At 71.1% G+C, this 230,257-nt stretch carries 195 protein-coding genes and 21 pseudogenes (1 of these 216 cut by a window edge); 102 read left to right on the top strand and 114 right to left on the bottom strand.

Going from position 1 to position 230,257, the window contains the following annotated elements; all coding sequences use genetic code 11:
• Both ACF061_RS15775 and ACF061_RS15780 read left to right on the top strand, forming a co-directional pair.
• Positions 1–1,967 carry the 3' portion of an integrase gene (locus ACF061_RS15775; protein WP_392267428.1) on the top strand. It extends 175 nt beyond the left edge of the window, so 1,967 of the gene's 2,142 nt are visible here — the last part of the coding sequence; its start codon lies beyond the left edge, outside the window; the stop codon is at positions 1,965–1,967.
• Positions 1,964–2,371 carry a hypothetical protein gene (locus ACF061_RS15780; RefSeq protein ID WP_392267429.1) on the top strand — a complete coding sequence of 136 codons (408 nt, stop codon included), beginning with the start codon at positions 1,964–1,966 and terminating at the stop codon, positions 2,369–2,371. Before ACF061_RS15775 ends, ACF061_RS15780 begins: the two co-directional genes overlap by 4 nt.
• Before the next feature lie 168 nt (positions 2,372–2,539).
• Here the strand turns inward: ACF061_RS15780 and trxB are convergent, their stop codons facing one another.
• Positions 2,540–3,514, bottom strand: a complete 975-nt coding sequence (gene trxB / locus ACF061_RS15785) for a thioredoxin-disulfide reductase (RefSeq protein WP_392267430.1) — start codon at positions 3,512–3,514, stop codon at positions 2,540–2,542.
• Positions 3,511–3,945: an arsenate reductase ArsC gene (locus ACF061_RS15790; protein ID WP_392267623.1), complete on the bottom strand. Its 435-nt coding sequence runs from the start codon at positions 3,943–3,945 to the stop codon at positions 3,511–3,513. The genes trxB and ACF061_RS15790 overlap by 4 nt, the downstream gene beginning before the upstream one ends.
• 90 nt (positions 3,946–4,035) lie before the next feature.
• Here ACF061_RS15790 and ACF061_RS15795 point away from each other — a divergent pair, with 90 nt between their 5' ends.
• From ACF061_RS15795 to ACF061_RS15805, 3 genes are read left to right on the top strand one after another with little or no spacing between them, the layout of a single operon-like run.
• Positions 4,036–4,344: an ArsR/SmtB family transcription factor gene (locus tag ACF061_RS15795; protein WP_392267431.1), complete on the top strand. Its 309-nt coding sequence runs from the start codon at positions 4,036–4,038 to the stop codon at positions 4,342–4,344.
• Positions 4,341–5,459 carry an ACR3 family arsenite efflux transporter gene (gene arsB / locus ACF061_RS15800; RefSeq protein WP_392267432.1) on the top strand — a complete coding sequence of 373 codons (1,119 nt, stop codon included), beginning with the start codon at positions 4,341–4,343 and terminating at the stop codon, positions 5,457–5,459. The genes ACF061_RS15795 and arsB overlap by 4 nt, the downstream gene beginning before the upstream one ends.
• On the top strand, positions 5,456–6,514 hold the full coding sequence (locus ACF061_RS15805; RefSeq protein WP_392267433.1) for an ArsO family NAD(P)H-dependent flavin-containing monooxygenase: 1,059 nt from the start codon (positions 5,456–5,458) through the stop codon (positions 6,512–6,514). Before arsB ends, ACF061_RS15805 begins: the two co-directional genes overlap by 4 nt.
• A gap of 4 nt (positions 6,515–6,518) precedes the next feature.
• On the opposite strand, the gene ACF061_RS15810 is transcribed toward ACF061_RS15805, so the two are convergent.
• From ACF061_RS15810 to ACF061_RS15820, 3 genes are read right to left on the bottom strand one after another with little or no spacing between them, the layout of a single operon-like run.
• The gene (locus ACF061_RS15810; protein ID WP_392267434.1) at positions 6,519–7,025 is read right to left on the bottom strand and encodes a GNAT family N-acetyltransferase; all 507 of its coding nucleotides are present in this window, start codon (positions 7,023–7,025) and stop codon (positions 6,519–6,521) included.
• A gap of 25 nt (positions 7,026–7,050) precedes the next feature.
• Entirely contained in the window at positions 7,051–7,425 is a 375-nt protein-coding gene (locus tag ACF061_RS15815) for a helix-turn-helix transcriptional regulator (protein WP_085573763.1), read from the bottom strand.
• A 42-nt stretch (positions 7,426–7,467) separates the two neighbouring features.
• Complete coding sequence (locus tag ACF061_RS15820) at positions 7,468–8,529, bottom strand: flavin-containing monooxygenase (protein WP_392267435.1); 1,062 nt, start codon at positions 8,527–8,529, stop codon at positions 7,468–7,470.
• Positions 8,530–8,639: 110 nt separating this feature from the next.
• Here ACF061_RS15820 and ACF061_RS15825 point away from each other — a divergent pair, with 110 nt between their 5' ends.
• The 4 genes from ACF061_RS15825 (at position 8,640) to ACF061_RS15840 (ending at position 12,135) form a co-directional block, all read left to right on the top strand.
• Positions 8,640–10,046 carry an NAD(P)-binding domain-containing protein gene (locus tag ACF061_RS15825; protein ID WP_392267436.1) on the top strand — a complete coding sequence of 469 codons (1,407 nt, stop codon included), beginning with the start codon at positions 8,640–8,642 and terminating at the stop codon, positions 10,044–10,046.
• Positions 10,043–11,281, top strand: a complete 1,239-nt coding sequence (locus ACF061_RS15830) for an MFS transporter (RefSeq protein ID WP_392267437.1) — start codon at positions 10,043–10,045, stop codon at positions 11,279–11,281. The genes ACF061_RS15825 and ACF061_RS15830 overlap by 4 nt, the downstream gene beginning before the upstream one ends.
• 225 nt (positions 11,282–11,506) lie before the next feature.
• Positions 11,507–11,656, top strand: a complete 150-nt coding sequence (locus ACF061_RS15835; RefSeq protein ID WP_392267438.1) for a hypothetical protein — start codon at positions 11,507–11,509, stop codon at positions 11,654–11,656.
• 38 nt (positions 11,657–11,694) lie between these two features.
• Positions 11,695–12,135: a GFA family protein gene (locus ACF061_RS15840; RefSeq protein WP_392267439.1), complete on the top strand. Its 441-nt coding sequence runs from the start codon at positions 11,695–11,697 to the stop codon at positions 12,133–12,135.
• A 664-nt stretch (positions 12,136–12,799) separates the two neighbouring features.
• Here the strand turns inward: ACF061_RS15840 and ACF061_RS15845 are convergent.
• The 6 genes from ACF061_RS15845 to ACF061_RS15870 all read right to left on the bottom strand — a co-directional run bounded on the left by ACF061_RS15845 (position 12,800) and on the right by ACF061_RS15870 (position 19,968).
• Positions 12,800–13,849 (bottom strand): hypothetical protein, encoded by a 1,050-nt coding sequence (locus tag ACF061_RS15845; RefSeq protein WP_392267440.1) that lies wholly within the window; start codon positions 13,847–13,849, stop codon positions 12,800–12,802.
• Between the two features lie 198 nt (positions 13,850–14,047).
• Complete coding sequence (locus ACF061_RS15850) at positions 14,048–14,536, bottom strand: hypothetical protein (RefSeq protein ID WP_392267441.1); 489 nt, start codon at positions 14,534–14,536, stop codon at positions 14,048–14,050.
• Positions 14,533–16,689, bottom strand: coding sequence for a hypothetical protein (locus ACF061_RS15855; RefSeq protein WP_392267442.1), 2,157 nt, complete (start codon positions 16,687–16,689; stop codon positions 14,533–14,535). Before ACF061_RS15855 ends, ACF061_RS15850 begins: the two co-directional genes overlap by 4 nt.
• Positions 16,686–18,443 (bottom strand): hypothetical protein, encoded by a 1,758-nt coding sequence (locus ACF061_RS15860; protein WP_392267443.1) that lies wholly within the window; start codon positions 18,441–18,443, stop codon positions 16,686–16,688. The genes ACF061_RS15855 and ACF061_RS15860 overlap by 4 nt, the downstream gene beginning before the upstream one ends.
• Before the next feature lie 53 nt (positions 18,444–18,496).
• Positions 18,497–18,946, bottom strand: a complete 450-nt coding sequence (locus tag ACF061_RS15865; protein ID WP_392267444.1) for a hypothetical protein — start codon at positions 18,944–18,946, stop codon at positions 18,497–18,499.
• Positions 18,947–18,984: 38 nt separating this feature from the next.
• Positions 18,985–19,968 (bottom strand): site-specific integrase, encoded by a 984-nt coding sequence (locus ACF061_RS15870; protein WP_392267445.1) that lies wholly within the window; start codon positions 19,966–19,968, stop codon positions 18,985–18,987.
• A gap of 125 nt (positions 19,969–20,093) precedes the next feature.
• Between ACF061_RS15870 and ACF061_RS15875 the strand changes: the two genes are divergently transcribed.
• From ACF061_RS15875 to ACF061_RS15885, 3 genes and pseudogenes are all read left to right on the top strand, one after another.
• Entirely contained in the window at positions 20,094–20,240 is a 147-nt protein-coding gene (locus ACF061_RS15875; RefSeq protein WP_392267446.1) for a hypothetical protein, read from the top strand.
• Positions 20,237–20,497 (top strand): hypothetical protein, encoded by a 261-nt coding sequence (locus tag ACF061_RS15880; RefSeq protein ID WP_392267447.1) that lies wholly within the window; start codon positions 20,237–20,239, stop codon positions 20,495–20,497. Before ACF061_RS15875 ends, ACF061_RS15880 begins: the two co-directional genes overlap by 4 nt.
• Positions 20,473–21,109, top strand: a pseudogene (locus tag ACF061_RS15885) (DDE-type integrase/transposase/recombinase); the annotation flags it as partial. The gene ACF061_RS15880 and the pseudogene ACF061_RS15885, both read left to right, overlap by 25 nt.
• Here ACF061_RS15885 and ACF061_RS15890 read toward each other — a convergent pair.
• Complete coding sequence (locus ACF061_RS15890; protein ID WP_392267448.1) at positions 21,107–21,826, bottom strand: hypothetical protein; 720 nt, start codon at positions 21,824–21,826, stop codon at positions 21,107–21,109. The pseudogene ACF061_RS15885 and the gene ACF061_RS15890 sit on opposite strands and share 3 nt — an antisense overlap.
• A 205-nt stretch (positions 21,827–22,031) precedes the next feature.
• Between ACF061_RS15890 and ACF061_RS15895 the strand changes: the two genes are divergently transcribed.
• The 3 genes from ACF061_RS15895 to ACF061_RS15905 all read left to right on the top strand — a co-directional run bounded on the left by ACF061_RS15895 (position 22,032) and on the right by ACF061_RS15905 (position 23,108).
• Positions 22,032–22,184, top strand: coding sequence for a hypothetical protein (locus ACF061_RS15895; protein WP_392267449.1), 153 nt, complete (start codon positions 22,032–22,034; stop codon positions 22,182–22,184).
• Between the two features lie 130 nt (positions 22,185–22,314).
• A complete protein-coding gene (locus ACF061_RS15900; protein WP_030339104.1) occupies positions 22,315–22,524 on the top strand; it encodes a helix-turn-helix domain-containing protein in 210 nt (69 codons plus the stop codon).
• Positions 22,524–23,108, top strand: a complete 585-nt coding sequence (locus tag ACF061_RS15905) for a Clp protease N-terminal domain-containing protein (RefSeq protein WP_392267450.1) — start codon at positions 22,524–22,526, stop codon at positions 23,106–23,108. Before ACF061_RS15900 ends, ACF061_RS15905 begins: the two co-directional genes overlap by 1 nt.
• A gap of 394 nt (positions 23,109–23,502) precedes the next feature.
• Here ACF061_RS15905 and ACF061_RS15910 read toward each other — a convergent pair whose 3' ends face one another.
• Positions 23,503–24,531 carry an aldo/keto reductase gene (locus ACF061_RS15910; protein ID WP_392267451.1) on the bottom strand — a complete coding sequence of 343 codons (1,029 nt, stop codon included), beginning with the start codon at positions 24,529–24,531 and terminating at the stop codon, positions 23,503–23,505.
• Between the two features lie 106 nt (positions 24,532–24,637).
• Between ACF061_RS15910 and ACF061_RS15915 the strand changes: the two genes are divergently transcribed.
• A complete protein-coding gene (locus tag ACF061_RS15915) occupies positions 24,638–25,576 on the top strand; it encodes an AraC family transcriptional regulator (RefSeq protein WP_392267452.1) in 939 nt (312 codons plus the stop codon).
• Positions 25,577–26,063: 487 nt separating this feature from the next.
• Here ACF061_RS15915 and ACF061_RS15920 read toward each other — a convergent pair whose 3' ends face one another.
• From ACF061_RS15920 to ACF061_RS15935, 4 genes are all read right to left on the bottom strand, one after another.
• On the bottom strand, positions 26,064–26,336 hold the full coding sequence (locus tag ACF061_RS15920; RefSeq protein ID WP_392267453.1) for a hypothetical protein: 273 nt from the start codon (positions 26,334–26,336) through the stop codon (positions 26,064–26,066).
• Positions 26,336–26,569 (bottom strand): hypothetical protein, encoded by a 234-nt coding sequence (locus ACF061_RS15925; RefSeq protein ID WP_392267454.1) that lies wholly within the window; start codon positions 26,567–26,569, stop codon positions 26,336–26,338. The genes ACF061_RS15920 and ACF061_RS15925 overlap by 1 nt, the downstream gene beginning before the upstream one ends.
• Positions 26,570–26,864: 295 nt before the next feature.
• Positions 26,865–27,272 (bottom strand): (2Fe-2S) ferredoxin domain-containing protein, encoded by a 408-nt coding sequence (locus tag ACF061_RS15930; RefSeq protein WP_392267455.1) that lies wholly within the window; start codon positions 27,270–27,272, stop codon positions 26,865–26,867.
• A complete protein-coding gene (locus tag ACF061_RS15935; protein ID WP_392267456.1) occupies positions 27,269–29,248 on the bottom strand; it encodes a heavy metal translocating P-type ATPase in 1,980 nt (659 codons plus the stop codon). Before ACF061_RS15935 ends, ACF061_RS15930 begins: the two co-directional genes overlap by 4 nt.
• Positions 29,249–29,360: 112 nt before the next feature.
• Between ACF061_RS15935 and ACF061_RS15940 the strand changes: the two genes are divergently transcribed.
• A complete protein-coding gene (locus ACF061_RS15940; protein ID WP_392267457.1) occupies positions 29,361–29,765 on the top strand; it encodes an ArsR/SmtB family transcription factor in 405 nt (134 codons plus the stop codon).
• A gap of 691 nt (positions 29,766–30,456) precedes the next feature.
• Positions 30,457–31,086 (top strand): hypothetical protein, encoded by a 630-nt coding sequence (locus ACF061_RS15945; RefSeq protein WP_392267458.1) that lies wholly within the window; start codon positions 30,457–30,459, stop codon positions 31,084–31,086.
• A gap of 487 nt (positions 31,087–31,573) precedes the next feature.
• Here ACF061_RS15945 and ACF061_RS15950 read toward each other — a convergent pair.
• Positions 31,574–32,149 (bottom strand): annotated as a pseudogene (locus ACF061_RS15950) (DnaB-like helicase C-terminal domain-containing protein); the annotation flags it as partial.
• Positions 32,150–32,395: 246 nt separating this feature from the next.
• Entirely contained in the window at positions 32,396–32,962 is a 567-nt protein-coding gene (locus tag ACF061_RS15955) for a TetR/AcrR family transcriptional regulator (RefSeq protein WP_392267459.1), read from the bottom strand.
• 196 nt (positions 32,963–33,158) lie between these two features.
• Here ACF061_RS15955 and ACF061_RS15960 point away from each other — a divergent pair, with 196 nt between their 5' ends.
• The 3 genes from ACF061_RS15960 (at position 33,159) to ACF061_RS15970 (ending at position 36,183) form a co-directional block, all read left to right on the top strand.
• Positions 33,159–34,586, top strand: coding sequence for an MFS transporter (locus ACF061_RS15960; RefSeq protein WP_392267460.1), 1,428 nt, complete (start codon positions 33,159–33,161; stop codon positions 34,584–34,586).
• A 68-nt stretch (positions 34,587–34,654) separates the two neighbouring features.
• On the top strand, positions 34,655–35,140 hold the full coding sequence (locus tag ACF061_RS15965) for a hypothetical protein (protein WP_392267461.1): 486 nt from the start codon (positions 34,655–34,657) through the stop codon (positions 35,138–35,140).
• Positions 35,141–35,313: 173 nt separating this feature from the next.
• Complete coding sequence (locus ACF061_RS15970; protein WP_392267624.1) at positions 35,314–36,183, top strand: alpha/beta fold hydrolase; 870 nt, start codon at positions 35,314–35,316, stop codon at positions 36,181–36,183.
• A gap of 36 nt (positions 36,184–36,219) precedes the next feature.
• Here ACF061_RS15970 and ACF061_RS15975 read toward each other — a convergent pair whose 3' ends face one another.
• The gene (locus tag ACF061_RS15975) at positions 36,220–36,483 is read right to left on the bottom strand and encodes a hypothetical protein (protein WP_392267462.1); all 264 of its coding nucleotides are present in this window, start codon (positions 36,481–36,483) and stop codon (positions 36,220–36,222) included.
• A 145-nt stretch (positions 36,484–36,628) separates the two neighbouring features.
• Between ACF061_RS15975 and ACF061_RS15980 the strand changes: the two genes are divergently transcribed.
• Complete coding sequence (locus tag ACF061_RS15980) at positions 36,629–39,520, top strand: BTAD domain-containing putative transcriptional regulator (protein WP_392267463.1); 2,892 nt, start codon at positions 36,629–36,631, stop codon at positions 39,518–39,520.
• 79 nt (positions 39,521–39,599) lie between these two features.
• On the opposite strand, the gene ACF061_RS15985 is transcribed toward ACF061_RS15980, so the two are convergent.
• A complete protein-coding gene (locus ACF061_RS15985; protein ID WP_392267464.1) occupies positions 39,600–40,385 on the bottom strand; it encodes a GNAT family N-acetyltransferase in 786 nt (261 codons plus the stop codon).
• A 262-nt stretch (positions 40,386–40,647) separates the two neighbouring features.
• Here ACF061_RS15985 and ACF061_RS15990 point away from each other — a divergent pair.
• Positions 40,648–40,833 (top strand): annotated as a pseudogene (locus ACF061_RS15990) (IS630 family transposase); the annotation flags it as partial.
• A gap of 76 nt (positions 40,834–40,909) precedes the next feature.
• Here the strand turns inward: ACF061_RS15990 and ACF061_RS15995 are convergent.
• Entirely contained in the window at positions 40,910–41,644 is a 735-nt protein-coding gene (locus ACF061_RS15995; protein ID WP_392267465.1) for a dienelactone hydrolase family protein, read from the bottom strand.
• A 334-nt stretch (positions 41,645–41,978) separates the two neighbouring features.
• Between ACF061_RS15995 and ACF061_RS16000 the strand changes: the two are divergent.
• The 5 genes and pseudogenes from ACF061_RS16000 to ACF061_RS16020 form a co-directional block, all read left to right on the top strand.
• A pseudogene (locus tag ACF061_RS16000) lies at positions 41,979–42,173 on the top strand (hypothetical protein); the annotation flags it as partial.
• A 187-nt stretch (positions 42,174–42,360) separates the two neighbouring features.
• Positions 42,361–45,087, top strand: coding sequence for a class III lanthionine synthetase LanKC (gene lanKC / locus ACF061_RS16005; RefSeq protein WP_392267466.1), 2,727 nt, complete (start codon positions 42,361–42,363; stop codon positions 45,085–45,087).
• A 262-nt stretch (positions 45,088–45,349) separates the two neighbouring features.
• A complete protein-coding gene (locus ACF061_RS16010) occupies positions 45,350–47,119 on the top strand; it encodes an ABC transporter ATP-binding protein (RefSeq protein ID WP_392267467.1) in 1,770 nt (589 codons plus the stop codon).
• A gap of 16 nt (positions 47,120–47,135) precedes the next feature.
• On the top strand, positions 47,136–49,013 hold the full coding sequence (locus tag ACF061_RS16015) for an FAD/NAD(P)-binding protein (protein ID WP_392267468.1): 1,878 nt from the start codon (positions 47,136–47,138) through the stop codon (positions 49,011–49,013).
• 120 nt (positions 49,014–49,133) lie between these two features.
• On the top strand, positions 49,134–49,442 hold the full coding sequence (locus ACF061_RS16020) for a hypothetical protein (RefSeq protein ID WP_392267469.1): 309 nt from the start codon (positions 49,134–49,136) through the stop codon (positions 49,440–49,442).
• Between the two features lie 25 nt (positions 49,443–49,467).
• On the opposite strand, the gene ACF061_RS16025 is transcribed toward ACF061_RS16020, so the two are convergent.
• A complete protein-coding gene (locus ACF061_RS16025) occupies positions 49,468–50,328 on the bottom strand; it encodes an SDR family oxidoreductase (protein WP_392267470.1) in 861 nt (286 codons plus the stop codon).
• A gap of 87 nt (positions 50,329–50,415) precedes the next feature.
• Between ACF061_RS16025 and ACF061_RS16030 the strand changes: the two genes are divergently transcribed.
• Positions 50,416–51,144, top strand: coding sequence for a TetR/AcrR family transcriptional regulator (locus tag ACF061_RS16030; RefSeq protein ID WP_392267471.1), 729 nt, complete (start codon positions 50,416–50,418; stop codon positions 51,142–51,144).
• 63 nt (positions 51,145–51,207) lie between these two features.
• Here the strand turns inward: ACF061_RS16030 and ACF061_RS16035 are convergent.
• The 7 genes and pseudogenes from ACF061_RS16035 to ACF061_RS16065 form a co-directional block, all read right to left on the bottom strand.
• Positions 51,208–52,165: pseudogene (locus tag ACF061_RS16035) on the bottom strand (GlxA family transcriptional regulator).
• Positions 52,166–52,566: 401 nt separating this feature from the next.
• On the bottom strand, positions 52,567–53,763 hold the full coding sequence (locus tag ACF061_RS16040) for an endonuclease/exonuclease/phosphatase family protein (RefSeq protein ID WP_392267472.1): 1,197 nt from the start codon (positions 53,761–53,763) through the stop codon (positions 52,567–52,569).
• A gap of 462 nt (positions 53,764–54,225) precedes the next feature.
• Complete coding sequence (locus ACF061_RS16045; RefSeq protein ID WP_392267473.1) at positions 54,226–55,242, bottom strand: LacI family DNA-binding transcriptional regulator; 1,017 nt, start codon at positions 55,240–55,242, stop codon at positions 54,226–54,228.
• Between the two features lie 116 nt (positions 55,243–55,358).
• Positions 55,359–56,378 (bottom strand): ABC transporter permease, encoded by a 1,020-nt coding sequence (locus ACF061_RS16050; RefSeq protein ID WP_392267474.1) that lies wholly within the window; start codon positions 56,376–56,378, stop codon positions 55,359–55,361.
• Complete coding sequence (locus ACF061_RS16055) at positions 56,375–57,343, bottom strand: ABC transporter permease (protein ID WP_392267475.1); 969 nt, start codon at positions 57,341–57,343, stop codon at positions 56,375–56,377. The genes ACF061_RS16050 and ACF061_RS16055 overlap by 4 nt, the downstream gene beginning before the upstream one ends.
• The gene (locus ACF061_RS16060) at positions 57,340–59,082 is read right to left on the bottom strand and encodes a sugar ABC transporter ATP-binding protein (RefSeq protein WP_392267476.1); all 1,743 of its coding nucleotides are present in this window, start codon (positions 59,080–59,082) and stop codon (positions 57,340–57,342) included. The genes ACF061_RS16055 and ACF061_RS16060 overlap by 4 nt, the downstream gene beginning before the upstream one ends.
• Before the next feature lie 87 nt (positions 59,083–59,169).
• The gene (locus ACF061_RS16065; RefSeq protein WP_392267477.1) at positions 59,170–60,282 is read right to left on the bottom strand and encodes an ABC transporter substrate-binding protein; all 1,113 of its coding nucleotides are present in this window, start codon (positions 60,280–60,282) and stop codon (positions 59,170–59,172) included.
• Positions 60,283–60,918: 636 nt separating this feature from the next.
• On the opposite strand from ACF061_RS16065, the gene ACF061_RS16070 reads away from it, so the two are divergent.
• Both ACF061_RS16070 and ACF061_RS16075 read left to right on the top strand, forming a co-directional pair.
• Positions 60,919–63,387, top strand: coding sequence for a beta-L-arabinofuranosidase domain-containing protein (locus tag ACF061_RS16070; protein WP_392267478.1), 2,469 nt, complete (start codon positions 60,919–60,921; stop codon positions 63,385–63,387).
• A 90-nt stretch (positions 63,388–63,477) separates the two neighbouring features.
• Positions 63,478–66,117 (top strand): PA14 domain-containing protein, encoded by a 2,640-nt coding sequence (locus tag ACF061_RS16075; protein WP_392267479.1) that lies wholly within the window; start codon positions 63,478–63,480, stop codon positions 66,115–66,117.
• 302 nt (positions 66,118–66,419) lie between these two features.
• On the opposite strand, the gene ACF061_RS16080 is transcribed toward ACF061_RS16075, so the two are convergent.
• Entirely contained in the window at positions 66,420–67,916 is a 1,497-nt protein-coding gene (locus tag ACF061_RS16080; protein ID WP_392267480.1) for a family 43 glycosylhydrolase, read from the bottom strand.
• A 435-nt stretch (positions 67,917–68,351) separates the two neighbouring features.
• On the opposite strand from ACF061_RS16080, the gene ACF061_RS16085 reads away from it, so the two are divergent.
• The 3 genes from ACF061_RS16085 (at position 68,352) to ACF061_RS16095 (ending at position 71,002) form a co-directional block, all read left to right on the top strand.
• Positions 68,352–69,362 (top strand): LacI family DNA-binding transcriptional regulator, encoded by a 1,011-nt coding sequence (locus ACF061_RS16085; RefSeq protein ID WP_392267481.1) that lies wholly within the window; start codon positions 68,352–68,354, stop codon positions 69,360–69,362.
• A gap of 271 nt (positions 69,363–69,633) precedes the next feature.
• Positions 69,634–70,779, top strand: a complete 1,146-nt coding sequence (locus tag ACF061_RS16090; protein ID WP_392267482.1) for a GDSL-type esterase/lipase family protein — start codon at positions 69,634–69,636, stop codon at positions 70,777–70,779.
• Positions 70,691–71,002 carry a helix-turn-helix domain-containing protein gene (locus tag ACF061_RS16095; RefSeq protein WP_392267483.1) on the top strand — a complete coding sequence of 104 codons (312 nt, stop codon included), beginning with the start codon at positions 70,691–70,693 and terminating at the stop codon, positions 71,000–71,002. Before ACF061_RS16090 ends, ACF061_RS16095 begins: the two co-directional genes overlap by 89 nt.
• 261 nt (positions 71,003–71,263) lie before the next feature.
• Here ACF061_RS16095 and asnB read toward each other — a convergent pair whose 3' ends face one another.
• The gene (asnB, locus tag ACF061_RS16100) at positions 71,264–73,105 is read right to left on the bottom strand and encodes an asparagine synthase (glutamine-hydrolyzing) (protein WP_392267484.1); all 1,842 of its coding nucleotides are present in this window, start codon (positions 73,103–73,105) and stop codon (positions 71,264–71,266) included.
• A gap of 534 nt (positions 73,106–73,639) precedes the next feature.
• On the opposite strand from asnB, the gene ACF061_RS16105 reads away from it, so the two are divergent.
• A complete protein-coding gene (locus tag ACF061_RS16105; protein ID WP_392267485.1) occupies positions 73,640–74,215 on the top strand; it encodes a TerD family protein in 576 nt (191 codons plus the stop codon).
• 248 nt (positions 74,216–74,463) lie between these two features.
• On the opposite strand, the gene ACF061_RS16110 is transcribed toward ACF061_RS16105, so the two are convergent.
• Complete coding sequence (locus tag ACF061_RS16110) at positions 74,464–75,234, bottom strand: response regulator transcription factor (protein ID WP_392267486.1); 771 nt, start codon at positions 75,232–75,234, stop codon at positions 74,464–74,466.
• Between the two features lie 502 nt (positions 75,235–75,736).
• Between ACF061_RS16110 and ACF061_RS16115 the strand changes: the two genes are divergently transcribed.
• On the top strand, positions 75,737–77,245 hold the full coding sequence (locus tag ACF061_RS16115; protein ID WP_392267487.1) for an FAD-dependent oxidoreductase: 1,509 nt from the start codon (positions 75,737–75,739) through the stop codon (positions 77,243–77,245).
• 72 nt (positions 77,246–77,317) lie between these two features.
• Here ACF061_RS16115 and ACF061_RS16120 read toward each other — a convergent pair whose 3' ends face one another.
• Complete coding sequence (locus ACF061_RS16120) at positions 77,318–78,124, bottom strand: SDR family NAD(P)-dependent oxidoreductase (RefSeq protein ID WP_392267488.1); 807 nt, start codon at positions 78,122–78,124, stop codon at positions 77,318–77,320.
• A gap of 152 nt (positions 78,125–78,276) precedes the next feature.
• Positions 78,277–78,777, bottom strand: coding sequence for a MarR family winged helix-turn-helix transcriptional regulator (locus tag ACF061_RS16125; protein ID WP_392267489.1), 501 nt, complete (start codon positions 78,775–78,777; stop codon positions 78,277–78,279).
• 148 nt (positions 78,778–78,925) lie between these two features.
• On the opposite strand from ACF061_RS16125, the gene ACF061_RS16130 reads away from it, so the two are divergent.
• Both ACF061_RS16130 and ACF061_RS16135 read left to right on the top strand, forming a co-directional pair.
• Entirely contained in the window at positions 78,926–80,404 is a 1,479-nt protein-coding gene (locus tag ACF061_RS16130) for an MFS transporter (RefSeq protein ID WP_392267490.1), read from the top strand.
• 15 nt (positions 80,405–80,419) lie between these two features.
• Positions 80,420–82,015 carry an LLM class flavin-dependent oxidoreductase gene (locus ACF061_RS16135; protein WP_392267491.1) on the top strand — a complete coding sequence of 532 codons (1,596 nt, stop codon included), beginning with the start codon at positions 80,420–80,422 and terminating at the stop codon, positions 82,013–82,015.
• Positions 82,016–82,085: 70 nt separating this feature from the next.
• Here the strand turns inward: ACF061_RS16135 and ACF061_RS16140 are convergent, their stop codons facing one another.
• The 21 genes from ACF061_RS16140 to ACF061_RS16240 form a co-directional block, all read right to left on the bottom strand.
• Positions 82,086–82,952 carry a sulfurtransferase gene (locus tag ACF061_RS16140; RefSeq protein WP_392267492.1) on the bottom strand — a complete coding sequence of 289 codons (867 nt, stop codon included), beginning with the start codon at positions 82,950–82,952 and terminating at the stop codon, positions 82,086–82,088.
• A gap of 81 nt (positions 82,953–83,033) precedes the next feature.
• The gene (locus tag ACF061_RS16145; protein ID WP_392267493.1) at positions 83,034–83,420 is read right to left on the bottom strand and encodes a TIGR03618 family F420-dependent PPOX class oxidoreductase; all 387 of its coding nucleotides are present in this window, start codon (positions 83,418–83,420) and stop codon (positions 83,034–83,036) included.
• Positions 83,413–84,465, bottom strand: coding sequence for an LLM class flavin-dependent oxidoreductase (locus ACF061_RS16150; RefSeq protein WP_392267494.1), 1,053 nt, complete (start codon positions 84,463–84,465; stop codon positions 83,413–83,415). Before ACF061_RS16150 ends, ACF061_RS16145 begins: the two co-directional genes overlap by 8 nt.
• The gene (locus ACF061_RS16155; RefSeq protein ID WP_392267495.1) at positions 84,456–86,363 is read right to left on the bottom strand and encodes a dipeptide ABC transporter ATP-binding protein; all 1,908 of its coding nucleotides are present in this window, start codon (positions 86,361–86,363) and stop codon (positions 84,456–84,458) included. The genes ACF061_RS16150 and ACF061_RS16155 overlap by 10 nt, the downstream gene beginning before the upstream one ends.
• Positions 86,360–87,295 carry an ABC transporter permease gene (locus tag ACF061_RS16160; protein WP_392267496.1) on the bottom strand — a complete coding sequence of 312 codons (936 nt, stop codon included), beginning with the start codon at positions 87,293–87,295 and terminating at the stop codon, positions 86,360–86,362. Before ACF061_RS16160 ends, ACF061_RS16155 begins: the two co-directional genes overlap by 4 nt.
• Positions 87,292–88,251 carry an ABC transporter permease gene (locus ACF061_RS16165; protein WP_392267497.1) on the bottom strand — a complete coding sequence of 320 codons (960 nt, stop codon included), beginning with the start codon at positions 88,249–88,251 and terminating at the stop codon, positions 87,292–87,294. The genes ACF061_RS16160 and ACF061_RS16165 overlap by 4 nt, the downstream gene beginning before the upstream one ends.
• A 49-nt stretch (positions 88,252–88,300) precedes the next feature.
• A complete protein-coding gene (locus tag ACF061_RS16170) occupies positions 88,301–89,920 on the bottom strand; it encodes an ABC transporter substrate-binding protein (RefSeq protein ID WP_392267498.1) in 1,620 nt (539 codons plus the stop codon).
• A 273-nt stretch (positions 89,921–90,193) separates the two neighbouring features.
• Entirely contained in the window at positions 90,194–91,114 is a 921-nt protein-coding gene (locus ACF061_RS16175; RefSeq protein ID WP_392267499.1) for an LLM class flavin-dependent oxidoreductase, read from the bottom strand.
• 87 nt (positions 91,115–91,201) lie between these two features.
• Positions 91,202–92,224, bottom strand: coding sequence for a methyltransferase (locus ACF061_RS16180; RefSeq protein WP_392267500.1), 1,023 nt, complete (start codon positions 92,222–92,224; stop codon positions 91,202–91,204).
• Positions 92,225–92,467: 243 nt separating this feature from the next.
• Complete coding sequence (locus ACF061_RS16185; RefSeq protein WP_392267501.1) at positions 92,468–93,304, bottom strand: nuclear transport factor 2 family protein; 837 nt, start codon at positions 93,302–93,304, stop codon at positions 92,468–92,470.
• 627 nt (positions 93,305–93,931) lie between these two features.
• Positions 93,932–94,633 (bottom strand): S-adenosylmethionine synthetase N-terminal domain-containing protein, encoded by a 702-nt coding sequence (locus ACF061_RS16190; RefSeq protein WP_392267502.1) that lies wholly within the window; start codon positions 94,631–94,633, stop codon positions 93,932–93,934.
• On the bottom strand, positions 94,630–96,258 hold the full coding sequence (locus ACF061_RS16195) for an FAD-dependent monooxygenase (protein ID WP_392267503.1): 1,629 nt from the start codon (positions 96,256–96,258) through the stop codon (positions 94,630–94,632). The genes ACF061_RS16190 and ACF061_RS16195 overlap by 4 nt, the downstream gene beginning before the upstream one ends.
• 14 nt (positions 96,259–96,272) lie before the next feature.
• Positions 96,273–96,953 (bottom strand): antibiotic biosynthesis monooxygenase family protein, encoded by a 681-nt coding sequence (locus ACF061_RS16200; RefSeq protein ID WP_392267504.1) that lies wholly within the window; start codon positions 96,951–96,953, stop codon positions 96,273–96,275.
• The gene (locus ACF061_RS16205; RefSeq protein ID WP_392267505.1) at positions 96,944–98,380 is read right to left on the bottom strand and encodes an FAD-dependent monooxygenase; all 1,437 of its coding nucleotides are present in this window, start codon (positions 98,378–98,380) and stop codon (positions 96,944–96,946) included. The genes ACF061_RS16200 and ACF061_RS16205 overlap by 10 nt, the downstream gene beginning before the upstream one ends.
• A gap of 2 nt (positions 98,381–98,382) precedes the next feature.
• On the bottom strand, positions 98,383–99,315 hold the full coding sequence (locus tag ACF061_RS16210) for an aromatase/cyclase (RefSeq protein ID WP_392267506.1): 933 nt from the start codon (positions 99,313–99,315) through the stop codon (positions 98,383–98,385).
• A gap of 89 nt (positions 99,316–99,404) precedes the next feature.
• On the bottom strand, positions 99,405–100,220 hold the full coding sequence (fabG, locus tag ACF061_RS16215; RefSeq protein ID WP_392267507.1) for a 3-oxoacyl-ACP reductase FabG: 816 nt from the start codon (positions 100,218–100,220) through the stop codon (positions 99,405–99,407).
• Between the two features lie 12 nt (positions 100,221–100,232).
• Entirely contained in the window at positions 100,233–100,502 is a 270-nt protein-coding gene (locus ACF061_RS16220) for an acyl carrier protein (protein WP_392267508.1), read from the bottom strand.
• A 90-nt stretch (positions 100,503–100,592) separates the two neighbouring features.
• Positions 100,593–101,810, bottom strand: a complete 1,218-nt coding sequence (locus ACF061_RS16225) for a ketosynthase chain-length factor (protein ID WP_392267509.1) — start codon at positions 101,808–101,810, stop codon at positions 100,593–100,595.
• A complete protein-coding gene (locus tag ACF061_RS16230) occupies positions 101,807–103,078 on the bottom strand; it encodes a beta-ketoacyl-[acyl-carrier-protein] synthase family protein (RefSeq protein ID WP_392267510.1) in 1,272 nt (423 codons plus the stop codon). Before ACF061_RS16230 ends, ACF061_RS16225 begins: the two co-directional genes overlap by 4 nt.
• Entirely contained in the window at positions 103,075–103,404 is a 330-nt protein-coding gene (locus ACF061_RS16235) for a TcmI family type II polyketide cyclase (protein ID WP_392267511.1), read from the bottom strand. Before ACF061_RS16235 ends, ACF061_RS16230 begins: the two co-directional genes overlap by 4 nt.
• 902 nt (positions 103,405–104,306) lie before the next feature.
• Positions 104,307–105,155 carry a helix-turn-helix domain-containing protein gene (locus ACF061_RS16240; protein ID WP_392267512.1) on the bottom strand — a complete coding sequence of 283 codons (849 nt, stop codon included), beginning with the start codon at positions 105,153–105,155 and terminating at the stop codon, positions 104,307–104,309.
• 151 nt (positions 105,156–105,306) lie between these two features.
• Here ACF061_RS16240 and ACF061_RS16245 point away from each other — a divergent pair, with 151 nt between their 5' ends.
• Positions 105,307–105,912, top strand: coding sequence for an NADPH-dependent FMN reductase (locus tag ACF061_RS16245; protein WP_392267513.1), 606 nt, complete (start codon positions 105,307–105,309; stop codon positions 105,910–105,912).
• A 602-nt stretch (positions 105,913–106,514) separates the two neighbouring features.
• Here the strand turns inward: ACF061_RS16245 and ACF061_RS16250 are convergent.
• Positions 106,515–107,930 carry a fibronectin type III domain-containing protein gene (locus ACF061_RS16250; protein ID WP_392267514.1) on the bottom strand — a complete coding sequence of 472 codons (1,416 nt, stop codon included), beginning with the start codon at positions 107,928–107,930 and terminating at the stop codon, positions 106,515–106,517.
• A 571-nt stretch (positions 107,931–108,501) separates the two neighbouring features.
• Between ACF061_RS16250 and ACF061_RS16255 the strand changes: the two genes are divergently transcribed.
• On the top strand, positions 108,502–108,915 hold the full coding sequence (locus ACF061_RS16255; protein WP_392267515.1) for an STAS domain-containing protein: 414 nt from the start codon (positions 108,502–108,504) through the stop codon (positions 108,913–108,915).
• Complete coding sequence (locus ACF061_RS16260; protein ID WP_392267516.1) at positions 108,912–111,236, top strand: SpoIIE family protein phosphatase; 2,325 nt, start codon at positions 108,912–108,914, stop codon at positions 111,234–111,236. The genes ACF061_RS16255 and ACF061_RS16260 overlap by 4 nt, the downstream gene beginning before the upstream one ends.
• A 290-nt stretch (positions 111,237–111,526) precedes the next feature.
• Here ACF061_RS16260 and ACF061_RS16265 read toward each other — a convergent pair whose 3' ends face one another.
• Positions 111,527–112,360 carry a helix-turn-helix transcriptional regulator gene (locus ACF061_RS16265; protein ID WP_392267517.1) on the bottom strand — a complete coding sequence of 278 codons (834 nt, stop codon included), beginning with the start codon at positions 112,358–112,360 and terminating at the stop codon, positions 111,527–111,529.
• A gap of 116 nt (positions 112,361–112,476) precedes the next feature.
• On the opposite strand from ACF061_RS16265, the gene ACF061_RS16270 reads away from it, so the two are divergent.
• Positions 112,477–113,541, top strand: coding sequence for an aldo/keto reductase (locus tag ACF061_RS16270; protein WP_392267518.1), 1,065 nt, complete (start codon positions 112,477–112,479; stop codon positions 113,539–113,541).
• A gap of 200 nt (positions 113,542–113,741) precedes the next feature.
• Here the strand turns inward: ACF061_RS16270 and ACF061_RS16275 are convergent.
• A pseudogene (locus ACF061_RS16275) lies at positions 113,742–113,930 on the bottom strand (zinc-binding dehydrogenase); the annotation flags it as partial.
• 259 nt (positions 113,931–114,189) lie between these two features.
• Positions 114,190–114,792 (bottom strand): annotated as a pseudogene (locus ACF061_RS16280) (AraC family transcriptional regulator); the annotation flags it as partial.
• A 243-nt stretch (positions 114,793–115,035) separates the two neighbouring features.
• Here ACF061_RS16280 and ACF061_RS16285 point away from each other — a divergent pair.
• The 5 genes from ACF061_RS16285 to ACF061_RS16305 all read left to right on the top strand — a co-directional run bounded on the left by ACF061_RS16285 (position 115,036) and on the right by ACF061_RS16305 (position 118,374).
• Positions 115,036–115,689: an HD domain-containing protein gene (locus tag ACF061_RS16285; protein WP_392267519.1), complete on the top strand. Its 654-nt coding sequence runs from the start codon at positions 115,036–115,038 to the stop codon at positions 115,687–115,689.
• 226 nt (positions 115,690–115,915) lie between these two features.
• A complete protein-coding gene (locus ACF061_RS16290; protein WP_392267625.1) occupies positions 115,916–116,278 on the top strand; it encodes a MarR family winged helix-turn-helix transcriptional regulator in 363 nt (120 codons plus the stop codon).
• On the top strand, positions 116,275–117,708 hold the full coding sequence (locus ACF061_RS16295; protein ID WP_392267520.1) for an MFS transporter: 1,434 nt from the start codon (positions 116,275–116,277) through the stop codon (positions 117,706–117,708). Before ACF061_RS16290 ends, ACF061_RS16295 begins: the two co-directional genes overlap by 4 nt.
• Positions 117,709–117,741: 33 nt before the next feature.
• Positions 117,742–118,035 carry a DUF1330 domain-containing protein gene (locus ACF061_RS16300; RefSeq protein ID WP_392267521.1) on the top strand — a complete coding sequence of 98 codons (294 nt, stop codon included), beginning with the start codon at positions 117,742–117,744 and terminating at the stop codon, positions 118,033–118,035.
• A 123-nt stretch (positions 118,036–118,158) separates the two neighbouring features.
• A complete protein-coding gene (locus ACF061_RS16305) occupies positions 118,159–118,374 on the top strand; it encodes a hypothetical protein (protein ID WP_392267522.1) in 216 nt (71 codons plus the stop codon).
• Positions 118,375–118,749: 375 nt separating this feature from the next.
• Here ACF061_RS16305 and ACF061_RS16310 read toward each other — a convergent pair whose 3' ends face one another.
• Together ACF061_RS16310 and ACF061_RS16315 are read right to left on the bottom strand one after the other, a co-directional pair.
• The gene (locus ACF061_RS16310) at positions 118,750–119,949 is read right to left on the bottom strand and encodes an NAD(P)/FAD-dependent oxidoreductase (protein ID WP_392267523.1); all 1,200 of its coding nucleotides are present in this window, start codon (positions 119,947–119,949) and stop codon (positions 118,750–118,752) included.
• A gap of 112 nt (positions 119,950–120,061) precedes the next feature.
• A pseudogene (locus tag ACF061_RS16315) lies at positions 120,062–120,442 on the bottom strand (RNA polymerase subunit sigma-70); the annotation flags it as partial.
• Positions 120,443–121,097: 655 nt separating this feature from the next.
• Here ACF061_RS16315 and ACF061_RS16320 point away from each other — a divergent pair.
• The 8 genes from ACF061_RS16320 (at position 121,098) to ACF061_RS16355 (ending at position 132,997) form a co-directional block, all read left to right on the top strand.
• A complete protein-coding gene (locus ACF061_RS16320; protein WP_392267524.1) occupies positions 121,098–123,929 on the top strand; it encodes a BTAD domain-containing putative transcriptional regulator in 2,832 nt (943 codons plus the stop codon).
• Between the two features lie 448 nt (positions 123,930–124,377).
• Positions 124,378–125,805 (top strand): aspartate aminotransferase family protein, encoded by a 1,428-nt coding sequence (locus tag ACF061_RS16325; protein ID WP_392267525.1) that lies wholly within the window; start codon positions 124,378–124,380, stop codon positions 125,803–125,805.
• Positions 125,799–126,896, top strand: a complete 1,098-nt coding sequence (locus ACF061_RS16330; RefSeq protein WP_392267526.1) for an NAD-dependent epimerase/dehydratase family protein — start codon at positions 125,799–125,801, stop codon at positions 126,894–126,896. Before ACF061_RS16325 ends, ACF061_RS16330 begins: the two co-directional genes overlap by 7 nt.
• Positions 126,896–128,101 (top strand): endonuclease/exonuclease/phosphatase family protein, encoded by a 1,206-nt coding sequence (locus tag ACF061_RS16335; RefSeq protein WP_392267527.1) that lies wholly within the window; start codon positions 126,896–126,898, stop codon positions 128,099–128,101. Before ACF061_RS16330 ends, ACF061_RS16335 begins: the two co-directional genes overlap by 1 nt.
• A 51-nt stretch (positions 128,102–128,152) precedes the next feature.
• Positions 128,153–129,289: a glycosyltransferase family 4 protein gene (locus ACF061_RS16340; protein WP_392267528.1), complete on the top strand. Its 1,137-nt coding sequence runs from the start codon at positions 128,153–128,155 to the stop codon at positions 129,287–129,289.
• A gap of 197 nt (positions 129,290–129,486) precedes the next feature.
• Positions 129,487–130,344: a UbiA prenyltransferase family protein gene (locus tag ACF061_RS16345; RefSeq protein ID WP_392267529.1), complete on the top strand. Its 858-nt coding sequence runs from the start codon at positions 129,487–129,489 to the stop codon at positions 130,342–130,344.
• Positions 130,345–130,680: 336 nt separating this feature from the next.
• The gene (locus ACF061_RS16350) at positions 130,681–132,027 is read left to right on the top strand and encodes a glycosyltransferase family 4 protein (protein ID WP_392267530.1); all 1,347 of its coding nucleotides are present in this window, start codon (positions 130,681–130,683) and stop codon (positions 132,025–132,027) included.
• Positions 132,020–132,997, top strand: coding sequence for a hypothetical protein (locus ACF061_RS16355; protein WP_392267531.1), 978 nt, complete (start codon positions 132,020–132,022; stop codon positions 132,995–132,997). The genes ACF061_RS16350 and ACF061_RS16355 overlap by 8 nt, the downstream gene beginning before the upstream one ends.
• Positions 132,998–133,230: 233 nt before the next feature.
• Here the strand turns inward: ACF061_RS16355 and ACF061_RS16360 are convergent, their stop codons facing one another.
• Together ACF061_RS16360 and ACF061_RS16365 are read right to left on the bottom strand one after the other, a co-directional pair.
• Positions 133,231–133,860 carry an antibiotic biosynthesis monooxygenase family protein gene (locus ACF061_RS16360; protein WP_392267532.1) on the bottom strand — a complete coding sequence of 210 codons (630 nt, stop codon included), beginning with the start codon at positions 133,858–133,860 and terminating at the stop codon, positions 133,231–133,233.
• Positions 133,861–133,903: 43 nt separating this feature from the next.
• The gene (locus tag ACF061_RS16365; RefSeq protein ID WP_392267533.1) at positions 133,904–134,569 is read right to left on the bottom strand and encodes a TetR/AcrR family transcriptional regulator; all 666 of its coding nucleotides are present in this window, start codon (positions 134,567–134,569) and stop codon (positions 133,904–133,906) included.
• A 64-nt stretch (positions 134,570–134,633) separates the two neighbouring features.
• Here ACF061_RS16365 and ACF061_RS16370 point away from each other — a divergent pair, with 64 nt between their 5' ends.
• Entirely contained in the window at positions 134,634–136,097 is a 1,464-nt protein-coding gene (locus ACF061_RS16370; RefSeq protein WP_392267534.1) for an MFS transporter, read from the top strand.
• Between the two features lie 638 nt (positions 136,098–136,735).
• Here ACF061_RS16370 and ACF061_RS16375 read toward each other — a convergent pair.
• Positions 136,736–137,437 (bottom strand): NUDIX domain-containing protein, encoded by a 702-nt coding sequence (locus ACF061_RS16375; RefSeq protein ID WP_392267535.1) that lies wholly within the window; start codon positions 137,435–137,437, stop codon positions 136,736–136,738.
• Positions 137,434–137,817 carry a DUF4406 domain-containing protein gene (locus tag ACF061_RS16380; RefSeq protein ID WP_392267536.1) on the bottom strand — a complete coding sequence of 128 codons (384 nt, stop codon included), beginning with the start codon at positions 137,815–137,817 and terminating at the stop codon, positions 137,434–137,436. Before ACF061_RS16380 ends, ACF061_RS16375 begins: the two co-directional genes overlap by 4 nt.
• Positions 137,818–137,865: 48 nt before the next feature.
• Here ACF061_RS16380 and ACF061_RS16385 point away from each other — a divergent pair, with 48 nt between their 5' ends.
• The 3 genes from ACF061_RS16385 to ACF061_RS16395 all read left to right on the top strand — a co-directional run bounded on the left by ACF061_RS16385 (position 137,866) and on the right by ACF061_RS16395 (position 140,925).
• The gene (locus ACF061_RS16385; RefSeq protein ID WP_392267537.1) at positions 137,866–138,624 is read left to right on the top strand and encodes a DeoR/GlpR family DNA-binding transcription regulator; all 759 of its coding nucleotides are present in this window, start codon (positions 137,866–137,868) and stop codon (positions 138,622–138,624) included.
• 826 nt (positions 138,625–139,450) lie between these two features.
• Positions 139,451–140,272 carry an ATP-binding cassette domain-containing protein gene (locus ACF061_RS16390; protein WP_392267538.1) on the top strand — a complete coding sequence of 274 codons (822 nt, stop codon included), beginning with the start codon at positions 139,451–139,453 and terminating at the stop codon, positions 140,270–140,272.
• Complete coding sequence (locus ACF061_RS16395; protein WP_392267539.1) at positions 140,269–140,925, top strand: hypothetical protein; 657 nt, start codon at positions 140,269–140,271, stop codon at positions 140,923–140,925. Before ACF061_RS16390 ends, ACF061_RS16395 begins: the two co-directional genes overlap by 4 nt.
• 419 nt (positions 140,926–141,344) lie before the next feature.
• On the opposite strand, the gene ACF061_RS16400 is transcribed toward ACF061_RS16395, so the two are convergent.
• The 7 genes and pseudogenes from ACF061_RS16400 to ACF061_RS16430 all read right to left on the bottom strand — a co-directional run bounded on the left by ACF061_RS16400 (position 141,345) and on the right by ACF061_RS16430 (position 145,128).
• Complete coding sequence (locus ACF061_RS16400; RefSeq protein ID WP_392267540.1) at positions 141,345–142,028, bottom strand: maleylpyruvate isomerase family mycothiol-dependent enzyme; 684 nt, start codon at positions 142,026–142,028, stop codon at positions 141,345–141,347.
• A gap of 10 nt (positions 142,029–142,038) precedes the next feature.
• Positions 142,039–142,482 (bottom strand): annotated as a pseudogene (locus ACF061_RS16405) (hypothetical protein); the annotation flags it as partial.
• A 15-nt stretch (positions 142,483–142,497) separates the two neighbouring features.
• Complete coding sequence (locus ACF061_RS16410) at positions 142,498–143,154, bottom strand: class I SAM-dependent methyltransferase (RefSeq protein ID WP_392267541.1); 657 nt, start codon at positions 143,152–143,154, stop codon at positions 142,498–142,500.
• Between the two features lie 109 nt (positions 143,155–143,263).
• Positions 143,264–143,689 carry a hypothetical protein gene (locus tag ACF061_RS16415; RefSeq protein WP_392267542.1) on the bottom strand — a complete coding sequence of 142 codons (426 nt, stop codon included), beginning with the start codon at positions 143,687–143,689 and terminating at the stop codon, positions 143,264–143,266.
• A 135-nt stretch (positions 143,690–143,824) separates the two neighbouring features.
• Positions 143,825–144,277, bottom strand: coding sequence for a transposase (locus ACF061_RS16420; protein WP_392267543.1), 453 nt, complete (start codon positions 144,275–144,277; stop codon positions 143,825–143,827).
• Between the two features lie 388 nt (positions 144,278–144,665).
• The gene (locus tag ACF061_RS16425; protein ID WP_392267544.1) at positions 144,666–144,893 is read right to left on the bottom strand and encodes a hypothetical protein; all 228 of its coding nucleotides are present in this window, start codon (positions 144,891–144,893) and stop codon (positions 144,666–144,668) included.
• 46 nt (positions 144,894–144,939) lie between these two features.
• Positions 144,940–145,128 carry a hypothetical protein gene (locus ACF061_RS16430; protein WP_392267545.1) on the bottom strand — a complete coding sequence of 63 codons (189 nt, stop codon included), beginning with the start codon at positions 145,126–145,128 and terminating at the stop codon, positions 144,940–144,942.
• A gap of 506 nt (positions 145,129–145,634) precedes the next feature.
• On the opposite strand from ACF061_RS16430, the gene ACF061_RS16435 reads away from it, so the two are divergent.
• The 3 genes and pseudogenes from ACF061_RS16435 to ACF061_RS16445 form a co-directional block, all read left to right on the top strand.
• A complete protein-coding gene (locus tag ACF061_RS16435) occupies positions 145,635–146,720 on the top strand; it encodes a hypothetical protein (protein ID WP_392267546.1) in 1,086 nt (361 codons plus the stop codon).
• 65 nt (positions 146,721–146,785) lie between these two features.
• Positions 146,786–146,995: pseudogene (locus tag ACF061_RS16440) on the top strand (hypothetical protein); the annotation flags it as partial.
• A gap of 142 nt (positions 146,996–147,137) precedes the next feature.
• Positions 147,138–147,299 (top strand): annotated as a pseudogene (locus ACF061_RS16445) (alanine racemase); the annotation flags it as partial.
• 355 nt (positions 147,300–147,654) lie between these two features.
• Here ACF061_RS16445 and ACF061_RS16450 read toward each other — a convergent pair.
• Positions 147,655–148,143, bottom strand: a complete 489-nt coding sequence (locus ACF061_RS16450; protein ID WP_392267626.1) for a GNAT family N-acetyltransferase — start codon at positions 148,141–148,143, stop codon at positions 147,655–147,657.
• Between the two features lie 558 nt (positions 148,144–148,701).
• Complete coding sequence (locus tag ACF061_RS16455; protein WP_392267547.1) at positions 148,702–149,346, bottom strand: TetR/AcrR family transcriptional regulator; 645 nt, start codon at positions 149,344–149,346, stop codon at positions 148,702–148,704.
• 163 nt (positions 149,347–149,509) lie between these two features.
• Between ACF061_RS16455 and ACF061_RS16460 the strand changes: the two genes are divergently transcribed.
• Entirely contained in the window at positions 149,510–150,472 is a 963-nt protein-coding gene (locus tag ACF061_RS16460) for a zinc-binding dehydrogenase (RefSeq protein WP_392267548.1), read from the top strand.
• Positions 150,473–150,543: 71 nt separating this feature from the next.
• On the opposite strand, the pseudogene ACF061_RS16465 reads toward ACF061_RS16460, so the two are convergent.
• Positions 150,544–150,759: pseudogene (locus ACF061_RS16465) on the bottom strand (hypothetical protein); the annotation flags it as partial.
• 326 nt (positions 150,760–151,085) lie between these two features.
• Between ACF061_RS16465 and ACF061_RS16470 the strand changes: the two are divergent.
• Both ACF061_RS16470 and ACF061_RS16475 read left to right on the top strand, forming a co-directional pair.
• Positions 151,086–152,429 (top strand): APC family permease, encoded by a 1,344-nt coding sequence (locus ACF061_RS16470; protein ID WP_392267549.1) that lies wholly within the window; start codon positions 151,086–151,088, stop codon positions 152,427–152,429.
• Positions 152,430–153,161: 732 nt separating this feature from the next.
• Positions 153,162–153,431: pseudogene (locus ACF061_RS16475) on the top strand (chorismate synthase); the annotation flags it as partial.
• 220 nt (positions 153,432–153,651) lie between these two features.
• Here ACF061_RS16475 and ACF061_RS16480 read toward each other — a convergent pair.
• Complete coding sequence (locus ACF061_RS16480) at positions 153,652–155,049, bottom strand: MFS transporter (protein ID WP_392267550.1); 1,398 nt, start codon at positions 155,047–155,049, stop codon at positions 153,652–153,654.
• Between the two features lie 195 nt (positions 155,050–155,244).
• Between ACF061_RS16480 and ACF061_RS16485 the strand changes: the two genes are divergently transcribed.
• A complete protein-coding gene (locus tag ACF061_RS16485; protein ID WP_392267551.1) occupies positions 155,245–156,117 on the top strand; it encodes a helix-turn-helix transcriptional regulator in 873 nt (290 codons plus the stop codon).
• 23 nt (positions 156,118–156,140) lie between these two features.
• Here the strand turns inward: ACF061_RS16485 and ACF061_RS16490 are convergent, their stop codons facing one another.
• The 6 genes and pseudogenes from ACF061_RS16490 to ACF061_RS16515 form a co-directional block, all read right to left on the bottom strand.
• Positions 156,141–156,410, bottom strand: coding sequence for a hypothetical protein (locus tag ACF061_RS16490; RefSeq protein WP_392267627.1), 270 nt, complete (start codon positions 156,408–156,410; stop codon positions 156,141–156,143).
• Entirely contained in the window at positions 156,359–156,613 is a 255-nt protein-coding gene (locus tag ACF061_RS16495) for a hypothetical protein (RefSeq protein ID WP_392267630.1), read from the bottom strand. Before ACF061_RS16495 ends, ACF061_RS16490 begins: the two co-directional genes overlap by 52 nt.
• Positions 156,614–156,776: 163 nt before the next feature.
• Positions 156,777–157,046: an aromatic amino acid lyase gene (locus ACF061_RS16500; protein ID WP_392267628.1), complete on the bottom strand. Its 270-nt coding sequence runs from the start codon at positions 157,044–157,046 to the stop codon at positions 156,777–156,779.
• Positions 157,047–157,059: 13 nt separating this feature from the next.
• Positions 157,060–157,416 (bottom strand): annotated as a pseudogene (locus tag ACF061_RS16505) (aromatic amino acid lyase); the annotation flags it as partial.
• Positions 157,417–157,452: 36 nt separating this feature from the next.
• Positions 157,453–157,671 carry a hypothetical protein gene (locus tag ACF061_RS16510; RefSeq protein ID WP_392267552.1) on the bottom strand — a complete coding sequence of 73 codons (219 nt, stop codon included), beginning with the start codon at positions 157,669–157,671 and terminating at the stop codon, positions 157,453–157,455.
• 287 nt (positions 157,672–157,958) lie between these two features.
• Positions 157,959–159,401 carry an erythromycin esterase family protein gene (locus ACF061_RS16515; protein ID WP_392267553.1) on the bottom strand — a complete coding sequence of 481 codons (1,443 nt, stop codon included), beginning with the start codon at positions 159,399–159,401 and terminating at the stop codon, positions 157,959–157,961.
• 338 nt (positions 159,402–159,739) lie between these two features.
• Here ACF061_RS16515 and ACF061_RS16520 point away from each other — a divergent pair, with 338 nt between their 5' ends.
• From ACF061_RS16520 to ACF061_RS16545, 6 genes are all read left to right on the top strand, one after another.
• Entirely contained in the window at positions 159,740–161,362 is a 1,623-nt protein-coding gene (locus ACF061_RS16520) for an Hsp70 family protein (RefSeq protein WP_392267554.1), read from the top strand.
• A 30-nt stretch (positions 161,363–161,392) separates the two neighbouring features.
• The gene (locus tag ACF061_RS16525; RefSeq protein ID WP_392267555.1) at positions 161,393–162,547 is read left to right on the top strand and encodes a tetratricopeptide repeat protein; all 1,155 of its coding nucleotides are present in this window, start codon (positions 161,393–161,395) and stop codon (positions 162,545–162,547) included.
• Complete coding sequence (locus ACF061_RS16530; protein ID WP_392267556.1) at positions 162,544–163,149, top strand: nucleotide exchange factor GrpE; 606 nt, start codon at positions 162,544–162,546, stop codon at positions 163,147–163,149. The genes ACF061_RS16525 and ACF061_RS16530 overlap by 4 nt, the downstream gene beginning before the upstream one ends.
• Before the next feature lie 11 nt (positions 163,150–163,160).
• Positions 163,161–165,104 (top strand): caspase domain-containing protein, encoded by a 1,944-nt coding sequence (locus tag ACF061_RS16535; RefSeq protein ID WP_392267557.1) that lies wholly within the window; start codon positions 163,161–163,163, stop codon positions 165,102–165,104.
• Between the two features lie 15 nt (positions 165,105–165,119).
• Positions 165,120–168,074, top strand: coding sequence for a CHAT domain-containing protein (locus ACF061_RS16540; RefSeq protein WP_392267558.1), 2,955 nt, complete (start codon positions 165,120–165,122; stop codon positions 168,072–168,074).
• A 1,147-nt stretch (positions 168,075–169,221) separates the two neighbouring features.
• A complete protein-coding gene (locus ACF061_RS16545; protein ID WP_392267559.1) occupies positions 169,222–170,967 on the top strand; it encodes an FG-GAP repeat domain-containing protein in 1,746 nt (581 codons plus the stop codon).
• Between the two features lie 57 nt (positions 170,968–171,024).
• Here the strand turns inward: ACF061_RS16545 and ACF061_RS16550 are convergent, their stop codons facing one another.
• Complete coding sequence (locus ACF061_RS16550) at positions 171,025–171,150, bottom strand: hypothetical protein (RefSeq protein WP_392267560.1); 126 nt, start codon at positions 171,148–171,150, stop codon at positions 171,025–171,027.
• A 180-nt stretch (positions 171,151–171,330) separates the two neighbouring features.
• Between ACF061_RS16550 and ACF061_RS16555 the strand changes: the two genes are divergently transcribed.
• Together ACF061_RS16555 and ACF061_RS16560 are read left to right on the top strand one after the other, a co-directional pair.
• The gene (locus ACF061_RS16555) at positions 171,331–172,746 is read left to right on the top strand and encodes an FG-GAP-like repeat-containing protein (protein WP_392267561.1); all 1,416 of its coding nucleotides are present in this window, start codon (positions 171,331–171,333) and stop codon (positions 172,744–172,746) included.
• Between the two features lie 715 nt (positions 172,747–173,461).
• Positions 173,462–173,857 (top strand): hypothetical protein, encoded by a 396-nt coding sequence (locus tag ACF061_RS16560; protein WP_392267562.1) that lies wholly within the window; start codon positions 173,462–173,464, stop codon positions 173,855–173,857.
• Positions 173,858–174,135: 278 nt separating this feature from the next.
• Here ACF061_RS16560 and ACF061_RS16565 read toward each other — a convergent pair whose 3' ends face one another.
• A complete protein-coding gene (locus ACF061_RS16565) occupies positions 174,136–174,435 on the bottom strand; it encodes a transposase (RefSeq protein WP_392267563.1) in 300 nt (99 codons plus the stop codon).
• Positions 174,436–174,612: 177 nt separating this feature from the next.
• Positions 174,613–175,290, bottom strand: coding sequence for a TetR/AcrR family transcriptional regulator (locus ACF061_RS16570; protein WP_392267564.1), 678 nt, complete (start codon positions 175,288–175,290; stop codon positions 174,613–174,615).
• Between the two features lie 236 nt (positions 175,291–175,526).
• On the opposite strand from ACF061_RS16570, the pseudogene ACF061_RS16575 reads away from it, so the two are divergent.
• The 8 genes and pseudogenes from ACF061_RS16575 to ACF061_RS16610 all read left to right on the top strand — a co-directional run.
• Positions 175,527–176,345, top strand: a pseudogene (locus tag ACF061_RS16575) (DUF6424 family protein); the annotation flags it as partial.
• A complete protein-coding gene (locus ACF061_RS16580; RefSeq protein WP_392267565.1) occupies positions 176,342–176,665 on the top strand; it encodes a hypothetical protein in 324 nt (107 codons plus the stop codon). The pseudogene ACF061_RS16575 and the gene ACF061_RS16580, both read left to right, overlap by 4 nt.
• A 77-nt stretch (positions 176,666–176,742) precedes the next feature.
• On the top strand, positions 176,743–178,173 hold the full coding sequence (locus tag ACF061_RS16585; protein WP_392267566.1) for a S8 family serine peptidase: 1,431 nt from the start codon (positions 176,743–176,745) through the stop codon (positions 178,171–178,173).
• A gap of 569 nt (positions 178,174–178,742) precedes the next feature.
• Positions 178,743–180,380 (top strand): hypothetical protein, encoded by a 1,638-nt coding sequence (locus ACF061_RS16590; protein ID WP_392267567.1) that lies wholly within the window; start codon positions 178,743–178,745, stop codon positions 180,378–180,380.
• A gap of 19 nt (positions 180,381–180,399) precedes the next feature.
• Complete coding sequence (locus tag ACF061_RS16595; protein WP_392267568.1) at positions 180,400–181,554, top strand: hypothetical protein; 1,155 nt, start codon at positions 180,400–180,402, stop codon at positions 181,552–181,554.
• A gap of 314 nt (positions 181,555–181,868) precedes the next feature.
• Positions 181,869–182,588, top strand: a complete 720-nt coding sequence (locus ACF061_RS16600) for a hypothetical protein (RefSeq protein ID WP_392267569.1) — start codon at positions 181,869–181,871, stop codon at positions 182,586–182,588.
• Between the two features lie 105 nt (positions 182,589–182,693).
• Complete coding sequence (locus tag ACF061_RS16605) at positions 182,694–182,897, top strand: cold-shock protein (protein ID WP_159528575.1); 204 nt, start codon at positions 182,694–182,696, stop codon at positions 182,895–182,897.
• A gap of 821 nt (positions 182,898–183,718) precedes the next feature.
• Complete coding sequence (locus ACF061_RS16610) at positions 183,719–184,615, top strand: glycoside hydrolase family 19 protein (RefSeq protein WP_392267629.1); 897 nt, start codon at positions 183,719–183,721, stop codon at positions 184,613–184,615.
• A gap of 94 nt (positions 184,616–184,709) precedes the next feature.
• Here ACF061_RS16610 and ACF061_RS16615 read toward each other — a convergent pair.
• Positions 184,710–184,920 (bottom strand): annotated as a pseudogene (locus ACF061_RS16615) (IS110 family transposase); the annotation flags it as partial.
• 331 nt (positions 184,921–185,251) lie between these two features.
• Between ACF061_RS16615 and ACF061_RS16620 the strand changes: the two are divergent.
• Complete coding sequence (locus ACF061_RS16620; RefSeq protein WP_392267570.1) at positions 185,252–186,145, top strand: glycoside hydrolase family 19 protein; 894 nt, start codon at positions 185,252–185,254, stop codon at positions 186,143–186,145.
• 434 nt (positions 186,146–186,579) lie between these two features.
• Here ACF061_RS16620 and ACF061_RS16625 read toward each other — a convergent pair whose 3' ends face one another.
• From ACF061_RS16625 to ACF061_RS16655, 7 genes are all read right to left on the bottom strand, one after another.
• Positions 186,580–187,209 carry a DUF6924 domain-containing protein gene (locus ACF061_RS16625; RefSeq protein WP_392267571.1) on the bottom strand — a complete coding sequence of 210 codons (630 nt, stop codon included), beginning with the start codon at positions 187,207–187,209 and terminating at the stop codon, positions 186,580–186,582.
• A gap of 59 nt (positions 187,210–187,268) precedes the next feature.
• The gene (locus ACF061_RS16630; RefSeq protein WP_392267572.1) at positions 187,269–187,472 is read right to left on the bottom strand and encodes a NucA/NucB deoxyribonuclease domain-containing protein; all 204 of its coding nucleotides are present in this window, start codon (positions 187,470–187,472) and stop codon (positions 187,269–187,271) included.
• Positions 187,473–188,188: 716 nt separating this feature from the next.
• On the bottom strand, positions 188,189–189,172 hold the full coding sequence (locus ACF061_RS16635; RefSeq protein WP_392267573.1) for a helix-turn-helix domain-containing protein: 984 nt from the start codon (positions 189,170–189,172) through the stop codon (positions 188,189–188,191).
• A 468-nt stretch (positions 189,173–189,640) separates the two neighbouring features.
• Positions 189,641–190,519 (bottom strand): SDR family oxidoreductase, encoded by an 879-nt coding sequence (locus tag ACF061_RS16640; RefSeq protein ID WP_392267574.1) that lies wholly within the window; start codon positions 190,517–190,519, stop codon positions 189,641–189,643.
• Positions 190,516–191,625, bottom strand: a complete 1,110-nt coding sequence (locus tag ACF061_RS16645; protein WP_392267575.1) for a 2,3-butanediol dehydrogenase — start codon at positions 191,623–191,625, stop codon at positions 190,516–190,518. Before ACF061_RS16645 ends, ACF061_RS16640 begins: the two co-directional genes overlap by 4 nt.
• Positions 191,622–193,055, bottom strand: a complete 1,434-nt coding sequence (locus ACF061_RS16650; protein ID WP_392267576.1) for an MFS transporter — start codon at positions 193,053–193,055, stop codon at positions 191,622–191,624. Before ACF061_RS16650 ends, ACF061_RS16645 begins: the two co-directional genes overlap by 4 nt.
• 33 nt (positions 193,056–193,088) lie before the next feature.
• Entirely contained in the window at positions 193,089–193,622 is a 534-nt protein-coding gene (locus ACF061_RS16655; RefSeq protein WP_392267577.1) for a 2,4'-dihydroxyacetophenone dioxygenase family protein, read from the bottom strand.
• Positions 193,623–193,794: 172 nt separating this feature from the next.
• Between ACF061_RS16655 and ACF061_RS16660 the strand changes: the two genes are divergently transcribed.
• The gene (locus ACF061_RS16660; protein ID WP_392267578.1) at positions 193,795–194,070 is read left to right on the top strand and encodes a hypothetical protein; all 276 of its coding nucleotides are present in this window, start codon (positions 193,795–193,797) and stop codon (positions 194,068–194,070) included.
• Between the two features lie 100 nt (positions 194,071–194,170).
• Here ACF061_RS16660 and ACF061_RS16665 read toward each other — a convergent pair whose 3' ends face one another.
• Both ACF061_RS16665 and ACF061_RS16670 read right to left on the bottom strand, forming a co-directional pair.
• Positions 194,171–195,085 carry a PhzF family phenazine biosynthesis protein gene (locus tag ACF061_RS16665; RefSeq protein ID WP_392267579.1) on the bottom strand — a complete coding sequence of 305 codons (915 nt, stop codon included), beginning with the start codon at positions 195,083–195,085 and terminating at the stop codon, positions 194,171–194,173.
• Positions 195,086–195,087: 2 nt separating this feature from the next.
• The gene (locus ACF061_RS16670; protein WP_392267580.1) at positions 195,088–196,629 is read right to left on the bottom strand and encodes an MFS transporter; all 1,542 of its coding nucleotides are present in this window, start codon (positions 196,627–196,629) and stop codon (positions 195,088–195,090) included.
• A gap of 64 nt (positions 196,630–196,693) precedes the next feature.
• Here ACF061_RS16670 and ACF061_RS16675 point away from each other — a divergent pair, with 64 nt between their 5' ends.
• Positions 196,694–197,455 (top strand): ArsR/SmtB family transcription factor, encoded by a 762-nt coding sequence (locus ACF061_RS16675; protein ID WP_392267581.1) that lies wholly within the window; start codon positions 196,694–196,696, stop codon positions 197,453–197,455.
• A gap of 400 nt (positions 197,456–197,855) precedes the next feature.
• On the opposite strand, the gene ACF061_RS16680 is transcribed toward ACF061_RS16675, so the two are convergent.
• Together ACF061_RS16680 and ACF061_RS16685 are read right to left on the bottom strand one after the other, a co-directional pair.
• Complete coding sequence (locus ACF061_RS16680; RefSeq protein WP_143634572.1) at positions 197,856–198,317, bottom strand: hypothetical protein; 462 nt, start codon at positions 198,315–198,317, stop codon at positions 197,856–197,858.
• A gap of 145 nt (positions 198,318–198,462) precedes the next feature.
• A complete protein-coding gene (locus ACF061_RS16685; protein WP_392267582.1) occupies positions 198,463–199,092 on the bottom strand; it encodes a helix-turn-helix domain-containing protein in 630 nt (209 codons plus the stop codon).
• Positions 199,093–199,548: 456 nt separating this feature from the next.
• Between ACF061_RS16685 and ACF061_RS16690 the strand changes: the two genes are divergently transcribed.
• From ACF061_RS16690 to ACF061_RS16710, 5 genes are all read left to right on the top strand, one after another.
• Positions 199,549–200,040: a hypothetical protein gene (locus ACF061_RS16690; RefSeq protein ID WP_392267583.1), complete on the top strand. Its 492-nt coding sequence runs from the start codon at positions 199,549–199,551 to the stop codon at positions 200,038–200,040.
• 120 nt (positions 200,041–200,160) lie between these two features.
• Entirely contained in the window at positions 200,161–200,640 is a 480-nt protein-coding gene (locus tag ACF061_RS16695) for a sortase-dependent protein (protein WP_392267584.1), read from the top strand.
• 3 nt (positions 200,641–200,643) lie between these two features.
• Positions 200,644–201,339, top strand: coding sequence for a class F sortase (locus ACF061_RS16700; protein ID WP_392267585.1), 696 nt, complete (start codon positions 200,644–200,646; stop codon positions 201,337–201,339).
• A complete protein-coding gene (locus ACF061_RS16705) occupies positions 201,336–201,833 on the top strand; it encodes an RNA polymerase sigma factor (protein WP_392267586.1) in 498 nt (165 codons plus the stop codon). Before ACF061_RS16700 ends, ACF061_RS16705 begins: the two co-directional genes overlap by 4 nt.
• Complete coding sequence (locus ACF061_RS16710) at positions 201,817–202,251, top strand: hypothetical protein (RefSeq protein ID WP_392267587.1); 435 nt, start codon at positions 201,817–201,819, stop codon at positions 202,249–202,251. Before ACF061_RS16705 ends, ACF061_RS16710 begins: the two co-directional genes overlap by 17 nt.
• A 152-nt stretch (positions 202,252–202,403) precedes the next feature.
• Here ACF061_RS16710 and ACF061_RS16715 read toward each other — a convergent pair.
• The 4 genes and pseudogenes from ACF061_RS16715 to ACF061_RS16730 all read right to left on the bottom strand — a co-directional run.
• Positions 202,404–202,659 (bottom strand): annotated as a pseudogene (locus tag ACF061_RS16715) (dihydrofolate reductase family protein); the annotation flags it as partial.
• 201 nt (positions 202,660–202,860) lie between these two features.
• Positions 202,861–203,805: an RNA polymerase sigma factor SigJ gene (gene sigJ / locus ACF061_RS16720; RefSeq protein ID WP_392267588.1), complete on the bottom strand. Its 945-nt coding sequence runs from the start codon at positions 203,803–203,805 to the stop codon at positions 202,861–202,863.
• Positions 203,806–204,280: 475 nt separating this feature from the next.
• Positions 204,281–205,444 carry a serine hydrolase domain-containing protein gene (locus ACF061_RS16725; RefSeq protein WP_392267589.1) on the bottom strand — a complete coding sequence of 388 codons (1,164 nt, stop codon included), beginning with the start codon at positions 205,442–205,444 and terminating at the stop codon, positions 204,281–204,283.
• A 92-nt stretch (positions 205,445–205,536) separates the two neighbouring features.
• Positions 205,537–206,700, bottom strand: a complete 1,164-nt coding sequence (locus ACF061_RS16730) for a serine hydrolase domain-containing protein (RefSeq protein ID WP_392267590.1) — start codon at positions 206,698–206,700, stop codon at positions 205,537–205,539.
• Between the two features lie 753 nt (positions 206,701–207,453).
• Here ACF061_RS16730 and ACF061_RS16735 point away from each other — a divergent pair.
• Positions 207,454–208,179: a class I SAM-dependent methyltransferase gene (locus tag ACF061_RS16735; protein WP_392267591.1), complete on the top strand. Its 726-nt coding sequence runs from the start codon at positions 207,454–207,456 to the stop codon at positions 208,177–208,179.
• 307 nt (positions 208,180–208,486) lie between these two features.
• Here the strand turns inward: ACF061_RS16735 and ACF061_RS16740 are convergent, their stop codons facing one another.
• On the bottom strand, positions 208,487–208,636 hold the full coding sequence (locus ACF061_RS16740) for a hypothetical protein (RefSeq protein WP_392267592.1): 150 nt from the start codon (positions 208,634–208,636) through the stop codon (positions 208,487–208,489).
• Positions 208,637–208,953: 317 nt separating this feature from the next.
• On the opposite strand from ACF061_RS16740, the gene ACF061_RS16745 reads away from it, so the two are divergent.
• Positions 208,954–211,899 carry a hypothetical protein gene (locus tag ACF061_RS16745; RefSeq protein WP_392267593.1) on the top strand — a complete coding sequence of 982 codons (2,946 nt, stop codon included), beginning with the start codon at positions 208,954–208,956 and terminating at the stop codon, positions 211,897–211,899.
• Positions 211,900–211,999: 100 nt separating this feature from the next.
• Here the strand turns inward: ACF061_RS16745 and ACF061_RS16750 are convergent, their stop codons facing one another.
• Positions 212,000–212,506 (bottom strand): GNAT family N-acetyltransferase, encoded by a 507-nt coding sequence (locus tag ACF061_RS16750; protein ID WP_392267594.1) that lies wholly within the window; start codon positions 212,504–212,506, stop codon positions 212,000–212,002.
• 217 nt (positions 212,507–212,723) lie between these two features.
• On the opposite strand from ACF061_RS16750, the pseudogene ACF061_RS16755 reads away from it, so the two are divergent.
• Positions 212,724–212,877 (top strand): annotated as a pseudogene (locus ACF061_RS16755) (transposase); the annotation flags it as partial.
• 213 nt (positions 212,878–213,090) lie between these two features.
• Here the strand turns inward: ACF061_RS16755 and ACF061_RS16760 are convergent.
• From ACF061_RS16760 to ACF061_RS16770, 3 genes are read right to left on the bottom strand one after another with little or no spacing between them, the layout of a single operon-like run.
• Positions 213,091–214,098: a hypothetical protein gene (locus ACF061_RS16760; protein WP_392267595.1), complete on the bottom strand. Its 1,008-nt coding sequence runs from the start codon at positions 214,096–214,098 to the stop codon at positions 213,091–213,093.
• A gap of 14 nt (positions 214,099–214,112) precedes the next feature.
• Positions 214,113–215,153 (bottom strand): LGFP repeat-containing protein, encoded by a 1,041-nt coding sequence (locus ACF061_RS16765; RefSeq protein ID WP_392267596.1) that lies wholly within the window; start codon positions 215,151–215,153, stop codon positions 214,113–214,115.
• Between the two features lie 52 nt (positions 215,154–215,205).
• Positions 215,206–216,396: a DUF4185 domain-containing protein gene (locus ACF061_RS16770; RefSeq protein WP_392267597.1), complete on the bottom strand. Its 1,191-nt coding sequence runs from the start codon at positions 216,394–216,396 to the stop codon at positions 215,206–215,208.
• Between the two features lie 412 nt (positions 216,397–216,808).
• On the opposite strand from ACF061_RS16770, the gene ACF061_RS16775 reads away from it, so the two are divergent.
• The 3 genes from ACF061_RS16775 (at position 216,809) to ACF061_RS16785 (ending at position 221,246) form a co-directional block, all read left to right on the top strand.
• On the top strand, positions 216,809–219,328 hold the full coding sequence (locus ACF061_RS16775; RefSeq protein ID WP_392267598.1) for a penicillin acylase family protein: 2,520 nt from the start codon (positions 216,809–216,811) through the stop codon (positions 219,326–219,328).
• A gap of 163 nt (positions 219,329–219,491) precedes the next feature.
• Positions 219,492–220,532, top strand: a complete 1,041-nt coding sequence (locus ACF061_RS16780; RefSeq protein WP_392267599.1) for an alpha/beta hydrolase — start codon at positions 219,492–219,494, stop codon at positions 220,530–220,532.
• Between the two features lie 558 nt (positions 220,533–221,090).
• Positions 221,091–221,246 carry a hypothetical protein gene (locus ACF061_RS16785; RefSeq protein ID WP_392267600.1) on the top strand — a complete coding sequence of 52 codons (156 nt, stop codon included), beginning with the start codon at positions 221,091–221,093 and terminating at the stop codon, positions 221,244–221,246.
• On the opposite strand, the gene ACF061_RS16790 is transcribed toward ACF061_RS16785, so the two are convergent.
• Positions 221,233–222,087 carry a class I SAM-dependent methyltransferase gene (locus tag ACF061_RS16790; protein ID WP_392267601.1) on the bottom strand — a complete coding sequence of 285 codons (855 nt, stop codon included), beginning with the start codon at positions 222,085–222,087 and terminating at the stop codon, positions 221,233–221,235. The genes ACF061_RS16785 and ACF061_RS16790 overlap by 14 nt on opposite strands.
• A gap of 74 nt (positions 222,088–222,161) precedes the next feature.
• On the opposite strand from ACF061_RS16790, the pseudogene ACF061_RS16795 reads away from it, so the two are divergent.
• Positions 222,162–222,332 (top strand): annotated as a pseudogene (locus ACF061_RS16795) (IS3 family transposase); the annotation flags it as partial.
• On the opposite strand, the pseudogene ACF061_RS16800 reads toward ACF061_RS16795, so the two are convergent.
• The 4 genes and pseudogenes from ACF061_RS16800 to ACF061_RS16815 all read right to left on the bottom strand — a co-directional run.
• A pseudogene (locus tag ACF061_RS16800) lies at positions 222,286–222,513 on the bottom strand (IS1380 family transposase); the annotation flags it as partial. The pseudogenes ACF061_RS16795 and ACF061_RS16800 overlap by 47 nt on opposite strands.
• A 38-nt stretch (positions 222,514–222,551) precedes the next feature.
• Positions 222,552–222,797, bottom strand: coding sequence for a hypothetical protein (locus ACF061_RS16805; RefSeq protein WP_392267602.1), 246 nt, complete (start codon positions 222,795–222,797; stop codon positions 222,552–222,554).
• A gap of 228 nt (positions 222,798–223,025) precedes the next feature.
• A pseudogene (locus ACF061_RS16810) lies at positions 223,026–223,115 on the bottom strand (IS5/IS1182 family transposase); the annotation flags it as partial.
• 80 nt (positions 223,116–223,195) lie between these two features.
• The gene (locus ACF061_RS16815) at positions 223,196–223,621 is read right to left on the bottom strand and encodes a nuclear transport factor 2 family protein (protein WP_392267603.1); all 426 of its coding nucleotides are present in this window, start codon (positions 223,619–223,621) and stop codon (positions 223,196–223,198) included.
• An 86-nt stretch (positions 223,622–223,707) separates the two neighbouring features.
• Between ACF061_RS16815 and ACF061_RS16820 the strand changes: the two genes are divergently transcribed.
• Positions 223,708–224,274 carry a TetR family transcriptional regulator gene (locus ACF061_RS16820; RefSeq protein WP_392267604.1) on the top strand — a complete coding sequence of 189 codons (567 nt, stop codon included), beginning with the start codon at positions 223,708–223,710 and terminating at the stop codon, positions 224,272–224,274.
• A 122-nt stretch (positions 224,275–224,396) separates the two neighbouring features.
• Here the strand turns inward: ACF061_RS16820 and ACF061_RS16825 are convergent, their stop codons facing one another.
• Together ACF061_RS16825 and ACF061_RS16830 are read right to left on the bottom strand one after the other, a co-directional pair.
• Positions 224,397–224,804, bottom strand: coding sequence for a hypothetical protein (locus ACF061_RS16825; RefSeq protein ID WP_392267605.1), 408 nt, complete (start codon positions 224,802–224,804; stop codon positions 224,397–224,399).
• Positions 224,805–225,032: 228 nt separating this feature from the next.
• On the bottom strand, positions 225,033–226,028 hold the full coding sequence (locus ACF061_RS16830; protein WP_392267606.1) for a LuxR C-terminal-related transcriptional regulator: 996 nt from the start codon (positions 226,026–226,028) through the stop codon (positions 225,033–225,035).
• A 162-nt stretch (positions 226,029–226,190) separates the two neighbouring features.
• Between ACF061_RS16830 and ACF061_RS16835 the strand changes: the two genes are divergently transcribed.
• The 4 genes from ACF061_RS16835 to ACF061_RS16850 form a co-directional block, all read left to right on the top strand.
• Positions 226,191–226,511, top strand: a complete 321-nt coding sequence (locus ACF061_RS16835) for a hypothetical protein (protein WP_392267607.1) — start codon at positions 226,191–226,193, stop codon at positions 226,509–226,511.
• A 202-nt stretch (positions 226,512–226,713) separates the two neighbouring features.
• Complete coding sequence (locus ACF061_RS16840) at positions 226,714–226,872, top strand: hypothetical protein (protein ID WP_392267608.1); 159 nt, start codon at positions 226,714–226,716, stop codon at positions 226,870–226,872.
• A 338-nt stretch (positions 226,873–227,210) separates the two neighbouring features.
• Positions 227,211–229,214 carry an Ig-like domain-containing protein gene (locus ACF061_RS16845; protein WP_392267609.1) on the top strand — a complete coding sequence of 668 codons (2,004 nt, stop codon included), beginning with the start codon at positions 227,211–227,213 and terminating at the stop codon, positions 229,212–229,214.
• A 92-nt stretch (positions 229,215–229,306) separates the two neighbouring features.
• Positions 229,307–230,257, top strand: a 951-nt coding sequence (locus ACF061_RS16850) for a transglycosylase family protein (protein WP_392267610.1), incomplete at its 3' end; no start/stop codon positions are given.

Here is a 230,257-nt window from a genome sequence, read left to right on the forward strand (position 1 = left end):
ACAAGATCAATCTGAGAAAGTGCCCGGCCACCTTGCGGAACGAGGTCCGTCGTGTCCTCTGGGTCCTGATCAACGGCGAGCTGCGCCCCACCTACATACGGGAACGCGGCTTTCAGAACCGGACTCGCGACGGCGTGACCAGCATGCGCGACAACATCATCCAGTGGATGAAGTTCGTACGCTGGCTCGACCGACAAGGCGTGTCCCAGCTCAGCGCCTGCACCACGGAGCACTGGAAGGCGTACGCCGCCAAGTACGCCAGCGGCTGTACGCGCGGTCATGCCCTGACAATTCTGCGCTGGCTCTCGGACCTGTGGGCCTTCGACCAGCTCTCGGCCAGCCCCTGCGGCATTACGCGTCCTCCCTGGGAGGACGAGGGCATCGACGACTATCTACCCGCCGAGACGGGAGAGGCAGGCGGGGAAAACAAGACCGAGCCGCTGGATCCGACCGTGATCGGCCCTCTGCTGACCTGGTCGATCCGTCTGGTCGAGGACTTCTCCGGCGACATCCTGGCTGCCTGGGACGAACGCCGTCGCATGCACGCACAGGTGAAAGCCGCCAAGACCACCCGCGAGGGCCTGGCAGCTCTCAAGAGCTATCTGCTGCCTCTGATCAACTCCGGTGCACCGCTGCCCGCCACCGTGAGCCGGCTGCACGGCGTCACACTGTCCCACCACTACGTCGCCGCGGTCACCGGGTGCAGCCGGACCCAAGTCCAGACCATCGTCGCCCGGCGCGGACTCTACCGACTCGCGGCTCAGCGGCCTGGCCCCAGCCCGATGCAGGTACCGGTTACGGGCCGGATCGAGGGAAGGCCATGGCGCGAGTTCATGGACTACGAGGAGACGCCGATCCTGGTACGGCACCTGGCTACGGCAGCCGCAATCGTGATCTTGTATCTGACCGGGATGCGCTCCCAGGAGGCACGGTCGCTGCGATCCGGCTGCTGCCCCGACCCGCAACCGAATCCCGACGGCTCCATGCCGCGGCATCTGATCCGCTCCCACCACTACAAGAACGTCCGTGACTCCGACGGCCACCATGTCTCCGCCGGCGAGGAGCGGGCAGTCCCCTGGGTCGCGATCACTCCGGTCGTCAACGCCATCCGCGTCCTGGAACGCATCGTCCCCAAGGGCGAGCTCTTGTTCAGCTCCACCCACCACGACATCGTCTCCCAGCGAAGGCACCATGGTGCGCTGAAGCGGGCCACGCTGGATCGCCGCGTCGAGAACCTCGTGTCGTGGATCAACCAGGAGGCCACCGCCCAGGGCCTGCCCGCCCAGATGGTGCCCGAGGACCCGCACGGCAACCTGGGACTGAGCCGTCTGCGCAGAACCCTGGCCTGGCACATCGCCCGCCGGCCCGGCGGCCTGGTCGCGCTTGCCATCCAGTACGGACACATGCGCACCGCCCTGGATGCCCGCACATCAAGCGGCTACGGCAGCCGCGAGCGCCGAGGCTTCCACGGAGAACTCGACGTCGAGACCGCCCTCGCCGCAGCGACCACCGCTGCACGTCTGCGCGACGCCACGGCGGCCGGCGAGAAGATCTCCGGCCCGGCAGCGCGCCGGGCAATTGTCGGAGCGGCCTCGATCCCCAGCTTCGAAGGCGCCCTGACCACCCCGAAGGCCGCCGCCAAGTTCCTCGCGCGCGATGGCCTCGTCCTCTTCGACAACCCGGACTCGTTCCTCATCTGCGCCTTCAAGCGCGACACCGCTCTGTGCGATCCGGATCCCGGGGCGACGGCACCCAACCAGTTCGCCTGCCAGCTCGGCTGCGGCAACGCGATCCGCACCGACAGCCACGCACAGGCAGCACGGGAGCACGCTGATCGGCTCGATGCGAAGGCAGCCCTCGTGCCCCAGCCCCTGGCCGACCGGTTTCGCCGAACAGCAGGCCGCTTCCGTGCACTCGCCGACGCCCACGACTCCACCGCCCAGTCCGCCGAGGAAGCCATCACATGAACCAGCAGCACGAGGACGAACGCTCCCGCATCCGCGCAGCCATGGGCCGCCTCCTGGCCGGCCAGCCCACCAGCTCGAACGGCAGCCTCACGGCGGTCGCGCTCGCCGCAGAGGCCGGTGTTCACCGCATGGCTCTGCAAAAGCGCCACGCCGACCTCAAGGAGGAGTTCTACGCGCGGGTGCGTACGGAAACGCACCAGACGCCGGAAGTCGAAAAGCGGCTTCGCAAAGAGGTCGTCCGCCTGAAGGAAGCTCTCAAGGACTCCCGCGCTGCCGAAGCAGCCTCCCGGCATCGAGCGGAGCAGATGGCCCTCGCGGCAGCCGTCCTCATCCTCCGGCAACCCGACAGCCAGGACCAACCTGCCCCCGACAACGTCATTCCGCTCCGCCCCTCCAGCGATTAAAGAGAGCGGGCCGTCACGCGGCGACGCCGAGCTACTCGCGGGGGGATGAACTCGCGGACGTAGTCCTTGGCCTGGCTCGACTGGACGCGGGCGAGGATGTCGACGGACCAGTTGCCGAGCTCGAGGGGCCGCCCGGAGCTTCCGGGCGGCCCCGCCTGGGAGTGTTGCTCAGGCCGGGACGGCAGCGGTTGCCGGCTCAGTTTCGGTGGTGCTGCGGGCGGCGAGGTAGCGCTCGGCGTCCAGCGCTGCAGCCGCACCGGTGCCGGCGGCGGTGATGGCCTGGCGGTAGGTGTGGTCGACGACGTCGCCGGCGGCGAACACCCCGGGCAGGCTGGTACGCGTCGTCGGGGCGGCGACAGTGATGTAGCCCTCACTGTCCAGCTCGAGCTGGCCGGTGAACAGCTCGGTGCGCGGATCGTGGCCGATGGCGATGAACAGGCCCGTCACGTCCAGGTCGCGGGTGGCGCCGGTGAAGACGTCGCGCAGGACGATGCCGCCGAGCATGCCGTTCGTCTCCTTGATCTCGGCGATCTCGCTGTCGAAGGCGAAGGAGATCTTGTCGTCGGCGAAGGCCCGGTCCTGCATGACCTTCGAGGCGCGCAGGGTGGAGCGGCGGTGGACAACGGTGACCGAGCGGGCGAAGCGGGTCAGGAAGGTGGCCTCTTCCATGGCTGTGTCGCCGCCGCCGACTACGACAATGTCGCGGTCACGGAAGAAGAAGCCGTCGCAGGTCGCGCACCAGGACACCCCGCGGCCGGACAGCTCGTCCTCGCCTAGCAGGCCGAGCTTGCGGTAGCCGGAACCGGTCGCGATGATCACCGTCTTCGCGCGGTGAACGGTGCCCGCAGAGTCGGTCAGGAGCTTGATGCCGCCGGTGAGGTCCACCTCGACGATGTCGTCGTCGACCATCTCGGCGCCGAACTTCTCGGCCTGGGCCCGCATGTTCTCCATCAGCACGGGGCCGTCGACGCCTTCGGGGAAGCCGGGGAAGTTCTCGACCTCGGTGGTGGTCGTGAGCGAGCCGCCGACGAAGATGCTGCTGCCGAACAACAGGGGCCTCAGCTGAGCGCGGGCGGTGTAGAGGGCAGCGGTGTATCCGGCGGGACCGGAGCCGATGATGACGACCTCGTGTATCTCGCTCACGCCGTCGCCTCCGGCTTCGCCGGGGCGATCTCGGCGATCAGGCCCTCCACCAGAGTCTTGATCTCGTCGCGGATCGGGCGGACCGCCTCGACGCCCTGGCCGGCCGGGTCGTCCAGCTTCCAGTCCAGGTAGCGCTTGCCGGGGAAGACGGGGCAGGTGTCGCCGCAGCCCATCGTGATGCACACGTCGGACTCCTTCACCGCGTCCACGGTGAGGATCTTCGGGACCTCGGCGGAGATGTCGATGCCGACCTCGGCCATCGCGGCGACGGCGGCCGGGTTGACCTGCTCGCCGGGGTTGGAGCCGGCGGAGCGGACCTCGACGCGGTCGCCGGCCAGGTGGGTCAGCCAGGCGGCGGCCATCTGGGAGCGGCCGGCGTTGTGGACGCAGACGAACAGGACGGACGGCTTCGTGCCGGGGCTCTCGGGCATGAGGGGCTCTCTCGTCTCGCGGCGGCTGTAGCCACCCATGACATCAGCATCCGCTGGTATCAGCGAACGGTGATGTGAGAGTATCAGTGCATGCTGACTTCAGTCGATCCTGATGTGATCCGGGTGCTGGGCGATCCGCTCCGCCTCCAGATCGTGACTCTCCTGGCACGCGAGACGCTGTGCACCACGCACCTGGTCGAGGAGACCGGAGCCAAGCAGACCAACCTGTCCAACCACATGAAGGTGCTGCGCGAGGCCGGGATCGTGGAGACCGAGCCGTGCGGCCGGTTCACCTACTACAAGCTCAAGCCCGAAATCCTGGCCGGGCTTTCCGAGCAGTTCGCCGCGCTGGCCGCCTCCGCCCGCACCGCCTCCGAGAACAAGAGGGCCTGCCCGTGACCCCCACCGAGCCTGCCACTGCCCCAGCGCAGGGCGCCGGCCCGACCGGCGACGACTCGATCGTCAAGAAGCTATCCACCCTCGACCGATACCTCGCGGTGTGGATTCTCGCCGCAATGGCCGCCGGTCTGGGCCTGGGCCGGCTCATTCCGGGGCTGAACGACGCCCTGGCAAAGGTGGAGATCGGCGGGATCTCCCTGCCGATCGCGCTCGGCCTGCTGATCATGATGTATCCGGTGCTGGCGAAGGTCCGCTACGACCGGCTCGACGCCGTCACCGGCGACCGGAAACTGATGGCCTCCTCGCTGGTCATCAACTGGATCGTCGGCCCGGCGGTGATGTTCGCGCTCGCGTGGATCTTCCTGCCGGACCTGCCCGAGTACCGCACCGGCTTGATCATCGTCGGTCTGGCCCGCTGCATCGCCATGGTGATCATCTGGAACGACCTGGCCTGCGGCGACCGCGAGGCCGCCGCCGTACTGGTCGCCCTGAACTCGGTCTTCCAGGTCCTCGCGTTCGGCCTGCTGGGCTGGTTCTACCTCGACCTGCTGCCCGGCTGGCTCGGCCTCGGCGACGGCGAGCACCTAGACATCTCCATGTGGAAGATCGCGCTCAACGTCGTCATCTTCCTCGGCATCCCGCTGCTGGCCGGCTTCCTCACCCGCCGCCTGGGCGAGAAGAAGCTCGGCCGCACCGACTACGAGCAGCGGTTCCTGCCGAAGATCGGCCCGTGGGCGCTGTATGGGCTGCTGTTCACGATCGTCATCCTCTTCGCCCTCCAGGGGAAGACCATCACGTCGCAGCCGCTGGACGTCGCCCGGATCGCGCTGCCGCTGCTGGTGTACTTCGCGGTGATGTTCTTCGGCACCTTCCTCCTGGGCAAGGGCCTGGGTCTGGCCTACGACCGCACCGCGACCCTCGCCTTCACCGCGGCGGGCAACAACTTCGAGCTGGCCATCGCGGTCGCCATCGCCACCTTCGGCGTCACCTCCGGGCAGGCCCTGTCCGGCGTCGTCGGCCCGCTCATCGAAGTTCCGGTGCTGATCGGCCTGGTCTACGTCGCGCTCGCCTGGCGACGGAAGTTCGCCCCGGGCGCGGTGACGACGGCCCCGTGACCCAGCAGACGGATGTGGTGGTGGTCGGCGGCGGCCAGGCAGGGCTCGCCGCCGGCTACCACCTGCGCCGCCAGGGTCTGGACTTCGTGATCCTGGACGCGGAGGCGGCGCCGGGTGGGTCGTGGCAGCACATGTGGGACTCGCTGCACCTGTTCTCCCCGGCGGAGCACTCCTCGCTGCCCGGGCGCCTCATGCCCGCCCAGGCGGGCGAGACGTACCCGGGCGCGGGGCACGTGGTGGACTACCTCGTTGACTACGAGAAGCGCTACGACCTGCCCGTCCAGCACGGCACTCGCGTGGACGCCGTACGCCGCGACGCGGACCGGCTCCTGGTCGAAGCGGACTCCGGCATCTGGCGGGCCCATGCGGTCATCAGCGCCACCGGCAGCTGGTCGCGGCCGTTCCTGCCCGCCGTCCCTGGCCGATCGGTCTTCACCGGGCGGCAGCTGCACACGGTGAACTACCGCTGTCCGGCCGACTTCGCCGGGCAGCGCGTCATCGTGGTCGGCGGCGGGAACTCCGGCGCGCAGATCGCCGCCGACCTCGCCCTGGACGGCCACGTCGAGGTGACGTGGGTGACCCAGCGCCCGCCGCGGTTCCTCCCCGACGACATCGATGGCCGGGCCCTGTTCGATGTCGCTACCGCCCGGCGCCGCGCCCTGGACGCCGGCCGCATCGACACCGGCGGGGTGGCTTCGCTCGGTGACATCGTGGCCGTGTCGCCCGTCCGCACCGCCCGCGATGCCGGACTCCTGACTGCGAAGCCGATGTTCGCGCAGCTCACGGCAACCGGTGTCCGGTGGGCCGACGGCAGCCAGAGCGATGCGGACGCGGTGATCTGGTGCACCGGCTTCCGTCCGGCCCTGTCCCACCTTGCCCCGCTGAACCTGCGTGGCCCGCGCGGGCACATCCCCACCGACGGCACGCGCGCCCTCGGTGAGCCGCGGCTGCATCTGCTCGGCTATGGCGACTGGACCGGCCCGGCCTCGGCCACCCTCATTGGCGTCGGCCGCACCGCCCGCGACGCCGTCCGCGCGATCGCCCAGCTGTCGTGACTGGTCAGGTGATGGCGGGGCTGCGGCGCTCGACGAGGACAACGTCGCGCCAGACGCCGTGATGGCGCCCGATCCGCTCCCGCGTGCCGATGACACGGAAGCCGGCCCGCTGGTGAACAGCGAGGCTGGCGGAGTTCTCGGGGAAGATCCCCGACTGGATCGTCCAGATCCCCGCCCGTTCCGTGGAATCCACCAGAGCCTTCAGCAGGGCGGAGGCGACGCCGCGGCCGCGAGCGGCCGGGTGGACGTAGACGGAGTGCTCGACCACCCCCGCGTACGCGCACCGGTCGGAGACCCGGCTCGCGGCCACCCAGCCCAGCACCGCCCCGCTCTCGTCGAGCGCGGCGAAGCGGTGTTCGGGCAGCTTCGCCGCATCGAACGCCTCCCAGGCCGGAGCGACGGTCTCGAAGGTGGCGTTCCCCTCGTCGATCCCCGCCTGGTAGATAGCCAGCACCTGCCCCGCGTGTTCCGGTGCCAGCGGCACGATCACCGCGCTCGCAGATCCACTCACCACGACATCCCCCTCCCCGTCCCGGTCAGGCCGCGGCCGGCAGGGCCAGCAGCTTGCCCATCGCCGCCAGCACGGACGGCTCGACCCGGTAGTAGACCCAGGTGCCGCGCCGCTCGGAGGTGAGCAGCCCGGCCTCCTTCAGCTTCTTCAGGTGATGGGACACCGTAGGCTGGGAGACGCCGACGTCGGAGATGTCGCACACGCACGCCTCGCCACCCTCGTGGGAGGCCACGGCCGAGAAGAGGCGCAGGCGGACCGGGTCGCCGAGCGCCTTGAACATCCGCGCGGCGGTCTCGGCCTCCTCGGCGGTCATCGGCCGCTCGGTCAGCGGCGGGCAGCACGGCGCCACGCCCTGACCGTCGGCGGGCTCGAGCAGCGGCAACACCTTCGCATTCGACATGCGTCTATGTTGACACATGTCGAACCAGTGCGGGGAGGTCCGTCACCGGCCTGCGAGGTGGGCGGCCAGGCGCCGGGCGATGCGCTCCGCGTCCCGGCCAACGCCGCGCAGCGAGTTCGACGACAGGCTGCGCTGCCATTCCAGCCCGACGAACGCCAGCCCCCGCACCCCGGTGGCGATCCCTTCGTGGTGCCGGGGGTTCCCGTCGGCGTCGAGAGCGCCGTCGAGGCCGGCGAGGTAGGGCAGGTCGGGACGGTAGCCGGTGGCAAGCACAATCGCGTCCACCTCCTCCCGGTGCCCGTCCGGCCAGACGAGCTTGGCCCCGTCGGCGCCGGTGAAAAGCGCCCGCCGGTCGGGCCGTCCGGTGGCCAGGGCGGCCCGGTAGCGGCCGTCGTCGAGGACCGGCTGCGCCGGGGGGCGCGCAAGGAACCGGCTGAGCGGCGCGGTGTCCAGGCCGGTGCGGGCCGTCCAGAAGTGCAGGTCGCGGCCGAGGATGCGCTGGGCTGCGAACTTCACCGGGGCGCGGGTGGCGAGCGTGGCCCGTGCGGTCTTGGCGAGCTCGGCGGCGATCTGCACCGCGGAGTTCCCGGCCCCGACGACGACCACCCGGCGACCGGCGAAGGGGGCCGGACCGCGGTAGTCGGCTGCGTGCAGCACCTGCCCGGTGAACTCCTGAAGGCCAGGCAGTGCGGGCCGATGCGGGCGCCCGAACGTCCCGGAGGCCGCCACGACGGCCCGCGCGGACAGCCGGCCGCCGCCCTCCAGCTCCACCGCGAAGACGTCGCCGGTGCGGCGGACCGCGGTGACGCGGCAGCCGGTGCGGATCTCGGCGTCCAGGCGGCCGGCGTAGGCGGTGAGGTAGGCGACGACCTCGTCACGGTGCGGGTAACGGTCACGGTCGGCGCCGGGGAACGGCATCCCGGGCAGGGAACTGTACCGGGCGGGCGAGAACAGCGTGAGGCTGTCGTAGTAGTGCGGCCACGACCCGGCCGCACGGCCGGACGCCTCCAGCACCACCGGCCGCAGCCCGCGCCGCAGCAGCGCATGGGCGGTGGCGAGGCCGGACTGGCCGCCGCCGATCACGGCGACGTCGATGTGCTCCATCAGCCAATCCCCCTTAGTTCGATGAATGTCTATGTTGACGCTCATCAATACAGGTGCCATGCTGGGCCGCGCAAGCCATCGACAGATGTCGAACCACGCAAGGAGTCGCCGTGAACCCGCCCGCCGCCACCGAGCTGCCCGTCGTCGTGATCGGGGCCGGCCCCGCCGGTCTGGCCGCCGCCGCCCACCTCATCGACCAGGGCATCGAGCCCCTGGTCCTGGAAGCCGGGCCCACCGCCGGCGCCGCGGTGCGCGAGTGGAGCCATGTGCGCCTGTTCTCCACCTGGGGCGAGGTCGTCGACCCCGCCGCCGAGAAGCTCCTGGCCCCCACCGGCTGGACGAGGCCGGACCCGGCCACCTACCCCTCCGGCGGCGACTGGGCCGAGTTGTACCTGCAGCCGCTCGCCGACGTTCTCGGCGACCGTGTCCGCACCGGCGCGCGCGTCACCGGCGCCTCCCGCACCGGCCGGGACCGGATCGTGGACGCCGACCGCGAGGCCCAGCCGTTCGTCGTGCACGTCGCCCACACCGACGGCCGTGAGGAGCGCCTCTTCGCCCGCGCCGTCATCGACGCCTCCGGCACCTGGGCCACGCCCTCCCCGGCCGGTGGCAGCGGACTGCCCGCGCTCGGCGAGAAGACCGCTGCGGACCGGATCACCTACCGCGTCCCGGACCTGAAGGACCCCGCTGTCCGGGCCCGGTACGCGGGCAAGCGCACCGCCGTCATCGGCTCGGGCGCCTCCGCGTTCACCGCGCTCGCCTACCTCGCCGACCTCGCCAAGTCCGACGACGGGACCGGTACGAAGGGGGTGTGGATCCTGCGCCGGGGCATCTCGGGCTCCACCTTCGGCGGCGGCAGCGCCGACCAGCTCCCCGCCCGCGGCGCCCTGGGCCTGGCGGCCAAGGCCGCTGTCGACGAGGGCCACGCCGACGCGGTCACCGGCTTCCGTACCGAGGCGATCGAGCGGGCAGACGACGGCCGCCTGGTCCTGGTCGGCGAGGACGGCCGCCGCCTGGACCCGGTCGACGAGGTCATCGTGCTGACCGGCTTCCGCCCCGACCTGTCCTTCCTCGACGAGCTGCGCCTCAGGCTGGACGAGCGTCTCCAGGCCCCGGTCGAGCTCGCTCCGCTGATCGACCCCAACCAGCACTCCTGCGGCACCGTCTACCCCCACGGCCACCGCGAGCTCTCCCACCCCGAACAGGGCATCTACCTGGTCGGCATGAAGTCCTACGGCCGCGCCCCGACCTTCCTCGCCATGACCGGCTACGAGCAGGTCCGCTCCGTCGCCGCCGCCATCGCCGGCGACCTCGACGCCGCCGACCGCGTCGAACTGACCCTGCCCGAGACTGGAGTCTGCGGCGGCGCCGGCCTCTTCGACGCCCCCGAATCCGACCAGAGCGGCGGCTGCTGCGCCCCGGCGCCCCAGCTCGTCCAGCTCGGCGTCCCCGCTGCGGTGGCCGTCGGCGTCACGGCGGCCGAGGAGGCTCCGGCGGGCGGCTGCTGCGGTTCGTGACCCACCTCAACACCTCAGCCCGCGGGGCCGCGACCGGATCGGGGGACCGGTCGCGGCCCCGCGCCGCCCTGCCCGCCCTCTGCCTGACCCAGATCACCAGCTGGGGCATCGTCTACTACGCGTTCCCCGTCCTGAATGCCGAGATCACGCACGCGACCGGCTGGCCGGCGGGAGCGACCACCGCCGCCTTCTCCCTCGCCCTCGTCCTCTCCGCCCTCGCTGGAATCCGCGTCGGCCGGATCCTGGACCGGCACGGCCCGCGTGCCGTCATGACCACCGGTTCCCTCCTCGGCACCGTCAGCCTGCTGCTCGTGGCCGCCGCCCCCAACCTGCCCGTTTTCTTCGCCGGTTGGGCCCTCGCCGGACTCGCGATGGCGACCACCTTCTACCAGCCCGCCTTCGCCGCCCTCACCCGCTGGTGGGCCCCCGATCACATTCGCGCGCTCACCATCGTCACCCTCGCCGGCGGACTCGCATCTACCGTCTTCGCACCCCTGACCGCCCTGCTCGCCGAGCACCTCTCCTGGCGGCACACCTACCTGGTCCTCGCCGGACTGCTCGCCGTCCTGACCATCCCCACGCACGCCCTGGCCCTGCGCGCACCCTGGCCACCCGCCCCACCCAACCATGCAGACGGCACCACACCCGTCGCCAGAAGCCGCTCCTTCTGGCTCCTCGCCGCAGCATTCACCCTGTCGGCGTTCGCGATGTACGCCGTTGTCGTCGCCCTCGTCCCGCTGCTGCTCGAACGGGGCTACTCAACCGCCCAGGCCGCCTGGGTCCTCGGCCTTGGCGGCGCCGGACAAACGCTGGGCCGCACCCTGTACGCCGCCCTCGCCCGACGTACGACCGCGACCAGGCGAACCACGGTCCTCATCACCCTGGGCGGCATCACCACCATCGCCTTCGCCGTGACGCCAGGCCCTTACGTCCTGCTGATCGCCGTATCGGTCGCAGCCGGCATGGTCCGCGGCAACCTCACCCTGCTCCAGGCCACGGCCGTAACCGACCGCTGGGGCCACACCCACTACGGCCGTCTCTCCGGTCTCCTCGCGGCCCCGGCTACCACCGCCGCCGCACTCGCACCCTTCGTCGGCGCCGCACTCGCGCCCCTCCTCGGCGGCTATCCCCACCTCTTCGGGTTGCTGGCCACCACATCACTCCTCGCCGCGCTCATCGCCACTTGCTCGGACCCCGCCGGTGTGCGCAGAGGACGAGGTCTATCGCCGAGCTGACGGAGGGCCACCGCCCCTGCAGACCCGCTCCCGGATCGCTCTCCACCGCGATCCACCGAGCGGGTCCTCCTTTCCACCACTCCGGGAATCCGCGAACCCGCGTGCTTCGTATGTGTTCGCAGCCAAGATCGGGAGGCACGAGGTCGGCCACCGCAGTGGCGAGTGGCGCTTCGTCGGGTTCGGCACACCACCTGGCGGTTCAGACAGGCACTGTGCCCTGGTGCGATGCCCGATGGGCCGTGCGAGCCCTGGGACGCCCCTGAGCGCGGGTTCGTCGCCCCGGCCCGTGACGGCTCCGCGATCGGCGCACACGGCTGCGGCCACGCCAGAGCCGCCAACAGCGTCCTGGCGATCACGGAAGCGATGGCACACTGATGGGCTCAACTTGCCCACTCCGCCTGGGAGATCACCTGATGAACGCCACCCCCGCCGCCGGCATCCAGGGAGCCGCAGAAGCCGAGGTACGCACCGGCGGCTGCCTGTGCGGCCGCATCCGCTTCACCGCCCAGGGCCCGGCAGTCTTCCCCCACACCTGTGAATGTGATCATTGCCAGAAACTCGGCGGCACTCCCGTGATGTGGTGGGTGGGCTTCAAGACGATCACCTGGACCGGCGAGGGTGGCGAACCAACCTGGTACGAGACCTTCCCCGGTGAGGCGAAGCGCGGCTTCTGCCCGACCTGCGGCAGCCGCGTCGCAGCGATCGACAGCGACATCCCGGAGATCGGCATCAACGTCACCGCCCTCGACGACACCAGCGGCGAAGACCTCGTCCCGATCCACGCGTCCTTCCACGACAACGCCGTGCACTGGCTGCCCTCGGCGGCACAGACAGAGCCCAGCGCGACCGGCTGACACCGCGGCAGTCCAGGAACGCTCAAGGTACTTGAGAAATGCGTGGGGCTACTTCCTCGACGAATTTGAGCTGCCGTCCCACCGAGGGACGAAAGCGGAAGTGAGAGCCAGGGCTTTGAGTATTCAGGCGGTGTCGGATTCGAGGAATCGGGGTGCGCCAAGCATCGGGGTACCGGTGACGAATTGCGAGCCGCCCCCGCGGAAGGGGCACATCAACTTCATCGAAGCGGCCTCAACGTACCTGGAAACACGGCAGAATTGGCCATACAGGAACTGTTCATCCCGTCCATCGGCTGGCCGTCCCGCTCCTTCGGCAGCCGCCACTGCGCGCCACCACGAAGAGGGGGACACAAGACGTGAACACAAGCACTTGACAGGGAATTGTGCTCGTGCCGGCACGAGACGCGTATCTCCGGCGGGCCCGCTGTCCTGTGGGTCGGTTTCCGCAGGGAGCGTCTGAGGTGGGTGGGGCCGGGCGGCGAGCCGACGTGGTACGCGAGTTGGCCGACCCTGCGCCGCGGGTTCTGCCCGCATTGCGTTATGCAAGCGGAACGCGTGTCCAGAGATGTGGTGTCTCACGGATGGCGCGGTACGAACGCGTGGTGCCGGGCAGACAGCTGCCAGGGTAAGAAGCTCGCGTTCGTACAGGCCGACTCCACCGCCATCAGTAATTTGGCGCCCACGGGTCGTCGTACCCGGCCGGGTCGGGCTGTTCGGGATGGAGCATCTCTCGGATGCAGTGTTGCAGCCCCGTCTCGCCGGAACTGCTGGCAGCGGCCATCCAGGGCAGGGCTTCCATAGCGTGGGCGCGCTCGTCGGAGGCGAGGTCGTCGATGACGGCGTATAGATCGTCAGGGGTGGGTTCGTCCGTGAGGCAGAGCCAGCCGATCACGGCGGTCAGTCGGACCTCAGGTACCTGTGTCCGGTCCCGCCACAGCTCTTGCATCCACGCGGTGGTCGGTGGGTGGGGCTGGTTTCGGGTGGCTTCGGCGGTGGCGAGGACCATGGCGGCACGGACGATCGGGTCTTGTTCGGCGCCGAGCCGGGTGCGGAAGGCAGCGCGGACCACGCGGTCGGAGTCGGCGGCGGTCGCCAGCACGTAGGCGGCGCGAATGCGAGTTGCGGGGCTGGGGTCGTTGAGGAGGGGCAGCAGGAGGGCGGTGTCGGCGGTGATCGCGGCCCGGGCGGCGGCGACCGACCAGCCTGCCGGGTAGCCGGTCACCTCGACGCCGTAATCGTCGTAGAGGGTGTCGTCCCGGGTGTCGGTGCGGTGGAGCAGAAGTTCGTTGCGGCAGGCGACGCCGAAGTGGCGGGCGCGGGCAGGGAAGGAGACTTCGGCGAGCGCATCGGCACGGTGGGGGTGGCGGGTGTCGGCGGCTATCCGGATCAGGAACGGTACGGCGAGCACGGTCGCGGCCCGCATGTCGTTGGCGCACATGCCGCTCACAACGCCCGCTCCGGGGCGATTGAGAGAGTCGCCGGTGTGCAGCAGGTGAACGGCATCTCTGACGTGATCCCCCTGCGGGAAGTTCTCCCAGGGGACTTCGTCGAGCAGGAATCCGTCCGCGGCCTCGGGCCGAATAGCGGCCGCCACCGCCCGCACGTCGAACGGGCCGCCCACGAACGAGGACAGTTCCGCCCCATCCACCAACGCCCGGCACATTGCGAACATCGGATCGGTCTGCCACTCGCCCACGTCATACCCCCGTCTCATCGCCGATTCTAGTAGGGGCCGATCATGTTCGAGCGGGCCGGACTCGGTGCCGAAGCGGTGCGATTGCGCCGCGAGGCGGGCACGAGGCTGGCCATTTCCGAGGCGGGACGCGGGGACGGGTGATCATCAGGCCCGCCTGTTCGAGGCCGGACGCTGAATGACAAGCGAAGCGGGGGCAGCCACTGGTGGGCGCGACAGTCAGGGAGCTGATGGCTTCCGCAGCGGCCGGACACTGCCACCGGTCGCTTGGGCAATCTGACCTCGAAGGGCGACCGCGTCGACCTCCAGCTCGGCATTACGCAAGGCCAGGACCTGGATCTGGTTCGCGTAGACGGTGACGGTGGCCTTCAGGTCACGGACCTCCTCGGCCTTCTGTAGGCGAAACTCGCGCAGTTCCTTCCGCAGCCGGGTCACCTCGGCCTTGAGCTCGTCAACCTCGGGACGCTTGGCGTCGGGGGCGGTCAGGATTTCCTTGACGGCGCTGGCGACAGGCGAGCGGTAGTAGGACGCCCGGGAGACCCCCGCCTCGGCGGCAATGTTGACCACGTTTACAGAGCCGTCGGTGATCTCTGGGCGGCCATCCAGCAGCTGCTCGAAGGCCCGCATGATGGCGCGGTCCTTGTCGGACAGCTCATGCTCGCGAGAGAGCCGGGCGAAGACGGTCTGGGTGGTGCGGGGACCGGTCACAGGGGGCTGCCTTCCTCGGCGTGCAACTCGGCGATCATGGCATCGAGGGTGGTTTCGAACTCTCGGATGGCGGCTTCCTGCAGCACTGGGACGCCTCGGATGTCCTTGAACTCCTCGTGAGCCAGGTCGCGGGTGAGCCGCATCCGCGGAATGTGGACTGCCGACCGGCGGGAGTTCGGGCAGCTCAAGCACATGTTCAGCATCGGCAGCGGCTGCCTGACGTTCTTGGCCCGCTTGCCACACACGGCGGTCTCCGCGTGGTGGAAGCAGTCGTTGAGCGCGCCTGGGTGGAGGGTGCGGGTCAGGTGCCGCAGCATCGTCCGCAAGCGCTCTGGGCTTGCGACGGCCCCTGGCAGGTCGCCGAGCTCGGCCCGGATCCGGTCGAACTCGGCCTCGACCCGTTTGACGGCGCCGCTGGCTGACCGGCCGCCCTCGTTCCAGTCGTGGTAGAGATCCTCGACGTAGTCCAAGAGGGCGACGGCCTTGTCGGCGGCGACCTCGTCGGCGAAGCCGGAGGCTGATGTTCCGGCGTATCCCTCGAAGATCGCGTGGCTGGCGTGCTTGTACTGCCGGGTTCCCGCGACGACCCCGAACGGCTGGTTGGCGATGTGCCAGGCGAGCGTGCGGCGGAACTGTCGTGTATCGAAGGCCCAGGCCAGTGGGTCCTCGTTCTGTTCTTCGTCGCTCTCATCACTGTTGGCGGGCTCTGATTCGGTGTTCAGACCCAGATCCTCCGCGGCCAGGGCGGGGATGTAGGACTCCTCTGGGGTGCTGAACAGAGCGTTCAGGTGATCGCGGAAGTTCTTGAGTCGTCGCGGCATGTTGGACAACAGGACGTAGTCCGAGGGCAGTCGGTATCCGAAGAGGTGGGTGGGGTCGTCGTTGATGAGCTTCAGGACCTCGACGGCCTCGTGGACGATGTCCAAGACCACCCAGTCGGCTTCATCGCCGGACATCTTGCGGTTCTTGTAGACGCGCCCGCGGATCTTGTATCGGGTTCGCCCGTCGGCGCCGATCTCCTTGATCGCGCAGTCTCGTCCCAGCTCACGCACCTCCATGTCGCGCATGCCGGAGAGGTAGGCGATGACGATCCAGCAGGCGACGCGCAGGTGCACGGTCTCCGCGTTCACTGAGGTGGGACTGAACTCGGCTCGCCAGGGCCGGCCCGTGGCCGGCCACGGCGTCCGCGGCGTGGGAAGGCCGCCTTGTTCCCAGCCCAACTCGTTCCCGGCCTCCGTGAGGAGGTGCCGCAGGTGGTGGAGGTGTCGGGTGCCGGTCAAGTGCCTGATCATGGCCAGGTTCGGGGCTTGGACTACTCCGTCGATCACTGTCGCGCCGGGCACGGTGTGAACACGCTCCAGGGGGAGGGCGGGCAGGCCGCGGCCCTCGGCCCTCCGATGGGCGATGAATCGCTCGATCTTCGCGCGGGTGGGGCTGCCATCTCGGCCGAACGGTGCCGGCACCGGCTCGGCCTTCGTCGTCTCCGCCATGCGGGCAAGGTCGTCGCGGGCAGCCAGGATGTCACCGCTGGCGTACCGCACGTAGAACACAGCCGCGGCCAGGAAGGGCCGCATGATTTCTTCGGGGATGCGGGGCGTGCTGTTCTCGTGGTGGTTAGCGAGGCCGGAGATCTGCCTGGCGGTGCGGTAGGGCCAGGGCCTGAGGGTAAGGCGGTCGTAGGACAGGAAGGGGCCGAACTCGGCCAGCCGCTTGAGCGTGGTGACCTGGTCCTCGACCATGTTGGGGCCCGAGCGTCGCATGAGCGGGAGCAGTGCCTCCAGGTGCTCGCGGCGTACGTCCTGCAGCCGCTCGATCCCCACCGTGCGCAGGTTGGCCCAGACGCGTCTGAGAGTGTGGATCTCCTGGGGGAGAGTGGTGGGCTTGACGGGCCAACGCTGGTTGCCGGGTGTTTCCCGGAGAACCGCGAATGCGTACTGCTGTGCGGTGCGCCGCTGCAGGCCCTCGTCGAAGACGAGGAAGTTCACCCGGCCGCGCCGCGTGGTCCGTGGCAGAAAGGGCCGCAGATCCCACACGTCGTCACCGAGCCGGGGCCCTCGGTTCGCCTTGCCCTTCGTGTACTTCTTCGGCAGGACGAAGTCATCCGGGGCCGGGCCGGGCTGAACCGGGAGCGAGGTCTCGAACGTGAGGGTCACCGGATCGTCTCCAAGAAGGAGGTGGGCAGGGCGAGCCGTGGGCCGCTGGCCTCGGCGATCGCGCGGGCGGTGGTGATCTGGCGGGTGCTGAAGCGGTTCAGGACCCCGGTGGTGATGCGCTCGTGGGCCAGGCCGAACCGGGCCTGCCACTCAGGGACCGAGAACTCCTCGCGCTGGCGCTCGAGAGTGTCCAGCACCGACAGCACGGCCGGCAGGTGGCGGCTGGTGAACACCGCGTTCGGGCACTCCAGGCACACCCACGGCGGGACGGGGCACGCAGCCCCCTTCTTCGCCGCGTACGGTGAGGCGAAGAAGTCTCTGCAGGACGACAGCCACACGTCCGTCGCGCCGGACAACGTGTCCTGCACGACTTGGGGCGGCAGTTCTTCCTCGCCGTCGTCCAGCCGGCTGCCGTCCTCGTCCAGCACAACCGGCGGCGGCAACGCGACGGCCAGGGCCTCAGCGAGCCCCGCCTCCACGGCCTGGTCGTGGATCTCGTCGTGGGCGGCGATGTCCGCGTAGTGCCTGGCCGCGACTTTGGGCGTGTGCCCGCTGACGAAGTCGGGCAGGATCCCTCCCGCGCGAAGGTACTGCCGGGATTTGAACGTCTTACGAACCCGACGAAGGTCCAGCGAGACGCTCCCGCCGTCGTGGTCCTTCATTGCATCGATCTTGTGCGCTGCCAAGAACGCCCGCCGCGGAAACGTGTCCACCGCGACGGTGCGGGTGAATCTGGGGGCCAGTTCCCCCGTGGTTCCAGAGGGAGCCACCCACAGTTCCTCGGCTCCGATCATGTCCCGCGCCCGCTGGGTCAGCCGCAGAGCGAGACGGATGACACCGCCCGGGCTGCGGAGCGTGCCGCCGTCACGCGCCCGCAGCGACTTGTTCTGAGCGCCTCGTGAACGGCGCTTGAGGTAGCTCACGGTGACGTAGCCGCGAGCTGGGCTGACCAGGCAGTCGGCGCGCAGTTCCCTGATGGCCTCAGGCTCCAGGCCGGTCTGGCAGGCCAGGAGGGCCTGGAAGCGGACCATGTCCCCAGGGGTGAGGAACAGGCGTGAGTTCAGGGCCTTCATGCCGCCGTGGTCCCTGACACCGCAGATGGCGAGGTGGGCTGGGGTGAGCGGGCCGCGGTTCGCCAGGTACCAGCAGATGTTCTCCAGCCGGTCCCATCCGTGCCCCTCGGGGTCGTGGCCGCTCTCAGCGAGCCGCTCGCCTTCCAGAATTCGGTCCCGGATCGTGCCGAGATCCGACAGAGCCGCAGCCTCCGCCTCGAACACCGGGAACGGGTAGGCGTTCAGCGGCCGGGCCGCGACGCTCTCCTCCGATGTGTGCTTGGCGTTGATCCGATGGGCGAACTCCAGCTCGACCTGGCCCGGATGGGATTCATCGACTCTGCGAAGCATCCGGAGCAGCAGCAACACCTCCGCTTTGGGCCCCTTGCTGCCAGCGGCGTACCGCCGCGTCAGGGCCTCCTCGAAGGCGTCGATCAGGCCCGGTTCCAGGTCGTCCAGCGCCAGCTCTCCATGCCCCTCCAGGGCGGCCGCGGTGAAGCGGACGAAGTCGCGGACCGTCTGCACGGCTTGCTGTAGCCGGGTTCGCTGTCTCACCCCGCCCCGGCTGCCGAGTTCCTCGATCAGGGCACTCGCCAGGGGGCGGACCAGTCGAGGTTGGCCAAGATCGGACAGGTCCACCACCTCTTCCGTGCCCAGCACCAGCACCGGCACGGAGAACACCAGCGGCCCGACGCTTGGCACCGGCTCCGCAGGCGGCGGGGTGGCGGTCGCCGCGAACCGTACGCGCTTCGGGCTCACAGGTCAGCCTCCGGGATCTCCAGGCTATCCAGTACGGCTGCCTGCTCGTCCCATTCGGCCAGCGCCGCCAGGACGATCTCCTGGGCCTCGTCCAGGACGTCCAGGTAGAGGTAGACCGTCTTCTCGCGACTGTGCCCGAGCAGCAGCTGCAGCTTGCGCATCGGATTGCCGATCAGCATCCGTTTGATCTGGGCCAACGTGAAGCGGCGGTCCTCGGCCATTCCCATCGCCCGGATCGTCTGACGCAGCAGCAGCCCCAGCATGTGCACTGCGAACGTGTGCCGCAGGGTGTGCGGGTGCACGGTGAAGGCGAGGCCGAAGCTCGCGCACCGTTCATTCGCCCGCCGGAACGCGGACTGCCACGTCGAGCTCTTCAGCGGCTGCCCGCCTTCCCCCAGCCACAGCCACAGCGGGCCCAGCTCGCGACCGCGCGCGTCCACCGACATCAACCGCAAGCGGTCCTCGTATCCGATGCCCTCGTAGGTCAGGCCCGCGAACGGCCCTCAACCAGCATCGCCTGCCGGGTCGAACGCACAACCCTGTGCCCGCTTGCCCAGGTGTAGCCGCCGGCCTGGCGCGTGCGCTGGACAAGCTCGTCACGCTCGATGGTGAGGTAGTGATGCAGATCGCGCACCACTCGCCGGCGCGCGTAGACCTTGCGGGCCTTCTCCCGCTTGGTCGCCGATTTGGCCAGATGGAAGGCACCCTGGCCGTGGGCCAGCGACGGAACCTCGGGTACCAGCAGGCACGATGCCTCTGTCAGTCGCATCCCCGTGCACACCAGCAGGTCCGCGAACAGTGCGTTGCGCTCGCCGTTGCGTCCCCGCCATTTCGGATCACGCCCGCCGTCCGGGAGGAAGCCGCGCAGCCCCACGTCTCGCCACAGCAGGTAGTCCTCGTACGGCAGAAAGGTGATCGGCCGGTCGCTCTGGCCCGGCTCCGCCTCGGCGTTCACCCGAACCTGGATGGGACCCTGCGGCGTCATCACCACCTTGTCGACGTACCGGAACGACGCCTCGGCCAAGAGCTCCGCGTCCAGGAACCACACCACCCACTTGTCGAGCGAGGCCAGCATCCGGTTCCAGGTGACGACCTCGATCCGTTCGTCCGGGTCCGCGGCGAAGAGTCGAGCCTGCTTGAAAGCACGCAGATCGGCCCCGGTCATCTCCCAGATCGTCTTGCCGCCCCTGCCTTCGTGGAGGAACCGGCAGACGAGCATCAGGTCCGAGCAGTATGCCTGTTGGCCGTTGGCCGAACGCACACCCCAACTCGGCAGGTCTCGGATCATCCGATTCAGACCCAAGTCGTAGGAGCCGTCCGGCCCGAGGATGAATCGCTGCCCCTCCTCCACACCGGCCCGGCGCAGGACCCCGGCTGCGTCGGCGCGGTCCACGGCTGCCAGACCCACGACGGTGCGATGCCTGTCAACCACCGCCTCGGGGACTGCTTCCTCCACGGCGTGGGACAAGCCGCTCTCCTGACTTCTGATGAGACACGTAGAGAGACCGCATAATTTCGCCGATCTCTGAGACACCCCATCATGCCGAGATAAACTACGGAAGCCAGCTCGTCTCGGTCGCCGACGGTTCCGACATGATCATGGTGACCGGCTTCAGCCTCGACGACCGGAGCGGCACCGACCCCGTCGGGCACTCGTTGCGCGAGGAGGCAGTGCCGTGGTTGATCATCGACCTGGCCCCTGACCCGCATGCCGCCCAGCCGACCGCGACGTCAGCATGAGAGTCGCAGAGCAGATGGTCACTGCCGTCGCCGGGACGCTGGTCACGGCGTACGGCGTGCACCCGGCCGCGGTGGCCCAGATCCCGGTGGGCACGGCGACCTTGAACTACATGGTGACCACCCGGTCGGGACGCCGGCACTTCGCCAAGGTCTACCTCGACCACGCCTCGGTGGCGCGGGAGCGACAAGTGGTGGAACTTATCGCGACGTCTACACCGACCGAAAAGCCCTCGTGCCCCACCGTTATGCACCCCTGACCGAGACCGGGTGCCTGCGCCTGGCCCGCTGCGTCGCGGCGGACGGCTGGCCTCTTCGCCGGGCCGCCGAACGCTCCCGGGTCTCGCCCACCACCGCCCAGCGGTGGGCCGACCGCCACCGCAAGCAGGGCAAGGCCAAGATGAGCGACCTGTCCTCCCGGCCGCACATGAGTCCGCGCCGCACCCCGACCCGCACCGATCGCCCACCTGCTGCGGCTTGTGCCCTCCACCGTTCACCGCGTGCTGACCCGGTACCGTCCGGCCCGCCTGTCCCGCCTGGACCGGGCCACCGGCCGCGTCATACGCCGCTACGAACGTGACCACCCCCGCGAACTGGTCCACGTCGACACCAAGAAGCTCGGCAACATCCCCGACGGCGGCGGACACAAGGTCCTCGGCCGGAGAGCAGACCGCAGAACCCGCTCGAACGCCGACTACAGCTACCTGCACACCGCCGGCGACAACCACTCCCGCCTGGCCTACGGCGAGATCCACACCGACGAGAGGAAGCAGACCGCCACCGGCTTCTGGACCCGGGCCCAGGCCTTCCTCACCCAGGCCGGGATCACCGTCGAACGGGTACTGACCGACAACGGCTCCTGCTACCGCTCAGCGCGGCGGCTGAGCCTGTCCGTGTGCGGAGACTGACTGACCAGGAGGAGGAGCAGCTGCCTGTGCCCGAGGTGTGCCGTCCCAGCGCCATGTGGTGAGACGAGTGTGTCCGGGTAGTTCGGCGCGTCCGGTGGCCCACAAGAGAGTGAGCCAGGGGTCCGTGGGCGACGGGGCAGCCGGAAACAGCCGGGCGAGCACCCGAGAGCACAGATCGGCAGGCGGGCTCCATGCGAGACCCAGCCCTTGTGCCAGGTCGTGCGTGTGCACCAGGGTCTCCACGATCCCCATTGCGGCGAAGCCCTCGGGGTCCGAGACGCCGAAGACGTGGTGGGCGCGGGTCCGCGGAGGCGTCGTGCGCACCATGGCGACCAGCAGCGCGCCACTCGCTTCCAGGACCTGCAGCAGGCCGGCGGGCCCCGTCTCGCGGTTCGCGTGAATGGCGTTGGCTGGGCCGCCGGGCCGCCGACTCTCCCATACGAAGGGTACGTCGCCATCCAAGGGCGGTGTTTTGGGGCCCAGTTGCGCAGCGTAGGCGAAGAGATCGTCGCTGAGGTGCTCGACGGTTTCCCAGCAGTCCCATTCCAGCGAACCGGCCTTGCCTTCCCACGCGGCTGGGGGCGCCTCGCGAAGGACTGCCACAGCGAGTTGCACGGCAAGGTCGAGGTCGTCCGCGGTGACGGGGGGCTGGGAGAAGGCGGTGTCGGCTGATCGGGACATGGCAGGACCGTACCTCGCCCGGAGGGAGCGACTCCTCCTCTTTTGAATCACCAGTGGCACCAGCTGTGGCGGGACGGCGGTCGTGAGGCTCTGGCCTCCCGTGGCCCGGCGGGTCGCGATGCCGTCTGTCGCCGCGCTGTCTTCAGGAGCTCGCCGGATATCTCGAGCAGGGGCCGGCCGTGCACGGATGGGTGGAGGACCAGGTGTGGACCGCCACTCGGGTGGCCACGCTGATCGGGACCGTGACCGGCGTACGGCCATCATCGACGAGGGGCTGCCGCGGGACCGGGCCCGCGAGGGCTTCGCGCGGCTGGCGTCCGGCGAGCACTTCGGGAAGATCGTGCCCACCGACGCCTGAGAGCTCTTGGGCTTCTTTCGACTTTTGCCGGACCTGGAGGCGGACCCCGGAGGTCACCGGGTCCACCTTTCGCGCGCCCTGGTTGTCAACCACCGTTGACGCGAAGCCGATGTCAACCTAAATTGACATCATGAGTGAGGCAACCGATCTCGCCGAGCGTGCCGGTGACCGTGATCCACGGGTCGGACTGCGGGCCGTGGCCGCGCTGCGCCGGCTGCTGGAGCAGTTGGAGGCGGTACAGGTGCGCAGTGCGCGAAACCAGGGCTGGTCGTGGCAGGAGATCGCCGCGGAGCTGGGTGTCAGTAGGCAGGCCGTGCACAAGAAGTACGGGAGGCGTTGATGTTCGAGCGGTTCACCAAGGATGCCCGGGCGGTGGTCGAGGGCGCGTTCGACTACGCGCGGGAGGGCCGGGCGGGCACCGTCGGCGCGGAGCACCTGCTGCTCGCGCTCCTCGACCGCGAGGGGAGCCGGGCGTCCTTCGCGCTGTCCGCCCTGGGGCCGGCCGGGTGCCGGGACGGGGTCCGCCGGGCCCTGCGGGAGACGGAGCGGCGCGCCGGTCTCACCCGGGCCGAGGCCGATGCGCTGGCGGGGCTGGGCATCGACGTGGGGGAGGTCGTGGCGCGGGTGGAGGAGGCGCACGGCGCCGGAGCGATGTCCGGGGGCGCCGACGGTGACCGGGCGGGCGTGCTCCGTCGCTCCGGACGGCGGCCGGGTTTCGGCCGGGACGCGAAGGGTGTGCTGAAGAGTGCCCTGCGGGTGGCCGTCGCCCGGCGTGAGCGGCACCTCGGGGATGAGCACCTGCTGCTGGCGCTCACCGTGCTGCCGGGCACGGCAGGGGAGGCGCTGGCGGACAGCGGGGTGACGTTCGAGGGAGTCACGAGGGTGTGCCCACCGGGGCACTCCGCCGGGTTGCCCGGGAGGTAAGGCCTCCCGGTGCGTGCCCGCCGGCCCGTCCGGCCCGGCGGGCCGGGGGGGGGGGGGGGGGGGGGCGCCGCCCCCCCCCCCCCCCCCCCCAGGGTCTCGCCTCCGGCCCGGTGGGTTGGAGGGCTGGCGACCAGGGAGAGGCCCTGGACTCGCAGGGCCTGCCCATTCGCTCCTCCGGCTTGGAGGGCCGAAGGAGGCGTGCGTGGTGAGGACGTTGCCCGAGGCTGCCCACCCCGTATGTGGCCGGTGGCTCAAGCGCCGGCTCTAGACGTGGGACAAGCTCTCCGAGGCGTGACGGCGTCGTCCCGTCGTCGTTGCACAGTACGACTTTCGCTGTGCCTCACACCAGCCGGGGGTGCCATGCCCAGGCAGGGCTCCGGCGCCGGAGCCGACGTCATGCCGCCGCGCGCTCGCCGGCCGGTCGGCGGCGCAGTTCGGGGCGCTGGAGGGCTGGCGGCTGGTAGGCCATGTCGAGCGTGCCGGTGTCGGTGCCGGGCGGCACGATCGCGTCGATCCGGTCCAGCACGTCGTCGGTGAGGGTGACGTCGACGCCCGCGAGCAGGTCGTCCAGGTGTTCCATGGTTCGCGGTCCGAGGAGGGCGGACGTCACGCCCGGGTGGGCGAGCACGAAGCCCATCGCGAGATGCGTGAGCGGCAGGCCGGCCTCCTCGGCCAGCGGGATGAGCTGCTCGACCACATCGAGCCGACGGTCGTCCGTGAGGTGCCGGAAGCCGTACCTCGACCGGTGCGTCGCGGCCTCCTGGCCCTTGCGGTAACGCCCCGTCAGCAGGCCGCCGCCGAGGGGCGACCAGACCAGGGTGCCCATGCCGAACTCCTGTGCCGCCGGGAGCACCTCGCGCTCGATGCCCCGGTTCAGGATCGAGTAGACCGGCTGCTCGGTGCGCGGCCGGGCCAGCCCGCGCCGCTCGGCGACCCAGTGCGCCCGGACGATGTCGGAGGCCGGCAGGGCCGACGTGCCGAAGGCGCGGATCTTGCCGGCCCGCTGCAGATCGGTGAGGGCCGCGAGGGTCTCCTCGATGTCCGTGTCGGGGTCCGGGCGGTGGATCTGGTAGATGTCCACGTAGTCGGTGTCGAGGCGGCGCAGTGAGTCCTCCAGCGCGCGCACCAGCCAGCGCCGGGACGCGCCCTGGTGGTTCGGCTCGTCGCTCATCGGGTTCCGGGCCTTGGTCGCGAGCACGACGTCGGCCCGCCGTCCCTTCAGCGCCCGGCCGACGATCTTCTCCGACTCGCCGTGCGCGTACATGTCGGCGGTGTCGACGAGATTGATGCCGGCGTCGAGCGCCCTGTGGATGATGCGGACGCAGTCGTCGTGGTCGGGGTTGCCGAGGGCGCCGAACATCATCGCGCCGAGAGCGTAGGGGCTGACCTTGATCCCGGTCCGGCCGAGGCTGCGGTAGCGCATGGTGTCTCCTTCAGGTCTTCCTGCTGTGTCGCTGACACCAGCCTGCCTGCCGGTCTCCGGACTATGAATACTTGTGCATCCTGAATTCTTGCGCGAGAGTACGGACATGGATCCCGACCGACTCTCCGAGGCACTCGACCTGGTCGAGGTGCGCAGCGTGCTGACCGGCGGCGTCGCGGCCCGCGGCGGTTGGTGGGCCCGCGGCCCGCTGGCCGATCCGGTCAAGTTCTTCGCGATGGTGAGCGGGCGCGCCCGGCTCACCACCGACGGCGTCGTCGAACCGATCGACCTCATGACGGGTGACGTGGCCATCCTCACCGGGCGCTCGTGGGTGGCCTTCGAGGCCGGCGCGGCGCCGCGCCACGAGGTCCAGCCGGAGTCGGACTTCTCCACCGCCCGCTTCGCGGGCTCGGACCCTGCCGTCGACGACGTCGTGATCGGCGGGTGCGTCAGCGTGAACGAGGCCGGGCGGACGCTCCTGCTGGAGTCGCTTCCGCCGGTGGCTCACATCCGGTCCTCCGCCGCCGGAGACGGGGACCGGCTGCTCGCCGCCCTGCTGCGGCTCTTCGACGAGGCGACCGGCGACCGGCTCGGCTCGGCCTTCGCGATCCGGCAGTACGGCCAGTTGCTCCTGCTGGAGGTGCTGCGCTGCTACGTCGACCAGACCCTCCTGCCCTCCGGCTGGCTGCGCCTGCTCGTAGACGAGCGCCTGCGCCCCGCCGTCGACCTGCTCCACGACCGCCCCGAACACGCGTGGGGGCTGGAGGAGTTGGCGCGCGCCGCCGCGATGTCCCGGACCACATTCGCGGAGCGGTTCCGCGAGGCCGCCGGTGTACCGCCGCTCACCTACCTGGGCCGGTGGCGCATGCTGCTGGCCCAGCGCGCGCTGCGGAACGGCGACGCCCGCGTCGCGGCGCTCGCCGCCGAGCTGGGCTACAGCTCGGAGAGCGCGTTCAGCACGGCCTTCAAGCGCGTTGTCGGAGAGTCGCCGCAGCGCTACCGGGCGCGCGTGCGCCAGGAGGCCGTTCCGATCGCGGGCCGGTGACGGAGATCAGCCCTGAGCGGAGCCGGCGCGCCTCGGGTACGTATCCGGGCTCAGGTCTCGGCGACGGTCGAAACGGTTCACCCGACGCCGACATCAGGAGAACTCGCGGGATGTCGCACAGTGGGCGGGAGGTTGTCACAGTCCGCGACGTCCATCTCGGACAGCACTGCTTGGAGCCGCTCCAGTGCCGCAACAGGGTCTGAGCCCTCCGCAATGTCGAGGTCGAGACGGCAGCGCCCCATGCCGCTGCCCGCGCCGGTGACCTCGCCCCGAGTTCGAACGCCACCTCCAGGCCCTCCTCGACCTCGTCACGATCGATCGGCGGCCTCCTCGCCTCCCGAGGCGCCACCCACGTCACCAACGCTTAGGAATGGCCGCGGCCAGGCGGGGCGAACGAACAGGCAACCGCAGCCCGCCGAGGCGGCGCGGCAGGCACTGCCGATGCACCAGGTGAATGAAGGTACGTCCGGTGCCCGGCATCGTATGGCTAGACCTCGATGTAGGCGACGACCGCAACAGTGCGCAGCGCGGTGACGAAGTACAGAACGCGCACCTGCTCGACGTCGTCGGTGTACTGGCGCAGTTGGGGGCCGGCAGAGGCACCGGGGATCGGCTCGCCGACGTCGGGGTCGACGGAGACGACGACCAGGGCGCGGTCCAGGGCGTGGATCTCCGCCTCGCTGGTGATGCTCTCCAGCTGCTTGGCGGCGGAGTCCGAGAAGGCGATCCGGGCGCGGCGTGGGCCATGCTGCGGGGCCATCAGGCGACGGCCGGGCGCTGGCGGGCGAGGCGGGCCAGGTGCTGCTCGCGCAGCTCCTCCCACGGGGTGCACTCCTCGACCGACGGCAGACCGTTCGCGGCGATCTCCTCCAGGACGCCGGCGAATTGGTCGGCGGTGGCCCGGGTGCGGGCGGCGTAGGCGCGTACGGCGTCGGCGGCCGCGGGGTCCAGCTGCTGCCGGGCGGTGTCGGCGGGGGCCGGCTGTTCGCTCATTGAGGGCTCCGTAAGGCGCGGAACGGGCGTGTCTCACCAAGGTATCGCCGGACCCTGGCGGGCCGAGACCACTCCGACGAAACCGGCGGCCGCGGACCCAGGACCCAGGCGGCCCGGACTGCGGCCGCGGTCAACGTCAACCACCGGCAGACCCAGCTCGCGGGGTCTGCTGGAGCGCCGAGCCGGCCGACCGCACGTCGCGCCGCTGGTCCGGAGAACGTGCGAGGGCCCTGCCGGGCCGCCAGGACCTTCGTCAGGGACATCTGCGCCCTGTGCGGTTACCGGACCGGGCGGGTCACGGTTCGACGGCTTGGCGGATGCGGCGGGATGGGCTGAAGGCGTACAGGTCGAGGACGTCGGGAGGGTCGGCCAGGCCAGGCCCGCCGGCTTCGACCCAGGCCGCGATGTCGTCTGCGGCGTCGGTGTCGTTGACCAGGCCGAGCCAGACGGGCCGTCCGCCGGCCGCGCGGCCGGCGGCGGAGGGCTGGATGACGATGACGTTGGCGTGCTCGCAGGCGTCCAGGCAGCCGGTGACGCGTACCTGGGCGATCTGTGCGAGGGCTGAGCGGAGCTGGTCGAGCTGCGCGGCGTGGTCCAGGCCGGGGATCTTGGCCGTGCCGCAGCAGCAGCCGCGGCAGACGGTGACCGTGCAGCGGGCCGCCCCCGCATTCGCGGGGGCGGTTTTGCGGCTGCGGCGGCTCACTGGCCCCTCCCGCTGCGGGCGCGGCGCCAGGCGCCGTCGGCCAGTAGGCGCAGGCCGTTGAGGCCCACGATGACGGTGGAGCCCTCATGTCCGGCGACACCGAGCGGCAGCGGTAGGGACCCGGCCAGGTCCCAGATGACCAGGCCGGTGATGAAGACCGCGGCGATGACCAGGTTCTCAACCACCAGGCGCCGGGCCCTGCGGGAGAGCGCGACAACGGTGGGGATGGTGGCCAGTTCGTCGCGGACGACGACGGCGTCGGCGGTCTCCAGCGCGAGGTCGGAGCCGGCCCTGCCCATGGCGATGCCGGTGTGGGCGGCGGCGAGTGCGGGGGCGTCGTTCACGCCGTCGCCGACCACCAGCACCTTGCGTCCGGCCTGCTCCAGTTCCTTCACGGCGGTGACCTTGTCCTGCGGGAGAAGGCCCGCGCGGACGTCACTGATGCCGACCTCACTGGCGATCCCTGCGGCGGCTCGCGGGTTGTCGCCGGTGACCAGCACCGGCGCGGTTCCGGCCAGGCTGGTGAGGGCGGTGACGGTGGCGGCGGCCTCCTCGCGCAGCCGGTCGGCGATGCCCAGCACCCCGGCCGGGGTGCCCTCGACCTCGACCAGGACGGCGGTACGGCCCTCGTCCTCGAGTCGGGTGGCGACCGCGACGGCCGGATGGTCGCGGCCGTTGAGCAGCCGGGCCGGGCTGCCGACCGCGACTGCCTTGCCGTCGACGGTGGCCGTTACGCCGGTGCCGGGGGCGGAGGTGAAGTCCTCCACCGCGGGGATGTCCAGGTCGGCCGCGCGGGCGGCGTCCACGATCGAGCGGGCCAGCGGGTGCTCGCTGGGGTGCTCGGCCGCCGCCGCGAGACGCAGCAGCTCCTCCTCGCTGAGGCCGGAGGCGGCCAGCGGGCGGATGTCGGTCACGCGCGGGGCGCCCTCGGTCAGCGTGCCGGTCTTGTCGAGGGCCACCGCGTCGATCTGGCCGAGCTGTTCCATCACCACGGCGGACTTCACCAGGACGCCGTGGCGCCCGGCGTTGGCGATGGCGGACAGCAGCGGCGGCATGGTGGCCAGCACCACCGCACACGGCGAGGCGACGATCATGAACGTCATCGCCCGCAGCAGGGTGGGCTGCAGCGCGGCGCCGAACAGCAGCGGCAGCACGAACAGAGCGACTGTCGCGGCCACCATCCCGATCGAATACCGCTGCTCGACCTTCTCGATGAACAGCTGGGTCGGCGCCTTGGTCTCGGAGGCCTCTTCCACCATGGCCACGATCCGGGCGATCACCGAATCAGAGGGGTCGCGCTCGACCTTCACCCGCAGCGCGCCGGTGCCGTTCAGCGTGCCGGCGAACACCTCGTCGCCCTCCTGCTTGGCCACGGGCAGCGGCTCACCGGTGATGGTGGCCTGGTCCACGTCGCTCGCGCCGTCCAGGACGCGGCCGTCGGCGCCGATCCGCTCACCGGGCCGCACCAGGATGACCTCGCCTACGGCCAGCCGCTCGGTGGGGACCGTCTCCTCGGTGCCGTCGTCCAGCAGGCGGGTCGCGGTGGTGGGGGCGAGGTCGAGCAGGCCGCGCACCGAGTCGGCGGTGCGGGCGGTGGCGATCGCCTCCAGCGCGCCGGAGGTGGCGAAGATGACGATCAGCAGCGCGCCGTCCAGGACCTGCCCGATCGCCGCCGCCCCCAGCGCCGCAACGACCATCAGTAGGTCCACATCCAGCGTCTTCTCCCGCAGCGCCTGCAATCCGGCCCAGCCGGGCTCCCATCCGCCGGTGGCGTAGGCGAGGGCGAACAGCGGCCCCCACGTCCACGTCGGCGCCCCGAGGAGGTAGAGCGGCAGCGCGATCAGGAACAGCACCAGGGCGGCTGCCGCCCAGCGGGCTTCGGGCAGCGCGAAGATCCGGGTGCGGCGCCTGGGCGCGACCGCGCCACGCACGGCCGCTCCGCCGGAGAGCGCCGGACGGGTGAGGGTGGAAGACATCGAAACAGGGGTCCTTCGCGCAGACGTGAGCGGACAGCGTCCAACCCCACCACCATAACAGGAACGCATGAACATTGATTCATATGTTCATAGGGAGGCCTACCCTGGGTGTATGGGTCATGGAGCCAAACCGCCGGCCGACGGCGTTGTGCGCACGCGCTTGGACGCAGCCAGTGCCGCCCGGGTGGCCACCACCCTGCAGGCCCTGGCCACCCCGTCCCGGCTGCTGATCCTCGCCCGGCTGCGTGAGGGGCCGCTGCCGGCGACTGAGCTGGCCGCCGAGGTCGGCATGGAGCAGTCCGCCTGTTCCCACCAACTGCGCCTGCTGCGCGATCTCGGGCTGGTCGCCGGAACCCGTCAGGGCCGCTCGGTCGTCTACGCGCTCTACGACAATCACGTGGCCGCGCTGTTAGATCAGGCTCTGTACCACGTCGAGCACCTGCGCCTGGGCCTGACCGACACCCCTGCCGGCGGCGGGACGGCTGCGGACGAAGCCGCGGACGCCGCGGCACGCTGAGCCGCGCGTCAGCGAGAAGTGCGGCAGACAGCCAGAACCGGCAGCAGCAACGTGATCAGCAGTGCGGGCGCGGCGTAGCCCCAGCCGAGGGTGACGGTGGCGGCGATCAAGGCGACGAGCAGCGGGCCGTAGGCATCGCCGAGTTCACGGCCGGGTTCGGCCGCCCCCCATGGTCTGCCCGATCCCTCCCCCGGGGGTGGCAGCGGCGAGCGCGGCGAACCCCAGAGGAGTGATCACCCCGGTCCCCGCACCGATCAGGACGGCCGCGAGCAGCAGGCCCGCCACCACAGAACGGCTGCGGCCAAGCCGCACGCGGTCAGGGCAAGCCCTACGAACAGGCCGCACCGGGCGCTCAGCCACCTGGCGGCCCTCAGAACATACGGCAGGGCTCATGTCAAGCAGTGACTCGCCGGCATTTCCCGGCGGCCCATCGCCACAGTGGGTGAGCGTGCGTCAGGAGATCACCCGCAAGGGCTAACGGCCACTCAATCAGCCATAAATAATGTGATTTTGACAGTTACTCAGGTTCGCGTGGGGCTACGCATTGGAGCTCCGTATACCCGTTCAGCCCCTTGGATCCGGAGACCCCGATTTGCTCGACATGACAGCGATAGGGGGCGTTAGTACGTTCAATCACGCACCGGCTGTCATAGCGGGCGCTTCTCGGAGTCTCAGAAGGAGAGCAAGCGACATGATCATGACCCGTTCCCACGCGATCGCCACGGCCGTCGCGGCCGCCGCGGCACTGACCGCGACCGGCATCACCTACGCCACCGCCGCTCCCGTCTCCGCCCCCCAGACTCAGTTGGCCCCGGCTTCCGTCCCCGCCCAAGCCCTGGACGGAGGCACCGGCGGCAAGGGCAACGAAGGCAGAGGCAACGAAGGCAGGGGCAACGAAGGCAGAGGCAACGAGCGCGAGGGCGAGCGCCATCACGAGGAGGGCAGGGTCCACATCAACGAGCGGGACTTCTCCGGCCGCCCCGACGGCTGCATCACCGTCGTCAGCGGACTCGGCGCCAAGAGCTTCAACATCCGCAACGACAGTCGCAACACCGTCGAGGTCTTCCGCGGGGCCGTGTGCGACAACGGGGCCCCCATCGCCACCGTCGGCCCCCGCAGCGAGGCCAACAACGTCTGCCCGGGCAAGATCAGGGACGAGGACCAGGACGAGAACTGTGAGAAGGACGAGCACGAGAAGGGCGAGCACCACGAGAAGGTGGAGGACGGCGTGAAGGTCAAGCACGGAGTCATCGCCAGCTTCCGCGTCGTCAAGCGCCACCACAACGAGAAGGGCGAGGGCGGTGAATTCGGCGACTACTGAAGCCCGCAACCGCCTTATGCGCATGTTGGAGAACCCCGGCCTGCCGTAATCAGGCCGGCGCCCTCCTGACAGACGCACAACCAGAATCCCGGCCCGCCGTAATCGGGCCGGGATTCTCGTCTGGACCCAGGCCCAAGGACATCCCTTCCCGGAACACCCACACCAGGCCACTGCCCGACAGATCACACGCCTGCTACGCCATCCTTACCCCAGCAACGACCACCAGTCCATCTCCCACGGCATAACCGCACCCCTTGTTCCGCCGTCAGCCAGCTGGTACGGGCGTCGAAAGTGTCAGGATGCCCGGCATCCACACCTGCATGCCCAGCAGCTCGGCGAACGCGGCGGCAGCACCAGACACATCGGGGTCACGCTGCTGCAACCCGAAACCAGCGGCGGAAGCCGGCGTCGGCGACGCCCGCGACACCACTGGCAGGTGGCGCCACCCCGCACGTCTGCACTGGACCCGCCCCGACCTCTCAGCCGCTTACACCCCCTGGTCGCCACCGCATTGACGGCGGTACGAGCGCGGATGCCGGAAGGGAGCCGCCCCGGTTCTCCACCACAACCGGCTCCGGCAGCACCGGCAGCCCAGCCGGCAGGAGGATGTCCCTGTCCTTGCCGAGGGTGGCGCCGTCGACGGGCTCCGGGTGGCGGCCGCGGCCATCACCGCTGCATGGTCGGCCAGCGAGGTAACGAGAACCTCGTCGCCGCCGAGAAGCCGGAGAATCCGACGGATCTGCGACCGCGCCGCCTCTACGGGGACGGACCCGGTGATGGCAGGCATGTCGGGCCCGATGGTCGACGTCAGGGCGCTGGTCCCCACCTGGGTGGACAGGGCCGGTGTCAGGCCGGGCAGGTGTCCGGCGAGTCGGCTCCAGTCCTCGTCGGTGCAGATGCCGCAGGGCATGTCGCGCAGGGGGACGCGGGCTTCGGCGGACAGGCTGCGCATGCCGACTTGGTGCTGGCCGGCTTCGAGGGTGAACGAGGCGCTGGGCAGGCGGTGTTCGATGCTCGCTGAGCGCAGGAAGACCAGGGCGAGGGTGGAGGTTCCCATGGTCGGACGGGCGGCGAAAGCCCCTCAGTCTGCGGCGTCGTGACCATGCTGATGCTGGACATCCCGGCTGTGCGCACGCTGCCCACCGCCGCAGCCCGCGCCCTCGGCCTTCTGTCCGGCCGCGTCGAGCCTCCGCCGGACGCGGCTGCCGTACGGCCAGCGCGTGCATCTGGCCAGGGTCCACTCCCGGGGACCAAACTCAGTTCCCGGTGCGGCGCAGCTCGAGGGCTGATCGCGGGAACCGGGTTGGGATCACAGCAGCCGGTCGACCAGCCCGTCGATGTAGTCCGGGGTGAGCGGGACCATGCCGAACAAGACGCGGATATACATCGGCGCCAGGATGTGGTCCAGCACGCCGAGCGCGTCGGGTGCGTGCTCGCCACGGTCGCGGGCGCGATCGAGCATGGACTGCAGCTGCCGCATGCGTTCGGAGCGGAGGTGGTCACCCTCCTGCAGGCCCTGCTGACCGTTGTTCGACAGTGCGACGGCCAGGCGCACCACCGCCAGACCGTCGGGTCCGGTGATCTCGCGGGCCACTTGGGCCGCGTAAGTGCGCAGGTCGCCGGCCAAGCTCCCGGTGTCGGGCATCGGCGACTGCGCATTGAGGCGGGTGAGCGCCACGTCGGTGAGCAGGGCGTCCAGGCTGCCCCACCGGCGGTAGACGCTGCTGTCGGCTACGCCTGCGCGGGCTGCGACCTCGCCGACGGTGAAGTTGCCGTAGCCGCGCTCGCTGATCAGGTCGGTGACGGCCTGGTGTACCTGCGCGCCGACGCGGGCGCTGCGCCCGCCGGGGCGCCGGGTTCGCTCTCGCTCGTCCATGCCCCCACCCTAACGCAGTCAACACTTGCGTTTGTGGGTCAGCTCTCGTTATGGTCTACTAACGCAGTCGTTAACTGCGTTAGTGCGCTCGGGTGTATCGCCATCCACGTCGACCGTGACCGGGCGCAACTTCCGATCGAAAGGAATCCCCATCGCTGCGTCGCACGAGGCCGCAGGCGGTCGATCAAACCGGGCCGTGCTGCTCACGGTCACCTGCCTGGGTCAATTCATGGTCCTGCTCGACAACACGATCGTCGGAGCAGCGCTGCCCGACATGCAGCATCGGCTGCACACTCAGCTGACCGGTCTGCAGTGGATCGTCGACGCGTACGTACTGCTGGTCGCCATGTTGCTGCTGTCCGGCGGTGTCTTCGCCGACCGGTTCGGCCGCAAGCGGGTGTACCTGACCGGCGTGGCGGTGTTCACCGCCGCGTCGGTGCTGTGCACCCTCGCCCCCTCGCTCGGCTGGCTGGTCGTCGGCCGGGTGCTGCAGGGCATCGGGGCCGCGGCGCTGAGCCCGGCCTCGCTGGCCCTGCTCGCCGCCGCCCATCCGGCGCCGCAAGAACGAATCAAGGCGATCGGGCTGTGGGCCGGATTCAGCGGAATCGGTCTGGCCGCAGGTCCCGTGGTCGGTGGCGTACTGACGGAAGCCTTCGGCTGGCCCGCGATCTTCCTGGCCAATCTGCCCATCGGCGTGGTCCTGCTGGTGGCCGGCCTGCGTCACCTCGGCGAGTCCCGTAATCCGAGCGCCCCCGCGATCGACATCCCGGGCACGCTGCTGTCCGTTCTGGCGGTGGGGGCGATGACCTACGGGCTGATCGAGGGGGGCGCCCGTGGCTGGGCATCACCGGTCATCCTGGGCAGCTTCGCCGCCGCGGCGGTCCTCCTCGCCGCCTTCGTCGCCGTCGAAGCGCGCCGCTCCGCACCGATGCTGCCGTTGCGGCTGTTCCGGCAGCGCCTGTTCACCGTGTCCAACACCACCATGGTCGTGGTGGGATTCGCGCTCATGGGCTCGTCGTTCTTCTTCTCCCAGTTCTTCGTGTACGTCCAGGGCAGCTCGATCCTGCGCGCCGGCCTGCAGACCCTTCCCGTCTCCCTCGCCATGGTGATCGTCAGCCCGTACGCCGGCCGGCTCGCCGCCCGGCACGGCTTCCGAATCGTGGTCACCACCGGCCTGGCCCTGGCCGGCCTGGGACTGCTGGCGCTCGGCATGGTGCACGCCGACACCGGCTACGAGAACGTGTGGTGGCGGCTGGCAGTCGTCGGCGTCGGCTTCGCCCTGACCATGTCCCCACTGACGGGAGCCGCCATCCAAGCGGTCAACCCGCAGGAAGGCGGCCTCGCATCAGGCATCAGCAGCACGACCCGGCAGATCGGCGCGGTGCTCGGCGTGGCGGTACTCGGAGCCGTCGTCCGCACCCGGCAATCCGGCGGCGCCTCCTTCGAGACCGGCCTCGACAGCGCCTTCCTCGCGGCCGGCACCGTCACTTTGGTCGCCGCCGTCTTCACCGGCCTGTGGCTGACGAGGTCCAAGCCCGCCGAAGGCTCCGCGACCCCGCAATGTCTCACCGATCCAGATGCGGTCACCGCCTCGAACGAGGTATCCGCGAGCAGCCTGAACTAGACCAAGATCATCTCAAGGCCCGTTTCCGCCGTATCCGGTTCGCGCCCCCTCTTGGGAAGTGAAGTCCCTTGCAGATCACCGCGTCCACCGTCTCGCTCACCGTCGGCGACCTCACCGCGCCCGAGCGGTTCTTCACCACCCACCCCGGATACGCCGAGCAGGCCGCCGCCGACGCATTCGCCTCCCCGGCACGCCAGTTCGTCGAGGCCGGACACCCGGGCCACCGAATGACCGGCTGGGCCGGCGCGGTACCCGACGACCTCGCCGATGCCTTGGCGATGGCCATGAACGCGATGAACGACATGCCCATCGAAGACCGGCACCACGGCTACGCGGCGTGGGACGCCCACCGCGTCCCCGCCATGGCCAAGGTGATCGCCGATCGCGGCCACACGCTGCCGGCCATCGCCGCCGTCCACCAGGACGGCACCATGGCCGGTACAGGTGTCGGGCGGCCAGACCCTGATCCTGCCGCCGAACATCGTCCGCCGGTTTCACGCCACGGGCCGAGTCGCACTGCGCTCCGACGGCGCCTCTTCCGTTCCCGGCGCTGAGGGCACCCGCGGACTGCCCTGGGCACGGTAGCCGCGGCTGCCGCGCGCACAAGCTTGTCAGCAGTCGCAGCGACCACGCGGATACCGGGGGACAGCGTCGGCTTCCTCCGCCTAGTCCTGTGCCAGACACCCGTGACAGTCGGAAAGTGAACATCCAGGAAGTGAGTACACAGATGCAACCGACGTTCGTACTGGTCCACGGAGCCTTCGCGAACTCCTTCTCCTTCGCGCCCCTCCAGGCGGAACTCGGCCTGCTCGGGCACCGTTCGGTCGCCGTCGACCTGCCCGGTCACGGGTTCAGCGCGACCTTCACACGCGCCTACCAATCGCCTCAGGACCCCGAGGGGCTCGCCACCGCGCCCGGCTCGATCAAGGGCGTCACGCTCGCCGACAACGCCGCGCACCTGATCGGGATACTGAAACGGGCGAAGCGAAACGGTCCCGTGATCCTCGTCGCCCACAGCCGCGGCGGTATCACGGTCACGGCCGCGGCCAACGCCCGCCCGGATCTGATCGACCGCATCGTCTACGTCTCGGCCTGGTGCCCGGTCGATCTCGACGTCAACGACTACTACGCCGAACCGGAGATGGCCACGGTCGACCCCGCCGCCCTCGCATCGGCACTGGCCGGAAACCCAGCCGAGCTCGGCCTGCTCCGCGTCAACTTCCGTACTGCGGACCCGGACTCGCTCGCGGCCTTCAAGGCGGCTTTCTTCGCCGACGGCACCGACGAGCAGTTCCTCACCTTCCTGAACACCTTCCAGCCCGACGAGAACCTGGACGTCGGTGGCTCCGCCGACCGGGCACAGGCCGCGACCTGGGGACGCATCCCCAAGACCTACATCCGCCTGGCCGATGACACGAGCCTGCCTCTCGCGCTGCAAGACCGGCTGATCCGCGAGGGCGACGAGCTGACGCCGGACAACCCGTTCGACGTCCGCACGCTGGCGGGCAGCCACCTGAAGTGGCTGGCCGACCCGGTGCCGGCCGCCCGCATCCTGGGCGAACTCGCCACACTCCCGTCCCCGTCCGCTCCGGCGTGACCGGACTGGCGTGAGCCGCGGAGAGCCGGACGGGACTCATCCACCCAGGCCTGCGGGGCGGCGGCCCGCCTTCGTCAGCCGCCACGTCGCTGGCAGCGCCGCCTCGGTCGCGTAGGAGGCGATGGTGTCCAGCCCGTCCGGCGCGTCGACCGCGGCCTGCGCGGCGGCGAGGACGTCGGCCGGCTCGACAGCGAGCTGGGCCAGATCCGGCTTCGGGCGCAGCAGGGCGAGCACGGCTTCGTTGACCACCATCGGACGGGGAGCACCGGTGCGGCCCGCGCCGCGGGCGGGGTCGCCCATCTCCCCCACCGGACGCCCCAGTTCGTAGGAGGCGGCTGCGAGGGCCCATGGGGGTGAGGTTGCGGTTCGGGAAGTCTGGAATCCGGCTGTGCCCAGTGGTCAGCGGCGGGTAAGCAGACTGGCGTGACCATGAGGGGAGGCGGCTGTGGCGGTGCGGTTTGGGATCCTGGGCGCTATCGCGGTGTGGCGGGATGGAGTGCCGGTCGATGTGGGCCACGCACGGCAGCGGGGGGTGCTGGGAGCGTTGCTCGCCGAGGCCGATGGTGTGGTGCCGGCGGATGTCCTGGTGGACCGGGTGTGGGGCGAGGGTGAGACAAGTCGTGGCAGGGAGGCGCTTTACGGGTATGTGTCCCGGCTGCGGCGGGTGCTGTCCCGGGTCGAGGTGGACATCCTGCGAGACCAGGGCGGTTACCGGCTGAACGTGTCGGCCGGGTCTGTGGATGTGCATCGGTTCCGGGGCCTGGCCGATCAGTCACGCGCTGTTCCCGACGAGGAGCGGTCGGCCGTGTTGTGGGAAGAGGCGCTGTCGCTGTGGCGTGGGCAGGCGTACGCAGGCATGGACACCCCATGGTTCAACGCGCAGCGCGACTTCCTCGATCGGGAGCGGCTTGCCGCCCAGCTGGACCTAGCCGACATCCGGCTGCGCCGGGGACAGCACGACCGGATACTGGCCGAACTGTTCGCTCTGGCCGAGGCCCATCCGTTGGACGAACGGGTGGCCGGCCAGCTGATGCTGGCCTTGTACCGCGCGGGCCGGGCCGCCGAGGCCTTGGCCCGCTACCAGGACGTTCGGCGCCGATTGGCCGAGGAGTTGGGCGCCGATCCCGGCCCGTCACTGCAGCACCTGCACCAGCAGATCCTGATCAACGATGAATCCCTCACCCTGACCGTCCCCGTCCCGGCCGTGGCCCCTGCGGTCGGGACAGGGACGGTGTGTGTTCCGGTGCCGCGCCAGTTGCCCGCGCCCCCGACGGCGTTCACCGGACGGAAACGCGAGCTGGAGCAGTTGACCGCTGCCGTGGAGGAGGCGGCCAGGCGGGAGGATGTGCTGGTGATCTCGGCCATCGTCGGCACCGGGGGGATCGGCAAGACCTGGCTCGCCCTGCGCTGGGCCCACGAGAACCTCAAGCGGTTCCCCGACGGGCAGCTTTACGCCGCCCTGCGGGGCTTCGACCCCTCGGCGGAGCCGGTGCCGGCGCAGGTGGTGATACGCGGCTTCCTGCAGGCCCTGGGCGTGCCGCCGGAGGAGGTGCCGACGGCGGCGGACGCGGCGGCGGGACTGTACCGGTCGCTGGTGGCCGACCGGCGGATGCTGATCGTGCTGGACAATGCCCGTGACACCGCGCAAGTGGTCCCGCTGCTGCCCGGTAGCCCTGCCTGCACGGTGCTGGTCACCAGCCGTGGTCGGCTGGACGGCTTGGCCACTGCATACGGCGCTCGGCCCCTGCGCGTGGACAGCCTCACTGAGCCTGAGGCCCATCAGCTGCTCGCCGACGCCCTCGGCGGTTACCGGCTGGCGGCAGAGCCCGACGCTGCGCCGGTTCTCCTACGACACTGTGCTGGGCTGCCCCTGGCCCTGGGCATCGTGGCCGCCCGTGCCACTGCGCACCCCGACTTCCCCCTCACCGTCCTCGCCACGGAACTCAACGAAAGCACGACCCGGCTCGACGCCCTGAACACCGGAGAGGTCACTGCCGACCTGCGTGCAGTCTTCGAAGCCTCAACCCGCGCTCTGGACGACGAGGTCACGCGGGTCTTCGGGCTGCTGGGGCTGGCACCGGGGCCGGACATCGGCCTGCACGCCGCCGCCTGCCTCACCGCGCTGCCCCCTCGCCGCACCCGACTACTCCTTCGCGGTCTGGAGAACGCCCACCTGATCCAGCAGTACACCCCCAGCCGTTACCGCATGCACGACCTGGTCCGCCTCTGCGCCGCCGAACACGGACGTGACCAGCCCGCCGCCGTCCAGCGGCCAGCACTGAGACGGCTGGTCGACTTCTACCTCCACACAGCACATGCCGCCGACCGCCTGCTGCACCCCCATCGCACACCGATCGACCTGGACCCACCGGTCCCCGGCGGCGCCCCCTACCGGATACCGGATCGCTCAGCGGCGTTACGCTGGTTCGACACCGACCACTCCTGCCTCCTGGCCGCACAGCAACTGGCCTTGGAGCACCGCTGGTACGCCCCAGCGTGGCAACTGGCGTGGGCCCTCGACACCTTCCACAATGACCGGGGCTACCACCAGGACGCCCAAGCGGCCTGGCGCACCGCACTCACCGCGGGCGAGGACCTCGGACCGACCGCACAGGCCCAGGCCCACCAGCATCTCGGCTTCATCCTCCCCATCACCGGCTCATCTGCACAGGCCCGACACCACCTCGACCAGGCTCTGGACTTGTTCGCACAGACCGGCGACACCGCCGGCCAAGCCCGCACCCACGTCGGGCTGGGCATGGCCGGGGGCCAGCACGCCCCCCTCGAGCAGGAGCTCCCCCATTACCAGCGCGCCCTGCGGCTCTACCAGGCCCTGGGCGACCTCCGAAGGCAGGGGAGCACCCTCAATATGGTGGGCTACACCCACGCAGAGCTCGGCGACTTCCGGCAAGCTCGAACCTACTGCGAGCAGGCCCTGCTCCTGTTGCGCCGACACGGTGACCGACGCCACGAAGCCGCCACCTTGGACACCCTGGGCTACATCGCCTACCACACCGGCGACCACCACCAGGCCCTCGGCTACTACCACCGCGCCCTCAACCTGAGCCGGGACATCGACAACGCCTACTCCGAAGCCATGTGCCTGGACCACCTAGGACAGGTTCATCAGGCACTCGGCCAGTCCGACGAAGCCCGCCGCGTCTGGACCCAAGCCCTCGACCTCTACAGCAGCCGGTACTACGATCCCGCCGAAGCCCAACGCCTCCGAACACAACTGAGGCACCTATCGAGTCCTGAACAATCTCCGGATTCGCCCTCGTGGCGAGACCGGGAGTGTCCAATCAATGGCGGATCCGGTGGTCAAGGAGACGTCTGATGAGTGAGACCAGCACCGACTCCTACCGCCTCGCCGGCACCCGAGCACGAGCTGAGGAGCCTCCGAAGGCCGGCTGAGCTCAGGGCGACCAGACATACGGTGTCGTCGTGGTGACCGCGTGCAGGCCAAGACGGGTGAGGATCGGTGCACTGTCGGCTGAGGCGTCGACGTAGACGTAGGGGACCTTCCGGGCAGCAGCGAGTTGGGCTCGGTGGGCGACCATGGCCCGGTAGATGCCCTGTCCACGCCATTCCTTCAGCGTCGAGCCGCCCCAGAGGCCGCCGAAGTCGACGCCGTCCTTGAACACCAGCCAGGCCGCGCAGACGACTTCGGTGCGTGCCTCGGCTACGAGGACGATCGTGTTCTCTGGGGCGGTCTCGATCCGGGCGGCCAGGTCGTCGGCTAGCCAACTCCAGTCCTCGCCCCAGACGGTGCTCTCCATAGCCGCGATGCGCTGGAGGTCTGATCTGGAGGTGACACGGCGGAGGGTCACGCCGTCGGGCAGGACGGGGTCGGCAGCAAGGTCGGCGGACCGCCCGATGAGCACGGTCTCGGTGTCCTCGGCGACGAAGCCGGCCGCCGTGAGTCGGTCGGTGAGGTCGGCGGGAAGATCATGGGCGCGAGTCTTCCATTCGACCGCTTCGCCACGGGCAGCGTAGAGGTCACGCTGCCGCGCTATGAGCGTGTCGAGTTCTGCCCCGCACACACCGAGGTCGCGTGGGCCCGTGACGAAGCCACGGTGCCAACCCACGACACGGGTCAATGGGCCGTCCTTCTCGATGCGGACGCTGCCGCCAGGCGGGGTGACACCACGGAGTTGGGCGTCATACGCGGTGCGGAGTTCGTCGATCAGAGTGTCCTTCACTCGAACACCGTACGGACCGAGTCAAGTGAATAATCGCCGGTCGGAACCACGCGGACATCAAGGGCCGCACTGCCTCACCCGGCCACCGGAGATCAGAACAGGTGCTGATCTGTGCCGCTACCTGCCTCGGCGGCCAGCCGCCCTTCGAGCGGCCGGCCGCCGACACGTTCGCATCCACGCAGTGCCGTCATTTCTCATTCACATTCCAGAGCCGGTTGATCGCCGACTGCCTCCGGAAACCGTCGACAAACGATCTACCCGCTTCCGGCCCTTGCGGCGGTTCATACGCACCAACTCGAACCACTCCTACCACGCCGTCGAGCCCCGGGCTCTGCATGCCTACCTGCGCCGGCGCAACCAGAACGCCCACCACCCCGACGTCCTGGCCGCACAACGACGCGAACGCGCCCGTATCCGCAGTGAGAGAGGCATGGGCTGGGGCGGCAGGCCGCTACCGGCCGGCCTGATCATTCCCCCAGGGAATCCGAAGCCCTGTACTTCCGGTCGGTACCCGAGCTGGAGCCTCAGCAGTTGGTCAGGGTGCGGTCCAGGAGAGGGAGCAGACGGTCCCAGTGACGCTTCAGCCCCGGGGCGCTGAAAGCGTCGGTGTCGGACATGGTGAAGCCGTGGATGGTGCCGGGGTAGACCTCGGAGGTGTAGCCGACACCTGCGGCGTCCAGGGCCTGGTCGAGCTCACCGAGTGCCTCGGGTGTCATGTCGCCTTCGGCGTGGCCGAGGTGGACCTGGGCGGTGAGCTTGGAGAAGAGGTCGGACCCGTCGGCGCCCACGGGGCCGTGGAACGCGGCGACGGCCGCCACTTGGTCGGGGTGGGCCGCGGCGGTGCGCATCGCGCAGAGGCCGCCTATGCAGTACCCGGTCACCGCGACCGGTCCGGCGCCGACCTCGGGCTGGGTGGTGAGGAAGCTGAGGTAGGCGTCGGCGTCGCTCAGGACACGTTCGCTGGTGTGCGCCTCGATCAAGGGCATCAGCCGGGCCATGACCTTGGGCCGGACCTCTTGTCCGATGTGCTCGGGAAGTTCGATCACCGGTGCCGGGCCCTGCCGGTAGAAGAGGTTGGGGACGAGCACGTAGTACCCGTGCCCGGCCAGTTCGCGGGCCATCTCCCGCAACACGGGCCGGATACCGAAGCCGTCCGCGTACATCAGAACCCCTGGGTGCCGCTCACCACCGTCGGGGAAGGCGGCGAACGCGTCGGCCTGTCCGTCTGCGGTGGGAATCTGCAGCGTCTTGATGGGCATGAACCCTCCTGTCGTGATTGATGTGTCGAACCTGTTGATCAACACGACAGAGGGGGAGCTCGCGCGGCAGCGCCAGGTCCTCGCTCGAACAGCGGGCCCGCACCGGCCCGTACGGCGCTCAGGAGAGCACCGGGTCACCAATCCGTGTGTGGCGCACGGCCGTCCCGGTAATCATGGTCGCGGAGCCTAGCCCATCGGACCATGCCGATGCCAGCACGCAAGTCAGCTCGTACGGGGGAACGCCGATCTCGGGACTGCACGGCCTTCACTGCGCTTCGGGGCACACCCCGGCCTGACATCCCAATCCGGCGAGACGGGCCGCCATTGGCTCGACCGAGGCGGCCGGCCCGTCGGCCACGACGCCGCCCCCCTACAGGGGGCGGAACACCGTCGGGCGCCTGATCAACAAGCTGAAGGCCTGGCGAGGCATCGCCACCCGGTACGACAAACCCCGGACAGCTACCTCGCCGGACTCCACCTGCGCGCCTCGATGATCTGGTTGAAGGACCTCACCCGAACCACTCGTTGATCACGACCCGATACTCGCCCCAACCCAGCCGCAGGGACTCCCACCAGCCCATTCCAGGTTTCGCCAAGGTTTCACCGAGGCCGGCCGGGCAGGCTGATCGACGTCCCCCTCCCCCGTGGTCTCGGAGGGGATCTGCGTATGCGTATAGCGATCCGCGAGGCGAGCTGCGGTCGAGAGGAGGCTGCCCATGGATGTCCGGTATCCGGCCTACTGTCTGGCGGACAGAAGGTTCTACGACTCACCGGACCGCGTGCGGCCCGATGGCGGATGGCTGGATTTCCGTGATCACGTCCGCCTGCCTGCCGGATGGCAGCAGGAATCCGACGGACAGTGGGCGCGCATACGGCCACTGGAAGGCAGCGCCGAACTGCCTTCCCAGGGCTGGAAGATTCACGTGTCGGCGACGGCGGAGAACGCGGTCCAGGTTCTGGAGTGCGTCTCCCGTTACTGCTTCGAAGGCCGGCTCCCCTTCAAGTTCCTCCCCAATTCGCTCGTGTTCCAGTCGAGGAACGCGAAGTACGCGCCGCGGGAGGCGAGCGGAAAGTTCATCACCGTCTATCCCAGGAACACCGCCGAACTGCACCGCGCGCTGACCGAGCTCGATCGGGACCTCGGCGGCGCCCCGGGACCGTACATACTCAGCGACCTGCGCTGGAATGAAGGCCCGCTCTACGTGCGTTACGGCGGCTTCGCGCTGCGGTTCGCCTACGCGGAGGACGGCAGCCGGCAACCGGCCATCGAGCGGCCCGACGGCATCCTGGTGCCCGACCGGCGCGAGCCGGTGTTCACCGTGCCCGAGTGGGTCCCCGTTCCCACGTTCCTGGCCGAGGCGGCGGCCCCCCGGATGAAATCCGAACAGCCCGAGGAGTTCCCGTACGAGATAACCGGCGCGTTCCACTTCTCGAACGGAGGTGGGGTCTACCGGGCGCGCAGGCTCCGGGACGGCGGGGAGCTGGTCTTGAAGGAGGCCAGGCCGCACGCGGGGCTGGACCGTATCGGGCGCGACGCCTTGGCCCGGCTGCGGGCGGAGCACGCGGCATTGACCGCCTTCGCGGATATTCCGGGCATCCCTCGAGCCTACGACTATCACGTCCTGGGCGGTCATGAGTTCCTGGCCATGGAACACATTCCGGGAATATCTCTCCAAAAGTGGATAACTATTAACTATCTCTACCTCCGAGAGGCGGACGAGCGCTCGACCACGGACTACCTGAGGTCCGTGGAGCGCATCCTGGAACAGGTCGGGGACACACTCACGGCGGTACACGCCCGGGGCTACAGCTTCAACGACATCCAGCCGAGCAACATCATGATCGACGACGACCTGCACGTGTCGTTGATCGACTTCGAGGCCGTCCAGCCCCGGACCTACGCGGGGCCCCGCGCCCTGGGCACACCGGGTTTCGCCGCGCCGCCCTCGCTCAAGGGGGTCGCCGGCGACCAGTACTCGCTCAACGCGCTGCGTTTGTTCCTCTACCTGCCGCTCACCTCCCTCCTGGAACTCTGTCCGCCTCAGGCGACCACGCTGATCGCCGCCGCCCGTAGGAACCTGGGCCTCGACGACAGCATCACGGAACCATTGACCCGAGCACTGTCCGCGGCGGGGCCGGCCGCCTCCGGTCTGCGCCCCGTCGACCCGCACCTGGCGTTCCGGCGCGCCGCGGGCCCCTGGGATGCCCACACGGCGGCACTGGTGGCATCGATCCGCGCCACGGCCACACCCGACCGTCGCGACCGGCTGTTCCCCGGGGACATCGGGCAGTTCTACGACGGAGGCGGCGGCGTGGCCTTCGGTGCCGCAGGTGTCGTGGACGCCCTGTTCACCGCCGGCGAGACCGACGTCGACGGCTACGTCCAGTGGCTCGCACGCGACCTGCGCTCCGGACCCCTGCCACGCCTGGGCTTCTACGACGGAATGGCAGGCATCTGCCATGTTCTGTACAACCTGGGGGATCATGACACCGCCCTCGGGTACTACGACAGGATCGCCGAGGAGAGCCGGTCCATGCCCGGGACCAAGCTCTTCGACGGGCTGTCCGGGATCGGGCTGACCAGCCTGGACTTCTACCGCCGTACCGGAGACCATCGCTATCTGGAGCATGCCGTCCAAACCGGCGCCACAGTGGCGAAGGCCATCGATGCCGGCACCTTCGCCGTAGGACCCCGGACCTTGCCCGCCGACGCCGCGCCGCGCAACGGCCGTGGCAACACCCCGGACAACTTCACCGGCGGCCTGCTGTACGGATGGTCGGGACCGGCACTCTTCATGGTGCGGCTCTACGAGGTCACCCATGACAACCGCTGGCTGCGGGCCGGCCTGGCGGCAGCCCACCGGGACCTCGACGGATGCGAGCCCGTCGGCGACGGCACGCTCCAAGTGCGGAACGGATCACGCGTCCTGCCCTACCTCGCCACGGGCAGCGCCGGCGTCGCTCTGGTCGCCGACCTGCTGTTGCGCCACCGGCACGACGACCGGCTCGCGCAGTCCTTCGAGAGCCTGGGCCGGGCCTGCGCCCTCGAGTTCTGTGTCGGAGGAGGACTGTTCAACGGCAGGGCGGGACTGACGGGAGCGCTCCGCCAGATCGCGCACCGACTGGGCTGGCCCGACTGGCGGACACGGGTCGACAACGGCATCGAGGCCCTGAACCTGCACGCCCTGTCCGACGAACACGGTCTCGTCTTCGCCGGCGAGCAGAATCTGCGCGCCTCGACCGACCTCGCCACCGGTTCCGCCGGAGTCCTGCGTCTCATCAACGTACTGACGGGGCGCGGCAGCGAGCTTCTGCCCTTCCTGGAACCGGTCCCGTGGGGCCCGGCCCACCCGGATCCCTCGGCTGACGCCCCACGCCATACGGCCCAGGCATGGCGGCGCACAGCCGAGAGCCCTGTCGCATCGACCGGGGAAAGGAGGTGAAGACCATGACGAACTTCGTGCTCGGCTTGCAGGCGCTGGAGTCGGAACCCAGCGCTCCCGACGCCCTCGCCAGCGGCTCGACGTCGTTCTGCTGCGACTGCAGCTGGATCAGCACCACCTGCTGACGCAGCACCCGACTGTGCCGGGGCGTGGGACCGCATCCGGATGCCCGCCCCGGCACAGTCGGCCGGACTCCAGACAACCAGTTCCGCACCGAAGGTCAGGCGGGCTGCTTCACCATACCGCTCGCAGGAGGTCAACGATGAGCCGGGCACAGCGCGTAGGACTGCGCGAACTGTTGTACTACTTGCGGGGCCATCTGCCGGTCATGGCTCTGGCGGCGCTGCTGTCCCTGACCGCCGCGGCGGGCACGCTGCTCCAGCCGCTCCTGATACGTTCCCTGATCGACGCCATCTCCGCCGCACGATCGACCGCGGCACCGGCGGCCATGCTCGCCAGCCTCCTTCTGGGAGCTGCCGCACTCAACGGTGTCCGCGACTACCTGCTGCGCCGCACCGGAGAGAGACTGGTCCTCACGATGCGGGAACGCCTCGCGGCGCACGTACTGCGCCTGCCGATCGCGGAATACGACCACCGCCGCACCGGTGACCTGCTGTCCCGGGTCGGTGCAGACAGCAGCCTGCTCCGCTCCGTGGTCACCTCGGGGCTCTTCGAACTGGCCACCGGAAGCCTCACGATCCTGGGCGCGGCCATCGCCGCCTTCCTGGTCGACCCACTGCTGTTCGTGGTCACCTGTGCGGGCATGGCCGTGGGGCTCACCGGCGCCACCCTGGTCGCACACAGAACGCGTCCGCTGGCCGAGGAGGCGCAGACACTGCTCGGCGAGATGACCTCCGGAGTCGAGCGGGCCATCCGGGGCGCCCGGACCATCCGTGCCGCCCGTGCCGAACAGCGGGAAACCGAGGTCGTCGAAGCCATGGCCCGTCGGGCCTACGACGTGGGCGTCCACCAGGCCAGGCTTCAGGCGCTCATCAACCCTCTCGCCCACATCGCCACCCAAGGTGTCCTCCTCCTCGTACTGGGAGTCGGAGGCAGCCGCGTCGCCAGCGGGAAGCTGTCCGTGGGCGATCTCGTGGCGTTCGTGCTGTTCCTCTTCTTCCTCGTCCTGCCCGTGGGGCAGGTGGTCAGCGCCAACTCCCAGTTGCAGACCGGCCTGGGTGCGCTCCAGCGGGTCGAGGACCTGCTGCGCCTGCCGACGGAGACCATGGACGACCACCAGGCCGACCGGGCCGCCGCGGCTCCCGGTCCGCGTCGGCCCGCCCGCCCCGATCCGACGAAGGTTCCCGCGCTCACCTTCGACGACGTCACTTTCGGCTACGCCTCGGGCGATCCTGTGCTGCGGAACGTGAGCTTCACCGTCCCCGCGGGCACGCGCACGGCGCTCGTGGGACCGTCCGGCGCAGGCAAGTCCACCCTGCTCGCCCTGGTGGAGCGCTTCTACGACGTCACGTCCGGCTCCATCCAGATCGACGGGATGGACATCCGCCGGCTGCCGCGCGACCAGTTACGGGCCAGGTTGGGGTACGTCGAGCAGGAAGCGCCCGCCCTGGCCGGAACGATCCGCAGCAACCTCACGCTCAGCTCGCCCGACGCCACCGACGACCAGTTGCTGGCCGTACTCGACACCGTCAATCTGGCCGGCATCGCCGAGCGCTCACCCCTCGGCCTCGACGCCCAGGTAGGTGAAGGCGGAGTCCTGCTCTCCGGAGGCGAACGCCAGCGTCTGGCCATCGCTCGCACGCTCTTGGCGACTCCGCCGATTCTGCTGCTGGACGAGCCCACCAGCAACCTCGACGCACACAACGAAGCCGCCTTCCGTGACGCGGTCGACGCCGTCTCCGCCGGCCACACGCTGCTGATCGTGGCACACCGGCTCGCCACCGTCGTCGACGCCGACCGAATCGTCGTCATGGACAGCGGCCGGGTGATGGCGGTAGGCAGCCACGAGGAACTGACCCGAACCAACCCCCTCTACCGCGATCTCGCCTCCCACCAGCTGCTGATCGCCTGATCCCAGGAGGAACCCGATGAGGACCACAGCGGCGGGGGACACTCCGAGCATCGCCATCATCGGCGCGGGACCGCGCGGAACGTCCGTCCTCGAACGGATCGCCGCGAACGCGGCGGAGTTCCTGCCCAACAGGCTCCTGGACGTCCACGTCATCGACCCCTACCCGCCCGGAGGCGGCTACGTGTGGCGTCGGCGGCAACCGGCCTTGCTCTGGTCGAACACCCGAGTGGACGAGTGCACGCTCTTCACCGACCATACCGTGGACTGCGACGGTCCCGTGGTCTGCGGCCCGACACTCGCCGAGTGGGCCACCGAACTGTCCCGGGGCTCTCTCGACCTCCCCGACGGCTATCGGCCGAGGCCGGAAAGCCTCGCCGAGGCCAAGCGGGCACACGAGGGCTGGTTCGGCACCCGACCGTTCGTCGGCGACTATCTCGCCTGGGTGTTCTGGCGCACCGCGCGGAACTCCTCGCCGCGAATCCACGTACGCACCCATCAAGCACGCACGCTGGACGTCAGCGACCTGCCCGGCGGACGACAGCGGATCACCCTCGCCGGGGGCGACACGCTGGACGTGGACTTCGTCCTCCACGCGCAGGGGAACTTCCCCGTCCGCCTGCGCGGAGGAGAGGAACTGCTGGCCAGGAAAGCCGCCGCTCATCAGCTCACCTATGTGCCGCCCGCGTCCACTGCCGACATCTCGCTGGACCCGGTGCGCCCGGGAGAACCCGTGATCGTACGCGGCCTCGGCCTGGCCTTCATCGACGTCATGATCCTGCTCACGGAGGGACGAGGCGGTCGATTCCTTCGGAACGCCGACGGCGAACTGCGCTACGAGCCGTCGGGCCGGGAACCGCTCATCTACGCGGGCTCCCGCCGCGGAGTGCCCTACCGCTGCAAGTTCGCGTACCCGCTGCGGCGGCCTGCCGCGGAGCACCCGCGGCATTTCCGGCTCGCCGCACTGGAGAACAGGCCCCTGGACTTCAGCACCGATCTGTGGCCGCTCATCGCACGGGAGCTAAGCGAGGCCGGCTACCGCGAACTGGCCACATCGCACGGCGACCGCCTGGCCATGGCCCCAGATGCCTTCCTCACTCGTCTGTCCACAGTGGGGTGGAACACCTCCGAGTTCAAGGAGCTCATCGCGCACGCGGTGCCGCACCGCGGGGACCGCATCGACATCGAAGCGCCGGACCAGCCTCTCACGGGCCGCCGCTTTCCCGACCACGCGGCCCTCCAGCGGTGGATGACCGGTTATCTCGCCACTGATCTGGCACGGGGACGCGACCCTCGCCACAGTGCTCATCTCGCTGTCTACCACGCCCTGTTCTCCGTGATGAACACCCTTTGGGAGGTGGTGCGCAACGGCCGGATCTCCCCCGGATCCGGGGATCAGGACATACCCGCCTTCCTCTCCCGGTGCCGTTTTCTCAGTAGCGGACCGCCTGCTCCCCGCCTCGAACAACTCCTGGCCCTCGCGCGCTGTGGCATCGTCCGATTCCTCGGCGCCCACACGGAGATCTCCTGCCGGGGCGGTGTGTTTCAGGCACGCTCCCGCTCCGTGGACGCGACGGTCCGCGCCCGCGCCCTGGTGGAGGCGCGCCTGCCCCGCCGGGCGCTCTCCCTGACGACCGAACCCCTGTTGCTCCGCCTCCTCGAGCGCGGCGACATCCGTGAGGAGACGCGGATCGATCCTTCCACCGGCCGCAGGCAGTCCACCGGCACCCTGGACACCGCCGGTGGCCGCCCGGTACGCGCGGACGGAAGGCCTCACCCGGCCCGGCTGATCACGGATCCGGGTGATTTCCCGCGCCCCCGCGCCAACTCGCCCTTCCTCCGCCAGAGCGACGCTGCGGCCCGCATGGCGCTGCGAAGCGCGGCGGAGTCATTGTGAGTCCTGGCGTTCGGTCAGGAGAAACCAAGGCCACAGGTCGGCTACGACAGTGGCACCTTCAGGATCTGCGCCAGCCGGGCGCCGCCATAGCCGGCGAGTAGCACCCCGGCCATCTCCACCATGCGCATCGGCAGCGGGGCGCGGGCGCGGTTCTCCGGCCACGCCGAGTTCGGCAGGACGCGATTTTCCAGACTCTCCTGGTTCGGCGCGGCACAGTTCACCGGCACCGCCCAGTTCGTCAGAGCGCAGTTCTCCGACGACGCTCTCTCCAGCCAGACGGATTTCTCCGGTACTGCCTGGTTCGAGCGGGCGCAGTCCTCCCGCGAAGCCGAGTTCGCCTGGGCTCGCGCGTGGCCTTCGGCAGAACATCGGTGGGACCAGATCGCCAGCGCCGGCGGCGCGTTCGCCGGGTGTGTCCTTGCGGGCTGACGCCCTTCTGCGCGTCGCGCCGGGTCTAGTCGGCCCAGGCACGCTCGAGCAGGGTGCCGAAGGTGGCGGGCTCTCGCCCGATCAGCTCGGCGAGCGTCGAGTCGGCGGTGGTGAACTCGCCATTCCGCGCCGCTGCGAAGATGCTCAGCATCAGGTCGGCGATCGGGGCTGGGGCGCCGTGCGCCAGGGCCTGCTCGCGGAAGGCGTCGTCGGGGACGACGGTGCGCGTGAAGGGCCGTCCGATGGCCTGGGACGCGATCTCGGCGATGGTGGCGAAGTCGAGCGCCGCCGCGCCGGTGAGCGGCGGGGTGGGCCCCTCGAAGCGGCCCTCCTCGGCGAGAATTGCGGCGGTGGCATCGGCGAGGTCGTCGTGGCCGGTCCAGGCGACGGGGCCGTCGGCGGGGAGGGCGATGTCACCGGTGCGGCGGGCGGCCTCCAGGAACTGCAAGGCGCTGGCCGCGTAGAAGCCGTTGCGCAGCGCGGTCCAGGGCAGGCCGGTGGCGCGCAGCAGGTCCTCGGTTCGGGCGTGGTCGCGGCACGCCTGGAAGCGGGAGTCGTGGGCGGCGCCCATTTGGCTGGTGTAGAGGATACGGCCGACGCCGGCTCTCACGGCGGCGTCGATGGCGGTGCGATGGCCGGTGACGCACTCCTCGCCCGTGCGGTCGAGGGAGACGAGGAGCAGCTGCTCGGCACCTTCGAAGGCACGCACGAGCGAGGCGGGGTCGTGGAAGCTGCCCTGCCGGACACGGACGCCGCGGTCGGCGAGGTCCTGGGCCTTGCGGGGGTCGCGGACGCTGACGCCGACGCGGTCGGCGGGGATGCGCTCCAGGAGGCGTTCGACGGTGCGGCGGCCGAGCTTTCCGGTGGCTCCGGTCACGATGATCACGGGTTCTCCCAACGCTGTTTCCAGTGGAACCACTTTGACGTTAACACTGGAATATCGTTGGAATCAAATCCTCGGTATCATCGATCCATGGCTACGCGCGGCAACACCGGCAGTCCTCGTCACCGCATCGTCGAGGCAGCCGTCGAGCTACTGGAGAAGGGCGGCCCGGACGCGGTGAGCACCCGGGCGGTCGCCGCCGCGGCCGGGATGCAGCCGCCGGCGATCTACCGCCTCTTCGGTGACAAGGAGGGGCTCCTCGATGCCGTCGCGGAGCACGGCTACGCGCAGTTCCTGGAGAGCAAGCGCGCGCAGCTCGATCCCCAACCACGGGACGCGGTGGAGGACCTGCGGTGCGGCTGGGACATGGTGGTGGAGTTCGGGATCTCCCGCCCCGAGCTGTTCGCGGTGATGAGCAGGGCCACCGGCCGGGAGGCGGACATGGCACACCGCGCGGGCTTGGAGATCCTCCATGGCCGGGTGCGCCGACTGGCGGCCGGGGGGTGGCTGCGGGTCGACGAGGAGCTGGCTGCCCAGATCATCCAGGCCACCGGCCGAGGCGCGGTCACCACCTGGCACTCCACCCCGGCAGACCGCCGCAATCCGGCGCTGCTGACCACCCTCCGCGAGGCCATGGTCGCCGCCATCACCCGCGCCGAACCGACGGTCCCCGCCGGGGAGACCGGCCCCGCCGCGGCGGCCCGCGCGCTGCGCGCCGCTCTCCCCGAGGATGCCGATGTCCTGAGCGACGCCGAGCAGCACCTGCTGCGCGAGTGGCTCACCCGCCTCGCAGCGGACAGTGGCGCTCCGCGTGCCTGATCGCGCGTCAGGAGTCCTCGTGCGTGCGGCTCAGGCCGAGGCGGTGTCACCGCGCGCGTGCCCTCACGCTTCCCCCCGGAAGGTGTTGCGGTACGCGCAGGGTGACACACCCAGTACCTCCCGGAAGTGCTGACGCATCGCTGTGCTCGCGCCGAAGCCGGCTTCGGCCGCGATCCGGTCCACAGGCTCGTCCGTGCGTTCCAGCAGCCGACGGGCGTACTGCAGGCGCTGCTGACCGAGCCACTGCATCGGCGGCATCCCCGTCTCCTGCCGGAACTCGCGCGTCAACGTCCGCACGCTCGTCGCCGCCCGGCGCGCCAGGTCCTCCAGGGTGAGGCGCTCACCGAGGTGTTCCAGGGCCCAGGCGCGGGTGGCGGCGGTGGAAGTGTCGCCGGGTTCGGGCACGGGACGGTCGATGTACCGGGCCTGACCGCCTTCTCGGTGCGGGGGGGACCACCGTGCCTCGGGCGACGGTGTTGGCGACGTCGACACCGTGGTCACTGCGGATCATGTGCAGGCACAGATCGATTCCCGCAGCCACGCCCGCGGACGTGAGCACACCCTGGTCATCGGTGTACAGCACGTCGGGGTCCACATCGATCTCCGGGTAGAGGGCGGCCAACTCAGGACGGGACTTCCAATGCGTCGTCGCCCGCCGACCCGCGAGCAGGCTCGCTGCCGCCAGCACGAACGACCCGGTGCAGATGGAAGCCAGACGTGCTGTCGGGGGAGTCTCCGCGAGTGCCGCCCGTACAAGCGGGCTCAACCGGCCACGCCGCTGCGGGCCGTAGTCCTCGATCGCGGCGGGCACGATCACCGTGTCCGCGTCGCGCAGCGCCTGCGGCCCCAGCGGCACGTTGACGGTGAAATCGGCGTCCGTGCGGACCTCACCCGGTTCCACGGCACACGTCACGACCGAGTACAGCGGGGGCAACCGGCGGCGGGGGTACTTCGCCGAGGAAGGCGGTGCCCAGTGGACGGATGAGCCGACGGTGTTCCCCGATGCGGGCCTGCTGACCATCCCCGGCCGCACCCGGGCGCTCGCCGATCTTCGTCGACTTCGTTTCCTGGCGCCGCCACCACCGCTGACCAGCTGATGGGTGCGCGCTGAGGACCGCAGCGCGAGCCCGTCGATGAATGCCTGTTGGCGTGGTCCTCGAGGGCCACGCCAACAGGCTGCACGTCATGCGTCTGCGTCCGAGCGGGTGTTCGATGTCGGGCTTCGGCAGCGCCGCCACGGCGGACCCGGTCGAGTATCCCCGCACACTGTTCCGGTCGTTCCGGGTGGCCGGCACCCGCGGGCGCCGGGCCCGGTAGTTCGAGAGGGCCCGGCAGCCGTGGGTGCCCGACGAGCGGCCTGTGCACGTGGTGTGACACGGGCCACTGGTCAGGTCGCGCTTGGGACTGTCACGACATCAGGGTTCAGGAGGGAGAGGCGCTCACCGTCACCGCTCCCCGGTAGAAGGCGTGATCCGACACCTTCAGGTACTTGCCGTCGGCGTCCCGGGCGGCCTCCGTTTCGCGGTCCGTGAAGACCGTGCCCGCGGCGTCCTTGAGGTACATGGGGATGGCGTCGCCACTAAGTGTCGCCTCGTCGGTGGTCTCCGAGAAGAAGATGTAGTCGATCTTGCTGTTGCGCTTGTCCTTGGGCAGCGGCGACAGGTCGACAATGGTCGACTCACCGGTCCGGCAGCTCGTGTCGGTGCCCACGACACAGTCCGGATCCGACTGGGTCCAGTACGCGGGGTCGTCGTGGTCGGCCTCGTAGAACCTGCCGATGCCCCCGCCCGGCTCGGCGGTGTCACGATAGAAGCTGTCCAGGGCCGGGGTGCGGTTCGGGTACGGGAGCGTGTTGAAGTCCCCGCCCACCACGACGACCTTGCCGGCGGCGATGTCGCCGTCGAGGTCGGAGGCGAGGCGCGCCGCCTGCGCGACCCGGGCCCGCTCGTTGACCTGCTTGTCGTCGTCGTAGGCGCGCAGGTGCACGCTGCAGCCCTTCACCTTCCGAGGGACGTTGGCTAGGGCCACGTCGTAGCAGAGGGCCTTGAACGTCCGCGCCGGGTTGACCGGGCTGCCGTCGTTCTTGATCTGGTAGCGCTCGCCCCCGAGGGGGATCTCGTCCGGCTGGCCCACCAACGTCCCTCGGGCACCGAGGACCTGTCCGATCCAGCAGCGCTTGTCGTCATTGGTCGGGTCGGCGTCCATGTTCACCGAACAGTCGGACGCACCGCAGCCCGTGTAGTTCGTGAGCAGGGGCGTGTAGCCGAATTCGTAGGTCCCCTTGTACCTGTTCCTGAACCAGTCGTACTGCGGCCAGCACACCTCCTGCAGCATGACCAGGTGCGGCGCGAAGGAGTCGATCTGGTCGGCGATGAGCGGCAGCTTCCCCGTCCCTCCCTTGTTGCACAGGCCCCCGCACATGTTGAAGCTGACCGTCTTGAGGCCGATGTCGGTCCCGGCCCCGACGTCGGCCCGCTTCGTGTCGGTCGCCGTCCGCTTCGTGTCCGTGGCCGCCGCGCGGTCGGACCGAAGCAGATGCGCCCCGTTCTGGGCAAGGCCCGCCATCAGGACGACCGAGAGGGCGACCACGAAGGCCGCCAGTAATCCGCGTGTTCTCATCGCTTCCCCCCTGAGGAAATCGGCAAAGGCCATGATTGTAACGCGGCGTGAACAACTCTGTCCGCTTCGTGTTCGAGCGGCCGCAGCAGCGCCTCGCCCGCCACGCTGCCGGTGCGGCGGGCCAGTGGTTCAGCCTCGCTGTCGGGGCTGAACTGTTGCCTCGGGTCGATCAAGCGTTGACATCCTCCGGGCCTGAAGGCCGGGGATTCCCGCCTGCTCCCACACAGGTTGTGTGGGCCGCTTCGGGTGGGTTCCTGCTTCGTCACGCGGTGCGGGCACGGACGCCCGTCTGTTGAGTCGGCACGGAGCGCGGTGCCGGTGTTGCCACCGGTCCGTTTCTCCGTGCCGCTCGCCGAACCCGGCGTGCGTGTCTCCACGCACCGGGCTCTCCACGGTCTCTGCCGTTCAGGCGTGGTTGAGATGTGCCCAGGGGTGGGGGATCGGGGCCGGGCCCCTCCCCGCTCAGTGCCTCCCCTGGACGGTGGACTCCCTGACCACGAGCTCGAAGCCGGGGAGGATGCGTCGCGGCACGGGCGGGGTCCGGGCGGCGATGCGTTCCACGACGCAGTCCACGGCTATCTGCGCGATGGCCTGCTTGTCGGGGGCCACCGTGGTCAGCGCCACCGCCGCGTACCGGGCCTCCTCGATGTCGTCGAACCCGGCCACCGCGATGTCCTGGGGGACGCGCAGGCCGCGTTCGGCGAGCACCCGCATGGCGCCCAGGGCGACCATGTCGTTGAAGGCGAACACGGCGTCGGGCCGCCCGCCCCGGTCCAGCAGGGCGGCCATGCCCGCCGCGCCGTCCTGGCGGTCGAAGCCGTCGGTGGCGACGATCAGCGGCTCGGGGGGCTTCAGCCCGGCCGAGGTGTGCGCCTCCCGCCATCCGCGAAGACGCAGGTGCGCGGGTTCCCGCGCGCTCTCCCGGCGGGCTCCGAGGAAGGCGATGCGGCGGCGGCCGGTGTCGAGCAGGTGCTGGACCGCTGCGCGGGCCGCCGCCACGTTGTCGATGGCGATGTGGTCGAAGGGCGCGTCGTACTCGCGCTCCCCGAGGAGCACCAGGGGCGAGGTGTCGGTGCGCGAGAACAGGTCCTCGGTCTCCATCCGGATCGGGCTGAGGATGAGGCCGTCGATGATCTGGGCGCGGAAGCCCTGGCAGACGAGGACCTCCTTCTCGCGCAGTCCCGCCGTGTGGTCCAGCAGAACGGTGTAGTCGTGCCGCGCGGCCGCGTCGATGACGGCGCCGGCGACCTCGGAGAAGTAGGGGTTCCCCAGCTCGGGGACGGCCAGGGCGATGATGCCGGTGCGGCCGTTGCGCAGGTGGCGGGCGACGAGGTTGGGCCGGTACCCGAGTTCGTCGATGGCCCGCTGCACGCGCGCCCTGGTCCCGGGGGAGACATGGACATAGTTGTTCACGACGTTCGACACAGTCTTGACGGAGACCCCGGCGCGCTGTGCGACGTCCTTCAGGCTGACGCCCACTGAACTCCTTTGGTCGGGCGGGGCGTCCCGGGCCGGCGCGGATCGCGGTCCGGTCCGGTGCGCCGGGCGCGCCGAACGGTCGGCCGGCCCCGGGACGCCGTCCCGGGCCGAGGCGGTCAGTCCGTCCGCCGCGTGCGGCTGAGCAGGATCTGGGCCAGGACCACGACGGCCAGGAAGGCGCCGTTGACCGTGTCGGTGAAGGCGGAACCGTACTGGGAGAAGTAGTGGTCGATCAGGTTGTGGATGACGGCCAGCACCAGTACGCCGCTCGCCGTTCCGCCGATCGAGCCGCTGCCGCCGGTCAGGAGCGTGCCGCCGATCACCACGGAGGCGATGGCGGTGAGCTCGTAGCCGACGCCGATCGTGGTGACGCCGGAGCCCAGGCGGGCGCTGCCGAGCGCGCCCGCGGCCGCGGCGAGGGTGGCCGACAGCACGTAGACGAGGACCTTGGTGCGGGCCACGGGCAGGCCCATCAGCGAGGCCGCGTTCTCGTTGCCGCCCAGCGCGGTGACCGTGGCGCCGAACCGGGTGCGGGTGAGCAGCAGTGCGCCGAGGAGGAACAGCGCGGCGACGATCAGCACCGGCACCCAGGTGCCCTCGCCCAGCCGCCGGAACGCGGAGTCCGCGGGGACGAGATACGTGGTGGCCCCCTCGTCCGTCAGGGCCTGCAACAGCCCGCGTGCGCCCAGGAGTCCGGCCAGGGTGACGATGAACGGCGCCATCCGGGCCCGGGAGACGAGCAGCCCCTGCACCGTGCCCCACACCGCGCCGACGGCGAGCGGCAGGACGATCGCCGACCAAGTACCGCCGGTGTGCGCCCCGTAGGCGCCGAGGACGCCGCCGAGGGCGTACATGGATCCGACGGAGAGGTCGATGCCGCCGGTGAGGATGACGAAGGCCATCCCGAGCGCCAGCAGCCACACGAAGGCGTTGTTGCCGAGGATGCTGGAGATGTTGGACCAGGTCGGGAAGGTGGAGGAGGTCGCCGAGGCGATGGCGACCATCAGCACCAGCACGGCCAGGGCGCCCCGGCGCTGGATGTGGGAGGCCAGGCGTTCGCGCGGCGCGGCCGGCCGCGCCGCGTCGGGCGCGGAACCCGCGGGCGACGTGGCGGGTCGCAGGGCGGAGGGGGTCATCGAGTACCACGCTCCTGTGAGGCGTAGACCGCGAAGCAGATGATGGCGGCCTCCACGAGTTGGGTGTACGACGTGTGCACGTTGTGCTGGGTGAGGACGGCGGTGATCAGCTGCATGAACAGCGCGCCCGCCACCGTGCCCAGGACGCGTACCCGGCCGCCGGTCAGCGGGGTGCCGCCGACGACGACCGCGGTGATGGCGTTGAGCTCCATGTTGAGACCCTGGTTGGCGGGGTCCGCCTCGGCGCCGTGCCCGACGATCATCGCGCCCGCGAAGGCGGCGAGGACGCCGGAGAGAACGTAGACGGTGACGAGGACGCGGCGCACCGGCAGACCGGCCAGTTTGCTCGCCTGCCGGTTGTCACCGATGGCGACCAACTGCCGGCCGAACGTGGTCCGGCGCACCAGCAGCGCGGTCAGCACGGCGCACGCCCCGGCGATCCACGCCATGACGGGCACGCCCGCCAGACCGTCCGAACCGAGGCCGAGCAACCCGGAGTCGGTGACCGCCTTCGCCGAGTTGCCGTTGATCAGCTCGGCGGCACCGCGCAGGCCGATCATGAGGGAGAGGGTGGCGACGATCGGCTGGATGCGTGCGAAGGCCACCATCGTGCCGCCGACCGCTCCCGAGACGGCGCCGGCCACCAGGGCGATCAGCACCGCGAGCGGTGCGCCGTAGCCGAGGTAGAGCGGGACGACGGAGGCGGCCAGGGCGATGACGGCGCCCACCGACAGGTCGACGCCCTCCGTGCCGATGACCAGGGCCATGCCGAGCGCGACCATCAGGGTCGGCGCCACCTGGAAGAGCTGGATGCGGACGTTGCCCGCGGACAGGAACGAGGTGTCCAGGACAGCGGCCACCACGAACAGGGCGACCAGCGCGGCGTAGACGCCGTACGCCTGGAGGAGCCGGGTCAGCCGGGCGCGGTCCAGCAGGTCTGGGCCGGCCCAGGTGGTGGGAGTCATCGGAGCTCCTCCTTCGTCACGGCCGGGCCGGTCGCCGCCGGGCCGGTCGCCGCCGGGCCGGTCGCCGCCGGGCCCGCCACGGCCGGCCCGGCCGTCCGGCCCTGGCGCTGCCTGTGTTCGTCGTCGGTGCGTACGCCGCCCTCGCCGTCCTCGCCGCCCTCGGCCGCCGTCCCGGCGTCGCCGGGCCGCGCGGCGGAGGCGAGCGTGTCGAGCACGGACCGCTCGCTCACGTCCTCACCCTCGAGACGGCCGACGGCCCGGCCGTCCTTGAGGACGACGATCCGGTCCGAGCCCTCGATCAGCTCCTCCAGGTCCGAGGAGATCAGCAGCACCCCGAGCCCCTGTCCGGCGAGTTCGTCGATGAGTGCCTGCACCTCCGCCTTGGCGCCCACGTCGATGCCCCGGGTGGGTTCGTCCAGCAGCAGCACCTTGGGGTCGAGGCACAGCCAGCGGGCCAGGAGCACCTTCTGCTGGTTGCCGCCGGACAGGTCGCTGACCTTCTGGTCCGGGCCGGACGCCTTGATGCGCAGACGTTCCATGAAGAAGCGCACGACCTCGTCCTGCTTGGCCTGCGAGACCACGCCGGCCCGGGCCAGGCGGGGCAGGAGGGCCAGGGAGATGTTCTCCCGGACGGACAGGTTGGGCAGGATGCCCTCCGTCTTGCGGTCCTCGGCGAGCATCACGACCCCGGCCTTGATGGCAGCGGCCGGACTGCGCCGGGCGAGCGGGGTTCCGTCCACCACGACGGTGCCGCCGTCCGTGGCCAGCGCGCCGGTGATCGCCTTGGCGGTCTCGCTGCGCCCGGCCCCGAGCAGCCCGCCGAGTCCGACGACCTCGCCGCGGTGGATGTCGAGGCCGACGTCGTGCACCCGGTGCCGCACCGTCAGTCCGGTGGCGCGCAGCGCCGGCACACCTTCGAGCCGGTCGTGCTGGTCGGTGCCGAACGCGGTGGCGCCCTTGGTCCGGACGGTGGACATCTCCCGGCCGAGCATGAGCGAGATGAGCTCGAGCCGTTCCAGGCCGGCCATGTCGCCGGTGTGCACGACCGCGCCGTCCCGCATCACGGTGACCCGGTCGCAGATCGCGTACAGCTCGTCGAGGCGGTGGCTGACGTAGACGACGGCGATGCCCTGCCGCTTGAGGTCGCGGATCACCGAGAACAGGGTCTCCACCTCGCGCGGTTCGAGCGACGAGGTCGGCTCGTCCATCACCACCACGCGGGCGTCGATCTGCACGGCGCGGGCCAGGGCCACCATCTGCTGGGCGCCCAGGCCCAGCGAACCCAGTGGCCGGGTGACGTCCACGTCCACGCCGTAACGCCTCAGCGCCTCGGTGGCGAGGCGGTTCATGGCCCGTACGTCGACGAGTCCGAACCGGCGCGGCTCGCGGCCCAGGCTCAGGTTGCGGGCCACCGACATCAACGGGACGAGGTTGACCTCCTGGTAGATGGTCGAGATGCCGGCCGCCTGCGCCTCCAGGGGGTTGCGGAAAGCGCGCTCCTCGCCCGCGAAGCGGACGCTGCCCGCGTCGGGCCGGTACACGCCGGTCATCACCTTGATCAGGGTCGACTTCCCGGCGCCGTTCTCGCCGATGAGGGCGTGCACCTCACCGGGACGCAGGCGGAAGTCCACCCCGTGCAGGGCGTGGACGCCCGCGAAGCTCTTGTCCACCCCGGCGACTTCCACGATCAAGTCGCTGCGAGGTGCCGGGTCCTGCTGGACCAACGTCTTCCTCCTCATCGGGCTGCCGCCGGCAGCCGCCGGTCTGCCGGGCCGGCCCGGGCCACGGGCCATGGCCCGGCCCCGGCGCGCCCGTCGCGAATCGCCTCAGTACACGAGGCCCTGGTCGAGCGCCTGCTTGGCGTTGTCGGCGGTGAAGTGGCCGTCCTTGATGATCACCTTGGGCTGTACGCCCGTGTCGCCGTAGAAGTCCCGCAGCGCCTGGAAGGCCAGTGGGCCGAAGCGGGGGTTGGTCTCGATGTCCGACACCATCCGGCCGGCGGCGACGTTCTTCACGGCCTGCTCGATGCCGTCGATGGAGACGACCTTGACGTCCTTGCCGGGTGTCTTGCCGGCGGACCTGACGGCCTGGATCGCGCCGAGCGCCATCTCGTCGTTCTCCGCGTAGACCGCGTTGATGTCGGAGTGGGACTGCAGCAGCTGCTCCATGACCTTCTGGCCGTCGGTCTGGGAGAAGTTGCCGGTCTGGGAGGCCACGATCTTCATCTTCGGGTACTTGGCCTTGGCCTGGTCCTCGAAGCCCTTGGTCCGGTCCGTGGTGACGTTGTTGCCCGGGGTACCGGTCAGGATGGCCACGTGGGCCTCGCCACCGGTGGCGCCGGCGAGGTCGTCGGCGGCGATCTGCGCCTGGTGGTAGAAGTCCGACCCGATGAAGGCCATGAAGCCCGTGCAGGCGGTGCCGCCGACCGTGCGGTCGATGGTGAGCACGGGGATCTTGGCGGACTTGGCCTTGGCGAGGGCCGGCCCGAGACCGTCGGAGTTCTCGGGGGCGACGATCAGGACCTTGGCGCCCTGGGCGATCATGTCCTCGATCTGCGAGTTCTGTGCGTTGACGTCGGCGTTGGCGTTGCGCTGGATGAGCTTGACGCCCAGCTTCTTCGCCTGCTGCTCGATGCTCTTGGTCTCGGTCGCGCGGAAGGGGTTGCTGGTCGACTCCGACTGGGAGAAGCCGACGAGCGTCTTGCCGTCGGTGATGTCCAGCTGGGGGACACCGCCGCCGTAGGTCTTGTACGTGCAGCCGGGGCCCGCCGCGGACGGCGAGGCGACCTGCTGGGAGGCGGCCGCGTTGTCGTTCGCGGCCGTGGAGGAGCGGGAGTCGCCGCCGGAGTCGGACGAGCCCGACTTGGTGCATCCGGTGACGGCCAGGCACAGCCCGGCGGCCAGCACTGCGGCAGTGAGGGTCTTGGACTGGACGTTCACGCGCCGATCACATCCTCAACGGTGTGGACGAAGGGGCGGGGCGGAAAAGGCGGGGGGCCACCTGGGCCCTCGATCGAGGGTGCGGTGCCGACAGACGGGCTTTTCAACGTTGTAGACATTGGAGGAACGTCAAACCGGCTGTCAACCCGCGGTTCATAACTCTTCACGGGACGCGCTTCCCGGGCCGCGCGGTGACCGCACGAGCGGCGCGGCGGGTGGGCGACAGTACCCGTCACCGGACCGCCGGAACCTTCAATTGCCCTCTGAACAGCGGCTTCTGCGCGATGCGCGGCATTCCGGGGAGGAGCGCGGGAAGAATCGTGCACGGGGGTGGACACCCCGATCAGGGCTGTGCTGTCATGTGGCTGCTTTCGTTTACAACGTTGTTAGATCCGTCGTCGCCGAGAGCCGCCGTGCAGGCGGACCGAGCCCGTCCGCGCTCCGGCGCGGCCACCGTCAAAACCGCCCAATCCCGGCGCCGGGCGGCTCTCATGACGGGCCGTCAGGGCGGCGTCCCCGACGCCACCGGTCCGCGCCGTCCCGCCTCCCCGTGACACTCCACGCGACACCCGAAGAAGCACCCCACCGCGAACTGACACCTCCACCGGACACGGTCCTCGAACAGGAAGGGCAGCCATGGAACGCCGCACGTTCCTGACCGGCTCCATGTCGGTCGCCGGCACCGTCGTCCTGGCCGGCGCCACCACACCCGCGCACGCCGCCTCCCCGCCGGACCCGGTCCTCCCGCCCGCAGCCGCCCGCCGCCCCCACTACACCGCCAACCGCGCTCCGCTGCGGCCCGAGCCCTTCCTCCGGCTGCCGCCCGGCAGCATCACTCCGAAGGGCTGGCTGCGCGCCCAACTGGACCTGCAACTGGACGGGCTCAACGGACGCATGCCCGAGGTGTCCGACTACCTCGACGAGAAGACCAGCGGGTGGGCCGTGGCGGCCAACGACGGCTGGGAGGAACTGCCCTACTGGCTGCGGGGGTTCGGCGACCTGGGTTATGTCACCCAGGACAGCCGAGTCCTCGGGCTGACCCGCGCCTGGATCGACCGGATCCTCGCCACCCGGCAGTCCGACGGCTTCTTCGGCCCCGCCCGGCTGCGCACCTCGCTCGACGGCGGACCGGACTTCTGGCCGCACATGCCGGTCCTGGACGCGCTGCGCACCTGGCACGAGTACAGCGGCGACGACCGCGTCGTACCCACCCTGACCGGCTGGCTGAAGTACCTCCACGGCCGGCCCGGGACGCTGTTCGGGCGCGGCTGGGGCGCGGCCCGGGTCGGGGACACCATCGACACCGCCTACTGGCTCTACAACCGCACCGGCGAGGACTGGCTGCTCGACCTCGTCCACACCATGCACACCCACAGTGCCGACTACACCCACACCATCCCGACCTGGCACAACGTCAACCTCGCCCAGGGATTTCGCGAACCCGCCCAGTACGGCGTCCTCGCCGGCGACGACACCTTCCTCGGCGCCACCCACCGCGTCTACGACACCGTCATGGGCGCCTACGGGCAGTTCCCCGGCGGCGGCTTCGCCGCGGACGAGAACGCCCGTCCCGGCTACCACGACCCCCGCCAGGGCTTCGAGACGTGCGGCATCGTCGAGTTCATGCACAGCCACCAGCTGCTCACCCGCATCACGGGCGACACCGTGTGGGCCGACCGCTGCGAGGACCTCGCCCTCAACCTGCTGCCCGCCGCCTTCGACCCGCTGCAGAAGGGCACCCACTACGTCACGGCCGCCAACGGCGTCCAGCTGGACAACGTTGCCAAGAGCCACGGCCAGTTCAACAACTCCTTCGCCATGCATGCCTACATGCCGGGCGTCCACCAGTACCGCTGCTGCCCCCACAACTACGGCATGGGATGGCCCTACTACGCCGAGGAGATGTGGCTGGCCACCCTCGACGGCGGCCTGTGCGCGTCCCTGTACGGCGAGTCCACCGTCCGCGCGAAGGTCGGGGACGGCACCACCGTCACCGTCACCGAGCGCACGGAGTACCCCTTCGACGACACCGTCACCCTCACCGTCTCCACACCGCGCGCCGTCGTCTTCCCGCTGTACCTGCGCGTCCCGGGCTGGTGCCAGGAGCCGTCCGTCCGCCTCGGCGGCCGTCCCGCGGCCGTCCGGCGCAACGGCGGACACCTCGTCCTCGACCGCCGCTGGCACGACGGCGACCAGATCGTGCTGCGGCTGCCGATGCGCACCTCGGTGCGCACCTGGGACACCGAGGAGGACTCCGTCTCCGTCCACCACGGCCCGCTCGCCTACTCCCTGCGCATCGAGGAGGAATGGCGGCGGTCCGGCGGCAGCGACACCTGGCCGGAGTACGAGGTGCGCCCCGGCTCGCCCTGGAACTACGCGCTGGAACTGGACGCGCGCGACCCCGCCCGGGCCCTGGCCGTCGAACGCACCCGCGCCCGCGCCGCCAACCCCTTCACCCAGGACGGCACCCCGCTCCGCATCCGGGCCCGAGGCCGGCGGCTGCCCGGCTGGACGACCGACGACCAGAACGTCGTCGCCCCGCTCCAGCCGAGCCCCGCGCGCACCACGCAGCCGGTCGAACAGCTCACCCTGATCCCGGCCGCCGCCGCACGGCTGCGCATCACCTCCTTCCCGAGAGCCGCCGCCTCCTCCAGGGCCCTGGAATGGGCGGCGGTCACCGCCTCCTTCAGCGGCGTCGACAGCCCCCAGGCACTGCTGATGAACGCCGCCGTCGAGCCGTCCGGCTCCTACGACCGGACGGTTGCGCGCTTCACCTGGTGGGACCGCACCGGCACCGAGGAATGGGTCCGGTACGACTACGCCGAGCCCGTCCGCGTCGGCGCGGTGTCGGTGTACTGGTACGACGACACCGGTCACGGCACCTGCCGGGTCCCCGCGTCCTGGCGGCTGGAGTACCTCTCGGCGGACGGCGCCTGGCAGCCGGCCGGCGAGGACGCCGACCACGGCACCGCCGCCGACCGCTTCAACCACCTCTCCCTCCCCGCCGTCACCACCACCGCCCTGCGCCTGACCGCGCAGCTGAAGACCGGGTTCTCCGGCGGCCTGCTGGCCTGGCGCACCGAGCCGGACGGCCCGCGCGCCTGACAGCGGCCGGACGAACCCCCGCGCCTGCCGCCGGCCCCGGCCGGGCCCCCAGCAGGCTCACTCACCGCTCCCACGAAAGGTGAACCCCCTTTGAGTCCCGGAAGAAACCGCACCCCGCGTCCCCGCGCGCTGGCCGCACTCGCCCCGCTGCTCCTCGGCGCGGCGCTGCTCACCCCGGCCACCCTCGCGCACGCGGCGCCGGCCGCCGAGGCCGCCCGGAGCAGCACCGCGCAGGGACTGCGCAGTGACTGCTACCTCAGCTCCGACAGCACCTCACTGGACTTCGCCACCTACACCAGCAGCGGCGTCCAGCCCTCCCTGAACGTCAAGGACCTCATCCCGACCCTGCGCAGCTGCGCCGGCTCCACCCTGAACGTCGCCGTGCACTGGACGGGCATGCTGGACGTGCCGGCGGGCGGTTCGTACACGTTCTACATCAAGGGCGACAACGGCTTCCGCATGTCGCTCGACGGCGTGAGCGTCATCGACCACTGGACGACCGACTGGGACGTGCAGACCCAGTCCCAGCCCGTCACCCTGACCGCCGGAGCGCACCGGCTCTCCTTCGACTACAACCAGGGCAACGGCGGCGCCTACATCCAGACCGAGTGGTCGGGCCCCGGCATCGACCGGCAGCCCGTCCCCGACTCCGCCCTGCACCTGCCGGACGGCTACTCGCCCCTCGACCTGCACAGCACGGTGGACACCACCGGCCGCAAGGCCGTCGTGCAACTGCCCGCACCGGTGGACGCCCTGCCCGCGGACCTCACGAATCACCTGTCGGTGATCGCCGGCGGGCAGCGCTGGTCCCCGACGGTGACCACCGACCCCTCAAACCGCTCCGAGCTGGTCCTCACCGCCGCCGCCTCGGACACCCCGGCGGCCATGAAGTCCGAGGTCCGCATCAGCTATGACGGCCAGGGCGGACTGACCACCCCCGCCGGCCCGCTGGGCGTGTTCTCCAGCGTGGCGCGGAACGACTCCACCTGGTACTTCGCCACCAAGTGGGCCAAGGACGTCTCCCCTTCGAACGCGCTGCCCGACTACCCGCGTCCGCAGCAGACCCGCAAGCAGTGGACCAACCTGAACGGCACCTGGCAGTTCCAGGCCACAGCGCAGGACGCCCCGCTGCCCGAGGGGAAGCTCAGCGGGAAGATCCTGGTGCCGTATCCGATGGAGGCGCCCCTGTCCGGCGTCGCCGAGCACCACGACTGGTCGTTGTACCAGCGCACCTTCAAGGTACCGGCCGGCTGGCGGGTCGGCTCGGGCAACCGGCTGCACCTGAACTTCGGCGCGGTGGACTACGAGGCCTGGGTCTACGTCAACGGCCAGCAGGTCGCCCACCACACCGGCGGCTACCAGGCGTTCACGGCGGACATCACCGACGCCGTCACCCGTCACGGCGACCAGACGGTGCTGCTGAAGGTCAAGGACACCACCGACTCCTCGCAGCAGGCCACCGGCAAGCAGTCCCGCGACCCGAGCGGCATCTGGTACACCCCCACCTCCGGCATCTGGCAGACCGTGTGGATGGAGCCGGTGCCAGAGGAGAGCGTCGACTCGCTCGTGCTCACCCCGAACCTGAAGGACGACACCCTGTCCGTCACGGTCCGCCCGAGCGCCGGGACCAAGCGCACGGCCCGGGTGACCGCCACCGCGTACGACGGCCACGAGCGCGTCGGTTCGGTCACCGGAACCGCCGGCACCGCGCTGCGGCTGCACGTCCCGAACCCGAAGCTGTGGAGCCCGGACAACCCCTTCCTCTACGACCTGAAGGTCACCCTCGACGACGGCCGCTCGCACGACAGCGTCGGCTCCTACTTCGGTATGCGGTCCGTCTCCGTCGCCGAGGTCGGCGGCGTCAACAAGATCGAACTCAACGGAGAGCCCACCTTCCTCCTGGCCACCCTCGACCAGGGCTTCTGGCCCGACGGCATCTACACGGCCCCGACGGACGCCGCGCTGAAGTCCGACCTTCAGCTGCACAAGCAGTTGGGCTTCAACGCCGTGCGCAAGCACATCAAGGTGGAACCGGCCCGCTGGTACTACTGGGCCGACCGGCTCGGCCTGATGGTCTGGCAGGACATGCCCAGCCGCAACACCGACTCCGCGAGCGCCGCGAGCAACGAGGAGTTCGCCAAGGAGGTCCACGAGATCGTGGACCAGCACATCAGCAGCCCCTCCGTCGTCATGTGGACCATGATGAACGAGGGCTGGGGCGAGCAGAGCAAGCAGTCCACCGGTGAACTCGCCGACTCCGTCAAGCAGCAGGATCCCTCGCGCCTGGTCGACGCCCACTCGGGAGTCAACTGCTGTGCCTCCAAGGGCGACTCCGGACGCGGCGACGTCATCGACCACCACCTCTACCACGGCCCGGCCAACCCGGCGCCGGACGCCACCCGGGCGGCCGTCGACGGCGAGCACGGCGGCTACTCGCTGACCATTCCCGGCCACATCGCCGGCGTCGCGGGCGGCCAGGACTACGGTGACGGCCCCGCCGACATCGCCGAGCTGACCAGGACGTACGTGGAGAACACCAGCCAGATGCTCCCGAACGCCGCCGCCGGGCTCTCCGGCTCGGTCTACACCCAGATCAGCGACGTGGAGGGCGAACTGAACGGTCTGATCACCTACGACCGGGCGGTCCTGAAGGTCTACCCCGACCAGGTCAGGGACATCAACCGCAGGCTCATCGCGGCCGGCGCCGCGGCGGGTGGGGGCGCTCACTAGCGGGGCGGCCCGCGGGCTCGTGGCCCGCGTCGCGGTTGCCCGCACGACAGACGGCCCTTCCGGGCCCGGTGACCACCGGGCCCGGAAGGGCCGTTCGCGCTGAGTCCGGCCGAACGGACGGCAACTTGGCGAACATCGCTGCCTGGATTCGCCGAACGGCGCGACCGCCGACGGCACCCGGCTGCGCGTCTGGACTTGCGACGGCGCCGCGGCGCAGAGGTTCACGCGGAGCTGACCGGCGTCAGAAGACAGAGAGGGGTGCGGTACCGGTCTCCGGTACCGCACCCCCTTTCCCGCTGGGCTCAGTCGACGTACACCTCGGCCCGGTCGACGCTGACGAAGGACGCCCCGGACTGCGCGTCGTGCTCGCCCGTCACTCGCACCCGCAGCGTGTGCCGGCCGTAGGCCAGGCGCGGGCTGAGGTACTGGAGCGTCTCGCCGGTGCGGATCGCGCCGTAGTAGTCGAGACGCTGCTCGGCACCGCCGTCGATGCTGAGCGCCGCGTAGCCGTTGCCGGTGTCGCGGACGGAGAGCAGGGCGATGCGGGTCCCGGTGAAGGTGAACGTGGCGGTGTTCCCGGCGCGGTCGCTCCAGTGGTCGTCGCCCCAGAAGCACTGCGCGGCACACCCGGTACCGGAGTTCCATGCGCCGGTGTAGGCGACGGTGCCGGCGCCGTTGGAACGGCCGTCGTCGTTGATCCAGTAGCCGCCCGGCCCTGGGTCGCCGGACGGGAGGTCCTGGGTGGCGCCCGTCGCGAGCGGAACGCCGAGGTTCGGACTGCCGTCGGCGTTCCAGCCGATGCGCTGCGCGCGGGTGGTGCGGTCGCTGTAGGTGTAGGCCGAGGTCGTCTTGGCGTGGTAGACGATCCAGTCCTGGGTGCCGTCGGGCGACCGGAAGAAGGCGTGGTGGCCGGGCCCGAAGACGCCGTGGTCGTCGGCGCGGGAGAACACCGGTCCCTGGTGCTGTGTCCAGTTGCCCGGCACCAGCGGGTCGGCGGTCGACGGCAGCGACATCATCCACACCTGGTAGTCCGGCTTCCCGGTGTCGCAGGTGGAGTACGTCATCCAGGTGCGGCCGTTGCGGTACAGGAACTCCGGCCCCTCCCGGACCTCGGGGCAGCCACCGGCCGCGTTGATCGCCACGGCGTCGCCCGAGACGGTGTACGGGTTCGACAGGGGGGCGATGTTGAGGCCGTTGTGCTGGTAGGCGTTGATGCCGCTGTAGGCCAGGTAGAGGCGGCCGTTGTGCTGGAGGATGCCCGGGTCGATGGCGAAGTCGGCGGCGTGGTTGGGCGGCGCAAGTTTCGCCTTGAAGTGGTACGGGCCGGCCGGGTCGTCGCGGTCGGACTCCGCTACGTAGACGCGGTGGTGGTCGTCGGTGCCGTCGTCGGCGGTGTAGTACAGGTACCAGCGGTCGCCGAAGCGGTAGAACTCCGGCGCCCAGACGTCCCGGTCGCGGGAGGGGTCGGCGTCGGTCCACACGGTGACGGGGTCGGCGGTGAGCAGGGTGCTCAGGGACGGTGAGCGCCACATGCGGATGCTGCCGCCCTGGGTGGTGGTCAGGTAGTAGTTGCCGTTCCAGTACGTCATGAACGGGTCGGGGCCGGTGTTGAGCGGATTGCGGAACGTGCCCGCGGCAGCGGCCGACCGGGCTGTCCCCGCGGTGATCGTGGAGGTGGCGGCGGCGGTCGCCGGCCGCACGGCACACGTGGCGGCGAGGACCAGCCCGAGCGCGACCAGAACGCCCAGCAGGCGTCGTGGGCGTGCTCGGTGAGGAGCGGAGCGGAGTTGCGTGCGCATGGGGACTCCTTCTGCGGGGAGCGCTTTCGCACGGGTGGGAGTTGGTGGGTGGCGGGTCGGGGGTGGCCGCGTCCGGCCGGGGCGGCGCGGCGAGTCACCGTTTTGCAACGATGTAACGCCGATGGTGCGCCACCGTAGGGGCGGGCTGACACAGGGTCAAGGGGGCGTCGAACGAGCGGTGTTCGGGCCGTGCGGGAAACGCGGCGTGCGGAGCGCGAGGGCGGCCGTGCCGATGTCGGAGAGCGCCGGGGGCGAGGGGCGGTGGCGGGCATACCGCCGGAAACGGCTTGCCAGGGCGGAGCGGCGACCCGTATAACGTTGAAAACGCGTCGGCCCTTCGGCATCGAGGCCGTCCGGCATGCCGGGGGCCGGATATGCCGGGCGTGGCGCGGGTTCGTCGGCGCAGGGTCCCTGCCCGGACCGGGGAGGAACATCGTGCGGGTCAGCCTCAAGGACGTCGCGTTGCACGCGGGTGTCTCCATCAAGACCGTCTCCAACGTGGTCAACGATCAGCCCCACGTCACTCCCACCATGCGGGCGCGGGTGCAGAAGTCCATCGACGAGCTCGGCTACCGCCCCAACCTCACCGCCCGGCACCTGCGCAAGGGGCGTACCGGGATCGTGGCACTGGCCCTGCCCGAACTGGGCAACCCCTACTTCGCCGAGCTGGCCGCCGAGGTCGTCGACGCGGCGGCCGAGCGCGACTACACCGTGCTGCTCGACCACACCGGCGGCCGCCGGGACCAGGAGACCCTGGTCAGCCAGGGCTTTCGCACCCGAGTGATCGACGGGCTCATCCTGAGCCCCATCGAGCTGGAGGCGGAGGATCTGCGCGAGCGGGCCGAGCCCGTACCGCTCGTCCTGCTCGGCGAACGCGAGTACGACCTGCCCTACGACCACATCTCCATCGACAACGTCGCCGCCGCACGCGAGGCGGTGCGTCACCTCATCTCCCTCGGGCGACGGGACATCGCCTTCCTGGGCGCGCGCCGCGGGCGCAGCCAGCCCGCTCACCTGCGGCTGCGGGGCTGGCGTGAGGCGCTGGACGCCGCCGGGCTCGTCGCCGACCATGAACTGGTGGCGGCCACCGACGGCTGGGGTCACGCGGACGGGGCGGCGGCCATGGCCCGTCTGCTGGACGACGGCCACCGGCCGGACGCGGTGTTCGCCTACAACGACCTCATCGCCATCGGAGCCATGCGCGTCCTGGCCGAGCGAGGGCTGCGCGTCCCCGAGGACGTCGCCGTGGTCGGGTTCGACGACGTGGTGGAGGGCCGGTTCGGCGCCGTCACCCTCACCTCGGTCTCCCCCGACAAGGCGTCCATCGCCAAGATGGCGGTGGAGTCGGTGCTGTCCCAGCTGAACGGAGGCCCCCGGCACCAGGCCCGCCGGATCCACGCCGGTTACTCCCTCGTCCGCAGGGAGAGCACCCTCGGCCGCGGCTGAGGTCCCGCCGGGCACGCGCCGGTCCGCGGACCGGCGCTTCGTCACCGTGCGGGGCGTCCCCCGTGCGGCAGGCCGGACGCTCGGCCCAACAGACGACGCCGACCCGTCGAGCGGACGAAACCCGCCGTCTGCCGGCCGACGACACCAGCGCCTGCGCTCACTGTCGACCCGAGGCGGGTCTCGACAGCATCGACTTACGGCTTGCGCAGATAGGTATGCTGCTTCGGGCGATATCTGGGTGGTCCCTGAGGCAGCGGAGAGAAGAGCGGATGTGACCGGCGAACTACGTGAGATCCCGCTCATAGGCGGACCGGTCAGGTTCCGCGGAGCGCTGGATCTGGAGCGAACCGAGACGGGGGTGTTGCCATGGCGGTTGCCCACTTGGACGCGGGCGCAGTTCCCGGACGAGTCCGTCGAGCGAATGGCCACGCTGTCGTCGGGAGTACGGCTGGCCTTCATGACGACCGCGACCTTGCTGGAAGTCGAGGCGCTCACGACCGTCACGCAGTACGAGGGCGGTGCCGAAGACTGTGCGCCCGGAGCCTTGGAGCTCGTCGTCGACGGGGATCTGTTGCGCAGGGCACCTCTGCCCGCGGGCAATGTGTTGCATGTGTCGGCTGGGCGCGGCAGGACGGTCCCGGGTCCGTCCTGCCGCGTCACGTTCGGTCAGCTGCCACCGGGCGAGAAGGAGATCGAGCTGTGGTTGCCGCAGCAGTCTCGTACCGAGCTTGTCAGCCTGTGGGCTGACGCCGCGGTCGTACCGCCGTCGGCTACCGGTCGCCGCGTCTGGCTGCATCACGGCAGTTCCGTGAGCCACTTCCCTGAGGCTGACTCACCTGCCGACACCTGGCCGGTGATCGCTGCGGCCCTCGGCGGGGTGGAACTCATCAACCTCTCGCTGGCCGGTAACGCCCGGCTCGATCCGTTCGTGGCCCGTGCGATCCGGGACGAGCCAGCCGGCCTCATCAGCCTCAAGCTGGGCCTCAACGTCGTGACCGGTGCGTCGTTCCGGCGGCGTTCCTTCGGACCAGCGGTGCACGGGTTCCTCGACACTGTCCGGGAGGGCCACCCGGACACCCCCTTGCTGGTGGTTTCCCCGGTGATCTGTCCCCCGGTCGAGGACATCCCCGGCCCGGTGGCCCTCGACGCCGACGGATGTTTCACCGCGCTCGGCACGCCCGCCGACATCGCGAGCGGGGCGCTCACCGTCAACGCCGTACGCGATGAACTGTCCCGCATCGTGACCGCTCGCCGGATGCACGATCCGAACCTGCACTATCTTGACGGCCGGGACCTGTTCGGCACCCACGACCTCCCTGACCTCCCTGATGGCCTTCACCCCAACACCGCAGGCCACCGCCGCATCGCCGAGCGGTTCGCCGAAATCGCCTTCACGCCCCCAGGCCCCTTCGCCTGACGGGCCGCAGGGCGGTGGGTTGACGCCTGAACGGCAGGCGTTTCGCGGGCGGATCCGGCTGGAGGCTGCGGAGCGAATCGCTGCGGGTGCCTCCAACACCGAGGTCGCCGAGGACTTACGGGTGGGTGTGCGCTCGGTGCGGCGTCGGCGCCGAGCCTGGCACGACGCCGGCACCGAGGGGCTGCGCCCTGCCGGGCCCGTGTCACGGCCCCGAGATGGGTGAGGCCCTGTTCGCCGTGCTCGAGCAGGAGCTCGCCAAGGGACCGGTCGCGCACTCCCAGCGCCGCTTGTCACGTTGTCCGCCACTGGTGCCGGCTCACCCCTGGGGCAGAACCGCACTCGCGAGGGACAGGCGGGTCACCCGTCCGCGGAGCTCCTCGATCTCGGACCGCTGGTTCGCGGCGGTTCTCCTGAGCTCGTCGACGGACTCACGATGCCGCCTCTGTCTGCGTCGTGCCGCGCGGACGGCGGCCGAAGAACGAACTCAGAGGGTGAGGGTGGGGTCTTCGAGGTCGGCCCAGACGGCCAGGTCGAGGGTGCGTTCGAGGCCGTTGCGGTCACCGGTGGTGATGTCCCCGGGCGCGGTCGTGGTGATCTGCCGCAGCCGGGTGCGGTCGAGGAGGTCGAGGACGGGGCTGTCGTCCGCCGACAGCAGTTCGCGGACCTGGGTCTGCAGTTCGGTGACGTAGGCGGGGTCCTGAGTGGAGGGGTAGGGGCTTTTGACCCGCTCCGCGACGGACCGCGGCAGAAGCTCGGCGGTGGCTGCCCTCAGCAGGCTCTTCTCGCGGCCGTCGAAGGTCTTCATCGACCACGGGGTGTTGAAGACGTACTCGACCAGGCGGTGGTCGCAGAACGGAACGCGGACCTCCAGACCGGTGGCCATGCTCAGGCGGTCCTTGCGGTCCAGGAGCAGGCGGACGAAGCGGGTGAGGTGGAGGTAGCACACTTCCCGCATCCGCCGTTCCAGGTGGTCCGTCTCGTTGTCCAGGCGCGGTACCTCGCCCAGGGCCTCCTCGTACCGCTCGGCGAGGTAGCCGCGCAGGTCCAGTCGTTCCCGCAGCTGGGGATCGAGCAGCGAACTGCCGCCCCGGCCGTGCTGGCGTTCCAGCGCTGCCAGCCAGGGGAAGGTGCCGGCGTCCCGCGCGGCGGGGTCGTGGAACCACGCGTAGCCGCCGAAGACCTCGTCGGCGGACTCCCCGGACAGGGCCACCGTGGAGTGCTCGCGGATGGCCCGGAACAGCAGCAGCAGTGACTGGTCCAGGTCGCCCAGGCCCAGCGGCAGGTCCCGGGCCCGAACGGCAGCGGCGCGGACGTCCGGGTCCGCGAGGTCGCCGGGATCGAGAACGATGTCCTGGTGGTGGGTCCCCGTGTGGCGGACCACGTCGTGGACGTAGGGCGTGTCCGGTGTCGCGCGCAGGTCGTCGGGGATGAAGTTCTCGCTCTGGCCGACGAAGTCGACGGCGAAGCTGCGGACCGTCTCCTTTCCGTGGAGTTGCTGGGCCGCCAGTGCGGTGATGGCGCTGGAGTCCAGGCCGCCCGAGAGCAGGACGCACCGCGGCACGTCCGAGACCAGCTGTCGGCGGACGGTGTCCTCCAGCAGCTCGCGGACCCGCGCGATGGTGTCCTGCCGGCTGTCGGTGTGCACGGCGGCGCTCAGCCGCCAGTACGGACGGGTGCGCAGGCCCGCGCGCTCGACGGTCATCACCGTGCCGGGCTCCACTTCCCGCATGCCGGCCCAGATGGCGTGGCCGGGAGTCTTGGCCATGGAGAACAATTCGCGCAGGCCGTCCAGGTCGACGGCGCGGGGTACGTGGGGGTTGGCCAGGATGGCCTTGGGTTCGGAGCCGAACAGGACGCCGTCGTCGGTGGCGAAGTAGTACAGGGGCTTGATGCCCATGCGGTCGCGGATCAGCAGCAGCTGTTCGGTCCGTCCGTCCCAGACGGCGAAGGCGAACATGCCGTTGAGGTGTTCAGGGAGGCTGGTCCCCCACTCCAGGTAGCCGCGCAGCACGACCTCGGTGTCGCTGTCGGTGCGGAAGCGGTGGCCGCGGTGGCGCAGCTCGTCCCGCAACTCGGTGTAGTTGTACGCTTCTCCTGAGTACACCAGCACGACATGGCCGTCCGGGGTGTGCTCGCTCATCGGCTGGACGCCGCCGGGCAGGTCGATGATGGCGAGCCGACGGTGGCCCAGGGCGGCGTGCGTGTCGAGCCAGAGGCCCTGTGCGTCGGGTCCTCGGCAGGCCATCGTGGCGGTCATGGCTTCGGTGGTGGGGCGTTCGGCTTGCAGGTCGCGCTGGTAGGACACCCAGCCGGAGATTCCGCACATGGAGTGGCACTCCTTGCCCTGGAGATACATCCAATATGGTGGATGGCAGTCCCCCACAGGACCGTAACAAGGCCCACCGGTCGCCGCAGCTCACACGAGCGCGGCCGCGGTGCGCCATCAGCCGCTCGGCACTGATCGGGTGCCGAGCCTGTGGAACAGGCGCGACCCTCACCGCGGACTTCCGGCACCATGAGCACACCGCGCCGCCGCGCACCAACGGAACCGTGCCGGCTTCGCTGCCGGGTTGATCGCCGCGGAGCAGACAGGGTGCCCACCCGGTGGCAGCCGCGGCTGAGGCCGTGACTCCCGACGCCTCTGACCGGCCTGCTCCTCCCAGCGACGGAGGTCGTCCACGTCCGGCCACGCGACTTGCGACACCGGAAAAGGAGGGCGCCGACAGAGCCCGCCGGACCGCCCGAAGGAGGTCCAGTACCAGCGGAGATCCACCTCCCCGCGAACTTCTACAGTGTTGTAGATTTAAGATCGGGTCCGTGCCGCGGGGCCGGACCGACGACGTGTGCGGAGGGACAAAGCATGGGTGTTTCCCTGTCCAAGGGCGGCAACGTATCGCTGAGCAAGGAGGCTCCAGGTCTCAGCGCCGTACTCGTGGGGCTGGGCTGGGACGTGCGGACCACCACCGGCGCCGACTTCGACCTGGACGCGTCCGCGCTGCTGCTGAACGCCTCGGGCCGGGTCGTCTCCGACCAACACTTCGTCTTCTACAACAACCTCAAGAGCCCGGACGGTTCGGTGGAGCACACCGGCGACAACCTCACCGGCGAGGGCGAGGGGGACGACGAGAGCATCAAGGTGGCGCTCACCGCCGTACCCGCCGATGTCGATCGGATCGTCTTCCCGGTGTCGATCCACGACGCCGACGCCCGGGGGCAGAGCTTCGGACAGGTCCGCAACGCCTTCATCCGTGTGGTGAACCAGGCGGACGGATCCGAACTCGCCCGCTACGACCTCTCCGAGGACGCCTCCACCGAGACCGCGATGGTCTTCGGCGAGCTCTACCGCAGCGGCGCGGAGTGGAAGTTCCGCGCGGTCGGCCAGGGGTACGCCTCGGGCTTGGCGGGCATCGCCGCCGACTTCGGAGTCAACGTCTGAGCCGACGGCGTACACCACGAATCCGCGTGAGTGACGCAGCCGCCCTCCGGCCGGAAGAGGCCAGGCGTCCACGGGGTCGCCGAGCAGGGCGGGCGGGGCCTCCTCCTGCGGAAGCGTGAGCGCGACGCGTGCGGCCGCGCCGCGGACGTGCGCGCGCCGCGGCCAGGACCCGACCGCGGTCCAGGGGGCAAGCATGTTGCAGGCGTGCCGCGGGCGGTGGCGGGGCCGTCCGGTGGGGCCCCGCCACGTCACGCGGCGCAGCCGGTGCCCAGTTTGAAGCCCACGCCCCGGACCGTGATGATCCAGTCGGCGTCACCCAGCTTGGTGCGAAGACTGCTGACGTGGGTGTCGACGGTACGCCTGGACCAGGAATCGCCCCACACTTGCTGAAGCAGCCGTTTTCTGGGAATCACGGTGTCGGGGTGCGAGGCGAGAATGCAGAGGAGGTCGAATTCCTTTCGGGTGAGCCCCACACCACGACCGCCCAGACTGACCTGCCGCGCATTCACGTCGATGTGCAGCGGGCCGTGCGTGATTTCCCGGTCGACGGTGCGTGAGGACCGGGTACGACGCATGACGGCCTCGATACGCGCCATCAGTTCGCGGAATCCGTACGGCTTCACGAGATAGTCGTCCGCGCCGGCCTGGAGTCCGAGCACACGGTCGAGTTCGGATCCGCGGCTGGTGACGACGAGCAGCGGCACGCAGCTGACGGAGCGGATGCTCTTGCACACCTCCAGTCCGTCGAGGTCCGGAAGCTCGAGGTCGAGGAGGATCAGATCCGCGTCCTCGTGGGCTTCGAGGGCGGCGACGCCGAGGGTCACGTGGGTGACGTCGTGGCCGTGCCTGCGCAGCCCCGCTGCCAGAGACTCGGCGTCGGTGGAGTCGCTCTCCACCAACAGGATCTGCCAGCCGGCCGCCGGACTGGGCACCGTCCGTGCCGCGCCCGGCACGTCCTCCAGGACCGTCTGCGGTCCGCGTGTGACGCGCTCGATCGGTGGATGGTTCTCCGACCTCACCGCTGATGAGTATGGACCCATGGCCTCCCCCGGCTCATCCGGTCAGCTTGGATGTCGAACCTGCGCTCGAAATTTATCGGTCGCTTGTAGTTCATTCAAAGACTCTTGTCGTAAATACATCGTTGCGGGTTCATGAAGGTGCATGACGAAGTCATCAATCTGACGTTGTGCAGCACGTTCTGACATGCCCGCGGGTTTGTGACCGGCCGGTCGTGGAGATCGGCCGCGATCCGCCGGGACGAATGCGCCGGGGCTGCGCGAAGGCCGCCGTACGGCCCCGACGCAAGTGGCGCGGGCGACCGGCCCGACATACTGCCGCAGTACCGGCTTCACACCCGCCGTGCAGGATGGAGACGGCCGGTCCCGGCTTCCCGGCACCCCGCGCCTGAGACGGCCGCACCCCGCTCTGCCCTGCCCCGACCCGCGGTGGGTACGTCCGCTCCCGCGGCGCCCTCGACGCAGGGCCGGAGCCCGATTCCCTACTGCTGGAAGCGAGTCGCGGATGTCGCACATCCCTCGGCCCCCTGCCGTCGACGGCCCGGAGACGCCTCCCGGCCCCCATTCGGTCGTCGTGGCCGGAGCCGGCCCCACCGGACTGCTGCTCGCCGGAGACCTCGCGGCGTCCGGCGTGGACGTGGTGGTGGTCGAGAAGCGCCCGGAAGGCATCAGCAACCTGACCCGTGCCTTCGGGGTCCACGCCCGCACCCTCGAACTCCTCGACGCCCGCGGCCTCGCCGACGAACTGGTCACGACCGGCCAGGTCATCCGCGAGCTGCGGCTGTTCGGGGCGATACCGTTCGACATCGGCGCGCTGCCCTCCCGCTTCCCGTTCCTGCTGGTCACCCCGCAGTACGAGGTGGAGAAGCTGCTGCTGCGCCGGGCCCTGGAGAACGGTGCGGTCATCCGCTACGGGACCGAGGTGCTCGCTCTCGTCCAGGACGACGAGGGTGTCACCGTGTCGGTGCGCGACGCGGAGGGCGAGACGACCTTGCGGGCCCGCTATCTGGTCGGCGCGGACGGAACGCGCAGTGCGGTGCGCGAGGCCCTCGGCCTGCCCTTCCCCGGGAAGGTGGTGATCCGGTCGGTGGCGCTCGCCGATGTGAAGTTCACCGAGCAACCCAGCCTGGTGGTACAGGTGCACGGCACGGGCGACGCCTTCGGCTTCATCGCCCCGTTCGGCGACGGCTACTGGCGGGTCGGCGGCTGGGACCGGGCCCATCGGGGCGAGCCCGACGACTCCCCGGTCGCGTTCGAGGAGCTGCGCTCCCTCGTCGAGCGTGCCTTCGGCTCCGACTTCGGCATGCACGACCCGCGCTGGATCTCCCGCTTCCACAGCGACGAGCGTCAGGTGCCCCAGTACCGTGTGGGCCGCGTGCTACTGGCCGGCGACTCCGCCCACCAGCACTCGCCGGCCGGCGGTCAGGGGATGAACACCGGCCTCCAGGACGCCGTCAACCTCGGCTGGAAGCTGGCGGCGGTACTCGACGGCTGGGCCCCCGACGCGCTGTTGGACACCTACCACAGTGAACGCCATCCGATCGGCCGGGCGGTGCTGCGCAGCAGCGGGCTCAATCTGCGGCTGGCCATGGCCCACAATCCGCTGGAGATCGCGCTGCGCACGGTACGGAAGCTGGTGGTCACCCATGTGCGGCCGGTGACGCGGCAGGCGGTGGGCGAGATCACCGGAATCGGCCACTCCTACCCCGCCGCGCGCGGGGCGCACCCGCTGGTGGGCAGACGGGCGCCGGACCTGGAGCTGGACCGCGGGCGGCTCTACGAGGTGCTGCGCGAGGGGCGGTTCGTCCTGGTCCTGCCGCCTGCCGGGGAGTCCGGCGCCCCCACCGCGCTCAATACCGCCGCCCGGCGGGCGCGGCTGGTTCTCGCCCACCGCGCGGACGGCGGCGGCGCCGCCCGGGAGGCGGTCCTGGTGCGGCCGGACGGCTACTACGCCTGGGCCGGGGCGGCGGACGGACCGGCGATCGAGGCCGGCATCGGACCGTGGGTGGGGTGACCGGGCCCGCCCGGTGGAACCTCTCCCCGAGCGGACCCGCGCGGGGCCGCTCGCCTTCGGCCCGCCGCGTTCTCAGCGCGGCGGCGGCGGCGAGAGCGTGGGCAGGTGGGAGAGGAAGCCGCCGTCCACGGACAGCACCTGCCCGGTGATGAAGGAGGCGGCCGGGGAGGCGAGGAAGGTCACCAGGTGGGCCACGTCCTCCGGGGTGCCCAGCCGCGGGATGAGGTTCGCGCTCTGGAACATCCGCTGCACCGGCACGGGCATGTCCGCCTCCAGGGCCGGGGTGCGGACCAGTCCGGGCGCCACGGCGTTGCAGCGTACGCCGTCCGTGCCGTACGCGGCGGCCACGAAGCGGGTCAGCGCGGCCAGTCCGCCCTTGGAGCTTCCGTAGGCGACCATCACACGGTCCCCGGACAGGCCCTGACCGCTGGTGATGTTGATGATCGAGCCGCCGCCGCGCTCGATCATCACCGGCACGGTGTGCTTGCACAGCAGCATGGGGCCGCGCAGGTTGACCGCGAGGACCTCGTCCCACAGCTCCACCGACATCGACACCACGTCCCGGTCCTGCCGGATCGCTGAGGTCAGGGCCGCGTTGTTGTCCAGTACGTCGATGCCTCCGAAGGTGTCCACGGCGAAGTCCACCAGGCGCTTGACGCTGTCCTCCGACGCGATGTCGACGGTGTGTCCGACCACCGACAGGCCCTTGGCGGCCAGCTCCGCGGCGGCGGCCCGGGTCGGCGCGTCGGCGACATCGGCGAGTACGACGTCCGCACCGGCCGCGGCCAGTGCCTCCACGGTGGCGACGCCGATCCCTCCCGCCCCGCCGGTGACCACGGCCACTTTGCCGGCGAGGGAGTGCGTTCCATTGCTGCCCATCGGTCGACGACCTCTCGTTCGGGACGGGGAGTCGCCCCCGATTCTTGCGGGCTCGCGTGAAGGCGGTGCTGCGGGAACGTGTCACGATCGATCCGGTTCCCGGGAGGGGTGGACGACGTGTCCCGGAGGGACGGGCGGCGTGGTGTGCGGGTTCAGCCTCCTGTCCGCGCGCTGTGGTCCTCGGCGACCAGGACCTTGCGCAGCAGGGCGATCAGGGTGGCGCGCTCGGCCGGGGACAGGTCGTGCAGGAATGTCTCCTGGGAGCTCTCGGCCACGGCCAGCAGCCGACGCTGCAGGTCCTCGCCCCCGGGGGTGAGCTCGACGACCTGGCGCCGGCGGTCGGCGGGGTCGCGGGTGCGCCGGACCAGGTCCCGCTGCTCCAGGGTGTCGAGGTAGCCGACCAGATGGCTGCGGTTGAGGGCGAGTCGGTCGGCGAGGACGTGCTGCGGGAGCGGGCCGAAGTCGGCGAGCGCCGTGAGCGCGGCGAAGTGGGGGAGCCTCAGGCCGTGCTCCGCGACCGCGGCGATCAGTACGTCGTGGCCTAGCCGGGCGACATGGCTGACCAGGTAGGAGGGCAGCGCGAGCAGGCTCGGCGGGCGGATCTCCGTGTCCGGCCGGGGGGTCTGCGGTCCGCAGTCCGAGGCGTCGTTCATGGAGCGCAGCATAACCACGGAAAGCCACTGGACGTAAGCATGTCGCGATGTAATCATTACGGCACGACATGATTTCGCCGGTGCCGGTGCTCGGCGTGTGGTGCCGCCCGCGCCCCCGCACCTGCCGATCAGAGCGGAGTACCTTTCCATGACCGATCCGACGACCACCCCGGCCCACCCGCCGGTCAAGGAGGGGCGGCGGGGCGTCGCGGCCCCGTTCACCGCCCTGCTGATCGCCGTCCTCTCCTTCTCCCTGATGCAGACGATGGTCGTGCCCGCGCTCCCGGACCTGCGGCGGGAGTTCGACGTGAGCACCACCGTGGTCTCCTGGGTGCTCAGTGCCTTCCTCCTCACGGCCTCGGTGGCCACCGCGCTGCTCGGCCGGGTCGGCGACATGTTCGGCAAGCGGCGCGTGCTCGTCGCCAGCCTCACCGTGTTCGCCGCCGGGACGCTGCTGGCGGCCCTGTCGAACTCGATCGGGCTGCTCATCGCCGCCCGCGCCGTGCAGGGGGTCGGCTCGGCCGCGTTCCCCCTCGCGTTCGGCATCGTCCGCGACCAGTTCCCGCGCGAACGCGTGCCCGTGGCCATCGGGCTCATCAGCTCGACGTTCGGGATCGGTTTCGGCGTCGGGCTCGTCATTCCCGGCCCGATCGTCGACGCCCTGGACTGGCACTGGATCTTCTGGCTGGGCCTCGTCGTGATCGTCCTGGGCGTCCTCGCCGTCGTCACCTTCGTCGAGGAGTCGCCCGTCCGCTCCCCCGGCCGGATCGACTGGACCGGTGTCGTCCTGCTCAGCGCGGGTGTCGTCGCCCTGCTGCTCGCCATCAGCGAGGGCAAGTCCTGGGGCTGGGCGTCCGCCGGTGTGATCGGTCTGTTCGTGGCGGCGGTGCTGCTCCTCGCGGTCTTCGTCCTGGTGGAGCGGCGGCTGTCCGCACCGCTCATCGACATCGAGTTGCTGCGCCGTCCGGCGGTCGCGGCCTCCCATGTCACCGCGCTCGTCATCGGCTTCGGGATGTACGGCGCGTTCACCCTGGTGCCGCTGCTGGCCCAGACCCCTCCGCAGGCCGGCTACGGGTTCGGCGCCTCGGTCACCGGAGCCGGACTGTTCATGGTGCCCATGGCGGCCACCATGCTGGTCGCCAGTCCGCTCGCGGGCCGGATCGGTGCCGCCGTCGGCTTCAAACTGCCCCTCGTCCTCGCCTGCCTGATCGGCGTCGTCGGCTTCGCCGTGTACGCCGGGGCCCATGACACCGAGTGGGCGCTGTACGTCGGTTCCGGCATCCTGGGCATCGGCGTCGGCTTCGCCTTCGCGGCGCTCGCCAACCTCGTCGTCGCCGCCGTCGACCCCCGGCAGACCGGTGAGGCGACCGGCATCAACACGATCATGCGCACCATCGGCGGATCGCTGGGCGCGCAGGTGTCGGCCTCGCTGGTGGCCTCCCACACCCTCGCCGGCAGCGGCCTGCCGGCGGAGTCCGGCTACACCACCGCCTTCGTGATGTCCGCGATCGCCCTGGGCGTGGCCACGCTGGCCGCGCTCTCCGGGCCGGGCGCGCTGTGGCGCACCCCGGCGAAGGCGGCCGCGACGGGCCCCCGGCCCGAGACCAGCGGCCCCGCCGCGAGCTGAGGACGGGACACGCACATGACCGACTACGGGCACGACCTGCTCTTCGGTGCCGTACTGGTGCCTGCCTCCGGGCAGCCGCACGACGCCGTGGCCTCGGCCCGGTCTGCGGAACGGGCCGGGCTGGACCTGGTGAGCGTGCCGGACCACCCCTACCGGCCGGAGTTCCTGGACGCGTGGACGGTGCTGGCGAGCATGGCCGCCGTCACCTCCCGGATCCGGGTCTTCCCCAATGTCGCCAACCTCCCCCTGCGGCCGCCCGCCGCCCTGGCCCGCGCCGCCGCGAGCCTGGACCTGCTCAGCGGCGGCCGGGTCGAACTCGGGCTGGGCGCGGGGGCGTACTGGGACGACATCGCCGCCGAGGGCGGTCCTCGGCGCACCCCGGGTGAGGCCCTGGACGCCACCCGTGAGGCGGTCAGGGTGCTGCGCGCCCTGTGGTCGGGCCGTGGGCGGGTACGCAGCGACGGAAAGCACTACGCGCTGGACGGGGCCGCCGCCGGGCCCGCGCCCGCCCATGGCATCTCCGTGTGGATCGGCGCGGTGGGCCCCCGGATGCTGCGGCTGACCGGCGAGCTGGCCGACGGCTGGCTGCCCAGCGTGCCGCACGTGCCGCCGGCCCGCCTCGCCGCGGGCCAGCGGCTCGTCGACGAGGGGGCAGCGGCGGCGGGGCGGGAGCCGTCGGCCGTACGACGGCTGTACAACCTCTCGCCCGGGGCGGAGGGCGGCTTCCCCAGGGGCGGTCCGCGCGACTGGCCCGAGCAGCTGGCCGCGCTCACCGTCGACGTGGGCACGAGCGCCTATCTGCTGCCCGCGCACCACCCGGAGCTGCTGCGGGTCTTCGGCGAGGAGGTCGCCCCGGCCACCCGCGCACTGGTCGCCGCGGCACGCGAGCGGCCCGCTGGGGAGGCCGCGAGGCTCGTCGCGCCCGGTGCCTCCGGGCCGGCCGCGGCCCCGCTCCCCCAGCAGCGTCCGGCCGCGGTGGACCGCGCGGCGGCCGGAAGCCCCCTCTTCGTCGAGCCCGCACCCGCGCCCGCCGAGTGGCTCAGCGACGAGCGGCTGTGGGAAGAGGAGCACCGGCCCACCGGACCCGCCCCGGATCCGGAGCGGCGCTACTCGCGTGCGCGGCAGGCCCCGGCCGTGAACCTGGTCGCCGCCCACGACCAGCTGCGCGCGGACCTGGCGCGGCTGCGTGAGATCGTCGACGAGGTGCTGGCGGAGACCCTGGACCCGGGTGACGCCCGGTCCGGGCTCCAGGAGCTGAGCCTGCGGCAGAACTCCTGGACGCTGGGCGCCTACTGCGCGTCGTACTGCCGGATCACGACCGTGCACCACACCCGGGAGGACCAGGATCTCTTCCCGCACCTGCGGCGGGGGGACCCACGGCTCGCGCCGGTGCTCGACCGGCTGACCGAGGAGCACCACGCCATCCACGGGGTGATCGAGCGCATCGACCGTGAGCTGGTCGCCCGGATCGAGGACGGGTCGGGTTCCACGGCCCACCCCGGGGGACTGCGCGCGGCGGTGGACCTCCTCACCGACGCGCTGCTGTCCCATCTGGCTTACGAAGAACGGGAGTTGATCGAGCCGATGGCCCGGCTCGGCACCGGCTGGTGAATCCGCCGGCAGTGTGCCCTCGTCCTTGCGCGGGGCTCCCCTGCCCCGGGCTCCCCTGCCCGGGGCTTCGCTACCCCGGCTCCTCGCCCGTCGCCACGGCGCGCGACGTGTCCGCCGACCAGGCGGACCACGAGCCGGGGTAGAGGGCCGCGGTGGGCACGCCCGCCAGTTCCAGCGCCAGCAGGTCGTGGCAGGCGGTGACACCACTGCCGCAGTACACGACGACGTCGGTGCCCGGGGTGACGCCGAGGGCCGTGTAGTGCGCGGCCAGCCGTGCGGCCGGGGCGAAACGGCCCTCGGCGGTGAGGTTGGCGGCCCAGGGGGCGCTGCGGGCCCCGGGGATGTGCCCGGAGCGCACATCGCTGGGCAGCACGGTGGCACCCGAGTACCGGTCGGGGGCGCGGGCGTCCAGGACGACGGCGGTGCCCGCGGCGAGCGACGCCTCGACCTCGTCGGCCGACCGGAGGAGCTCCTCGGGCCAGGCCACCGGGGTGCGGCTCGCCGGCAGGGGGACGACCGGCCCGGTCTCCAGGCCGCCGTCCCAGGCAGGGAGACCGCCGTCCAGCAGGGCGGCCCGGCCTCCGGTGCGGCGCAGCAGCCAGACCAACCGTGCCGCATAGGCGCCGCCGTTGTCGTCGTAGGCGACCACCGTCGTGTCGTCGCCGATGCCCAGCGCGCCCAGTGCCCGGGCGAACTCCCGCTCGTCGGGCAGCGGATGGCGTCCGCCCGACTCGCTGGGCGGGGCGGAGAGCACGGTGTCCACGTCGACCCACACGGCGCCGGGCAGATGTCCGGCGAGGTGGGCCTCGCGTCCGTCGCGGCCGTCCAGGTACCAGCGGACGTCGGCCAGGACGATCCGCCCGCGGTGCTCCCGCACCCAGTCGGCGTCGACCACGGCGGACGGCGGTGCGGGAGGCGGTGCGGGGAAAACGGTCATCCGGGGTCTTCCTCTCGGATCAGGGCGGTGGCGGAGCCGTCGCACCGCGGGGGTGTGGTGCGTGTCCGGGGCGGCCGGCGGTCATTCCTTGCGGTGGACGCGGTCGGGTTGCAGCCGGAGCAGCACCCGTTCGCCCTCGGCCTGCCGCACCCGCTCGCTGCCCGTCCACTTGCCGAAGGTGGTGTGGGCCAGTCGCAGCGCGGCCTCGCCCGGTTCGACGTCCACCACCCGGGCCCGGACCTCGATGTACCGGCGGCTGTTGTCCGAGTCGAGCAGCAGGATGTTGACGCGGGGATCGGCGATCACGTTGCGGTACTTCTGCCGCGAGGTGTTGGTGCCGACGAGTATGTGCTCCCGGTCGGCGTGCGGCCACACGAGGCTCGTCTGCGGTCCGCCGTCCGGCATCAGCGTGGTGAAGACGCCGAGGGTCCGGGCGAGGGCGAGTTCACGGACGTCGTCGTCAAGCACCGGCCGTCACCCTGTCGCCCCGGCCCAGGGCGCGCACCTGGGGCAGTACCTCGGAGGCGACCAGTTCCGTCGCCGCCTGGACGTCGGCGTACGGCAGGCCGCCGACGTCGATGGCGAGCAGGTGCAGGTCGTGACCCCACAACTCCTGCAACCGCCCGAGCCGGTCGACCACTTCGGCGGGGCTGCCGCAGATCGCGGGGCCGTCGGGGCCGATGTAGGTGTCGAAGTCCGGCGGGGCCGGGGGCCCGACGTCGCCGGGCTTCTTCACCGTCAGATAGGTCTCGATGTAGGGGGCCCAGCGAGAGCGGGCCTCCTGGGAGGTCTCGGCGACGAACACATGACTGGCGGCGCCCAGCCGGCCCGTGGGCTCCGTCCGCCGCTCCTTCCAGAGCGCGCGGTAGGAGTCGAACACCGGGACGAAGACGTCGGGCCGGCGCGCCGTCGTGCCGACCACCAGGGGCAGCCCGTGGTCGACGGCCAGCCCGACCGACTCCGAGCCCACTCCCCCGCTGATCCAGAACGGCGGACGGGGCTGCAGGGGGCGCGGCTGCACCAGCACGTTGTCCAGGTGCGGACGGAACCGCCCCTGCCAGGTCACCCGATCCTCGGTCCACAGCCGCAGCAGCAGTTCGGTGTTCTCGCGTTTGCGGGCCGCCTTGGACTCGGGTGCCTGGTCGAAGACGGCGTACGGCTCGGGGAAGAAGGAACCGCCGATGACCATCTCGAGACGCCCGTCGGACAGGAGGTCCAGCAGCGCGTAGTCCTCCGCGACGAGTACCGGGTCCCGGTTGGCGACCAGGGTGGTGCCGGTGGCCAGCCGGATGGTGGAGGTGTGTTCGGCGATCGCGGCCAGGACCAGCGCCGGGGAGGGGATGACGTCCCGCTCCCCGAAGTGGTGCTCTCCGAGGGTGTACCAGGAGAAGCCGAGCCGCTCCGCCTCGGCCGCCGCCCGGACGACGTCCCGCAGCCGTTCCCGCTGGGTGAGGGTGGTCCCGGTGACCGGGTCGGGCAGCAGGCTGCCGAAGGTGATGAGGCCTAGCTCCATGAGGTGTCCTCCGTGGGACGGTCGTGGTGGCGCGTGGTGCGGGCGGCGGCTTCCCCCGGCTCTTTCCCCAGGACATCCGGGGTGTCCGGAGCGTTCGGGGTGTGCGGGGTCTTCCGCCCGGGTACGGCGGCCAGCAGTTCGCGGGTGTAGGGGTGCCGGGGTGCGCGCAGGACCCGGTCGGTGGCGCCTTCCTCGACGACGTGTCCCGCGCGCAGGACCGCGACGCGGTCGCTGACCTGACCGACGACGGCCAGGTCGTGGGAGATGAACAGATAGGCCATCCCGTGGCGTTTCTGGAGTCCCAGCAGGAGTTCCAGGATCCGGGCCTGCACGGTCACGTCGAGCGCGGAGACCGGTTCGTCGCAGACCAGCAGTTCCGGGCCGAGGGCGAGGGCGCGGGCGATGGCCACCCGTTGGCGCTGTCCGCCGGAGAGCTCCGCGGCCCTGCGCCGCAGCACGTCAGCCGGCAGCGCGACGTCGTCCAGCAGCCGCCGTACGGTCGCGGCGCGCTGCGCGCGGTCGCCGACGCGGTGGTTGCGCAGGGGCTCGGTGAGCAGTTCCTCGACGGTGAGACGGGGGTTGAGGGAGGCGTACGGGTTCTGGTGCACGAGCTGGACCCGGCGGTGCAGACGGCGCCGGGCCGCGCCGCGTACCGCGGTGACGTCGACGCCGTCCAGCTCGACGGTGCCGGCCTCGGGCCGTTCCAGGCCGAGCACCAGGCGGGCGGTGGTGGACTTGCCGGAGCCGGACTCGCCGACCAGGCCGAGGGTGCGGCCGCGCGGGACGTCGAAGCCGATCCCGTCCACGGCGAGGTGCCGGCGCCGGGGGCCGGGGCCGCGCAACGGGAAGGAGAGGGTGAGACCGCGCACCCGCAGCAGTACGCCGGGGTCCGGTGCGTCGCCGGACGGGCCGGTCGCGGACGCCGGGCGGGATACGCGGGTCGGTGGTGTCGATCCTGGCACCGGGCCCGGTCGGGGCACGCGGCCCGGTCGGGGCACGGGTGTCGCCTCGGCCGGTGGGATCGCGGCCGGTGGCGCCGTGGGGGTGGCCGGGCGGGCGCGGGGGGCGAGGCGGGGGACGTCGGCGAGCAGCCGGCGCGTGTACGGGTGCCGTGGGTCGGTGAGCACCTCGCGCGTCGGTCCGGCCTCCACGACCCTCGCCCGGGACATCACCACGACGTGCTGGGCCCGGTCGGCCACCACACCCAGGTCGTGGGTGATCAGCAGCACGGCGGTACCGGTCTCCGCGGCGAGTGCCTCCAGGTGGTCGAGGATCTGCCGCTGCACCGTGACGTCCAGGGCGGAGGTGGGTTCGTCCGCGACGAGCAGCCGGGGCCGGGCCGCGGTCGCCATCGCGATGAGCACGCGTTGACGCATGCCCCCGGACAGTTCGTGCGGGTACTGGCGGGACCGCCGGGCGGGGTCGGGCAGCCCCGCCCCGGCGAGGAGGTCGACGGCCCGTTCCGCGGCGCCCCGCCCGGTGGCCAGGTGGTGGACGCGCAGCACCTCGGCGACCTGCCGGCCGACCGGCTTCACCGGGTCCAGCGACACGCCGGGGTCCTGGGGCACGAAGCCGATCCGCCGGCCCCGCACCTCCCGCCACGCCCGCTCGCTCAGCCCGGTCAGTTCCTCGCCCTCCAGGCGTACGGAACCGTGCTCCACCCGGCCTCCCGGAGGCAGCAGGCCGATCACGGCGTGCGCGGTGGTGCTCTTGCCGGAGCCGGACTCGCCGACGACGGCCGTGATCCGGCCCGGCGCGGCCGTCAGGTCGAGGCCGTCGACGGCGGTCCGGGCCCCGGCGGCCGTACGGTAGCCGACCCGCAGGTCCGTGATCCGCAGCACCGGGGTGTCCTGCGACGCGGCCTCGGGACGGGTCGTCCCGGCCGGTGCGGAGGTCATGGGCGTTCTCCTCGGGTCTCCAGGATCCTCGACAGCCGGTTCGCGGCGAGGACCACGACGGTCACGACCAGGCTGGGCAGGGTCGTCAGCCACCACGCCGTGGCGAGGTAGTTGCGGCCGTCGGCAACCAGGGCGCCCCACTCCGGGGCGGGCGGCGGTTCCCCGTAGCCGAGGAAGCTGAGACCGGCGACGGCCAGCACGACCAGCCCGAAATCCAGCGCGGCGAGGGCCAGTACGGGTCCTACGGCGGCGGGCAGGACGTAGCGGAACAGCACGCGCCACCAGCGGGAGCCCAGCAGGATCGTGGCCTCGACATAGCCGGCCGTGCGCACCCGCAGCACCTCGGCCCGCGTCACCCGGGCGAACGCGGCGACGCTGGTGACACCGACGGCGACGGCCACCTGGACGGTGCCGAAACCGATGGCGGCGACGATGGTCAGCGAGAGCAGGACCGGCGGCACCGAGAGCACCACCTCGACCAGCCGCATGATCACCGCGTCCGCCCACCGGCCGAAGGATCCGGCGGCCAGGCCGAGCAGGACGCCGACGACCAGGGCCACGGTGATGGCGACGACCGTCGCCCGCAGTGACAGGGACGCCCCGTGCACCACCCGGGCGTACACGTCCCGGCCGAGCTGGTCGGTGCCGAAGAGATGCGCGCCGCTCGGCGGCCGGAACCGCTCGGCCGGTGTCCCGGTCGTGGGGCTCCGGTGGGTGAACCACTCGGGCGCGACCGCCCAGCCCAGCACCAGCAGGAGCACCAGGACGGACAGGACGGCGCCGGGCGAGCGAGGCACGTGCCGGACCGTCGCGTCGCGCGCGCCACGGAGGCGGCGGCCGACCACGGCCCCGAACCCGGACGGCACCGGGGCGGCGTCATCGGCCGGCATCCCGTCGGCCACGGCGCCGGGAGCCGTACCGTGCCCGCTCATGACGTCACCAGCCGGCCGGTCACCCGGATCCGCGGGTCCAGTACCGGGTACAGCAGGTCGACGCCGAGGTTCACCACGGCGAAGACGAACGACGCCAGGACGACCACCCCCTGCACGACGGGCAGGTCCTGGTTGGCGACGGCGGCCTGGGTGATCCGGCCCATGCCGGGCCGGGAGAAGACGGTCTCCACCACGACCGCGCCGCCGATGAGGTAGCCGACCAGGAGGCCGACCACTGTCACCGCCGGGATGGCCGCGTTGCGCAGCCCGTGTCCGAGGAGCAGCCGGGCCCGGCCCGCGCCGGTGGCGCGGACCGTGTCGGCGTACGGCTCCCGCAGGACGGTGTGCAGGCTCTTGCCGAGCACCTGGGCGACCAGCGCCGCGCCCGGGACGGCCAGGGTGCAGGCGGGCAGGACGAGTCCGGCCGCCCCGGTGCCGCCCAGCGACGGGAAGAGGTGCCACCTGACCGACAGCAGCTGGATGAGCAGCAGTCCGACCGCGAACGACGGCAGCGAGACGGCGAACGCGGGGATGGAGCGCAGCAGTTGCCGCACCGCCGGGGAGACCGCGAGGTGGGCGGAGACCGCCAGCGCGGACCCGGCGATCAGCGCGAGCGCCAGGGCGGTGCCGCCCAGTGCCAGCGTGGACGGCACCGCGTCGGCGATCATGCGGGTGACGGGCTGCCCGGTCTGCAGCGACGCGCCGAGGTCACCGTGGAGGGCGTCCACGAGGGCGTGGCCGTACTGCACGGGAAGCGGCCGGTCCAGGCCGAGTTCGGCCTTGGCCCGGGCGATGTCCTCCGGGCTGAGGGTGTCGAACCCGCCGCGCCCGCTCAGCATGAGCGCGACGGGGTCGCCGGGCAGCAGCCGCAGGGCGGCGAACGCGAGGGTGAAGGCCGCCCAGACGACGAACACCGCGCGCAGCACACGTCCCGCGAGGTACCGCGCGGCAGTCATGGCGCACCGCCCGGCGTGGTGCCGGCCTTGCGTGGAGGTCGCACCGGCATCACCCGAGCCACGCGTCGTGGAAGTTCAGCCGGGTCGACGCGTCCAGTGTCAGGCCGTGCACCTTGTCGGACACACCGTGCACCAGGGAGCCCTCGTACAGCGGGACGGTGTCCGCGTGGTCGAGGATCCAGTCGGTGGCCTTGGTGACGGCCTCGCGGCGGGCCTTGTCGTCGGTCGCGGACGCCTGCTGCTCCAGGTAGGTGTCGAGCTCGCTCGCCGGCAGGTGCCAGAGGTTGGAGCCCCTGGAGTGGAAGATGTTGCGCAGCACGTCCGGGTCGGCCCGGGTCACGGCGACCGCGGTGATGTCGAACTGCCCCTTCTGCTGCTGCTCGACGTAGGCGGCGGGCTGGACGGCCTTGAGCTCGACCTCCACGCCCAGCTTGCGCAGCTGCTGCTGGACGTACTCGTCCACCGGCGGCATCGGTGCGGGGATCAGCCAGGTCAGGGTGAGCCGCTTGCCGTTCTTGGCCCGGATGCCGCCCTCGCCCTTCTTCCATCCCGCCTCGTCCAGCAACCGCGCGGCGCCGTCCGGGTCGTAGCCCAGCTTGTCGCTGTCGTCGGTGTAGTAGGGGGTGGTGGAAGCCAGGACGCTGGTGGCGGGCTTGTACGAGGGGTTGAAGACGGTGTCGACGAGCTGCTCGCGGTCGATGCCCACCAGCAGCGCCTTGCGCACCTTCTCGTCGGCGAGGGCGCCGACGTGGTTCAGGGAGAGCGGGGGCACCAGTCCGGGGGCGGGCTTGGAAAGCAGGTGGAAGCCGTCGCCCTTGAACTGCGCCTGGTCGGTGGGCTGGACGCTCTTGGCGACCTGGACCTGTCCGGAGCTGAGGGCGCTGGTACGGGCGCCCGCCTCGGAGACGAAGGTGAACTTCACCTCTTCGAGGTGGCCCGCGCCCCGGTTGTCGTCCAGCGAGGACGGCCAGGAGTAGCCCTTGCGCCGTTTGAGGACGACTTCCTGGTTGGCGGTGTAGTGGTCCAGTACGTACGGGCCGGAGCCGTGGAACTGGCCGCGGCAGCGCTGCGCGTCGGACTTCTCGAAGGTGGCCGGTGACAGGATGCCCAGACCGACGCCCGAGGTGGCCTGGAGGAACTGTGCGTTGGGCGCGTCGAACCGGACGGTGAAGGTGTGCGCGTCCTCGACGGTGGTGCCCCGGTAGCCGCGTATGTAGGCGGGTGCGCCGTTGGCGGGCTGCTTGATCAGGTTGTCGAAGGTGAGCTTCACGGCCTTGGCGTCGACGGGCTCGCCGTCGCTGAAGGTGACGCCGTCGCGCAGGACGAAGGTGAAGTCTCGGCCGTCGGGGCTCTGCTTCCAGGACTTGGCGAGCCACGGCACGATCTTGCCGGTCTCGGGGTCCTGGTCGGTGAGGGTGTCGACCATGGAGCGGGTGATGTCCACGGCGGCCAGTTGCCCGGTCTGCTGCGGGTCGAGGCAGGCGGGGTCGGCCTCCGCGCCGACCACCAGGGTGCCGCCGTCGCGCGGTGTGCCGGCCGCGCCGCCGGCCGAGGTGCCGGAGCCGTTCCCGGAACAGGCGGTGGCGGTGAGCGCCAGCGCGAGCAGCGCGAGTGCCGGGCGGAGGGGCAGCCGGTCGGAGTGGCTCGGACCGGTTCGGCTTCTGGACATCCAAGGCCCTTTCTGGGACGTACTGACGTGCGGCGCACGCCTGCGGCGCCGCCCTGGTCGAGCGGTGCCGCGGCGCGCGCGGTGCAGGGACTCGCATGTGGGGGGAGTCGCGTGGGGCTGTTGTGTGGGGCTCACGCGGGGAAGCGGAGGGGGCTCACGGGGGGCTTGTGCGGGTGGGCTCGCGCGGTGGCCTCCCGGAGGAGGGCGCGGGCCGGGGAGGCGGGTGGGGAGACGGGTGATGCGGCGGGGTGGACGCGTCCGGTACGGGGCGCGTCAGCCCAGTTCCTTGGCCACGGCTTCGCGTACGGCCGGGACGATCTCCTGCGTCCAGCGCTCCAGGCCCTTCGCGCGGGACGGATCGCCCGCCGCGAAGAACACGAAGCCGGAGGCGCCGTGCTCGAGCACCGCTTCGGTCAGTTCGTCGATCCACTGCTGGACGGAGCCGCCGGTCCACCGTCCGGTCTCGTCCCGTGGCGCGTCGACGGGCCGGTCGGTGACGCGGGCCGGCAGGTTGAAGATGGTGGCGATGTCGGCCGGGTCCCGGCCCGCGGCGACGGCGGCCTCCTCGACGATCCGCCGCGAGGCCTGGTAGCGGGGGCTCTGCCAGTCGGCCGCGTTTCCGGGTATCCAGCCGTCGGCCCGGCGGCCGGTGACGGCCAGTGACTTGGGCCCGACCGAGCCGGTCCACACCGGCGGAGCCGGCACGGGGGCCGGGTCGAGCGCCTCCACCCGGGTGAACTCGCCCTCGAAGGTGACGGGCGCACCGCCGCCGGACAGCGACCTGACCAGGCCGATGGCCTCCTCCAGGGCGCGCACGGCGGCGGCCGGCTCCAGCCGGGGCACACCGAACCTCACGATGTCGTCCCAGTAACCGCCGGCTCCGATACCGAGGACGACACGGCCCTGAGCGAGCGTGGAGAGGGTGCTGAGCGTGCGCGCCAGCAGGGGCACCGGCCGGGTCGGCAGATTGGTGACGGTGACGACACCGGTGATGGCGCGGGTGCGGCCGAGGAGCAGTCCCAGGGTGGCGTACGCTTCCAGCCGGCTGCCGTAGTAGGGGTGGTCGGAGACGGTGAAGAAGTCGAGTCCGGCGCGGTCGGCGTGCTCCACCCCGCGCGCGATCTCGTCGGCCTCGGCGAGGGTCGACCCGGGGCCGTATCCGAACCACAGTTTGCGTGCGAGCCGTTCTGGCATGGCTGGTGCGTACCTCTTTCGCTGGATGGGTCAGGACGTGTGTCCGGGAAGGGCCGGGAGCGTGCGACGGCCGTCGGTGCCGGTGTTCTACGCCGGTACGGCCTCCACCACGCTGCAGTGGCCGCCGGGGACGATCCGCGTCAGCCGCAGGCCCGACTTCTCCAGCAGGACCTCGAACTCGCCCGCGGTGCGCTGTTTCCCGCCGGCCACGAGGAGCATGTCGAGGTCCATCAGGGAGACCGTGGGGGTCGGACGGGGCCGTTCCGGCAGGACGGCCTCGACGAGCAGCACCCGGCCGTCGTCGCCCAGCGCGGTACGGCAGTTGCGCAGGATGCGCCGGGAGAGTTCGTCGTCCCAGTCGTGGATGACGTTGGACAGGACATAGGCGTCGGCGCCGCCGGGCACCGTGTCGAAGAAGTCGCCGCCGACCAGCCGTACCCGGTCGCGCACTCCGGCGGCCCGCAGGGTGTCCTCGGCCTGGGGCACCACCTCGGGACGGTCGTAGAGGATGCCGCTCACCCCCGGGTTGGCGTCGAGCACGGCGGCCAGCAGCGCGCCCCGGCCGCCGCCGACGTCGACCACGGTCCGGAAGGCGCCGAAGTCGTAGGCCGCCACGACGGGGGCGATGATCCCCCGGGACGCCTCGGTCATGGCCTTGTCGAACACGGTGAGGACGTCGGGGTACTCGCCGAGGTACTCCCAGACCGACGCGCCGTGCACGTCGGGGAAGGCGGTGCGGCCGGTGCGCACGGCGTCGGCCAGCCCGGTCCAGGCGTGGCGTTCGGCGGGCAGCCCGGTCCAGATGGCGAAGTTGCGCAGGGAGCCGGGGCTGTCCTCGCGCAGTGCCTGCCCCAGCTCGGTCAGGGCGAAGGCCTGGTCGTCGAGCTCTTCGAGGAGACCGGCGTCGGCGGCGGTCCGCAGCAGCCGGTGGAGGCTGGGGGCGTGCGTGCCGGTGGCGGCGGCCAGGTCGTGGACGGAGCGCGGGCCGTCGGCCAGCGCGTCGGCGACGCCCAGCTCGGCGACGGCGCTCACGGCCTGGGCGAGCCATCCGCCGGCGAGCAGGTTCAGGATGCGGGCGGGTGCGGGGAGCCGGGAGGTCTCTGACGGCATGACGAACTTCCTTCTGAAGTACCGGATGAGCGGACCGGGACGCACCCGACGGGGCCCACCTGAAGCCTCTTCGCTGCGGGTGGCCCGTTCAAGGCGGTCCTGTGTCAGGTCTTGGTGAACTCGCGTCAGGTTTTCGCAGAGCGGCCGGGCACGGTTGCGGTGGCGGCCGGCCGGGGTGGGGCGGCCGGTGGGGTCCCGGACGTGGGGCCGCCCGCCGTGCCCCGGGGCAGTCGGGTGGAGCGGTCAGTGGCCGTCCCCGGTCAGTGGCCCGCTGCCCGCGTGCCAGACGAGGTCGAAGACGAAGCGGCACAGCCGCCAGCCGTCCGGGGTACGCACGGCCTCGGCCTCGTAGTGGCCGCCGATGTCGAAGTGCGCACCGGGTTCCGCGGCCCGTTCGACGTGGACGGCCGTGAGGTGGGCCCGGATGTGGGCGCGGTCACCGTCGATGTCGACGGCGTAGTTGGTTCCCTGGTGGTGGGTCCGCTCGAAGGTGGTGCGGGCCATCTGCTGGAACTGGGCGAGTCCGGCGGTCCCCCGGTACTCGCCCATCGGGAAGACCAGGTGGGCGTCCTCGGTGAACACGGAGCCGAACCAGTCGTCGCGGTCCCGGTCGCGGTCGAGGTGGGCGAGGTAGCGGTCGGCCAGGGCGGTCAGTTCGGCGCGGTCGACGAGCAGCCGCACCTGGCCGCGCAGCGTCTCCAGTTCCTCGGACAGGGAGGTGGAGGCGGGCACGGAGGTGGTGGACATGGCGTTCCCTTCCAAAGCGGCGGGGTCGGGTGTCTGCGGGCGGTACGACGGTGTGCGGTACGGGAGCCGGCGCGGTGCGGAACGGGTCACGCAGTCCTCCAGGAAGGCCAGGGCGCGCAGGTGGTACGAGCGGGCCGCCCAGCCCAGGCTGACGTCGTGGCCCGCGGCCGGCTGCCGCTCCACCAGGACGCGTGGGAACCCGGTGAACCGGGCCGCCAGGTCGGCCAGGTCCTCCGCACCGTGCCGCCACCAGCGCTCGTGCTCGGCGAAGGTCAGCCGCACCGGGACCCTGACCAACGGCGCGGTCCGGGCGAAGTACCGTGGCCAGTGCACGGGTTCGGCCGCCTCCTGGGAGGGCACCGGCACCGTCAGGGCCTCGCACTCCCGGAACGTACCCGGTGGGTAGAGGCCGAGCGGCCCCCAGTACCGGGTCCATGCCGAGGCCCCGTGGTGCGCCCGCGGAACGGTGAGCGGTACGGCGGGGCGGTGACGGCACCCGGAGATGTCCAGGCCGGGCACCGGAAGTCCGGCGGCGGCCCGCAGGGCGGGTTTTCCGCCGAAGGAGTGGCCGAGCAGGAACAGCCCCGCGCCGGCCGGGTGACGGGCCGTGAAGTCGTCGAGGGCCGCCCGCAGCAGTACGGACTGCGCGGCCGGCGGCAGCCCGGCGGGCTGCCGCCGGCCCGCCGTGACCGGAGCGGTCGACGGCGAGCACGGAGCAGCCGAGCCGGGTGCCGAGGGTCAGCGGGGACACGTCCGGACGGGCCTGCCCGTCGAAGTAGCCCGCACGCAGACCGCCACCGTGGACCGCGACGACGGTCGCCCGCGGCGCACCGCGCGCGGGTTCGCTCAGCAGGGCGGACAGGACGGTGCCGACCGTGTCCAGTTCGATGCGGCGCACGTCCTGGGACACGGGTGGCGGTGCCGTCCCCGCCGTCCGTCCGGCGGCCACGGTCGCCCGGCTCACGCCGCTCCCCCGGCGGCGGCCGCCCCGGGGAACGGTACGCCGCCCGCCGGCCTCCCGGAGCGCGGCCGGGCGGATCCGCCGGCCGGGCGGGGGCCCGGCGTGCCGGTCCGGTCGCCCCCGGCGGGGAGCCGTCCGGCGTCTTCGCCGCCGCCCGCTCCGGCCGCACCGATGTTCCCGGCCCAGGGCACCAGCCGACCGGGCAGGGCCGGAAGCACGGGACCGCGGCCGGACCCGCCGGCCGACGCCGTGCGCCCCACGTCGACCGGCCGCTCCCGTCCGGTGGCCCCGCCCGGAACGGGGCGTGTGCCACCGCCGGCGAGCCGGTCGTCCCTCCGGACGGAACGCGTGCCCTCACCCGCGCGCCGAGCGGAACGCGTGCCCTCGCTCGCATGCCGAACGGCACGCGAGCCCTCATCGACACGCCGGCCGGAGCCGGTGCCCGCGCCGGCACGCCGCTCCCCGCTCCCAGCGAGACGCCCGCCCTCGTCGGCGCGCCGGTCGAGAAACGTGCCCTCGTCGGCGCGCCGGCCGGAGTCCGTGTCCCCGCCGGCACGCCGCTCATCGTCCCGGCTGGAACGCGTACTCGCATCGACCCGCCGCAGGAGCGCGGCCAGGACGGTGTCGCTGATCTGGTCGGCGATCTTGTCGGGATGCCCCTCGGTCACGGACTCCGAGGTGAACAGGCGTGAGGCCATCATGCCTCCTTGGTCGGGGAGGCCGGGGAGGTCGGGGAGTTGTCGGCGGGGGCACGAGGCGGGCCGAACCACGCCCGCAGCGCGTCTTCGAGGCCGGCCGACGGGTCGCCGGTGCCGGGCGCCGCCCAGGCGACGTGGCCGTCGGGCCGGACGAGCAGCGCGGCGGTACCCGTGAGGGGGTCGGTGCCGTCCACGGGTTCGGGTACGGCGGTGGCTACCGTGACCCGGTCGGAGAAGCCTGTGGCGGCGGTCCGGACCGCCGGTTCGTCGGCCAGGTCGAGCAGGACGCCGCGCGCCGGGTGGAGCAGTTCGGTGGTGCTGGTGCCGCCCGTCCCTCCGGCGAGTTCGCGGTGTCCGACGCGGCGCCCGAGCAGCGGGTGGTGGCCGGGTCCGGCCGGGTAGCGGACGTCGAGTCCGCTGACGACACCCGCCAGATGGCGTTTGACGTCGTCGTGCTCCAGCAGTTCGGTGAACAGGTCGCGCAGCGGGTCCGCCTCGGCGCCGCCGAGGAAGATCAGGCCCTGGGCGCGGGTGTTCATCAGCAGCCGGGCGCCGACCGGGCGCCGTTCGTCGTCGTAGGTGTCGAGCAGGGACTCCGGTGCGGTGCCTCGCGCCACGGCGGCCAGCTTCCAACCCAGGTTGACGGCGTCCTGCACCCCGGTGCTCAGGCCCTGGCCGCCGGCGGGCAGGTGGATGTGGGCGGCGTCCCCGGCGAGCAGGACGCGGCCGCGCCGGTAGCGGTCGGCCTGCCGGGTGGCGTCGGTGAAGGAGCTGACCCAGGGGGCGTGGCCGTCGCTGATGTCCTCACCGGTGATGTGCCGCCAAGCGGCGGCGACCTCCGGGAAGCCGACCGGTCCGGTGCGGGCGTCCGGCGGGGAGCCGTGCGGGCAGACGATGATCCGGTCCACGCCGTCCCCCAGGGGTGCGGCCATCACCATGCCGTTCGGCAGCCGTTCGCCGAGCGGCCGGGGGCGTACGGCGCGGCCTGCGACGTCGGCGAGGTACATCACGCGGGTGGCGGGGGTGCCCGGGAAGCCGAAGCCGGCCAGGTCCCGGACCGTGCTGTGGCCGCCGTCGCAGCCCACCAGGTAGGCGCCGCGCAGCCGTTCGGTGCCGGCCGGGGTGCGCAGGACGGCCTCGACGCCGGTGTCGTCCGCGGTCAGACCGGTCAGTTCCCGGCCCCGCCGGACGCGCGCCCCCCGTTCCGTGGCCCACTCCTCCAGCACCGCCTCCGTCTCGGACTGCGGGATGTCGCGGGCCCCGAAGTGGGCGCCCTCCAGGACCGTGTAGTCGAACCGGACGCCGCCGAAGTGGCCCACCGGGCTGATCGGCGGAACCGGGCCGCGGCCGAAGCGGGGCAGCAATCCCCGCTGGTCGAAGACCTCCATGGCGCGGGCGGTGAAACCGAGGCCGCGGGACTGCCCGGCCGGTGCGGCGAGCCGTTCGACGACGGTCACCCGGGCGCCGCCCAGGCGCAGTTCGCCGGCGAGCATCAGACCGGTCGGCCCGGCGCCGACGACGATGACGTCCGTGTCGTGGGCGTAGTCGGTGCCGTGGGTCCCCTCAGCGCCGTGAGTGGCGTGGACGCCCTGAGCGCCATCCGTGCCTTCCGTGTCGTCCGTGTCCATGGCCGCCTCCTCCCTCAGCCCGTCGCGGAACGCGAGTGGGTGACCCGGTAGGTGTTGGCCTGGCGCCCGGTGACCAGCTCCCGGGCGCGGACGCGTCCGGCGCGGACGTCCGCCGGGCGCTGCTCCTCGGGGAGGTGGTGGAAGGCGTCGTACAGCTCCTTGCTGTCCCACTGCGCGTAGTTGACGACGAAGGTGCCGTCCAGGCCGCGGAAGTAGGTGTGGGAGCGGTAGCCGGGCACGGTGGTGATCCACTCGTCGGGCTTCGCGAGGGTGTGGAGGAGTTCCTTCTGCCGGTCGGGGGTGGTGTCGAGGACGATCAGGACGGTGTAGTCGTCCCGGTCGGGCGAGATCTCAATGCCGTCGCCCAGCCCCGGGTGATGCTGGGTGAACTCCAGCTCGGTCTTCAACAGGCGAACGGTCCGCGCCAGTTCGTGGAACTGCGGCACGGTCTTCTGCTGGAACCTCTGGCCCTGGTAGCGGGCTTCGAGGTCGGCGAGGCTGCGCCACTGGATGTAGTTGGCGGTGCCGGGGCTGTCGATGCCGGCGTGCAGGGTGGAGGAGATCCAGCCCGGGTAGTCCGCGTGGTCGATGATGTCGCGCATCGCGTCGAGGACGTCGTCCTGGAGGGCGCGGGTGTCGGTCTCGAACAGGTTGAAGACGGTGAGGTGGCCGTCGTCGGGCGAGATCAGGGGCATGGTGTTCCTTCCGTGGTGGGGAGGGTGACGCCGGCCGGGAACCAGCGGGCGCGTGCCGTCGTCTCGTCGTCGGCCCGCTCCGGTCCTGCCCGTACGACGTGACCGTCGGGGCGTACCAGCACGGGGCCGTCGGCGCCGGGACCCGGGCCGCCGTGCGGCCCGCCGAGCCGCAGTCCGCGGCCGGCCCGGAGCAGTTCGGTGGTGCTGATGCGCCCGCCGGGGGTGTCGAGGACCAGGTGCGGCAGGCGTGTTCCCAGCAGGGGGTGGGCGGGGCCGCCGACGTCGTACCGGACGTCGAGGCCGCTGATGAGTCCGGCGAGGTGGGCGCGCACCGGTTCCAGGGCGATCAGTTCGGTCATCAGCTCACGCAACGGCCGCACCTCGGGGCCGCCGAGCAGCAGCAGCGCCTGGGCGCGGATGCCGGCCAGGACGCGCCGGCCCACCGGGTGCCGTTCGCGGTGGTAGGTGTCGAGCAGGTCCGGGTGGGCGCGGCCGGTGACGTGCGCGGCCAGTTTCCAGCCGAGGTTGAAGGCGTCCGCCAGGCCGAGGTTGAGCGCCTGGCCGCCGATGGGCATCTGACGGTGGGCGGCGTCCCCGGCGAACAGGACGCGGCCGTGCCGGTAGGCGTCGAGCTGACGGTTGGTGTCGTCGAAGGCGTTCACCCACAGCGGGGTGCCGCCGCCGATGTCCTCGCCGGTCACCCGCTTCCACACCTCGGCGATCTCCGCGAACTCCGGTGGGCCGGTGCGCGGTCGGGGCGGGACGCCGAACTCGTGCGCCATGACGCGGGTCACCCCGTCCGTCCGGCGGGCCGCCACCGCGAAGCCGTCGGGCAGCCGCTCGAAACGCCGATCCGGCACGTCGACACCGGCGACGTCCGCGCGGACCAGCTCCCGCCGGGCGTCGTGCCCGGGGAAGGAGGCGTGCAGCAGCCGGCGTACGGTGCTGTCCTCGCCGTCGCACGCGACGAGGTACGGGCTCCGCACCCGCAGGGCGCCGCCCGGGCCCTCGGCCGCCGTCTCCACGCAGGGGGCGGCATCCGCGGTGACGGCGTGCACGTCGTGGCCGCGCCGGACGTCGGCGCCGAGGGCGCGCGCCCACTGCTCCAGCAGCCGTTCGGTGTCGTACTGCGGGACCTTCCACTGCCCGGCGTACGGGCCGGGCAGGGTGAGGTCCAGGGGGATCCCGGCGTAGTGTCCCCGGGTCTGCCGCGGCGGGTCGCCGAGGGCCGGGAGCAGACCGCGGCTGTCGAGGATCTCCATGGTGCGGGCGTGCAGCGTGGACGCGCGCGACTCGGTGGTGGGTTCCGGCCGGCGTTCCAGTACGACGACCTCGGCGCCGCCGAGCCGTAGTTCACCGGCGAGCAGCAGGCCCACGGGTCCCGCGCCCACCACCACGACCTGGGTGTCCAGCCGGGCCTCGGTCACGGTCAGGCCTTCCCTTCGGCGTACGCGCGGGCGTGGCCGAGGGTGGCGAGGCTGTTGGCGCTGAGCGCGCCGCGGACGTAGGCGCGGGCGTCCTCGACGGTGGCGTCCGGGCCGAGCACAGCCAGGTTGTCCGGGTTCAGGGTCACGGTGTGCTGGGAGGAGGCGACCGTGCCCTCCGGGGACTCCTCGAAGGTCCACAGCCCGGTGTGCAGGGTCAGCAGGGCCGGAAGGGTGACCTGTTTGTAGGCGATGCGGTGGTGCGGGAAGGTCACCCGGTACGACTTGGTGGTGTGCGTGGAGCCGTCCTTGGCCCGCGTGTCCATCTCCAGGGTCTGCAGCCCGGGGGTGTCCTCGGTCAGGCGGGCGGAGGCGACGTGCGGCAGCCGCTCGGGCCACAGCCCCGCGTCGTTGACGAAGTCGTACGCGTCCTTGGCGGCGCCGGCGACGGTCACGCTGTCGGTGAAGGAGAAGGTCAGTTCCTCGTGGTGGTGGGCGCGTTCGAGGCTGTCCTTGAGCGCGGCCAGTTCGGTGCGGCTGTTGTGGTCCACGGCGCGGTCGATCCAGGCGAGGGAGTCGGGGTCGTCGTCGACGGCGCGGTAGTCGTGCAGCAGTCGTACCCGGGCGGTGCCGTCCGAGACGGGCTGGATGATCCAGGTGCCGCCCATCGCGGCCACCGGCGGTGCGGTGATCTCCTGGCGGAAGGTGATGCGCAGCGCGTCCGCGTCGAGCGTGCGGCGGGACGTCCAGCTCTTCGCCCCGTCTCCCGCGGTCGCCCAGACGCGGATGCGTTCCTCGGTCCCGCCGCGCTCCACCTGGTCGACGTGGAGGGTGGGCGGGAAGATACGGGGCCACTGGGCGACGTCGGCCAGCAGCCGGTAGACGGCGGGCGCGGGCGCGCCGACGGTGATCTCGTGCTCGACCTCGCGGGTCGTCATGGCGGTGTCTCCTCGGCGGATGCGGCGGGTGCGGGGGTGCGGTGCGGGGGCCCGGCGTGTGGCGGGTTCGGCGGTGTCCCGGGGTCCGGTCAGAAGTTGCCGAGTCCGCCACAGACGTTGAGCGCCTGCGCGGTGATGGAGGCGGCACTGTCGGAGACCAGATAGCCCACCAGCCCGGCGACCTCCTCGGGGGTGGAGTAGCGGCCGAGCGGGATCTTCGCCCGGAACTTCTCGAGGATCCGCTCCTCGGTCGTGTCGTAGGCGGCGGCGTACCCCTGGCGCACCCGCTGGGCCATCGGCGTCTCGACATAGCCGGGGCACACCGCGTTCACGGTGATGCCGGTGGGCGCGAGTTCGTTGCCCAGTGCCTTGGTGAAGCCGACCACGCCGTGCTTGGAGGCGGAGTAGGGGGCGCCCAGGACCACGCCCTGCTTCCCGGCGGTGGAGGCGATGTTGATGATCCGGCCCCGGGACTTGTGCCGCAGGCCGCCGGCGTTGAGCACCTCCCTGGTCACCCGGAAGACACTGGTGAGGTTGGTCTCCAGGACGTCCTCCCACAGTGCGTCCTCGATGTCGGCGGTGACGCCGCCGCCGGACCGGCCCGCGTTGTTGACGAGGACGTCGATGCTGCCGAAGCGGTCCACGGCGGCTCGGACCAGGTGCTCCACGGCGGCCCGGTCCCGGACGTCGCAGGCGGTGCCGTCCACCTCCAGTCCCCCGGCGGTCAGTTCCTTCACGATCGCGGAGACCCGGTCGGCGTCGCGGGCCGCGAGGAACACGCGGTGTCCGCCGGCGGCCAGCAGCCGGACCACGGCCAGCCCGATGCCGCTGGTACCGCCGGTCACGAGCGCGACCGGCGCGGTCGGTTCGGGTGTCCGGGAATCCGCGGTCGTCTCGGTCGTCATGGTGATCCCCTTTCAGGCGGCCCGGGCGGCCGACAGCCGCTCGTTGACGAGGTCGACCAGGGTCCGGGGGGTGGGGGCTTCGGAGAGCACGTCGTCGTCGAGCGAGACGCCGTACTCCCGCTCGATCCAGCCGACCGTCTCCAGCAGGGCCAGGGACTCGTAGCCCAGGGCCGTGAAGTCGGTGTCGAGGATGTCGCCGTCCAGGTCGACGGTCTCGTCGGCGCCGGCGGCTTCCAGCAGGATGCGCCGCAGCGCCTCGGGGGTGAAAACGTCGGTGGCCACCAAAGGTCCTTTCGTCGGATGGGAAGCGGGGCTTGGATGGGAAGCGGAACTCTCGGTGAGGAGCGGGAAGGGGACGGTGGACCGGTGCGGTCACCGTGCGGCGCGGCGGACCACCAGGGATGAGTTGAAGCCGCCGTGGCCGCGGGCCAGCACCAGGGCGGTGCGCACGGGCAGGGTGCGCGGCCGGTCCAGGACGAGGTCGAGGTCGTACTCCGGCGCCGGATCGCTGTGCACGGTGGGCGGCACGACTCCGTCCCGGATGGCGAGCAGGGCGGCGGCCACGTCGAGCGGGGCCCCGCCGGAGTACAGGCGTCCGGTCATGGTCTTCGGAGCGGTCACGGGGACGCCCCGGGGGCCGAAGACGGCGGTGAGGGCCTCCGCCTCCGCCCGGTCGAGGCCGGGGTCGCCGGCCGCGTCGGCGAAGACGACGTCCACGTCGGCGGCGTCCGTCCCCGCGTCGGCGAGGGCGATCTCGACGGCCTTGCGCAGTCCGGGCGGACGCCCCGAGCCCGGTTTCGGATCGAGGGTGGCGCCGTACCCGGCGATCTCGCCGTACACGTGCGCAGCCCGGGCGCGGGCCGCCTCCGCCTCCTCCAGGACGAGGAGGGCACCGCCCTCGCCGGGTACGTGCCCGCGCGCCGCCCGGTCGAAGGGCAGGTAGGCCCGGTCGGGGTCCTCGCCGGTGCTCAGTCTGCCGCCCGCCAGCTGGGCGACCCAGCCCCAGGGGCACAGGGAGGCGTCCACCGCGCCGGAGACGACCAGCCGGGTGCCCCGGCGGATCTGCCGGCGGGCCTGTGCGAGGGCGTCGATGCCTCCGGCCTGGTCGCCGACGACCACGCCGCTGGGCCCCTTCATGTTGTTGCGGATGGAGATCTGGCCGCTGTTGACGGCGTAGAACCAGGCGAAGGACTGGTACGCGGACACGTACTGGCTGCCCTGGCTCCACAGTTTGCGCAGTTCGTTCTGGCCGAACTCGAAGCCTCCGGAGGCGCTCGCCGTGACCACGCCCATGTCGAACTCGGGCAGCTCGCCGGGGCGCACGCCCGCGTCGGCGAGGGCCCAGTCGGCGGCGGCCAGGGCGATCCGGGTCATCCGGTCGGTCTGCGGGATCAGCCGGCTCGGCAGATGGTCCTCGGCCACGAACCCGTTGATCTCACCGGCCAGCCGGGCCGGGTAACGGCCGGGGTCGAAGCGGGTGATCCGGCCGATGCCGCTGCGGCCGGCCAGGGTCGCCGCCCAGTACGCGGGCGTGCCCAGCCCGTTGGGCGAGGCGACGCCCAGCCCCGTGACCACCGCGGTGCCGGTCATATCCGCCTCCGTCCCGGCTCGGCGAGCACCATCGCGCTCTGGAAGCCGCCGAATCCGCTGCCCACCGTGAGCACCACGTCGGTCAGCTGGTCCCGGGCGTACAGGGGGACGTAGTCGAGGTCGCACTCCGGGTCGGGGGTGTGCAGGTTGGCGGTGGGCGGCACGACGTCGTACTCCATGGCCAGGACCGAGGCGGCGATCTCCAGGGAACCGATCGCGCCCAGCGAGTGCCCGATCATGGACTTGATGGAGCTGACCGGGGCCCGGCCTGCGTGGTCGCCGAGGCTGCGCTTGAAGGCGGCCGTCTCGTGCCGGTCGTTCTGCCGGGTGCCCGAACCGTGGGCGTTGACGTAGTCGATGTCGTCCGGGTTGAGCCGGGCCTCGTCCAGGGCGACGCGGATCGCCTCCGCCATCTCGGCACCGTCGGGGCGCAGGCCCGTCATGTGGTAGGCGTTGCTGCGGGTCGCGTAGCCGGCGATCTCCGCGTAGATGTGGGCGCCACGGCGGCGCGCGCTCTCCAGCTCCTCCAGGACGAAGACGGCGGCGCCCTCCCCCAGCACGAACCCGTTGCGGGTCTTGTCGAAGGGGCGCGAGGCGGTGGCCGGATCGTCGCAACGGGGGGTGGTGGCCTTGATGGCGTCGAAGCAGGCCATGGTGATCGGGGAGATCGGCGCGTCCGACGACCCCGCCACCATCACGTCCGCCGAGCCCTCCCGGATCAGTTCGGCGGCGTGGCCCACGGAGTCGATGCCGGAGGTGCATCCGGTCGACACCACGGTGCCCGGCCCCTCCGCCCCGACGGCCCAGGCGACCTCCGCGGCGAACGAACTGGGGACGAAGTGGTCGTACAGGTGGTGCACGGCGTAGGTGTGGTCGACCAGGTCGAGCCGGCCTCCGTCGCTCACGACCCGGTACTCCGCGTCGAGTCCGGTCGTCGCGCCGACGGCGCTGCCGATCGTGACACCGACCCGGTGGGGGTCCAGCGCCGTCAGGTCGATCCCGCTGTCGTCGACCGCGCCGCGTGCCGCGACCACGGCGAACTGGGCGGCCCGGTCCATGCGCCGGACCTCCTGGGGGGTGAGTCCGTGGGCGTAGGGGTCGAAGTCGATCTCGGCCGCCACCCGGGAGCGGAACGGCGTGGGGTCGAAGAAGGTGATGCCCCGGGTCGCGGTCCGGCCCTCGCTGAGCAGGTTCCAGAAGTCCTTGGTGCCGATCCCGCCGGGCGCGAGGACCTCCACGCCCGTGACGACCACGCGGCGCGCCGTCATGCGGAAGCCTCCCAGGAGTAGAAGCGGGAGGCCATGGCGTCGGCCGGGGAGCGCCAGGTGGCGGGGTCGTAGGCCTCGACGAAGGGTTTCAGGTCGTTGCTGATGCCGATGAACCTCGGGTCGTTGCGGGCCTGTTCGATCCGCTCTCCTCCGTCGGCGGTGTCGAAGTCCTGGAGGTGGAAGTACAGTCCCCGGTACGAGAAGAGCTGACGGCGCCGGGTTCCCATCCGGTGCGGCATCTCGGTCGTGTCGAACGCGGTGAACAGCTGCGCCACCTCGGTACTGGCCTCGGGCGACATACGGGCGACGATCAGGGTGCTGTGCATACGTGCTACTCCTTCGGTGAGGGCGTGCCGACGGCAGGCGTACAGGGGCCGACCGTGCGAGGACCGGTCCGGCATCAAGGGGGCCGACGGGAGGGAAGTGGCGTCCCGATTCCCAGCCTCAAGCCTCATCGGCCGCCAACAGCCGATCAAGGCGAGCCTGTTCAGGACTGCGTCATCTTGTACACGGGCTGCACAGGAACCGGCGGCAAGGACAGGGAAACGTCAGACGAGCGTCGTGCGCGTGTCGGTTCGGCCGACCGCGGCGGGAGATGACGGTGCCGTGACGTCCGTACGGCCGAGAGCGGCTGTGGCCGGCGGCATCCGTGCCCGACCACGAAGTGACGCCGTGCCCGCTCGGCCGCCCCGGCCGGCGTCTCGAACCGCCGCTCGCCTCCGCCGACGGCCGGGCGGGATCGGCGGGGGCGTCGTCGGCACTGCGGACACCGAGCGGTTCGCGCTCGGCTTCCGCGACCGGTGGATGCCACCGGTCGCCGACCTTCACTTCCGTGCTGCCGACGAGGGCGTGCTCCGGCCCGGCGAGCGGGGAACCGCGGCAGGTGCGCGGCGTCGGAAGGTGCCCGGGCCGGAGCCCGAAGTGAGGACGAGGTACTCGATCCCGGCCCCGTCCCGCGGAGCACCCAGCCTGAAGCCACCCGCCTCGACCGGGTCCGGCCCGTGCGCGCCGCCACCGCCGCGACACCGGGAGCGGGGCGGAAGCCGGGAAGTGAACGGTTCCAGCTCGGTCGGCCGGAGTCCCGTGCGGTGGACGACGGCCACGCCGGGGCGCCTCCCGACGAGGTGGGTGGACTCAGACGCGTATCCGCCCGTGTCGAGCAACCCGCGCCCGCCCCTTCCGGACCGGTCGGCGGCGGAAGACGCCTCTTCGACGCGGACGGTACCGCTCAGACCGCCCGCAGGGCGCCTGGGCGGCGGCCGGTGAGGCGGTCGAGCGCAGTGGCGCTCGCGTCGTCGGCCGGCAGGTGGACGACGAGCTGCTGGTCGTCGTCGGCGGGCAGGCCGAGCGTTTCGTACGCCAGTCGCACCTCTCCCACCTGCGGGTGGACCATGCGCACCACCCCGTTCGCCCGCGGCAGCCCCGGCAGCGTCCGCAGCCGGCTGGCGAACGGTTCCCCGGAGGACACCGTCAACTCGTCCATCAGTGTGCCGACATGGACGTCGGTCTGCCCCGGCCCCTGTTTGAGGGCCGCGACCTGTTCGTCGGCGACGGTGTCCCAGTCCGGGTAGACCGTGCGCGCCCGCGCGTCGGTGAAGACGAAACGGGCGAGGCTGGGCCGGACGCCGTCCAGCAGGCCGAGCGGTTCGGCCAGCCGCCGGTACCCGTCCGTGCAGGCCAGGATCTCGCTCAAGCGGTTCACCAGCACGGCGGGCGCCGGTTCCAGCCGCCGCAGCAGTGCCCGCACCGTGGGCCTCACCGCCCTGTTCGGTCCCGCCCCGCCCCGGCAACTGAAGCCGGGGTCGGCGCCCTTGGCGAGCCGGTGCAGGTGGACCCGTTCGCCAGGGGTGAGGAGCAGTGCGTCCGCCAGGGCCGCCAGCACCTGCACCGAGGGCCGGCGGTCCCGCCCCTGCTCCAGCCTGGTGACGTACTCGACACTCACCCCGGCGAGCGTCGCCAGTTCCGCGCGACGCAGTCCCGGCGTACGGCGGCGCGGACCGGTGGGTAGTCCCACCTCGGCCGGTGTGACGGCTTCCCGGCGCAGCCGCAGGAAGAGGCCGAGCTCGTTGTCGCTCATCCCGCGAACGTAACACCGGCCGCTCCGGCGGATCGTGGCCCTGCCACTACCACCCTCCGCCCGGCCTCCCTCGTCCGCCGTCCGTCCGGAACCGTGGGGCGCGCAGGCCCCGGTCCGGGGCAGCCTCACCCTCGGTAGGAGAAGCACAACCATGTCCAGCGAACGGCTGAATCTCGCAGTGATCGTCGGCAGTGTCCGGGAGGGCCGCTTCGGCCCGGTGGTGGCCGGCTGGTTCGTCGAACAGGCCAAGCGCCACGACCAGTTCACGATCGACCTGATCGATCTGGCGGACGTCGACCTCCCGCTCGCGCTGCCGCCCACCCCGCCGGCCCTGCAGCCCGACCTGCCGCGCCCCGAGGGCATGGCCGAACTGACCCAGCGACTCGACGCCGCCGACGCGGTCGTCATCGTGACGCCCGACTACAACCGCAGCTTCCCCGCGTCCCTCAAGGCCGCCATCGACTGGCACTACACCCAGTGGAAGGCCAAGCCGATCGGCTTCGTCGGCTACAGCGGCCTCAGCGGCGGTCTGCTGGCGATCGAGCAACTGCGGCAGGTCTTCAACGAGTTGCACGCCCACACCGTGCGCGACTACGTCGCCTTCCCCAGCTACTACCTCCTCTTCTCCCCCGACGGCACGCTCCGGGACCCACAGGGCCCCGAGGACGCCGCACGAGCCATGCTCGACCAGCTCCTCTGGTGGGGCTCGGTACTCCACGACGCCCGCCGCGACCGCCCGCAGGTCGCTGACCGGTAGCCCTCACCGGCCCCGGCCGACAGCCCGCGCCCGGGCCGGCGGTATCCGGAGTGTCGGTCGGCCGCCCGCGGTTCCTCCGCTCTACGCCGGACGGTGACCGCAGCAGCAGTTGTGCGACGTCCGCATGCGCGCGGCGTCACCGCAGCCGTCCGGCAGCCGTACGCGGGTTTCCTTCCCCAACCCGGCCCCTCCTCCTCGGGGCCGGGTCTCCGGCCAGTTCGGTGATGCCGCGAGCGACGGTGGCGGTGCCGGCTCCGGAAGCAGCAGTCACCAGGGTGATCCCACCGTGGCCCCGCCGCCTCGCCGGCCGGGCAGAGCCGACGGCGGCGCTCGTCGAGATGCGGCGACACGGGCCGGAACCCAGCCCACCGCACTCGCCCAAACCGCCCCTGAACAGGGAAGACGTCAAAGTGCTGTGGAGTACCGGGACCGGAATGGGCGGCGGCGTAGGCAGTACCTCACGCCGGTGAAACCGACGGGCGCGCGCCGGGCCACGGCGGAGCCGTCACCCTGATCGCACCGCCGTCCTCGGACGCGAAGGCCCCCGCCGTCCGGGAGCATGAGGCGTCCGGACGGCGGGGGCTGAGGCATCGAGCGGGGCGTCAGGGCGCCATCGTCGATATCATTTGCGGCGGGGTGACGTCGCCGGTGCGGGTGGCCGAGGCCGTCGCTGACGGGTCCGACTCCGTGCCGAGAGTCGTGACCGTCCTGACCTGGTAGTAGCGCACCACGCCGACGGGCGCCGCGTAGTCGTCGTAGCCGGGGCCGGTGACCGGCGTCTCGGTCAACCGGGTCCACGGACCGGAGGCCGACTCGGCGGCATAGACGTGGAACCGGTGGGACGCGTCACCGTCGTACCGCCAGCCGACGGTGTTGCGGTCGACCCAGCCGTTCGCGGAGACGGCCGTCGGCGGCAGCGGCTCGGCCTCGGTGGCGTCGAGCCGGACGCGCGCGGAGTACGCGGAGGCGTTGCCCGCGCTGTCCTTGGCCCGCACGCGGTAGTAGTAGGTCGTGCCCACGGCGGCGGACGGGTCGGTCAGGGCGGTGCTCGGCGTGGGCGTGCCGACGGAGGCGAACGGCCCCTCGGGCGCGACGGCCCGCTGCACCTCGTAGGAGCTCACCCCGCTCACCGGGGACCAGGCGAGCCGGGCGCCGGCGGACGGGTCGTACCTGGCCGTGAGCCCGGTGGGCACGGCGGGGGCCGTCCTGTCGGCGCTGATGACGCTCGTCACCGCGGACAGCGCGGAGACGTTTCCTGAGCGGTCGACGGCGCGGAGGGCGTACTCGTAGGTGGCGCCGGTGGCCAGGGGCGCGTCGGTGAAGGTGGTGCCCGTGATCAGGGTGGAGTTGCGCAGGCTCCAGCCGCTGGTGCCGGCGATGCGGCGGTAGACGCGGTAGCCGGCCAGGTCCATCTCGTAGTTGCGGGACCAGGTCAGGGTCGTCTTCAGGGTGGACGCCGAGTAACTGGGCTTCACGCCGACCGGGGCCAGCGGGGCGGTCTTGTCGTACGTGGCGCTGATGACCGGCTTGTAGGAGAAGGAGATGTTGGCAGTGCCGGTGAAGGCGGCGAAGTCCACCCGCAGGGTGTGCGTCCCACGCGGCATGGTGAGGCGGACGGTCTTCCGCTGGGTCGAGCTGACGTTGCGCCACAGATCGATCTTGCGGTGGCCGTCGATGTAGACGCGGGCGCCGTCCTGGACGGCGACGCTCAGGTCGAAGGGGCCGCCGGAGCCGAAGTTTCGGGTGCTGGTCCAGCGGACGCCGAAGTAGTCGCTCGGCAGGGTCACTCCGGAGGGGTCACCATAGCCGTAGTTCTCGGCGATGGCGGTATCGCATACGGTGGCCTTCGGAGTGCCGGAGAGGGTGGTGTTGGCGTAGTACTGGGCCTTCCACACGCCGGCCGAGCAGGTCACGGCCGCATGCGCGGTCGCGGGGAAAGCGAGTCCGGCCAGGGCTGTGGCCAAGGAGAGCACGGCCGCACCACCTGTACGGCGCGCCGCGCCGAGGGATATTCGCATCTACGGATGCTCACACTTCCGACGGGGAGATGAGGACAAGGCGTGTATGCCGCCCCGATAGTGGCATTCAAAGAGCGCTTGCGACAGGCGGTTTGGCGGCCGGCCGCTGTTTGTGGGTCCAGGCGAGCGTGCTGCTGATGGCAGTGAAGAACCGCTCGAAAGCGGCTCAGGGTCGTCTCGGAGAGTCCGGGTGGCAATGCGTCCCGCTTGCGGAGAAGAGGGACTGCAGGGCGGCCGTGTTCGGTGCACGGAGCCACGAGGTCGTCGGCCAGGAAGGCCCCTACCCAGCGGATCCGCCCCATCGCCTTCCGTAAGCACGCGCGCGGCCGTGTCCGTCGGCATCCGGAGCCGCCGGCGGTACGGCCGGATCGTGAAGGGCTGCGGGCTGCCGCGCCGGACTCCGTCGCTGGGGGCAGTCGCCGCGGGGTCCGGGCAGTGGTTCGACACTGGCCGCGCCGGACTCCGTCGCTGGGGGCAGTCACCGCCGGGGGCTGGGCAGTGGCTCGACGGTGGCCGCGCCGTCCTTATCATCGGGGAGGTACCTGCGGCAGGCGATTGTGGAGGCGGCTGGGTGTTCTCGGTGGATGTGAGGCTGGGCGTGCAGGCGTGTGTGCTCGTGCTGCGCGGTGATCTGGATCTCGACAGCGCCGTGCAGTTGCGGGAGGCGGCCGATGCGGTGCTCGCCGGGCCGGAGCAGCCACGCCTGGTGGTGGTCGACTGCGCCGCTTTGGAGTTCTGCGACTCCACCGGCATCAGCTGTCTGGTCCAGATCTACCAGCGGCTGTCCGCGCGCGGGGGCACACTGCGTCTGGCGGCCTTGCCCGGCGCGTTGGCGCGGATGTTCATGCTGACAGGTCTGGACCAGGCCATCGCCGTGCATGAGACAGTGCAGGATGCCCTCGTCACCGGTGTCGGCGCGCCTGAGGGCAGTCTTCAGGAACACATGGTCCGCGGTGCAGGCGGCGACACGGAGGCGGCAGGATGACGACCGGCGTTCCGAAGCAGCGCCCTTCCCGGACCGGACAGTACGGCACCGGTCGGACCACCGAGGGCGCGGCGGAGGAAGATCTGCGGGCTCTGTTCGGTCAGTCCACGGCCGTTTTCGCTTCCCTGGCAGGGCCCGCGCACATGGTCGAGGCTGCCAATGACGCCTTCTTCGCCGCGATCGGCGGCAGCGAGCGGGCCCGCACCGGGGTGCCGCTGGGCGAGCTGATGCCCGAACTGGCCGAGCAGGGCTTCCTCGCCCTGCTGGACAAGGTCTACCGCACGGGCAGGCCCTACACCGGTCGTGACGCCCGGGTACTGCTCGGCGAAGGGCCCGGCGCGAGGGAGGCGTTCTTCGACTTCACCTACGAGCCCCGTACGGACACTGGCGGCACCGTCACCGGGGTGCGGGTGATCGGCGTGGAGACCACCCAGGTCAAACACGCTCAGCGGCTGACAGCCGAGCACCGGGCGCTGCTGGAGCAGATAGCCCGGCACGCCCCTTTCAGGCAGGTTCTGGAGGGCATGGCCCGTGTCATCGAGGACCTCGCCCCCGAGGAGCTCCGTGTCTCCGTCCTGCTCGCCGACGCCGACGGCCGACGCCTGCGTCATGGTGCCGCCCCAAGCCTTCCCGCCTTCTACAACGAAGCGATCGACGGCATCGCCATGGGCGAGGGCGTCGGCTCCTGCGGCACCGCCGCATACCGCCGTCAGACGGTCATCGTCAGTGACATCGCCGCCCACCCGTTCTGGGAGGACTTCCGTGACCTGGCGAACGCAGCCGGCGTGGCGGCCTGCTGGTCCACCCCGATCCTGGCCCGTGACGGCTCACTGCTGGGCACTTTCGCGATGTACCACCGCGTTCCGCGCGCACCGCAGGAAACCGACCTGGCCCTGGCCCGCATGTTCGCCGACACCGCCGCCCTTGCCATAGAGCGCCACCGGGCCGAGCAGGCCCGCCTGGCCGCCGAAGCCCGGGAGAAGGCGGCTCGCGCCGACCTGGCCTTCCTGCTGGAGACCAGCACGGCCTTGTCCGCCGATCTGGATTACGCGCAGACGCTGCGGCGTCTGGCGGCAAGCTGCGTGCCGGTCCTGGCCCCGCTGTGCGCCGTCGACATCATCGACGGCGGCCGCGTACGCCGCGTCGCCACCGCCGCGGCCACCCACGAGGACGAGCGGTTCCTCGCCTCCCACATCCCCGTCTACGACGCCGACGACGACGCCGTCGCCCGCGTAATGGCCACGGGTTTGAGCGAAGTGGCCCGCCGCGCCCCCACCGGACCCGGCCCCTGGCAGGAGCTGAAGGTCACCGGCTACCTGTGCGTGCCCCTGCACGACCGGGACCGCGTCTTCGGCACCCTGACCCTGCTGTCCGCCGGCGAACGCACCTTCGACGGACACACCGTCGCTCTGGCCGAGGAGCTCGCCCGGCGCGCCGCCTTGGCCGCTCTCAACGCCCGCCAGTACACCCAGCGCGTCGCCCTCGCCCGCGATCTGCAAGCCGGCCTCCTGCTGCCCCAGGCCCCCTCACTGCCGGGTGCCGAGGTCGCCACGTACTACCACCCCGCCGGTGAAGGACTCGACGTCGGCGGTGACTTCTACGATGCCTTCCCTCTCAAGGACGGCCGATGGGCGTTCATGCTCGGCGACGTCTGCGGACGCGGCGCCGTCGCCGCCACGACCACCGCCCTCGTCCGGCACACCGCGCGGGCCGTCGCCCCTCTCCTGCCCGGCCCCGATGCAGTCGTCCACGCCGTCAACCAGGCCCTCCTCGACCGGCCCGACGGTCACGGCACCGGCTTCGTCACCCTGGTCTACGGTCACCTCACCCCCGCCGAGGGCGGCGGCCTCGACATCGACCTCGTCCGCGCCGGCCATACCTTCCCCCTGCTCATCGACGGCCGCGGCCCCGCCCGCCCCGTGCACGCCGAAGGCCCCCTCATCGGTATCGCCGCCGACCCACACCTGCCCGTCCACCACCTGCGCCTCGAACCTGCCGAAAGCCTGCTGCTCTACACCGACGGCATCACCGAGGCCCGCAACGACCACCGGCAGCAATTCAGCGAGGAACGCCTCGCCGACGTCCTGGGGCGCGACCTTCCCACACCGCACACCGCCCAGGACGTCGTCGCCGCTCTGACCCAGGCACTCCACGCCTTCACCGGCACCCGTGGCATAGACGACGACCAGGCCGCCCTCGTCCTGACCGCCGTTGCAGCGCCGCACGAAGGCAGCGGAGCACGCGAACGCGGTAGGAATGCGCGTCAGCCCGATGAAGCCCCGCCGGCGCCTGGCGCCCCTGCGGCGGGAGACGATGCATAGGGTGAGCCGGAGGCGCTCGCGTACCCCGTGGCGGGTTCGCTCCTGGCGGCCTTGTCCGTCACCGTACGCGGGACACAGGCCGCCGGACAGACGGTCACCCGCTCCTGCCGGGCAGAGGCGGGGGCACCTCCCGGGTGTCCTGTCCTCGCGGGAGGCAGCCGGACACCCGCGGCCGCGGTTCCGGTGGGCATGGCAGATGGTCACCACGCCGGTCTCTTCGGATGCGTGCCACGGGCCGCGGTCCGGGGCGATCACGATCACGCGTGAGCCCGTGGCACCGCGGTGCGACCTCACCGTGCGCGCAGTTCGTCCATTGCGGACTGGCTCTCCTCGTCGGCGGCGCGGTAGATCACCAGCAGCTGTTCCGGATCTTGAAGCGGCGTAAGCGTTTCGAACTGCACTGTGATCGCGCCGACGTAGGGATGCCGCATCATCTTGCGTCCGCGACCGTTGACTTTGACGTCCTGCTCGGCCCACCGCCGCGCGAACTCCTCGTCCCGGCCGAGGCATTCGGTGATGAGGTCGGTCAACGCCTGATCCTCGGGATGTGCGGCCCACGCGGCGCGCAAGTGCGCGACCCCCTCCCGCACGACGCGCTCGCGGTCCACGTACAACTCGCGTGTCTCCGGATGCATCAGGCACAGCCACATCGCGTTGCGCTGCCATGGCGGAAGGGTGCCGAAATCCAGGAGCACTTTCGCCATTTCGTCGTTCCAGACCAGGATGTCGTAGCGGTGGTTCATCAGCATGGCGGGCAGCGGCGAGAGGTCGGCGACCAATCGGGCCAGCGACGGCGCCGCGGTGGTGGCGAGCTTGCCGGCGTTGCGGGGACGCTGCTGGGCCAGGCCGAAGAGGTAGGCGCGTTCGTCGAGGGTCAGGCGCAGTGCCCGGGCCAGCGCCTCCACCACATCCGCTGAGGGCCGCAACCCGCGGGCCTGTTCCAACCGCACGATGTAGTCGACACTGATCCCGGCCAGTTGGGCGACCTCTTCGCGACGCAATCCGGGAGTCCGCCGGGACTGCCGACTCGACGGCAGGCCGAAATCCCGCGGATCCAGGCGTTCTCGCCGGGTCCGCAGGAACGCGGCCAGCTCCTGTGTCACATCCACGGTGCTGGTGGTCATGGTCGGTCCAACAGCCGGGGTAGGACTGGTGTTCCCAGGAACTTCCTTCCCTTACCCCCGGCTCACGGTGGTCGCAGGCTGGTGCTCGACGACGATCACGAGCACAGGAGGCCACGATGCCACTCACCCTCGACACGTACCGGCTGCTGGGCCGCTCCGGGCTGCGGGTCTCACCGCTGGCCCTGGGAACGGCGACCTTCGGCACCGAGTGGGGCTGGGGCGCCGAACAGGACGACGCGCGCAAGCTGTTCGACGCCTACGTCGAGCGCGGCGGCAACTTCATCGACACCGCCAACACCTACACCAACGGCAGCTCCGAGCGCATGCTGGGCGAATTCGTCCGCGACCAGCGCGAGAGCCTGGTGCTGGCCACGAAGTACACGACGCTGCGCCGGCCCGGCGACCCCAATTCCGGGGGCGCCCACCGCAAGAGCCTGTTCGCGTCGGTGGAGGCCAGCCTGCGGCGGCTGAACACGGACCACATCGATCTGCTCTTCCTGCACGTGTGGGACTTCACGACGCCGGTCGAGGAGATCCTGCGCGGCATGGACGACCTGGTCCGGCAGGGCAAGATCCTGTACGTGGCGATGTCCAACGCCCCGGCCTGGGAGATCTCGCGCATGCAGGCGATCGCCGACCTGCGCGGCTGGACGCCGCTGATCGCGCTGCAGATCGAATACAGCCTCATCAACCGGGCCGGAGAACGTGACCTGATCCCGATGGCACGGGCGATGGGGCTGGGGGTGACCCCATACTCACCGCTGGGCGGCGGCGTGCTGTCCGGCAAGTACAGCCGCGCCGACCTGACCGCGACGAGCGCTGACTCCGCTCAGGGAAACCGCAAGAGCTTCAACGCCGGCTTGGGGCTGGTCACCGAACGCACCCTCGCCGTCGCCGACGTCGTACGGGAGGTCGCTGCGGAGCTGGAACGCACACCCGCCCAGGTCGCTCTGGCCTGGACCCTGCGGAACCCGGGCGTGACGGCACCCGTCATCGGCGCTCGCACCCCCGAGCAGCTGGTGGGGAATCTGGGCGCCCTGGAGGTTCACTTCACCGCCGATCAACTGTCCCGCCTCGACCAGGTCAGCGCGATCGACCTCGGCTACCCGCACGACCTGCTCGCCGGCGACCACATCCGCACCGTGGTCAGCGGCGACCTGAAGATCGAAACGCGCCCCTGACGATGACAGGTGGTGACAGGGGCCGGCCGCCGGGAGGGGAGGAGCCCTCTCGCTGATCACTGTGGACGACGATCCGCAGTCCCCTTCAGATCGGCTGTCGGCCCCGCTGGGACTCGCGTCGGCCGCCGTCCGGCGAAGCAGCGAGATCTGGCCGGCGTCGCCCTCACCTTCCGTGCGAGGGCGACGCATGACGGCCTTCGGACGACCGGAACCCGGCGCCCGCGCGTGTGACCGGCCTGACTGTCGGTGTGCGCCGCCGCCTCGGCGAGCGTGTACGACTTCTCGACCGGGATGTGGAGCTTCCCCCGCGAGACGAGGTCGACGGCCTCGGCGAGCGCTTCCGGCACGCTTCCGGCCGCGCCGGGGAATCGGACACCGAACTCCGGCGCATCGCCGGTCGGCGGTCGCGAAGAGCCGGGCGAGGTGGCGCGGGCTGACGCCGGCGTGGGCGGCCAGGGAGGCGGTGCTGTGGTCCAGCGCGGGCTGGGCGGACACCAGGTCGACCACTGCGCGCAGTGACGGGGTGCGTGGGGCCCGGGTCTGCAGCGGAGCGGCGAACTGGGTCTGGTTGCCGGGCCGTTGCATGAACATCACCAGGTCGCGTGCGACGTCCCGGGCGAGGTCGGGGCCGAGATCCTCCTCGACCAGTGACAGGGCGAGGTCGATTCCCGCCGAGACGCCGGCGGAGGTGTAGATGCCGCTGTCGTGGACGAAGAGGGCGTCCGGTGAGACGGAGATCCTGGGGTAGGCGCGGGCCAGCAGATCGGCGTGGCGCCAGTGGGTGGTGGCCCGCCGCCCGTCGAGCAGGCCGGCGGCGGCCAGGACGAAGGCGCCGGTGCAGATGGACACCATCCGTCGGCACCGGTCCCGCAGGGCGGACGCGGCCGCGAGGAGGTCGCCGGGGATCGGTGTCGACGGCAGGTCGTCACCACCGGAGACCACCACGGTATCGGCCCGCTCCACCTCGTCGGCCGGTCCGCCGACGCCGAAGGCGGTGCCGATCGACGTCGTCACCGGCCGGCCAGAGGGCGAGACGTAGCGAAGGTCGTAGGGCCCGCCGAACCGGGCCGCGGTGGAGAAGACCTCGGCGGGCCCGGTGACGTCGAGCATCTTCATGCCGTCGAACACCAGGAACACCACACGTCGCGTCCCTGCCATGGCTACGCCTCCTCGGCTCCGTCTGCACCGGCGCGGTCGCGCGTTCGGGCTCCAGTGTGATCGGCGCGGTCGCAGACCGGTGCGGTGGGGCATGGGGCGCGGGGTGTCCGGACCGCTTGTCGCTCTCAGCGAGGCACGGTTCGGCGGTGGGTGATCGGTGCGGTCGGTGGCGGGCGACGAGGCGGGATCCGGAAAGCGACCGTGCGGAAACGTGTCGCGGATTGAGGGATTCGTGTCCGGGACGGAGGGCCGTGGACCGTCCCCGCCCGACGATGCTTGAGGCGTCCGGAAGAACCGGAAGAGAACCACAGAAACCGAACGAGCGGGAGACGCCTCATGTCCGAGACCATCGCGGGAATCGAGATCCCCGACACCGACCTGGTCCGCGCCGCGACCGCGGTGACCCGGCAGGCGACCGACGACCCCGTCGTCGGCGACACACTGTTCCACCACTCCCGGCGCGTCTTCCTGTGGGGGATGCTCAAGTCCCGGGCCCGAGGCACCGACGTCGACCCCGAACTCGCCTACGTCGGAGGCATGTTCCACGACCTGGGCCTGACCCGGAAGTACCGCACCACCCGGCAACGCTTCGAGACCGACGGTGCGGACGCCGCCGCGGCGTTCCTGCGCGAACACGGCCGGACCGAAGCCGAGGCCCGCGACGTCTGGCTCGCCATCGCCCTGCACACCACCCCCGAGGTGCCGCTCCGGCTGGCCCCGGAGACCGCCGTGGTCACCCTCGGGGTGGAGACCGACGTCCTCGGCCTCGGTCTCGACGAGATCAGCGAGGCGGACAAGAAGGCCGTCGTGCTCGCGCACCCGCGGCCGGACTTCAAGCGCCAGATCCTCCACGCCTTCCACGAGGGGATGGCCGACCGTCCCGACACGACCTTCGGCACCATGAACGACGACGTCCTGGCGTACTTCGACCCGTCCTTCAGGCGGGCGGACTTCGTCGACATCATCCGGCGCAACGCCTGGCCCGAGTAGCAGCCCGCAGGCCTGCGCCCGGCCCCACCGCCGGGGCCGAGCAGCCGACCCCGTCGGCGGCATCACGCACCAAGGTCAGCGGCGCTGGTATTTACATAAACTATGAATATAAAAGTGCTATGCTTCGAGCATGAGTCGTCAAGACACCGCTCCCGGCGCGTCCGCCGCCATCGGGGCAGCCCTCTACGGCCTGGCCACCAGGGCCGCGAGACGCCTGCCCCGGGACATGAGCCTGACGTCCGCCGCCACCCTGGCCACCCTGGACCGGACCGGTCCGCGACGCATCACCGATCTGGCCTCGGTCGAGGGCGTCACCCAGCCCGCGATGACCGCCCTGGTCCGGGTGATGGAGGAGTCCGGCCTGGTCGAGCGGCGGGGCGACGCGTCCGACAAGCGGGTCACGCTGGTGTGCCTGACCGAGGCCGGCGCCTCCTATGTCCGGACGCGGCACCAGGCGGGCGTCCACGCGTTCGAGCGGTTGATCGGCGAGCTCACCGGCGACGAGGTCGAGGCGCTGGTGGCGGCCCTTCCGGCGCTGAGGCATCTGGCAGAGCTCGAAAGCCAGGACCGCGAAGGGCCGAAGCGGTGACCGGGCAGCCGGTCGGCGGGGTCGCGGGGAAGGCGTTCCCGGTGGCGCGTTCCGAGGCGCGGCTGCTGGTCCCCGCCCTGATGTTCATCGCTCTGGTCGTGGCGGCGGTCGCCAGCCTCGGGACGCCGCTCATCACCAGCGTGGCGACCTCGTTCCACGTCTCGCTCGGCAGCGCACAGTGGACGCTGACCATCGCGCTGCTCAGCGGCGCCGTCGCCACGCCGGTCCTGGGCCGGCTCGGAGCCGGCCCGCACCGGCGGGCCACGATCCTCGCCACGCTGGCGGTCGTCGTCGCCGGCAGCGCGCTCACCGTGCTGCCGCTGCCGTTCGCGTGGCTGCTGGCCGGCAGGGCGGCCCAGGGCGTCGGGCTCGGGCTGACGGCGCTGATGATGGGCGTGGCCCGGGACCACCTCCCCGAGGCGCGCGGCGCGGCCGTGATCTCCCTGATCTCGGTGGTCTCGATCATCGGGGCCGGCGTCGGCTACCCGCTGGCCGCACTGCTCGCCGAGCTCGGCGGGGTACGGGCCGCCTACGGCCTCGGTCTGGTCGTCACCGCCGCCGCCCTCCTGACCGCGTGGCGCTCCATGCCCGAAGCCCCCGAAGGCCGCTCCGCCCACGTGGACGTGACAGGCGCGGTCGTCCTGGCCGCCGCGCTGCTCCTGGTGCTGTTCCTCGCCGGCGAACGGGATCTGTGGAGCCGGCACCTCGCCGTGGCGGCGGCCCTCGCCGTCGTCGCGGTGGTGCTGCTCTTGGTCTGGGCCGTCATCGAGCTGCGCAGCACGACGCCCCTGATCGATGTGCGCGCGGTGCGGCACCCGGCGGTCGCCGGGGCGAACCTCGCCATGTTCGTCGGCGGGATCGGCATGTACATCCTGCTCACGCTCATCACCCGGTACGCGCAGACGCCGCACGGCGCCGGCTACGGCTTCGGGCTGACGACCTTCGTCGCCGGGCTGGTCCTCATCCCGTTCTCGGTGCTGGGGTTCGTCGCCGGCAAACTCACGCCGCGGGTCCGGACGCGGATCGCCGACCCCCTGCTCCTGGCCGGCAGCGCCGTCGTGGTCGGCGGCGGGTTCGCCCTGTTCGCGGCGGCCCGGTCGAACCTGGCCGAACTGTTCGCGGCGATGGGCGTGCTCGGCTTCGGCGTCGGCGGCTTCTCGGCCGCGATGCCCGGCGTCATCCTGGCCGTCACCCCCAAGAGCGAGACGTCGAGCGCCATGAGCTTCAACTACGTCGTCCGCAGCGTCGGGTACTCCCTGGGCAGCGCCATCGGCGGCCTGATCCTCGCCGCGGGCACCGGGCCCGGCCACCTCTTCCCCGACGACGGCGCCTACACCACCGCGGCGCTGGTCGGCATCGGCGCCATGGCGATCACGACGCTGACAAGCCTCGCTCTCGCCCGCCGACGCTCGCCCGAGACCAACCCGTAAGTCAGATGCACTCATCCCAACACTGGAGGTTCCATGCCCAAGGGTTACTGGGTCAGCACCTACCGCACCATTTCGGACCCTGAGAAGCTGGCTGCTTACAGCGAGCTGGCCCGCCTGGCCGTCAAGGCCGGGGGCGGTCGGGTCCTCGTCCGTGGCGGTCGGGTCGTGGCGCATGAGGCCGGAATCGCCGAGCGCACCGTCCTGATCGAGTTCGACAGCTTCGAGCAGGCCGTCGCGGCGCGCGAGAGTGCGACCTACCAGGAGGCGCTGGTCGCCCTCTCCGACGGCGTCGAGCGCGACTTCCGCATCGTCGAAGGCATCGACTGACCGAGGTCCAGTCGGATCTTCACTGAAGGACTCGGTCGGGAATCTTCGGGACGGGCAGTCAACGAGCGTGACGTCGCGTCAGGCTCGTAGGAGCATGATGCCCATGTTCCCGGGAAGCCCGATATGTCCCTCCAGTCCCAGCCCGGATCGGAGAACCCGCCGCTGACCGCGCGGGTCGCCCGCGCCGGCAACCCCCACGACACTACCGCGATGTGGATCCGCGACCGCCTCGACGGCCTGTGGAACGACGAGGACTTCACCGCCTGGTACCCGCACGATGGCCGCCCCGGGCACTCCCCCGCCCAGCTCGCCACGTCCGCGTGCCGCAGTACGTGCTGAACCTGTCGGACCGCCAGGCCGCCGAGGCGGCGGAGTCACGCTGCCCGGCGAATCCCCCGCCGACCACGCCCGCCCCGGGACACCGCGCGCGGCGATCACCGCCGGGGCCTCACACGTCGTCGGCAGGACGGTCACCCGCGCCACGGACCCGGCAGCCGCGCTCCGTCTCTTCCGGGCCAACCTCATTGCGTGACGGGCGCGCCCTGTGAGCCACCCGCCGGTAGCCGCCCCCGGGCACAGCGGCACGGGGGTGTCGTCGGCCGCCCCCGTGCCGCCCAGCCCAGGAGGGGACCGTCCGGCAGCCGGACCTGTCCGAGCCGCGCCGGGTCCCTCACGCCGTAGTCCATGTGTCCCGTGCCCGCGGCGCGGTCCAGGTCAGGCCGCCACCCCGGCCGGTGCGTGGGCCGTCTCCGGGCGCAGGACCCGCCGGCGCCGGGACGGCAAGCCCGCGGTCGGGTTGGCCACGCCCCACGCCGCGCCCTTGCAGATCATCTCCTTGTAGAAGGCGGCCCCGCGGCCCGTCAGCGCGCGCTCGACCGCTCGGTCGTCGGCGGTGACGAACTGGATCAAGCCCTCCTTGCGACCGAGGGAGATGCACTGCTGGAAGTAACGGATCGGGACCTTGGGGAGCTTGACGCCGGCGAGACGGGCGGCGATGGCGTCGGCGGCCTGCCAGGCCATGGGGACGCCCGAGGCGCAGGACATCCGCAGGGGCTTGTCGCCCGGGCCGATCGCCATCGCCGCGTCGCCCACCGCGTACACGTCCTCGTGGGAGACCGAGCGCATCGTGGCGTCGACCACGATCCGGCCGCCGTCGGTCACCTCGAGCGTGGTGGCCTGCGCGACGGGGTGGACGGCGAAGCCGGTGGTCCAGACGGTGACCTCGGAGGGGACCGTCCGGCCGTCGGCCGTCGTCACTGCGTCCGTCCGCACGGCGGTGGCCTCGGCGTGTTCGTGGACCGTGATGCCGAGCCGGTCCACCACCTTCCGCAGGTGGGCGCGGCCCTTGGCCGACAGCCAGTCGCCGAGCGCGCCGCGGACGGCGAGGGCGACGTCGAGGTCCGGGCGGGCCTCGGCGATCTCCGTCGCGGCCTCGATGCCGGTCAGGCCACCGCCGACGACGACCACGGGCCGGCCGGCGTCCAAGGCGGCCAGGCGGTCGCGCAGGCGCAGCGCGCCGGGCCGGCTGGAGACCTCGTGGGCGTGATCGGCGACGCCGGGCACACCGCCGTCGTTCCAGCCGCTGCCGAGGGCGTAGACCAGGGTGTCGTACGTCAGTTCCTCCCGCCCCGCGCCGTCGGCGGCCGTGACCATCACCGCCTTGCGCTCCACGTCCACGGCGGTGACCTTCCCGAGCTTCAGCTCGACGCCCGTGCCCGCGAACATCTCGCCGAACGGCCGGGGCCTGAGGCCCTGGCCGGCCGCCAGCTGGTGCAGCCGGACCCGCTCGACGAAGTCGGGCTCGGGGTTGACGAGGGTGATGGTGACGTCCTCGCGGTGCAGCCGCTTGGCGAGGCGCCCGGCGGCGATGGCTCCGGTATAGCCGGCTCCGAGGACGACGATGCGGTGCTGCATGGGCCTGCTCCTGTCGGTGAGGATCGCGCCGCTGTCTGCGCGGTTTCGCCTCATGAACCGGGCAGCCCGGCGTTTCCTGACAGGATCAGGATGTGAAGCACATCACATCCGGTCAGAGGGTGCGCAGCGGGTCCCCGTGGTCCGCGGCGGCCCACGGCTCACTCGCGCGGACGAGCTTGTCGGGGTTGACCTGGCTGCGCAGCGCGACGATGCCCTGCCCGCTCACCTCCAGGCAGGCGATCCCGACGACCCGGCCGTCCGCGACCGCCACGAAGGCGGGTTCGCCGTTGGCCGTCGTCGCGGAAATCCCGGCCGCCCCTCCGACGTGGGCCCGCTCGGCCTAGCTGGGCTTGAACATGCCGCGCAGGAACTTGGCGACCGCGAGCGCCCCCTCGAACGCCCTCGCGCGGGCCGGGACCTTCCCGCCGCCGTCACCGACCGAGACGGCGTCCTGGGTGAGCAGCCGCACCAGCGGTTCGGTCCGGCCGCTCGTCTGCAACTGCCAGCAGTACGTGGGCCCGCAACCCCTGTCACAGGTGTACGCGGAGGACCCGACCGACCTCGCCTGAGCGCAGTGAAGGACAGGACGGCGGTCACGCCAAGATCAGCACCGCCGTCGTCCCCGGCCCGTTCGTCGAGCCCGGGCGGCCGTCTGGCCGGCCGGACAGGTTCCAGCGCGCATGTCCGCTTCCTCGACTCCTGACAGACTCTGCGATCTACCGGGCGGCCTGCCGACCGCTCCGCCACTCCGCCAGATGACCTACTCCGCGGACTGTCGCCCTCGACCAGCGTGAACACCCCGGAGGACTGTCACACCAGCCCTTTGACCGGTGATTCCAAGTTGGCGAAGGCTCAGTCGAACGCGCCGTGCGGACCGACGACGGGAAAACGCGTCGGGTACGGCCGTGCGGCCTACCCAAGGCGATGCGCAGGCCCTTGGCTTCGGCGAGGCGCACGATTCTGGCCGAGTATGTGGTGGTGCCAGGTGAGACGTGAGTGACGAACAATACACTGTCACACTTCACGGGAGACAGGGGGTCTGCTCTATGCGCCCATCGGTTTCGGCCCCGCCTGAAGAGGCGGCGACGTGCGAGGACTTCGACTTCCGGGTGCTGGGGCCACTCGAGGTGAGGCACAGACAGCGGCTGGTGCAGTTGCCCGCAGGCCGCCTGCGTGTGCTCCTGTCGTGTCTGGTGATGTCGCCCAACGAGGTCGTCCCCAGCGACACGTTGATCGATCGGATATGGGCGGACACCCCGGTGGAACGGGCGCGCGGCGCGCTGCACACCTGCGTGAGACGGCTGCGCCGCCTGCTCTGCCCCGACCTGGTGCAGACGAGACCCGGCGGGTACACCCTGCGGGTCTCGGTCGACAACGTGGACCTGCTGCGGTTCCGGGGTCTCGTCCGACGCTCGGAAGCCGCCGGAGACGACTCCGGCGAGAAGCTGGTTCTGCTGCGCGAAGCTCTGGCGCTCCGCCGCGGCGACCCGTTCGCCGATGTCGCCTCCCCGTGGCTGGACCGCGGGGTGGTGCCCCGGCTGGACGAGGAATGGCTGAGCGCCCTGATGTGCCGCATCGACCTCGAGATGGCGGCGGGTCGGCACCATGAGCTGATTCCCGAGTTGCGCGAGCTGACGACCGCCCACCCGCTGCACGAGGCGAGCTGGCAGCGTCTGATCCTGGCCCTGCACCGGTGCGGTCGCCGCGCCGAGGCACTGGAGGCGTACCAGCAGGTCCTCGCGATCCTCCGGGACGAGTTGGCGCTCGATCCCAGCGGCGAGCTGCGGGAACTGCACCGGTCCGTCCTCGACGGCGGCGCGACCTCCTCCCCTGCCGGCGGCACAGCTGAGCAGGAGCCGGTCACCGGCACAAGCGTCCATCCCGCTCTGGATCCACCTGCGCAGTCGCCGCCGATCCGCCCGCAGCAGCTTCCTCCGGGCGTCCCCTGTTTCACCGGCCGCACCATGGAGCTGGCCAGGCTGGACGGCCTGCTGCCCGCCGAACGCGCTCAGTCCGCACAGACCACGGCGATCGCCGTGGTCGACGGGGCGGCGGGATCCGGCAAGACCACCCTGGCGGTGCACTGGGCACACCGCGTACGCGACCGGTTTCCCGACGGGCAGCTCTACGCCGATCTCCGCGGCTACGGCTTGGGCGCTCCGGTGGAGCCCACCGCGGTCCTGGAGATGTTCCTGCTCGCGCTGGGCGTCCCCGCGCAGCAGATCCCGCCGGAACTGGACGGCCGATCCGCGCTGTTGCGCAGCACCCTGGCCGACCGGCGGGTGCTCGTACTGCTGGACAACGCGCGCGACACCGCGCAGGTGCGTCCGCTGCTGCCCGGCTCGCACTGCCTGGTCCTGGTCACCAGTCGCAGCCAGCTACGCGGCTTGGCCGTGCGGCACGGCGCCTACCGCGTCAGCCTCGACCGGCTGTCTGCCGAGGAGTCGGTCACCTTGCTCGCCGGCGTCCTGGGCGAGGACCGGATCGCGGCCGAGCTGGACACCGCTGCGCAACTCGCCGGTCTGTGCGCTCATATGCCCCTGGCCCTGGCTTTGGCCGCCGAACGCATACAGCACCTGTCCGGCCCGGACGACCGGACGGGCTCGGCGGCCAGGCACTCCCTCCCGCTGCACGACCTCGTCGCTGAACTCGGCGTGGAGCGGTACCGGTTGGACGTGCTCAGTGTGGGCGACGACGAGACCTCAGCGGTCCGCGGCGTCTTCTCCTGGTCCTACGACGCACTCGACACGGCCGCCGCCGGCGCGTTCCGCGTCCTCGGCCTGCACTCCGGGCCCGACATCAGCATCGAGGCGGCGACCGTGCTCATCGGCGTCAGCACGGACCAGACGCGGCGGCTGTTGGAGGGGCTGACGGACCGGGGCCTGCTGGAGCGGGCAGGCCGGGACCGTTACCGCTACCGGTTCCACGACCTGATGCGCCTGTACGCGGCGGAACGGGCCGAGGCGGAGGAGAGCGAACCGACCCGGCTGGCCGCTCTGCATCGGGTCCTGTCCTGGTACATGCACACCGCCGATGCGGCCGAGCGGATGCTCAACCCCGGCCACCAGCCCCGTCCGCCCGACCCGCCCGAGGAGGGCTGCGAACCGCTTTCCTTCTCCTCGTACGAAGAGGCGCTGGGGTGGTGTGCGACGGAGCGCGCCAACCTGATGGCCGCTGTCCGGCTCGCCTTCGAGGCCGGCGAGTACACCATCGCCTGGCGGCTCCCGACCGTCCTGTGGGGCTTCTTCAACCTGCGTGAACATTGGGGTGACTGGATCGAAAGCCACAGAGTGGGCCTCGCCGCCGCCCGGGCACAGGGTGATCGGCGCGGCGAAGCCTCGGTGCTCACCAGCATCGGGCTCGCCCGGTGGGACCAGCTGCGGTTCACCGAAGCGCTGGAGTCGCTCGAGGAGGCGCTCGTGCTGCGACGCGAGATCGGGGATCGGTGGGGGGAGGGCGTCGCGCTGACCGGCCTCGGCCGGGTTCGCGGGAACCTGGGTGAGCCCGGGCGTGCGTTGGAGCACCACGCGGAGGCTCTCGGCATCTTCGAGGAGATCGGGAACCACTGGGGGCAGGGCTTCGCGCTGGCCGGTCTCGGCCGCGTCTGCCAGGACCTGAATGAGCCCGAGCGTGCCCGCGAACACCAGCTGAGGGCGGTCGGCGTCTTTCGGAGGATCGGCAACCGCTGGGGGGAGGGCATCGCGTTGCGGGACCTGTGCCTGACGTACGCCGCCCTCGGTCGGCACGAGGAGACCATCGCCTGGTGCCGACGCGCCCTCGCCCGCTGCCACGAGCCAGGCGCCCGGTACACCAGGACCCGCATCCTCAACCTGTTGAGCCGCGCCCTGTGTGAGACGGGCCGGTCGGAGGAGGCGCGGTGGGTGTGGGAGCGCGCCACGGTGTTCGAAGAGCTGGGGGACTCGAACGCCGGCAGAGCAGGCGATCTTCTCGGTGCGGCAGCGGCCGGCGCGGGCCGGTGACGCCGTCGATGATCTGCATGACATGTGCCTGACATCAGTTGCCAGATTTCTGACAGCGGCCCTGTGCTCTACTGAGGTGACCGCGAAGGGGAGCCGAGCCGCACACGATTCAAGGCACGGCAAGAGCCCGTCCGCGAGGCGCTCGGTCACGCATCCCCCGGACCGAGCGACACGGAACGGGGGTACATCCAGCCACAGGTACACGGAGGAGTCCTTGATGCCCGAGGCCGTGACTCTGCGAGGCCGACCGGAAGACGCGGCGGTGACAGTGGCGGTCACGGGCGGGGGACAGAGGGTAGCCGGGACAACCCCGATTCCCGGCCCGTCGAACGGAGCAGCGCGCCCGGTCCCCGTCTGGCTGACGAGGGCCGCGGTGACAGCGACGGGTCAGGGACACGACTGCCTGCCGTAGATGTCGGGGCACCCAGAACGTCGATCGGAAGGACCCATGGCACATCTCATCAGCCTCGAAGAGGCCGAGAAGCTGGACATCGACGACGTACACGAACTCCACCGCACGTATGTCAACAAGAGCCAGGTCCGGTTGATGACCTCCTTCGGCTTCGGCCGGGAGCTTGTCGACCACGCCGAGGGCGCTTATATCTACACGCGTGACGGCCGTAAGATCCTGGACTTCACCGGCGGAGTCGGCGTACTCAACCACGGGCACAACCATCCGCGCATTCTCGCCGCACGCCGGCGCTTCCAGGAACGGCGGCGCATGGAGGTGCACAAGACCTACTTCTCGCCGTATCTCGCCGCCCTGGGGCACAATCTGGCAGCGGTGCTGCCCGGCGATCTGAACCGTTCGTTCCTGCCGAATTCCGGGGCGGAGGCGGTCGAAGGCGCGGTCAAACTGGCGTACAAGTACCACGGTGGCCGACGGAACCGTGTCCTGCGGGCGGACAGCGGCTTCCACGGCAAACTCCTCGGTTCCGGCGGGCTCACCGGCGGAGCGCAGAGCCATTTCGCGTTCCCCACCATTCCCGGCATCGGCACCTTCGAGTACGGCGACATCGGCTCGGTTCGGCGGGTTCTCGCGGACAACAGGGACGCGCGGGGCCGCAGCAGGGTGTACGCACTCCTCATCGAGCCGTTCAGTGCGTCGACCATGCGCTGGTGCTCCGAGGAATTCCTGCGCGAACTCCGCGAGTTGTGCACGGCTGAGGACATCGTGCTGATCTTCGACGAGATCTACACCGGGTGGGGCAAGACCGGCAGCATGTTCTACTTCACCCGGTACGAGGGTCTCGTGCCCGACGTGGTGACGACCTCGAAGTCGTTCGGCGGCGGCAAGTCCTCCATTTCCGCCTACGTGGCGCGTGAGCCGGTCTTCCGCAAGGCGTACGACAACATGGGCGACGCGATGATGCAGAGCACGAGCACGACGTACTACGGCTTCGGCGAGGAGACCGCGACGGCCATCGAGGCCGTCTCCGTAGCTGTCGAGGACGACTACCCGGGGCGGGCCCGCGCCCTGGAAGCGGTACTGCGGCCAGGTCTTGAGCGCATCCGGAAGACCCATCCCGACCTGATCGCCGATGTGCGCGGCTCCGGCGCGCTCCACGGGGTGTTCCTCTCCGGCGGGCCCAAGGTGCTGGACCTGGTCGGCAAGCTGCCGGCCGGAGACCTGGCCAAGGACCCGCTGATCCGCACGAAGATCATCACTGCGGCGGTCATCGACACGCTGTACCGCAAGCACGACGTCTACACCTACAACACGCTCAACGGCCGCAGTCCGCTGGTCGTGAGCCCGCCGCTGGTAGCGGGACCCGAAGAGGCCGAACGGTTCCTCGGCGCCCTGGAGGCCACCCTTGCCGAGGGCATGAACCGGCTGCTCGGCCGTTTCGTACGGGAGCGGGTGAGCTCGTGGTGACCGACGTCCCGCACGGGCTGCCGTCCCCGGTCCGATCCGCTCTCCCGGGCCATGTCGCCGTCACCGGTGCCGCCGGCGTGCTCGGCACACACCTCGTGAACCGCCTGCTGGCGGTGGGCAGTCAGGTCCGCGCGTTCGACCTGGCGCCGGTGCCCACGAGCCCCGGACTGAAGCCGTTCACCGGAGACATACGTGACGCGGACGCCCTCGCCGAAGCCTTCGCGGGCGCCGACGCCGTGGTGCACTGCGCCTCCGCGTTGCCCAGCTACCCCGTGGCGGACATCAGATCGATCGTCGTCGAAGGCACCACCACCGTGCTGGAAGCGGCCCGCGCCGCGGCCGTGCCCAGAGTGCTGCACATCTCCTCCACCGCCGTCTACGGACTGCCCCGGCTGGTACCCACACCTGAGGACCATGCGCTTGAGCCGGTGGACCCCTACAGCTCCGCGAAGGCGGAAGCGGAGAAGGCCGTCGAGCGGTTCCGGGCGGAGGGCATGTGCCTGCCGGTACTGCGGCCCAAGACCTTCCTGGGCCCCGGAAGGATGGGGCTGTTCGACATGCTCTTCCAGTGGGCCGAGGAGGGCAGGAACTTTCCCGTGCTCGGGAAGGGCGATGTGCGCATCCAGATGCTGGGGCTGGACGACCTCGTGGACGCGGTGCTGGAGGTGCTGCGCGCCCCGGATGAGGTGGCCTGCGACACGTACAACATCGGCGCCGCCGAATTCGGTACTCTGCGCGAGGACTTCCAGTGCGTGCTGGATACCGCGGGGCACGGCAAGCGTGTGGTGTCGACGCCCAGCGCGCCCGCGGTGGCGGTGCTGCGCGTACTGGAGCGGACGAAGCTGTCCCCCGTGTACGGCAGGCTGGTGTCCAAGCTGCTTGCCGATTCCTACGTCAGCGTCGACAAGGCCCGGGAGAAGCTCGGCTTCCGCCCCCGGTTGTCCAACCAGGACGCCATTCTCCATACGTACGACTGGTGGCGCACACAGCGTGCGACGGCGGCAGGCGTCCCGGCGGGCAGAGGGAGCGGACGGACCAGCCGGGAGCCGTGGCGCCAGGGCGTGCTGGGACTCGCGAAGGTGTTCTTCTGATGGCCGCTGCGGACGCACCGGGCGGCGACTCGTCCGCGTCCCCGGCCGAGGAGGACACCGGCCGGGACGTGCCGGAAGGGGCACCGGACGCACCGGAAGAGGCACTGGCCGCCCGCCGCTGGTGCTGGGGAACGCGACTGCTGGTCGCGAGCACGGCGGTCTGGACGGTCCTCCTCGCCCTGCACGTCCTGCTCATCGGCCGCTGGTGGCCATGGCACATCGTCGAGGTCGTCCCGCCGCTGACCGTGGTGGCGGTGCCTCTGCTGCTGCTCGTACTCGTACCGTTCGCGGTGCCGGTGCGCCGCTGGCTTGCCGCGGTCCTGGTGCTCCTTCTGCTGGCCGGGGCGCATCTGGCCGGCTTCGGATGGACGGGCACCACCGCGGGCAGCCCCCGGGGCACGGAGGTCAAGGTCTTCGCCTGGTCCACTGACTACTGGCAGATGACGTCCGGCGACAAGGACGCCTTCTACGCCTTCCTGCGCCGCCAGGACGCCGACGTGTACCTCCTCCATGAATACCTCAACTGGAACTACTCGAGCAGGGACGAGCAGAAGAGATGTACAAGCCCTGTCCGCATCGACGACTCGGCCCGGCTGCACGCGGAGTTTCCCGGCTACCGACTGCTCGTGCAGGGCGAGTTGGTCACTCTGTCCCGGTTGCCCGTCGTCGCAGCGCCCCATCAGCACGTTCCCACCACGGGTGATGACTGGTACTGGAAGGGGTCGAAGGCCCAGCGCACCGATATCCGAGTGGGCCGGCGCACGGTCTCCTTCTACAACGTGCACCTGCCGATTCGCTTCCGGCCCTGTGACATCCGCTACGGGTGGGGCCGCTTCTTCCAAGCCAACAAGGACCAAGGTGACTGGTGGGTCAGGGAATACCGCGGACTGCGCGCGGATCTGGCCGGCGACCCCCACCCGGCCGTGGTCGCCGGTGACTTCAACACGGCCTGGATGAACTTCTACCCGCTCGGAGCTGGTACCCGGCCGCACGATCCTAGTGGCTCCCTGCTTCCCGCCCGCTCCTGGCCTTCCTGCGACGGCTCCTGCTCGCTGCCGCGGGCATGGCGCCTCCTGCCCAAACTGTGGCGGTTCGACTGGCTGTTCACCACCGAGAACCTAGCGGTCACCAGCTACCACCTCAGCGGCGGCGAGGCCCTCTCCGACCATTCCGCTCAGCAGATCCGCGTGGTCGTCCCGGACTAGGGCCCTTTCGTGAACCAGGGGCATCAGGTCAGACACAGAAAGGTACGCACCGTGCTGCAACCTGACACGTTCGACGTGACGGTGATGCTCGACTACTACAGCCCGTATGTCAGTGGTCTGACGGAGGCCGCGCGGCTGACCGCCGAGGGGCTCGCCGGCCGTGGCTGGAAGGTCGCGGTGGTCTGTGCCCAGCACGATCCCGCACTCGCCCGTCACGAAGTCGTCAACGGCGTCCACGTCTTCAGGGCGCCGGTACTCGCCCGGATCAGCAGGGGCTTCGTCAGTCCTCAACTTCCGTTGCTGGCACGGCGTCTGGCGGCACGCTCGGACATCGTCCACATGCATCTACCCAACCCCGAGGCCGCGTTCGTCGCCGCACTCAAGGGCAGCGCACGGCTGGTCGTGACGTACCACATCGACGTCTTCCTACCGGACAGCCCCGTCAACCGCTTCGGGATGTGGGCCGTCGACCAGTCGTGCAAGGCGGCCGTACGGAAGGCGGACCTGGTCATCACGAACAGCGAGGACCAGGCACGTGGGTCCCGCATCTGGCCGACGATCAGGCGCCGCCGACTGCTGCCCGTCTCCTCACCGTGCGTGGACCGCAACGGCGGCACCCCCCGGCTGCGCGACGGGGACGGGCCGCACATCGGCTTCATGGGCCGGATCACCGTCGACAAGGGCATCGAATACCTCATACGGGCCTTCCGCGCCATCGACGACCCACGGGCACGACTGCTGATCGCGGGAGACCACGCGACCGTGGCGGGCGGCAGCAACATCGCCCAGCTCCGCCGGGAGGCCGGCGACGACCAACGGATCCGCTTCACGGGCCTGCTGCGCGGCGACGCGGTAAGGGACTTCTACGCCTCGATCGACGTCTTCGCACTGCCCTCGATCTCGGAGTCCTTCGGCATCGTCCAGGTCGAGGCGATGATGGCCGGCATCCCGCCGGTGAGCACGGAACTGCCCGGTTCCCGCTACCCCATCGCGGCCACGGGCTTCGGGCGGCTGGTCCCGCCCAGGGACCCGGGGGCCTTGCGTGCGGCGATCCTGGAGATGGCCGAACTGCCGGCCGAGGACCGCGAGTCGGGGCGCCAAGCAGCGACGAAGCTGTTCGGTGGGGAGGCGTTCCTCGACGCGCACGAAGAGGCGTTCCGGAAACTCCTGAGCGGCAGCCGACCGTGAAGCGGCTGGGCAGCGGAGACACCGTGGACGACCAGGGCGGCCCGGCCGCGGCCGCACCGCCCGCTCCTGGGGTGTCCGCACCCCCGACGGCGTCGGCGCCGGCCCCTGCGGGACCGGCCCGCGCGACGAACGCCTCGCACGGTTCGCCATGGGAAGGCGCGTTACGCACCACGCCCCGGCGTTCCCGGCTGCCGGCGATGCTGGCGCTGCTGCGCCCTCGCCAGTGGGTGAAGAACGTCTTCGTCCTCATCATTCCGTTGGCCGTGGACCCCGCGGCGCTCCTGCACCACATCGCATGGGCACTCGCCACGTTGGCCACGTTCACGGCGGCCTCCGCCGCGGTCTACGTCCTCAACGACTGGCTCGACCGCAAGCAGGACCGGCTGCATCCGGTCAAACGCCATCGGCCGTTGGCCAGCGGGCAGGTCGGCCCACTCGGCGCGCTGCTCCTGGGCGTCGGCTGTCTGACGACACTGGCAGTCTGCGGCGCCCTTCTGCCGCCGGCAGTACAGGCTGTCACCGCTGCGTACGTGCTGCTCAATCTGGCCTACTGCCTGGCGTTGAAGCACTTCCCGCTGGTCGACGTCAGCGTGATAGCGATCGGCTTCGCCCTTCGGGCGTTGGCGGGCTGCCTGGTGGTGTCGGCCCCTTTCAACCCCGCCCTCATCATCTCCATGTACTGCGCCTGCCTGCTGATGGCGCTCGGCAAGCGACGCCACGAACTCGTTACCGCGAACCTCCAGGAGCGGGCGGCTGCGCAGCGGCCCGCCCTCACGGGGTACTCGGTCTCCTTGCTCGACCAGCTGATGGCCTTGCTGCTGGCCGCCACGCTGATCAGTTACGAACTGTTCGTCCTGTCCGCACCGCATCCACACGCTGCCGTGCTGGCCGTCGTCACCATGCCCCTCGCCATCTTCGCCCTGTGCCGCTATCTGCAACTGATAGCGATGCACCGCGGCAGTGAAGAGCCGGGCCATGACGTACTCACGGACGCACCGCTCGTGATCAACGCCGTTCTGTGGCTGATCAGTCTGACCGTCAGCCGAATCCCATGAGGACACCGGCTCAAGATTCCACCGCCTCCGCCCCTCACCCCCTGCCACGACTGGGCAGGCGGTGCGCGCCCCGACTCCCTTGCCCGCACGTGTGCCCGCCCCCTTCAGCGCGACCCGAGAACCGTACGGCGGGTCGGCGCCTACGGAAGGTGGCCTGATCGGCCCTCAGTGGTGCGTGTACCCGCAGCCGATCAGACGTTCTCGACCCGGCGGAGCCAGGCAGAGCCGGCGGATCTCGTGCGGACCGCTGAACGGGCCGATCCCACGGCCTTGCACCCACTGCGACCGAGAGGTCGCAACCCCACCCATGGGGGCTGCGAAGAGAGGATGGTCCACTTGAGTCGCCCAGGCCCGGCCCTCGGCACCGCCCCACCACGCTCCCCGCTGCGGCGGGTGATAGTGGTCTGCCACCAGTACCCGCCCTGGACCGTGGGCGGGCTGGCGGAGTACGCGCAGCGGTTCGTCCAGTGCGTCCAACGGGAGCGCGGTGACGTGCCACTGACGCTGTACACCCTGAACTGCCCCGCGAACCTCCCCCGCCGGGAGCGGCATGGCTCCGTGACGATCCGGCGGCCCTGGCTGCCGCGATGGCTCAAGCGACGCATCGTGGCGCCGAAGAACCATCTGGCGCCCAGCGGCCGGGTCCTGTTCGCGCTGTCCCTGCTCGCCTTCAATCTGGCGACACTGCCCGCGCTCGTGCGAGCCCGCCGGTCGGGCACGGTGGTGGCCGTGCACGACTGGCAGAGCGCCCCGGCCGGAATCCTCGCGGCCACCGTGCTGCGGCTACCCGTGGTCTATCACGTCCACAACACCGAGATGACCATGGCCGAGCAGCCCGATGTGACCGATTCCTTCCGGCTGGTCGAAATCAATCAGCGGCTGCTCGCCAGAGTCGCGGCCCGGATCGTCGTGCCCACCCCGGAGCTGGGGCGACTGGCCGTCGCGCACGGCTGGCGGGCGGACCGCATCAGCGTCATCCCGCACGGCTGCGAGACCAGCGCCGTCCCGGCCGTCCGGAAGGCAGACGACGCGGAGCTCAGCCACGAGCGGGAACGGGCGCGAAGCGGGCTCCGCTCGGAACTCGGGCTTGCCTCCGACACTCCGTTGCTGGTCTTCGCCGGCCGGCTCAGCCCGGTCAAAGGCGTGCGCACGCTCCTGCACGCCCTGCCTGCGGTCGCCCACCGCCATCCCGGCGTTCACTTGGTGATGCTCGGCGTCGGTCTCGCCGGCACGGACCAGGACGCGGCGGTGGACCGGTTGGTCACCGAGCTCGGCATCGGGGAGCGGACGCACGTCTACCACCGTTATGCGCCCCGGGAGGACGTGCGACGCCACTATCTCGCCGCCGACGCCTGCGTCTTCCCCTCCCGTTATGAGCCGTTCGGGCTGGTGTCGGTCGAGGCGATGGCCCTTGCGGCCCCGGTGGTGCTCGGATCCGGCTTCTCCGCGCTGATCTCCGACGGCGAGGACAGCGGCGGTCCAGCCGCGCTGCGGATGCGCGGCGACACCCCCGACGAACTGGCCGCCCTCGTCTGCCGACTGCTGGAAGACCCTGCCGCAGCCGCGCGACTGGCCGCCCGTGGCCGGACCCACGCCTGCCAGAACTTCCGCTGGCCGGACACCATCACCCGCACCCTCGGCCTGTACGAGAGCCTGACGCGCTGGGAGCCCAGTCGTGGATGACACCAGCCACCGCCGACCGCGCTCGCGGCCTCGCCGGCGGGTGCTGGCCGGCTGGGCACTGGCCTGCGTCATCGTCGCCGGGCTCGTGCTGGCCCTCCGTGAACAGGACTGGTCAGCCACCCGCCCCATGGTGACCCTCCAGGCGCTGCCCTTTCTGCTGATCTCCTGCGTGATCAATGTGGCGGCCCTGCTGTGCGCCATGATGTCCTGGCGCAGCATCCTCGCCGATCTGGGGCATCCCCTGCCTCGCCGCACCGCCGCCGGTGTCTACTTCGTCGGAATGAGCGCCAAGTACGCGCCCGGGGCGATCTGGGTGGCTCTCACTCATGCGCGGCTCGCCGAGAGCGTCGGTGTCGGAGCACTGGTCACCGTCGCTGTCTGGCTGCTCAACATCCCGGTCGTGCTGCTGACCGGCATGGTCGTCGGCAGCCTGGCCGCGCCCTCGATGCTCGGCGCCTGGAGCTGGCTGCTGCTGCTCCCGGCCGCGTCGCTGGCCTTCATGCTGGCGCGGCCGTCGCTGGTGGGACGGGCCGCGCAGGCGGCCGCCCGCCTGCTGCGCCGGGAACTGACCGCATCCGGCTCGGGACGGCAGATCCGCGCGGCCATCGGCTGGCAGCTCACCTGCCGTCTGGTCTCCGGCCTCCATCTGTGGCTGCTTACGCTCCCCATGGGCGCGCCCATGGGACAGTCCCTGGTGATCAGCGTCGGAGCATTCGCGCTGGCCACGGGAATCAGCTCGGTCGTCGTGGTACTGCCCGACGGCGCCCTGATCCGGGAGATGGTCCTGATCGGGACACTCTGCCAGGTACTGCCCGTCACCGCGGCCACAGCCGTGGCGGTGGCCAGCCGCGCCGTCTGCCTGTTGACGGATCTGCTGGCCAGCGGCGTGTGTGCGCTGGCCATGGCGTCCCGGCTCTGGCGCCCCGAAACCATCACGAACGGTGCCACCGAACTTCCCCGCTCAAGGTGACGCCGGACGTCGGCGGGACCGTAGATCGTGATCTCGCCGGTCGGAGTGGGTGAACTGATCAGAACGGTTGTGGACCTGGCCGGCGGCGGTGTCGGCGCTTCGTGACCGCGGTCGTGTCCCGGTGGCCGCCGTGTCGGTCGGGGTACTCGTCCAGTTCCCCGCCCACATCACGGATCTGGCCACCGGGACGAACGGCTCGGAGCGTACGGCCCGCGTGCGTTTCCGGCCCGCGCTCAGAACTCGACGACGACCCGGAACAGTGAGGGGCTGGCGGCGGCGTAGTCGGGGGAGGCGGACGGGGGCTGTTGGAGGCGGGGGTCGTTGTCTGCCGTGCGCCACGCTTCGGGACTGTCCCAGTGGGCGATGCTGACCAGTTGGAAGCGGGTGTCGGGGTCCATCGCCCGGTGCAGCCGATTGTCCCGGAAGCCGGGTGCCTTGCTCATCGGCTCCGCGTGGGCGAGCCAGCGTGGCAGGAATTCATCGATCCGCTCCGCGGGCAGTTCGTAGGCGTTGACGAAGGTGATGCCCGGCCCTTCGCCCGAGCTGTTTCCCGCTGTGCGGAACTCGGCTGCCACTTGGTACCAGCCGCCGTGCACGGTGGCGTAGTCGGCCGCGGTGGCTGCCGACGCGGTGAAGCCGGGATTCGCCAGGGCTTCGTCCCGGGCTTCGATGCTGTCCCAGTGCGCCACGTTGATCAGGCCGAGCCGGGACTCCGGGTGCAGTCTGCGGTGCAGCCGCGCATCCCGGAATCCGGGGGCGGTGTGGATGAGTCCGACGCGCTCGCGCCAGCGTGCGATGGACTCGTCCATCCGGTCCTCGGGCAGTTCCCACGCGTCGATGAGGGTGATTCCGTTGTCAGTCACCGTGCCATCATGAAACCTCAACTGCACTTCAGGTCAAGCCGGTTCAGGAACGTCGGCTGTCCACGGCTCCGTGCCGGCTGCGCCACTGCGGCGTGGCGACACCGGTGAGGACGACCTCGACGACCTCCTCGGCGAGGCTGGGCGTGAGCGGCAGGTGGCCGAACAGCGCCCGGTAGTAGGCGGTGGCGCCCAGCATGTCGAGCAGCAGGTCGATGTCGGCGTCCGGGCGGATGTCGCCGCGCTGGATGCCCCGGCGCAGGGCGGCTGCGGTGGCGGCGCGACGCGGGTGGAACAGCTCGTTGAGGAACTCCGACTCCAGTTCGGGGTCGTCGGCGAGGTCCGCGATCAGCGCGGGCAGGGCGCGGCGGCCGATGCTGGTGGTGAAGGCGTGGCTCAGGGTGCGGATGCCGGCGATGAGGTCGCAGTGGGTGCAGCCGGTGTCGGGAGTGGGTGAGGCGCCCATCGTCCGCACGAGCGCCGCGACCACCAGGTGCTGGCGCGAGCGCCAGCGGCGGCGCAGGGTCGGCTTGCTGGTGCCTGCCCGGGCGGCGACCGCCTCCAGGGTCAGTCGGCCGTACCCGACTTCGTTGAGGATCTCCATCACGGCGTGCTGTACCGCCGTGTCGATGCGTTCGTCGCGCGGTCGGCCGCGTGAGCGCTGTGCCGTCGGTGGGGCGGGATCCGGGGCGTCCTGTGGCTTCTCCAGCATGCCTTCAGCATAATATGTTTCCGTTCCGCATCGGAACATAATTTCTTCCCAGGAGGGGAACGCCATGTCTCAACATGTCGGCGAGTTACCGGAGGACAGGGGGCGGCCCTCGACCGGCGCCGGGCCCGAGCGGACGCAGAGCGTCTTCGCCGGCCCGTACCGGGCGCTAGGCCTCGGAGTGATCCTGTCGGTGAGCATGGTCGCGTTCGAATCCCTGGGCGTGGCCACGGTGCTGCCCGACATCGCCCGGAGCCTGGACGGCCTGGGCTCGTACGGATGGGGCCTGTCGGCGCTGATGCTCGCGAACATCATCGGCACCGTGCTCGCGGGGCGGGCCGCCGACCGCCGGGGTCCGTGGGCGCCGGTGACGGCGGGCATGGCCGTCTTCGCGGTGGGCTGCGCGGTGGCCGGGGCGGCCGGCTCCTGGCCGCTGTTCCTGGTGGGCCGCTTCCTCCAGGGCCTGGGCGTGGGCGCCGTGATGGCCATGGCCTACACGGTGATCGGGCTGGCCTATCCCGAGCGGCTGCGGGCCCGGATGTTCGCACTCCTCTCCTCGGCCTGGACGGTCCCGTCGCTGATCGGCCCGGTCGTCGCGGGCACCCTGGCGGACAGCACCACCTGGCGCGCGGTCTTCCTGCTGATGCTGCCGATCGTGGCGATCGCCGCGCTTCTCACCCTGCCCGGTCTGGGCCGCCTGGAGCGTCCGCGGGAGGAGCGGCGCACGGCCCCGGCCGAGCCCTGGTGGAAGGGCCCGCCGGCCAATGCCGCGCTGCTGACCGTGGGCACCGGTGTGCTGCTCCAGGCGCTGCTGCTGGAGAACGTGGTCCTGCTGACGGTGTTCGCCGTGGCGGGTGTCGCCCTCGCTCTGCCGGCGCTGCGCCGGGTCACTCCCGAGGGCACGCTGACGGCGCGCGCGGGACTGGGGGCCGGTGTGGTCGTCCGGGGCCTGCTGTGCGGGGCGTACTTCGGCAGTGAGGCCTATCTGCCGCTGGGCCTGCGGGAGTTGCGGGGCCAGAGCGCGTGGGCGGCCGGTCTCGGCCTGTCGGCGGGCGCCATCGCCTGGGTGCTGGGCTCGGCCTGGCAGGCCAAGCGGGACGCCGAGGCGAGCGGGCGTACCGGCAGCGTGGCCCTCGGCTTCGTCGTGCTGCTGGTGGGCGTCGGCGTGATCGCGCTGTCGATCCTGTCCGGCTCGGTCCCGGCGTGGCTCGCGGTGGTGGGCTGGGCCATCGGTGGCATCGGCATGGGCGTGGCGTTCAACGCCGCCACGACCGACACGCTGGAGCAGGCGCCGGCGGGGCGGCAGGGCGAGACGAGCGGCGCGCTGCAGCTCGCGCAGACCCTCGCCACCGGTGTGGTCGCCGGTCTCGGCGGCGCGGCGCTGGCCATCGCCGAGCACTACGGCTCCTCCACGCGTACGGCGCTGGGCGGGCTGTTCGCCTTCACGGCGCTGCTCGCCCTGATCGGCGCCCTGCTCTCCCGGCGGCTGCGGCCCGCCGCCGTCCCCGCCGCTGGATCCGCCGAACAGTGAACCCCTCGAGGGCCTGACCGTGCCGCAGCGCGGGCGCCGTGCGCGAGGCGTTCGCGCGGCCACGACCGCTGATCGAGGGCGCCGAAGCGGTCGGCGACCCGATCGAAGTCCTCCCCGCCGTCTTGCACGCCCTGTGGCACGGACACCTCACCACGCCCCTGACGTCCCGCTCGACGAACAGGCCCATGCCCGGTCGGGAAGACCTTCCGGAGCTTCGGCCGCCCGCGCATCCAGACGCTTTCTGAGGCGATCGGCAACGCACGCCTCGGGGCCCACGACGCCTTTGAGGGAGACGAGTAGAAGCTCGCCGGCGGGTGCACAAGGGCGGCTGCGCCGAGCAAGTAGCATGCGGAGCGGTGAAGCGCGGTCCCCGTGCGCCGGCTTCGGGTGCGGTTCACCGACGGGCGCTGGAGGATTGTCGGGGCTGCCGGGTGGGGCGCGCTGGCCGCAGTTCGACCGCGCTCATGGGCATGGGCGTGTCCATTCCCCGCAAGCGCGGGGAAGCTCACCTTCGAGTGCGGGAAGAACGCCGGCCGGCGCATCGCTCTCCTCGCTTCCGCGCGCTTCGCGGAAGCGAGGAGAGCGATGCGCCGGCCGGGCCGGACACCGTCGCGCCGTGTCGCGACCTGGGGCGGACGCTACCGGCGAGGCAGGGCGGTGCTCTCCGTGCCTGCCGCATGGGGAGCGAACGGGCCTTCCAGGGCTGCCCATTGCAGGAGCAGGATGGTCTTGCCGTCGGTGATGCGTCCGTCGCGGGTCATGGCGAGGGCTTCGGTGAAGGACAGTTCGAGAACCTCGATGTCTTCACCGTCCTCCTCTATTCCGCCGCCGGTTCCGGTCCGGTCGGCGGGGGTGTAGGGGGCGGCGAAGAAGTGGAGGCGTTCGGTGACGGAGCCGGGGCTCATGTAGGCGTCGAGGACGTGGGTGAGCGGGCCGAGGGTGACGCCGAGTTCTTCGGCCGCCTCGCGGCGGATGGCGGCGGGCGGATCCTCCGCGTCGAGCAGCCCTGCGGCGGCTTCGACGAGCATGCCGTCGGGGTGGTCGTTGACGTAGGCCGGGTAGCGGAACTGGCGGGTGAGCAGGACGCACCCGCGTGCGGTGTCGTGGGGCAGGACGACGGCGCCGTTGCCGCGGTCGTAGGTCTCCCGCTGCTGGGTTTCCCAGCGTCCGTCGCGGCGGCGGTGGTCGAAGGTGGTGCGTCGCAGGACGTGCCAGCCCTGAGAGGTGAGTTCGACGTCGCGGACCACGACGTCCGGGTTGCGGTGCAGATCGCGTCCTGCTCGGTCGAGGCCGATGCGGCCGCGGTGGTCCGGGGTGTCCACGCCGGGGCGGGGCTTCACGCGACCCCCTGTCGGTTCAGGGGCGGGATCTGTGCGATGTCGTAGTAGACGGGCAGGCCGCGGCGGCGCGCGATGGCGACGTCCTGTTCGGCTCCCTCGGAGTCGCCAGGCAGTCGCAGCACGGCGTCGCAGCGGGCCAGCAGGCGCTCGGCTGTCGGGTACAGCACCTGGTCGGCGAGGGGATCGGTGGGACCCGCGCCGGCCGAGCGCAGAACGGGCAGGGCGATCCATTCTCCGATGACGGGAAGGTGGCCGACGGCGAAAACGGGCCATGCGGCCGCTTCGAGGCGCGCGAGGTTGGCGGCCATGGCCCGGGGGTCGCCGTTGGTGCCGGAGCGATAGGGCCCGGCGATGAGGATGAGCATGGGCTTGTCGGTCACGGGCGCTACGATACATGCAGAAACGTGCAAGAACAGGAGAGAACGCGGATGCTGGCTGCTGAACGGCGTGACCACCTACTGGACCTGCTCGCCCGGGAGGGCAAGATCGTCGCCAAGAATGTCGCCGCCGAGCTGCGGATCTCCGAGGACACCGTGCGGCGCGACCTGCGCGACCTGGCGAGTGAGGGGCTGTGCCAGCGGGTCTACGGCGGGGCGCTTCCCGTTTCGCCGGCGGTGGCGGACTACGGCGCCCGGCAGGCCGTGGCCCCGGACGGCAAGCGGAAGGTCGCCTCGGTGGCCGCCGGGCTGGTGCGCCCCGGCGGCGTGGTGATCCTCGACGGAGGCACCACCGCCCTGGCTGTCGTCCACGCGCTCCCGAGGGACCTGGACTGTACGGTGATCACCCACAGCCCGACGATCGCCGCCGCTCTGCTCGACCATCCGCAGGCCGAGGTCTTCATGCTCGGCGGCCGCCTGTTCAAGCACTCGGCAGTCACCTGCGGCGCGGCCGCGGTCGAGGCCGCGCAGAACGTCTCCGCCGACCTCTTCCTCCTAGGCGTCACCGGCGTGCACCCCGAGGCCGGACTCACCACCGGCGACGCCGAGGACGCCGCGATGAAACGCGCCCTCGCGGCACGGGCCGCGGACACCTACGTCCTCGCCTCCTCCGAGAAGATCGGCACCGCTTCCCGCTATCGTGTCCTGCCCTGGGAAGAGGTCAGCGGACTGATCACGGACACGCCCCCGCAGGACCCGGTGGTCGAGCAGCTCACCGTGAACGGGGTCGAAGTGCTGACGGCAGGCTGACCGCCATGGGGCCGACTCCGAAGCGGCCGGTCGTCCGGCAACTCAGCCCGCCGCATCGGGACAGGGCCCGCGCCCGCGGCGAGAGCGGCGGTTGGTGCGCTGCCCTCCGGCGCGTTCCGCACCGGGCGCCATGCCGGATCCATTTCGTCCAGCACCTCCTCGAAGCGGTGATTCGTGGCAAGTGGGATCATCTGCGGATGGCGGACGCGCGGCTACCCCGGGGATGGACTCTTCAACAGATCCGCGATGCGTCGGGCGATCAGGAAGCCGTCGTGCTGGATCCTGATCGTTCAGTGAAGTGGGTCGCCTTCGCCGGGGCTCGCGAGATGCCACGCCCAGAGATCGTTCTCGGATTCCACAGCCTGTGTCTCGTGAAGCCTGCCGATGGCGAGGGCTGGTACATGGGCAGCCTGTACGACGACGGCAGCATCGACTGTTGGACAGCCTTCGACGACCTGTACGAGGCGCTACGCGGTCTGTAGGAGCTTGCGCCACGGCTCCGCATGCGAGGCACACTGAGTGTCCAGTAACCGCAACGGGCCCAAGGGATGGGACCGCAGCCAGGTGACCGTGAGGCGGCCGCCTTCGGCGTCAAGGCGCCGGCGCAGCAGTATCAGCAGGCTCAGGCCGCTGATGCCTGGCACCGATCAAAGTCGCCCGCCTCCGTCGACAGATCATTGTGAAATTGCTCCTGAAGAGCGAACAGAGGGCCCACACACAGGCCAGGTTGGAAGGGCCGGTGTGCAGACCACCGTGAGGAGTCGAGTTGTTACGTTGTGAGGCGGTCGGTAAACGGTACGGCGGAGGACGATGGATCCTCAATGACGTGGACATGGAGGTCGCGACCGGTGACGTCCTCGCGGTGGTCGGCAGCAACGGTTCGGGGAAGTCGACCTTGCTGAGGATCCTCGTCGGGCTGTCGCAACCCACCACCGGGAGCGTGTCGGGCCGACCGCCGCACATCGGTTACGTACCGGACCGCTTCACCGTCCACGACCGCATCTCGGCGATCTCCTACCTCACCCACATGGGGCGTATCCGCGGCCTGTCGGTTTCCGCCGCCCGTGCCCGAGGCACCCACCTGCTGGAGCGGCTGTCCCTGGCAGGCGGACGGGACGCACCGCTGCGCACGCTGTCGAAGGGCAACACGCAGAAGGTGGCACTCGCCCAGGCCCTGCTCGTCCTGCCCGACCTGCTGGTCCTCGACGAACCCTGGTCAGGCTTGGATGCCTCGGCCCACGGTGTCCTCGCCGAGTTCATCGACGAAGTGGCCGCACAGGGCGGGGCGGTGGTCTTCACCGACCACCGCGAGGCGATCGCCGAGACGCGCGCGAGCGGCGTCTACGTCATCAGCGACGGCCGGGTCACCCTGCACAGCGACCGGCACGCCGGGAGTCGCACCTCGATGGCCGAACTGGTCCTGACCGTGCCGCCCACCGGCGTTCTGCCGATCGAGGTGGACTGGTCCGTGCTGCCGGGTGTGACGGACACCGCCCGGCGCGAAGGGGAGGTCGTCCTGCGGGTGGCGCGGGAGCACTCGGATGCCGTACTGCTGACGGCGCTGCGGCACCGGTGGTCGGTGGCCAGCCTGGCCGGGGCCGCGGACGAACGCGGCTTCCGGGGCGATGCTAAGGGGACCACCCTGTGATCGCCCTGGTCGGCTATATGTTCACGGTGCTGCTGCTCTCCCAGCGCTACCTCGCGCCGCTGCTGCTGTTCCTCGGCCTCGTCGCCGTGCTGACCAGCAGCGACACCGGCCCGCTCACCACGACCTACGCCGCGGTGGCCGGTGCCATGCTGCCGTGCTCGGTCTGGCTGACCATGACACTGATCGGTCTGGAGGACCATGCGCACCGCTCGATCGTCGTCGTCAGCGCCGGCAGCCACCTACGCGTCCTGCTCGCCACGGTCGGGACGGCCGCGCTGTGGTGCCTGCTGCTGATGGCTGCCGGCCTGGTGCTGCCGCTGATGTCCGGAGCCCGCACACCCGGCCTCGCGGATCTGGCACTGGGGGCCGCGGCCCAGCTCACCTGCGCCTTCACGGGCATGGCCATCGGACTGGTGTGCTCGCGGCTGGTGTTCCGGCGCCAGGGCCACGCGCTCGTCCTCGCCCTGGTGCTCCTGCTCGCCGTGCTACTGGGCAAGGGCGTATCCCCGGTCAACATCATGCTCACCCACCTGCAGAACGCGTCGGACTCGGCGGACGCCCTGGCGCCCACCGGTGCCCTGCTCGCCGCCACCGCGGGCTCCTTGGCGGCCGCAGTTGCCATCACTGAGGCGATCACCCGCAGAAAGGCATGACTCAGCAGCGGGTGTGCCCGCACCAGCGCAGGCTGCGCAGCACCGTCCAGCAGAGCACAGGCCTCCCGCGGTCCTGGCCACTCCGGTGAGCGTAGGGACGAAAATGGCCAGGAACTCGACGGCATCGGTGACGTAGCGCCAGGCGGTGATGCCCGGTGCCCGACCAGGCCGTGAACTGCGCATGGGAGCAGTGCGACGACGAAGAGGTCCGGTTCGAGCCCGGTCATGACCCCGGATCTTGCCAAGAAAGGTGGTCTGAGGTTGTTGAACGCCCCGGGTGTTTGTAGGGGTTTTCGAAGGCCCGCTGAGCTCGCGTGGTCTCGTTGGACGATCTTCAGAGAACGAAGGTTCATTGAACGTCGACAGCAATCATTCCGGGCCCTCTTCAGGAATGATCTCGTCGCAACGGGGCGCAGGTGTCAGCCCAGGGCGAGCCACCGGATGCCGAGCTGTTCGATCTGTGCGGTCTCTGAATCGTCCAACGGCTCGCGGCCGGTAACCTTGCGCAGCAAACGCGGCTGGCACCAAGCCAATGTGTCGGCGGCCGCCATCTGCTCCGTGCCGAGAAACAGCTCCAGCACGGTGTCACCGGCAGACGAGGTGAGCCAGGGTTCGCGTCCGAGTGCATCAGCCAGATCAAGACCATGGACGGCGACTTCGACGACTCGAGTGAGCAGGAACTCCGACAAGAGCATGGCGTCACCATGACGCGTCCACACGGTACGGCTGGCCGGCTGGACCCGACACAGCCGGTCGACTCGCCGCCAGGTCGCGGTGAAATCCTCGGCGAAAGCGGCACCGTCGGTCGACTCTGCCGCCCGGTCCTGAGCCAGAGCGATCCGGGCGCTATTGGTCCGGGGTGAAAAACGGTCGTCCGGGCGGTAGTACTCCGCTGCGGAAATCCTGGCCTCACCCGGGGCCGGCGCGTCCAGCATGCCTGGAAGCCAATCGATCACGACGCACACGTGCCCGAGCAGGTCACGTACGGTCCAGGGGACGCAGCGTGTCGGGAGGCTCCACTCGGCCTCGGACAGTCCTGACACGGCATCAGTGAGCGCCCCGGATTCCCGACGAAACGCTTCGAGCACACGGTCTTGATTCATGCCGGTGACGCTACCAACCGGGCGAGATCAGGGACCCGGTTGCCATGACCGGGGAAGTCAGCCACCCGGGATTCTCAATGGCGCAGACTCGTCCGCCGATATCAGTCGTCCCGTCAGAGCCGGGGGCCGCCATGATCCGCGACCCGCTGACCTGGGTGACCGCAACTGCCCGCCCCAACCGGTCGGCGAGCAGGAGGGTTACCGATCCGGTGGCTTCGTCCTCGTCGTTGCCGTCGCCACGGCCTGGGAATCCCGCGGCCCGCACTCGGCCGGCGGTCTCGTCCTGCCAGGCCCAGGCGTACACCCACTCTCCCGGTCCCGGCACCGCCAGCGCGTCGACCTCCTGGGCGCTGCCGTACTGCCGCAGCGTGCGCGGTGGCACCCACTCTGCTCGCGCACTGATCCACGTCAATCCGTCGGAACGGCGGAGCCCCCGCACCGGCACTGGGGCGAGGAAGCCACGAGCCGCTCAGGGCTGATTCCATACAAGCGTATAACGCCAGAACAACCGTCGTCGCAGCCGTGCGCCAGGGAGGACGTCTCTGGCTTCACGGACGATGTCGTCAAAGGTCATGTCCGCTGAACGAGTAGGGGCCGTCATGGAGACGGGCCGTCGCGAGGGGCGCCCCTTGTTCTTGAGCCAGCCCATGACAGCGTTGGCCGGAATGGCGACAACACCGAGCAGGTGGTCCGCAGGGGTCTGGACGCGAAACAGGCCGACGATCACCAGAGTCCCTCCCGGAGCCAGATGACGGCGGAAACGGGTGAGCGCCGGGGTGAACGGCAGATGGTGGATCGTAGCGACGCACGTGATGACGTCGTAAGGACCGGCAGGAAACTCGGCTAGTGCATCCGCGACGGTGAAGGTCACGGGAAGCCCGCAAGGAGTCAGCTTCTGGGCCTGGGCTGTGATCACCGGATCGGAATCGACGGCCTGTACGGCGTCAGCTCGTCCACACAAGAGCCTTGCAAGATCACCGCTGCCGGAACCGACGTCCAGGGCGCGGTCGAAGCGCCTCGGCACCTGCCGCAGGACCCAGCGATGGTAGTGGGCGTTGTGATCCCAGGGATAAGCGGCGTTGAACCGTTCAAGAGCCCGCAGAACACGAGGCGACAAGATCTTCATCGCGCCAGTCCATCAAGTACCTGCGGCACGCACACCCTGTTCCGCAACAAAGATCACGGAAGGGTCCGCGAGCAGCGCCCGATCCTGGTCGGACGCCTGCTGGCAGGTGTCAGAACGCGCCGCCGTCGAAGTGGCCGCCGTCGTGCCCGCCGCTGTGGTGGCTGCCGCCCCCGTCATGGTGCGTGGTGTGGTGCCCGCCGCTGTGGCTGCTTCCATCGCCGGAGTGGTGAGTGTGCTGGTGGGTCGCCTGCGACGCCCCGCCGATGTCCTGGTCAGGGATTTGGTGGGCGGCGCTGGGGCCCGTGGACGGCGCCGTTGCCGCGCCCTTCGCGTTCGGCTTCCCCTTCCCGTTCGGCTTCCCCTTCCCGTTCGGCGCCGTGCTGGGCGGGCGCGGAGCGGGGGGCGAGGACGGCTTCTGCCGTGCGACCGGGACGGAAGACTTCGCGGCGGGCTTGTCCTCCAGCCATGCCTTGATCCCCTGCCAGGCCAAGCCACACACGGCTGCCCAGAAGATGAGGGCGAACAGGCCTGCCATCAGGTGCACCTCCCGTGTGCCAGGGCGCCACTGTGAGGGTACGTCACATACCCTCGCCGAGCCAGATGTCAGGACGCGCCGCCGCCGTGGCCGCCGCCGAACGGCCCGAACGGTCGGGTCAGAGAAGATCACAGCTCAGCGACCGTGCAGTCCGCCCGCTGCCCGCCGGTGACCACCAGGGACAACGGGCGGGCGGCAGCGACCGTCCGCGCTCAGGTGGAGCTTGCTGGTGAACCCGCCCCGCGAGCGCCCTCCCCAGGCCCTCACCTCCAGCACCACCTCCACCAGGCGGGCGACCAGACTCTGCCACGGCGTTTCGCCCTGGTGTTCCACCTCTTCGGCCCCCTTTGGCGCGGGCGCCGGCGGCGGCTCGGTCCGAGCGCCGGCCGCGTGCTGATGAGCGCGCACGATGGTCGAAGACGCCGCGATGTCCCAGTCGATCTGGGCTGCCGCGTCAGCCTCGGCCTGGACCTGCTGAAGCAGACGCTCCCACGTCCCGTCGACCGACCACAGCCGGTGGCGTTCGCAGACGGTCTTCCACGGCCCGAACCGTTCGGGCAGGCCACCCCACTGCGCGCTGGTCCGCACCGGTAACTCACCGTCGCGCAGAGCACCGTGGACGTCTGCACCCAAAGCGACGGCCGAAAACCAACTCCTGCACCAGATGCCGGCAGACCGTACGGCCGCGCACCGCCCACTGCCTTGTCGGCGACAACCGCAGCCCGCCGTCCGGAAAGCAGGCAACCCGCAGCCGAACCCGAGCGGTGAGGAACAGTCTCTGCCCGGGGGCTCCACTCACTGCGGCCCGACAGATGCCTGACGGGGCCCGTGATCGCGCGGTCACACAACCGAGGAACGCACACACCGAACGTCCGGTGCCACGAGGCCTTGCGTGCGCTGCCGAGCGCCGGCCTCGACGGGCGGCCGGCCCGTCGCCGTCCGAGACCGCGGGTCCCACGGGAGACCGGGAGCGTTTTCAGCGCACCAGGAGATCGACAGCGACCTTCAGCCGGTCGAGGTAGAACTCCCGTGATGCGGCCTGATGCTTGAGACCGATCGATGCCCTGATCATCGTCTGTGCGACCCAGGGGGCCGCGTCCGGTCCTGACTCGACGGCGATCGCGTCCGTGATCAATTCCTCGAAACGTCGCGGCATGGTTTCGACGATCTCTCCGAGGAGGTCGGGGTTGTCCTCGATGACCACCGCGACGTCGCGCGTCAGCGGGCCGATGTAAGTCAGCAGGGTCCCGTCATCCCGCCCCGCCGTCCGAATCGGCCCTGTCCCCGGCCCCGCCGTTGCGGCCCCTCGACACCAGTGCCGTACCGGCGATCACGGCGCCGATCGCCACGACCTTGCCCGCGCCGTAGTACGCGCCCCATTCCTCGTCGGCGCTGTGTCCTCCGAGAAACAGCCAGGCGAGCAGGGACAAACCGGCCACGACGAGGATTCCGCCGCCGAGCGGACCAAGCCCTGCCCACCAGGGGGCGAGGGGGGCCGGCCGAGCGCTGGATCGGTGCCCCTGCCCTGCGTCCTCCATCGTGGGTTCCTCCCGCCGGTGATGCCTGCACTCGTCCTGTTCAGACGATCACGGGCGACTCAACGTTCCGGGGTTACGCGACCGGACCATGATCAATGTCAGGGCCGACCACGGTTCGGGCCTTGACCCCTGATCCTGCACACGCGTTGTGCGGCTTCGGCCGGCGTGGTTGATGGTGTTCAAAGTGGCCGCGCGTAGGCGATCGGGCTGCGGTGGCCGAGGCGGGAGCGGCCTCGGACGGTGTTGTAGCGGTGCGGCCGGCGGAAGAGGTCCGGAGGGGCCTCGCGCTCCCCTGCTGTCGCTGTGGCCGAGGCTGCATGCGTTGGACTTGACCCGCTGAACACAGATGCCACCGAGGCTGGTCGAGGCGGCCGGGGGTCGTCAGTGTCTGGTGGCAGGATCACCGCATGGTCTTCGTACGTACTACTCCGCCGCGGCCCGTGGACGCGACCGTGGTCTTTCCTGAGCTGGCGCCGTTGGCGCGTCCTGCGATCCGGCTGCACCCTCGTCCCGGGTCGCCTTCGGTCGGGGAGAGCTCGGTCGGGGGACCGTTGCTGTGGCCGGCTGAGGAGCCGTGGCCGCACTGCGAAGCCTCGCACCTGCACCGTGACAGTGGGTTCCGCCAGTCGCCGGCCGAAGTGCGACTCACGAGGCGCATGCGAGCCCGGTGGCACGGTGATCACGGTGGTCCCAGGATCACGCCCGAGGAGGAGACGCTCAGGGAGCGGAACGCCGCGACGCTCGCGAAGCGACTCGACGCCGGCCCCCCGTCGCCCGCGGACTGCCCGGTCCCCATGCTGCCCGTGGCCCAGCTGTATCTACGCGACATACCCCTGCTGCGGCCGCCCGGACAGGCCGATCTGCTCCAGGTTCTTTGGTGCCCCTACGACCACGATCCGGATCACAAGCCGTCGACCGCGCTGTTCTGGCGGTCCGCCGCCACGGTCGTCGACATCCTCGCCACACCGCCGGAGCCGTACGAGGTGAACTATGAGGGCTATGTGCCGGAACCGTGCGCGCTGGCACCGGAAGCAATCACCGAGTACCCCGACAGCCTCGATCTGAGCCCGCAGATGCGGCTGATGGTGGAGGACTGGAGCAGATGGCAGGCAGCCGGCGCCGACGTGGACAGCTTCTACGCGGACTGTCCCCGGGACTTCTATGACATCCATCTGGCAGACGCACCCGGATGGAAGGTCGGCGGCTGGCCTCCGTGGGGCCGCACCGACCCCAACCCCCGATACTGCACTGTCTGTGATGCCCAGATGGTCCCGCTGCTGACCATCGCCTCCTTCGAATGGGACGGCGGCGAGGGACACAGCTGGGCACCGTGCGAAGACCAGGATGCCGCCAACACCGCCAACACCGTCGGTTATTGCTGTGGTCAGAGCCCTTCGCAGCCGACCAAGGTCGAAGTCGGCAGCGCCGACAACATGCAGATCTACGTTTGTCCGACCTCTCCCGAGCATCCGCACACCGACCTGATCCAATGAGCCGAGTTCGAGGAATGGGCGACCTCGCTGAGGGAGGACGGTGCCGCGATCCCGTTGCTGCGCTACCTGCCCGCTTCTCACGCCCGTCCGGCAGCAGGGTGTGGCAGTGGGCCTCGCCGTCCATACGGATCGTGGACCGGGATCCGTCGCACCCCGACCGCTTCCGCGTCCGGCGCACCAAGTCCCAGCGTGACGACGCGGCCTGCCGGCCTGAGAGTCAGGGAGAACACCATGAGCGAGGGCCCAGCCGCGCCGACCGCCGCCCTGCGCTCTGACGTGCACAATCTTCGCGCCCTCGCCAAGACGCCGCCGTGACGGCGGTCGTCAAGTCCGACCTGTACGGCCACGGCGCCGTGTCGTGCGGCCCTTGCCGCGGGCACGAGCCGGCTCGGCACCACCACAGCCGAGGAGGCTCCGCAACTGCGCGCGGCCGGGCTTCGCAGCCGCGTCCTGTGCCGACTGTGGGTGCCGGGCGGGCCGCGGCAGCAGGCGATCGGGGCTGACATCGACGTCTCGCCCGGCGGCTTGTGGGCCGTACAGGAGGTCGTCGCGGCCGCCCGGGCGGCAGGACAAATCTAGACGGTGCCCCGAACCCCCGCCGGTGTCCGCCGACACCCTGCTCCGCCACGTCACCGGGCGGGCGACGCTTTCCCCCTCCCCGCTGGCCCGCTCCCTCAGCCGGAGCCCGCGTGAGATCACCGAACGACCGCTGCCCGCGCGGCGGTTGCGCTCCAGCCCGCGCGTGATCAGACGCAAGATGTCCAACTGGCCCTCGAACGAGCCGAGCACCACAGCCCACAACGACCAGAGGCCTCGACGGTTCGGTTGGTCGGGCCGACCAGAGCCACCTCAATCAGCCGGAAAGCGGACCGAATCGCCGGTATTGCCCCCATAGCCCCCATAGCCCCCATAGCCCCCATAGCCCCCATAGCCCCTACGAGAGTTCCTTACGCATCAACGTGCACATCGTCTCGTAGCGGCGCGACGATCCGTCCGGGGCCTGCTCGTCCCACGCGTCGGGCTGACGGTCGTATGCAACATAGCCCAGCCGTTCGTACAACGCCCGAGCCCGGGGGTTGTTCTCCTCCACACCGAGCTCGGCCTGCCGCAGACCACGGTTTTTGATCCGAAGCTCCGCGGCTTCGACAAGGAAGGTGCCGATCCCGCACGACTGCAGTGCGGGATGGACCGCCAGCTGCCACAGAGTGCCGACGCCCTCTTTGACCCGGTAGTCGACGCCCCCCTTCGCAACGGGAACGTCCGTTGCCGGGCAGACCGCAAGGTAGTCGACCTCACCGAGCCGGGCACGATCCAACTGCCTCGCGACGCCGGCCAAGTGGAGTTCGGACCCCGCCCATCCGCACGACACGAGATCCGCATGCACGAGATCGCGTGCCGACAGCCTCAACACAACGTCGATCACCTTCACCGCCTCCAATCAGCCAGCCTCCCTGCCGGTCACACAGGACGCAACGCCATTTCCCGCCCGTGCTCCTGGTAGGTCACGCCCCCGGTCCACTGGCATGCGTCCTCGCGGCTGCTACCTGCGGCAGCACCTATGCCCATGCAGTGAGGAGTGGCAGCGAGAGCGCCCCGCGGCCGTCGGTGACGGTCTTCTTCCGGCCCAGCTCGTCGTAGGTGTAGGCGATCGGTTCGAGCGGGCTGGGCGGGGTGACCTTGGTCAGCTTGCCCTCGCGGTCGTAGGTGTAGCTGGATTCTTGTCCCGGGGGCCGGTGGCAGTGCAGCGCTGGCGGGGCGGGCCGCCGCAGCCCATCGTCCCGGATGCGGAGTCGTGGAGCACGACGTGGGTGTCGTTCATCGTGCGCCCGCCACGCCGTCCTGGTCGTGTTCGCCGGTGTCGCCGTCCAAGGTCTGGACGGCGAGGAAGCGAGCGTGGCCGCGGTATGCGTGGGCGATCAGTGCCGGGGGATCGAAGTGGACGGGGGCGGCTGGGGCTCACCATCTGTCGTGACACCAGGGTCTACAGCGTGCTGGGCGAGTGCGTGAGCCGCAGGCGTGGTGCCGGCGGCAGCGGCATGGGCGTCGCGGTCTCTGGCGCGGCGCGGAACGCCTCGATCACGTAGGCGGCGAAGCGGCGGGAGGCCGTGACCCGGGCGGCACGCGGCGTGTCCTGGAGGCCCTGATGGGCCATGAGCATGAGGATCAGGTCGTCGACGACGAAGCCGGGACGCAGCCGGCCGCTTTCCTGGGCGCGACGGGTCAGTTCGCCGACCGCGCGCAGAGTCCGCTCTCGGTCGGCGGCGAAGTCCATGGCCTCGGGGAAGGCCGTCATGAAGGCGTCGGCGAATCCGCGGCTGTGCGCGTGCAGTTCGCAGATCCGCTCGATCAGGCTTCGGAATCCGTGCCACGGGTCCGAATCCGTGAGGGCGTCGCGGACGGCGGCGTGGCAGGCTCGCCGCTGCTCGGCGAAGGTCTCCGCGATCAGTGCCTGCTTGGTCGGGAAGTGCCGGTACAGCGTGGCGGGGCCGACGCCTGCGTGCCGGGCGACCTCGCGCACGGGCGCGCTCAGGCCCTCCTCGCCGAACACCGCGCGGGCGGCGTCGAGAACGCGGGCCCGGTTGTCGCGGGCGTCGGAGCGCACGATCCGAGGCACATGATTGGTCATCGTTTCTCACTTCGGCCGAACGGGCGGGGTCGTCCGTTACGGTCCCATGGCAGTGCTGCCGCCCCGTCCCGGCACTTCGCCGGTGACGCCCCGGCCGCGGGCCCGGCTCGACGCCACGGCCGCAGCAGTTGCGTTCCCTCCCTCACCGACCCGAGGAGCAGCGATGAAAGCCGTCGTGATCAGGACGTTCGGAGACCCCGATGGTTTGGAGGTCGTCGATGTGCCCGTGCCCGTTCCCGCCGCGGGACAGGTGCGGATCGCCACGGAGGCGATCGGGGTGGGCGGTGTGGACGCCGTGATCCGCCGGGGAACGCTCGCTGCCCACGGCTTCCGGGAGGGCCATCTCCTCGGCAGCGAGGTCGCGGGCAGGGTCACCGCGGTGGGAGAGGGCGTGGACGCCTCGTGGATCGGGCAGCGGGTGTGGGCGTTCACCGGCCTGTCCGGCGGGTATGCCGAGCATGCCGTCGCCGTGGTCGAGGATGTCCTCGCGCTGCCCGACGGTCTGTCCGGCGCGGACGCGGTGGCCCTCGGCGGCTCCGGCGTGGTCGCCCACTTCGCCCTGGAGCGGGCCCGTTTCGCGCCTGGCGAGACGGTGCTCGTGCGCGGTGCGGCGGGCAGCATCGGGATCACGACGGTCCAGCTCGCGGCCAGGGCCGGCGCGAGCGCGGTTGCGGTCACCGCCTCGTCGGTGGAGCGTGGCGCCCGCCTGCGCGACCTGGGCGCGACCCATGTCCTCGACCGCGCCGGCGAGGGCGGCCCGGACGCACCGGCGGGCTTCGACGTGGTGATCGATGTCGTGGCGGGTCCCCGGCTTCCCCTCTTTCTGGACAGGTTGAACACCGACGGTCGGTATGTGGCCGTCGGGGTGGTCGGTGGGCAGCCGCCTGCGGACTTCGGCATGCGGCTGATGGACGCCTTCCGCAGGTCGTTGTCGTTCGCCACTTTCAGCTCTGACACCGTGCCCGGCCCCGACCGGCAGGCCGTGCGGTCCTCCCAGTTCGCCGATGCCGCGCACGGGGAGCTGCGCACGGCCGTGCACGAAGTGCTGCCGCTGGAGCAGGCGGTGCTGGCCCACCGTGAGATGGACGCGGGAAAGGTGTTCGGCAGGGTTGTGCTGTCGCCCTGAGCCGGGCGGGGACGGCGTTCGCGACCCGGTGACGAAACGGGGCCCGCTCAGGCCGTGGCTGCGACCGCGGATCAGGGGCGGATCCGGTGGTACGGGACTCCGTCGGGGACATGGCGGCGCCGTTCCCGTTCGGTCAGGGACGGACCCGCGATCGTGCGGGCCTGGTCGGTGAGGATGGCCAGGTCGTGGAAGGCTCGGGTGTCCCGCAGGCGTGCGGTCCCGTCCGAGCCGCTGGTGGCGAGGGTGTTCCCGTCCGGGGAGAAGAGGGCCGAGTGCACGACATCGGTGTGGCCGGTGAGCGGGGTCGGTCAGCTGCCGGTGGGTCCGGAGGTCCCGCCGGCGTACCGTCCGGTCGTCGCCGATGGTCGCCAGGGTCCGCCGTCCGGGCTGAGACGGCCGACCAGGCGACGCCGGGGTGGCCGCTGAGGGTGGCGAGGCGCCGGTGGGCGCCCACGTCCCAGGGTCTCGCCGCTGCGTCCCGGCCGCTGCTGAGGAGAGTCCTGCCGTCCGGGGTCAAGTCTGCCGGGGCCGGCCCGGCGCGGTACCGGGGCGGCCCGGGCCGCTGCCGAATGGTTGCCGTCTGCGGCCGGGCCCCAAGGGGTAGACGGGTGCGGTGACACCTCCTACCACTCCTTCCACTGCCGCGGCAGACGGCTCGCGGCAGAACGGGGCGCCCGCCCTCAAGAGGGCGCTGACGACCCCCCTGCTGTACTTCTTCATCCTCGGCGACGTACTGGGCGCCGGGGTCTACGTCCTGGTCGGCCAGATCGCCTCGGATTCGGGCGGCGCCGTGTGGCTGCCCCTGCTGCTGGCCCTGCTGTTGTCGCTCCTGACGGCCGCCTCCTACGCCGAACTCGCCACGAAGTACCCGAGGGCGGGCGGCGCCTCCCACTACGCGACTCTCGCCTACGGGCCGTTCACCGGCTTCCTCGCCGGATTCTGCATGCTCGCCGCGGGCATCGTCTCCGTCGCCGCGCTGGCGCGGGGTTTCGCCGGCGACTACCTGGCCGTCTTCGTCAGCATTCCGGTGGTGCTGGTCGCGGCCGTCTTCCTGTGCGCCCTGGCCCTGCTGAACGCCCGTGGCATCAGCGAGTCCACCCGCGCCAACGTGGCGGCGACGGTCGTCGAGGTCGGCGGTCTCCTGCTCGTCGTCGGGCTCGGGGTGTGGCTGTTCCTGCGCGGCGACGGCGATCCCGGCAGGCTCGCCCACCTCGGCACTGCCCACACCGGAGCCGCCGCCGGTGTGCTGGGCGGAACGGTGCTCGCGTACTACTCCTTCGTCGGCTTCGAGACCTCCGTCAACGTCGCCGAGGAGACCCGCGACCCGCGTCGCTCCTACCCGCGCGCCCTCTTCGGCGCCCTGGTTACGGCGGGAGCCGTGTACGTCCTGGTCGGTGTCGTCGCCTCGGCCGCCGTCCCCACCACGACGCTGGCCCGCTCCAGCGGTCCGCTGCTGGAGGTGGTGAAGGCGGCGGGCGGGGTGCCGCCGAAGGTGTTCGGCGCCATCGCCCTCGTCGCCGTGGCCAACGGCGCGCTGCTCACCGGCATCATGAGTTCCCGCCTGGCCTACGGCATGGCGCGGGACGGCCTCCTCCCCCGCTTCCTGACCCGGGTGCTCCCGCGCCGCCGTACGCCGTGGGCCTCGATCGCGGCCACGACCGTGCTGTCCTTCCTGCTGGCACTCACCGGTGACGTGGCGAGCCTCGCCTCCACCCTCGTGCTGCTGCTCCTCGTGGTGTTCTTCATCGTCAACACCGCGGTGCTCGTCCAGCGGCGCGACCGCTCCGACCGCCCGCACTTCCGGGCGTACACCGCCGTCCCCGCCCTGGGGGCGGCCTCCTGCGTGGCGCTCGCCACGCAGATCGAGGCCGACGTCTGGGCGCGCGGACTGATCGTCATCGCGGTCGGCGTGGTCCTGGGGGCCGTTGCCGCCCGGCGCCGCCGGGCCTCGTCCTGAGCGACGCCGGGGCCTCCGGCCCCGGTGCTCGCCGCGCCCCGCCCGCTGCCGCGCCGTAGCGGGCGTGGGGGACGGCCCAGCCCTGCCTGCCTCGCGCGGTCACCTGTCCAGCTCTTGGCCGCCCTCACATGCGATATGCCTCCGTTGACTGCTGCGTGCGGGCGGGGACTGGGACCGGGCCGAAGGAGGGCCGGACGCGACCCGGCCGGACCGGGCGGGGTGCGGCCCGGTGACGAGGCGAACGGTGAGGGCACCGGACCGGGTGGGGCTCGCGAGGCGGACCCGGCTGGAGCACCGGCGCCGGTGAGACGTGCTCCGGCGGGGACACGACGGGAAGGCGGCGTTCCGGCGAGCGAACTTCCGTATGCCAAATCTGTGTCCGGGTGAGCGCCTGTCGCCTCGTCGGGACTGCGTGGGCCGTGGGTGCTGCGGACTCTGCGAGCTCTGCGGGCTCTGCGGGCGCCGCGGGTCCGGGTGTGCCGAGTGTGGCGATGTCGATGACGTACCGGTAACGGGCGCGCGACAGGTTCTGCCAGGCGTCAACCACCCGGGCCGCCGCGATCCGCTCGATCTCCGCGGCGATGCCGTGCCGCGCGCAGAAGTCGAGCATCTCCTGCGTCTCGCGGATGCCGCCTATGGAGGAACCCACGATGCCGCGGCGGGCGCTGAGGAGCGAGAACGTGTTGTACGAGGCGACCGGATCGGCGGGGGCTCGACATGTGCGGCGGTGGTGACGCGCCGTTGACCCGGCCGTGTCCGCGCCGTGCCGACCTGGCGGGGACACGGAAGTACGGCTTCGCAGGGGCCCGTCCGATCCCGGAGCGTGCCTCGGCGCGGGAGACGGCGGCGCGGGTGGCGCTGGGCGCGGTGGCCCGGTCGTACCTGAGGGAGACGGCCGGGTTCGGGATCGTCAGCCATGTCACCGAGCTGTGCCCGGTGACGGCGCCGAAGGGCGTGTACCCGACGCCGGGAAGCTGGACGCGGATCCGCTGCGCGAGTGCCTGGCCCGGGCACGCCGGGGGTCGCCGCCGCGGTTCCGCCGACGAGCCTTTCGAGCGGCGCCGGACGCCGCCCGTACGGTGCCGCCGGCACCCGCCCCGGCCCGCTGGAGAGCACGGCGAGCCGTGGGCGGCCAGGCGCCGGGAGACATGGCGCCGGCCGTTGGAGAGGCGCACGGGCGGCGGTGCGACCGCGTGCTCGCCGAGGTCGCACCGCCGTTCGTTCATCGACGCGGCAGCAGCAGGGCCGCGCCGAGCGCGTTGGCCGCCAGCAGAGCGGCGGCCAGCAGCAGGCTCTCCCGCATGCCGGGCATGAAGTCCCCGGCGAGGAGCGCACCGAAGACGGCGATGCTGAGCGCTCCGCCGGTCTGGCGGCTGGTGTTGAGCATCGCCGCCGCCGTGCCGGCTCGTTCGGCGGCGACGCTGTCGAGCATCAGCGAGGTCAGCGCCGGCATGGCGAGAGCGCCACCGATACCCAGCGGCACCATGGGCAGGGCGATCAGCCACCACGGTGTGCCGGCGCCGACGGCGGCCAGACCGCAGCAGCCGGCCATGACGACCAGCAGCCCCGCGACGATCACCGCGCGCGGGCCGTAGCGGGCGACGGCCCGCGGCGAGAAATAGTTGAAGTGGGCGGTGATCACGGCCATCGGGACGAACATCAGCCCGGCCGAGAAAGCCGACTGCCCCCGCTGCTCCTGGAAGAACAGGCTCAGCACGAACACTCCGCCGTAGAAGGCGGCGTTGCAGGCGAAACCCGCGATGACCGGCACGCTGACGCCGCGTTGCCGGAACAGCTCCAGCGGCAGCATGGGAGTGCGCCGCCGTGCTTCGACGGCCACGAAGCCGGCCCCGGCCAGCACGGCGGTCCCGGCCGCGGCCAGGACGGTACCGGTGAGCCCGTCGTGACCGCCCTCGATCGCGGCGAAGGTCAGCGCGGCCAGCGTCACGACCGCCGTCAGCTGCCCCGGCGGGTCGAACACGGCGGGGTGACGCGGGGAGGGCGCCGCCCGCAGCAGGATCAGGAAACCGGCGAGCCCGGCTGGCACGTTCAGGAAGAACACCGCCCGCCAGCTCCACTCCGTGGTGAGCAGTCCGCCCAGGAGGGGCCCCGCGGCGATGGCGACCGCGCCGCCCACCGTCCACAGGGCGATCCCGCGCGCCCGCGCCTGCGGGTCGGGGAACGCCTGGCGGATCAGGGCCAGCGAGGTGGGCACCATCACGGCGGCCGCGCTCCCCTGCACCACGCGCGCCGCCGTCAGCGCTCCGAGGGTCGGCGCCACACCGCAGGCCAGCGAGGCGAGGGTGAAGACGGCGAGCCCCCAGCCGTACGCGCGGCGCGCGCCGACCGCGTCCGACAGCGCGCCCGCGGAGAGCATCAGCGCCGCGAACATGAGGGTGTAGCTGTCGGCGACCCACTGGAGGCCCGACAGGGACCCGCCGAGATCGTCTCCCACGGCGGGCAGCGCCACATTGACGCCGGAGACGTCGAGTGTGATCACGAAGAAGCCGAGGACGGCGGCGACGAGGGCCGCGGTGGTGGAACCGGTCGCATCCGGGCCGCTTCGGACCCGCTCACCGCTGGTCGGTCCGGCGCCTTCCCCGGATCGCGTCAAGCTCATCGTGCACTGCTCCTCACTGCGCCGCCCCTGCCGGAACAAGGAGTCGGCGCCGGACGACAGAAGGACGGGACAACCAGGTGGGCAACAGCCTTCCCGGCGCGTTGGGCCCCCGGCAGACCGCGCCGTGCGGGGGAACGGTGTTCCTGGCTGTGATACGGCCCCCCTCGCGGCGGGACCTTTTGGGACAATGGAGGGATGAGTGATGGCACGGAGTTAGGACGTTTTCTGCGCGCTCGGCGGGGCCAGGTCCGGCCGGAGGACGTGGGATTGCCGGCCGGCACCGGCATCCGCCGCACTCCGGGACTGCGTCGCGAGGAGCTGGCGACACTGGCCGGGGTCAGCGTCGACTACTACACGCGGCTGGAGCGTGGCCGTGAGACACGGCCGTCGCCCGCCGTCGTCACCGCGCTCGGTGAGGCGCTACGTCTGTCCGGTGACGCACTGCAACGGCTGCACGAGCTGGTGGCGCTCGCAGCGGGGCAGGCTCCGGCACCGTCCACCGACCCGGCGCACACCGTGCGGGAGTCGGTCCGCGTCCTGCTGGAGACGCTACGCCCGGCACCGGCGTACGTCGTGAGCCGCGTCAACGGTCTGCTGGCCGCCAACCGGCCGGGGCTGCGCCTCTTCCCCGGCATCACGGACTGGCCGCCGGAGCGCCGCAACATCACCCGCTACATGTTCCTGCACCCGATGGGGCGCAAGCTGTACCGCGACTGGGAGCGGATGGCGGCGCACAGCGCCGCCCACCTGCGTGCGATGGCGGGTGCCGACCCGGACATGCCGGAGCTGGCCCAGCTGGTGGGCGAACTGGTCGTCAAGAGCTCGGAGTTCGCCCGCCTGTGGGAACGGTACGACGTCCAGGCGCGAAGCGGCGGCGAGAAACATTTCCAGCATCCGGAGGTCGGGGCGATGTGCCTGCACTTCGAGGTGATGGCGATCTTCCGTACGGACGGCCAGCGTCTCGTCACCTACCAGGCGATGCCCGGCACCCCGGACCACGACGCCATGCTGCTGCTGGACATGGCCAGCCCCAGGGAAGCGGCGTACTCCGAGCGGCCCGGGCGATGACGTCGGCGGTGCCGCGGTGGCGCTCACCTGTCCAGCACGATGTGGTAGGTCTCGTGCGGGGTCTGGATGTCATTGCAGGTCAGTTCGCCAGTGGCGCCGCGGTAGGCGCCGGTGCCGCCGGTGACGGCCATCCGTACCGTGTCGCTGCCCTTGGTCCACAGGGACTGTGCGGTGAGCTGTCCGTCCGGCAGCCGCACGGACAGGACGCAGTTCGTGGTGATCTTCGCGCCGTCCAACCCGGTCACCCGGCAGGAACTGCCGTCCTCGCCGACCTGCCTGCCGTCGCGGAACAGCTTGTCGGCGTAGACGGACTCTCGTCCCCGACGCTCAGTCCGGGGGCGCCCACATCGGTCTGCACGACGCCGTCGTTGCCTATGGCCAGATCGATGGTCCTGCGGGGCGTGGCCTGCGCGGGAAGGGTGAGCACACAGGACGCTCCCAGGGCCAGTACGGCGGTGCCGACGGCACCGAGGAGGGCGAACTTGCGCTTGGTCATGTGAAAACACTCCTGGGGCACGCACCGCCCGGCGCGGTGCTCCGTTCGTCTCGGAAGGGGTCGTCGTCGGCGAACCCCGCGGCGCGCCGCAGGGCCCCCGTCTCGATCAGGCGGCTCACCGCCGCGATGTCCTCGTCCGGCCGGCGGTCGTGGGAGACGAAGGCTAGGCGGTGGCGAAGGCGGTCCCGTTGACCAGCGCGATGCCCTCCTTGGGCGCGAGCCGCAGCGGCTCCACACCCTCGTCGCGCAGGGCGTCGAGCGCCGGACGTACGGTGCCGCGGTGCAGCACCTGTCCTTCGCCTATCAGTGCCGCGGCCAGGTAGCACAGCGGTACGAGATCGCCGCTGGCGCCGACCGAGCCGCGTTCCGGGATCAGGGGCAGGATGTCGCGTTCCAGGCACTCCAGGAGCGTCGACACCGCCTCCGGCCGGATCGCCGAGACTCCCCCTGGCCAGCGCGTTGGCCCTGATGAGCATCGCCGCCCGGGCGACGGTCGACACGGCGGCCGGCCCCACGCCGTTGAGGTGGTAGAGCACCAGGTTGCGCTGGAGCTCGTGGGCCTTGTCCGGCGAGATCTGCCGGACGCAGCTGTCCCCGAACCCCGTGGTCACGGCGTAGATGGGGATCTCCTGTGCGAGCAGCGTCTCCTTGAGGCCGACGGAGGCGTGCATCCGCTTGACGGCCGCTTCGCTGAGCACCACCCGTGTCCTGCCGTCGTCACGGCGCGCGACCGCGGCGACCGCGCGGGGTGACAGGCCCGTTCCGTCGATCTGGAGGTGCCGGACCGTGGGCGCGTGCGCCATCGGTACTGTTCCTCTCCGGAGTCGGGGAGGCGCCCGCTAGTAGACGCCCTCGATCATCTTCTGGCCGTCCACCTCGGCGACGGGGTGGATGTTCCGCAGGGAGTCCCCGGCACCCGCGCGGGGCGCTTGAACAGGGCGGCTGTCGGCGCCGGTGGCCGGCGGCGATGTAGCCGCCGGCCACCGGCGGACAAGTGCCGCGCGAGATCCGGCACCGGTGGTCCACTCGTCGACTCCGGAGCACCGGCCGTTGGCCATGGGGACAACATGGTCGATGTCGAGCAGGCCAGACGCGGTGACGACCTCACCCGTCACAAGGGCACGCGCGCGGGCCCCCGCCCACGCCCACGCACACAAGGCGGCCACGCGCGTGCCCGATCCCTTGAGACCCGCCCCGCGTCCCCGCCCGCACTTCCCGCCCCGCGTCCCCGCCCGCACTTCCCGCCCCGAACTTCGCGGCGTCAGCCTCCGGTCCGCGACCTGGTCCCCGTACTCCGCCGGCGACCGCACCACCCCCAGCCGAACCCCGGAATCAGCCGGGCACCTCAGAGGCTGGTGGCCGCGTGGACCTGGTGGAGGTGGATCAGGATGTCGTATGCCCGGGTGATGGCGAGAGTGGGCAGCGGGTCCTTCCTGAAGGACGAGCCGGCCTCGTAGGTGGGGCGGGGGGTGTTCAGCCAGGTGCGGCCCGCGGCGGGCAGGGTGCGCAGGTCGAGGTAGTAGTCGCGGTAGCGCACCCGGTCAAGGATGTACTCCTGCATGTCGGGGGTGGCAGCGGGGACCGTGACCTTGTTCCAGGGGCTGCCGAGGGTGGTCGCGGTGAGGAAGGAGCCGCGGCCGAAGGTGAAGCCGATGGCGGCGTAGTCCCGGCCGAGGGCCTTGCGCAGGAAGACGCCCTGGGTCGTCGGGTACATCACCGGGTCGCTGGACAGATAACCCACGTGGCCGTTGTGCGCCGAGAGCAGCATCTTGTCGCCGGTGCGACGGTGCCACCAGGCGGTGTTGTCGGCCATGACCCGGTCACGGAAGTGCTCCGCTTCGGAGACCGACGCCGGGTCGGAGAGGTCGAGCGCGGCGAACGCGAAGGTCTGGGCGATGTTCCGGGCGTGCTGCTCCGCCCATTCGTAGGCGTCGCCGCCGGCCCCCTTGTTCGCGGTGACCAGGTTGAACGCCCGCTGGGCGGTGGTGGCGTTCAGGCGGCGTTCGGCAACGGGTTCGCGCAGGTACGCGAAGACGTCGTCCAGGGGCCGCAGGCCCGCGTACAACTCTTCGAGGCGCGCGACGTCCTGGGGGCGGTTCGCGCGGACGTACGAGAGCACCCGGTCGAAGACGGCGTCGCCGAGCTTGGGCGCCCCGATGTCGTTCCCCATGAAGTGGACCTTGCGATCGGGGTGGCGGTCGTTGTACCGCCGCATCCAGCTGATGAGGCTGACGAACTCCTCTCGCTCCCAGGGCGATCCGGTCAGAGTCTCCTTGGCCACCTGCCGAGCGTCGCCCGGGCCGCCCTGTACGTACTCGTCGATCCGCAGACCGGCCGTCCAGCCCATCTCCAGGACGAAGGTGGTGAAGCCCTTCTCCTCGACGAGGTGGCTGAAGACGCGCTGCTTCATGGCGAAGAACTCGTGCGAGCCGTGGGTCGCCTCGCCCAACCCGACCACCTTGGTGTCGCAGATCATGGCGTCCAGCGCCCGCAGGTCGGAAGTGCTGCCGCCCGGTTCCGTCGAGCGCAGGTGGTGGGCGGCGCGCTCCAGCGCGCGGAGCGCGGCGGCCTGCTGGTCCTTCGCCCCCGTGAGGGCGGGTGCGGCAGGTGCGCTGGTCACTGCGGAGGCGGTCGGCGCCGGCAGGGCCACGGCTGCGAGGCCGGCCGTCGCTGCGAGCAACAGCCTCCGTCGCCCGATCGCCTGGTGGTGCTCCGTCATCATGAACTCCTCGGTCTCGTTCTCCCCGGACGGTGAAACGATCATGGCCTGGGTGAGGGTGGACCACACTGATGGCTTCCTCCGGGCTTGGCCGGGGGATATCCCCCTGTGCCACGTCCCCGGGGCTCTGCGGCCGGAGCGGCTCAGGGGCTGCGGGCGCTCGGGCAGGCAGACCCGACGCATAGGGCCTGTCCGATGTCGTGATCACTGAGCGGTGGTCATGCGAGGGCGGGGCGGGACGGTCGCCCGACAGGGGGCCTGACGACCGGACGGAAACCGGAGCGGGTTTGGATGCGTCGCGGGCCGGCCGGAACCTCCACCGGCTCTCGCCGAATGCCGGTCAAGCGGCCCTGGAATGGGCATGATTGAGGTGTTGGCAGGGCCACGTGCAGAAGGGGGAATCAGCGGTGGCGCGTGTGGTGGGCATAGATCTCGGGACGACGTACTGCGCCGTGGCGGTCGCGGACCGGGCGGGAAGTCCGTCCATCGTCCGCAACCGGGAGGGCGAGAACATCACACCGTCCGTAGTGATGTTCCAGGGCGACACCGTGGTCGTCGGATCCCAGGCGAAGCGGTCCGCGGCCACGGCTCCCGACCACGTGGTGCAGTTCGTCAAGCGCTACATGGGGGAGACCAACCCGGTCTATCACTCGGAGTCCGGCACGCCGTACCGGCCCGAGGAGATCTCGGCTCTGCTGCTCAAGCGTCTCAAGGAAGACGCCGAGCTCATGTTGGGCGAGCCCGTCGAGCAGGCGGTGATCACCGTGCCCGCGTACTTCGACGACGTCCGGCGCAAGGCGACGCAGGACGCCGGGCGGATCGCCGGACTTGAAGTGCTGCGCATCGTCAACGAGCCCACCGCGGCCGCGCTCGCCTACGGCCTCGACCAGTCCACCGCGGACGCCAGCGGGGAGGACGGGGACGATGGTGCGGCGATCGGCACAGTGCTCGTGTACGACCTGGGCGGTGGCACCTTCGACGTCACCGTCATGCGGGTCGAGGACGGCGACTACACGGTGATCGCCACCGACGGGGACCGCAACCTCGGCGGCTTCGACTGGGACGGCGCGCTGATGAACTACCTCAACGGCGCGTTCATGGCCTCGGGCGGTCCCGACCTCAACGAGGACAACGGCCTTCAGGCCGAGCTGCGCGACAAGGCGGAGATCGCCAAGCGCACCCTCTCCAATGCCCCGCAGGCCGTCGTGATGCTCTCCGGGGGCGGCCGCCACGAGCAGATCCGGGTGACCCGCGAGAAGTTCGAGGAGATCACCGCAGAACTACTAGACCGCACCCGCATCATCACGGAGGGTGTGCTGGAGGAGGCGCGGCTCGGCTGGGACGACATCGACCGGATACTGCTCGTCGGCGGCTCCACCCGGATGCCCATGGTGCCGGAGCTGATACAGCGGCTCTCCGGTAGGGAGCCGGAGCGCGGCATCGCCCAGGACGAGGTGGTCGCGCTCGGCGCCGCACTGCTCGCGCTGGACGCCTCGGTCCGCGCCGAGGAGGCGGAGGAGAAGCGGAAGTACGTCGGCAGCGGGGCGAGCGTCGAGTCCTCCCCCGGCGACGGCCTGGCCCGCCTGACCAAGGGGAAGGTGAAGTCCATCAAGGACGTCACCTCGCAGTCCCTCGGCATGGTCACGACCGACCCGGACAACCACGACCACCAGTTCAACACGGTGATCATCCCGCACAACACGCCCGTGCCGACCAGGAAGAGCGACGTCTTCGTCACCCTCTACGACCGGCAGCGACGGTTCCGGGTACAGGTGACCGAGGGCAACGACGAGGACTTGGCGTACGTGAAGTCAGTCGGGGAGAGCACCATCGAGATCCCGCAGTACCCGAAGGGCGCGCCGTTCGAGGTGTTCTACTCCTATGACGTCGACGGCGTCATCCACGTCGAGGTGAAGGACGGCACGACGGGCAAGTGGCTCGGCGAGTTCGAGCTCGAACGCCCCGGCAATCTGAGTCAGACCGAGCTGCGCGAGTCCAGTGACCGTGTCGCCCGCGTCTCGACCCTCTAGGTCCCGACTCTGCAGCCGGAGCAGACAGCGATGACGACCGACGACGTCCCGGACTATTACGCGGAGTTCGAGATCGACCGGGCCGCGAGCGCGGACCAGGTCTCCCGGCAGCTCGACCGGGCCTTCCGCACCTGGTCGAGCCGGGCCAGCCGGGCCCCCGACGCCAAGAGGCGGCGGGAGGCCGAGGACAAGGTCGAGCTGGTCTCAAAGGCGCGGAAGGAACTCCTCGACAGCGCCCGGCGCCAGGCCTACGACCGCAGACTGCACCAGGCGCGCCGGCGCGCCCGCGTGCCGGAGTCCGCACCCCAGCCACAGCCACCAACACAGCCACAGCCACAGCCACAGCCCACCCTGCACGGCCGGGATTGGGTGGGGCACGCCCGCAGGCTGATTAGCGAGGGAGACGACGAAGGCGCGCTGTATGAGCTGCGGCAGGCTGTGCACCACGACGAGGGCAACGGCGACGCCTGGCGTCTGCTCGGTACCCTGCACGCCAGGCAAGGACAGCTGGGCGACGCGCTCCAGGAGTTCCAGCGGGCCCGCGCACTGCACCCCTACGACGCACTCACCCACTCCCTGATCGCCCAGACGTGGGAGCAGCTCGGCGATCACCACAACGCCGTCGACTGGCACTTGAAGGCGGTTGAGCTCGCACCCGCCGACGTCGATCTCCGGATCGCCACCGCCGACAGCCTCTACCGGGTCGGCCGCCACTACGAGGCGCTGAGCAACTACGAACGAGCCCTGACGGAGCGGCCCGGCCACGACGGCGTCCGCAACCAGATCGGCTGGATCTGGTTGCGGCGCGCCGAGGATGCCATGGTCTGGCACCCGACGCGGCAGCGGTACGTCATCGCCTCTGCCGACAGTGCCTCGATGGTCACCCACTGCGTGGACCAAGGGCTGGCCGTCGGTGTCTCGGACGGCGCACTCCGCGACCGGCTGACCGTGTACCGGGTGCACGCGAGCGAGGCACTCAGCAGGACCTGGCGCTGGTACAAGAGCATGGCCCCGGTCATGGGCGTCTGCGCGGCGCTGGTGCTCGTGCTGCAGGGCCCGCTCAGTGTGCTGCCCCTCGCCGGGTTCTTCGGACTGCCGATCGCGATGGGCGTCAAGCCGCGTTGGCAGCACACCTGCAACGAACTGCCCCCACACCAACGGCCGCCGACCAGGAGAGTTTCATGACCACTCCGCCGCCAGTGCCCCAGCCGGGGGAGCCGTCCGTCCCGCACCTCGCCGAGCCGACGGCGCCGCCGCCGGACCCGCGGCCCGGCCTCGGCCCTGTGCCCGCTCCCCCGGCCACCGCGCCGGGGTCCGACCCGTTCGCCGTCGTGGCGGACGCGGTCGACGGCATGCGCGACGAACTGGCCGCTCTCGGTGACCAGTTCCGCCGTCGGCTGCTCAACGACCGGGAGGCCCGCCGCAGCCTCGACGGTCTGCTGACGGAGCTCGACCAGGCGCGCAAGACCGCTGAGGGCCGTATCGTGCAGCCGCTGCTCTACGATCTCGTTCTCCTCGTCGACCGGGTCGAGCGACAGGCCGCGCAGGGCGACGCCTTCGCCGGCTCCGTCGCCGCGGAACTGCTGGCTGTCCTGGAGAAGTACAGCATGACCCGCATCCCCGTCACCCGCGGCCCGTTCAACCCCGACCTGCAGGAAGCCGTCGGAACGAGCACTGCGCTCTCCCCCGAACAGAACGGCCAGATCGCCGAAGTGGTGCGGCATGGCTACCGGATGGACGAGCGCATCGTGCGACCGCAACAAGTCCGCGTTTACACCGAGCGGTGAACGGCGGCCGGATGGGAACTGTCCACGCCCTCCTCACGGGTATCAACGCCTACCCCGCCGACCGTTGCACGCCGCTCACCGGGTGTCTCAACGACGTGGAGGCCGCCGAGGAACTGCTGGTGCGACGCGCCGGTGGGCGGCTCGAGCTGAGGAAGCTGCTGAACGGCGACGCCACCGTGGGCGCTGTCGCGGCGGGTATCCGACGCCACCTCGGACAGGCGAGGCCCGGGGACACGGCGCTGTTCTGGTTCTCCGGCCACGGCACCGAGCAGCCGACCACCGAACGAGCGCACCTCGACATCGAGGCCACCGGCCGCTATCAGGCACTCGTATGCGCGGACGGCCTGCTCGTCGACAAGCGCCTCGGCGCGCTCCTCAACGAGGTGGCCGCGGGCGGCGTCCACACGGTCGCGGTGCTGGACTGCTGCTACGCCGGCGGCGCCACCCGCGGTCGGCACCTCACTGCGCGCTTCGCGTCCCCCGACGCCGCCTGGTTCGCGGCGGCCGCACGCGACGCCCGCGTTCCCGAGCAGCCGGCGAAGCACGTGTTGCTCGCCGCCACCCGGCTCGACCAGCCCTCCTACGAGGGACGGTTCGAGGGCCGGACGCATGGTCTGTTCAGCTACGCCCTGTTGGGCGCGCTGCGGACGGCGAGCCCGGCCGCGACGTACCGCGAGGTGCACGCCGCCGCACGGTCCCGGCTGCAGGTCTCCTGCACGTACCAGCGGCCGACGCTGGCGCCCGCGGAACCGGGCGGGATCGCCGACCAGCCGTTCCTCGGCGGCGCCGGGGCCCGCGATCCCAGCCCGTACCTGTTGTGGGAGGACCGGCAGGACGGCTGGCAGGTCGACTGCGGCAGCGGCCACGGCCTGCCACCGGGGCCGGGCACCGAGTTCCGGGTGACCGGGCCGGACATGCCCCGGCGGACTCCTGAGCGGACGGCGGCCGTGGGCCGCACGGTCAGGGCCGCGACTGTGTGCTTGGAGCGCACCCTCGTCGAGCCGGTGTGCTGGTCACCGACGCCGGCGGAGGTCTACCCGGTGGCTCTCTCCGCACTGGCCGTGCCGCCCGCCTCGGTCGCCCTGTCCGCACCCGACGACCCCGCCGCGGCTCGGGCGCTGGCACGGGCGATCGCCCAAGCCGGGCCCGGTGGCAGCCCCTCCCCGCTGCTGCACCTCGTCGGACGGCCGGAGGACGCCGGTGCCCTGCTGTTCCGGATCGAAGCCCGCGGAGGGCAGGCGCGTGTGCTGCGGCGCGACGGCTCTCCGTTCGTCCCCCCGTTGCCGCTGGACGGGCCCGAGGACGCGGACCGGGTCGCGGCCTGTCTCGTTCATCTGACACGCTGGCACCAGCTCCGCGACCTCGAGGCGCCTCACTCCCCGCTGACGGGACTGGTCCGCCTGGAGATCACGCCCTGGGACAGCGACATTCCGTCGGTGCCCGACGGCGACGGAGAGATCGTCTGCCGGTACGGCCTCGGGCCCGCAGGCCCCGTGCCGCCCCTGGTCTCGGTACGGATCCGCCACCGGGCCACCACGGGGCGCCGGCTGTGGTGCGTCCTGCTCGACCTCACCGACAGCTACGCCTCCCATACCGGGCTCTTCGACGACGGCCGGTTCGTCGGACCGGGGCACACCGGGTACGCCCTCGACAACCGGCCCGTGCAGCTGTCCCTGCCGGCGCACAGGCCGCCGAGGCCCGGCGCATTCGTCCGGGACTGGCTGAAGCTGATCGTCTGCGAGGGCGAGTTGAACACCGTGCCCTTCCATCTCGACCGCTGGGACCCGCTCGCACCCCTCGGCAGCCGGGGCACCGCACTCCGGCACGCGGACGGAGTGCTTCGGTTCGACGCGCCCGCGCGGAGCAGCAGGGACGCTCATCCGGAGAAAGCGGGCGGGCCGGGGCAGTGGGCCACGCAGACGGTCCAGGTGCGTACCGTCGTGCCGCAGTGGTGAGGGGCGGCGGCCCGGATGACTGATCGCTTCGACCTCGATTCCCTGATGGGCTCCGTGAAGGCGGTGATCGGTGACCGGGCGTGGAGCACGGCGGCCGGGCAACTCAGCGCGGTGGTCGCGGAGCACGCGGGCACGACCGATGCCGCGGCGGCCTTCGACCTCTATTACGCCCACTGGCGGAGCATGCCTGGCACCGACCCGCGCCGCCCGGGCTTCGCCGGCCATCTGCTTCAGCTCGTACCGCTGATGCGACAGAGCGGACCCTGCTGCACGCTTGAGCAGGCGCAGGAGCTGGCGGCGGCGGCGCGGACCGTGCGGGACCCGCAATGGCAGGCGCACATCACGGGAGCCCTGGCGCTCGTCGTGTTGCACGACACCGCCGCTGCGCACGCCGATCCGGAGCTGCTCGAGAAGGCGGTCGAGGATCTCGACGCGGCTTCCAGCCAGCTCCCTGCCATGGACGAGACGACTGCCGCCACCGCCACCGGCTTCCGCATCGGCCGCGCGGTGGCGCGAGCGGAGCACGCGCGGCTACGGGGTGGCGAGGGCGAACTCGACGTTTCCATCGAGGAATTGACCGCAGCCCGGCGGGGCCTGGCCGACCGGCCGGACGACCAGGCGTACCTCACCTGCTACATCGCCTGCCTCCGCGTCGGCCGGGCCTACCTCGGCAGGGACGAGGAGGCACTGGACCGGTACATCCGCGAGCAGGAGATCGCGCTGGCCCGGTTGCCGCGCCACCACCCGGGGCGGGACAGCGCCGAGTCGTGGCTCGCCACCAGCCGGACCATGCTCCAAAACCTGATCACCCAGCGGACGGGCCAGTCCTGGCCGGGACCGCGTCCGCGGCTCGACGCCCGCGAACGGCCGGATCCGACGGATCCCTACGCGCTGGTGCAGACCGCGGTCGAAGTGATCGCCGGGGCGGCGGACGACGGGGACCGGGAAGCGATGGCCGAGGCGATCGGTCTGCTCCGTGAGGCACTGGAACGGTGCGAGGAGGGCGGCGAGCACTGGATGCGGTGCGCGGCCCAGCTCGCCACCGCCCATCTCTTGCAGTCCGGTGTCGTCCGCTGGGAGCCCAAGCCGCTCAGCCACCTTTCTCCCGCGGGCCGCGAGATCATCGCCCACACCGACCAGGCCATCTCGCTGCTGCGTCGGGTCCGGCGCTTGGCCGAGGGACCAGCCCACCCGATGTGGACCGGCGTCGGCCGCCTCCTGGCGGACGCGCTGCGCTCGCGGTCGATGATGATGCCGCGGTTCCGGACGGCGGCAGCCGCCCGGCTCGGGGAGGAGTCACGAGAGATCGGCCTCGCCGCGCTGTCCGGCCTCGCCTGGAATGTCCTTCTCCAATCCGGTACCGGTCACGCCATGGAGGCGGGCAGCAGGGCGATGGAGGAAACCTGCCTCGACGTCGCCCGCTGGTGCGTCCTGGACGGCGAACTTGATGACGCGGTCCGGGCGCTGGACAGCGGCCGCGCCTTGATGTTGCACGCGGCGCAGGTCAGCGCCACCGTGCCGGACATGCTGAGGCAGCTCGGCCAGGACGAGCTGGCCGAGGAGTGGAGCACGGCCGGGCCGGTGCCGCTCGAGCCGGAACCCGGCCCGTTCGGCAGCCTGGAGCCCACGTCCGTGCTCCGGCCGGCCGGGCCCGATGTGCGGCTGCGCCGCCGGGTACTGAAAGTGCTGGCCGCATCGCCGTACCGCAACAGGCTGCTCAAGACTCCGGCCCTCGCCGAGATCGCTGGGGCGCTGCGGACCCTCGGCGCCGACGCGCTCGTCTACCTGGTGCCGACGGGGGAACTGGTGCTGCCGACGCGGCGGAGCCTGTCGATTCCCGGCGCCGCACTGATCGTCGGGGCCGACGGGGCACTGCGCTCGGTCGAGCTGCCGGACCTGCGCCTCGATGCCCAGGAGCTCACGGCGTACCAGGCCGTCGGCGGCGCGGGCGGCGACCCGCGTGGGCGCGGGGGTGGGAGTCCGCGCAGGGACGCGGGCCCGGTGACCGCACCCCAGGGCGGGGTGCCGCCGCGCGGGGCCGAGGCCCTGGACCGGTTGTGCGGCTGGGCCTGGAAGTCCGTCATGGCGCTGCTGACGGCGGAGTTCCGCGGAAACGGCGACGTCCACGGCGCTCAGCCCGGCCGATCCCGTGTTCCTTCCGTCGTTCTCATCCCCCTGGGCGCGCTCGGCGCCGTACCGTGGCACGCCGCCTGGCGCGCCAGAGGGCCGGGCCGGCGGTACGTGCTGGAGGACCTGCAGGTCTCGTACGCACCCTCTGCCCGGACCCTGTGCGAGGTCGCCGGGCGAACGCCCCCCGAGGCCAGGGCATCCGGCAGCCCGGCACTGGTGATCGGCAACCCCACCGGGGATCTCAGGTACGCGGGCGAGGAAGCGGAGGCGATCCACCGTGTCTTCTACCCGAACGGCACGTATCTCGACGCGGACACCGCTGATGCGACAGAGGTGTCCGCACGGCTGGCGGACCTGCGCGGCGGCGTGCTGCACCTGGCCTGCCACGCACGGGTCGATCCCGGCGAGCGGCACAGCGCGTACCTGGACCTGGCTGCGGGCAGCAGGCTGGCCGCGGAGGAGCTGATCGAGGGCACGGTCCGGCGAATCGCTCCCGGTCTGGTGTGCCTCGCGGCCTGCTGGAGCAACGTCTCGAGCCGCGGCTACGACGAGGCGTACAGCCTGGCCACGGCCTTTCTGACGGCAGGCGCGCACACGGTGCTCGGCGCCCTGTGGCCGGTGCCGGACGAGGAGACCTCGTTGCTAATGTACATGACCCACCACTACCTGCGGTGCGAGGCGCTGCCGCCAGGGCAGGCCCTACGCCGGGCCCAGCTGTGGATGCTGGACCCACAGCGCAGAACCCCGCCCAGGATGCCGGCCCGCCTCGCTGTCCGGGCCCGGTACATCCGCCCCGCCAACCTGGTCGGCTGGGCGGGCTTCACCCACCAGGGCTGGTGACCACCGGGGCTGCGCTGTTGACCGTCGAACGCCCACGGCGCGCATCACGCGCACTCACTGGGAAAGATGCCGCGCTGAGCGAGTTGCGGAAAAGCCCAAGTCAGACCCACTTTCTCGGCTCGCCCCCTGGGAGCGAGCGCCCAGAGCGTCGCACGAGCGTCACCGCTGTCGGTCCGTCCCGCCTACTCGGGGCAGGCCGGGCTGCCACGACCGGCTGCGAGCACCGGGCACCCGGGCCGGGTTTTCCACGCATGGCTGCGACAAGCACTGCTGAGACCGGAGTCGAGCGATGCCGAGCATGGCCTGGTGAACGCCGTAGCGGAGCCGGTCTCGATGGTGTCGCCGTTCCCGTCGTGGACCAGGAGACCTTGCGGGGTTTCCAGCTCGGTACGTTCCGTGTCGGGCGCCGCCCGCCGGCAGGGACACTGTGAACGGTCACCGAGTGGACCCGGGGCGCCTTGCAGGTGTGGTCCAGCCGCTTCGGCCACCGTAGGGGCAACGAGCGTGGACGCCAGCAAGCTGAACAGAGCGACGGCGGGGATCGCATCCTCTGTATCAACTACCTGCGGATTCAGCCGAGTCGGCCGCCAGCCCTTCACCGTGCGGGTATCAGCGCGAAGCCCCCTCCATTGATCCACAGGAACCCTCGCACCGTACGCATCTGCGCAGATGCCATGGAAGACCTGTGGGGATCCTTGGTCATCACTTGGGGACGTCTTGGTGAACCAGGGACGAAGATCTACTCGGCGCGGACTGTCCACATGTGCACTACAAGGCTGCCTCACTGGCCGTGCGACCCACGCCATGCGCTGCGCATGCGGCCGACTGCCCGCGCAGCACGCATCGCTGGTTCGATCGAGGGGGGCGCATGCCCATATCCGCCGGTCTGCTGCACCGTCGGCGCAGCAGACTCACCAGGTGCGGCCTGCGCAGCACGCTCACGGTCGCGTTGCCGACCGCCGGACTCGGACTGCCGTCCGCAGCGCCCGCGATCGATGGCGCCCTCGCACTCGCAAAGAGGACGCCACAGCCCATCCATTGCGCTCTGCAACGCTGCCGGCGAAGCCGCAAGGTCACACCCCGGCCCCTTCGCCGGCCGCCATGCACGCTCGTCCACCTGGACGAGCCCTTTCGAAAGGAACGACTCGTGCGCATAGCACGCCGTCACCGGACCGCGATCGCCGTAGCCGCCCTGGGGGCCGGAGTCGGTCTCACACCGCTGCAGAGCGCGAGCGCGGATCCCGCCGCTGCCTCGATCGCAGTGGGCGTGGACCACCGGATCGACCTGTGGGGTCCGGCCGCCAACGTGGACATCACCGTCACCGCGCCGCCGGCCACCGACGGCTACATCCGCCTCGAGCTGCCCGGCAACGCGGTGGACAACCTCCACTTCACCGACGATGCCGGGCAGGCGCTCCCCCTGGCCAGCGCCGAGGGACGCCAGTACCTGCTCATCGGAGCCGAAGACAGCGACCACAACGGCGTGGCCGGTGCCCCACTCGCCGACGGAGTCATCCACCTCCATGTCAGCGCCGACTACTCAACCTCCAGATACAGCCAGCTCTTCGCCTACCTGATCGACGGAACGACCAACAAGGCCATCGCTTCCTCCACCAGCCTGGGCTCCACCAATCTGCTTCAGGTGGACCAGCCCTACCTCAGCACCCAGTGGCAGACCCCTCAGGGCGCCTACCAGGACAACACCCCCGTCGAGGTGACCACGGGTGCGGGCCGCCCCGTGCAGGAGAAGCTGCACATCCAGATGTCGATGACGGCGCCACCGCCGTCGACGCGCACCCGGATCGTGTTCAGCTCGCAGGAGATCGCCGCCGCCGGCTACACCGCGATGCAGCTCGCCGACGCGGTCACAGTCGGCTACTCCGCCGACGGCGAGCAGTACTCCCACCTGGCGTGGACCGTGGGGGACGACGGCTCGCTCAGCATCGACCTGCCGGCCCTCGACGGCTGGGGGAGCACTGGTCAGCGCGATCAGTACCTCAGCTTCAGCGCCACCTGGGGCCTGCCGGCCGGTGCGTTGAGGGGGTCGTTCGAGGTGCGCGACGCGCAGGGCAGGCAGTACGCGGGCCGGCAGGAGGACCTGACGTTCACCGCCGACGTCGTGCCGTCCTTCGCACGGGCGGCGTACTACGGGCGCGACAGCGCCGGCGTGCTGTGGCAGTACCAGGCCGACCCCTACGGAGCCGGCAACCGCCGCACCGCGCGGACCAAGGTCGGCGGCGGCTGGCAGAGCTACAACGTCCTCTCCAAGCTGTCCGCCCTGAAGGCCGACGGCACCGGCGACCTCGTCGCCCGGGACGCCTCGGGCGTGCTCTGGTACTACCAGGGCACCGGCCACATCAAGGTCCCCTTCTCCCCGCGCCGGCGCGTCGGAGCGGGCTGGCAGACCTACACCACGCTGACCGGCGCGGGCGACCTGACCGGCGACGGCCACCCCGACCTCCTGGCCCGCGACCACGACGGAATCCTGTGGCTCTACAAGGGCACCGGCAACCCAGCCGCCCCCTTCGCCGCCCGCACCCGCATCGGCGGCGGCTGGAACACCTACACGGCGCTCATCGGCGCGACGGACACGACAGGTGACGGCCGCCCCGACCTCCTGGCCCGCGACCACGACGGAATCCTGTGGCTCTACAAGGGCACCGGCAACCCAGCCGCCCCGTTCACCGCCCGCACCCGCATCGGCGGCGGCTGGAACACTTACACCTTCCTGGCCAGTACCCACGACACGAACAACGACGGCCGGTGCGACCTGCTAGCCATCGACCACGACGGAGTGCTGTGGCTCTACGCGGGCACCGGCAACCCGGCCGCACCCTTCGCCGGCCGCGTCAAAGCCGGCACAGGCTGGAACATCTACAACACGCTGATCTAGGAAAGGCGAGGCAGCGAGCCCGGATCGTTGCCGAGGCCGAAGGCCCCTCGACGACTCTTACGGAAGGCAGCGCCTGTCCGGGCGCTGCCCTCGCCCGGTTTCGTCGAAGTACCCGTAGCGCCAGGCCCACTGGGCGAGCTGGTCGGAGTCGTCGTAGGGGTGGGCGGTCTCGGCGAACAGCACGGGCGCCTCCTGAGCTGAGGGGCGGGCGAGTCCCAATGGCCGGGCGCTCCGGTCTTTCCAGCACGGGCGGAAGCGCTGTCTGACCTGTCGGGTAGGGTGCGGTCCTCAGGCGGCCGGGAGCCCCGCGGAGCGCAGTGGCACCGCCGTCATGGCAATCCTGGGGGGATCATGCGGACAAGAATGGTTCTGCGCCGGTACGCGAGCGTGGGGGCCGCCGCGGCCGTGCTGGTGCTGGGAGGGGTAGGAGTCGTCGGATCCACTGTCGGAGCGCAGGCGGCGGAGGGACCGCAGCGCGTCGTGTATGCGGAATCGGCCACGGTCGACGGCGTGCTGACGTTCTCGCTGGTGTCGATGAACGCCGACGGTTCCGATCGCCGGGTCCTGGTTCCCACTGGTGACGGACTGCCTCCGGGCGAGTACGACAGCCCGGTCTTCTCGCCCGACGGGCGGCATCTGGCGTTCATCAGTGAGGACGGGTTCGGGGATGTCTGGGTCGCCAACTCCGACGGCAGCGGGGCGCGGCCTGTCGCCATGGACGTCCAGGACCCGGACGGGTGGGTGGCCCAGCTCGCCTGGGGCCCGAACAGCGACATGCTCTACCTGGGCTTCCAGTCCATGCCCGGTCACGACCGCCTCCGGCTGATGAAGGTCAACCTTGACGGGAGCGGGCTCGGCTACGTGCTGCCCGACCAGCCGAACGTGTTCGACGGCCAGCCCTCGGTCGCCCCGGACGGCACGCTGGCCTTTCTTCGCGGCAGCACCATCGAGGTGTACGACCCGCACAAGGGCGGTACACCCACCCCGCTCACCTTGGGCCTCCAGCCCGCGTACTCGCCCGATGGCACCAAGCTGGCCTTCACCCGGCAGGCGTCGGGCGGATTCCAGGTGTTCGTGCGCGATCTGGCCAGCGGCCAGGAGACGCAGATCACGGCCGACCCCGGTGGGGTGATGTACCCGTCCTGGTCGCCCGACGGCAGCCAGCTGGCCTATCTCGCCGGCGGCACGGACATGCGGCTGACGGTGCATTCAGCCACCGCTGCCGGAGGGCCGGGCGCACCGATCACCAGTGGCGACGTTCAGGGCAACGGACGTCCCACCTGGGTCGTCCCCGCCGCCACTTCCAGCCCCGGCCCGGACCTCACCGGTGACGGCAGGCCGGATCTGGTGGCCCGGGACAACTCGGGCATCCTGTGGCTGTACAAGGGAACAGGCACTGCTACCACCCCCTACGCGACGCGCACCAAGATCGGCGGAGGCTGGAACACCTACAACTCCTTGACCTCAACGGGGGACCTGACCGGCGACGGCAGATCAGATTTGATAGCCCGGGACAACTCAGGTGTCCTGTGGCTGTACAAAGGAACAGGCACTGCTACCACCCCCTACGCGACGCGCACCAAGATCGGCGGAGGCTGGAACACCTACAACGCACTGAGCGGTTCCGGTGATCTGACCGGCGACGGCCAACCAGACCTGATAGCCCGGGACAACTCGGGCATCCTGTGGCTGTACAAAGGAACAGGCACTGCTACCACCCCCTACGCGACGCGCACCAAGATCGGCGGAGGCTGGAACACGTACAACGCGCTGAGCTGAGCACGGCAGATCGTCCCGATCGGTCCACCCGGTGCTCGTGCAGGTGCGTTGAGCGCACCGTAGGGGACGGGGTGACGCCGAAGGGGTCGGGCAGGGCCGGGTGGTCGGGCCGGGATCCGGCGGGCGGCGGCGTGTCGAGGTGGCTGAGGGCGGCGGCGATGACGACCGAGCCGGGGGCGTCGGGCGGCGGGAGGTGCAGCGGGCGGCGACGTCCGGTGCGTGGCATGCCCAGGCTGTCCCGCCATTCCTGCCATGCTGATTGAGGATCACTCACCGCAACAGCATGTCCTACGGTCGGGAGGCGGCGGCTATCGGCGCATCTGTCTCTGCTGGCACAGCAGACTCTGTTGTTCACGGAACTGCGGCCAGAGCCGTTCTCGAAGATTCCCATCAGCGGGTGGGTCCGGGCGTCTTGCTGATGCGGCGCCGGGGTCGGGGGTCTGTCCGGCCCGGCACCTGGGATCCGCACGTGGGGGCAGGATCAGGGGCCGGACCGGACCGGGCTGTCGACGTACAGGTGTACGTGGTCCTGGCAAGAGCGGAGGAGCGAGGCCCCCGACTTAACCAGAGCAACGCAAGCGGATCGTTAGCGGAGGGCCACATACTGCCGGGGCGCGGACAGTCGGCCACGCACGGCGGTTTCGGCCGACACGTCCCGCGCACGCGGTGCTGCACACCGCGTCACCCACGTAGGCGAGAGAACAGAGAGCTCGGGATGATGAAGATCAAGGCTGCGATCGTCGCGGCGGCCGCCGTGGCGGGACTCGCGGTGGCCACCGCGCCGGCCCAGGCGAACGAGTGCGGGGCCGAGGGCGGCGGTCGGTACATCTGTGAGTACGGCGTGAGCGAGCACCAGTTGCCGGAGAAGGGCAGGAAAGAACAGTTCGTCGTCGGTACCGACTACGCGGTGTGGACACGCGTGGGCAAGGACGGCACGTGGGGCAGGTGGGTGTCCCTCGGCGGAGTGGCCCGTAGCAAGGTCATCATCGAGAGTGGCTACCAGAATGACGACTTCATCACGCGCGTGAACGTGTTCGGAACCGACGGCTCGCTCTGGTTCAGGTTCCGGCCGGAAATCGGCGAAAGCTGGACCCCCTGGGACAAAAGATAAGTAGGACGAGGGTCCCGAGGGATCAGGGGATTTCTCTTTCCGGAACGTTGGGAGGCCTGCCCGTGCCGCAGCGCGGTCACCGTACCGGGCGTCCCGTCATGCGCAACCGGCGTGGCGCGGCGTGGAAGCTGGAGGCGGCTCCTTCCATGAGACCCGTCTGACCTGCAGTCCCCCTTCCTCACACCTCGGGGGCCTCAGTGGGGCACAAGGGTCTTCCGGTTCGGTGTAGACGTCGCAATCCACACCGAACCGGAAGACCCTCACCTGTTCAAGATCCCTCAGTCGAGACCTGGCTCACGCGTCCACAACCTCCCCGGACGGAAAACCCAGGGCGCGGTTCCGTTGCGGTAGTTGCCCGAGCCGCAGCGGCCCGGATCGTGCTTCTCATAGCCGAGGTGTTCCGTCATCTCGGCATCCAGGGCTTGCTCGAGCACCGCGAGGGTGACCGCGGTCAGCAGCCCGCCCTCGCCCAGCAAGGCGGCACCGGAGGCGTCGGCGCGATCCATCAGCCGCTCGACGACCTCGTTCACCAGCTTGTCCTCGACCGGCTCGACGGCCGGGGTTTCCCTTTCCGTCATGGTCCGTCCGTCCCGGCTGGTCAAGGCCCTGCAACCGGGCCCTGGCCAGCCTGTCACATCACGGACTCACGCGATCTTTCGGACACGCCCCGCCCGTCTCCATGGTCGAGGCGTCCTCTGGCTGTGGGACGCCGGGTAGAGACAGCCCTGGCCGTTCTCGGTTGGTCTTCATCTCGATCAGGGTGTGCGTCCGGCGGCCCTTGCAGCGCCAGCCGGGCCTTCTGCGGCCTGGTCCAACAGGATGCCCAATCCGCTGGCCAGTTCACGCTCCGCATCGTGGTCGGCGAGCAATGGGGCCGTAGCCCGAAGGTGCGGGTACTGGGCGGCGGGCAGCCGATGCAGACCGAGGCGCAGAAGAGGGTCGGGTTCTTCGGGGTTGTCGATCATCTGGCGCTTGTCGACCAGGAGATAGCCGACTACCCACGCGGTGAGCGCTCGGTAGATCCGTAGCCTGGTGTGCTCATCGAACCCCGATCGGGCCAGGAGGGCGAGGACGTGCTCGTTGAGCTGGAGCATGGGGGCGGGGCGGCGGGCCAGCGGGAGGGTCACTGGCCGCGTGGCGACCAGCGGGAAGACGCTGGGGTGGGCTTGGGCGACCCGCGCGTAGGCGTGTGCGATGCGCTGTAGTTCCTGGCGCCAGGCGACGGCCGCTTCGGCCTGGGGACGAGCGTGCTCCGCTACGGTCTGCGCCGCCAGGTCGGCGTTGACCTCAGCGAAGAACATCTCGATGACGCCGTCCAGCAGCGCCTGCTTACTGGCCGCGTACCGGTACAACGCCATGGGCTCCACCCCTAGGTCGGTGGCGAGGCGGCGCATGGTCAAGGCGGCCAGGCCCTCGCGGTCGACCAGGTCCATGGCGGCCGCGAGCACACTCGGTCGGCTCAGTCGGCCGCGGGCCGCCGATGGCTTCCCTTCGGCTGGATCTGATGCCGGCCTGCGGCGCGCACCGTCTTCCATGTCCGTCTCCCAGCGGAGGGCAGATCTGCCTTGACCTCATGTTGGCTGCGGGTGCAGGGTGGAGATACGGCGTACATATCCAAGGTAAACATATTTGATCCGTATACAAGCCATTTCGCGAAGATGACGCCGCGCTCGGTGAGGAGGGCGCCATGGCCGCAACGCGGGCAGACCCGAGCAAGCCGCACACCGAGTCGGAGAGACTCGGCTGGACGATCAACATCCCCGGACATGAACCCCGACGGGACTCCGCGGAGTACATCGCCTCCCGCAAGCGAATGCACGAGCTGGTCGACACATTGAACCCGCCGTTCTACGGGCCGGAACCCGTCGAGGACCACCACGGCGGCGGGCTGTGGCTCAAGGACGACGAGGGCTGGTTCATGGTCCGTAATCTCGCCGGAATCGAGTGGTCCTCCCAATTCTGCGCCGATCCGGCCAAGGTCGATCTGCTCCGCCAGAACGCCCGCCGCCTGTATGCGCTCTTCCCTGACGCTGTGCAGGAACTCGGTATCCGTGAACTGCTGGACACCCCCATCACCGATGCCGACGGAGTGAAGAGGTGGACCGATTCGATCTGCAACGCCAGCGTCCCGCTGCCGCATGACGCGCATTCGGCAGAACTGCCGCAGGGCGGTGGGGTCCACCACTACCCTAGTCCCATCACCGAGATCGCCTTCTTCAAGGAGGACGACTTCCAGTTGTGGGTCACCGACGCCGGCGGCAACTCGGTTGCAGTGACCCCGATCGCAGAACGGGGCTCCGGCGAAGGACGCGTCCAGGTGCTCTACGCGCCGGAGCGATCCGCGCTGTACCCGCAGCTGGAGCAGGCGCGGGGCCGCGGAGACGTGCTGGTGCTCAACGCGGAGCATCCGGTGGCCCAGGCGGCGTTCCAGCAGCAGTACGCAAAGCCGGCCCCCAGAAGGCCGGCCGCATCACAACCGGCTGGATGACCGGCGAGTCCCAGGACCACCGCGAAGGTGAACAACAGGTGGTCGAAGCCGTGGCCGAGCTACGGGAAGACGGCATGACCCGTGAGTCCGTCAGTCAGTGGTGTGCCGCACACGGCATCGATGTCCTGCCCATGGCGGCCGGTGTGCTGCTCACCGGAGCGGCACGGCGATTCCGTGAGGCTTTCGGCCACTCCGCCGGCAACCGCAGACAGGCGGTGGAGCTCCCGGTCCCGGACGAACTCCAGGGCATCGTGCGGTCAGTGACCGTATTGCCGATCCCCGAACTCCACACTCACGACACCCCGTCAACCGGAATCTGAGGCCCGGTGAATTCCCGGAGAAGAACATGGCACTCCTTCCAGCGATCACGAGGAACGGGCAACCTGCCCCTGAACTGGTGTTCGGCTATGTGTCGGCCCGCTCCCAGGGCGGCAGACCGATGACCCACGCGGACGAGTTCTCCTCGACCGAGCCGTTCCACGCCGATGGCCACACCCGCGAACTCGCCCAGCAGCAAGCGCAGACCTCCGGACTCGCGATCACTGCCGAAAGCCGGATGGGATTCACGGTCTGCGGACCGCCTGCCGCGTTCGAGGAGCTGACCGGCGGCCGTGTCGAGTCGTACGAGTCGCTGCAGCACGTGCAGAGCGGGCGCGTCCGCTATGTGACCCACCTTGACATCGTCGGCGACGGACAACCTGAGGATCTGGGGGTGGGCATCGCACCTGCCGACTCGATCGAGGCAGTGGTGCTGGAGCAGCCGCGCTCGCCGAATCAACTGTCGCCGTCGGCTCAGCCGCCGACTGTGGCGAAGTACCACCTCAGGCTCCCCGGAGACGTAGCCATGCTGCTGGGCGCCACTGCAGCGCAGCGGGAAGGCGAGGTGGGCGCCGGAGTGCAGGTGGCCATGGTGGACACCGGCCAGTACACGCACCCCTACTTCACCCTTCAGGGCTACCACATCGACCCCGTCATCGCCGTGATACCGGGGACCAATCCCTCACAGGACCCGGTCGGGCACGGGACCGGGGAATCGGCCAACATCTTCGCGATAGCGCCCGGCGCGACGCTGAGGCCGTACCGGGCCAGCAATGCCGGCGGCCAGCTGACCAGCGCCATGACCGGGGTCCTGCGTGCAAAGGCTGATCATCCGCAGGTGATCAGCAATTCCTGGGGCGGCGACCTCGACTACCCGCCCGCCGATCCCCTGCCGCACGCGTACCGCACCTGGGTACTGGAGATCCTCGATGCGGTGGAGCAGGGCATCGTGGTCGTCTTCTCCGCCGGAAACGGCCAGTTCTCCGTGGAACCGCAGATCCCCGGCGTCATCGCCGCGGGCGGAGTCTTCGCAGGCCCCGCACTCGACCTTCAGGCATCCAACTACGCGAGCGGTTACGCCAGTCCATGGTTCGACGGTGTGGTCGTGCCCACGGTGTGCGGCCTGGTGGGCATGCAGCCGCGGGCCCAGTACCTCATGCTGCCCATCCCACCCGGCTGCCAGATCGACATGGACGAAAGCCAAGCCAGTGACGGCCAACTCCCGGACACCGGCGACGGCACACGATCGGACGACGGCTGGGCACTGTTCTCGGGCACCTCCGCAGCCGCCCCGCAAATCGCCGGCGCCGCAGCCGTGCTGCTGGGCGCCCGGCCTGGGCTCACACCCGAACAAATCGTCACAGCCCTCACCCGGACCGCCACCGACATCACCGTCGGCCACACCCACCCACGGTTCAACAACCCAGCCACACCAGGCGACGACCTGGCCACCGGCGCGGGATTGGTCAACGTGGGAGCGGCCTTGGACCACGTACGGAGAATGCCCTGACCGTGCGCCGGGCCGCCGAGCGCGACGAGGACACGGTGGCCACCTGGATCAGGGAGACCTGGCCCCGCGTGGAAAGACGGTGAGGAACCAGGATGCGTGGCTGTGCTTCGCCGACGAGTCGGGCCAGGCGCTCCGGCCGCCCAAGGCACGGACCTGGTCACGGCGCGGCCACACGCGCCCCGCGTCACCGTCCGGACCGGGGGCTCGGGAGCTATCGACATGGATCCGGACCCCGAAACGCCGAAGTCGGTCAGCGCGGGCCCGAGTCCGGCGAAGAGATCGACCAAGACCCGCGCGTCGCGCGCGAGCGGCGCCCGTTCATCCGCGGCGCCGAGGAACGGCCCTTCGCTGTGTCGGCCCCGTGACGGTCAGCACCGTGCGTGCTGACCGCGCTGCTATCGCTGCCGGGGGGTCACCGCCGGCCCGGTTGCACGGTCACGGGGCGGGTGGTGTGGCGCTTGCGTGAGCCGCTGAGACAGACGGCGGTCATCGAACGGCCTTGACCGCGAGCGGCCGACAGGGCACTGACCTCGCTCGGTCCGGCCTCGTACCCGAAAGGTGCACCGGCGATGGACAAGCCGCGCGAACGACGACGGGCGACGGCCTGGGCCAGGGCAACCCTCGGCCAGTCCGCCGGTGAGGCCGCCGTCCAGGGCGCCGACGCCCCCGGCCCGGCCGGGCCGGGGAGCGCCCCGCACCTGCCCGTTGTTGCGGCCGGGCGCCTGTACCGCTATGTCAGCGGTATCGACCGAGAGGCCCGCCCGATGACGGCGCAGGAGCTCGCCGCCCTCGGCGACCCGATGGCCACGCTCCTGTTCCGGCACGACCGCTTCCCCCTCACTCTGCCCGACCTGCTCGCCTCTCTCCCGCCGCCGGCCACCGCCGCCCAGCAGGTGTACCTGATCGGCGAGGCCGGCCAGGTCCCGCCCGCAACCGCCCCCGGCCTGCACCGCGACCTGCGCTTCGCGATCGCCCGCGCTGTCCAGGGCCGCGACACCGACCTGCTGATCAGCACCGGCGCCGACGCTGATCCGGCCACCACCTTCCTCCAGGTCGCCGCCTGGGACCCCACCGCCAGGGTCTTCAACTACTACATGCGGATCACCCCGGGCTGGGTATGGACCGGCAACTCCTGGTCCGCCCTAGAACCCGGCTCCCGCGGCAACGGCTGCTTCGACAGCCACGTCAACGGCAGCGTCGTGATGAAGGAACTCAAGCAACCCTGGAGCAACTGGCAGTCCCAGGCCGCCACCATCCAGCTCGCCCCGGACGACCCGCTCCGCGCCAACCCCCTCTACCAGCAGCTCTCCGGCGCCGAGAACCTCGAACTGACCGTCCGCGCCCTGGTCGGCCGCTGGACCGCCGCCCGCCTGGCCGCCGTCACCGCCACCGGCACCATCGAGCACCCGGACCGGCTGCTGCGCCACCTGTTCACCACCACCTCGGTCAACCTCGCCAGCACCGCGACCCAGAGCAGCACCATCACACCGACCGGCGCCGACCTCCCGCTGCCGGCCGGGTTCTGGCTCAACACCGACCTACTGCTCGGCGCGCCGCTGGCCCTGCCCGTCACCGCGGGCCTGCCGCTGGCGCCCGCCACGCACTACATCGACAGCCTCACCGCCTTCGACTTCCACCTGGAGGAAAAGGTCAGCGGCTTCTCCCGCCCAGGCGACACCTTCTTCGCGTTCGTGACACCCGAGGCCGCGCACGAGGACAACGACGTCGTCCGCCAGTTGGTCCAACTCGGTATCATCCCGGCCAAGTTCGCCGTATGCGCGCTCATGGTCGACTTCACCGACCCGGTCTTCAGCGCCGACCGCGCCCAGCTGATGGCCTACGTCCCCACCACCCCGACCCCGACCGCCGCGCTGGCCGGCCGGATCACCCAGGCGATCCTCTCCGCCGCAGCGAGGCTGCCCGCCACCAGTCCCGAAGGCCGGTTCGCCGCCGCCTGGGCCCTGCCCGGCACGGACTGGCCCGCTGCCTTCGCCCAGCGCATCGACGCCTACCTCACCGCGGCAGCCGCCCGCATCCGCACCCAGGACGGCTTCTTCGACTGTGTGCGCCTGGCGGAATCCCGCCGCCGGGAGTTCAAGGGGATGCGCCTCAACGAGTTCGATCTCACCCTGCCCGTCACCAACATCCCCGCCGCCGAGCCCCGCCTGGCCATGCTCGAGGACGCCACCGTCATCCCCCAGCCCTGACCCGCCGAGGAGAATCGCCATGGGCACCACCAACGCCTACGACCCGCCCGGCCATCTCACCGACCTGGACGACACCGGGCGCAAGGCCTGGAACATCTTCATCACCAGCAGCATCGACCAGGCCGTGAAGGGCCCCGATCCCACCCAGGCCACCAACGACGCTCCCCGCAGCCAGTTCTACGACCTCACCAGGGCCGACACCGCGGCCGACGCCCAGCAGGCCGCCGTCACCTGGACCGCCTTCCCCCGCCGTATCAAGGTCAACGCCATCGGCGACACCCAGCGCTGGGAGCGCGCGGATGCCAGCCGTGACGCCCAGGACGAGTACTGCGAGTGGAGCATCACCCGCGACCTGGCGTCCAGGAAGATCACCCGGGTCACCTTCACCTGCGAGGGCCCTGAGTACTGGGACCTGCTCGCCCAGACCAGTCCCGCCGCCGTCCTTGCGCTCTACCGCACCCACATCAGCCCCGCCGTCCAGCACAGCGACCTGTTCGCGTCCGACGGCAGCTACCGGCGCCGCAACCGCTGGAACGACTCCACCACCGACGGCGCGATGCACCTCATCCAGCAGGCCAACACCCTGGGCGCCGAGATCGAACTCGCCGCCGCGGCCACCATCGTGCGGGTGATCGACGGCCAGGAACTCACCACCGAGCAGGACCTGATCAACTGCGGCAAATACGGCGAGCCCGAGCGCAACAGCGACCCGCACATCGGCGCGGCGGTCAACGCCCTCGCCCGGCAGAAGGCCGACCTGAGCCTCACCAACCCAGTCGGCCTCTACTTCAACGACCTGGCCACCGACGGCTGGGCCACCCCCGACGGCTCCGACCCGAAAAGCTACTGGAGCTATCTGCGCGGTGATGCCACCCATCCGGTGCGCGCCCTCTACGAGGTCCCCGCGGCCAAGGGCTTCACCGTCGGCGACATCACCATCAACGGCACCCCCATCCAGTACGGAGCCCAGATCGCCGACTTCATCACCATCAAGCTCACCGCCGTCGCCTGCCGGTTCGGCCGCAGCACCACCGCCCCGCAGACCGCCTGCGTCCAGTTCCCCGCTGCGCCCGCCGCCCCGGCCACCCCTGCCCTCACCGCCAGCCCGCTGTCCGCCAACGGCCATCGCACCCCGCCCAGCGCCCCCGCCTCCCTCACCACCCGCCGCCGCTAGCAGGCCTGATTGATGGGAGCACCGCCAAGTATGTGCATCGGGGAGTCTTCCACCCCGCGGGTCTTTCGGGGCCTTCCTGAGCGCCCGCGGCCGTCCCGGGCGGTATTCACACAGGTAGTCGTCGGCGTTCATTCGGGTCATGGCTGATACGACGGTGAGGATCGACACGGAGACGCGGGACCGTCTCGCTGCGGTCGCCGCGGCGAGGAGGACGAGCGTGCGCGCGCTGCTGGCCGAGCCGGCGAGGGAGCAGGAGAACCGGCTCGCGCTCGGCGTGGCCACCGATGCCTTCCGCGAGGTCGTCTCGCAGCCCGGTGTCGTCGAGCCTTCGACCGGGGCCTCGGCGGGCTGCCGCAGAGCACCGGCAGCGAGCGCCGGGCGGCCTGATCCTGGAACTGTTCATCGATCTGCGCCGGCTCCTGGACCGTCAGGAGGAACCGCTGGGCAAGAGGCTCGAGGTGCGGGACTACGCGGCCTTGGTGGCCGCCGTGGCGCGGCACCGGGTGAACACGCCGCACATCGATGTGGGCACTCCGGACGCGTACTGGCGGGCGGCCGCGCTGCTGGAGCAGACCGTGCCGCTGCGGCCGCTGCCGGCGCGCAGCGAGTACTTCGGTTACGGCGTCGCGATCGCCTACGTCCGCGCGTCGGGTGGACGCGTGGAGACGGCGTACGAGCCATGGCGTGACGTGATCACTGGCATCCGGGCGCTGCGGCTGAACGTCCACGACGTCGCCGACACCGCTCGATGCGTCCTGCTCAGGAGGGCCAGGCGTCCGGATACGAGCCGGTGCTCTGAGGGGGCCTTGTGCAGAACTGCTTGGGCCGCGGTCCGGCACAGGCCGTGGTCGGCGTGGCGCCCGGCTTTCCGGCCGGGTCACTGCGCCGGGCGGCCTCGTTGCGATGTCCAGCCGGGCGACGCGGGTGCCGACGACGCACCACCGTCGCCCGGCGCCGCGCCCCGTCCGCTCAGCGTCCTGCGCGGGGCCGCGCCGCTGCCGTCACCAGGACGCGTCCGACTCGCGGTCGGATGATCGAATGACTCGGCCGTGGGCGGGGTAGAACGGACGCCGGGGGTCTTTCCAAGATCCCTGCTATTCACCCCGGCCGGCATCCCCGGCAAGATCGAAGGACCCAGTATGGCCAGCGGCACTGTGAAATGGTTCAACTCCGAGAAGGGCTTCGGTTTCATCGCCCAGGACGGCGGCGGACCGGACGTCTTCGCCCACTACTCCAACATCTCCGGCAACGGGTACCGCGAGCTGGTCGAGGGCGAGCCGGTCACGTTCGACATCACCCAGGGCCAGAAGGGTCCCCAGGCCGAGAACATCGTCCGCGGCTGACGCCCGCCGGACCACGCCGGTCTCGGGAGCTGTGCGCAGCGGCGCCACCCGGCGCGGTGTGGAACGGCTCGGCAGCTCGCCGGGCTCATGACCCAGAGGTGGCAGGTTCCCCTCCTGTCCCCGCTGCGAACAGGAGGGGCCCGCATCAGCCGGGCCCCTCTCGTGCTACCCCAGGCTCCGGTATCCCGAGGATGGAAGCCGTGCGCGCTGCCCGGTTCAGCGCGTGTCCTCTCGCGTCGCCTGCCGGCGGGGACCTTCGAGACGGTTGGGCTCATGGGTAGCGAGGCCCACCGCGCACTGCAGGCCGTGCGCTTTCTGCACCGCCATCCGCCACTGAGCCTGCGCCGCAGGCTCGCAGTTCACGCACCGCTCCCCCAGTCGGTGGCCGCCCGCCCGCCGGCCACCGCCGCCTGGCCTCCAGCTAGGTGAGCAATGTCGGCGAGGGCTCAATATGAGGCCAACTTCGGCGGTTCAGTTGTGGGCCATCCGTAGTCTCGTTGGATGGTTGTGTCCGTCAGTCGTTGCTGCTGGTGGATGTGCGGCCGAGTTCGCGGCCGCGCATGCGGTACGACTCGCCCTTGAGGGAGTGGACCTCGGCGTGGGCCCCAGGTCTCGCACAGAGACTGCGCCGCGGGTGGGCGGAGCGTGGCCGCTGGTGCCGTTCCGTTACGCGGGGAGGCGGACGGAAATCGTCCGCGTCCGGGCCTCGCGCATGGCTGGTCCAGACCTTGACAGGTCCAGACCAGCAGGGATTGAGTGACCGGCACGTCACGTGGGCCCGCCGAGGTGCTCGGCGCGCCGCGCCGAAGGAGTGAGCAGCGCTGAAACGCATCAAGAGGTTCCTGACCGTACTGGGCGCCGTCGTCGCCGCGGCCGCCTTCCTCCCCGCCGCCCCCGGAGTCGCCACCGCCGCGCCCGCCGCGGCGGCCGGGGACACGCCCGCCTGCGCGCCGTCGTGGAGTGCCACCACCGCCTACCCGTCCGGTGGCACCGTCTCCCACCACGGGCGCAACTGGAGCGCCAAGTGGTGGACGCAGAACGAGAATCCGGGCGCCACCGGCGTCTGGGCGGACCGGGGCGCCTGCGCCGGAGGGGTGTCGGACTTCGTCATCAGCGAGGCGCAGTTCGACGCGATCTTCCCGGAGCGCAACCCCTTCTACACGTACCAGGGGCTGATCGACGCGCTCCACGCCTACCCGGGCTTCGCCAACACGGGTACGCCGCAGACCCGGGCGCGGGAGGCCGCCGCCTTCCTGACGCACGCGGACTTCGAGTCGGTCGGGCTGCGGTACGTCAAGGAGATCAACGAGGCCAACTACTGGCGCAAGTGCGACGACAGCCAGCCCTACGGCTGCCCGGCGGGGCGGGAGGCGTACTACGGCCGCGGCCCGATCATGTTCAGCTGGAACTTCAACTACAAGGCGGCCGGTGACGCGCTCGGCCTGGACCTGCTGAACGACCCGTGGATGGTGGAGCGCGACCCGTCGGTGGCCTGGCAGACCGCCCTCTGGTACTGGAACACCCAGAACGGTCCCGGCACGATGACCTCCCACGAGGCGATGGTCGGCGGCGCGGGCTTCGGCCAGACCATCCGCTCCCTCAACGGCGCGCTGGAGTGCGACGGCGGCAACCCGGAGTCGGTGGCGTCGAGGGTCGCCCGGTACGAGCGGATCACCGCGATCGTCGGTACGGCACCGGGGTCCGGGCTCACCTGCTGAGGCAGGCCGCCGCTCCCGGGTCCCCCTTCCCCTGTCCCGGTTCTTCGGAGCCGGGTCCGGGCCGGGACCCGGGCGGGGTGCCTCTATGCCGTTCGTCCAGGGCCTGGCGCTGTTCGTGGACGGCGGCGAACGGGCCAGAAACGGGCCACGATGTCGAGGGTGCCGCTGCCGGGAACGGTGACGGTCTGCTCGTCCAAGGCGTCGAAGACGTCGTCGATCAGCCTGGCGGCCAGGCGCGGGGCTTTCGAGCGGATCACCTCGACGGGTCTGCGTCGGCCGGCTCTGCGCGGGGCGGCCGGGGATCCACAACTGAGTCCGCCGGGAGACCCAGTCCGCGGGACCGGGCTCGCGTACGCACGCGAGAATGCCGTCCCGCCTGCTGGACGGCCGCGAAGATTCATCGCGCACGGAACGCGCCGCACTCGGCCCTCACTGCCAAACGGCGGCCGTTATAACCCCAGTTGACAGCGTGATGAGCACGTGGCCGGCACTCCGGCGGAGCGTCCTCGCACGTCGGCGGGTCCTGTACGACCTTTGGTCTAGACCTTGACAGGTTCAGACCATCTGGCTTAAGTGTGGTGGCCCCCCCATGGCGGTGTCGCCCGTCGGCGACACCGCGCCGAAGGAGCTGATCGCGTGATCAAACGTGTCATGAGCCTGCTGGCCGCCCTCGTGGCGGTCGTCGCGACGTTCGTCTTCCTCCCCGCCGCCACGGCCGCCGCGGCCACCTGCGCGCCTGCCTGGAACGCCTCGTCCGTCTACACGGGCGGTGGCTCCGCCTCGTACGACGGGCACAACTGGACCGCGAAGTGGTGGACGCAGAACGAGCGTCCGGGTGCCTCGGACGTCTGGGCCGACCAGGGCGTCTGCGGCTCGGGCGGCGGCGGCGGCGGCAACCAGCCCGACCCCTCGGGTTTCGTCGTCAGCGAGTCGCAGTTCAACCAGATGTTCCCGAACCGGAACTCCTTCTACACCTACAGCGGCCTCAAGGCGGCGCTGAGCGCCTACCCGGCCTTCGCCAACACCGGCAGCGACACGGTGAAGAAGCAGGAGGCAGCGGCGTTCCTCGCCAACGTCAGCCACGAGACCGGCGGTCTCGTCTACATCGTGGAGCAGAACACCGCCAACTACCCGCACTACTGTGACACCAACCAGCCCTACGGCTGCCCGGCCGGTCAGGCCGCCTACTACGGCCGCGGTCCCATCCAGCTCAGCTGGAACTTCAACTACAAGGCCGCCGGTGACGCCCTCGGCATCGATCTGCTGGGCAACCCCTGGCAGGTGGAGCAGAACGCCGCCGTGGCCTGGAAGACCGGCCTGTGGTACTGGAACACGCAGTCCGGCCCCGGCACCATGACAGCCCACAACGCCATGGTCAACGGCGCCGGTTTCGGTGAGACCATCCGCTCCATCAACGGCAGCCTGGAGTGCAACGGCGGCAACCCCGCCCAGGTCCAGAGCCGTATCAGCAAGTACCAGGCGTTCGTCCAGATCCTCGGCACCACGCCCGGCTCGAACCTGAGCTGCTGAGCTCGGACCCACCCCGAGGAGGAGGGGGCGTGCCCGGCGGCGGCCGGGTACGCCCCCGATTCGTTTCCCCGCGGGCGGCACGCACCCCGGCACGGTCGGACAGTGCCGCTCGCAGGTGGGCGTTGGTGCCGTAGGCGGGGTCGGCACACGCACCACCACAACCGACCAACCTGACCAAGCACTACTCTGCGCCTGCACGATCCGGCATTGAAAGGGGCTGCAGGGACCGAAGCGGCAGATCTCCTTCTGACTCGCAGCGGCGGCTCGATCCACGCCTTGCGCGGCTACCGCCCATGCGTCCCGGACATCGGAAGCACAGCGGTCCCGGCGGTCAGGCCGGGGCCGCAGCGGCCAGACGGGACGGACCAGGCCTCTTCCCAGTACTGCCCGCGGTGCTCGGCCTGGCCGCGAGGCCGACCGCCGCCCGGGCGCTGTCAGCAGTGCTCTTCCCGGCAGACGCCGTCGGCGTCGACACCGCTGCCCCAGTCACCGAAGCTCGTGTTGGCCGGCTCCATGTTGACGACGAAGGCCCCGGCGGCTGGGAGGGTGATCCTGAACGGGGCGTCGTCATCGTCGGGCAGGTTGTTCACGGTCGGCAGCGGAAACTCCACGGAGGCCGGCGTTCGGTCGTCGGCGATGAGGATGAGAGTGCTGTCGGGCCAGTCCTCGTCATCGCGTCTGATCAGCGCCTGGATCTGATCTGCTGTGAAGCCCGTATGGACCGGGTTGTCGATGACGGTGATCGACGCGTAGCGCTCCGGGCTGCCTTCGTGGAGAACAGCGTGATCTCTTCGACCTCGTCCCAGCCGCTGTCTGCTCCGGGGTCCTCTCCGGCGCAGAGGGTGACGATGGGGTTCTCCAGGGCGTTTCCGGCGTCGATGTGCAGCCAGTCCTTCTCTGCTGCCAACAACCCGCGTCCGCGTGGTGGTTTGCCTGCGTCGGGGTCCATGACGGCCAGGTCTGCCCGCTCCTTCATCCTGAGCGGCCGGGGCGGCCTTGGAGGAGCTGCCGGTTGGAACGTGGCATCGAGATCCCCCGTCGTCGTTGCGATGCCTGCCGGTCATGTGCTGGAGAGGGCCAGTGTGCCAGGCAGATGGTTTGTCTTGCTCGATGCGGATCGGTCTTACTTGATGCGGACGTAGTAGGCGTCGTCGCCCAGGACGCGCCGGCTCTTGCAGAAGCCGCCGAGACGGGCGCCGACGCTGCGGTTGTCACTGGTCGAGATGATGCGGGTGCTGGCCCGGCTCGGGCTGCCTCTTTCCCCGCCGGCGGCGAACGGGTACTCGTCACAGTCGCACTTCATCGCGTCCGGGCTACCGGGCTCCACGGTCCGCTTCCCAAGGCTACTTACCGCGCCTGTTTCGCATGAAAACATAGAGGATAACCAGGATCACCGCGAATGCAACCACAAAAAGGAGGACGTCTTGCGAATTCTCGACCGGTGCATATTTTCCTCCGGCAGCCAAACTGTCGGTGATTCCCTTCACTTTCTCCTCCTCGATGCAAGTGCGAAGTAGGTGCGAGATCCGCTGAACGGAAGGGCTGTTGGGTGCCGGTGTTGGTGCGCTGTTGGCCGTAAGGGGCGTAGGTGTAGGTGGCAGTGCGTTTGCCGGTGGTGTCGGCCAGGCCGATGACGGAGTTCTGGGCGTCGGTGAGGTAGTACTGGCTGTTTTCGCCGGTCCTCATGGCCACCAGCGTGCCCGAGGGTTCGCGGGCGAAACCGGTGGCCGTCCCGGACACGCTCTGGCCGGTGATGCCGTCTGGTCTCCCATGTGAGGTCGGATGTCGAGGCGGACCACACCGGCCTGGAACGTCGGCTTCGGTGAAGCCACACGCCTCGGGCGTGAGCGTGTCGTAGGAGAAGTCGACGGCAGTGTCGCGCCGGCGACGACCAATTCCTGCCCTCCGAGCAGCTCGTCCGGATGGTCCGCGAGGGGCATTTCGGCCGCAAGAGCGGGCGCGGGTTCCACAGCTGCGTCGCGCCGCGCCGGACCCCGTAGCGGCCACCGGCCCGTACCGGCCGCCCGCGCGCGGTCGCGGTGGTCAGTCCGGGCGGCCGGGCGAGGCCGGGCGCAGCTCGCCCGGGGTCCGCCCGTACCGCTCGCGGAAGACGCGGGTGAAGTGCGACTGGCTGGCGAAGCCCCACGCATGGGCGATGTCGGCCACCGTCAGCCGTGCCGAGCCGGGGTCGGTGAGCTGCTCGTGGGCCCGCGTCAGGCGGCTTTCGAGGATGTGGCGGGAGGGGCTGAGCCCGGCCTGCCGGAAGACGCGGCTCAACTGCCGGGTGGAGACGCCCACCGCGTCGGCGACGTGCTCCGCGCACAGCCGGGGATCGGACAGGTGCTGGTCGATGTACTCCTTGGCGAGCAGCAGTCGGGCGCCCTGGTCGTCCCCGGGCCGTCCGCCCCCCACCCGGGACGCCGTGAGCGAGCGCACCAGGCTCAGCACGGTGCCCTCGGTGCCCGCCACGTCGCCGGCCTCCCGCTGGGCGAACCAGCCGGACAGCACGGACTCCAGGGCCCGCACCGCCGGGGCGTCGGCCGACGACCGCCGCCCGAAGAAGACCAGCGGCGCCGGAAGCTCGGCGGACAGGCAGCGCTCGGCGAAGACCTCCCGGGGGATGTCCACCAGGAGCTGGCGCATGGTGGTGGGGAAACCGAGCAGGTAGGAGCGGCGGGTGTCGTACAGCACCAGGTCGCCCGCGCCGAGGCTGAGGCAGCCGCCGCTGTGGAAGAACACCGCCTGCCCCGAGACCAGCAGGGTCGCGAAGACGGAGTCCTTGGGCGTCTCCCGGCACAGCCGCGCGTTGCGCTCGATGACGTGCTCGTTCCCGGCGATGTCGGCCAGGCGCAGGCTGCCGAGGCTGACGTTGGTCTGGGTGGCCAGCAGCCCGTCGTCGGAGTACGGGGAACAGGTCAGGCCGACCAGGGCCTGCCGGTTGTAGTCCTCCCAGAGGTCGACGCGGTCCGCCTGGTCGACCGACCGTGTCGACACTCGGGAGAACACGGTGGCGGGGTGTCCGGTCAACTCGGCCTCCTTGCTGACGTGAGCCAGGGTCGTGCACGCCGCGTGGGAGTGCGCTTTCGAAGCCGGCCCCGCCGGGCCGGATGCGCCGGGCGAGCCCCGCCGGAGCGGTTCCGCCGGGATCGGTCCCGGCCGGGGTGCCCGCGCGCGCTGTGCCGGTCAGCGAAGGGTACTCGGCGACGCGGCTCCGGTCACGACCCGACGGCGGACCCCCGTCCGACGGCCCGCTCCCAAGAACCGGGGCGGGCCGTCGGACAGGGGGCGGCAGGGCGGGGCGGGTGTGGGGTGAACCGTGCGGGACGGGTGGGGCAAAGCCGCGCGGGCCGTCCGACGGGGGCGGGTGCGGCGCGGGTCCGGACCGGCCGGGGGCGGGTGCGGCGCGGGCCCGGACCGGCCGGGGGCGGGTGCGGCGCGGGCCCGGACCGGCCGGGGGCGGGTGCGGCGCGGGCCCGGACCGGCCGGGGGCGGGTCTCAGGCCGCCGAGTAGCCGCCGTCGACGGGGATCACCGCTCCGTTGACGTAGGCCGCCGCCGGGCCGCACAGGAACGCGATGACCGAGGCGACCTCCCGGGGCAGCCCGAGGCGACCCATCGGGACGCGGGCGAGGACGGCGCCGGCCGCCGCCGGGTCGTCGAGCACGCCGCGCGCCAGCGGGGTGACGACGAAGCCCGGCGCCACCGCGTTCACCCGGATGCCGTCGGACGCGTACTCGGCCGCCAGGGACCGGGTGAGCTGGGAGACGCCGCCCTTGCTGGCGCTGTAGGCGGGCCGGTCCCGGCTGCCGAACAGCGCGAACATGGACGAGACGGTGACGACGGAGCCGCCCCGACGGGCCAGCAGCGGCCGGGCCGCCTCGCACGCCGTCATCGCCGCGCCCAGGTTGACCGCCAGCACGCGGTCCCAGGTCGCGGGCTCGTACTCGGCGCGGTCCGCGCTCATGCCCGCGCAGACCACCAAGTGGTCCAGGGTGCCGGTCTCCGCGATGCGGCGGGCCAGCCCCTCCCGGTCGGTCACGTCCTGTTCGATGACGCGCACCCGCTCGTGCCGGGGCGGTTCGCCGCCGGGCGCGGGCGGCAGGCCCAGGGCGTACACCTGCGCGCCCAGCTCCGCCAGCAGCTCGGCGGTGGCGGCCCCGATGCCCGAAGTGCCGCCGGTGACCAGCGCGGTGCGGCCCGCGAAGGCGTCGGGGCCGGGGAACGGCGGGGCGGCACCGGGCACGGGCCCGGGGAGGGGCGCGCTGCCGGACGGCGCGGTCCCCGGCGGTACGGGGCCGGACGGCGCGGCGGGGGCGGTACCCGTGGCGGGCGGTACGGGCCCGGTACCGGGGCCGGTCGGTGCGCCGGTGGTCATCGGCTGTCTCCTTCCCGTCCGGCGTGCGCCGGGGCCGCCGGGGTGTGCTCCTTGGAGGCGGGGGCCGAGGGCGACACCAGGATCTTGATCTGGTCGCCGCCGTCGAGCAGCGACGAGAACCCCTCGCGCACCACGTCGTCGAGGGCGATGACGGAGGTCACCACGGGGCGGAGGTCCAGGCCCTCCGCCCCGACGAGCCGGATCAGCTCCGGGTAGGTGTCCCGGTAGCCGACACTCGCCACGATCGAGTGCTCGTTGTCCACCAGCGTGGAGGAGTCGAAGCTGACGCGGCGCCCCAGCCCCACCAGCACCGTCCGCCCGCCGCGGCGGGTCGCCGCCAGGCAGGTGTCCAGGGCCGCCTGGGAGCCGACCACCTCGAAGGCCACGTCGGCGCCCTCACCGCCGCAGGCGGCACGCACCCGGAGCCGCGCGTCCTCCTCCCTGGCGTCCACCACCTCGGTCGCGCCGAGGCGCGCCGCGAGGCCCAGCCGGGCCGGGTTGACGTCGGAGGCGACGATCCGCCGGATCCCCCGCCGCGCGGCGAGCAGCACGGTCAGCAGCCCGACCGGGCCCAGGCCCACGACGGCCACGCTGTCGGCGTCCCCGCCGCGCCGCAGCGCGTGCAGCGCGACCGAGGCCGGTTCGAAGAGGGCCGCCTGCTCCAGCGGCACGTCGTCGGGCAGCCGGTGCGCCATGTACGAGGGCACCGTGGCGTACTCGGCCAGCCCGCCGTGGCCCATCAGCCCGGCGAAGCCGAAGTGGCGGCAGATGTTGTACTCGCCCGCCCGGCAGCGCGGGCAGGCGCCGCAGCGGTAGTGCGGTTCGACCGCGACGCGGTCACCCGCCGCCAGCCCCCGCACGGCCGAGCCCACGGCGGTGACCGTGCCGCAGAACTCGTGCCCGAGGACGAGGGGGGCGCGGGCGCCAGAGGCCGGGTGGGCCTTGCCGACCGGCACCGAGTGCGGGCCGTCGGTGTACTCGTGCAGGTCGCTGCCGCAGATCCCGCAATACGCCACCGACAGCAGCACCTCGTCCGGGCCCGGCGGGGTCACCTCCCGTTCGGTGACGCGTACATCGCGCGCTCCGTACCAGACCGCGGCCTTCATATCGCACCCTCCGAGGTGGAAACCGGTATGGCGTCGTGTGCGGGCCCGGCGTCGGCGCCCCTGCGGCGCAGCACCGCGGGGGCGGTCTCCCGCAGCCCCAGCGCGAGCAGGACCACGGCGACGGCGCCGCCGGAGGAGATGAACATCGCCGCGTCCAGACCCCAGACGTCCGAGGCCAGCCCGGCGACCAGGGGGCCGATGAACCCGCCCGCCAGCTCACCGACGCCCATGACCAGGCCGAGGGCGACGGTCAGCGTCCGGCGCGGCACGGTCTCCGCGGGAATGGTCGCCATGATCAGCGTGAAGCAGCCCAGACCGGTGTAGGTGAGCACCACGACGCCGCCGAGCAGCACCGGGTTGTCGACGTACACCACGGCCAGCGGGCACAGCGCCGCCACGACGGTGAAGGCGATGAGCGCGCCCCGCCGGCCGATCCGGTCGGACACCGCCGGGGTCAGGAAGCCCCACAGCACCCAGGCCACGCCGAAGCAGGTCATGACATGGCTCATCGTGCTGGAGGAGAAGCCCTTCTCGTCCTCCAGGTAGGTGGGCGTGAAGGTGATGACGACCGTGAACCAGGTCAGGTAGGAGCAGGCCGCCAGGGCGCACAGCACGATGTTGCGGTGCGTCAGCACTTCCCGCAGCACCTCGCGCAGCGGGGGTGCCGCCTCCTCCCGCGCGCCGGCGTCCGCCGGGCCGTCCGCGGTGCCGCTCGCCGTGTCGACGGCGGTGTCGCCGGCCGTGCCGGACGTGCCCGCGCCGGTGGCGTCCGACACGTCGGGGAGCACCGGTACGGGCGGGCGCTCGCGCACCGACCGCACGATCCACACGGCGATCAGCAGCCCGGGGACGATGGTCACCAGGAACGCCGTCCGCCAGTTGTGGTGCTCGGCGATCCAGACCACGACCAGCGGGGCGACGATGCCGCCCAGCAGCCCCGCCGACGATCCCTGGAGCAGGCCCATGTTCAGGCCCCGCCGGTGCTCCCGCGAGGCCTCCACCATCAGCGACTGCGCCAGCGGGAGGACCGCGCCCTCCGCCAGGCCCATCAGGGCCCTGGCGATCAGCAGACCGGCGAAGCCGGTCATCAGGCCGCCCGCCGCGGAGAAGCAGGAGAAGAGCACGACGGCGGCGATCAGGACCGGGCGGCGGCCGTACCGGTCCGCGAGCCTGCCGCAGACCAGCCCCGACAGTGCCCACGTGAGCGCCAGCACACCGGACAGGACGCCCAGGGCCGTGTGCGAGAGGTGGAAGTCGTCGGAGATGAACGGGGCGAGGAAGGTCAGCGCCTGGCGGTCGAAGAAGACGAAGCCGAAGGCCGCGAAGAGGACGAGCAGCAGACGGCGCTCGTAGCGGCGGGCCTCAGCGTCCCCGGGTGCCGCCTCCGGGTCCGGCGCCGCGGCGCCGGACCGGAAAGGGGTTCTGGTCATGGCGACCTCATGTCGGGTTCTGGACGCTGCCGGTCAGCGGAACAGGGAGTTGACGTAGTCGGCGCCGATGCCGACCTCGTCGTAGTGGCGGCGGCACATCTCGATGTAGTCGTGCACGTCGAAGTAGCCGGTGGGCTCGCCGTTCTCGTCCAGCCAGATGAGCGGGCCCTTGACGATGAAGAGCGCCTTCATCGGCTGCTCGCTCTCGTACGCGACCAGGGTGTGGCCCTCGCCCGGAGCCTCGTACACGAAGTCACCGGCGCTGGCCGTCCAGGGCCGCTCCAGGTAGCCCCACTTGCCGGAGATGGTGTACGCGAACACCTCGTGAGGGTGGTAGTGGCGGTTGACCAGACCCGCCTCCTTGGCCCGCAGGATGTCGGACCACGTGTTGTCCTTCACGTTGATCCACAGCGGGCGGGAGCTGACGGTGTCGGTGAAGGGCGCGTAGTAGCGGTCGTCGTCGGTGGCGACGTCGGAGAGGTAGACCTCCGGCAGCGCGTCCGGCTTGAACGAGTTCTCGATCGGCTTGAGGTTCTTCCAGAACTCGTTCTTCGGCTGCTCAGGCATGGAACGGACTCCCTTGGCTCGTTCATCGGGTGGCTGGCTGGAAGTCAATCCCGCGACGCATGTCCTGTCTGTCCCGTACGGGACACCCTTCTTTGCCTGTTCCGGACGTCCGCACTGTCCGAAGCCGCCGACCGCCCGCCACGGGAGGCCCGTGCGTGACGGGGAGCACCATGTGTCAAGCGCACGCATCGCGGCGGTCTTCCGCTCCACCGCGTCCGCGATGGCGGGATCCACCCGGCGCGACGGCGCTACCTCGTGGCGCGCGGCGAGCGCCTCGCCCGGGCCGGTTCAGCCGATCACGGACCGGGCGAAGGCGACGGTGCCGGCGAAGAGCGGCAGACGCACGCAGGCCCAGGTCGAGCAGCTAAGCGACCAGTACGGGCCGCCCGCCCGGGAGCCGTGGAGCGAGCAGCGGACCCAGACGTACGAGACGGAGTGGCCGGCGTGACCAGGTGCGTACGCCAGCGCGCTCACCGCCACCCCGCCAGGCGCTGGACGGTCTCTTCGCCCGGAGCGGCACGCTCTGCGTGCCGCTCCGCGATGTCCCGCTACGACCGCGGCGCCAACGCCGGCCGGATGCCGATCGCGGCGCCGGTGACGCGTACCCGTGGATCGCCGGTGACCAGGTCGACCTCCAACAGTGACGGACGGCCCATGTCGTGGCCCTGGTGGAGGGTGAGTTTCGCGTCTGCCGGGACGAGGGCCAGGTCGCGGGCGTAGGCGCCGAACGCCGCGGCCGCGGCGCCCGTCGCGGCGTCCTCCACCACGCCGCCGACCGGGAACGGGTCGCGGACATGGAAGACGGTCGCCGTTTCGCGCCACACCAGTTGCACGGTCGTCAGGTCGAGCCGTTGCATCAGCTTCATCAGTCGGTCGAAGTCGTAGTCGAGGTCGGCCAGTCGCTCACGGGTTGCGGCCGCAAGGACCAGGTGGCGCACGCCCGCGAAGGCGATCCTCGGGGGCAGGGCGGCATCCAGATCGCCGACCTGCCAGCCGAGCGCCGCCAGAGCCTCCGTCACATCGGCCGAGGCGGTGTCGTGCACCCGGGGCTCGACGCTGGTGAGGGTGGCTTTCAGTACGCCGTTCTCCTCGCGGACGGCGACAGGCACGTGGCCTGCGGCGGTGTGGAAGTCGAAGTGGCCCTCGCCGATGCGCTCGCCGAGCGCGACCGCGGTGGCCACGGTGGCGTGGCCGCAGAAGCCCACTTCCGCCTTGGGGCTGAAGAACCGCAGAGTGAACGACCGACCGTTGTCCGGGCCGGGCCCGCGGGTGACGAACGCGGTCTCCGAGTAGCCGAGTTCGGCGGCGATCGTCACCATCTCGGTGTCGCGGAGAGAAGAGGCGTCGAGGACGACCCCGGCTTTGTTGCCGCCGGTCGGGCTGGTGGTGAAGGCGGTGTAGTGCAGCACCTCGGCGGTCAGGGGGCGGGCCGGTTCGGTCACGGTGGTCTTCGAGTTCGTCATGGTCAGTCATCCTCTCCGTGGGGATTCTTGCTGGGTTTCTTGCAGGGCCTGCCAGGTGACACGGTGGGTCGGTCTTCCCCCGCGGTGGGGGTGTCGACTCGGCGGCGGGCGGCCAGTGCGAGCAGGGCTCCGGTCGCGAAGGCCGTAGCAGCGAGGCAGGCCGACAGCCGCAGGCCCTCGGTGAAGTCCGACGCCGTGGTGGCGAGGGTGCCGAACAAGGCCACCCCGACGGCGCTGCCGACCTGCCGGGCGACGTTGAAGACGGCGGAGGCGATGCCCGCGCCCGCGGCGGGTGCGGTGTCGACGATCGCGGCGGTGGCGGCCAGGGCCGTCAGCGTCTGGCCGAGGCCGGTGGCGATCAAGGCGAACAGCAGTACGGGATACGGGGTGTGGGGGCCGGTCGGCAGCCAGCCGAGGAAGCCGAGTGCGCCCAGCGCGAGGCCGGCGGCCATGGGCGGGTACGGGCCGGTGCGGGCGGTGATCCGGCTGAACAGCGGGGCGGCGACCAGCCCCATGCACACCGACGGCAGCAGAGCGAACCCCGTGGCCAGGGCGCTGAAGTCGCGCTCCTGCCGGAAGTACAGGGTGGTCAGGAACAGCATGCCGTAATAGCCGAGGCTGATGAGCAGGCCGATGGCCGCGGTGGGAGTGAAGGAGGGGGCGCGGAACAGGGATGGCGGGAGCAGCGGTGCGCGTCGGCCGCCTGCGCGGATGTGTGCTTCGAGGGCGCGTTCCACGGCGGCGAAGGCGGCCAGGGCTGCGATTGCGAGGCCGAATGCGAAGAGCACCAGGGATGAGGTCCAGCCGCGTGTGCCCGCCTCGTTGAGTCCGCCGGCCAGCGCGATGAGGCCGACGACGCCGAGGAGTTGGCCGAGCGGGTCCGGCTTCGATGCCTTGTCTCGCGGCCGGGAGGCAGGCGGGAGGTGCCGCAGCGTCAGAGCGACCGCGAGGGCGGCGACGGGAAGGTTCAACCAGAACACCGCGCGCCAGCCGCTGCCGGCGACCAGCAGTCCGCCGGCCACCGGCCCGGCGCCGAAGGCCACCGAGGCGACCGCGCCCCAGACGGTGACGGCGCGGGCGCGCACCGAGCGGTCGGGATAGACGGTCTGGAGCAGGCCGAGAGATGCGGGCACCAGCAGTGCCGCACCTGCGCCCTGCCCCAGCCTGCCGGCGATCAGCGGTGCCGGTGATCCGGCGAGGGCGCAGGCCAGCGAGGCGATGGTGAAGACGCCGAGTCCGGTCAGGAAGATCCGGCGGTGGCCGACGCGGTCGGCGAGCGCGCCGCCGAGCAGCAGCAGACCGGCGAAGAGGGTGCTGTAGCCGTCGACGATCCACTGCAGGGCGGTGGCGTCGGTGCCGAGCGAGGTGCGGATGTCTGGGATGGCTACGTTGACGACGGTGACGTCGAGCATGACGAGGAAATAGCCAAGGCTGAGCGCGATCAGCGGAGCCATGGCGAGCGCGGGCTGACGGGCGTCGGTGGCCCGTCCGGCTGTCGGCCCCGTGGCCGGCCCGTTGCGGGCGGCGAGGTGCGTTGCTCTCATGTGGAGATCATCGAAGCCGGACACTTCGTCGTGCGTAAAAGTGTTGATGTCGTAAGCTGCGATCATGGTGGACGAGCCGCTCAAGCAGCAGACCGACATCGCCCGCGCCGCCGCGCTGGTCGCCGATCCGTCGCGGGCCCGGATGCTCAAGTGCCTGGCCGACGGCCGCGCCCTGCCCGCGAGCGCACTCGCCGGTGAGGCGGGTGTCAGCGCTGCCACCGCCAGCGTGCACCTGGCCAAGCTGGTCGAGGGGGAGTTCGTCACGGTCAGTCGGCAAGGCCGGCACCGCTACTACCGCCTGGCCGGTCCGGACGTCTCCGCCGCTCTGGAGGCCCTCGCGTTGATCGCCCCGCCGCTGCCCATCACCTCGCTGAAGCAGAGCAACCGCACCAACGCCCTGCATCGCGCCCGCACCTGCTACGACCACCTGGCCGGACAGCTCGGTACCGGTCTGATGGGCGCGCTGCTCGACCGCGGCGTGCTGACCGGTTACGACGGCGTCCACCGCGCCGAGCGGGCCGTGCGCGACCGCCCCGCCTCCTACGGACGCGACATCCACTACGCCCTCACCGACAGCGGCCCGGCGCAGTTGCGCGAGCTCGGTGTCGACACCGACCGGTTGCCACCGCGCCGCCCCGCCGTGCGCTACTGCGTCGACTGGAGCGAGCACCGGCACCACCTGGCCGGCGGACTCGGCGCGGCACTGACGGCCCGGCTGTTCGAGCTGGACTGGGTGCGCTGGGGTGCGGCACCGCGCGTGGTCCATGTGACCGAGGAGGGGGTCGCAGGTCTGGAGCATTCGCTCGGCCTGACCTTCGCACGGTAGCGGGATGATGCCGACCGGCGTGAGTGCATCGGCCGAGCGGACGTGCGCTCCACCGGCCACCTCTTCGGCACCACGGTGCAGCCGGAGCACTCCGTCCCCGCCCGCACTGCCGGAAGTCGGTTGAACCGGGCGCTGGGATCATACCCACGGGTACGGGGAGCGCCCCGCGTCGGCGGGGAGAACCCCTGCAGCCGCGCTCGCTGAAGATGCCGGCCGAACGAGCGCGCGACCATACCGCGGCCCCCACCGCCTGCCCGGCCGATCTCCTGATCACGAGCGCCCTCACCGGGCCGGCCCGCGGCCCGGACGAGATGCCCCCGCGCCGATGGGGCGCGATCCGGCGCCGGGCGGGTGGGGAGCACCCGCTCGGCACGCCGTCGACGCGAGGACACCGGGACCGTCAGATGTCGATGACCCGGTAGGCAATGGTGTAGACGCCGCCGGACCCCTCGAGCGAGCGGTACTGGATCTCGGCACCCGCCTCACTGCCCGTCACCAGCGTCGCACCCAGCTTGTCGTCACCGCTCGTCGTGTCGTAGTCCCACAACGTCATGGTGCGCGCCTGCTGCTTGCCGAGGACGAGGGCCGCGTTCCCGTTGCCGTCGGTCATCGACCGGACGTAACCCGGGCCCATGGTCTGGTACTTGAGGCTTCCCGGCCACACCTTGACGGCGTTTCCGTTGGCGTCGGTGACCTTCAGGTAGGCCTCGTCGTGATCACCCTCGCTCTGCTGGTGACAGGTCAGCTCCAGCAGTTCGATGCGGACGTAGTCGATCGGCTCGGCCTGGGCCGCCGCGGCGAATCCGGCGACGCTGCCCAGCGAGAGCAGAGCGGCCGTGGCCACTCGAGCGATTCCACGCATGGTTGGTTCCCCCTTGGATGAAGTGGTGGCCCCGTCTTGTCCGGCGAGGCCCGTGCCGTCCCCGGCACGCATCCACCCTGCCCGCCGTCACCGCCTCGCATCTACGCGCGTTCCGCTGAACGGAACGCGGCCGGACACGCCTTTCTCACGGACATACCTCGATCCCGGACCGGCCCAACGCGCGGGTGACGGCGGCGGCTGCTTCGGCGACCCGGTCCGCCATCACCTCCAGCCGCTGGCCGGCCTCGACCATCACGGCCACCGCCCCCACCACGGCCCCCGCCGGGAGCCGAACCGGCAGCGCGGCGCAGCAGACCCCGTCCACCACATCCTCCCGGTCCAGGACGGCACCGCTGCGCACCGGGCCTCGCAGCGCCTTGCCCAGCGCCGTGTCCAGCGAGAACGCCTCGCCGTTGCGGACCGGCACGAGTGGCTCCACCCGGCCGGGCACCGAACAGACCGTCAGAGCCCGTTCCCTGTGCATCACCGCCAGCACCGCACTGCCTCCGGTAGCGGCCCTCAGCCGGTGCAGCGGCAGACGTCCCGCCATACGCAGTCCCGGGTGCGGCTGCCACGCCTGGCCGAGCCGGTAGAGCTGCGCGCCCAGCCGGTAGCGCACGCCACGGCGCTCCACGGCCCCCAGGGCCACCAACTGCTCCAGCAGCCGGTGAGCCGTGCTCTTGGGCACTCCGCACGCGACCGCCAGTTCGGTCACCCCTGCCTCGTCGCCGTGCCGTCGCAGGGCCTCCAGCAGCGCGAACGCCCCCTCCAGCACTCCGCGACCTCTGTCCGCCGTTCGTGTACGTACGGCTGTGTTCATGGCATCCCCCCGATGGCGTGGCCCGGTCGCGTCCCCCGACAACGGCGCGGCCCCGGCCCTTGGCGTCCGCGACCATGTTCCCCGGACCGGCATGCCGGGCGAAACCATTCCGCCGTGTCGCCCCGCACACACGTGGGAACAAGGGGTTCACCCGCCGTGATCGAGCAATGCCCAGCACCTGTGGATCGGTTCTGGGAGGGCATACGGAGGGCGGTACCGTCCCCCGAGTGATCCTTGAGGTCTCCGAGCAGGCCCGCTTCACAGTGCGGCTGGGGAAGGCATGCGCGTGCTCAGCGCGGTCACCGACGACGGCTGCCGGCTCCCCGATCGACGAGATCGCGGGGGGGTGCCACGCCATCAGGTGAGTCGCGGGGTGACCTCGGCTGCGACCCACTCCATCGCCTTGCCGACATGCTCAGCCGCGACTGGCAGCCACAGGGTGCAATCGGTGAGCCCTGCCTCTGTGAGCTGTTCGAGGTCGTCGGCGACGCTCGCAGCGGTGGGCGCAGCGCCCCCGACTGGTCGCCCAGCGAGCCGGTCTCCACGGTCACCGCAAGAGTGGCGATCACGCGGGAGAGCAACTGCCGTCCCTCACAGTGCGTGGCATCCGGCAGCAACGACCAGGTAGAAGGAGCGCTGTCGTGGCCGATGAGCCCGCAAAGGCCCCCATCCAGACCAAGTACGCGCAGCAGTACGCCTGACCTCGCGGCCAACCGCAAGGAACAGGGCGATGTCACCGCGCGGATCGCCGGTCTCCAGGAGCGGCTGAAGCAACTCAAGTCGGAGGAGGACTGGTTGGCGCGGGCGCTGGACAGTTTGCCCGGGGCCCCGGTACCGGGCGCGCCCGAGGCCGAGCCGGCCGCCGCGGTGGCCGAGGTCCCGCCGGCGGCCACGGCCGGCTGACTCTTTGCCCTCTCTTTACAACCCCGGCCGGTACCGCGTCGTCTCTCCTCCCGATTCCGCACCGGAAAGCCGCCCGGCGCCCCGTGGGGGGAGGGCCGGGCTGATCGAGGGAGACTCCTCATGCGTGCACGGTCCTTCTTTGCCGCCCTCGGCTGCGCTGTCGCGCTGGGCGCGGCCGGAGCCGGGACGGCTCTCGCCGACAGCGGCGGTTCCTCCGCCACGCCGGCACCGTCGGTCGCCGCCGCGGGCGGCGGGACGGGCAATGCCGGACCGGCCGCCGCTGAGACCGGGTCCGGCAGAGGTTCCGCCACACCCGTGCCGGTGCCCACCGTCGCGGGCGGCGGGGCGGGCAGCGCCGGAGCGGACGGCGGTCGGACCGGGTCCGGCCGAGGTCCTGCCACGCCCGAGCCGGTGCCCGTGCCCACCACGGTGAGCGGGAACGGGCGCCAGGTCGGTGCGGTGCCCTCGGGCGCGCCGGACACCGGGGTGCCGGCCGAGACGTCCGGGACCTCGGAGGCGACGGTCGCGGCCGGCACCGTGGTGCTGGCCCTCGGCGGTGGCGCGGTGGTGCTGCGCCGCAGGCTCAAGGCCCGGGGCTGACCCGTGCGGGCGTACCGGAGGAGTGCGCTGCCGGCGGTCGTCGCCACGGTCTGTCTGGCGGTCGGTGCGGTCACCGGCTGCCAGGCCTCCGGCGTGGCCGCGTCCCCGGCGGGAAGAGCCGCCACCACCGGGTCCGCGGGTGCCACCACCAGGGCCGCGCCCGCCCCGCTCGCGCGGTCGGCACCGGTGCGCCTGCGCATCCCGGACATCGGGGTGGACACCCCGCTCATGGGTCTCGGCCTGGCGCCCGACCGGACGGTTCAGGTGCCACCGGTCCGGGCGCACTCCCCGGCCGGCTGGTACCGCGGCTCACCCACGCCCGGGCAGCTCGGGCCGTCGGTGATCCTCGGCCATGTGACCGTCGGCCGGTACGGGGACGGGGTCTTCGTGCGGCTGGCGCGGCTGCGGCCGGGCGCGCGCGTCGTCGTCCGGCTCCAGGACGGGGCCTCGGCGACCTTCACGGTGGACGCGGTGCGTACCGTCGCCAAGGACCGCTTCCCCACCCGCGAGGTCTACGGCGACACCGACCGCCCGGAACTGCGTCTCATCACCTGCGGCGGTGCGAGGAGCGGTGACGGATACCTCGACAACGTGATCGTGTTCGCCACCCTGACCGCCGTGGCGCACCCGGTGTGGCCCGGCCCCGGACACCCGCCCCGCCCCGCCCCCACCACCGTTCCGCCGCTGGGAGAGAGTTGAGCCGGTCCAAGGACAGGGCAGCCGCCGAACTGTTCGCCGATCTGTACCCCCCTCTCGCCGGCTGGTGCCGCCGTTTGGTGGACGACGACGGCACCGCCCACGAGATCGCGTCCGAGGCGTTCACCCGGCTGTGGACGCGCTGGACCGCCGTCGAGGAGCCCCGCGGCTTCCTCTACGTCACGGCGGCCAACCTGGTGCGCGACCACTGGCGCAAACTGGAGCGTGAGCGACGGGCGGTGCGGCGCGTCGGCACCGAGGCCGCGCTCGCCCGGCCGGCGGAGGGCGCGGAGACCTCGGTCCCGATACGGCTGCTGGTGCAGTCGCTGCCCGAACGGCTGCGCACCGTCGTCCTGTTGTACTACTACGCCGACCTGCCGGTCCGTCGGATCGCCCAGCTGACGGAGCGCCGAGAGGGCACCGTCAAGGCCGATCTGCACGCCGCCCGTGAGTACCTGCGCGCCCGCCTGGGAGGACGACTTGATCACATCCGTTGAGCCCTGGGACGAGGACGGCGACGAGGAGCTGGCCACGCTGTTGCGCCAGGGGCCGGTGCTGCTGGCGCCGCCGCCCGGCGCGTTCGAGGGGATCCGCCGCCGTGCGGCCCGGCGCCGTGGGCTGCGCGCGGCGGCCGCGGGGGGCGCGGTCACGGCGGTGGTCGCCTCCGTGGCCCTGCTGTGGCCCACCGCGGCCGCATCCCGCCCGGTCCCCGTTCCCCCTTTGGCCCCGCCGGCCACCGTCTCCGCGCCGACCGCCACGCCGGCACCCACCCGCACCCCCGCCACACCGACCCCGCAGCCCACCCCGTCCTCTCCCTCGGTAGACGGCGACAGCGGCACCGGTGGAACGAGCCGCACCGGCGAACCGAACGGCACCGGCGGAACCGGCGGTGCCACCCCGGTCACCGCACGGTGACTCCCGCCGACGACGGAGGCGGCCCCCGCGGCCCTGGCGCGGGACACCGTGTTCACTCCCCCGGTGACCGCTCCCCCGCGGGCTCGGCTCCGCCGACGAGAGGCGACCGGCCCGCGGTACCGGTCCGGTCGCCGGGTGGCTCGGTCGGTCGGCCTCAGCTTCCGGGTGGCCTTGTCCGCGGTGCTGAACAGACGTTTGCCGGCGCCGAGGAGGAGGGGGAAGACGAGGAGGTGGTAGCGGTCGATCAGGCCGGCGTCGGTGAGGGGCCGGGTCAGTGGAGCTGCCGTGGATGACGACCGGACCGCCGTCGGTCTCCTTGAGCGCGGCGACGTCGTCCAGTGAACACGGGCTCGTGATCTCGCCCCAGTTCGGCACCAGGTCGTCATCGGTGAGGGTGGTGAAGACCACGCGGCGCAGCCGCCTGGCGAGGCGTCCGGCGGCGCCGGCTCCGGCGTATCCGGCTCCGGCGTATCCGGCTCCGCGGACGATGATCCGGTGCTGTTGCATCTCCTGGCTCCTGTCTCGAGCGGGTTCGCCCCTTGAAACGGGCGGCCCGCCGTTTTCTGACAGGGCGGCGGTATGACGTGGCCCACGCGAGGGGCCGGTGGGTCAGAGGACGCGGAGCAGGGGCTCTCCGTGGTCGGCCGCCGCCCACCGGCGGGTCGCGCGGTCGAGCTTGTCGGGGTTGGCCTGGCTGCGGAACGCGGCGATCCCCCCGGCGGCGACCTCGATGCAGATGACGCCGACGACCCGCCCGGCGACGACCGCCACGACGGCCGGGTCGCCGTTGGCGGTCGTGGCGTAGACCTCGGGGACGCCGCCGACCAGCGCCTGCTTGGCCTTCCCCGGCTTGAACAGGCCCCGCATGAACTTCGCGACCGCGAGAGCGCCTTCGAACGCCTTGGTACGGGCCGGGACCTTGCCGCCGCCGTCACCGACGGAGATCGCGTCCTGGGTGAGCAGCCGTACGAGGGGCTCGGTGCGGCCGCTGGTGGCCGCCGCGAGGAACTCCTCGACGATCCGCCGGGCGGCGGCCTCGTCGATCTCGGTGCGGGCCCTGCCCTCCGCGACGTGCTTCTTGGCGCGGTGGAAGGTCTGCTGGCTGGCGGCCTCGCTGATGTCGAGGATCGCGGCGATCTCCCGGTGCGGGTAGTCGAACGCCTCCCGCAGCACGTACACCGCCCGCTCGCCCGGAGAGAGGCGCTCCAGCACGGCCATGACCGCGTACGAGACCGACTCACGCTGCTCCGCGGTGTCGGCCGGACCGAGCATCGGGTCGCCGGCGAGCAGCGGTTCGGGCAGCCACTGGCCCACGTACGTCTCGCGCCGGGCGCGGGCGGAGGTGAGCTGGTTGAGGCACAGGTTGGTGAGGACCTTCGTCAGCCAGGCCTCGGGCACCTCGATACGGTCGTGGTCGGCGGCCTGCCAGCGCAGGAACGTCTCCTGCGCGGCGTCCTCCGCCTCGCTCGCGGAGCCGAGAAGACGGTAGGCGATGGCCTCCAGGCGGGGCCTGGACGCCTCGAAACGGTCGACGAGCTGCGCGGTCAGGGCCATGCGGCGGATCCTAGCCGCCGGGCGGCGGACGGAACGCGCCGCGTCGGGGGAGGAACGGTGGTCCGCTCGGGCGGGACTGGTCCGCTCGGGCGGGACTGGTCCGCTCGGGCGGGAGGAAGGGTGTCCGGCCGGGCGGGAAGGCCCGCCTGGACCTCCTCCGCTGGCTGCTGCACCGCTACGACACCGTCCGACGTCACTCCCCGGCTCCCCGCCCTCAGGATGGTCCCCCCCTCGAAGCCGGATGACGAATGTGATGACCAGTAGGAATGGGAGCCCGCGAAGGGAGCCCGGAGAAGCGGCGGGATCCGCCGGGCGGCGGGCCTGTGGGAGTGGCAGCGGGGGGAGGGAGCGCCGCTGGCCGGACCGGTGACGCGCCGACCGGCCGGGGATGTGGGCATCCGGCGGTTACCGGTCCGCCGCCGCGGCGGCCTGCTTCGCCGAGTGCCGGGCTCTGCGCTCCGGGTCCGGGCGGAAGTCAACGGCAGAGGGCCGCGTCGACCGCGTCGGTCAGGCGCTTGGCCGTGGGCGCGTCCGGGATGGTGGTGACGGCGATGTCGACGGCACGGCCGTCCTCCGTGACGCCGCCCCGGGTCCGGTAGCTCACGGAGGTGCCGCCGTGGCCCCAGACGAGGCCACCGCAGGTCAGTGGCCTGCTCTGGATGCCCAGGCCGTAGCGGACGCCAGGGCCCAGGAGCTCGGCCGGGACGGTGGTGCGCATCTGGGCGAGCTGGGCGGCGGGCAGCAGACGACCCGTCAGCAGCGCGCTGTAGAAGGTGTTGAGGTCGGTGTTGGTGGACACGACCGCCCCCGCGGACCAGGCCATTGAGGAGTCCATCTCGGTGTAGTCGATCAGTGGCGCGTCCGGGCCGGTGTTCAGGTAGCCGTGCGGGTGGGGCTCGCGGAGGGCGGTCTCCCCGGTGGACGGGACGTAGGTGTGGCGCAGGCCGATCCGGTCGATGACGCGCTTGGTGACCTCCTCGCCGAAGGGGCGGCCGGTGACCTTCTGGATCAGCAGGCCGGCCACCAGGTAGTTGGTGTTGCTGTATTCCCAGTCGGTCCCGGCGGGGAACCGCGCCTTCTGGGCCAGTGCGCCGTCGAGGAGTTCGCGCGGCTCGAAGTAGCGGTACTGGATGGTGGTGAAGTCGGTCAGCGCGGGGGCGTCCATGTAGTCGGGCAGGCCGCTGGTGTGCTGGAGCAGCTGGCGGACCGTGATGCTCCGACCGTCGAAGCCGTCGCCGCGCACCAGGCCGGGCAGGTAGGTGTCCACGCTCGCGTCCAGGCCGACCTTGCCCTCGGCGACCAGTTGCAGGACGACGACGGCGGTGAACGCCTTGGTGTTGCTGCCGGCCCGGATCTGCCCGTCGACCGGGACCTTGGCCCCGGTGGCCAGGTCGCCGACCCCGGCGGTGTAGGTGCGGCTGCGGCCGTCACGTTCCTTGACGGTGGCGAGGGCGGCGGGCATCCCGTCGTCCTTGACCAGCGCGTCGAGGCGCTGCCGCACGACGTCCCGGCGTGGTGCGGCGGAGGCCGCGGTCGGGGCGATGGCGGTCAGCGCGAGCCCGGCGGCGGCCGTGGCCGTCGTGGCGTACCGCACCATGCGGACGCGGCGCGCCGTGCGCCGCGGGGTGTGTTCGTTCATCGGAACTCCACTGCTGGGAAAAAGAGGGAGGCGCCAGGCGGTGCGGCAGGGTGGCCGGCGCCGAGGGCCGGCGCCGGCCACCCAGGGGACGATCAGCGGCAGAGCGCCTCGTTCACTGCCTGCTCCACGTGCTTTCCGGTGTCGTCGTCCGCCATCGTGGTGACGGCGATGTTCACGGCGCGGCCGTCGTCGGTGGTGCCGCCGAAGGTCTGGTAGCCCGGGATCGTCCCGCCGTGCCCCCAGGCGAGCCCGCCGCAGGAGAGCGGGCGGCTCAGCAGGCCGAGTCCGTAGCGGACTCCGGCGCCGACCTCGTCGGCGGGGACGGTGGTGCGCATCTGGGCGAGCTGGGCCGCGGGCAGCAGACGGCCGCCGAGCAGCGCGCCGTAGAACCGGGTGACATCGGTGTTGGTCGAGACGATCGCGCCGGCCGCCCAGCCCCAGGACGGGTCCAGCTCCGTGTAGTCGCGCAGCGACCCGTCCGCGGCACGCTGGTAGCCCTTGGGGTGGGCCTCGTGGATCGTCATGTCCCCGGGGGCGGGGAAGTAGGTGTGGCGCAGGCCGATCCGGTCGATGACGCGCTTGGTGACCTCCTCGCCGAGCGGGCGTCCGGTGACCTTCTGAATGATCAGGCCCGCCAGCAGGTAGTTGGTGTTGCTGTACCCCCACTGGGCGCCGGGCGCGAAGTCGGCCTTCTGGGCCAGCGCGGCGTCGAGGAGTTCGCGCGGTTCGAAGTAGCGCTTGGGCTCGTTGAGGACGACCTCGTGGTTGACGTAGTCGGGCAGGCCGCTGGTGTGCTGGAGCAGCTGGCGGACCGTGATGTTCCGACCGTCGAAGCCGTCGCCGCGCACCAGGCCGGGCAGGTAGGTGTCCACGCTCGCGTCCAGGCCGACCTTGCCCTCGGCGACCAGTTGCAGGACGACGACGGCGGTGAACGCCTTGGTGTTGCTGCCGATCCGCACCTGTCCGTCGACCGGGACCTTGGCCCCGGTGGCCGCGTCGCCGACCCCGGCGGTGTAGGTGCGGCTGCGGCCGTCGCGTTCCTTGACGGTGGCGAGGGCGGCGGGTACCCCGTCCTTCTGGACCAGGGCGTCGAGGCGCTGCTGCATGGCGTCCGGCCGCGGGCCGGCGGAGGCCGTTGCCGGTGCCAGGATGCCGGCCACCACGGCGGCGGCCACCGCGGTCACGGTCACCGCCACCCCGCGTCGGTGACCGCGGAGACGGTTCGGACGGTGGTGCCGCGGTGCGTGTTCGTTCACGGGAAAGCTCCTCCGGGTAGGGCGCCGGAGCTCTTCTCGGCGCCCTACCCAGAGGACCATCCGACGGGCCGTCAATCCGTCCGCGCGGAGGACGAGACCGCCCCCCGGGAACGTGCTCCTGGGCCGGGCCGGGCATGGGACCGTACTCCCAGGGCCGTACGCCAGCGATCCTCGGCCAGCAACTCGGCAACGCTCTCGCCCGAGGATCCGTCGGCCGGGTGTCCAGGACACCTTGGCGAGCAGCCTCCGCCCGGATCTCCCGAAACCCCCACTTCGGCACCCCTGGCGTCACCGCCTCCCGGGCCTATGCCTATGACAAGGCAGGACGCCTGACCCAGGTGCAGGACACCATCCCCGACGCGGTCTGCACCACCCGCGCCTACACCTTCGACAAGAACACCGACCGCGATGCGTTCGACGATCCACTCCGGCGGTCCCGGCCGCGGCAGCACCCGGCAGCCGTGCTCCTCCTCGGCCTGCCGCTTGCGGAGGGCGGTGGACACCGGCTGCCGCCCCGGCTCGACTGCTCCGAACGGCGGGCCGCGGTGGCCCAGGCGTGTGCATGCCCAGGAGCGGAAGACCGCCCTCACTGTCCGGTGCTACCGCAGTTTGATCTCTGCCATCGAAGCTTGATCGGCATGGAGTGCGGATGGTCAGGGGCAGCGGGGCAGCTCGCGGAAGCGTACACGGATCCGGCCGAGTCCGGCGGAACTCAGTAGCTCTTCGAGGTCGACTCTGCAAGCGTTCGGCCGCATGGCTGACGACTGCTTCGGGCATCCACGACTCGCCGCGATCTACGATCGGCTCGACCCCGACCGCAGCGATCTCGATGCCTACCTCCGGATGGCGGAAGAGTTCGGAGCGCGCCACGTTCTGGACATCGGCTGCGGCACAGGGGTGTTCGCACTTCTCCTGGCCGACCGCGGGATCGACGTCGTCGGCATCGACCCCGCCCAGGCATCCGTCGACGTCGCCCGGGCCGAACCGGGCAGCGACCGAGTGCGCTGGATCTGCGGTGACGCCACAGCCCTCCCGCCACCGCAGGTCGACCTCGCGACGATGACAGCGAATGTCGCCCAGGCCATCGTTGATCCGGACACCTGGCAGAAGACACTGCGGGGAGCCTACGAGGCACTACGGCCCGGCGGGCACCTGGTCTTCGAGACCCGTGATCCGGCCAGACGAGCCTGGGAAGAGTGGACCCGCGAGAACTCCTACCACGTGACGGACATCCCGGGCGTCGGCTCCGTCGAGAGCTGGGTCCAGCTGATCGAGGTGAGCCGGCCCCTGGTGACCTTCCGCTGGACCTACATCTTCGCAGCGGACGGACAGGTGCTGACGTCGGACTCGACCCTGCGCTTCCGAGAGCGCAAAGAGGTCGAGACGGACCTGGTCACGCAGGGCTACATGGTGGAAGACGTTCGTGATGCGCCCGACCGGCCAGGCAAAGAGTTCGTCTTCCTCGCACGACGCCTCTGATCCTGAGCGGTCGACGCCACTCAGACTTCGATGGCACTCGCTCAGACTTCGATGTCACAGGACACCAACAGACGCCCCGTGTCCGGCGAGGGCGCGCCTTCCGTATGTGGCTGGCACGCGATATGTACGCCATGCGAGCGCCTTATGTCAGGGCGCGAGGCTGCGCGGAGCGCACCGCGGTCCGTGAGCTGGGCCACTGCTCTCGTGGCCGCGGGTCTGGTGAAGTGGGCCCCGAGCGGCCGGCCCGCTGCCCGCCGTCAGACCAGGACTGCGGTGCTGGGACCGTGCGACCGGGGCCGGCGGTGGATCAGGTGCATGCCGAGTGCCCGGCCTCGGTGACGAGGTCTCCGCGCTCGGCGAGGTAGTCGGCCACGCAGGCACGGTGGACGGCCCGGGCCCGCTCCAGCAGCGCGGCGTCGACCTTCCCGTCCAGGGTGCGGACCAGCGCGGCGCTCAACGGTAGGCCACTACTGAAGGCTGCGCGTGCCGGGGGAGTCGGTGACCCTGCCGGTACACGATGGTCTCTCCGAGTTGCCGGTGCGGGTGGAGGACCGACCGGCTACGGGCGCAGCGAGTCCAAGCACTGGGTCGACGCGGACAGGGACGGCTGCAACAGCCGGCCCATGCCGTTCCAGCCGAAGACCGTGCGGCGTCCGGGTCCGGTTCCCGGCGGCCCCGACATTGGCAGGGCTCCCGGGGTGCAGCGGCGCCCCGGTCCGGGTATTCCCATCGAACTCGATGTTCGATCGGGCCGATGCGACGGGGGCGGAGCACATGGGAAGACGGGTCTGGACCGGCAGTGCCGGAGTGGAGGCCGCGGACGCGGTCTTCGCCCTGATGAGACGGCTCATCGACGGCTTCCGGGCGAACCCTCCGGTGACCCCGCTGGTGGTGCTGCAGGCCACTGAGGAGGACGCCACCGGCGCCCTCGACCGGCGGGTCGTCCAGGTGGTGGAGTTCGTTCGCCAGAGCCAGCAGCCGCGCGGGCTGATCGCCAAGCGGCTCGACGGCGGGGGCGGCCCGGACCCTTACTCCTCGGCCGTCGACATGGTGCGCCAGCTGTGCGAGCACTCCTGGGACAACGCACGGCAGTCGCAGTACAAGCCCTTCGCCTTCCCGCGCTCAAGCCTGCTGCGGGCCATCGAGCAGGCCGCGCCCGAGGTCGGCGCCGAGGTGGCGACGGTGTGGACGGCGGCGGAGCGCCGGGAGCGCCTGATGCGCCGACTGGCCGAGCTGCGCTGGCGTCCCGGCGGCGGCCCCGACGGCGAGGAGGGCCGACGCCGCGTCCCGGCGCTCGCGGAGACCGTCGGTGCCGTCGTCAACCCCTCCGGATTCGTGGGGGCGATGTTCATCGCCTGCCTCAGCGTGCTGCTGGGTGAGGGCGGTTGGCGCACGGCGGTGTGGGGCGGCGCCCTGGCGCTGACGCTGTTCGGCCTGGTGCACCTGCTCGCGCGCAGCGCGCCGCCGCTGCTGTGGCTGCGCCGGGCCAGCCGCTGGTTCGCGACCACCACCTTCCTGGCCCCGCTGAGTGACCGGCCGGCCGCCGCCGACTGGTCGCGCTGGCGGCCCGCGAAGTCCTGGGAGACCATCCGCGGCCGTGCCTTCGCCGTCGCCCAGCAGGTGATCGCCGCCCAGGCGGGCGATCCGACGGCTCGTCAGTTGCACCTGGAGCTCCGCGTGCTGGCGCTGCTGGAGGACCTGCGCGAGAACTTCCGACCGCGAGCGCTGGACCTGCGCCGCCGCAAGCGCACCGTGCCGCCCGTGGTGTACCTGCCCCGGGCCACCGAGCGGGACGGCGGTCTGCTTCTGCTGCGCACCCTCAGCAACGTGCGCAGTCGGCGCAGCGAGGTCGATCCGCTGCTCGTGCTGGCCGCGGTCCCGGCGACCGAACGCCTGCGGCCGCTGGTCCCGGCCGACCCGGAGCCGGACGCCGCACCGGACCGCCCCGACGCCGACGGCGAGGAGGGGGCGTACCAAGCGGACGCCAGGTACCAGCGCTGGGTGACCAACCTCAACGCCGGCCAGTCCCCGGGCCGGGCCGCCACCCTGCCGTGGATCCTGTACATCCCGATGCCCGCCGACGAGCTGCGCCACCGGCACTCCGCACAGCACTCCACCGACCGCATCCGCCGGACGCCCGCGTGGCTCCTGTGGTCCAGGCCCTGCCTCGCCGTGGTTCTCGCCCTCGGCCTGGCCGCGGGCTTCCTCGGCAACCGGTACCTCGCCGGACGATACTGCGAGGGCCGGCTGCTCGGCTCCAACACCGACTCCGGTCTCTACGACGGCGAGTGCGTCGGCGTCGCCACCGGAAACGTGCGGCTCGCGCAGGGCAACACGCTGAGCCTGTCGGGCGCCGGCAAGGGCGTCACCTTCGACGCGGTGGAGCGGGCGATCAGGGCCGAGAACGCGGCCATCGGACCGCGCGACGCCCATGTGACGATCGTCTACGCCGGTCCGGTCACCGCCGCCCGGCAGGCCGACACCCGCAAGGGGCTGGAGGAGATCACGGGGGTGTATCTCTACCAGCACTACGCCAACGTCAGCACAGACCAGCCGACCAAGATCAAGGTCCTGCTCGCCAACGCCGGCGAGAACATGCTGCACGTGCTCCCCGTGGCCCGGCACATCGCCGACCTGGCGCGCCGCGACCGCTCCGTCGTCGGCGTCGTGGGCATGGGGCGCGACACCACCGAGACCGAGCAGGCCGCCCGCATCCTCAAGGGGGCCGGGCTGCCCGTGGTGAGCACCACCAACTCCGGCAGCCACCTGGCGCGCAGGCTCTCCAACTGGTTCGGGCTGGCCGCCACCGACGAGGAGGAGGCGAACGCCCTGCGGGTCGTCGCCCGTCAGCTGGCCGCCCGCGAGAAGAGCGCCCAGGGCGTCGTGCTGTCCCGGTCGGTCGGCAGCGAGAAGGACTTCTACACCACCGAACAAGCCCGGGTGGGCAAGCGCATGCTGGCCGAGGCGGGCTTCGCGCCGGCGCCCTCCCGGACGTACCGGCTCAGTGCCGAGGGCGAGCCCGAACTCACCACCCCCATTGGCGACATCTGCGGCAGCCGGCCCGTGCCGAGGGCCCTCTACTTCGCCGGCCGGGTCGAGGACGTGCCCAACCTGATGTCCCAACTCGGCTCCACGCCCGGCTGTTCGGGCCGCGGCATCACCGTGTTCACCGGCGACGACCTCACCAAGAGCAACTACGAGGAGGGCGAGGCCCTGCGCATCCCCGACGAGGTCACCCTCTACCACTTCGCCCTCGCGCCCATGGACCTCGCGGCGACGACGGGTTTCTACACAGACGCCCACCGCGTCCTCATGCACCTCCTGCCGGCCGGAGCACGGCGGACCGCGCTCGCCGATGGCGCACGGCCCTGGACCGACGCGCTGTTCTCCAGCGGGCAGACGGTGCTGTCCTACAGCGCCACGGCCGTGCTTTACCGGGCCGCCCGGAACGGGGACGTCCCGCAGACCGCCGCGGAGACCTGGGCCGACCTGCGCTGGCACCCCAACCCGAACCTGCCGGTCGGCACGGTCGGCTTCGCCGGCAGCCGACCCTACGCCGACCAGCGCGGCCACGGTTACGAGATCGTGCGGGTGAGCTACGACGGCGGCGAGGTGCGGTCGGTGAACGTGTGCGGACGGCCCGCGGGCAGCGAGGCGCCGCTCACCGCACCGCCCGGCCCCAAGGGAGCCGACCCGCGCACGATCTGCCGCCTGCGGTGACCCCGGGCCGCTTCAGCGGTCTTCGGGCGGCGCGGCGGTCCCGGGGCGGCGCGATGGGCCGAGCGGAGGTTCCCCCGCCCCGGGACGGCGGCCCGCGGCGTCACAAATCCCTGCGCATGCACACGCGCGGCCACCGGTCCAGGCCGTGGGTCGCCTCGCGCTCGCGGATCTCCCGCAGACCAGGCGTGAGCATGCTCTCGGCCAGCACCCGGAAGCCGCAGCGCGTGTAGTAGGAGGCGTTCCACGGGACGTCGGCGAACGTGGTCAGGGTCAGGGCGGGCGCCCGCCGGCTCCTTGCGTGGTCCGCCAGATGCTCCAGAAGGGACCTGCCCACCCCGCGCCGTGCGCTGCCGGGATGCACCGAGACCTGCTCGACATGGAAGTTGCCGTCGACGCGGTCGGCGATCAGGTAGGCGATCGGGACGCCGGCCGCGTCGACCGCCACCCAGGCCGTCCCGTCGCGCTGGTACCGGGCGAGCTCGTCGAGCGCAAGCGGCTCGTCCTCGGCGATCTCCGGCATGCCGATGTCGTGGTACCGCTGACCGGCGGCCCTCTCGATGCCCTGGAGAACAGGCAGCTCGCTCACATGCGGGGATCGAATGTCCATGCGCTCATTGTCCGGGACGGCTGTGAGTGGGCCCAATCCGGCCGGCGCCGGGGACGGCCCGCCTCAGGCGCCGCTCCGTCCCCCGACCCGGCCACGTCAGGAAGTTCGCCGTCATGATGACTACACGCCACGGTGACCGACTCGAGAAGTGGATCGCCGGCGTCGAGCACGACACCCTGGCTCCCCTTGCGGGCTTCGCCCGCGACCTTCGCCCAGACCCTTCCTCTCCTTCGATGTCGAGATCCGCAAGGTGATCCGCAGCACGAACGCGATCGAGAGCGTGAACGCCCGCATCCTCAAGGCCGTCCGGGCACGGGGCCACTTCCTGGGGCCGCTTCCCGTCGGAGAACGCCGCGTTGAAGTGCGTCTACACCCGCATCCGGGTGCCGTTGACCGGACGGTCTCCCCTGGGCCGTCGCCGCCTTCCTGGACGACGTCTATCAGCGGGGCGTCCTGTGTCAGGCCGGGACGGTGTACCAGTTCCGCCACGCCCGGCGGCAGAGCCGTCTCGTGCAAGGCCGCCGGCGAGGGTGAGCCGGCGGCCCCGGGAAGGTGCCTGTCAAGCGATGGGTCGGTGGTACGGGTCAGTTGTCGGTGATCCAGGTGCCCTTGTCGGCGCGCCAGTGGATGGTGGCGTTCTCGAAGCGCTGCATCCGCCCACCGCCGGCCTCGTCCGTCTCGTCCGTCGTCGGATACCCGAGGACGCTCTCGTGGCCCCCCGCGTGGAAGGCGTCGTAGATCGCGTCGTGCACGATGTGCGTACCCGTCGACGGCGACCACAGGAACAGGCCCCGCTCGAAGAACTGGTACCGCCCCTTCGTCCCGTCCGGCGCCCGCGACGCGTCCGCCTCGTCCATCGTCGGGAAACCCCAGCGCCGCTCCGCGTCCGTCGCCCAGAACTTGGACAGGATGTCCCCGTACACCGCGTACGCCACATCCGGATGCCACAGGATGATCCCGTTCCGGAACTGCTGGAAGCGCCCGCCCAGCGACGAGTCCCGTTCCCCCCGGATCGGCTGTCCCAGGGCGCTGCCGGGGCCGCCCATGCTGTCGTACTTGACCGCGATGGTGCCGTACGGCGCGAGGTCGTCCAGTGCGTTGTAGCGGCGGGGCGAGAAGCCGCGCAGCCCGTCGTTCCACACGTGTTCCTCGGCCACATGGCCGAAGTCGTACTCTTCGCGGACCACCGGCCGGGTGTGGGCCGGGTCCGCCCAGCGGACGAACAGCGCCACGTGGTCGACGCCGCCCGAGTCCCGCAGCAGGGCGTCGCCGGGTTGCAGGTCGTCGGCCGGGACGTCGAACGTGACGTCCCACAGGCTCCAGGTGGTGAGGGAGCTGCTCAGGTGCCAGGCCATGGAGACGTAGCCCGAACAGTCCGGGCGGTAGCAGCCGAACTGGTTCTCGTGGCACCCGGACTGGCTGTACGGCACCTGCTCGGCGATCCACGACCAGGCGCGGTCCATGGCCTCGCCCCGCCCGATCGGCCCGTCGGGGCTCGACGCGCTCGCGGCCGGTACCGCGCAGAGGGTGGCGAAGAGGAGCGCCGACGTCACGGCCGCCGTGCGAAGCACCTTGCGGTGAAGGGACCTCAAGGGAGTTCTCCTGTTCAGTTGTCGGTGATCCAGGTGCCCTTGTCGGCGCGCCAGTGGATGGTGGCGTTCTCGAAGCGCTGCATCCGCCCGCCGCCGGCCTCGTCCGTCTCGTCCGTCGTCGGATACCCGAGGACGCTCTCGTGGCCCCCCGCGTGGAAGGCGTCGTAGATCGCGTCGTGCACGATGTGCGTACCCGTCGACGGCGACCACAGGAACAGGCCCCGCTCGAAGAACTGGTACCGCCCCTTCGTCCCGTCCGGCGCCCGCGACGCGTCCGCCTCGTCCATCGTCGGGAAACCCCAGCGCCGCTCCGCGTCCGTCGCCCAGAACTTGGACAGGATGTCCCCGTACACCGCGTACGCCACATCCGGGTGCCACAGGATGATCCCGTTCCGGAACAGCTGGAAGCGCCCGCCCAGCGAGGCCGCCTCCTCGGCCCGGACCGGCGCGCCGAGGACGCTGCCCGGGCCGCCCATGCCGCCGTACTTCGCCCCGATCGTGCCGTAGGGCTGGAACGCCTCGTCCCGCAGCGCGACGGCGGCGCCTTCGGCCTGGTCGTAGCGTTCCGGGTAGGCGGAGCGCTGGACGGCCTGGGCGAGCTGTCCGGCGGTGCTGCCCTCCATGCCGGGTTCCATCTGCTCGGCGACCTCGAAGAACTTCGACGCCGCGTAGTCGACGTCGAGGACCTGCTCGGGTGATCCCCAGCCCTGTGAGGGGCGTTGCTGGAAGACGCCGAGCGAATCCCGGTCCCCGCACGCCAGGTTGTTCATCCGGGACTCGACCCAGCCGGTCTCGAACCCGGCGAGCATGACCTTCGGGGACACGCTCATGCGCTGGCCGACCTCGTAGACCTTGCGGGTGACCGCGATGTCGCGTTCCGCGGGGATGTCGCAGTACGCCGTGGCGGGCGCGGGGTGGCCGAGGGGGCCGGGTGTCTTCGGGGGCCTGGTGCTGTCGGCGGTCGCGGGGCCGCCGCCGAGGGCGGTCAGGACCGTGAGGGCGGCGAGCAGGACGGTGCCGCCCGCTCTGGCGCGGCGTAAGCGGACTGCGCTCACTTGTCTCCTCCTGTGGGGGTGTGTTCCGCGAGAAGCGAGTGCTGGGCGTGGCTCACGGGTTGATGCCGTCGTACTGCAGGACGCGGTAGGGCGACTGGTGGGGCTGGCCGTTCCACTGCGAGACGATCAGCGTCAGGGAGGTGGGGCCGGCGCTGCCCGGGTGGATGTATCCGCCGTACAGGAAGGGGAGTTGGGGCTTGCCCCAGTGGTTGGGCGGCCAGGTGGCGTTGCCGACGATCTGCGGCTTGGGTGCGCTCCACACGGCGTCGGGGCGCGGAGCGGTGCGGGTGCAGATCGAGTAGTCGGTGACGTCGAAGTAGCTCATGCAGTACGTGCCGCCGATGCGCTTGACGGAGAACTCGCCGATGTTGTTGCCGGAGAGAACCACCGACGGCTGGACCGCGCGGGTCCACTGCCATCTGCCGTCCAGGTAAGCCCAGTTCTCCTGCGCTCCGAAGTTGCCGGCGCGGAACTCCTCCGGCCGGATGCGGAACAGCTGGATCGCGCCGCCGTCACCGGTGTTGAGGTGGCTGCCGTTCCAGCGCTTGGAGAAGATGTAGAGCCAGCCGTCGGGGTCGATGCCCGCGAACGACCACATGCCGTACAGGGACTGGTTGACGCCCTGGGTGTCCCCCGCCCAGTGGTAGGGGTAGTCGTGCCAGGTGACGCCGTGGTCGTCGGAGTAGGCGACGCCGGACATCCGCGAGCCGTCGTAGCCCGCGGGCGGCTGCCAGACCTCCACGGAGGTGTACTGGATGTAGGTGCGGCCGCCGAACTCGATGCAGTCGTTCGGGATGCGGCTTACCTCGAAGCCGTGTCCGTTGTCGGCGTTGTGCTGATAGTCGAAGAGCTGCCGGGCGCCGCCTCCCGTGGGCATGGCCCAGGTGAACGAGATCGGGGTCGAGCCGGAGGCGTCGAAGGAGGCCTGGTTCAGCATGACCGGGGAGCCGAGGTACTCCCCTCCCAGCGCTGGTTCGCTGAAGGAGTCGCCGAAGACGTAGCCCCAGGTGTTGTCGTGCTCCCGGTAGTAGGGGATGGCGAGGTCGCCCGATCCCAGGCCCTGCGCGCGGGCCGAGTCGCCGGGCTGTTCGCACAGCGGCGCGCCGTTCTGGGCCGCGGCGGCGGAGGGGGCGGCGGCGAGGGAGCCGCCGAACGCGCCGGCGGTCAGGGCGGCGCCCGCGCCGGCCTTGAGCAGGCTCCGGCGGGTGGGCGGACGGCGGTCGGGGTGTGCGGAGTCGGACATGGTCGTCCCTTCGGGGTCGGGTCACCGGCGGTGGACCCGGTCGGTCAGCCGACGGTGAACTCGGTGTCGGTCGGGGGCGCGGGCCGCCGGCGCGGTGCCGGCGCTCGCGCGTCGTCGGGCGCCGCGGCCGGTGCCGTGCGGCACGTGGTGATCGCGGCGCCACGGCTGCGGATACGGACCGGACGGCCCGCGGTGGCCGGTTCATCCTGGCGAAGGGTGTTGAAAAAACGATGAAATCCCGGTTCCTCGAGGGGATGCGACGCCGAACGGGCCTGCGGGGAGTGACCGCCGCCGAGCGGTCACCCGTCGGACCGGACCGTGGCACACCCACAGCGGCGTCATGGGAATTTCATCGGTCCTCCTTAGCGTGACCGTGTCCGGACAAAGCCGCCGGTACGGGAGGGACGGCTCGATGACACGCAGGAGACTCAGATCGAGGTTGCCGATGGCGGTCATGGCCGCGGTCGCGATGATGAGTACGACGACGGCCGCCGCTTCGTCCGCTGCCGGGAAGGGGGGCGCCGAGGCGGTGATCCGCTACACCGAGTACGGCATCCCGCACATCACCGCCTCCAGCTGGGAGGGCTTGGGGCTGGGGTACGGGTACGCCGCGGCCAAGGACAACATCTGCACGCTGGCCGACACGTATCTGATGGTCGACGCCCAGAGGTCGCGCTATCTGGGGCCCGACGGCAGGGCGAGCCCCGGCCAGAACCAGAACACCACCACCAACCTCAACAGCGACCTGTACTTCCAGCGGATCAACGACGACCGGGTGGTGGAGCGGCTGATCGACCAGCCCGCGCCCAAAGGCCCGGAGGTCGAGGTCAAGGAGGCGATCCGCGGCTATGTGCGGGGATACAACCGGTACTTGGCCGAGACGGGGGTGGACGGCATCCCCGATCCGGTCTGCCGCGGTGCGGCCTGGGTGCGGCCGATCACGGAGCTGGACGTCTACCGGCACGCGCACGCCGAGATCATCATGGGCAGCGCCGACGCGCTGCTGGACGGCGAGGTGACTGCCGCGCCGCCCGGGGCATCGTCCGCCGCGTCTTTCTCCGGACCGGCCACCGCGCCCCGGCTCGGGGCCAAGGCCACCGCCCCGCCCGGGCCCGAGACCGCCGCCTCGCCGGTGTCCTCCCCCGCGCGGACCGCGCAGAGGATCCGCGACGCGATGGCGGTGAGCGCGCGGCAGGGCATGGGCAGCAACGCGCTGGCGGTCGGCTCGCAGGGCGTGTCCGGCGGCACGAGCATGCTGCTGGCCAACCCGCACTTTCCGTGGCAGGGCAAGAACCGGATGTGGCAGAGCCAGCTGACCATCCCCGGCAAGGTGAACGTCTCCGGGGCCGGCCTGCTGGGACTGCCCGCGGTGAACATCGGCCACAACGACGACGTCGCCTGGAGCCACACGGTCGCCACGGTCGCGCCGTTCGGCCTGTTCGACGTGCAGGTGAACCCGCTCGATGCGACCTCCTACCTGGTGGACGGCGTCTGGCAGCGGATGACCTCGCAGCAGGTCACCGTGGACGTGCGGAACGCGGACGGCTCCCTCCGCAAGGTCACCAGGACGCTGTGGTCCACCCGGTACGGCCCGATCACCACCTCGGTCGAGGGCGTCCCGTTGCCGTGGGTCGTCAGCGCCCACGCGGTGCGCGACGCGAACATGGACAACCTGCGGGCGCTGAACACCTGGTTCCACCTCGACCGGGCCGAGGACGTCGACGACGTGGTCGGTACCTTGGAGACCACCGAGGGCGTCCCCTTCTTCAACACCGTCGCCGTCGACCGCAAGGGCGACGCGCTGTACGCGGACATCCAGGCCACCCCGAACATCACCGACGAGCACGCGCGGTCGTGCCTCACCGAGACCGGCCGGTTGCTGTTCGAGCAGACGCTGCGGCTGCCCAACGTGCCGCCGGTCTCCATCCTCGACGGCAAGCGCAGCGCGTGCGACTGGCCCGACGACCCGAACGCGGTCGCGCCGGGACTGATGGACCCGCGCAAGCAGCCGCGCCTCGTCCGCTCCGACTTCGTGGGCAACGCCAACGACAGCGCCTGGCTGGCCAATCCCGAGCAGCCGCTGTCCTTCCCCCGGGTGATGGGCGACATGGCGGCGCCCCGGTCGCTGCGCACCCAGGAGTTGATCGTCACCGCGCAGAGCCGGATCGACGGCACCGACGGCCTGCCCGGCAAGGGCTTCACGCCCGAGACCATGCGGCAGTCGCTGTTCGCCGACCACAGCAGGGCGGCCGACCTGGCCCTCACCAGTACGGTGACGGCGTGCCGGAACACGCCTTTCGGGACAGTCCTGGTGGACGGCAACCTGGTCAACGTGAGCGAAGCCTGCCCGATCCTCGCCGCCTGGAAGAGCCACGCCTACACGTCCGACAGCCAGGGGTCCTGGTTGTTCGCCAACTACTGGTCGTATCTGCTCGGCGGGCAGGCCGTCGAGAAACTGCCCTGGCGGGTGCCCTTCGACCCGAAGGACCCGGTGCACACCCCGAACTCGCTGGACCCGGGCAGCTCGGCCGTCCGCGACGCGCTCGCCCGAGCGGTGTTCGCGCTGCGCAAGGCCGGCATTCCGCTGGACGCACGGCTCTCGGACGTCCAGAAGGTCGAACGCAACGGTGAGCGGATCCCGATCCACGGCTCGATCGGCGAGTTGGGCGTGCTGAACGTCATCACTCCGGGCCAGGTCGACGGCAGGAGGGACGTCGTCTTCGGGTCCAGCTTCATCCAGGAGGTGCGCTTCACCGCGGACGGCCCGCCGCAGACCTCCTCCCTGCTGACCTACTCCCAGTCGGCCGACCCGACCTCGCCGCACTACGCCGATCAGACGAGGCTGTTCGCGGCGGGCCAGTGGGTGACCGAGCGCTTCACCGAGGAACAGATCGCTGCCTCGCCCCAGTTGGAGGTCGAGGTCCTGAACTGAGATCGGCGGGTGAGCGCGCCGGAACCCCGACGACGGCCTCCGGCGTGCTCCTCCCCCGGGACGTCACCGCGTCCCGCGCATCCCGCCCCGCACACTACGAAGGCTCACGAGGAGGCACGCTGTGGCAAGGACATCGAACCGCCGGCGACTGACAGTGACCGGAATGGTCACCGCCGTCGCCCTGGCCCTGGCCCTGCCGGCCGGTCCGGCACAGGCCGCCGGCGGCACCGCACCGCCGCCGCTGACGAACGGCTTCGGGCTGACCCAGGTCGACACGGCCGTGGGCGGTTCCACCAACTTCACCATCACGGTGACCACGCCGGAGGTCGCCGGCAAGCACCACATCAAGATCATCCTGCCGAGCGGCTACTACGACGACCCGAACAGGCGCTATCCCGTGCTGTACTTCCTGCACGGCTCGCCTGACGATCCGATCCAGCAGAACTATCCGGCGCTGACCATGTCCAACTCGGTGATCACCGTCATTCCGGACGGCGGCGCCCGGGGCTGGTACGCCAACTGGCTCAACCAGAAGACGCAGCTCGGCGCCCAGAACTGGGAGAACTTCCACCTCAAGCAGGTGATCCCGTTCGTCGACGCGAACCTGCGGACGATTCCCACCAAGAAGGCCAGGGCCGTGGCCGGTGTCTCCATGGGCGGGTTCGGCGCCCTGCACTACGCCCAGGTCCGGCCCGACCTGTTCAGCCAGACCGCGTCCCTGTCGGGGGACATCGACCTGTCGGTCCGGTCCATGGACCTGCGGCTGGCCGCAGTCGCCTCCGTCACCGACGCGCTCGGCGCGATCTGCGGCTCGTCCTCCGGCGCCTGCGACCCCGACAGCTCGCCGTACAGGCCCGGCGTGGACAGCGACGCGCTGTTCGGCTCGCCCTACCCCGTGTTCAACGCCGACTGGCGGTGGAACGAGGTCGATCCGGCCGCGCACATGGACAAGCTCGCCGGGATCGGCGTCTCCATCTACGTGGGCAACGGCGGCGGCGTACCGACCGAACCGGAGTTCTGGCTCGAAGGGGCGGCCCAGCATGTCAAAGACAGCATGGACGCGCTCGGCATGCCGTACCACTACGTCGACTACGGCGACGGCTCCGCCTGGGGCACCCAGTGCAACGGCGGCCACAACGGCGCCTGTTGGGAGCAGGATCTGCGGGACCTGATCCCCAGGCTGGAGCGGGCGTTCGCCTCCTGACCGCACGCGCGCGGAGAAGGGTCCGGGCCGGCTGCCGTCTCCACGCGGCGGCCGGCCCGTTCGGCGCCCGCGCGCCGCGCCCGTCTCACCGCGCCGGGACGATGATCTCCCTCTTGAGAGGTTCCGACGGCCACCATCCCCCTTGTCCCCGCCGACCCGGAGTCGCTCGGTCAGGGCGACCACGCCTACCGCCACCTCTCGCCGGTCAGCTTCACCGTGGACGACAGCGCCCTCAAGGTCGCCGGGGCCTTCGCTGCGCTCCACACCGGGCCGGACGTCCTCCCCGCCAGGATCGTGCCGGCCGAGGGGTTCGCCGTGCGGCCCGCAGGCGCCGCGGTACTCGCCGCAATGGATCTGCTCCTGCTGTTGAAATGCAGGGGTGAACTGTGTGCGATGCCGGGCCGAGACGCTACCGAAGGTCGCGGACTTCCTGCGCGCCCCTGAGTTGGGTCCTGCCGGGCGGACCGCTCTCGACCACGGCGTGACCTCACGGGTTGAAGACGGTGAGATGGCCGCCGTCGGGCGAGATCAGGGGCGTGGTGCCCCGAGATCACGATCGTGGGGGCCGACTCGACCTACGCCGGGAAGCTCGTCGACTGGCGGAACAGCCTCGATCACAGGCACGTCGGCCTGACCGAGGGCTCGCCGGACGCCTTCCACGTCCCCGGCCTGGCAGCGGACATGGGCGAAGGTTGGTATGTCAGCGCGCGGTGACTGAATAGGCGGCGAGCGCTCGGTTGCCGCGCGGCTTGGCGATGGCCCGGAGAACGTCGGCCTGACTCAGGACGAGCTGTCGCACCGGCTCGGGCAGCGCGGCCAGACGGTCCCCCCTTTCGACCAGGTCGAGGCAGGCAGCGATTTCCCAGTCGCCGTCCTGAAGCTCTTCGGTATCGACCGAGTCGCTGCCGTCGGCCGTCCAGCCGGCCTCGGGCAGGAGCCGCAGCAGGCCCTCACGGGAGAAAGGCGTGCGGACGTTGCCCTGGCCGTGCGATCCCGCGGCCTCGGTCTGCCCCTGGATCAGCACGGCGAGCAGGTGCGCCAGCTGGTCGTCGCAGGCAGGCGTCAAGTCCCACTCGGTGAACCAAAGTCGCCGCGCCCACGGCCGGGCCCGGGCCAGCGTGTCTCGCAGTTGTCCGAGCGATGCGAAGTACCAGGAGCAATGTGCGAGCACCACGTGGTCGAAGGTGCTTTCGGGGAAGTCGAACGACGGGTCGAGGACGTCGGTGCCGAAGCGGAAGTCGATGCGCGGGCCGAGAGGGCCCGCCGCGAGCCGGGCTGCCGACTCTCCGAGCGTGACCGGCGCCCCATAGGAGGGTTCGGCCACGTCAACGGCCACCACGCGCCCTTCGGGCCCGACCGCCTCTGCAAGGACGGCGGTCATGTCGCCCTGGCCGCAGCCCAGTTCGAGGACGGTTGAACCTGGTGCGATGTGCCAGCTCGCCACGAGCGCGGCACGGTGGCGAGTCTGGGACAGCTGGATGTCCGGGCTGTGCTCGGCGGCGGCCATGCCGGCCGCGAGCGAGGGGACCTTGGCGCGGAGATCGGAGTGATTCACAAAATCCTTAGAGATACTCGACGGGTCGGTGCGGGCCGATGGTACGAGACGCGCGGGCAGCGGCGCCTCCGACTTCCTGGGCATCCTGTGATCAGACCCGGCTGGAGCTGTTCCGCCGGCTGTCGTGCTACAACCGGCGTCGTCGCCACTCCGCGCTCGGCTACCTCACACCAGCCGAGTTCGTACAACAACTGATCACGACACGTACGCTGTCACTCGTCGCCGCATGCCGTCGGCGTCGGTGATGCGCAACTGGGCGCCGGGGTGCGGCCGTTCCTTTCGGACGATCGGCCGCATGCCTTTCGGCCGGCCCTTGAGGACATCGCCCGCGCGTTCGGCGACCCTCGCGCCGTCGCGTATCTTGCCGTCGGGATCGGGCGCGGGCGTCCATGCGGACGCGGGGACGAGCAGGACGGCCTGTTGGACGGCATCGGTGATGACCACCCGACCGCGGGGAGCCCGGGTCAGCCCTTCTCCCGCCCTGGCAGGGGCGCGCCGTCCAGGAACGCGTGATAGGTCTCGACGGCATCCGGCTCGACTTCCGGGTTGGACGGGCCATAGCGGGTGTCGGAGCGGTCCCGCTTCGGCCCGGAGACCCAGAACTCCTCATGGGTCTGCGTGTCGTAGAAGTTCGCGTCGAACATCCCGCCTGCCCGGCGCAGTGTCCTTCCCTGAAAATACGCAGTGCTCCAAGTCTTCGAGAAGTCCACCCACCCGATCCACGAGGGTCCACGGTCGGTGTCGTAACCAGACTTCAACTGCACGAACATGAGGCGTCGAGGCATGTACCCATGGTCCCGCACAGCCCGCACCCGCGACCAGCGCTTTCACACACAGGTGCGCTCGGCTTCCTGCTCCCGGCAGGTGATGGGCTACGCGGCTGCTCCGGCCGGCCACTCGGGCGCCTGCGGACTGACACCGCGGTCACGGCCCCAGCCGCCTCGCCAGGCCTTCAGCTTGTTGATCAGTCGCTCGACGGTGTGCCGCTCCTTGTCGAGGTCGGCGTCGTGGCCGAGGGGCCGGCCGCCGCCAGATCATCGAGGCGCGCAGGTGAAGTCCGGCGAGGTAGCTGTCCGGGTTCTGTCGTACCGGGAACTGCTCGGGGCCTTCACTTTCCGGCGCTGGTGACGCCCAAGCCGTCCATGTAGTCGCGGACTCGCGTGATCAGTCCGTTGCGGACGTGGAGTATCAGGAGGCCGGGGACGGTGAACGTGGTGGCCTTGGCCGGCAGTGTTCCCACCACGACATGCTCGGCGACGATCACTGCGGGATCGGCGGTCTCGTGAGCCGCGACCCTTCTGACTTCCTTCACCTGGACGGGGCTGGCGCCCCAGGCCGCCCTGTAGCCGGCGCGCACGGCCTCACGCCCCTCGAAGCGCGGGGGGAAGCCGGGTGAGGCGAACGGGAACTCGTGCACCGCGTCGATGGTGTAGAGATCGGCGAGATCGTCCGGGGACTTGTCGAGCATGGCTCGGTAGTAGCAGGTCAGCACCTCATGAGGGGTGCGAGCAGCAGGTGTATCCAGATGTGACACGGGGGTTGCCTCATTCGCTCAACACTTGTTGACTCACTCACCGTAGAGTCGGTCGGACCTTCGGTCAACGGCTGTAGAGTGAATCGGTGTCCACTTCTCACCAGTCCCGCGCCGACCGACGCCGAGCGACCGAGGTCCGCATCCTCGACAGCGCCCGTGAGTTGTTCGCCGAGAAGGGATTCCAGCGCACCACCATTCGCGCCGTGGCGGCCGCGGCGAGCGTCGATCCGGCTCTGGTCATGCAGTACTTCGGCTCGAAGCGGGGGCTGTTCAGCCAGGCCGTGAAGGTGGTCCCCGCCCCACTGACGGCTACTGGCACCGATGAGCTTGTCGATCAGTTGCTGGCCTCGCTCGGCCTCAAGCTCGGTGGTCTTCCCGAGGGCACGGCGGCGATGATGCGATCGATGCTCACCGACCAGGCTGCGGCCGATCACGTCCGTGTCTCTCTCGGCCGACAGATCGACAGCGTCGGTGCCGCCCTGCCCGCTGCCGAGGACCCCGAACTGCGTGCCGCCCTGCTCGTCACCGCGTTGCTGGGCGTGACCATCGGCCACCAGTTCCTCGGCCTGGCCGCGCTCCGTGAGGTTCCCGCGGAACACATCGCCGCGTTGCTCCGCCCGGCCATCAAGGCCCTGGCAGGACCGCCGGGGTAACACTGCGAGCCGGCGACGTGGAGGCGTCAGCGGCCTTCGTGGAGGGACGCGGCACCGCCGCGGTGATCGACCTGGCGGCACTGCCGGCCATGGCCGTCAGCCCGGCCTTCTCGGCGACGCCGTCATCGCGCCGCGCCATCCATGGGCGTGGAATCGATCCGCATCAGCTCACCGGGCGCACTGGCCGGTACTTCGCCGATCGGCTCGGACGGACGCGCCCGGGCCGAGCGGCGCGCACAGGTCGGCCCGGTGCCATGGGCGTCGGCGGCGAGTTTGTCGAACAGCCCATGGAGCATGGCCCGAGACGGCAGCTCAACCTCGGCGGTCTGCCTTCGATCGGACAGAATCTGTCGGGTCCGCCAGGGAGTGAGGCCGATGGTCCTCGACGACGCGTCGGCGGTCTCGGCGACCGCCTGTCGCATCGCCTCCACCACGCCCGGGGCGACCTGGCCGAACGCCTGCATCTGCTTGGCCGACCGGCCGGCCGCCGGCCCTACCAGCTCATCCCACTGGTAACGCCAACGCGGCACCGTTGCTTGACGCCGCTGGCCGACACCTGATGCCCGGCCGCCGTCAACTCGACGGCCTCCGCCCGCTCGCGATGGGCCGGCCAGTGTCGTTACGGGTCGAACTCCGGCCGCGGAGTGGTCCCTTCCGGAACATCCGTCGGCAGACCGTGCAGGACCTCCAGAATGTGCCTTTCGCACCAGCGGGCCCGCTCGGCGGCGTCCTCGGGGGACTCGGGGAACGCCGCGGGGTCAGTCGGCCCGGCTCGGGAGCCAGCCGCGCTGGACGGCTCGGACTCCCGCTTCGAACCGGCTGCGCGCGCCCAGGCGCTCCATGAGGTCGGTCGCGACACGGCGTGCGGTGCGCTGGGAGACGCCGAGCCGTTTGGCGATCGCCTCGTCGGTGTGGCCCTGGGCCAGGAGCCTGATCGTGGTGCTCTCCTGGCTGGTCAGGCCATTGCCGTCGCGGACTTGGATCTCGCCCAGCGGTCGGGCGGTGGCCCAGACGCCCTCGAAGAGCGCGCACAGCGCGGTGAGCGTGCCCTGGCCTGTGAGGATCACCGCGCCGGAGGCGGTGTCGGCGCTGCTGACCGGAAGGATGGCGGTGGACCGGTCGATGATGATCATGCGGGTGGGCAGGGCCGGTACGGTGCGCACCTGGGCGCCGTGACTGGTCAGCCAGTTCGCGTGGTCCACGGTGGCCTGGTTGTTGCGCAGGCTGTCGAGATAGACGGTCCGCATGACCACGTCGCGGGCGAGGACTTCGCGGTTGAGTGGCCGGGAGGCCTCCATGTTCGCCGCAGTCTGCGCACCGTCGGGAGCGAAAGTCAGCACCTCCTCCCGCACGGACCGGCTCAGCAGGGCGACACGGTCCCGGACGGCGTCCAGGCCGTTGAGCTGCTCCATGCCGAGACCCTGGGTGCGGTTGAGTTCGGCGTGCTCGGCGATCAGGCGGACTGCCGCGGCGCGGGATGCCTCGAGCCGCGCCTGCTGGGCGGCCAGCTCCGCCTGCTGGCGCGCTATCAGGACCTCCATGCCGAGATCCGGGGCGATGGCGCGCAACTGCCCGTCGTGTTCGCCGGACGACCGGACCAGGGTCAGTTCGCTGAGCCGGTCACAGGCGTCGCGTACGTCTTCCGCGGAGTGCCCGGTCCGCTCGGCGAGCGCTGCGATGCCCTCCGTCGGATGGGCCAGCATTTCCCTGTAGACGGACTCCGCGACGGGGTCCAGGTCCAGAGCGGGACGCATCCCCACCCCCTTCGGTCGCTTGCCTTTCTCGTGAACTTCATGATCGTGTCATGAAAACGTTGTTGAGGCATCGTGAAGGGATGTGGACCGAAGCGGCAATGGCCGGAACAGGCCACCTGTTTGCTCTGGCGGTCGTGCCGTCCGCTTGTGATGTTCGGCACCATGTACCTCATCCATACGCGCCTTGGCGGCACGGGCGGAGCCGCTCCGCCGGACGACGTAACTCACCTGGTCCTCGCCGCGGCGAACGCGGATGACGGCGTCGAACACGTCCGCGCGCATCCCGACGCGACGCCCCACCCCGTGCTGGCTCTCTGGATAGTGGCTCCCTCCCTGCGGGAGGCCGAGGCACGCGCGCTGGAGGTGTGCCGGCGCACGCTCGCCGGTTCGCCCAAGCTGCGCGGGTGGGAGGTGGTGAGTTCGGGGGCCGCCTTCGTCACCCCCTACTACGAGCGGCTGCTGTCCTCGTCCGGCCCCGACTAGCGGAGCCGAGCAGGTCCTGGACGGAACGGGCCATGGCCGATTGGGGCCAGGCTTCAGCCCTTTGCGCGCCTCTGATCAGCGGTGAAGCTGTTGATCACGCCGATGGAAGCGGCCGGCCGAACGGTTCGGCCCCGCATCCGCAGGCGGACTGCACAGCTCGCCACGTGTCATCGCTTCCCAGGGGGAAAGAGTCATGCTCGTCATGCGCATACGTATGAGCCAGGCCGCCGTCGTCCTTCTCGCTCTGGGCGCCGTCTTCTGCGGTCACCACGCCGCCGCTCCGGTCGCACCGGCCCATGTCGTCGGTGCGCCGCTCGCTCCGGTGGCCGATGACTCGCAGAACGACCTCGGCTGGCAGTAGTCCCGCCGCCGAGCCGCGACGCAGGAGGACACCGGGCGCGCGAGACGCGCGACGCCCGTACGCGACTGCGATCCGCACGGCAGTCCGGACCCGGCACACCCATGAGGCGCGGGTCCGACGACACCCGAGGGCATGGCTCAGCCCCCTCGCCTCGGGATCCCGCATCAGTGGATCCCCCACCAACAGACCCTTCCGGGGCGCCGGACCGGGGTGCCTTCTCGCCCCCCGGTCACACCAGTGCCCCTTCCTCACGCCTGCCCCACCGACCGGCACGGCTCAGCCGTGCTCCGAACACGGAGAAACCCATGTCTGCGTACGTCAAAGCCAACCGTCGCACGATGTCAGCTCTCGGTGCCCTGGTCGCTGCCACCGTCATCACCGGCCTGGCGGGGGTCCCCGCCCACGCCGCCACACCTCAGGAGCAGCTTGCCGCCACGGCCACCGCCGAGAACGGCAACGGGCCGTGCGCACACGGCGGTTACGACGACGGCCTGAGCCAGAGCAGCAGTTGCGACGGACGCGGCGGTCAGTCGCACGCCTGGTGCGCGGACTTCGTCGGCTGGGTGTGGGCGCGCAACAACGTGTCTGGCATGGGCATGCTCACCGATGCGGCCGCGAGCTTCTATCAGTACGGGCTGAAGTACGGGACGAAGTCCAACACCCCCCACGTCGGTGACGCCGTCGTCTACGGCTACTCCAACGGCTGGGCCCAGCACGTGGCGATGGTGACGGGCATCAGTAACGGGGTGGTCACCATCACCGGCGGAAACCAGGGTCACAGCCAGAGCTCCGAAGGTCTGGTCACCACCAACAGCACCACCCGCTATGCCGTCGGCGACGCCCCCTGGGGCCAGACCATCAGCGGCTACATCTCGCCGGTGCTGCAGAAGGCCACACCGCCGAAGATCTCCCTGAAGGGCCTGCCCGGTATCTCGGTCACCGGTGTCGCCGACCTGTCCTCCTCCGTCTCGGCCGGCACCTACGGCATCTCGACCGTCGAGTACTACCTGGACGGCGAGAAGATCGCCACCCGCGGCACCGCCCCGTACTCCTACTCCTTCGACACCAGCCGGGTACCGGACGGCAAGCACATCCTCTCGGTCGAGGTCACCGACACCCAGGGCAACACGGGCGGCGACCGCGCCCAGATCATCACCTCCAACGGCGAGTCGGGCTCGACGTTCAACGCCGACTTCAACGGTGACGGCAAGTCGGACGTGGGCGTCCTGTACGACTACGGCCAGACCGACGACGGCATCAACCACGTCGGCCTGTGGACCTACCTCAGCAACGGCGCCGGGTTCAACAAGCCGGTGAAGGTGTGGGACAACGTCGAGGCCGGCAGCGGGAGCTGGAACTGGGACCGCGCCAAGGTCACCTCGGGCGACTTCAACGGCGACGGCAAGAGCGACGTCGGCGTGCTGTACAACAACGGTCAGCAGAGCGACGGCACCAACCGCACCACCCTGTGGACCCTCACCAGCAACGGCGCCGGCTTCAACAAGCCGGTGAAGGCGTGGGACAACGTCGACGCGGGCAGCGGCAGCTGGAACTGGAACCGTGAGAAGGTCGTCTCCGGTGACTTCAACGGCGACGGCAGGACCGACGTCGGCGTGCTGTACAACAACGGTCAGCAGAGCGACGGCACGTACCGGACAGCCCTGTGGACCCTCACCAGCACCGGCAGCGGCTTCGGCAACCCCGTGAAGAAGTGGGACAACGTCGACGCGGGCAGCGGCAGCTGGAACTGGGACCGTGCCAAGGCGACGGCCGGTGACTTCACCGGTGACGGCAAGGCGGACGTCGCCGTGCTCTACGACAACGGCCAGCAGAGCGACGGCACCAACCGCACCGCCCTGTGGACCCTCACCAGCACCGGCAGCGGCTTCAACGCCCCGGTGCGCAAGTGGGACAACACCGAGACCGACGTCAAGAGCTGGAACTGGGACCGCTCCAAGCTGACCGTGGGCGACTACACCGGCGACGGCAAGGCCGACATCGGCGTCCTCTACAACAACGGCCAGACCGAGGACTCCCGCAACAAGTCCGCGCTGTGGACGTTCGCCAGCACGGGTGCCGGGTTCGGCAACCCGCAGCGCAAGTGGGACTCCGGCACCGACAGCTGGAACGCCGACGCCAGCAAGCTGACCTCCGGCGACTTCGACGGCGACGGCTTGACCGACATCGGCGTGCTGTACGGCTACGGCCGGCAGGACGACGGCACCAACCGCACCGGCCTGTGGAAGTTCACCAGCACCGGCCCCGCCTTCAACAACCCGGCCCTCGTCTTCGACAGCGCGAACTTCACCAGCTGGAACTGGCAGAACAGCAAGCTCGCCTGACGGCATCGGCCCGTCGTGTGGGCGGCGGGTCCCGCTCCCGCCGCCCACACGCCTTCCGTCTCCATGAACCCGACTCTCCGTGAGGAACCCCGATGCCCACCCGTACCGTACGACTTCACGCGGCCTTGACCGCCGCCGTTGCCCTGGCAGGCACCACCGTCCTGACCCTGCCCACCACCGCCCAGGCCGCCTCGGTCAGCACCTGGGACAAGGTCGCCGACTGCGAGAGCGGCGGCAACTGGAGCATCAACACGGGCAACGGCTTCTACGGCGGACTCCAGTTCTCCCAGCAGACCTGGCAGGCCTACGGCGGCACCGCCTACGCGGCCCGGGCGGACCTGGCCACCAAGAAGGAGCAGATACTCATCGGCGAGAAGGTCCTCGCCGGCCAGGGCGAGGGGGCCTGGCCCAACTGCGGCCCCAAGGCCGGCCTCGGCTCCGACCACACCGACCCCTATCCATCGCCGACCCCGCCCGTCTCCCGGGTCACCGCGCCGGCGGGGGGATCGGTCCTCACCGGCTCGGTCCGCCTGACCGCCTCCGTCACCGACGCGGTCGGCACCCCGACCCAGGCGTCCTTCTACGTCGACGGCGACCTGGTCGGCACCGCCACCGGGTCCGGCCCCACCTACGCGGTCACCCTGGACACCGGCACGCTGCCCGACGGACCCCACGCGCTCACCGTCGCGGCTGTGAACGACGCGGGGCAGACCGGCCCCCGCTCCGGGGCCACCAGCTTCTTCGTCGCGAACCGGGCCGCCACCTCCCAGACCACCGGCGACTTCACCGGCGACGGCAAGGCCGACATCGCCGTGCTGTACAACAACGGTCAGCAGAGCGACGGCACGTACCGGTCGGCCCTGTGGACCTTCACCAGCAACGGCGCCGGGTTCAACAAGCCGGTGAAGGTGTGGGACAACGTCGACGCGGGCAGCGGGAGCTGGAACTGGGACCGCGCCAAGGTCACCTCGGGCGACTTCAACGGCGACGGCAAGAGCGACGTCGGCGTGCTGTACAACAACGGTCAGCAGAGCGACGGCACC

It is taken from the genome of Streptomyces sp. NPDC015220 (assembly GCF_043079345.1).
Taxonomy (GTDB): domain Bacteria; phylum Actinomycetota; class Actinomycetes; order Streptomycetales; family Streptomycetaceae; genus Streptomyces.

Coding starts and splice junctions, on each gene's coding strand:
- ACF061_RS16050 (WP_392267474.1), bottom strand. CDS start 56,378: ATGACCCCCTCCGCCCTGCGACCCGCCACGTCGCCCGCGGGTTCCGCG.
- ACF061_RS16735 (WP_392267591.1), top strand. CDS start 207,454: ATGGCTGACGACTGCTTCGGGCATCCACGACTCGCCGCGATCTACGAT.
- ACF061_RS16130 (WP_392267490.1), top strand. CDS start 78,926: ATGACCGATCCGACGACCACCCCGGCCCACCCGCCGGTCAAGGAGGGG.
- ACF061_RS16260 (WP_392267516.1), top strand. CDS start 108,912: ATGACGACCGGCGTTCCGAAGCAGCGCCCTTCCCGGACCGGACAGTAC.
- ACF061_RS15790 (WP_392267623.1), bottom strand. CDS start 3,945: ATGCCCGAGAGCCCCGGCACGAAGCCGTCCGTCCTGTTCGTCTGCGTC.
- ACF061_RS16485 (WP_392267551.1), top strand. CDS start 155,245: ATGAGTGATGGCACGGAGTTAGGACGTTTTCTGCGCGCTCGGCGGGGC.
- ACF061_RS16165 (WP_392267497.1), bottom strand. CDS start 88,251: ATGACTGCCGCGCGGTACCTCGCGGGACGTGTGCTGCGCGCGGTGTTC.
- ACF061_RS16135 (WP_392267491.1), top strand. CDS start 80,420: ATGACCGACTACGGGCACGACCTGCTCTTCGGTGCCGTACTGGTGCCT.
- ACF061_RS16650 (WP_392267576.1), bottom strand. CDS start 193,055: ATGACCAGAACCCCTTTCCGGTCCGGCGCCGCGGCGCCGGACCCGGAG.
- ACF061_RS16150 (WP_392267494.1), bottom strand. CDS start 84,465: ATGGAGCTAGGCCTCATCACCTTCGGCAGCCTGCTGCCCGACCCGGTC.
- ACF061_RS15970 (WP_392267624.1), top strand. CDS start 35,314: ATGCAACCGACGTTCGTACTGGTCCACGGAGCCTTCGCGAACTCCTTC.
- ACF061_RS16605 (WP_159528575.1), top strand. CDS start 182,694: ATGGCCAGCGGCACTGTGAAATGGTTCAACTCCGAGAAGGGCTTCGGT.
- ACF061_RS15975 (WP_392267462.1), bottom strand. CDS start 36,483: ATGGGCGACCCCGCCCGCGGCGCGGGCCGCACCGGTGCTCCCCGTCCG.
- ACF061_RS16845 (WP_392267609.1), top strand. CDS start 227,211: ATGTCAGCTCTCGGTGCCCTGGTCGCTGCCACCGTCATCACCGGCCTG.
- ACF061_RS15920 (WP_392267453.1), bottom strand. CDS start 26,336: ATGGCCCCGCAGCATGGCCCACGCCGCGCCCGGATCGCCTTCTCGGAC.
- ACF061_RS16180 (WP_392267500.1), bottom strand. CDS start 92,224: ATGCCGTCAGAGACCTCCCGGCTCCCCGCACCCGCCCGCATCCTGAAC.
- ACF061_RS15820 (WP_392267435.1), bottom strand. CDS start 8,529: ATGGAGCACATCGACGTCGCCGTGATCGGCGGCGGCCAGTCCGGCCTC.
- ACF061_RS15880 (WP_392267447.1), top strand. CDS start 20,237: ATGAGAGTCGCAGAGCAGATGGTCACTGCCGTCGCCGGGACGCTGGTC.
- ACF061_RS16560 (WP_392267562.1), top strand. CDS start 173,462: ATGATGAAGATCAAGGCTGCGATCGTCGCGGCGGCCGCCGTGGCGGGA.
- ACF061_RS15910 (WP_392267451.1), bottom strand. CDS start 24,531: ATGCGCTACCGCAGCCTCGGCCGGACCGGGATCAAGGTCAGCCCCTAC.
- ACF061_RS16245 (WP_392267513.1), top strand. CDS start 105,307: ATGTCCAGCGAACGGCTGAATCTCGCAGTGATCGTCGGCAGTGTCCGG.
- ACF061_RS15845 (WP_392267440.1), bottom strand. CDS start 13,849: ATGAGACGGGGGTATGACGTGGGCGAGTGGCAGACCGATCCGATGTTC.
- ACF061_RS16010 (WP_392267467.1), top strand. CDS start 45,350: ATGAGCCGGGCACAGCGCGTAGGACTGCGCGAACTGTTGTACTACTTG.
- ACF061_RS16595 (WP_392267568.1), top strand. CDS start 180,400: ATGGGCACCACCAACGCCTACGACCCGCCCGGCCATCTCACCGACCTG.
- ACF061_RS16775 (WP_392267598.1), top strand. CDS start 216,809: ATGACACGCAGGAGACTCAGATCGAGGTTGCCGATGGCGGTCATGGCC.
- ACF061_RS16055 (WP_392267475.1), bottom strand. CDS start 57,343: ATGACTCCCACCACCTGGGCCGGCCCAGACCTGCTGGACCGCGCCCGG.
- ACF061_RS16670 (WP_392267580.1), bottom strand. CDS start 196,629: ATGAGAGCAACGCACCTCGCCGCCCGCAACGGGCCGGCCACGGGGCCG.
- lanKC (WP_392267466.1), top strand. CDS start 42,361: ATGGATGTCCGGTATCCGGCCTACTGTCTGGCGGACAGAAGGTTCTAC.
- ACF061_RS16555 (WP_392267561.1), top strand. CDS start 171,331: ATGGTTCTGCGCCGGTACGCGAGCGTGGGGGCCGCCGCGGCCGTGCTG.
- ACF061_RS16690 (WP_392267583.1), top strand. CDS start 199,549: ATGCTCAGCCGCGACTGGCAGCCACAGGGTGCAATCGGTGAGCCCTGC.
- ACF061_RS16105 (WP_392267485.1), top strand. CDS start 73,640: ATGGGTGTTTCCCTGTCCAAGGGCGGCAACGTATCGCTGAGCAAGGAG.
- ACF061_RS15780 (WP_392267429.1), top strand. CDS start 1,964: ATGAACCAGCAGCACGAGGACGAACGCTCCCGCATCCGCGCAGCCATG.
- ACF061_RS16095 (WP_392267483.1), top strand. CDS start 70,691: ATGGCCTTCACCCCAACACCGCAGGCCACCGCCGCATCGCCGAGCGGT.
- ACF061_RS16655 (WP_392267577.1), bottom strand. CDS start 193,622: ATGCCTGAGCAGCCGAAGAACGAGTTCTGGAAGAACCTCAAGCCGATC.
- ACF061_RS16210 (WP_392267506.1), bottom strand. CDS start 99,315: ATGACGACCCGCGAGGTCGAGCACGAGATCACCGTCGGCGCGCCCGCG.
- ACF061_RS16175 (WP_392267499.1), bottom strand. CDS start 91,114: ATGCCAGAACGGCTCGCACGCAAACTGTGGTTCGGATACGGCCCCGGG.
- ACF061_RS16695 (WP_392267584.1), top strand. CDS start 200,161: ATGCGTGCACGGTCCTTCTTTGCCGCCCTCGGCTGCGCTGTCGCGCTG.
- ACF061_RS15840 (WP_392267439.1), top strand. CDS start 11,695: ATGAACGCCACCCCCGCCGCCGGCATCCAGGGAGCCGCAGAAGCCGAG.
- ACF061_RS16310 (WP_392267523.1), bottom strand. CDS start 119,949: ATGCAGCACCGCATCGTCGTCCTCGGAGCCGGCTATACCGGAGCCATC.
- ACF061_RS16480 (WP_392267550.1), bottom strand. CDS start 155,049: ATGAGCTTGACGCGATCCGGGGAAGGCGCCGGACCGACCAGCGGTGAG.
- ACF061_RS16510 (WP_392267552.1), bottom strand. CDS start 157,671: ATGGCCAACGGCCGGTGCTCCGGAGTCGACGAGTGGACCACCGGTGCC.
- ACF061_RS15935 (WP_392267456.1), bottom strand. CDS start 29,248: ATGTCTTCCACCCTCACCCGTCCGGCGCTCTCCGGCGGAGCGGCCGTG.
- ACF061_RS16115 (WP_392267487.1), top strand. CDS start 75,737: ATGTCGCACATCCCTCGGCCCCCTGCCGTCGACGGCCCGGAGACGCCT.
- ACF061_RS16120 (WP_392267488.1), bottom strand. CDS start 78,124: ATGGGCAGCAATGGAACGCACTCCCTCGCCGGCAAAGTGGCCGTGGTC.
- ACF061_RS16580 (WP_392267565.1), top strand. CDS start 176,342: ATGACCGGCGAGTCCCAGGACCACCGCGAAGGTGAACAACAGGTGGTC.
- ACF061_RS16415 (WP_392267542.1), bottom strand. CDS start 143,689: ATGGCAGGCCTGTTCGCCCTCATCTTCTGGGCAGCCGTGTGTGGCTTG.
- ACF061_RS16535 (WP_392267557.1), top strand. CDS start 163,161: ATGGGAACTGTCCACGCCCTCCTCACGGGTATCAACGCCTACCCCGCC.
- ACF061_RS16305 (WP_392267522.1), top strand. CDS start 118,159: ATGTCCCTCCAGTCCCAGCCCGGATCGGAGAACCCGCCGCTGACCGCG.
- ACF061_RS15955 (WP_392267459.1), bottom strand. CDS start 32,962: ATGGACGAGCGAGAGCGAACCCGGCGCCCCGGCGGGCGCAGCGCCCGC.
- ACF061_RS16195 (WP_392267503.1), bottom strand. CDS start 96,258: ATGGACACGGACGACACGGAAGGCACGGATGGCGCTCAGGGCGTCCAC.
- ACF061_RS16080 (WP_392267480.1), bottom strand. CDS start 67,916: ATGCGCACGCAACTCCGCTCCGCTCCTCACCGAGCACGCCCACGACGC.
- ACF061_RS16125 (WP_392267489.1), bottom strand. CDS start 78,777: ATGAACGACGCCTCGGACTGCGGACCGCAGACCCCCCGGCCGGACACG.
- ACF061_RS15795 (WP_392267431.1), top strand. CDS start 4,036: ATGCTGACTTCAGTCGATCCTGATGTGATCCGGGTGCTGGGCGATCCG.
- ACF061_RS16285 (WP_392267519.1), top strand. CDS start 115,036: ATGTCCGAGACCATCGCGGGAATCGAGATCCCCGACACCGACCTGGTC.
- sigJ (WP_392267588.1), bottom strand. CDS start 203,805: ATGGCCCTGACCGCGCAGCTCGTCGACCGTTTCGAGGCGTCCAGGCCC.
- ACF061_RS16745 (WP_392267593.1), top strand. CDS start 208,954: ATGGGAAGACGGGTCTGGACCGGCAGTGCCGGAGTGGAGGCCGCGGAC.
- ACF061_RS16365 (WP_392267533.1), bottom strand. CDS start 134,569: ATGCTGGAGAAGCCACAGGACGCCCCGGATCCCGCCCCACCGACGGCA.
- ACF061_RS16335 (WP_392267527.1), top strand. CDS start 126,896: ATGGCCGCTGCGGACGCACCGGGCGGCGACTCGTCCGCGTCCCCGGCC.
- ACF061_RS16160 (WP_392267496.1), bottom strand. CDS start 87,295: ATGAGCGGGCACGGTACGGCTCCCGGCGCCGTGGCCGACGGGATGCCG.
- ACF061_RS16020 (WP_392267469.1), top strand. CDS start 49,134: ATGCGCATCGGCAGCGGGGCGCGGGCGCGGTTCTCCGGCCACGCCGAG.
- asnB (WP_392267484.1), bottom strand. CDS start 73,105: ATGTGCGGAATCTCCGGCTGGGTGTCCTACCAGCGCGACCTGCAAGCC.
- ACF061_RS16780 (WP_392267599.1), top strand. CDS start 219,492: ATGGTCACCGCCGTCGCCCTGGCCCTGGCCCTGCCGGCCGGTCCGGCA.
- ACF061_RS16455 (WP_392267547.1), bottom strand. CDS start 149,346: ATGACCAATCATGTGCCTCGGATCGTGCGCTCCGACGCCCGCGACAAC.
- ACF061_RS16725 (WP_392267589.1), bottom strand. CDS start 205,444: ATGAACGAACACACCCCGCGGCGCACGGCGCGCCGCGTCCGCATGGTG.
- ACF061_RS16640 (WP_392267574.1), bottom strand. CDS start 190,519: ATGACCACCGGCGCACCGACCGGCCCCGGTACCGGGCCCGTACCGCCC.
- ACF061_RS16495 (WP_392267630.1), bottom strand. CDS start 156,613: ATGACCAAGCGCAAGTTCGCCCTCCTCGGTGCCGTCGGCACCGCCGTA.
- ACF061_RS16675 (WP_392267581.1), top strand. CDS start 196,694: ATGGTGGACGAGCCGCTCAAGCAGCAGACCGACATCGCCCGCGCCGCC.
- ACF061_RS16290 (WP_392267625.1), top strand. CDS start 115,916: ATGAGCCTGACGTCCGCCGCCACCCTGGCCACCCTGGACCGGACCGGT.
- ACF061_RS16030 (WP_392267471.1), top strand. CDS start 50,416: ATGGCTACGCGCGGCAACACCGGCAGTCCTCGTCACCGCATCGTCGAG.
- ACF061_RS15925 (WP_392267454.1), bottom strand. CDS start 26,569: ATGAGCGAACAGCCGGCCCCCGCCGACACCGCCCGGCAGCAGCTGGAC.
- ACF061_RS16240 (WP_392267512.1), bottom strand. CDS start 105,155: ATGAGCGACAACGAGCTCGGCCTCTTCCTGCGGCTGCGCCGGGAAGCC.
- ACF061_RS16040 (WP_392267472.1), bottom strand. CDS start 53,763: ATGAGAACACGCGGATTACTGGCGGCCTTCGTGGTCGCCCTCTCGGTC.
- ACF061_RS15995 (WP_392267465.1), bottom strand. CDS start 41,644: ATGCCCATCAAGACGCTGCAGATTCCCACCGCAGACGGACAGGCCGAC.
- ACF061_RS16200 (WP_392267504.1), bottom strand. CDS start 96,953: ATGCCCCTGATCTCGCCCGACGACGGCCACCTCACCGTCTTCAACCTG.
- ACF061_RS16540 (WP_392267558.1), top strand. CDS start 165,120: ATGACTGATCGCTTCGACCTCGATTCCCTGATGGGCTCCGTGAAGGCG.
- ACF061_RS15905 (WP_392267450.1), top strand. CDS start 22,524: ATGTTCGAGCGGTTCACCAAGGATGCCCGGGCGGTGGTCGAGGGCGCG.
- ACF061_RS16770 (WP_392267597.1), bottom strand. CDS start 216,396: ATGTCCGACTCCGCACACCCCGACCGCCGTCCGCCCACCCGCCGGAGC.
- ACF061_RS16345 (WP_392267529.1), top strand. CDS start 129,487: ATGCTGGCGCTGCTGCGCCCTCGCCAGTGGGTGAAGAACGTCTTCGTC.
- ACF061_RS16830 (WP_392267606.1), bottom strand. CDS start 226,028: ATGCGTCCCGCTCTGGACCTGGACCCCGTCGCGGAGTCCGTCTACAGG.
- ACF061_RS16370 (WP_392267534.1), top strand. CDS start 134,634: ATGTCTCAACATGTCGGCGAGTTACCGGAGGACAGGGGGCGGCCCTCG.
- ACF061_RS15875 (WP_392267446.1), top strand. CDS start 20,094: ATGATCATGGTGACCGGCTTCAGCCTCGACGACCGGAGCGGCACCGAC.
- ACF061_RS16590 (WP_392267567.1), top strand. CDS start 178,743: ATGGACAAGCCGCGCGAACGACGACGGGCGACGGCCTGGGCCAGGGCA.
- fabG (WP_392267507.1), bottom strand. CDS start 100,220: ATGACGACCGAGACGACCGCGGATTCCCGGACACCCGAACCGACCGCG.
- ACF061_RS16070 (WP_392267478.1), top strand. CDS start 60,919: ATGGAACGCCGCACGTTCCTGACCGGCTCCATGTCGGTCGCCGGCACC.
- ACF061_RS16190 (WP_392267502.1), bottom strand. CDS start 94,633: ATGATGGCCTCACGCCTGTTCACCTCGGAGTCCGTGACCGAGGGGCAT.
- ACF061_RS16170 (WP_392267498.1), bottom strand. CDS start 89,920: ATGTCCAGAAGCCGAACCGGTCCGAGCCACTCCGACCGGCTGCCCCTC.
- ACF061_RS16625 (WP_392267571.1), bottom strand. CDS start 187,209: ATGACCGGCAGGCATCGCAACGACGACGGGGGATCTCGATGCCACGTT.
- ACF061_RS16460 (WP_392267548.1), top strand. CDS start 149,510: ATGAAAGCCGTCGTGATCAGGACGTTCGGAGACCCCGATGGTTTGGAG.
- ACF061_RS16265 (WP_392267517.1), bottom strand. CDS start 112,360: ATGACCACCAGCACCGTGGATGTGACACAGGAGCTGGCCGCGTTCCTG.
- ACF061_RS15865 (WP_392267444.1), bottom strand. CDS start 18,946: ATGTCGGTGGACGCGCGCGGTCGCGAGCTGGGCCCGCTGTGGCTGTGG.
- ACF061_RS16325 (WP_392267525.1), top strand. CDS start 124,378: ATGGCACATCTCATCAGCCTCGAAGAGGCCGAGAAGCTGGACATCGAC.
- ACF061_RS16060 (WP_392267476.1), bottom strand. CDS start 59,082: ATGAGGAGGAAGACGTTGGTCCAGCAGGACCCGGCACCTCGCAGCGAC.
- ACF061_RS16565 (WP_392267563.1), bottom strand. CDS start 174,435: ATGACGGAAAGGGAAACCCCGGCCGTCGAGCCGGTCGAGGACAAGCTG.
- ACF061_RS16230 (WP_392267510.1), bottom strand. CDS start 103,078: ATGACGGCGCGCCGCGTGGTCGTCACGGGCGTGGAGGTCCTCGCGCCC.
- ACF061_RS16435 (WP_392267546.1), top strand. CDS start 145,635: ATGGTCTTCGTACGTACTACTCCGCCGCGGCCCGTGGACGCGACCGTG.
- ACF061_RS16680 (WP_143634572.1), bottom strand. CDS start 198,317: ATGCGTGGAATCGCTCGAGTGGCCACGGCCGCTCTGCTCTCGCTGGGC.
- ACF061_RS15900 (WP_030339104.1), top strand. CDS start 22,315: ATGAGTGAGGCAACCGATCTCGCCGAGCGTGCCGGTGACCGTGATCCA.
- ACF061_RS16385 (WP_392267537.1), top strand. CDS start 137,866: ATGCTGGCTGCTGAACGGCGTGACCACCTACTGGACCTGCTCGCCCGG.
- ACF061_RS16250 (WP_392267514.1), bottom strand. CDS start 107,930: ATGCGAATATCCCTCGGCGCGGCGCGCCGTACAGGTGGTGCGGCCGTG.
- ACF061_RS16525 (WP_392267555.1), top strand. CDS start 161,393: ATGACGACCGACGACGTCCCGGACTATTACGCGGAGTTCGAGATCGAC.
- ACF061_RS16015 (WP_392267468.1), top strand. CDS start 47,136: ATGAGGACCACAGCGGCGGGGGACACTCCGAGCATCGCCATCATCGGC.
- ACF061_RS16835 (WP_392267607.1), top strand. CDS start 226,191: ATGTACCTCATCCATACGCGCCTTGGCGGCACGGGCGGAGCCGCTCCG.
- ACF061_RS16270 (WP_392267518.1), top strand. CDS start 112,477: ATGCCACTCACCCTCGACACGTACCGGCTGCTGGGCCGCTCCGGGCTG.
- ACF061_RS15890 (WP_392267448.1), bottom strand. CDS start 21,826: ATGTCCCGATCAGCCGACACCGCCTTCTCCCAGCCCCCCGTCACCGCG.
- ACF061_RS16570 (WP_392267564.1), bottom strand. CDS start 175,290: ATGGACCTGGTCGACCGCGAGGGCCTGGCCGCCTTGACCATGCGCCGC.
- ACF061_RS15915 (WP_392267452.1), top strand. CDS start 24,638: ATGGATCCCGACCGACTCTCCGAGGCACTCGACCTGGTCGAGGTGCGC.
- ACF061_RS15945 (WP_392267458.1), top strand. CDS start 30,457: ATGATCATGACCCGTTCCCACGCGATCGCCACGGCCGTCGCGGCCGCC.
- ACF061_RS16530 (WP_392267556.1), top strand. CDS start 162,544: ATGACCACTCCGCCGCCAGTGCCCCAGCCGGGGGAGCCGTCCGTCCCG.
- ACF061_RS15835 (WP_392267438.1), top strand. CDS start 11,507: ATGCCCGATGGGCCGTGCGAGCCCTGGGACGCCCCTGAGCGCGGGTTC.
- ACF061_RS16665 (WP_392267579.1), bottom strand. CDS start 195,085: ATGACGAACTCGAAGACCACCGTGACCGAACCGGCCCGCCCCCTGACC.
- ACF061_RS16400 (WP_392267540.1), bottom strand. CDS start 142,028: ATGAATCAAGACCGTGTGCTCGAAGCGTTTCGTCGGGAATCCGGGGCG.
- ACF061_RS15940 (WP_392267457.1), top strand. CDS start 29,361: ATGGGTCATGGAGCCAAACCGCCGGCCGACGGCGTTGTGCGCACGCGC.
- ACF061_RS16410 (WP_392267541.1), bottom strand. CDS start 143,154: ATGAAGATCTTGTCGCCTCGTGTTCTGCGGGCTCTTGAACGGTTCAAC.
- ACF061_RS16750 (WP_392267594.1), bottom strand. CDS start 212,506: ATGGACATTCGATCCCCGCATGTGAGCGAGCTGCCTGTTCTCCAGGGC.
- ACF061_RS16300 (WP_392267521.1), top strand. CDS start 117,742: ATGCCCAAGGGTTACTGGGTCAGCACCTACCGCACCATTTCGGACCCT.
- ACF061_RS16155 (WP_392267495.1), bottom strand. CDS start 86,363: ATGACCTCCGCACCGGCCGGGACGACCCGTCCCGAGGCCGCGTCGCAG.
- ACF061_RS16140 (WP_392267492.1), bottom strand. CDS start 82,952: ATGACCGTTTTCCCCGCACCGCCTCCCGCACCGCCGTCCGCCGTGGTC.
- ACF061_RS16840 (WP_392267608.1), top strand. CDS start 226,714: ATGCGCATACGTATGAGCCAGGCCGCCGTCGTCCTTCTCGCTCTGGGC.
- ACF061_RS15815 (WP_085573763.1), bottom strand. CDS start 7,425: ATGTCGAATGCGAAGGTGTTGCCGCTGCTCGAGCCCGCCGACGGTCAG.
- ACF061_RS16225 (WP_392267509.1), bottom strand. CDS start 101,810: ATGACCGGCACCGCGGTGGTCACGGGGCTGGGCGTCGCCTCGCCCAAC.
- ACF061_RS16235 (WP_392267511.1), bottom strand. CDS start 103,404: ATGCACAGCACCCTGATCGTCGCCCGTATGTCGCCCGAGGCCAGTACC.
- ACF061_RS16645 (WP_392267575.1), bottom strand. CDS start 191,625: ATGAAGGCCGCGGTCTGGTACGGAGCGCGCGATGTACGCGTCACCGAA.